General features: G+C 54.0%; 225 protein-coding genes, 1 other RNA gene, 1 pseudogene, 1 riboswitch and 1 other annotated feature (2 of these 229 cut by a window edge). Of the genes and pseudogenes, 178 read left to right on the top strand and 49 right to left on the bottom strand.

The window, feature by feature from the left end; all coding sequences use genetic code 11:
• From ACTID9_RS19195 to ACTID9_RS19145, 11 genes are all read left to right on the top strand, one after another.
• On the top strand, positions 1-1,300 hold the 3' portion of the coding sequence (locus tag ACTID9_RS19195; protein ID WP_441066516.1) for a VCBS repeat-containing protein. Its footprint begins 56 nt before the window's first position; only the last 1,300 of its 1,356 coding nucleotides appear in the window; the start codon falls outside the window, past its left edge; its stop codon occupies positions 1,298-1,300.
• Positions 1,301-1,333: 33 nt separating this feature from the next.
• The gene (locus ACTID9_RS19190; RefSeq protein ID WP_441072653.1) at positions 1,334-2,050 is read left to right on the top strand and encodes a response regulator transcription factor; all 717 of its coding nucleotides are present in this window, start codon (positions 1,334-1,336) and stop codon (positions 2,048-2,050) included.
• On the top strand, positions 2,034-3,449 hold the full coding sequence (locus ACTID9_RS19185; protein WP_441066515.1) for an ATP-binding protein: 1,416 nt from the start codon (positions 2,034-2,036) through the stop codon (positions 3,447-3,449). Before ACTID9_RS19190 ends, ACTID9_RS19185 begins: the two co-directional genes overlap by 17 nt.
• Positions 3,450-3,560: 111 nt before the next feature.
• Positions 3,561-5,210 (top strand): hypothetical protein, encoded by a 1,650-nt coding sequence (locus ACTID9_RS19180; RefSeq protein WP_441066514.1) that lies wholly within the window; start codon positions 3,561-3,563, stop codon positions 5,208-5,210.
• Between the two features lie 120 nt (positions 5,211-5,330).
• Positions 5,331-6,149: an EcsC family protein gene (locus tag ACTID9_RS19175; RefSeq protein ID WP_441066513.1), complete on the top strand. Its 819-nt coding sequence runs from the start codon at positions 5,331-5,333 to the stop codon at positions 6,147-6,149.
• Between the two features lie 19 nt (positions 6,150-6,168).
• Positions 6,169-7,923 (top strand): methyl-accepting chemotaxis protein, encoded by a 1,755-nt coding sequence (locus ACTID9_RS19170; RefSeq protein ID WP_441066512.1) that lies wholly within the window; start codon positions 6,169-6,171, stop codon positions 7,921-7,923.
• 50 nt (positions 7,924-7,973) lie between these two features.
• A riboswitch (Lysine riboswitch) is annotated at positions 7,974-8,159 on the top strand.
• A 94-nt stretch (positions 8,160-8,253) separates the two neighbouring features.
• On the top strand, positions 8,254-8,964 hold the full coding sequence (gene dapD / locus ACTID9_RS19165) for a 2,3,4,5-tetrahydropyridine-2,6-dicarboxylate N-acetyltransferase (RefSeq protein WP_441066511.1): 711 nt from the start codon (positions 8,254-8,256) through the stop codon (positions 8,962-8,964).
• A 36-nt stretch (positions 8,965-9,000) separates the two neighbouring features.
• Positions 9,001-10,212: an aspartate aminotransferase family protein gene (locus ACTID9_RS19160; protein ID WP_441066510.1), complete on the top strand. Its 1,212-nt coding sequence runs from the start codon at positions 9,001-9,003 to the stop codon at positions 10,210-10,212.
• A gap of 2 nt (positions 10,213-10,214) precedes the next feature.
• Positions 10,215-11,354, top strand: a complete 1,140-nt coding sequence (locus tag ACTID9_RS19155) for an N-acetyldiaminopimelate deacetylase (RefSeq protein WP_441066509.1) — start codon at positions 10,215-10,217, stop codon at positions 11,352-11,354.
• Between the two features lie 261 nt (positions 11,355-11,615).
• Positions 11,616-12,215, top strand: coding sequence for a hypothetical protein (locus ACTID9_RS19150; RefSeq protein WP_441066508.1), 600 nt, complete (start codon positions 11,616-11,618; stop codon positions 12,213-12,215).
• Positions 12,216-12,322: 107 nt separating this feature from the next.
• Positions 12,323-12,694 (top strand): DUF4912 domain-containing protein, encoded by a 372-nt coding sequence (locus ACTID9_RS19145; RefSeq protein ID WP_441066507.1) that lies wholly within the window; start codon positions 12,323-12,325, stop codon positions 12,692-12,694.
• Between the two features lie 100 nt (positions 12,695-12,794).
• Here ACTID9_RS19145 and ACTID9_RS19140 read toward each other — a convergent pair whose 3' ends face one another.
• A complete protein-coding gene (locus ACTID9_RS19140; RefSeq protein ID WP_441066506.1) occupies positions 12,795-13,223 on the bottom strand; it encodes a DUF1885 family protein in 429 nt (142 codons plus the stop codon).
• A gap of 178 nt (positions 13,224-13,401) precedes the next feature.
• Between ACTID9_RS19140 and ACTID9_RS19135 the strand changes: the two genes are divergently transcribed.
• The 4 genes from ACTID9_RS19135 (at position 13,402) to ACTID9_RS19120 (ending at position 17,175) form a co-directional block, all read left to right on the top strand.
• Positions 13,402-13,707: a DUF3055 domain-containing protein gene (locus ACTID9_RS19135; RefSeq protein WP_441066505.1), complete on the top strand. Its 306-nt coding sequence runs from the start codon at positions 13,402-13,404 to the stop codon at positions 13,705-13,707.
• A 165-nt stretch (positions 13,708-13,872) separates the two neighbouring features.
• Positions 13,873-14,673, top strand: a complete 801-nt coding sequence (locus ACTID9_RS19130; protein ID WP_441066504.1) for a lysophospholipase — start codon at positions 13,873-13,875, stop codon at positions 14,671-14,673.
• 93 nt (positions 14,674-14,766) lie between these two features.
• Positions 14,767-14,901: a GapA-binding peptide SR1P gene (locus tag ACTID9_RS19125; RefSeq protein ID WP_441066503.1), complete on the top strand. Its 135-nt coding sequence runs from the start codon at positions 14,767-14,769 to the stop codon at positions 14,899-14,901.
• 120 nt (positions 14,902-15,021) lie between these two features.
• Positions 15,022-17,175 (top strand): TolB family protein, encoded by a 2,154-nt coding sequence (locus tag ACTID9_RS19120; protein WP_441066502.1) that lies wholly within the window; start codon positions 15,022-15,024, stop codon positions 17,173-17,175.
• A 63-nt stretch (positions 17,176-17,238) separates the two neighbouring features.
• On the opposite strand, the gene ACTID9_RS19115 is transcribed toward ACTID9_RS19120, so the two are convergent.
• The gene (locus ACTID9_RS19115; protein ID WP_441066501.1) at positions 17,239-19,209 is read right to left on the bottom strand and encodes a dihydroorotate dehydrogenase; all 1,971 of its coding nucleotides are present in this window, start codon (positions 19,207-19,209) and stop codon (positions 17,239-17,241) included.
• A gap of 120 nt (positions 19,210-19,329) precedes the next feature.
• Positions 19,330-20,802, bottom strand: coding sequence for an aminotransferase class I/II-fold pyridoxal phosphate-dependent enzyme (locus ACTID9_RS19110; protein ID WP_441066500.1), 1,473 nt, complete (start codon positions 20,800-20,802; stop codon positions 19,330-19,332).
• Positions 20,803-20,950: 148 nt separating this feature from the next.
• On the opposite strand from ACTID9_RS19110, the gene ACTID9_RS19105 reads away from it, so the two are divergent.
• Complete coding sequence (locus ACTID9_RS19105) at positions 20,951-21,916, top strand: NAD(P)H-dependent flavin oxidoreductase (RefSeq protein WP_441066499.1); 966 nt, start codon at positions 20,951-20,953, stop codon at positions 21,914-21,916.
• Positions 21,917-22,034: 118 nt separating this feature from the next.
• On the opposite strand, the gene ACTID9_RS19100 is transcribed toward ACTID9_RS19105, so the two are convergent.
• A complete protein-coding gene (locus ACTID9_RS19100; RefSeq protein ID WP_441066498.1) occupies positions 22,035-22,676 on the bottom strand; it encodes a YktB family protein in 642 nt (213 codons plus the stop codon).
• 273 nt (positions 22,677-22,949) lie between these two features.
• Between ACTID9_RS19100 and ACTID9_RS19095 the strand changes: the two genes are divergently transcribed.
• From ACTID9_RS19095 to speD, 4 genes are all read left to right on the top strand, one after another.
• Positions 22,950-23,168: a hypothetical protein gene (locus ACTID9_RS19095; protein ID WP_246009279.1), complete on the top strand. Its 219-nt coding sequence runs from the start codon at positions 22,950-22,952 to the stop codon at positions 23,166-23,168.
• Between the two features lie 342 nt (positions 23,169-23,510).
• The gene (locus tag ACTID9_RS19090) at positions 23,511-24,023 is read left to right on the top strand and encodes a DUF4446 family protein (protein ID WP_441066497.1); all 513 of its coding nucleotides are present in this window, start codon (positions 23,511-23,513) and stop codon (positions 24,021-24,023) included.
• 261 nt (positions 24,024-24,284) lie between these two features.
• The gene (locus ACTID9_RS19085; RefSeq protein ID WP_441066496.1) at positions 24,285-24,881 is read left to right on the top strand and encodes a hypothetical protein; all 597 of its coding nucleotides are present in this window, start codon (positions 24,285-24,287) and stop codon (positions 24,879-24,881) included.
• Positions 24,882-25,119: 238 nt separating this feature from the next.
• Positions 25,120-25,521 carry an adenosylmethionine decarboxylase gene (gene speD / locus ACTID9_RS19080; RefSeq protein WP_441066495.1) on the top strand — a complete coding sequence of 134 codons (402 nt, stop codon included), beginning with the start codon at positions 25,120-25,122 and terminating at the stop codon, positions 25,519-25,521.
• A 53-nt stretch (positions 25,522-25,574) separates the two neighbouring features.
• On the opposite strand, the gene aroA is transcribed toward speD, so the two are convergent.
• Positions 25,575-26,924, bottom strand: a complete 1,350-nt coding sequence (gene aroA, locus ACTID9_RS19075; protein WP_441066494.1) for a 3-phosphoshikimate 1-carboxyvinyltransferase — start codon at positions 26,922-26,924, stop codon at positions 25,575-25,577.
• A gap of 111 nt (positions 26,925-27,035) precedes the next feature.
• Between aroA and ACTID9_RS19070 the strand changes: the two genes are divergently transcribed.
• Positions 27,036-27,950, top strand: a complete 915-nt coding sequence (locus ACTID9_RS19070; protein WP_441066493.1) for a LysR family transcriptional regulator — start codon at positions 27,036-27,038, stop codon at positions 27,948-27,950.
• Between the two features lie 33 nt (positions 27,951-27,983).
• Here the strand turns inward: ACTID9_RS19070 and ACTID9_RS19065 are convergent, their stop codons facing one another.
• From ACTID9_RS19065 to ACTID9_RS19055, 3 genes are read right to left on the bottom strand one after another with little or no spacing between them, the layout of a single operon-like run.
• Complete coding sequence (locus ACTID9_RS19065) at positions 27,984-28,763, bottom strand: YhcN/YlaJ family sporulation lipoprotein (RefSeq protein WP_441066492.1); 780 nt, start codon at positions 28,761-28,763, stop codon at positions 27,984-27,986.
• Between the two features lie 58 nt (positions 28,764-28,821).
• Positions 28,822-29,829 carry a hypothetical protein gene (locus tag ACTID9_RS19060; RefSeq protein WP_441066491.1) on the bottom strand — a complete coding sequence of 336 codons (1,008 nt, stop codon included), beginning with the start codon at positions 29,827-29,829 and terminating at the stop codon, positions 28,822-28,824.
• Positions 29,830-29,836: 7 nt separating this feature from the next.
• A complete protein-coding gene (locus ACTID9_RS19055; RefSeq protein ID WP_441066490.1) occupies positions 29,837-31,192 on the bottom strand; it encodes a hypothetical protein in 1,356 nt (451 codons plus the stop codon).
• 120 nt (positions 31,193-31,312) lie between these two features.
• Between ACTID9_RS19055 and typA the strand changes: the two genes are divergently transcribed.
• From typA to ACTID9_RS19025, 6 genes are all read left to right on the top strand, one after another.
• Entirely contained in the window at positions 31,313-33,154 is a 1,842-nt protein-coding gene (gene typA / locus ACTID9_RS19050) for a translational GTPase TypA (protein ID WP_441066489.1), read from the top strand.
• Between the two features lie 254 nt (positions 33,155-33,408).
• The gene (locus tag ACTID9_RS19045; RefSeq protein WP_441066488.1) at positions 33,409-33,744 is read left to right on the top strand and encodes a YlaH-like family protein; all 336 of its coding nucleotides are present in this window, start codon (positions 33,409-33,411) and stop codon (positions 33,742-33,744) included.
• A complete protein-coding gene (locus tag ACTID9_RS19040) occupies positions 33,741-34,013 on the top strand; it encodes a hypothetical protein (protein WP_441066487.1) in 273 nt (90 codons plus the stop codon). The genes ACTID9_RS19045 and ACTID9_RS19040 overlap by 4 nt, the downstream gene beginning before the upstream one ends.
• 111 nt (positions 34,014-34,124) lie before the next feature.
• Positions 34,125-35,402, top strand: coding sequence for an SLC13 family permease (locus ACTID9_RS19035; protein ID WP_441066486.1), 1,278 nt, complete (start codon positions 34,125-34,127; stop codon positions 35,400-35,402).
• 19 nt (positions 35,403-35,421) lie between these two features.
• Positions 35,422-35,703, top strand: a complete 282-nt coding sequence (locus tag ACTID9_RS19030) for a hypothetical protein (RefSeq protein ID WP_441066485.1) — start codon at positions 35,422-35,424, stop codon at positions 35,701-35,703.
• Between the two features lie 115 nt (positions 35,704-35,818).
• On the top strand, positions 35,819-37,003 hold the full coding sequence (locus ACTID9_RS19025; RefSeq protein ID WP_441066484.1) for a hypothetical protein: 1,185 nt from the start codon (positions 35,819-35,821) through the stop codon (positions 37,001-37,003).
• On the opposite strand, the gene ACTID9_RS19020 is transcribed toward ACTID9_RS19025, so the two are convergent.
• On the bottom strand, positions 37,004-37,330 hold the full coding sequence (locus ACTID9_RS19020; RefSeq protein WP_441072651.1) for a DUF5665 domain-containing protein: 327 nt from the start codon (positions 37,328-37,330) through the stop codon (positions 37,004-37,006).
• Between the two features lie 146 nt (positions 37,331-37,476).
• On the opposite strand from ACTID9_RS19020, the gene ACTID9_RS19015 reads away from it, so the two are divergent.
• A complete protein-coding gene (locus tag ACTID9_RS19015; RefSeq protein WP_441066483.1) occupies positions 37,477-37,929 on the top strand; it encodes a pyridoxamine 5'-phosphate oxidase family protein in 453 nt (150 codons plus the stop codon).
• Between the two features lie 265 nt (positions 37,930-38,194).
• On the opposite strand, the gene ACTID9_RS19010 is transcribed toward ACTID9_RS19015, so the two are convergent.
• Positions 38,195-39,238, bottom strand: a complete 1,044-nt coding sequence (locus tag ACTID9_RS19010) for an aldo/keto reductase (RefSeq protein WP_441066482.1) — start codon at positions 39,236-39,238, stop codon at positions 38,195-38,197.
• A gap of 147 nt (positions 39,239-39,385) precedes the next feature.
• The gene (locus ACTID9_RS19005; RefSeq protein ID WP_441066481.1) at positions 39,386-40,018 is read right to left on the bottom strand and encodes a YhcN/YlaJ family sporulation lipoprotein; all 633 of its coding nucleotides are present in this window, start codon (positions 40,016-40,018) and stop codon (positions 39,386-39,388) included.
• Positions 40,019-40,291: 273 nt separating this feature from the next.
• Between ACTID9_RS19005 and ACTID9_RS19000 the strand changes: the two genes are divergently transcribed.
• The 3 genes from ACTID9_RS19000 to ACTID9_RS18990 all read left to right on the top strand — a co-directional run bounded on the left by ACTID9_RS19000 (position 40,292) and on the right by ACTID9_RS18990 (position 43,034).
• Positions 40,292-41,626 carry a PhoH family protein gene (locus ACTID9_RS19000; RefSeq protein WP_441066480.1) on the top strand — a complete coding sequence of 445 codons (1,335 nt, stop codon included), beginning with the start codon at positions 40,292-40,294 and terminating at the stop codon, positions 41,624-41,626.
• A 315-nt stretch (positions 41,627-41,941) separates the two neighbouring features.
• A complete protein-coding gene (locus tag ACTID9_RS18995; RefSeq protein ID WP_441066479.1) occupies positions 41,942-42,391 on the top strand; it encodes a hypothetical protein in 450 nt (149 codons plus the stop codon).
• A gap of 79 nt (positions 42,392-42,470) precedes the next feature.
• Complete coding sequence (locus ACTID9_RS18990; RefSeq protein ID WP_441066478.1) at positions 42,471-43,034, top strand: hypothetical protein; 564 nt, start codon at positions 42,471-42,473, stop codon at positions 43,032-43,034.
• A 50-nt stretch (positions 43,035-43,084) separates the two neighbouring features.
• Here ACTID9_RS18990 and ACTID9_RS18985 read toward each other — a convergent pair whose 3' ends face one another.
• Positions 43,085-43,582 (bottom strand): hypothetical protein, encoded by a 498-nt coding sequence (locus ACTID9_RS18985; protein ID WP_441066477.1) that lies wholly within the window; start codon positions 43,580-43,582, stop codon positions 43,085-43,087.
• A gap of 46 nt (positions 43,583-43,628) precedes the next feature.
• Between ACTID9_RS18985 and ACTID9_RS18980 the strand changes: the two genes are divergently transcribed.
• Positions 43,629-44,270 (top strand): MBL fold metallo-hydrolase, encoded by a 642-nt coding sequence (locus ACTID9_RS18980; protein WP_441066476.1) that lies wholly within the window; start codon positions 43,629-43,631, stop codon positions 44,268-44,270.
• 14 nt (positions 44,271-44,284) lie between these two features.
• The gene (locus ACTID9_RS18975) at positions 44,285-45,556 is read left to right on the top strand and encodes a CapA family protein (protein WP_441066475.1); all 1,272 of its coding nucleotides are present in this window, start codon (positions 44,285-44,287) and stop codon (positions 45,554-45,556) included.
• 125 nt (positions 45,557-45,681) lie between these two features.
• Here the strand turns inward: ACTID9_RS18975 and ACTID9_RS18970 are convergent, their stop codons facing one another.
• Together ACTID9_RS18970 and ACTID9_RS18965 are read right to left on the bottom strand one after the other, a co-directional pair.
• Positions 45,682-46,773 (bottom strand): coiled-coil domain-containing protein, encoded by a 1,092-nt coding sequence (locus tag ACTID9_RS18970; protein WP_441066474.1) that lies wholly within the window; start codon positions 46,771-46,773, stop codon positions 45,682-45,684.
• A gap of 12 nt (positions 46,774-46,785) precedes the next feature.
• The gene (locus ACTID9_RS18965; protein ID WP_441066473.1) at positions 46,786-47,847 is read right to left on the bottom strand and encodes a hypothetical protein; all 1,062 of its coding nucleotides are present in this window, start codon (positions 47,845-47,847) and stop codon (positions 46,786-46,788) included.
• Positions 47,848-47,952: 105 nt separating this feature from the next.
• Between ACTID9_RS18965 and ACTID9_RS18960 the strand changes: the two genes are divergently transcribed.
• Positions 47,953-49,101 carry a class I SAM-dependent methyltransferase gene (locus ACTID9_RS18960; protein WP_441066472.1) on the top strand — a complete coding sequence of 383 codons (1,149 nt, stop codon included), beginning with the start codon at positions 47,953-47,955 and terminating at the stop codon, positions 49,099-49,101.
• An 82-nt stretch (positions 49,102-49,183) separates the two neighbouring features.
• Here the strand turns inward: ACTID9_RS18960 and ACTID9_RS18955 are convergent, their stop codons facing one another.
• On the bottom strand, positions 49,184-49,456 hold the full coding sequence (locus ACTID9_RS18955) for a DUF2626 domain-containing protein (RefSeq protein WP_441066471.1): 273 nt from the start codon (positions 49,454-49,456) through the stop codon (positions 49,184-49,186).
• Between the two features lie 122 nt (positions 49,457-49,578).
• Complete coding sequence (locus tag ACTID9_RS18950) at positions 49,579-50,289, bottom strand: helix-turn-helix transcriptional regulator (RefSeq protein WP_441066470.1); 711 nt, start codon at positions 50,287-50,289, stop codon at positions 49,579-49,581.
• A 339-nt stretch (positions 50,290-50,628) separates the two neighbouring features.
• Between ACTID9_RS18950 and ACTID9_RS18945 the strand changes: the two genes are divergently transcribed.
• From ACTID9_RS18945 to ACTID9_RS18935, 3 genes are all read left to right on the top strand, one after another.
• On the top strand, positions 50,629-51,027 hold the full coding sequence (locus ACTID9_RS18945; RefSeq protein WP_441066469.1) for a Spx/MgsR family RNA polymerase-binding regulatory protein: 399 nt from the start codon (positions 50,629-50,631) through the stop codon (positions 51,025-51,027).
• A gap of 121 nt (positions 51,028-51,148) precedes the next feature.
• Positions 51,149-51,916 (top strand): enoyl-CoA hydratase/isomerase family protein, encoded by a 768-nt coding sequence (locus ACTID9_RS18940; RefSeq protein ID WP_441066468.1) that lies wholly within the window; start codon positions 51,149-51,151, stop codon positions 51,914-51,916.
• A 182-nt stretch (positions 51,917-52,098) separates the two neighbouring features.
• A complete protein-coding gene (locus ACTID9_RS18935; RefSeq protein ID WP_441066467.1) occupies positions 52,099-52,767 on the top strand; it encodes an RsfA family transcriptional regulator in 669 nt (222 codons plus the stop codon).
• Between the two features lie 142 nt (positions 52,768-52,909).
• Here the strand turns inward: ACTID9_RS18935 and ACTID9_RS18930 are convergent, their stop codons facing one another.
• Positions 52,910-53,377, bottom strand: coding sequence for an N-acetyltransferase (locus tag ACTID9_RS18930; RefSeq protein ID WP_441066466.1), 468 nt, complete (start codon positions 53,375-53,377; stop codon positions 52,910-52,912).
• Between the two features lie 496 nt (positions 53,378-53,873).
• Between ACTID9_RS18930 and ACTID9_RS18925 the strand changes: the two genes are divergently transcribed.
• The 3 genes from ACTID9_RS18925 to bshC all read left to right on the top strand — a co-directional run bounded on the left by ACTID9_RS18925 (position 53,874) and on the right by bshC (position 56,623).
• Complete coding sequence (locus ACTID9_RS18925; protein ID WP_441066465.1) at positions 53,874-54,272, top strand: DUF3397 family protein; 399 nt, start codon at positions 53,874-53,876, stop codon at positions 54,270-54,272.
• A gap of 43 nt (positions 54,273-54,315) precedes the next feature.
• The gene (locus tag ACTID9_RS18920; RefSeq protein ID WP_441066464.1) at positions 54,316-54,873 is read left to right on the top strand and encodes a helix-turn-helix domain-containing protein; all 558 of its coding nucleotides are present in this window, start codon (positions 54,316-54,318) and stop codon (positions 54,871-54,873) included.
• A gap of 124 nt (positions 54,874-54,997) precedes the next feature.
• The gene (bshC, locus tag ACTID9_RS18915) at positions 54,998-56,623 is read left to right on the top strand and encodes a bacillithiol biosynthesis cysteine-adding enzyme BshC (RefSeq protein WP_441066463.1); all 1,626 of its coding nucleotides are present in this window, start codon (positions 54,998-55,000) and stop codon (positions 56,621-56,623) included.
• A gap of 41 nt (positions 56,624-56,664) precedes the next feature.
• Here bshC and ACTID9_RS18910 read toward each other — a convergent pair whose 3' ends face one another.
• Entirely contained in the window at positions 56,665-57,921 is a 1,257-nt protein-coding gene (locus tag ACTID9_RS18910) for an APC family permease (protein WP_441066462.1), read from the bottom strand.
• Between the two features lie 141 nt (positions 57,922-58,062).
• Here ACTID9_RS18910 and ACTID9_RS18905 point away from each other — a divergent pair, with 141 nt between their 5' ends.
• From ACTID9_RS18905 to ACTID9_RS18740, 34 genes are all read left to right on the top strand, one after another.
• Positions 58,063-58,977, top strand: a complete 915-nt coding sequence (locus tag ACTID9_RS18905) for a LysR family transcriptional regulator (RefSeq protein ID WP_441066461.1) — start codon at positions 58,063-58,065, stop codon at positions 58,975-58,977.
• A 35-nt stretch (positions 58,978-59,012) separates the two neighbouring features.
• Positions 59,013-60,272, top strand: coding sequence for an adenosylhomocysteinase (locus ACTID9_RS18900; protein WP_441066460.1), 1,260 nt, complete (start codon positions 59,013-59,015; stop codon positions 60,270-60,272).
• A 161-nt stretch (positions 60,273-60,433) separates the two neighbouring features.
• Positions 60,434-60,865, top strand: coding sequence for a division/cell wall cluster transcriptional repressor MraZ (gene mraZ, locus ACTID9_RS18895; RefSeq protein WP_441066459.1), 432 nt, complete (start codon positions 60,434-60,436; stop codon positions 60,863-60,865).
• 28 nt (positions 60,866-60,893) lie between these two features.
• Positions 60,894-61,826 (top strand): 16S rRNA (cytosine(1402)-N(4))-methyltransferase RsmH, encoded by a 933-nt coding sequence (rsmH, locus tag ACTID9_RS18890; RefSeq protein WP_441066458.1) that lies wholly within the window; start codon positions 60,894-60,896, stop codon positions 61,824-61,826.
• Positions 61,827-61,850: 24 nt separating this feature from the next.
• Positions 61,851-62,252, top strand: coding sequence for a cell division protein FtsL (locus ACTID9_RS18885; RefSeq protein WP_441066457.1), 402 nt, complete (start codon positions 61,851-61,853; stop codon positions 62,250-62,252).
• 109 nt (positions 62,253-62,361) lie between these two features.
• On the top strand, positions 62,362-64,650 hold the full coding sequence (locus ACTID9_RS18880; RefSeq protein WP_441066456.1) for a penicillin-binding transpeptidase domain-containing protein: 2,289 nt from the start codon (positions 62,362-62,364) through the stop codon (positions 64,648-64,650).
• 71 nt (positions 64,651-64,721) lie between these two features.
• On the top strand, positions 64,722-66,641 hold the full coding sequence (locus tag ACTID9_RS18875; protein WP_441066455.1) for a stage V sporulation protein D: 1,920 nt from the start codon (positions 64,722-64,724) through the stop codon (positions 66,639-66,641).
• A 101-nt stretch (positions 66,642-66,742) separates the two neighbouring features.
• Complete coding sequence (locus ACTID9_RS18870) at positions 66,743-68,221, top strand: UDP-N-acetylmuramoyl-L-alanyl-D-glutamate--2,6-diaminopimelate ligase (protein ID WP_441066454.1); 1,479 nt, start codon at positions 66,743-66,745, stop codon at positions 68,219-68,221.
• 32 nt (positions 68,222-68,253) lie between these two features.
• On the top strand, positions 68,254-69,219 hold the full coding sequence (gene mraY / locus ACTID9_RS18865) for a phospho-N-acetylmuramoyl-pentapeptide-transferase (RefSeq protein WP_122916989.1): 966 nt from the start codon (positions 68,254-68,256) through the stop codon (positions 69,217-69,219).
• Positions 69,220-69,229: 10 nt separating this feature from the next.
• Positions 69,230-70,594 (top strand): UDP-N-acetylmuramoyl-L-alanine--D-glutamate ligase, encoded by a 1,365-nt coding sequence (gene murD, locus ACTID9_RS18860; protein WP_441072649.1) that lies wholly within the window; start codon positions 69,230-69,232, stop codon positions 70,592-70,594.
• Positions 70,595-70,624: 30 nt separating this feature from the next.
• Positions 70,625-71,716, top strand: a complete 1,092-nt coding sequence (spoVE, locus tag ACTID9_RS18855; protein ID WP_441066453.1) for a stage V sporulation protein E — start codon at positions 70,625-70,627, stop codon at positions 71,714-71,716.
• 15 nt (positions 71,717-71,731) lie between these two features.
• Positions 71,732-72,829 carry an undecaprenyldiphospho-muramoylpentapeptide beta-N-acetylglucosaminyltransferase gene (gene murG / locus ACTID9_RS18850; protein ID WP_441066452.1) on the top strand — a complete coding sequence of 366 codons (1,098 nt, stop codon included), beginning with the start codon at positions 71,732-71,734 and terminating at the stop codon, positions 72,827-72,829.
• Between the two features lie 104 nt (positions 72,830-72,933).
• Positions 72,934-73,848, top strand: a complete 915-nt coding sequence (gene murB, locus ACTID9_RS18845; RefSeq protein ID WP_441066451.1) for a UDP-N-acetylmuramate dehydrogenase — start codon at positions 72,934-72,936, stop codon at positions 73,846-73,848.
• 15 nt (positions 73,849-73,863) lie between these two features.
• A complete protein-coding gene (gene murA, locus ACTID9_RS18840; protein WP_441066450.1) occupies positions 73,864-75,120 on the top strand; it encodes a UDP-N-acetylglucosamine 1-carboxyvinyltransferase in 1,257 nt (418 codons plus the stop codon).
• Positions 75,121-75,208: 88 nt separating this feature from the next.
• Positions 75,209-76,204, top strand: coding sequence for a cell division protein FtsQ/DivIB (locus ACTID9_RS18835; protein ID WP_441066449.1), 996 nt, complete (start codon positions 75,209-75,211; stop codon positions 76,202-76,204).
• 20 nt (positions 76,205-76,224) lie between these two features.
• Positions 76,225-76,938: a DUF881 domain-containing protein gene (locus ACTID9_RS18830; protein ID WP_441066448.1), complete on the top strand. Its 714-nt coding sequence runs from the start codon at positions 76,225-76,227 to the stop codon at positions 76,936-76,938.
• A gap of 98 nt (positions 76,939-77,036) precedes the next feature.
• Positions 77,037-77,780, top strand: coding sequence for a DUF881 domain-containing protein (locus tag ACTID9_RS18825; RefSeq protein WP_441066447.1), 744 nt, complete (start codon positions 77,037-77,039; stop codon positions 77,778-77,780).
• 3 nt (positions 77,781-77,783) lie between these two features.
• On the top strand, positions 77,784-78,131 hold the full coding sequence (locus ACTID9_RS18820; protein ID WP_122916997.1) for a small basic family protein: 348 nt from the start codon (positions 77,784-77,786) through the stop codon (positions 78,129-78,131).
• A 138-nt stretch (positions 78,132-78,269) separates the two neighbouring features.
• Positions 78,270-79,529 (top strand): cell division protein FtsA, encoded by a 1,260-nt coding sequence (gene ftsA, locus ACTID9_RS18815; protein ID WP_441066446.1) that lies wholly within the window; start codon positions 78,270-78,272, stop codon positions 79,527-79,529.
• Between the two features lie 208 nt (positions 79,530-79,737).
• The gene (ftsZ, locus tag ACTID9_RS18810) at positions 79,738-80,889 is read left to right on the top strand and encodes a cell division protein FtsZ (protein ID WP_441066445.1); all 1,152 of its coding nucleotides are present in this window, start codon (positions 79,738-79,740) and stop codon (positions 80,887-80,889) included.
• Positions 80,890-81,076: 187 nt separating this feature from the next.
• Positions 81,077-82,030 carry a sigma-E processing peptidase SpoIIGA gene (spoIIGA, locus tag ACTID9_RS18805; RefSeq protein ID WP_441066444.1) on the top strand — a complete coding sequence of 318 codons (954 nt, stop codon included), beginning with the start codon at positions 81,077-81,079 and terminating at the stop codon, positions 82,028-82,030.
• A 10-nt stretch (positions 82,031-82,040) separates the two neighbouring features.
• Complete coding sequence (gene sigE / locus ACTID9_RS18800) at positions 82,041-82,763, top strand: RNA polymerase sporulation sigma factor SigE (protein WP_122917001.1); 723 nt, start codon at positions 82,041-82,043, stop codon at positions 82,761-82,763.
• 125 nt (positions 82,764-82,888) lie between these two features.
• Entirely contained in the window at positions 82,889-83,668 is a 780-nt protein-coding gene (gene sigG, locus ACTID9_RS18795; RefSeq protein WP_122917002.1) for an RNA polymerase sporulation sigma factor SigG, read from the top strand.
• Positions 83,669-84,109: 441 nt separating this feature from the next.
• The gene (locus ACTID9_RS18790) at positions 84,110-84,388 is read left to right on the top strand and encodes a YlmC/YmxH family sporulation protein (protein ID WP_441066443.1); all 279 of its coding nucleotides are present in this window, start codon (positions 84,110-84,112) and stop codon (positions 84,386-84,388) included.
• A 120-nt stretch (positions 84,389-84,508) separates the two neighbouring features.
• Positions 84,509-85,324: a peptidoglycan editing factor PgeF gene (gene pgeF / locus ACTID9_RS18785; RefSeq protein WP_441066442.1), complete on the top strand. Its 816-nt coding sequence runs from the start codon at positions 84,509-84,511 to the stop codon at positions 85,322-85,324.
• A 22-nt stretch (positions 85,325-85,346) separates the two neighbouring features.
• Positions 85,347-86,054 carry a YggS family pyridoxal phosphate-dependent enzyme gene (locus ACTID9_RS18780; protein WP_441066441.1) on the top strand — a complete coding sequence of 236 codons (708 nt, stop codon included), beginning with the start codon at positions 85,347-85,349 and terminating at the stop codon, positions 86,052-86,054.
• A gap of 33 nt (positions 86,055-86,087) precedes the next feature.
• A complete protein-coding gene (locus tag ACTID9_RS18775; protein WP_441066440.1) occupies positions 86,088-86,519 on the top strand; it encodes a cell division protein SepF in 432 nt (143 codons plus the stop codon).
• Positions 86,520-86,546: 27 nt separating this feature from the next.
• The gene (locus tag ACTID9_RS18770) at positions 86,547-86,810 is read left to right on the top strand and encodes a YggT family protein (protein ID WP_441066439.1); all 264 of its coding nucleotides are present in this window, start codon (positions 86,547-86,549) and stop codon (positions 86,808-86,810) included.
• A 1-nt stretch (position 86,811) separates the two neighbouring features.
• Positions 86,812-87,582: an RNA-binding protein gene (locus tag ACTID9_RS18765; RefSeq protein WP_441066438.1), complete on the top strand. Its 771-nt coding sequence runs from the start codon at positions 86,812-86,814 to the stop codon at positions 87,580-87,582.
• 102 nt (positions 87,583-87,684) lie between these two features.
• Positions 87,685-88,170 (top strand): DivIVA domain-containing protein, encoded by a 486-nt coding sequence (locus tag ACTID9_RS18760; RefSeq protein WP_441066437.1) that lies wholly within the window; start codon positions 87,685-87,687, stop codon positions 88,168-88,170.
• Between the two features lie 62 nt (positions 88,171-88,232).
• Positions 88,233-88,470: a binding site (T-box leader), on the top strand.
• A 99-nt stretch (positions 88,471-88,569) separates the two neighbouring features.
• Positions 88,570-91,356: an isoleucine--tRNA ligase gene (gene ileS, locus ACTID9_RS18755; protein WP_441066436.1), complete on the top strand. Its 2,787-nt coding sequence runs from the start codon at positions 88,570-88,572 to the stop codon at positions 91,354-91,356.
• Positions 91,357-91,530: 174 nt separating this feature from the next.
• Positions 91,531-92,298 (top strand): TraR/DksA C4-type zinc finger protein, encoded by a 768-nt coding sequence (locus ACTID9_RS18750; RefSeq protein ID WP_441066435.1) that lies wholly within the window; start codon positions 91,531-91,533, stop codon positions 92,296-92,298.
• Positions 92,273-93,442 carry a mandelate racemase/muconate lactonizing enzyme family protein gene (locus ACTID9_RS18745; protein WP_441066434.1) on the top strand — a complete coding sequence of 390 codons (1,170 nt, stop codon included), beginning with the start codon at positions 92,273-92,275 and terminating at the stop codon, positions 93,440-93,442. Before ACTID9_RS18750 ends, ACTID9_RS18745 begins: the two co-directional genes overlap by 26 nt.
• A gap of 18 nt (positions 93,443-93,460) precedes the next feature.
• Positions 93,461-94,843: an MFS transporter gene (locus ACTID9_RS18740; protein ID WP_441066433.1), complete on the top strand. Its 1,383-nt coding sequence runs from the start codon at positions 93,461-93,463 to the stop codon at positions 94,841-94,843.
• A 49-nt stretch (positions 94,844-94,892) separates the two neighbouring features.
• On the opposite strand, the gene ACTID9_RS18735 is transcribed toward ACTID9_RS18740, so the two are convergent.
• Together ACTID9_RS18735 and ACTID9_RS18730 are read right to left on the bottom strand one after the other, a co-directional pair.
• Entirely contained in the window at positions 94,893-95,357 is a 465-nt protein-coding gene (locus ACTID9_RS18735) for an NUDIX domain-containing protein (RefSeq protein ID WP_441066432.1), read from the bottom strand.
• Positions 95,341-96,276 (bottom strand): NAD(P)/FAD-dependent oxidoreductase, encoded by a 936-nt coding sequence (locus ACTID9_RS18730; RefSeq protein WP_441066431.1) that lies wholly within the window; start codon positions 96,274-96,276, stop codon positions 95,341-95,343. Before ACTID9_RS18730 ends, ACTID9_RS18735 begins: the two co-directional genes overlap by 17 nt.
• Before the next feature lie 125 nt (positions 96,277-96,401).
• On the opposite strand from ACTID9_RS18730, the gene ACTID9_RS18725 reads away from it, so the two are divergent.
• From ACTID9_RS18725 to ACTID9_RS18715, 3 genes are all read left to right on the top strand, one after another.
• Positions 96,402-97,250: a MerR family transcriptional regulator gene (locus ACTID9_RS18725; protein WP_441066430.1), complete on the top strand. Its 849-nt coding sequence runs from the start codon at positions 96,402-96,404 to the stop codon at positions 97,248-97,250.
• 39 nt (positions 97,251-97,289) lie between these two features.
• Positions 97,290-98,720, top strand: a complete 1,431-nt coding sequence (locus ACTID9_RS18720; RefSeq protein ID WP_441066429.1) for an MATE family efflux transporter — start codon at positions 97,290-97,292, stop codon at positions 98,718-98,720.
• 88 nt (positions 98,721-98,808) lie between these two features.
• A complete protein-coding gene (locus ACTID9_RS18715; RefSeq protein ID WP_441066428.1) occupies positions 98,809-99,384 on the top strand; it encodes an Hsp20/alpha crystallin family protein in 576 nt (191 codons plus the stop codon).
• Between the two features lie 40 nt (positions 99,385-99,424).
• On the opposite strand, the gene ACTID9_RS18710 is transcribed toward ACTID9_RS18715, so the two are convergent.
• The 6 genes from ACTID9_RS18710 to ACTID9_RS18685 are packed head-to-tail and all read right to left on the bottom strand — an operon-like array spanning position 99,425 to position 101,390.
• Positions 99,425-99,640, bottom strand: a complete 216-nt coding sequence (locus ACTID9_RS18710) for a spore germination protein (protein ID WP_354091110.1) — start codon at positions 99,638-99,640, stop codon at positions 99,425-99,427.
• 37 nt (positions 99,641-99,677) lie between these two features.
• Positions 99,678-100,043 carry a spore germination protein GerPE gene (locus ACTID9_RS18705; protein WP_441066427.1) on the bottom strand — a complete coding sequence of 122 codons (366 nt, stop codon included), beginning with the start codon at positions 100,041-100,043 and terminating at the stop codon, positions 99,678-99,680.
• An 11-nt stretch (positions 100,044-100,054) separates the two neighbouring features.
• On the bottom strand, positions 100,055-100,273 hold the full coding sequence (locus tag ACTID9_RS18700) for a spore gernimation protein GerPD (protein ID WP_441066426.1): 219 nt from the start codon (positions 100,271-100,273) through the stop codon (positions 100,055-100,057).
• A complete protein-coding gene (gene gerPC, locus ACTID9_RS18695) occupies positions 100,274-100,894 on the bottom strand; it encodes a spore germination protein GerPC (protein ID WP_441066425.1) in 621 nt (206 codons plus the stop codon).
• A gap of 29 nt (positions 100,895-100,923) precedes the next feature.
• Positions 100,924-101,145, bottom strand: a complete 222-nt coding sequence (locus ACTID9_RS18690) for a spore germination protein GerPB (protein ID WP_441066424.1) — start codon at positions 101,143-101,145, stop codon at positions 100,924-100,926.
• A gap of 26 nt (positions 101,146-101,171) precedes the next feature.
• Positions 101,172-101,390, bottom strand: a complete 219-nt coding sequence (locus tag ACTID9_RS18685) for a spore germination protein (protein WP_354091114.1) — start codon at positions 101,388-101,390, stop codon at positions 101,172-101,174.
• Between the two features lie 141 nt (positions 101,391-101,531).
• Between ACTID9_RS18685 and ACTID9_RS18680 the strand changes: the two genes are divergently transcribed.
• The 5 genes from ACTID9_RS18680 to rpmG all read left to right on the top strand — a co-directional run bounded on the left by ACTID9_RS18680 (position 101,532) and on the right by rpmG (position 107,206).
• Positions 101,532-101,771: a hypothetical protein gene (locus ACTID9_RS18680; RefSeq protein WP_441066423.1), complete on the top strand. Its 240-nt coding sequence runs from the start codon at positions 101,532-101,534 to the stop codon at positions 101,769-101,771.
• A 50-nt stretch (positions 101,772-101,821) separates the two neighbouring features.
• Positions 101,822-103,987 (top strand): DNA topoisomerase III, encoded by a 2,166-nt coding sequence (locus tag ACTID9_RS18675; RefSeq protein WP_441066422.1) that lies wholly within the window; start codon positions 101,822-101,824, stop codon positions 103,985-103,987.
• A 25-nt stretch (positions 103,988-104,012) separates the two neighbouring features.
• On the top strand, positions 104,013-105,626 hold the full coding sequence (locus ACTID9_RS18670) for a hypothetical protein (RefSeq protein WP_441066421.1): 1,614 nt from the start codon (positions 104,013-104,015) through the stop codon (positions 105,624-105,626).
• Between the two features lie 167 nt (positions 105,627-105,793).
• The gene (locus ACTID9_RS18665) at positions 105,794-107,029 is read left to right on the top strand and encodes a GTP-binding protein (protein WP_441066420.1); all 1,236 of its coding nucleotides are present in this window, start codon (positions 105,794-105,796) and stop codon (positions 107,027-107,029) included.
• A gap of 27 nt (positions 107,030-107,056) precedes the next feature.
• Entirely contained in the window at positions 107,057-107,206 is a 150-nt protein-coding gene (gene rpmG, locus ACTID9_RS18660) for a 50S ribosomal protein L33 (RefSeq protein ID WP_441066419.1), read from the top strand.
• A gap of 143 nt (positions 107,207-107,349) precedes the next feature.
• On the opposite strand, the gene ACTID9_RS18655 is transcribed toward rpmG, so the two are convergent.
• Together ACTID9_RS18655 and ACTID9_RS18650 are read right to left on the bottom strand one after the other, a co-directional pair.
• On the bottom strand, positions 107,350-108,345 hold the full coding sequence (locus tag ACTID9_RS18655; RefSeq protein WP_441066418.1) for a TIGR03943 family putative permease subunit: 996 nt from the start codon (positions 108,343-108,345) through the stop codon (positions 107,350-107,352).
• A gap of 13 nt (positions 108,346-108,358) precedes the next feature.
• Positions 108,359-109,255 (bottom strand): permease, encoded by an 897-nt coding sequence (locus ACTID9_RS18650; protein ID WP_441066417.1) that lies wholly within the window; start codon positions 109,253-109,255, stop codon positions 108,359-108,361.
• Positions 109,256-109,630: 375 nt separating this feature from the next.
• On the opposite strand from ACTID9_RS18650, the gene ACTID9_RS18645 reads away from it, so the two are divergent.
• The 13 genes from ACTID9_RS18645 to pyrE all read left to right on the top strand — a co-directional run bounded on the left by ACTID9_RS18645 (position 109,631) and on the right by pyrE (position 124,207).
• Positions 109,631-110,017, top strand: a complete 387-nt coding sequence (locus ACTID9_RS18645) for a DUF4912 domain-containing protein (RefSeq protein ID WP_441066416.1) — start codon at positions 109,631-109,633, stop codon at positions 110,015-110,017.
• Positions 110,018-110,050: 33 nt separating this feature from the next.
• Positions 110,051-111,481 (top strand): phosphoglucomutase/phosphomannomutase family protein, encoded by a 1,431-nt coding sequence (locus ACTID9_RS18640; RefSeq protein ID WP_441066415.1) that lies wholly within the window; start codon positions 110,051-110,053, stop codon positions 111,479-111,481.
• A 182-nt stretch (positions 111,482-111,663) separates the two neighbouring features.
• Complete coding sequence (locus ACTID9_RS18635) at positions 111,664-112,317, top strand: serine/threonine protein kinase (protein ID WP_441066414.1); 654 nt, start codon at positions 111,664-111,666, stop codon at positions 112,315-112,317.
• 122 nt (positions 112,318-112,439) lie between these two features.
• Positions 112,440-112,889: a signal peptidase II gene (lspA, locus tag ACTID9_RS18630; protein WP_441072647.1), complete on the top strand. Its 450-nt coding sequence runs from the start codon at positions 112,440-112,442 to the stop codon at positions 112,887-112,889.
• 12 nt (positions 112,890-112,901) lie between these two features.
• Positions 112,902-113,831 carry an RluA family pseudouridine synthase gene (locus ACTID9_RS18625; protein WP_441066413.1) on the top strand — a complete coding sequence of 310 codons (930 nt, stop codon included), beginning with the start codon at positions 112,902-112,904 and terminating at the stop codon, positions 113,829-113,831.
• A gap of 262 nt (positions 113,832-114,093) precedes the next feature.
• Entirely contained in the window at positions 114,094-114,636 is a 543-nt protein-coding gene (pyrR, locus tag ACTID9_RS18620; protein ID WP_441066412.1) for a bifunctional pyr operon transcriptional regulator/uracil phosphoribosyltransferase PyrR, read from the top strand.
• A 126-nt stretch (positions 114,637-114,762) separates the two neighbouring features.
• Positions 114,763-116,112: a solute carrier family 23 protein gene (locus ACTID9_RS18615; RefSeq protein ID WP_441066411.1), complete on the top strand. Its 1,350-nt coding sequence runs from the start codon at positions 114,763-114,765 to the stop codon at positions 116,110-116,112.
• Positions 116,113-116,306: 194 nt separating this feature from the next.
• Complete coding sequence (locus ACTID9_RS18610) at positions 116,307-117,248, top strand: aspartate carbamoyltransferase catalytic subunit (protein WP_441066410.1); 942 nt, start codon at positions 116,307-116,309, stop codon at positions 117,246-117,248.
• Positions 117,215-118,492, top strand: a complete 1,278-nt coding sequence (locus ACTID9_RS18605) for a dihydroorotase (protein WP_441066409.1) — start codon at positions 117,215-117,217, stop codon at positions 118,490-118,492. The genes ACTID9_RS18610 and ACTID9_RS18605 overlap by 34 nt, the downstream gene beginning before the upstream one ends.
• 15 nt (positions 118,493-118,507) lie before the next feature.
• Positions 118,508-119,596, top strand: coding sequence for a carbamoyl phosphate synthase small subunit (locus ACTID9_RS18600; protein WP_441066408.1), 1,089 nt, complete (start codon positions 118,508-118,510; stop codon positions 119,594-119,596).
• Positions 119,589-122,801, top strand: coding sequence for a carbamoyl-phosphate synthase large subunit (gene carB / locus ACTID9_RS18595; RefSeq protein WP_441066407.1), 3,213 nt, complete (start codon positions 119,589-119,591; stop codon positions 122,799-122,801). Before ACTID9_RS18600 ends, carB begins: the two co-directional genes overlap by 8 nt.
• Before the next feature lie 19 nt (positions 122,802-122,820).
• Positions 122,821-123,546 carry an orotidine-5'-phosphate decarboxylase gene (gene pyrF / locus ACTID9_RS18590; protein ID WP_441066406.1) on the top strand — a complete coding sequence of 242 codons (726 nt, stop codon included), beginning with the start codon at positions 122,821-122,823 and terminating at the stop codon, positions 123,544-123,546.
• 19 nt (positions 123,547-123,565) lie between these two features.
• On the top strand, positions 123,566-124,207 hold the full coding sequence (gene pyrE, locus ACTID9_RS18585; RefSeq protein WP_441066405.1) for an orotate phosphoribosyltransferase: 642 nt from the start codon (positions 123,566-123,568) through the stop codon (positions 124,205-124,207).
• A gap of 113 nt (positions 124,208-124,320) precedes the next feature.
• Here the strand turns inward: pyrE and ACTID9_RS18580 are convergent, their stop codons facing one another.
• Positions 124,321-124,797, bottom strand: coding sequence for a CcdC family protein (locus ACTID9_RS18580; RefSeq protein ID WP_441066404.1), 477 nt, complete (start codon positions 124,795-124,797; stop codon positions 124,321-124,323).
• Between the two features lie 112 nt (positions 124,798-124,909).
• On the bottom strand, positions 124,910-126,130 hold the full coding sequence (locus ACTID9_RS18575) for an MFS transporter (protein ID WP_441066403.1): 1,221 nt from the start codon (positions 126,128-126,130) through the stop codon (positions 124,910-124,912).
• 116 nt (positions 126,131-126,246) lie between these two features.
• On the opposite strand from ACTID9_RS18575, the gene ACTID9_RS18570 reads away from it, so the two are divergent.
• A complete protein-coding gene (locus tag ACTID9_RS18570) occupies positions 126,247-126,933 on the top strand; it encodes a lysostaphin resistance A-like protein (RefSeq protein WP_441066402.1) in 687 nt (228 codons plus the stop codon).
• Here the strand turns inward: ACTID9_RS18570 and ACTID9_RS18565 are convergent.
• Positions 126,914-127,453: a DUF309 domain-containing protein gene (locus tag ACTID9_RS18565; protein WP_441066401.1), complete on the bottom strand. Its 540-nt coding sequence runs from the start codon at positions 127,451-127,453 to the stop codon at positions 126,914-126,916. The two genes, ACTID9_RS18570 and ACTID9_RS18565, sit on opposite strands and share 20 nt — an antisense overlap.
• A gap of 170 nt (positions 127,454-127,623) precedes the next feature.
• Between ACTID9_RS18565 and ACTID9_RS18560 the strand changes: the two genes are divergently transcribed.
• Together ACTID9_RS18560 and ACTID9_RS18555 are read left to right on the top strand one after the other, a co-directional pair.
• Positions 127,624-128,349, top strand: a complete 726-nt coding sequence (locus tag ACTID9_RS18560; RefSeq protein WP_441066400.1) for a stalk domain-containing protein — start codon at positions 127,624-127,626, stop codon at positions 128,347-128,349.
• A gap of 83 nt (positions 128,350-128,432) precedes the next feature.
• A complete protein-coding gene (locus tag ACTID9_RS18555) occupies positions 128,433-128,669 on the top strand; it encodes a hypothetical protein (RefSeq protein ID WP_441066399.1) in 237 nt (78 codons plus the stop codon).
• Between the two features lie 53 nt (positions 128,670-128,722).
• Here ACTID9_RS18555 and ACTID9_RS18550 read toward each other — a convergent pair whose 3' ends face one another.
• Positions 128,723-128,893 (bottom strand): YjzC family protein, encoded by a 171-nt coding sequence (locus ACTID9_RS18550; protein WP_441066398.1) that lies wholly within the window; start codon positions 128,891-128,893, stop codon positions 128,723-128,725.
• Positions 128,894-129,027: 134 nt separating this feature from the next.
• Here ACTID9_RS18550 and ACTID9_RS18545 point away from each other — a divergent pair, with 134 nt between their 5' ends.
• The 5 genes from ACTID9_RS18545 (at position 129,028) to ssrS (ending at position 134,575) form a co-directional block, all read left to right on the top strand.
• Positions 129,028-129,972, top strand: coding sequence for a GntR family transcriptional regulator (locus ACTID9_RS18545; RefSeq protein ID WP_441066397.1), 945 nt, complete (start codon positions 129,028-129,030; stop codon positions 129,970-129,972).
• Between the two features lie 11 nt (positions 129,973-129,983).
• Positions 129,984-130,874, top strand: a complete 891-nt coding sequence (locus ACTID9_RS18540; protein ID WP_441066396.1) for a DMT family transporter — start codon at positions 129,984-129,986, stop codon at positions 130,872-130,874.
• Between the two features lie 531 nt (positions 130,875-131,405).
• On the top strand, positions 131,406-132,563 hold the full coding sequence (locus ACTID9_RS18535) for a CaiB/BaiF CoA transferase family protein (protein WP_441066394.1): 1,158 nt from the start codon (positions 131,406-131,408) through the stop codon (positions 132,561-132,563).
• Positions 132,564-132,635: 72 nt separating this feature from the next.
• Entirely contained in the window at positions 132,636-134,198 is a 1,563-nt protein-coding gene (locus ACTID9_RS18530) for a long-chain-fatty-acid--CoA ligase (protein ID WP_441066392.1), read from the top strand.
• A 188-nt stretch (positions 134,199-134,386) separates the two neighbouring features.
• A non-coding RNA gene (gene ssrS / locus ACTID9_RS18525) (6S RNA) lies at positions 134,387-134,575 on the top strand.
• Positions 134,576-134,839: 264 nt separating this feature from the next.
• Here ssrS and ACTID9_RS18520 read toward each other — a convergent pair.
• Complete coding sequence (locus ACTID9_RS18520; RefSeq protein ID WP_441066390.1) at positions 134,840-135,349, bottom strand: hypothetical protein; 510 nt, start codon at positions 135,347-135,349, stop codon at positions 134,840-134,842.
• A gap of 177 nt (positions 135,350-135,526) precedes the next feature.
• A complete protein-coding gene (locus ACTID9_RS18515; protein WP_441066388.1) occupies positions 135,527-137,269 on the bottom strand; it encodes an Rqc2 family fibronectin-binding protein in 1,743 nt (580 codons plus the stop codon).
• A gap of 208 nt (positions 137,270-137,477) precedes the next feature.
• Between ACTID9_RS18515 and ACTID9_RS18510 the strand changes: the two genes are divergently transcribed.
• The 15 genes from ACTID9_RS18510 to ACTID9_RS18440 all read left to right on the top strand — a co-directional run bounded on the left by ACTID9_RS18510 (position 137,478) and on the right by ACTID9_RS18440 (position 152,719).
• On the top strand, positions 137,478-138,365 hold the full coding sequence (locus tag ACTID9_RS18510) for a YicC/YloC family endoribonuclease (RefSeq protein WP_441066386.1): 888 nt from the start codon (positions 137,478-137,480) through the stop codon (positions 138,363-138,365).
• 25 nt (positions 138,366-138,390) lie between these two features.
• Positions 138,391-138,660 (top strand): extracellular matrix/biofilm regulator RemA, encoded by a 270-nt coding sequence (gene remA / locus ACTID9_RS18505; protein WP_122917054.1) that lies wholly within the window; start codon positions 138,391-138,393, stop codon positions 138,658-138,660.
• A gap of 22 nt (positions 138,661-138,682) precedes the next feature.
• On the top strand, positions 138,683-139,300 hold the full coding sequence (gmk, locus tag ACTID9_RS18500; RefSeq protein WP_441066384.1) for a guanylate kinase: 618 nt from the start codon (positions 138,683-138,685) through the stop codon (positions 139,298-139,300).
• Between the two features lie 3 nt (positions 139,301-139,303).
• Positions 139,304-139,513 (top strand): DNA-directed RNA polymerase subunit omega, encoded by a 210-nt coding sequence (gene rpoZ, locus ACTID9_RS18495; protein ID WP_441066382.1) that lies wholly within the window; start codon positions 139,304-139,306, stop codon positions 139,511-139,513.
• 77 nt (positions 139,514-139,590) lie between these two features.
• Positions 139,591-140,829, top strand: coding sequence for a bifunctional phosphopantothenoylcysteine decarboxylase/phosphopantothenate--cysteine ligase CoaBC (gene coaBC, locus ACTID9_RS18490; RefSeq protein WP_441066380.1), 1,239 nt, complete (start codon positions 139,591-139,593; stop codon positions 140,827-140,829).
• 2 nt (positions 140,830-140,831) lie between these two features.
• Entirely contained in the window at positions 140,832-143,276 is a 2,445-nt protein-coding gene (priA, locus tag ACTID9_RS18485; protein WP_441072645.1) for a primosomal protein N', read from the top strand.
• Between the two features lie 50 nt (positions 143,277-143,326).
• A complete protein-coding gene (gene def / locus ACTID9_RS18480) occupies positions 143,327-143,803 on the top strand; it encodes a peptide deformylase (RefSeq protein ID WP_441066378.1) in 477 nt (158 codons plus the stop codon).
• A 5-nt stretch (positions 143,804-143,808) separates the two neighbouring features.
• Positions 143,809-144,771, top strand: a complete 963-nt coding sequence (fmt, locus tag ACTID9_RS18475; protein WP_441066376.1) for a methionyl-tRNA formyltransferase — start codon at positions 143,809-143,811, stop codon at positions 144,769-144,771.
• A 1-nt stretch (position 144,772) separates the two neighbouring features.
• Positions 144,773-146,131 (top strand): 16S rRNA (cytosine(967)-C(5))-methyltransferase RsmB, encoded by a 1,359-nt coding sequence (gene rsmB, locus ACTID9_RS18470; RefSeq protein WP_441066374.1) that lies wholly within the window; start codon positions 144,773-144,775, stop codon positions 146,129-146,131.
• A gap of 452 nt (positions 146,132-146,583) precedes the next feature.
• Positions 146,584-147,654 (top strand): 23S rRNA (adenine(2503)-C(2))-methyltransferase RlmN, encoded by a 1,071-nt coding sequence (gene rlmN / locus ACTID9_RS18465; protein WP_441066369.1) that lies wholly within the window; start codon positions 146,584-146,586, stop codon positions 147,652-147,654.
• Positions 147,655-147,659: 5 nt separating this feature from the next.
• Positions 147,660-148,424: a Stp1/IreP family PP2C-type Ser/Thr phosphatase gene (locus ACTID9_RS18460; protein WP_441066367.1), complete on the top strand. Its 765-nt coding sequence runs from the start codon at positions 147,660-147,662 to the stop codon at positions 148,422-148,424.
• Between the two features lie 5 nt (positions 148,425-148,429).
• Positions 148,430-150,409 (top strand): Stk1 family PASTA domain-containing Ser/Thr kinase, encoded by a 1,980-nt coding sequence (gene pknB, locus ACTID9_RS18455; RefSeq protein ID WP_441066365.1) that lies wholly within the window; start codon positions 148,430-148,432, stop codon positions 150,407-150,409.
• 24 nt (positions 150,410-150,433) lie between these two features.
• Positions 150,434-151,324 carry a ribosome small subunit-dependent GTPase A gene (gene rsgA / locus ACTID9_RS18450; protein ID WP_441066363.1) on the top strand — a complete coding sequence of 297 codons (891 nt, stop codon included), beginning with the start codon at positions 150,434-150,436 and terminating at the stop codon, positions 151,322-151,324.
• Positions 151,318-151,965: a ribulose-phosphate 3-epimerase gene (rpe, locus tag ACTID9_RS18445; protein ID WP_441066361.1), complete on the top strand. Its 648-nt coding sequence runs from the start codon at positions 151,318-151,320 to the stop codon at positions 151,963-151,965. The genes rsgA and rpe overlap by 7 nt, the downstream gene beginning before the upstream one ends.
• A gap of 67 nt (positions 151,966-152,032) precedes the next feature.
• Positions 152,033-152,719 (top strand): metallophosphoesterase family protein, encoded by a 687-nt coding sequence (locus ACTID9_RS18440; RefSeq protein WP_441066359.1) that lies wholly within the window; start codon positions 152,033-152,035, stop codon positions 152,717-152,719.
• An 87-nt stretch (positions 152,720-152,806) separates the two neighbouring features.
• On the opposite strand, the gene ACTID9_RS18435 is transcribed toward ACTID9_RS18440, so the two are convergent.
• Positions 152,807-153,937, bottom strand: coding sequence for a M20 family metallopeptidase (locus ACTID9_RS18435; protein ID WP_441066357.1), 1,131 nt, complete (start codon positions 153,935-153,937; stop codon positions 152,807-152,809).
• A gap of 421 nt (positions 153,938-154,358) precedes the next feature.
• Here ACTID9_RS18435 and ACTID9_RS18430 point away from each other — a divergent pair, with 421 nt between their 5' ends.
• From ACTID9_RS18430 to spoVM, 18 genes are all read left to right on the top strand, one after another.
• Positions 154,359-155,183 (top strand): transporter substrate-binding domain-containing protein, encoded by an 825-nt coding sequence (locus tag ACTID9_RS18430; RefSeq protein WP_441066355.1) that lies wholly within the window; start codon positions 154,359-154,361, stop codon positions 155,181-155,183.
• A gap of 32 nt (positions 155,184-155,215) precedes the next feature.
• Positions 155,216-155,875 (top strand): amino acid ABC transporter permease, encoded by a 660-nt coding sequence (locus ACTID9_RS18425; RefSeq protein WP_441066353.1) that lies wholly within the window; start codon positions 155,216-155,218, stop codon positions 155,873-155,875.
• Positions 155,868-156,590, top strand: coding sequence for an amino acid ABC transporter ATP-binding protein (locus ACTID9_RS18420; RefSeq protein ID WP_441066351.1), 723 nt, complete (start codon positions 155,868-155,870; stop codon positions 156,588-156,590). The genes ACTID9_RS18425 and ACTID9_RS18420 overlap by 8 nt, the downstream gene beginning before the upstream one ends.
• Before the next feature lie 317 nt (positions 156,591-156,907).
• Complete coding sequence (locus ACTID9_RS18415; protein ID WP_441066349.1) at positions 156,908-158,377, top strand: M81 family metallopeptidase; 1,470 nt, start codon at positions 156,908-156,910, stop codon at positions 158,375-158,377.
• 44 nt (positions 158,378-158,421) lie between these two features.
• Positions 158,422-159,291, top strand: coding sequence for a MurR/RpiR family transcriptional regulator (locus ACTID9_RS18410; protein ID WP_441066347.1), 870 nt, complete (start codon positions 158,422-158,424; stop codon positions 159,289-159,291).
• 71 nt (positions 159,292-159,362) lie between these two features.
• Entirely contained in the window at positions 159,363-160,991 is a 1,629-nt protein-coding gene (locus ACTID9_RS18405) for an ABC transporter substrate-binding protein (RefSeq protein ID WP_441066345.1), read from the top strand.
• A gap of 20 nt (positions 160,992-161,011) precedes the next feature.
• Entirely contained in the window at positions 161,012-161,932 is a 921-nt protein-coding gene (locus ACTID9_RS18400; protein ID WP_441066343.1) for an ABC transporter permease, read from the top strand.
• Between the two features lie 88 nt (positions 161,933-162,020).
• A complete protein-coding gene (locus tag ACTID9_RS18395; protein WP_441072643.1) occupies positions 162,021-162,860 on the top strand; it encodes an ABC transporter permease in 840 nt (279 codons plus the stop codon).
• Positions 162,861-162,887: 27 nt separating this feature from the next.
• Complete coding sequence (locus ACTID9_RS18390; RefSeq protein ID WP_441066341.1) at positions 162,888-163,775, top strand: serine hydrolase; 888 nt, start codon at positions 162,888-162,890, stop codon at positions 163,773-163,775.
• Positions 163,776-163,801: 26 nt separating this feature from the next.
• Positions 163,802-164,791 (top strand): ABC transporter ATP-binding protein, encoded by a 990-nt coding sequence (locus ACTID9_RS18385; RefSeq protein WP_441066339.1) that lies wholly within the window; start codon positions 163,802-163,804, stop codon positions 164,789-164,791.
• Positions 164,788-165,777: an ABC transporter ATP-binding protein gene (locus ACTID9_RS18380; protein ID WP_441066337.1), complete on the top strand. Its 990-nt coding sequence runs from the start codon at positions 164,788-164,790 to the stop codon at positions 165,775-165,777. The genes ACTID9_RS18385 and ACTID9_RS18380 overlap by 4 nt, the downstream gene beginning before the upstream one ends.
• A 2-nt stretch (positions 165,778-165,779) precedes the next feature.
• A complete protein-coding gene (gene menC, locus ACTID9_RS18375) occupies positions 165,780-166,907 on the top strand; it encodes an o-succinylbenzoate synthase (RefSeq protein WP_441072641.1) in 1,128 nt (375 codons plus the stop codon).
• An 18-nt stretch (positions 166,908-166,925) separates the two neighbouring features.
• A complete protein-coding gene (locus ACTID9_RS18370) occupies positions 166,926-167,756 on the top strand; it encodes a GNAT family N-acetyltransferase (RefSeq protein ID WP_441066335.1) in 831 nt (276 codons plus the stop codon).
• 1 nt (position 167,757) lies between these two features.
• Complete coding sequence (locus tag ACTID9_RS18365; RefSeq protein WP_441066333.1) at positions 167,758-169,167, top strand: serine hydrolase domain-containing protein; 1,410 nt, start codon at positions 167,758-167,760, stop codon at positions 169,165-169,167.
• A gap of 1 nt (position 169,168) precedes the next feature.
• On the top strand, positions 169,169-170,590 hold the full coding sequence (locus tag ACTID9_RS18360; RefSeq protein ID WP_441066331.1) for a serine hydrolase domain-containing protein: 1,422 nt from the start codon (positions 169,169-169,171) through the stop codon (positions 170,588-170,590).
• Positions 170,591-170,612: 22 nt separating this feature from the next.
• Positions 170,613-171,449 carry a M55 family metallopeptidase gene (locus tag ACTID9_RS18355; protein ID WP_441066329.1) on the top strand — a complete coding sequence of 279 codons (837 nt, stop codon included), beginning with the start codon at positions 170,613-170,615 and terminating at the stop codon, positions 171,447-171,449.
• 5 nt (positions 171,450-171,454) lie between these two features.
• Positions 171,455-172,612, top strand: coding sequence for a M20 peptidase aminoacylase family protein (locus ACTID9_RS18350; RefSeq protein ID WP_441066327.1), 1,158 nt, complete (start codon positions 171,455-171,457; stop codon positions 172,610-172,612).
• Between the two features lie 380 nt (positions 172,613-172,992).
• On the top strand, positions 172,993-173,076 hold the full coding sequence (gene spoVM / locus ACTID9_RS18345; protein WP_122917083.1) for a stage V sporulation protein SpoVM: 84 nt from the start codon (positions 172,993-172,995) through the stop codon (positions 173,074-173,076).
• 144 nt (positions 173,077-173,220) lie between these two features.
• On the opposite strand, the gene rpmB is transcribed toward spoVM, so the two are convergent.
• Positions 173,221-173,409, bottom strand: coding sequence for a 50S ribosomal protein L28 (rpmB, locus tag ACTID9_RS18340; protein ID WP_122917084.1), 189 nt, complete (start codon positions 173,407-173,409; stop codon positions 173,221-173,223).
• A 237-nt stretch (positions 173,410-173,646) separates the two neighbouring features.
• Between rpmB and ACTID9_RS18335 the strand changes: the two genes are divergently transcribed.
• The 4 genes from ACTID9_RS18335 to ACTID9_RS18320 all read left to right on the top strand — a co-directional run bounded on the left by ACTID9_RS18335 (position 173,647) and on the right by ACTID9_RS18320 (position 177,223).
• Positions 173,647-174,012 carry an Asp23/Gls24 family envelope stress response protein gene (locus tag ACTID9_RS18335; protein WP_122917085.1) on the top strand — a complete coding sequence of 122 codons (366 nt, stop codon included), beginning with the start codon at positions 173,647-173,649 and terminating at the stop codon, positions 174,010-174,012.
• 13 nt (positions 174,013-174,025) lie between these two features.
• Complete coding sequence (locus ACTID9_RS18330; RefSeq protein WP_441066324.1) at positions 174,026-175,750, top strand: DAK2 domain-containing protein; 1,725 nt, start codon at positions 174,026-174,028, stop codon at positions 175,748-175,750.
• A gap of 19 nt (positions 175,751-175,769) precedes the next feature.
• A complete protein-coding gene (locus tag ACTID9_RS18325; protein ID WP_441066322.1) occupies positions 175,770-176,627 on the top strand; it encodes a DegV family protein in 858 nt (285 codons plus the stop codon).
• A 209-nt stretch (positions 176,628-176,836) separates the two neighbouring features.
• The gene (locus ACTID9_RS18320; RefSeq protein WP_441066320.1) at positions 176,837-177,223 is read left to right on the top strand and encodes a DoxX family protein; all 387 of its coding nucleotides are present in this window, start codon (positions 176,837-176,839) and stop codon (positions 177,221-177,223) included.
• Between the two features lie 71 nt (positions 177,224-177,294).
• Here the strand turns inward: ACTID9_RS18320 and ACTID9_RS18315 are convergent, their stop codons facing one another.
• Positions 177,295-177,513 carry a hypothetical protein gene (locus ACTID9_RS18315; RefSeq protein WP_441066318.1) on the bottom strand — a complete coding sequence of 73 codons (219 nt, stop codon included), beginning with the start codon at positions 177,511-177,513 and terminating at the stop codon, positions 177,295-177,297.
• A 235-nt stretch (positions 177,514-177,748) separates the two neighbouring features.
• Between ACTID9_RS18315 and ACTID9_RS18310 the strand changes: the two genes are divergently transcribed.
• From ACTID9_RS18310 to recG, 5 genes are all read left to right on the top strand, one after another.
• Complete coding sequence (locus tag ACTID9_RS18310) at positions 177,749-178,366, top strand: TetR family transcriptional regulator (protein ID WP_441066316.1); 618 nt, start codon at positions 177,749-177,751, stop codon at positions 178,364-178,366.
• 41 nt (positions 178,367-178,407) lie between these two features.
• The gene (locus ACTID9_RS18305; RefSeq protein WP_441066314.1) at positions 178,408-179,655 is read left to right on the top strand and encodes an MFS transporter; all 1,248 of its coding nucleotides are present in this window, start codon (positions 178,408-178,410) and stop codon (positions 179,653-179,655) included.
• A 117-nt stretch (positions 179,656-179,772) separates the two neighbouring features.
• Positions 179,773-180,438: an L-serine ammonia-lyase, iron-sulfur-dependent subunit beta gene (gene sdaAB, locus ACTID9_RS18300; RefSeq protein WP_441066312.1), complete on the top strand. Its 666-nt coding sequence runs from the start codon at positions 179,773-179,775 to the stop codon at positions 180,436-180,438.
• A 40-nt stretch (positions 180,439-180,478) separates the two neighbouring features.
• Positions 180,479-181,363 (top strand): L-serine ammonia-lyase, iron-sulfur-dependent, subunit alpha, encoded by an 885-nt coding sequence (gene sdaAA, locus ACTID9_RS18295; protein WP_441066310.1) that lies wholly within the window; start codon positions 180,479-180,481, stop codon positions 181,361-181,363.
• Between the two features lie 2 nt (positions 181,364-181,365).
• A complete protein-coding gene (gene recG, locus ACTID9_RS18290) occupies positions 181,366-183,417 on the top strand; it encodes an ATP-dependent DNA helicase RecG (RefSeq protein ID WP_441066308.1) in 2,052 nt (683 codons plus the stop codon).
• A 68-nt stretch (positions 183,418-183,485) separates the two neighbouring features.
• Here recG and ACTID9_RS18285 read toward each other — a convergent pair whose 3' ends face one another.
• Positions 183,486-184,034, bottom strand: a complete 549-nt coding sequence (locus tag ACTID9_RS18285; RefSeq protein ID WP_441066306.1) for a hypothetical protein — start codon at positions 184,032-184,034, stop codon at positions 183,486-183,488.
• 220 nt (positions 184,035-184,254) lie between these two features.
• On the opposite strand from ACTID9_RS18285, the gene ACTID9_RS18280 reads away from it, so the two are divergent.
• Complete coding sequence (locus ACTID9_RS18280; protein ID WP_441066304.1) at positions 184,255-184,971, top strand: response regulator transcription factor; 717 nt, start codon at positions 184,255-184,257, stop codon at positions 184,969-184,971.
• Complete coding sequence (locus ACTID9_RS18275) at positions 184,961-186,532, top strand: sensor histidine kinase (protein WP_441066302.1); 1,572 nt, start codon at positions 184,961-184,963, stop codon at positions 186,530-186,532. The genes ACTID9_RS18280 and ACTID9_RS18275 overlap by 11 nt, the downstream gene beginning before the upstream one ends.
• 57 nt (positions 186,533-186,589) lie before the next feature.
• On the opposite strand, the gene nadD is transcribed toward ACTID9_RS18275, so the two are convergent.
• The 4 genes from nadD to ACTID9_RS18255 form a co-directional block, all read right to left on the bottom strand.
• Positions 186,590-187,234 (bottom strand): nicotinate-nucleotide adenylyltransferase, encoded by a 645-nt coding sequence (nadD, locus tag ACTID9_RS18270; protein WP_441066300.1) that lies wholly within the window; start codon positions 187,232-187,234, stop codon positions 186,590-186,592.
• Positions 187,235-187,251: 17 nt separating this feature from the next.
• The gene (locus ACTID9_RS18265) at positions 187,252-188,886 is read right to left on the bottom strand and encodes a nicotinate phosphoribosyltransferase (protein ID WP_441072639.1); all 1,635 of its coding nucleotides are present in this window, start codon (positions 188,884-188,886) and stop codon (positions 187,252-187,254) included.
• 26 nt (positions 188,887-188,912) lie between these two features.
• Positions 188,913-189,476, bottom strand: coding sequence for a cysteine hydrolase family protein (locus tag ACTID9_RS18260; RefSeq protein ID WP_441066298.1), 564 nt, complete (start codon positions 189,474-189,476; stop codon positions 188,913-188,915).
• A 67-nt stretch (positions 189,477-189,543) separates the two neighbouring features.
• A complete protein-coding gene (locus ACTID9_RS18255; protein ID WP_441066296.1) occupies positions 189,544-189,744 on the bottom strand; it encodes a hypothetical protein in 201 nt (66 codons plus the stop codon).
• Between the two features lie 386 nt (positions 189,745-190,130).
• Here ACTID9_RS18255 and ACTID9_RS18250 point away from each other — a divergent pair, with 386 nt between their 5' ends.
• From ACTID9_RS18250 to ACTID9_RS18225, 6 genes are read left to right on the top strand one after another with little or no spacing between them, the layout of a single operon-like run.
• Positions 190,131-191,231 (top strand): ATP-binding protein, encoded by a 1,101-nt coding sequence (locus tag ACTID9_RS18250; protein ID WP_441066294.1) that lies wholly within the window; start codon positions 190,131-190,133, stop codon positions 191,229-191,231.
• The gene (locus ACTID9_RS18245) at positions 191,192-193,573 is read left to right on the top strand and encodes a DUF5682 family protein (protein ID WP_441066292.1); all 2,382 of its coding nucleotides are present in this window, start codon (positions 191,192-191,194) and stop codon (positions 193,571-193,573) included. Before ACTID9_RS18250 ends, ACTID9_RS18245 begins: the two co-directional genes overlap by 40 nt.
• On the top strand, positions 193,558-194,697 hold the full coding sequence (locus ACTID9_RS18240) for a VWA domain-containing protein (protein ID WP_441066290.1): 1,140 nt from the start codon (positions 193,558-193,560) through the stop codon (positions 194,695-194,697). The genes ACTID9_RS18245 and ACTID9_RS18240 overlap by 16 nt, the downstream gene beginning before the upstream one ends.
• A 55-nt stretch (positions 194,698-194,752) precedes the next feature.
• The gene (locus ACTID9_RS18235; RefSeq protein ID WP_441066288.1) at positions 194,753-198,256 is read left to right on the top strand and encodes a DUF4132 domain-containing protein; all 3,504 of its coding nucleotides are present in this window, start codon (positions 194,753-194,755) and stop codon (positions 198,254-198,256) included.
• A 4-nt stretch (positions 198,257-198,260) separates the two neighbouring features.
• The gene (locus ACTID9_RS18230; protein WP_441066286.1) at positions 198,261-199,901 is read left to right on the top strand and encodes an SWIM zinc finger family protein; all 1,641 of its coding nucleotides are present in this window, start codon (positions 198,261-198,263) and stop codon (positions 199,899-199,901) included.
• Between the two features lie 20 nt (positions 199,902-199,921).
• The gene (locus tag ACTID9_RS18225) at positions 199,922-200,215 is read left to right on the top strand and encodes a hypothetical protein (protein ID WP_441066284.1); all 294 of its coding nucleotides are present in this window, start codon (positions 199,922-199,924) and stop codon (positions 200,213-200,215) included.
• A 314-nt stretch (positions 200,216-200,529) separates the two neighbouring features.
• Here ACTID9_RS18225 and ACTID9_RS18220 read toward each other — a convergent pair whose 3' ends face one another.
• Positions 200,530-201,147: a cupin domain-containing protein gene (locus ACTID9_RS18220; protein WP_441066282.1), complete on the bottom strand. Its 618-nt coding sequence runs from the start codon at positions 201,145-201,147 to the stop codon at positions 200,530-200,532.
• A 135-nt stretch (positions 201,148-201,282) separates the two neighbouring features.
• Between ACTID9_RS18220 and ACTID9_RS18215 the strand changes: the two genes are divergently transcribed.
• Positions 201,283-207,291 (top strand): AAA family ATPase, encoded by a 6,009-nt coding sequence (locus ACTID9_RS18215; protein ID WP_441066280.1) that lies wholly within the window; start codon positions 201,283-201,285, stop codon positions 207,289-207,291.
• Positions 207,292-207,338: 47 nt separating this feature from the next.
• On the opposite strand, the gene ACTID9_RS18210 is transcribed toward ACTID9_RS18215, so the two are convergent.
• Together ACTID9_RS18210 and ACTID9_RS18205 are read right to left on the bottom strand one after the other, a co-directional pair.
• Positions 207,339-207,695, bottom strand: a complete 357-nt coding sequence (locus tag ACTID9_RS18210; RefSeq protein ID WP_441066278.1) for a response regulator — start codon at positions 207,693-207,695, stop codon at positions 207,339-207,341.
• Positions 207,696-207,959: 264 nt separating this feature from the next.
• Positions 207,960-209,606, bottom strand: coding sequence for a family 10 glycosylhydrolase (locus ACTID9_RS18205; protein ID WP_441066276.1), 1,647 nt, complete (start codon positions 209,604-209,606; stop codon positions 207,960-207,962).
• 308 nt (positions 209,607-209,914) lie between these two features.
• On the opposite strand from ACTID9_RS18205, the gene ACTID9_RS18200 reads away from it, so the two are divergent.
• Together ACTID9_RS18200 and ACTID9_RS18195 are read left to right on the top strand one after the other, a co-directional pair.
• Complete coding sequence (locus tag ACTID9_RS18200) at positions 209,915-210,658, top strand: ABC transporter ATP-binding protein (RefSeq protein ID WP_441066274.1); 744 nt, start codon at positions 209,915-209,917, stop codon at positions 210,656-210,658.
• A complete protein-coding gene (locus tag ACTID9_RS18195; protein WP_441066272.1) occupies positions 210,655-211,416 on the top strand; it encodes an ABC transporter permease in 762 nt (253 codons plus the stop codon). Before ACTID9_RS18200 ends, ACTID9_RS18195 begins: the two co-directional genes overlap by 4 nt.
• Positions 211,417-211,512: 96 nt before the next feature.
• On the opposite strand, the gene ACTID9_RS18190 is transcribed toward ACTID9_RS18195, so the two are convergent.
• The gene (locus ACTID9_RS18190) at positions 211,513-212,694 is read right to left on the bottom strand and encodes a CapA family protein (RefSeq protein WP_441066270.1); all 1,182 of its coding nucleotides are present in this window, start codon (positions 212,692-212,694) and stop codon (positions 211,513-211,515) included.
• A 244-nt stretch (positions 212,695-212,938) separates the two neighbouring features.
• Between ACTID9_RS18190 and ACTID9_RS18185 the strand changes: the two genes are divergently transcribed.
• The 6 genes from ACTID9_RS18185 (at position 212,939) to ACTID9_RS18160 (ending at position 217,233) form a co-directional block, all read left to right on the top strand.
• On the top strand, positions 212,939-213,661 hold the full coding sequence (locus ACTID9_RS18185) for an amino acid ABC transporter ATP-binding protein (RefSeq protein WP_441066268.1): 723 nt from the start codon (positions 212,939-212,941) through the stop codon (positions 213,659-213,661).
• A 31-nt stretch (positions 213,662-213,692) separates the two neighbouring features.
• Complete coding sequence (locus tag ACTID9_RS18180; protein WP_441066266.1) at positions 213,693-214,514, top strand: transporter substrate-binding domain-containing protein; 822 nt, start codon at positions 213,693-213,695, stop codon at positions 214,512-214,514.
• 78 nt (positions 214,515-214,592) lie between these two features.
• A complete protein-coding gene (locus ACTID9_RS18175) occupies positions 214,593-215,279 on the top strand; it encodes an amino acid ABC transporter permease (protein WP_441066264.1) in 687 nt (228 codons plus the stop codon).
• 25 nt (positions 215,280-215,304) lie between these two features.
• Entirely contained in the window at positions 215,305-216,036 is a 732-nt protein-coding gene (locus ACTID9_RS18170) for an IclR family transcriptional regulator (protein WP_441066262.1), read from the top strand.
• A 264-nt stretch (positions 216,037-216,300) separates the two neighbouring features.
• Positions 216,301-216,753, top strand: a complete 453-nt coding sequence (locus ACTID9_RS18165) for a VOC family protein (RefSeq protein ID WP_441066261.1) — start codon at positions 216,301-216,303, stop codon at positions 216,751-216,753.
• Positions 216,754-217,023: 270 nt separating this feature from the next.
• Entirely contained in the window at positions 217,024-217,233 is a 210-nt protein-coding gene (locus ACTID9_RS18160) for a hypothetical protein (protein ID WP_441066259.1), read from the top strand.
• Positions 217,234-217,408: 175 nt separating this feature from the next.
• Here the strand turns inward: ACTID9_RS18160 and ACTID9_RS18155 are convergent, their stop codons facing one another.
• Positions 217,409-218,428, bottom strand: a complete 1,020-nt coding sequence (locus ACTID9_RS18155; protein WP_441072637.1) for a YeiH family protein — start codon at positions 218,426-218,428, stop codon at positions 217,409-217,411.
• Positions 218,429-218,602: 174 nt separating this feature from the next.
• On the opposite strand from ACTID9_RS18155, the gene ACTID9_RS18150 reads away from it, so the two are divergent.
• From ACTID9_RS18150 to ACTID9_RS18140, 3 genes are all read left to right on the top strand, one after another.
• Positions 218,603-219,520, top strand: coding sequence for a LysR family transcriptional regulator (locus ACTID9_RS18150; protein ID WP_441066257.1), 918 nt, complete (start codon positions 218,603-218,605; stop codon positions 219,518-219,520).
• A gap of 78 nt (positions 219,521-219,598) precedes the next feature.
• Positions 219,599-219,739 (top strand): hypothetical protein, encoded by a 141-nt coding sequence (locus ACTID9_RS18145; protein ID WP_441066255.1) that lies wholly within the window; start codon positions 219,599-219,601, stop codon positions 219,737-219,739.
• Positions 219,740-219,877: 138 nt separating this feature from the next.
• Positions 219,878-220,420 carry a GNAT family N-acetyltransferase gene (locus ACTID9_RS18140; protein ID WP_441066252.1) on the top strand — a complete coding sequence of 181 codons (543 nt, stop codon included), beginning with the start codon at positions 219,878-219,880 and terminating at the stop codon, positions 220,418-220,420.
• Between the two features lie 6 nt (positions 220,421-220,426).
• Here ACTID9_RS18140 and ACTID9_RS18135 read toward each other — a convergent pair whose 3' ends face one another.
• Complete coding sequence (locus ACTID9_RS18135; protein WP_441066249.1) at positions 220,427-221,992, bottom strand: hypothetical protein; 1,566 nt, start codon at positions 221,990-221,992, stop codon at positions 220,427-220,429.
• A 183-nt stretch (positions 221,993-222,175) separates the two neighbouring features.
• Between ACTID9_RS18135 and ACTID9_RS18130 the strand changes: the two genes are divergently transcribed.
• The 10 genes and pseudogenes from ACTID9_RS18130 to ACTID9_RS18085 all read left to right on the top strand — a co-directional run.
• On the top strand, positions 222,176-223,414 hold the full coding sequence (locus ACTID9_RS18130; protein WP_441066246.1) for a DNA polymerase IV: 1,239 nt from the start codon (positions 222,176-222,178) through the stop codon (positions 223,412-223,414).
• Entirely contained in the window at positions 223,411-223,806 is a 396-nt protein-coding gene (locus ACTID9_RS18125; protein WP_441066243.1) for a hypothetical protein, read from the top strand. Before ACTID9_RS18130 ends, ACTID9_RS18125 begins: the two co-directional genes overlap by 4 nt.
• A gap of 2 nt (positions 223,807-223,808) precedes the next feature.
• Positions 223,809-224,150, top strand: coding sequence for a YolD-like family protein (locus ACTID9_RS18120; protein ID WP_441066240.1), 342 nt, complete (start codon positions 223,809-223,811; stop codon positions 224,148-224,150).
• 162 nt (positions 224,151-224,312) lie between these two features.
• Positions 224,313-225,368, top strand: coding sequence for a TIR domain-containing protein (locus ACTID9_RS18115; protein WP_441072635.1), 1,056 nt, complete (start codon positions 224,313-224,315; stop codon positions 225,366-225,368).
• Positions 225,313-225,540 carry a hypothetical protein gene (locus ACTID9_RS18110; RefSeq protein WP_441066237.1) on the top strand — a complete coding sequence of 76 codons (228 nt, stop codon included), beginning with the start codon at positions 225,313-225,315 and terminating at the stop codon, positions 225,538-225,540. The genes ACTID9_RS18115 and ACTID9_RS18110 overlap by 56 nt, the downstream gene beginning before the upstream one ends.
• A gap of 188 nt (positions 225,541-225,728) precedes the next feature.
• Positions 225,729-226,163: an Lrp/AsnC family transcriptional regulator gene (locus ACTID9_RS18105; RefSeq protein ID WP_441066234.1), complete on the top strand. Its 435-nt coding sequence runs from the start codon at positions 225,729-225,731 to the stop codon at positions 226,161-226,163.
• A 2-nt stretch (positions 226,164-226,165) separates the two neighbouring features.
• Complete coding sequence (locus ACTID9_RS18100; RefSeq protein WP_441066232.1) at positions 226,166-226,771, top strand: LysE family translocator; 606 nt, start codon at positions 226,166-226,168, stop codon at positions 226,769-226,771.
• A 219-nt stretch (positions 226,772-226,990) separates the two neighbouring features.
• Positions 226,991-227,272, top strand: a complete 282-nt coding sequence (locus ACTID9_RS18095; RefSeq protein ID WP_441066230.1) for a hypothetical protein — start codon at positions 226,991-226,993, stop codon at positions 227,270-227,272.
• A gap of 148 nt (positions 227,273-227,420) precedes the next feature.
• The gene (locus tag ACTID9_RS18090) at positions 227,421-227,672 is read left to right on the top strand and encodes a spore coat protein CotJB (RefSeq protein ID WP_122917131.1); all 252 of its coding nucleotides are present in this window, start codon (positions 227,421-227,423) and stop codon (positions 227,670-227,672) included.
• An 11-nt stretch (positions 227,673-227,683) separates the two neighbouring features.
• Positions 227,684-227,776 (top strand): annotated as a pseudogene (locus tag ACTID9_RS18085) (manganese catalase family protein); the annotation flags it as partial.
• A gap of 23 nt (positions 227,777-227,799) precedes the next feature.
• Here ACTID9_RS18085 and ACTID9_RS18080 read toward each other — a convergent pair.
• The gene (locus tag ACTID9_RS18080) at positions 227,800-229,266 is read right to left on the bottom strand and encodes a recombinase family protein (RefSeq protein WP_441066228.1); all 1,467 of its coding nucleotides are present in this window, start codon (positions 229,264-229,266) and stop codon (positions 227,800-227,802) included.
• Positions 229,267-229,393: 127 nt separating this feature from the next.
• Between ACTID9_RS18080 and ACTID9_RS18075 the strand changes: the two genes are divergently transcribed.
• From ACTID9_RS18075 to ACTID9_RS18065, 3 genes are all read left to right on the top strand, one after another.
• A complete protein-coding gene (locus tag ACTID9_RS18075; protein ID WP_441066227.1) occupies positions 229,394-229,579 on the top strand; it encodes a hypothetical protein in 186 nt (61 codons plus the stop codon).
• 70 nt (positions 229,580-229,649) lie between these two features.
• Positions 229,650-230,543, top strand: coding sequence for an FAD-dependent oxidoreductase (locus ACTID9_RS18070; protein ID WP_441066224.1), 894 nt, complete (start codon positions 229,650-229,652; stop codon positions 230,541-230,543).
• An 82-nt stretch (positions 230,544-230,625) separates the two neighbouring features.
• Positions 230,626-230,686 carry the beginning of a hypothetical protein gene (locus ACTID9_RS18065; RefSeq protein ID WP_441066222.1) on the top strand. Its footprint extends 95 nt past the window's final position, so 61 of the gene's 156 nt are visible here — the first part of the coding sequence; it begins with the start codon at positions 230,626-230,628; its stop codon lies off the right edge, out of view.

Genomic DNA, 230,686 nt, shown 5'->3' with positions numbered 1-230,686 from the left:
CTGTGGGATGAATGCTTCGCCGGCAGATTTGGTGCGCTCGCCGAAAATGGATGCGGGGCAGCAAGAGGTGAGTCAGGCGCTCTCCATCTTTTTGCCGCCAGGGGCGAAAATGGTTGTGCCGCGTCTGCCTGACAACCAGTCAGCTGTTACCGAGATCGACTTCGACGGCGACGGGCAAAATGAGGTCGTCGTCAACTATAAAGAAGAACGCAATGACTATGAAATCAACACGCTCGTACTCGGCAAAACGGCAAAAGGCTGGGAGAAGCGGGCAGAACTGAAAGGGCTGGCGCAAGATCTGGATTATTTCAGCGCTGTCGATGTCACCGGGGACAAGCGTCCAGAAGTGGTCATCGGGTACAGCGGCGGTGATAATCTGGATCGTGAGCTTGACGTCTACGCGTATCGCAGCGGCGGCCTGCACCAAATGGGGAAGCAGCCGTACAAGGCGATGGACGTCGGGGACTTGACCGGTGACGGCACAGCGGAAATCGCGATTCTGGAGCATGATCACGACAAAATGACCGCTTCGGCGGCCTTGTACGACTTTGTGACCGGCAAACCTCATAAATTGGATGAACTGCCAACCGAGGGCGCCATCAATGGCTATAATCAGGCACGGATCGGTCCTGCCGCTCCGGGGCGGAACGGTTTGTTCGTCGATGCAGGAATCGGCGCCCATTCCGAGTATACCGCGCTGATCATGTGGCAAAATGGCAAGCTGCAAAACGTCTTGAAAAGAGATGACAACGATACAGCGCTTACCTTCAAAACGTATCCGTTGGCATCAGCGGATGCAAATGGCGACGGGATCATCGAAATCGGCTTGCAGACCGAGCCTGCGGGTTCCGAGCAACTGGCCATCGTCGAAATCCCTTTTATCGAAAGCTGGTACCAATGGGACGGGAAAAACGGTCTCAAGCTGGTTGGGGAAAGCTACTCCGATTACGGGGCGGGCTTTACGTTCACAATCCCGGATCGTTGGCGCGGAAAGTTCACGCTGCAGCGCGAGCAAGGGGTCGACAATGGCTCTGTGGTGTTTTTGTATCTGCCTGAATTCCCGCAGAAAAAAGTCCAGCTCATGCGTCTGCTGGAATGCAAGCGCAGCGAATGGGCGAATGTGGAGCAGGAGTTGAAGAAACAGGGCGCTGTCTACGGCATCCTCAGCCAAAATAAAACGAAGCTGGTCGTCGGAGTTCAGCCAGCCGATGAGCCTGCGCCGCGCAGCGCGCATCGAGAGGAGTATCAGCAGATGCGATTGACGCTTCCCCAAATCAAGCAATATTTCCGCACGTTCTAATGGAGGCCAAGGAGGATAAAGCGCCCGATGACAGTGAAAGTGTTATTGCTCGAAGATGAACAATCAATCCGCGATTTCGTGCGGATCAATATGAAGCGCCAAGGCTATGACGTAGTCGAAGCGGCAAGCGGTGAGGAAGCGCTCAGCGCGGCGGACCTGCATCCCGACCTCGACATCGCGATTCTCGACGTGATGCTGCCTGGAATCAGCGGGTTTGAAGTATGCCAACAGCTGCGCAACCGATACCCGCGGCTTGGGATCATCATGCTGACGGCGAAAGGCCAGGAAGCGGACAAAATCGCGGGCCTCGAGTACGGTGCAGACGATTATGTCGTCAAGCCGTTCAGTCCGGCTGAACTGGTGGCACGGGTCAAATCGCTCTATCGCCGGATGCATGCCGATGCGCCGAAGGCGGAGGCCAAAGACGATGCGGTGCTGCGCTCCCATCCATTCACGCTGCGGCTGGACGAACGCAAGCTGTACAAAAACGGCGTCGAGGTCGACCTGACGCCTAAAGAGCTGGAGATTCTCAAGCTCTTGATGGAAAATGGCGACAAGGCGGTAAGTCGCGATGACATTTTGAGCAGCGTCTGGGGGAAATTTTATGTCGGCGATTTGAAGATCGTCGATGTGAACATACGCCGGATTCGGCAAAAAATCGAGGAGGACGCGTCGCATCCGGTTTATTTGGAAACGGTTTGGGGCTATGGCTATCTGTGGAGAAAGGGACATCATGATGAAAGGACTTAAACGACGTGTAGCGGCAGGCTTTTGCCTGATCATCTTGCTGGTAGTCGCCGTGATGGAAGGGCTGTTTCTATTCACCGTCCGCCAGTATTATTTGGGCAGCGCCATTGAGGCGCTGCGGACGCGTGCCACGACTTCAGCAGATTTTTACAATAAATATTTGCCGGGCTACACGCTGCACGATCGTTCCAAATATGTGCTTGAGAACATTTCCAAAAACGAGTTTGCCAAAGTGGAGATCGTTGACCCGCAAAAACGGGTGGTGCTGGACTCCTACGGATTCGCAGCGGACGGGCTGATCGAAACATCCGATGTCGATCACGCGCTGCGCGGCGAAACGGGCGTCTGGGTTGGTACCAGCAGCAGGACGGGGGAGCGGATCATCGCGGTGTCCAACGCTTTGGAGAACGATCAGGGCAACATCGTCGGGGTACTGCGCTACACCGTTTCCGCGGAAGGCTTGTACAGCGTCATCAACCGGATTACCTGGATTGCGATCGGCGTCGGGCTGTTGGTGATCGCGGGTTCGATCGTGCTCAGCCTGTTGCTGGCCCAGCGCATCATCAACCCGATTTCCGAGCTGACGCAAGTCGTCAAGCAGATTGCCACAGGCAATTTTTCGTACCGTGCGAAAAAACGTTATGACGATGAAGTCGGCCTGCTCGCCGACTCGTTCAACTTCATGGCAGAGGAGCTGGGGAAAAACGAAAAGCTCAAAAACGATTTCATTTCCTCCATCTCCCATGAGCTGCGCACGCCGCTCACCTCCATTAAAGGCTGGGGGGAGACGGTTTTGTCGGGAAATCTCGAAGACAAGGAAGAGACGGTGCTCGGGCTTGAGGTCATTTCACGCGAAACGGATCGGCTGATCGGCCTGGTGGAAGAACTGCTCGATTTCTCCAAATACCAGTCAGGCGAGATGAAAATGAACCGCTGCCAGATCGACCTGCGGCATTTGATCGTTGACCTTGAACAGCAATTCGGCCATCACGCCAATCCGAAGGAAATCAGCTTTGCGTTTGCCTGCGAGCCTTCCCCATGCATGATTGTCGGCGACGCGAACCGTCTGAAACAGCTGTTCGTCAATCTGCTCGACAATGCGTACAAGTTCACGCCCCCGAACGGCAAAATCGAGCTTCGTGCCGCATGCACAGGCAAAGAGGCGATCGTCACGGTTCGCGACAACGGGGAAGGCATTGAACCGGACGACCTCAACCGTGTGATGGACAAATTTTACAAAGGGAAGAGCAAAAAATCCGGGAGCGGCCTCGGCCTTTCCATTTGTAAAGAAATTGTAAGGCTGCATGAAGGAACAATCTCCATCGAAAGCGTTCCGCAAGAAGGGACAATCGTAACAGTGGCGCTACCTTTGGCGATACAGCGCCACTCTGGCCAAACCTGAAAATCGTGCCAGCAGACGTAAAAACTAGCAAAAAGTTTCACTTTTCATTGCGAGATTGATAGGGTAAAGTATGGGAAGATCAAGGGTTCATAGGGGAAAGAGGGAACAGATGTGAAACGATCGTTACAATTCATGCTGGCGACCGGTTTGGCTGTGGTGGTGGCGGCGACAGGCATGGAAATCCCCCAGGCATTCGGGGCTACGACAAGCTCAACAGCCGCATCGACGACAAAAGGAGCGGCTTGCAGCATAAAGGTAGTGAGGAGCAAAACGGCGGAAGGACCAGAGGTCGCAAGCGGATCAACGCAGCTATTGCCCAATGAGAATGCGCGAATCTATTTTTACGCATCCCAGAGGGGCGACTGGGCGATGATGGATCAGTTTGGCAAACAAATCGACCAGGGCGTGCGCCAATCGTTCGTGTCGAATCCGTTGCCAAACGGCAAATATACGCTGACCTTTACGCCAAAAGACACAAAATGCGGCACATGGAGCACCACGATCAATGTGGAGCCTGTCACCATTTATCAGGGGGCGGAAGGGAGCGGGCAAAAAATCGCCGCCAAGCAAATCGTCAATGTGACGGAACTGCCGGCCCATTTGCAGTTCACCGCCTCTTATCCCGGGCAATGGACCGTGGGCGGCATCAATGAGACCGTATATGAAACGAAAACATTCCAGTTTACCGTTCCGGCTCAATTCGCAGGCTTGAGCATTCCTGTAACATACGTTCCCAATGGCGGGGACGACGACAGTTCGACCCAATTTTTCATCCAGGCGGGCGGGAAAAATTCGACCTCCAGCGGAACCCCCTCCGATTTTGACATGGATGTGGTAAGCCAGGTCAACGCGAATTCCACCCCAACCGAAGAGAAAGAAGGACTCGCGCAAAACGCTTCTGTGACCATTTACCAAAATTCGCTGTACAAGTTATGGGTGACTCCGAATGCCGAGGCGTTTATCAAAGACCGGGTGGACTACCATGAAGCGGACCCCGGCTTCTGGACCGTCAACAACGTACTGGCGACTAATGACCATCTGAACTGGAACGATACGGCTCTCAATCTGGCAAGCTACGGTGCGGGAACGTATAAAGTGATGTATTTGAGCAAAACGGATGCCACCAGACAGTGGACGGGAACCATCCAGATCGTCAATGATGCAAAGCCTGCAAGCTCCCGTGGAAGCTGCGATCCGGTTGAATCCGGCACGGCTCCGGCAGCACAGCCACTGACGCTTCTGACGGGCAAAGGGGCGATTTTGCCGAATGGCGGCACCGTGACGGTTTCCTCACCGGCAGAATTGTCCGACTACCGGGCGCTGAAATTAACCGGTACGCATGCGGTTAAAACCGGTATGCAAAAAATCAACAAAGATAACGTGAAAACCAATATCCACTATGTGCATGTGCCGAAGCTCGAATGGGTATCGGAACCGCTGACCTTCGGCGAGCAGCATGAATATTCCGGCGGAAGAATTTCGTCTGCGAATCGGGTGGAAGTGCGCTACAACAATGAGGTGCTGGCATCGTTCGCGCCAGCAGCAGGTAGTGACGAAGAGGAAGCCGATGGGGAAACGGCGCTGAATCTAGCAGCCATTATTGCCAAAAACGGGAACAAAGCCGGAAATTACACGATCAGCATCGAAAATACATTGTCCAATCTCACGTGCGGATATGAAGAGAATGCGGATTCCTATGACAAGGTGCTTGGCACCAACACGATGAAGCAAACGTATACGCTGACAATCACGCTGAAGTAGCAGCGGAGAAAACCAGAGGGTCATGGCGATCCCTCTGGTTTTTTTAGTAACTTTTTCTACTAAAATACGTATTACATAGTGTCATATGCGACTTATGTACTAAATGAGGTGAACTGTTTTTTGGAGAGCACGCAAGAATTGCAGCAGATACTGACTGACATCGCCAAATGGGAAAACGATCAGAAAGACTTATGGTTTTGGGAAAAGCTCGGGCGGCTGCCGTTTGTTTGGCTGGATAAGCTGACACCTGCGTTCGTTCAGGAAAAGCTTGGTGCCGCCATCGATGAACTCGCCAGCTTTTTGGAGACAGGCGGCAAATTTTTGACGGATGAGCAAGCGGTCCGCAAGCGTTTTGCTGAACTGCCGGGATTGACAGAGGCGGAGCGGCAATCCATTGCCGACGGCCACCTTGCCGATCTTTCCATCGCGCGCATGGATGCGGTCGCGGGCGACATCGGGGATTCGCGAGCCCGGTTTGCCACCATCCAGGGAGCGACGACCGGCTTTGGCGGATTGTTCACGTTGGCCGCAGACATCCCGCTTTTGATCGGCACGTCCCTCAAAACATTGCAGGAAATTGCGCTCTCCTACGGATATGATCCGCATGCGAAGGAAGAGCGTTTGTTTATTGTGAAATGCCTTCAGTTTAGCTCGTCGGACTATGTCGGCAAAAAGGCCATTCTGGCTTCGCTTGCAGCGTTCACGGAACCGGAAGGCAAGGTGCGGGACAATCTGATTGCCGAGCTGCAAGGATGGCGCGAGATGGTGATCGTATACACGGAGAACTTCGGATGGAAAAAGCTGTTCCAGCTCGTTCCGATCGCCGGCATGGTCTTTGGCGGGTATGTAAACCGCAAGACGGTCGAGGATACGGCAGAGGCTGGCCGAATGCTCTACAAAAAGCGGAGAGCGCTGGAGCGGCTGCGAGAAATCGGATAGAGAGAAAGATGGGGGTTTTATGAAAACGTTGCAAGGAAAAATGCTCGTATTTTTTAGTTTGCTGCTCTTGATTGGCGGCAGCATGATCGGCTTTTTGATCTACCGCTCCTCCACGAATCTGGTGATCGACTCGGTGGGAATGCAAGCGCGGCTTATTTCGGAAAACATGGCAAAACGGATACCTGTCGACGATTTCGTCAAAATCGTGGAGGCGGTTCGCGTGGCGCCGGATGATGAAGCCAATCAGGCGAAGGTTGCGGCCATGCCGGAATATGTTGCCATTCGCAAAAGCTTGAATGAATACAAGGAAGCAAACGGCTTGAAATATTTGTACACCATGGTCGAGCGTGAGCCATCCACCTTTCTGTATGTCGTGGATGGTCAGCCGTTGGGCCAGACGGATGATGTGTCATTGCCAGGTCAATTGGAAGCCAATACATACGAGGGCATGCAGAAGGTATTTCAAACCGGGCAGACCCAGATCGGGGAATTGAACATCGATGATACATACGGGGCGACGATCACAGCCTATGTGCCGCTCGTGGACAAGTCGGGGCATATGATCGGAATCGTCGGCGCGGATTTTGACGCGACCGCGATCTATCAGCTCATGGCGAAAAACAAGCGCGACCTGATCTTCATCACGGTTGGCATCCTCGCATTCACCCTGCTGCTCAGTTGGCTGTTCGCGCATTATTTGGTCAAGCCGCTTCGCCGCTTGACGGGTGCTGTCCAAGAGGTCCGAAAAGGCAATCTCGCCGTGCAGATCGAGCCTGGCAGCAAAGACGAGATCGGCATCCTCGCGCAGGCGTTCGGTGCGATGGTTTCCGATTTGAACCAGATGGTGCGGGGAATCAATGAAAGCTCGTATACGGTGTCACAGTCGTCCCATCATCTTGAACTGACCGTAGAGGCGGCGAATCGGCGCACCGAGCAGATGGCGCGCCAGGTGGAAGCGCTGCGCGATGGAGCAGAAGAACAGTCGCATCTCGTGCAGCAGACGAGCCAAACGATCGTGGCGATGTCGCGGGAGATCGACGACATTTCCGCGCGCTCCCAAAATGTGCAGGAGCGCTCGCAAGCGGCCACACAGCTGGCCGATCAAGGGAACATGCAGATCACGCAAACGGTCGAGCAGATGAAAGCGGTGCGCCATGCGCAGCAAGAAGCGGAGCAGGTGATCGGGGCATTGGATGACAAATCGCAGGAAATCAGCGAAATCGTCCATGTGATTACCGGCATTGCGGCGCAAACCAACCTGCTTGCGCTCAACGCTGCGATCGAAGCGGCGCGAGCGGGCGAGGCAGGCAAGGGATTCGCCGTCGTGGCCGAGGAGGTGCGCAAGCTGGCAGACCAATCCGGCGTTGCGGCGAGCCATATCGAATCGCTGATCGCAGATGTGCAGTCCTGCATCGGTCAGGCGGTCGAGACGATTCGCGCCGCCGCTGTCCAGATGGGGCACGGCGTAGAATCGATCCAGCGATCAGGAAGCACGTTCTTGTCGATTATGCAGGCGGTGCATGTGGTCAACGAGCAGATTGACAGCGTGGCAGCGGCGGCAAAGCAGCTGTCTGCAGGAAGCGAGCGATTGGTGGATGCCACCAAAGGGGTGGAGGGCTTCGCTGTTCAGACAAGCCAGGCTGCCGACCATTTCGGTGAGGACATGGCGGAGCAGCTTGCGGTCATTCAAGAAGTGAGCGCCTCGACGGAAGAGCTGTCGGCGATGGCTGCCCAGCTTCACGCCTTGATTCGCAACTTCAAGACTGACGAATAGGTTGTCTCTTCGGAACGAATCTGGTAGAGTAAAAGACAATTACATAGTACCGTCTAAATAGAGGTGCGCAACGAATGAGTACATTTGTCCGCAGTGGCGCGAGGGAGCGCCGGACAGGTGGAAAGGTCAATGCGCCGAAGCTTGCTGCCGTTCCCCGACGGCACCGGCTGGGGCAATCGCGTGAAGAACGCGTGTCTTGTCATGAAAGGCAACTTTCATGGAGCGCTATTTAACCTTGGGCTAATGGAAAGTGCAATGGGGAAAGAGCGATCTCACTCATTGCATTTCTTTGTATTGCAGCAAATCACAAACCTTGGAGGAGAGAAACACATGACAATGATGGACGCAAATGAGATCATCGCTTTTATTCAAAAGAGTGAGAAAAAGACACCTGTAAAGGTCCACGTGAAAGGCGACCTCGCCGGCATTGATTTTGGCGCATCCACCAAAACTTTCATCACCGGCAACGTCGGCGTGCTGTTCGGCGAGTGGAAAGAAATCGGGCCAGCATTGGAAGCGAATGCGGCAAAAATCGAAGACTACGTGGTGGAAAGCGATCGCCGCAACTCGGCCATCCCGCTGCTGGACACCAAAGGCATTCAAGCGCGCATTGAGCCAGGTGCGATCATCCGCGACCAGGTGACCATCGGCAACAATGCAGTCATCATGATGGGCGCATCCATCAACATCGGCGCCGTGATCGGCGAGGGCACCATGATCGATATGAACGCTGTCGTCGGCGGCCGCGGCACGATCGGCAAAAACTGCCACATCGGCGCTGGTGCGGTCATCGCAGGCGTTATCGAACCGCCATCCGCGCAGCCTGTTATCGTCGAGGATGATGTGTTGATCGGCGCAAATGCGGTCATTCTGGAAGGCATCCGCATCGGTAAAGGCTCTGTCGTCGCGGCAGGCGCGATCGTGATCGAGGATGTACCGCCAAACGTAGTTGTGGCAGGAACGCCTGCACGCATCATCAAGCAAATCGATGAGAAAACCAAATCCAAAACAGAGATCAAACAAGAGCTCCGCCAACTGTAAAAAAACGAGCGAAGCGAGCTGAGAGGAGAACCTGACATGGATTGGCGTCAATTGGATAACACCTACGTGATGTCCACTTACAAGCGGTTGCCGATTGTAGCTGCCAAGGGCGAAGGCAATTACCTATATGATACGGAGGGCAAGGAATACCTGGATTTGTTTACGGGGCTTGCCGTCAATGTGCTTGGTCATTCTCATCCTGCAATCATGCAAGCATTGCGTGAGCAGGGCGAAAAATTTCTGCACGTCTCCAATTATTTTTACAATCCTCCGGCCATCGAATTGGCGAAGGGCTTGGTGGAGCATTCGATCCCGGGCAAAGTCTTTTTCGGCAATTCCGGTGCGGAAGCGACGGAAGCGGCCATCAAGCTGCTCCACAAGTACGCCGCAGGGCAAGGCCATGAAAGAAGCGGCATTGTGGTTGTCAAAAACAGCTTCCACGGCAGAACGCTGGGGGCGCTCCGGTTGACTCGCCAAGCCCATGTGTACCAAGACTTCCCTCAGCCGGCTTTTCCGGTCTATGAAGTGGAGCCGGGCGATCTGGCGCAGTTTGCACAAGTGCTCGAGGAAAACAAGCCTGTCGCGGTTTTGCTCGAGCCGATCCTCGGATCAGGCGGCATCGTGACCTTGACTGTCGATTATCTCAAGGCGGTAGAGACGCTTTGCCGCAAAGAAGGTGTGCTGTTCTGCATCGATGAGATCCAGACGGGCATGGGGCGGACCGGCCGTCTGTTCGCCTACCAGCATGCGGATGTCATGCCGGACTTGATCCTGTTTGCCAAAGGCGTCGGCGGCGGTTTGCCGTTGGGCGGAGTGATCGCCGGTGAAAAGCTGCAGAACTTGTTCGCCCCAGGTGATCATGGAACGACCTTTGCGCCTTCGCCGCTTTCCGCAGCGCTCGGAAATGCCGTGCTGAAAACGGTTTTGGATGAAGCGTTCATGCGCAATGCCCGTGACACTTCATCGTATCTGTGGAGCGGGCTTGCGCGCATTGGCGCCGAGTTCCCCGGACTGATCAGCGAGGTGCGGGGCAAAGGCATGATGCTCGGGGTCGTGCTCGCCGCAGCGCCGGAGCAAGTCAGTCAGCTGCAGCGCGCGTTGATGGACAAAGGAATCCTGGTCGACGTCACGCAAAAGACGATCGTCCGCCTGCTGCCAGCGCTGATCCTCGAACCGGCACATGTAGATCGCTTCCTTGCCGCGTTCCATGAAGAATTGGACAAGCTGCACAAAGGGGGGAGCGCATAGCCATGGCATTTCCTTACACGCAGATTCGCCGTGATTTGCACCGCATACCCGAACCCGGTTTTCAGGAATTCAAAACACAAAGCTATCTGCTTGCCTATTTGGCCACCCTGCCATCGGAGCGGTTCGAGCTGAAAACGTGGCGAACCGGCATTTTGGTCAAAGTAAAGGGGCTTGCGCCGAAGCGCTTGATCGCCTGGCGTGCGGATATGGACGGATTGCCGATCCGGGAAGAGACATCGTATGACTTCCAGTCGGAGCATGAGGGCTTCATGCATGCCTGCGGGCACGATATGCACATGACGATGGGGCTTGGCATTTTGACCCATTTCGTGGAAAATCCGATTGCCGACGATCTTTTGTTCGTGTTCCAGCCTGCTGAAGAAGGGCCGGGCGGAGCGCTGCCAATGCTTTCGAGCGAGGAGTTCAACGAGTGGCGTCCGGATTGCATTTTTGCCTGCCACATCGCACCTGAATATCCTGTCGGCACGATTGCGTTGAAAGAAGGGATCTTGTTCGCGAACACGTCCGAGCTGTTCATTGACTTGAAAGGATTGGGCGGCCATGCCGCCTACCCGCACAGGGCCAATGACATGGTAGTCGCGGCAAGCCATCTCGTTACACAGCTTCAATCGGTCGTCGCGCGCAATATCGACCCGCTCGATTCCGTCGTGATCACCGTCGGCAAAATCGAGGGCGGCACCAAACAGAACATCATCGCCGAAAATGCGCGGTTAGAAGGCACGATCCGCACGATGTCGATGGAATCAATGGCAAAGGTGAAAGGCCGCATCGAAGCGCTGGCCAAAGGGATCGAAGCCGGATTTGAATGCCAGACTGCTATCGATTACGGCTCCAATTACTGCCAGGTCTACAATGATCCGGCGCTGACCCGCGATTTCATGGAGTGGGCGCGCACGGAGAGCGACGTGCAGGTGATCGAGTGCAAAGAAGCGATGACAGGAGAAGATTTCGGCTACTTTCTTGCTGAAATCCCCGGCTTCCTGTTCTGGCTCGGTGCCGACACGCCGTATGGGCTGCACCATTCCCGCATCGAGCCGAGCGAGCAGACGATGCAGGTCGGCATCAAGCTGGTGACACAGTACCTCACCTGGCTTTCCCAGAAAACGAACCAAAGCGCCTAGTCGATAGGCGCTTTTTTTCTTGCTGTGCGTTTTTTGGCGGCGACTGTCAGACGAAAGGCCCGAAAAACCGTGCTGATTCTCCTTATGCTGTGCATAACTATGCTTTTTTGCCATTCAAGCCCTGTGGATACTGTGGATTTTGTTGAAAAAAAGGTCAGGACCACCACAACTTTTTCCTATCCCATGCGTATAACCTTATGAGATGAAAAACGTGAGAAAAGTAACCATACTGTGATGGTAGGCAAATGGAGGATTGAAGGAATGAGAAAAGCAGCGATTGTGGCATTCGCAACCATGGCTATGGCAATTGCGGGTACAGCCAGTACAGCGATCGGTGACGGAAATGTAAAAGTAGTGGTGGACGGAAATTTGGTCGGCAGCACATTTGCCGCGTCAGATACGGATTCTTTGCAGCAACTTGTCGGTACTATGGGCGGACTATCAGCATATGATAAAAAAGCAGGAAAGTTGGCAGTGGAAAAGCCAAAAGTGAACGTATTGCTTTTGGAAGGAGTCCAGCAATACAAAAATAAAAGCATCGTCTTCACCAACCCAATCCAAGGGTACGGTGATAAAGATGTGCCGCGCAGCTTCAACGCGTTCGTCGAAATCGACAACGCGCCGGTGAGCAGTGAGCTGAAAGTGCGTCTGGTGCTGGTAGGCCCGGACGGGAAAACGGTGGATCGCGGGAAAGAGTGGACCTATTCGACGAAAAACGGCACAAGCTTTTACTTCTCGGAGCCGTTCATCTCCACAAAGCTGGAGCAATACGGGACGTACACGCTGCAGGTTTGCATGAAAACGGAGAAGTACGACAACTATGTGGTTGTAGGCGAAAACAGTTTTACAGTTGGCCGCTAAGAAATTGGCTTGTCTTTGATTTCAAAAAAATTGCGATTGTGGTATAATTGAATTTGCACAGCTCTTCCTCTTGCGCAAGTTATATGAGAAAGGAAAGATGGGAGCGAATGGATAATTACCCCCCCATGCAGTCATCTACTGATGGAGATGGCCCGAGTATAAGTATCGCCTGGAAAGATGAACAGTCCATTCTGGCAAAATGGCGTATGACCGAGGAGTTTCAAAAGGAGATTGAGCGTGAGTTCGTAATCCCGTTTGCAGAGCTTCCGTTTGTTCTCCGCCTCTACGATGTCACAGATCGAACGCATATACGGAATGACGGATCGGATATTTATTCCGATTTCGACATCAACCATCGTTCGAGTGAATGGATTCTTTATGGTGTCATGCCGGGACTTTCTTATTGTGTTGATCTGGGGATACGCATGATTGACGGACGGTTCTATTCCTTTACCCGATCCGAGATGATTACCAGTTAAACTCTCCTTTTTTTGGAGAGTTTTTTGTTTGGCTAAAAAGTCGATAAAAAAACAGCCGTCAGCAACAGCTTACGACCGTTTTGCACCAAAAGTGACTGTTTTAAGGCTTGCGTGGTTGAAAATATTGGATGCGTCCGTTGAACAAGTGCAATTCCGCTTTGAACTCACGCGCCAAAAAGCGGCAATACTCATTTGCCTTGCTCATGTCTCCGTTCGTTGCAGACTCCGGCAAAGCGATTTGAATGTAATGTTTTTCTTTCCCATCCGCTTCTTTCGACCCGACGCCAACAATCATGTATTTGTATTCCTTCGGGTCTTTCCCTTTGAGCAAAAACCACTGGTCTGCTCCTTCCGGACGGTCTTCCACGACATAAGGAAAAGCTGCATCCGCATATCCCCAGCCCAATTGCTCGCCGGTTTTTTTGGTCATGTCCGTATATCGTTTGAACTTGGCTTTGACATCCGGGATGGTAGCGGTTTGTGCGGTGGAACCGTCAACAAAGTAAATAAAGGCTGATTTCATCTTCATGTAAGCGCTCACCTCTACGCATGAAAAATCGGACTCGCATGAATCATTCCTCCGCCTAGTGTAGCATTCCTCCCTTTCTTTGACAACAGATTGAGATGTTGGAAAGAAGAATATTGGCAAGAGGACGTGCTCGGTTCGATATGATAAGGATAAGATCGCAAAAAGGAAAAAGGGGGGGATGCATGTGGAGCATTACGAAAGCTTGTATGATCTGTCTGAATCGGCGCAGGTGCGCTTTATCGGGGTCGTGTCTGACCATACCCGGTACGATTTTGGCATCGTTTACACGTCCCGTTTTTTTGGAAAGCCGCTGGTGGTCTGTATGCAGACCGGGCAATCCGCTTTGCTCGGTTCAGACGATGCGCATACCCCCGGTACGCTTCAACGCGTTTTTCGCCTAGCGAATGAGAATCAAGCGCTGGAGTTGTCCAAAATGCTGTTGGAACTCCTTCCGGCGCTGCCGATGGTGGAAAACCAATATTGATGCTGCAGGAAACAGCGGGCAGCACGCTCGAGCAGTGGGCACACCCCGCTGCTCATTTTTTTGCATCGGCCAGCCGCCGTGCGTGCCTTAAAAAAAGAAGTTGACGGTAGCATTGCAGAATAGGCAAGATAATAGCATCATGCGTTGGGGAAAGAGGAGATTGCTGTGGAATGTTTTCGCCATTGTTGGAGAGCAGAGGAGCCGATCGGAACCGTCGTGCTGGTGCATGGGACGGGTGAGCATCATGGGCGCTATGAGCATGTGGCCCGCTATTTGAACGAACGGGGCATAACGGTTGAGAGCGGAGATTTGCCAGGCTGGGGACGCTCCGCAGGCTTGAAGGGGCATGTCGGCCAGTTCGACGATTACGTGGCGGCCGTGGCTGATTGGGTCGAGGAGGCGAAGCAAAACGCGAGCGGTCCGGTATTTTTGCTCGGTCACAGCCTCGGCGGGTTGATTGTGACACGCTATATCGAGCAATATGCGTCACAACATGGATTGGACGGATTGATTCTCTCGTCGCCATGCTTGCAGCTCAAACTGGAGGTTTCGCAATGGAAGCGCAGCTTGGCGGAGATGCTGAACCGGGTGTGGCCGACGCTGCGGCTCGCCAATGACATTGCGCCGTACCATGTGTCGCGCGATCCGGTCGTGCAGGCCGCGTACATCAGCGATCCGTATAATTATCCCAAGGTGAGCGTGCGGTGGTTTACCGAGCTGCTAAAAGCGATGGAGCATGCCTGGCAGGACCAGAAGCGAATCGATTTGCCCGTGCTGACGGTGCAGGCAGGGGACGATTACATCATCGACGCGGATGGCGTGAAGCGGTTCGTGGACGGGATACCGGTTGCGGACAAGGAATATGAGCGGTTTGCCGGCTTGTATCATGAGGTCATGAATGAGCCTGAACGAGATGTTGTGCTGGACAGAATCGGTACCTGGCTGGACAAAAGGTTACACAAATAAATATTTTTTGCCAAATGTGCTATACTCTGTTGACGGAATTAGCGTGTCATATTATAGTGATGATATCAGATGAATTCCGTGGAGGGGTAGCAGATGGGAACGATTGTATGCCAAAGCTGTGGGACGATTATCGACCATTTTGAGTCCAATTCGGTGAAAACGCTCTACGGAGTGTGCGACTGCAAGTGTGAAAAGCAACAGGCAAAAATGACCACAACCAACGAATAAACGGTGCGCAGCGGATGCGCATCTTTTTTTTGTTTACAACTCCTCTCCCTTCCATAATAATGAAAGAGAGTTTACAAGCTGTTTTGTAAATGACTTTGGCAAGAGAGGAGAAAGAAAAGAATGAAGGGAAGACGAATGCAAGGAGCGTTGGCTGCTCTGGTTCTGGCTACTTCCTTGTGGAGTGCGACCACGCCAGCTCATGCGGAATCGATCGGGTCTGAAGAATCGATCACGTCCAGCGCACTGTCTGTTTCGAAAAAAGGAATGGACCTTTCTGAAAAGTATGCCGTTTGGGTGAGCACCAATGAGGATAGCGAACAATCGATTGTGCTATACAGCATCGACAATGAAAAAGCGGATCGGATCGCCGAATCCAGTTCCTCGAAAAGCAGTCCGGTGACAGCCGGCAATTATGTCGCCTGGATTGATTACGGGCGCAAAGATGGCGACATCTATCTGTATGACATTACCTCCCAAAAGACAACGAAGGTAACGGACAGCACGTTTAAGGCGACAGATCAGGAGATTCAGATTTCGGAAAACTATCTGGTTTGGACAAATGCAAAAGATAAAAACATTTACGCGTACGATTTGAAAAAAGGCTCGACCATTCAGCTGACGACAAAAGGCAAGGCGAGCCACCCGAGCGTGAGCAACGACTATGCGGTATGGCAGGATAACACGACAAGCGATGCCGACATTTTCTACTACGACTTCAAAAAGGGGAAAGCGGTGCTGGCCGTCGACAGCTCGGATAACCAAACATACCCCGACATTAACGACGATGTGATCGTCTATGAAGATGACCGCAACAGCATGGGCGAGATTTACTCGTATACTATCACAGACGGTGAGGAAACACGGGTAACCAAGAGCAAATCCTCCTCCAATGATACCAACAAGGAAGCCCCGCAAGTTTACGGAAACAAAGTCATTTATCTCAATGATGAAGAGCTGCGCATTCAGTCGGCTACAAGCAGCAGCAGTAGCTACGATACGATCGGCGACTCGGTATCGAGACGCTTGACGGCGAGAATCAGCAGCAAATACGTGCTGTATGCAGTAGAAGGCAGCAGCTCGACTTCCCTGTACCTGTACAACATCAAGGACGATGAGTCATCCGGCTTGGGCGGCCAGGCAGGCGATCCGGGTGCTCCTGCTGCATCCGACCGTTATGTCATTTACTTGAACCAGGGCAAAAAACAGGATCAGGTTGTCCTGTACGATGTGAAAAACAAAGTGTCCAGTACGTTGACAGCAAGCAGCGAACAACCGCGCAAGCCATTGGTGAGCAACCAGTATGCCGTTTGGTATGACTTGAAAAAAGACGTTCTGGTCAGCTACAATGTGAAAACCGGAAAAAAGACGAATATCACGACGTCTGATGATGTGCCGCATGAAGATTTTTATGCCTTGAACGGACAGTATCTGGTGTGGGCTGACGAAACGCGCAAAGGCTATTCCATCATGCTGACGGATTTGAAAACGAACAAAACGACCGATGTGGAAAGCGCTTCTTCCGATCTGAGAGGCTTGGACATGTATGACAACCGCATCATTTGGGCTGACGGAAAAGACGATCGAATCGAAGTCGATGTTTATGACATTGACGAGGAGCGCACGACTACGCTTAAGAACCGCATCGCGGATATCGACGGCGTCAGCGTTGGAGAAAACTATGCGGTATGGTCGGAATATGTGGGCAAGGATTGGGAGCTGTACTACTACGACTTTGCCCGGGAAACGGTGAACCAACTGAATCGCAACAAGGAACCAAATGATCAGCGTAAACCGAAAATGTCCGGCAATGTATTCGTGTATGAAGATAACCAATATTCACGAGATTCGGACGTGTATTACTATTACCTGTATGATTTGGATAGCAAATCAAAGTTGAAATATTATCCTGGAGAAGAAGGCACTCCAAGCGAAATGGCGATCGGCGGCAACCGCGTCGTTTGGATCGACAACCGCGATGACATCGCGGAAGTGTACATGATGGCATTTGACCAGCCGTCTGACGATCCGAACGATGGAGGCGGCGACGGGGAGTACAAGGACTACAACTTTAAAAAGGTGTTGGAAGAGGGAACGTTGGATCAAATCATTAAAGACAACGGAAACTCCTATGACGGCATTTACTTTGTGTTTATGGACGGTTCCACTGAGGAAGCATCCGTAAGTATGGACGATGCATCCGCAGACTTCGATACTTTCATTGAATTGATTGAAGGCTACGGCTTTGAAAACATTTACGTTCGCGTTTACCAATAAACGCATGAAAAAAAGCAGGCTGCGGTGATTCCCCGCAAGCCTGCTTTTTTTGCTGTTCACGTTTCAACGTTTCGCGCACAAATACGGACGGCAACAAATCAAGCCTGCCGCGAAAATAGCAACCGCAACATAGGCGGGAAGCAAATGCCACCAATCGACATAGCCGACCATGAAATGTATGCCGATGCCAGCAACGAAGCCTGGCACACCTGCCAGGAGCAGCGTCCACCAGATCCAGCGGGAGCCGCGCCGAAAGCCCCAAAGGCTGAGTAACAGGACAGCGATTCCGTCTGCCACGAGTGCGCCGCCAAAACCGGCCCGATCATGTGCAATCAGCGGAAGCAGACGGGGATGGGCGGCACGCAGCAGGTCAGCGGTTGTCTGCATAAAGGCCAGGTCTTGGGGGACGAAAACCGTCGTCATGCCGATCAGCGAAATCACGATGCCAGCGCCCAAAAGTCCGCAGCCGATCATAACGAAGCAAAGCTGGCCCCACAAGCCAAAACGCCAAACGGAATCGTTTTGCAGGTCGGGTATTGGAACGTGCGGGCGGTTGGATCGTTTTTTTGCAACTGCATGCAGGAAAAAAGGAAACAGTATCAGGCTCAGCAGCGCGTGGGCCGGATCGAAATAGCCAAAGCCCCAAAAGTAAAACAAACTGGCGAAGCCGATCGCTCCCGAAGCGAGCAATATCTGCCTCGCCCAGCGCTCTTGCCGCCGCAGTGCCCAGAACGATAGCTGGACGTACATGACCCCGATTGAAATCATCGTGCCAGCGAGGCTGATGCGGTCATGTGAGAGGAAATGGAGCAGCCGCTCGTTCAGATGATGGAGCGCTGTTGCCGGCATGCCGAGAAACGATTCATCATACGGGAGCAGCACGACAGTCAGCGCGACGATCCAAGCCAGAGCGCCGGCGACGATCATCCCGGAGCCGAGCACGATCCCGGACAGCCAGCGGGGAGCAAAGCTTTTTCCCAAGTCGGGTTCACGCTGCTCCGGTCTTGTCTGTCTATGCTCAACCTGGTCGAGGATCGCTTCGTTTACCCGTTTCGGCAATCCGGGCCCAGCGTATACAAGCCCGCTTTTCAACGTAAGCAGATCCGCACCGCCTGCCAACAGCTGGAGCGCTTGCACAGGTTCAATCACCCCTCCGCCTGCGATCAGCGGAATGTCATCGCCGAAGCTGGAGCGTACCCGCTGTACCATTTCCAGCGTGTGTGCAAATACCGGACCACCATGGAGGCGACCATTTTCGCCAAATGCGCAGCCTCCTCCCACCTCAATGCCAAAAAAGCCGTGTGACAGCGCAAGCGAGATCAGCCGCGATGCTTCTGCCCACGGCAAATCAGGCGCAAGGGAGAGGAACAGCGGGTGGGAAAGGCAAGATTGCTCGCGCATGGCAAGCAGCGATTCCACATATTCAAGCCACTCCTCATCACTCCAGGAGCACGTGGTCAGCGTATATCGTGTGTCCAGAATAAATGCCGTGCAATGAGGGGCCAGACTTTGCATTAAAAAGCATTGCTCCATCGCCGCCTCGCGGGGGAGAGCGCCAGGCTTGTGGCCAAGTGTGCCGAACAGCCGCGCCGCGTTAGGGTGATGCTTGTTGTATGCCCTTCGCTTGTCCAGCCGTTTGAGCGATGCGAGCAAGCCGGGATTGGCCAGCGGGTCAGGATCGACGATGGCTTCCAGTTCGGGTACACGCTGCACATGCTTTGCTGCTGCGAGTGGTTGCAAGGTGACGGGGCCGATTTCAAGAAAGCCGAATCCGAACCGGTCAAAAGCATCGGTCGCTTGCAGGTACGGGTCGAGACCTGCCCCCAAGCCAACCGGACTGGCAACATGCATCGAGCCGATCGTGCGAGCCAATTCCCGAGGCGGCATCATGTGGCCCATCAGGTCGATCAGCCTGGTTCCGGCGGGAAGGCGGGCGAGCGTCCCCATCGCGGTGAGGGCCAAAGCCCGCGATCGCTCGGCTGTAAGCAAGAAAAGCAAAGGGCGGAATATGGTTTGGTAGGACCAGTCCGGCATGACTGCAACCTCCTGTTGAATCAAAACGTTGTGATTTCTTCTATTATACGTAAAATTAGGAAGATGCCCAAAGAAAAAGACTTTCCTCGCTGCTTTGAGGAAAGTCTTTTGCACGGGGTGCTAATCCAAAATCGCGACTTGTCGTTTGACAACTTTCACGGTTTGAAGCGATTCGTCTTCAGGGCCTTGAACAGGCAGGCCCACACGCAAGTTTTCCATGATGTAGTCGATGTTTTCTTGCGTGACGACCTCGCCTGGCATCAGGATCGGAATGCCTGGCGGATACACCATGATGAATTCGGTAATGATTCGCCCAGCGGCTTCCGTCAGCGGCACGATCTCGGTCTCGGCGTAAAACGCATCGCGCGGCGAGAGGGAAAGGCTCGGAATGTTCGGCAAGGACACCTTGATCGGGTCCGCTACCTCGGCATGGGCGAATTCGATCGCCAAATGGCGGAGCGCATTGATCAGAACGGAGACGGTCTCTTCCGTATCCCCTGCGGTGATGAAGCAAAGAATGTTGTAGAGATCGCTCATCTCCACTTCGATATTGTATTTGTCGCGCAGCCAGTTTTCTACTTCCCACCCGGTGATACCAAGCTCGCGGACATGGATCAAGAGCTTGGTTGAATCCATGGCAAAAGTGGCCGGTTTGCCCAAGATTTCAGAGCCGACACAATGGATGCGCGGAATCTCGTTGATCTGTTCACGGGCGGAAGCGGCAAGCTGCATCGCTTGCTCTGCCATCGCATGGCCGTTCAATGCCAGATGCTGGCGCGCCATATCGAGCGAGGCAAGCAAAATATAGGATGTCGAGGTTGTTGTCAGCATGGAGAGAATCGTTTTCACCCGGTTGACGTCCACCAATCCTTCGCGGACGTTCAGGATCGAGCTTTGGGTAAGCGATCCGCCCAGCTTGTGCACGCTGGTTGCCGCCATATCGGCGCCTGCCTGCATGGCTGACAGCGGCATGTTTTCATGGAAGCCGATATGGACGCCGTGCGCTTCATCGACCAGTACCGGAATTTCATAATTGTGCGCGGTACGGACGATTTGCCGCAAATCGCCGGCAATTCCGAAATAGGTTGGGTTGATCACCAACAGGGCAGCCGCATCCGGATGTTTGTCCAACGCTTTTTGCACCGCTTTTACGGTGATGCCGTGGGCAATTCCAAGCTTTTCATCCATGACCGGATGAATGAACACCGGAATCGCACCGGCGAAAATGATTGCTGCCAAAACCGATTTATGAACATTACGGGGTACAATGATTTTGTCCCCGGGATTGCACGTAGCCATAATCATTGCCATAATCGCTCCGCTCGTTCCCTGGACGGAGAAAAACGTATGATCGGCGCCAAACGCTTCTGCTGCTAACTCTTGGGCCTCTTTGATCATCGCTTTTGGATGGTGCAAGTCATCCAGCGGGGCGATATTGATCAAATCGATTGAGAGCGCATTATCCCCTAGAAATTCGCGGAAGGTCGGGTTCATCCCCATCCCTTTTTTATGTCCCGGTATATGGAACTGCACCGGGTTACGTTTGACATGTTCAAGCAAACCGCTGAATAACGGAGTTTGTGCTTGTCTCAACGCTTATCGCCTCGCTTTGCATTCATGGTCTATAAAAAACAAACAAGATGAGTATAGCAAAAAGAGGGGGGAAAGCAAGTGAATTTTTCTTGCAGGAGAACGAATGTCTATGCAAGAAAAAAGTAGAAAGACCAAAGGAGGGAAACCGATGAAAACACGTGTGACCGAGCTGTTGGGAATCGACTTGCCCATCGTGCAAGGGGGGCTTGCTTATTTGGCATATGCTGATCTTGCCGCCGCAGTCTCCAATGCGGGCGGGCTGGGCCAAATAACGGCGATGTCGCTGCCTTCCCCGGAAGCGCTGCGCGAAGAAATCCGCAAAACGAGAGCGATGACGGCCAAGCCGTTCGGGGTAAACTTTGCCATTGGGCAGCATGGCCGCCCCTTTGAAGATATGCTGGATGCGGCTTTGGAGGAAGGGGTCAAAATTATTAGCATCACAGGCGGCAATCCTGAGCCATTGATTCGCCGCTCTGAACCTTATGGCGTGAAGAAACTGGTGCTGGTAGCAGCCGTACGCCAAGCGCAAAAAGCCGAGTCGATCGGCGCGGATGCGGTAATGGCGGTAGGGCAGGAGGGCGGCGGCCATCTCGGACGCGATGACATAGGGACGTTCGTATTGATTCCACGCGTTGCGTCAGCCTTGCAAATTCCGGTGCTGGCAAGCGGCGGGATCGGCGACGGGAGAGGCTTGGCCGCGGCGCTGGCGCTTGGCGCAGAAGGGATTGAAATGGGCACGCGTTTTATCGCGACGAAGGAATGCGTCCATGCCCATGCGGCCTACAAGGAAGCGTTGCTGAACGCGACCGAGCATGACACGCAGGTGATCAAGCGGACATTGGGCACCCCTGCGCGTGTAATCCGCACAAAAGGCTCCGATGAAATTCTCGCGCGCGAATCGGCAGGAGCAGGCTACGAAGGGCTGAAAGAACTGATCAGCGGGGCGCGAAACCGATCGTTCATCTACGAGGGCGATGACGAGCACGGCTTTGGCTGGGCAGGGCAGGTTGTCGGTCTGATCAACGACATCCCGACGGTTCAGCAGCTGTTCGACCGGATCGTGCAGGAAGCGAAAGGCGCCACGGAGCGGCTGGCACAAATCCAGGGAAACTAAAAGAAGACAAGCCGCTACCGACGATGGTCGTGCTGGCAAAAAAAAGACAGGTTGCTTGCGTAAATTCCCACGCAAGCGTACCTGTTCTTTTGCATATATCTAGAAGTAATCTTCACATTCACACGTGGATGCCGGTTTTACCCATATTGTACAAACGGGCCAAGATCGCCATTGTTTCGTCCAATTTTTTCAACAGGCGTTCACCGTCAGCCAGGATCGAATCGTCATGAGGGATTGTCAAACCGCAGAGCAGCTCCGCTTTTTTGACTTGCTTCAATCGTTTGATCAATGCGAGAACCCCGTCTTTGCCCAGCACAGCTTGCGGTGTGCTTGCAGGCTGCGTATGGTCGGGTGACCAATGAAAGTCGTTTGGGATCAATTGCATGATCTGGTCGATTTCCGCTTCCAGCCGTTCGGCGATCTGCTCCTTGAACGGGGATTCATAAATGACGGCATACCAGACAAACAGGTGTGTGCCCCACAGCCCGATCTGGAAATGCGGATGTTTTTTGTAGCCCCGTTTATCAGCGGCAAAGGCTACCCATGTATCTTTGGGCGGATTCACCGTGCGGCGGGCATGTTTGGCAATGTGGGTAAACATTTCTTCACCAGTCAGCGCGGATAAGCTTGGCGCAAAATGCTGACCCAATTGTTCAAAAGACGGGCGTATGACAGAAACGATTTTCTCCATCCGCGCATCCAGACCGTCAATGGTAAAGACGTCGAATGCTTCTTGAGAAAAGCCGGTAAAAGTTGACATGAAGCTTCCTTCCTTTCAAAAAACACGAATCCAGCAGCAAATGTTCCCTTATCATACCAAAAAAACAGGTGCCGAGAAAGGGAAGAAAACGATCTGGCAGGTATAGCAAGAGCGGTTGCAGAATAATATGATATACTACCCCATAACTTCTGGTCTGTTTTATAATCAGATAAATCAGATAATTCCGATTTATGCATATTCCTTGCAGACCGACGATGCCAGTATTTTTCGACGATGCCAAGACAAGCGCAAGATAAAAGGAGCTGAGCGAAAATGATCTTTGAAAAAGCGTGCAATGTGACAATGGATCAAGTAATCGCAGCTTTGAAGCGCAAGGACGCCGAGGAACGCATACCTGTACTTCGCTTAGAGCTGGATTACGAATTGGCAACGCTTTATGACGCACTGCAAGCAAACGATTACGCCCAAATCTGCAAGTCAAAAGAACTTCTGAAAAAATTGGGCAGAGAAATGCTGCTCTTGGAGGCATAGTTTGGCACCATTCTTTTCGGAAAGAGACAGGTAGGTTGAAGATGCAACGAAACAAATCAAAAGTCTGAAGAACGACATTCACTCAAGCGAGCGGGTGTCGTTTTTTCGTTACCTGCCATGCCCAGGAGGATTTTGCAAAATCTGCATGGACTGACGAGCCATTGCCGACAAACAATATAGATGAAGAAGCTGATCACCAGCGTGTCGTTTTGATCCGGCTGACGTTTGGTTAGGATTTCATGAGAATTTGCTTAGAAAAAGCTTAACCTTTTGTTCAAGCCGCTGTAAGATAGTACAGGGCGTATATGTTCCCGAGGACTCGGATAGGAAGGAAGAAAAAACATGCTGCAAATGCTCACTCCGCTCCAGTCGGAACTTTTGCTTGCAGGCATCGTCGGCGTCAATGTGCTGATTTTGCTCGCACTCATCAGCATGTGGGTCAAAATTTCCCGTACCCGCAAGCTGATGAACAAGCTTTTTTCCGGCACAAGCAAAGATAACTTGGAGGAGCAGCTCAGGTTGCTGCTTGCACAAATGGAGGAGTGGAAAAAACAACAAAACGATCAGCAATTTATGATCAACCGGCTTTCCCAGCGCGTGGCTGGCCAGTGCGGCAATCTTTCCATCACTCGCTACAATGCTTTTGGCGACATAGGGAGCGACCTCAGCTTTTCCATGGCGCTATTGGATGACGAACAAAATGGCGTGGTGCTGACCAGCATCTATGGACGGGAAGAGTCCCGTCTTTATGCGAAACCGGTTCAGGCGGGGAAATCTCTGTATCATTTATCCGAAGAAGAGCACGCTGTCGTAAAAAAAGCGTCTGTTTCCGCGAATCCCTCAAGACAATTGTGAAGAATATGTGTATAATAATACATGTAGGCACGTAAATGTTAAGAGGTTGTACTGTTTTGGTAAAATGATAAAGAGGTGATCTGCCTTCTATACCCAAATCGATGTTCGATTCGCGGGGCAAGGCCAGGTTCAGCAACGTTCCTTTGTAGATACCTAGCTTCTCTGTCTCATGTTCAGGCAACCGATGACCGCTAGCGGTCAGTCAAGGAAACGGCAAGGCCGTTTTTCTGACAGCCAAAAACAGGGAATAGAGGAGATAGTATGGCTCAGCGTTTATCGACTAACTACGCGAATGCCTTTTTTGCCATGAGTGAAGAAGAGCTTAACCAATTTGTAAGTTTATTTGCAAACGATCATTTCCTTGTATCGGTACAGGAACGTTTTACAGGTGATCGGGATATTTTCATTTCCGACGGCCAAGGGGAAATCAAATTGACCTTTAGCCGGGTTGGCCCGCGTTTTTCTTGTGAAAGCTCGTATGAGATCAGGGATTTGAATCTGGCCAATACGATGCGCAAAGCGATGAAGCGCTTTAAAGGGCACGGCATTGTCCACCGCGTGTATGACAGTTTTACGATGGTGTATCATTATGACGACGGCGATGTGATCCGCATTCAGGAATGCGCGGACAGCAAAGAAACCCTCGTCTTTGAATCGACCAACCACAATCAAGCGAAAGAGCTTGAAATGCTTTTTCAACAAAATGGTGTTGAATATGAGATTCAATGTATCCGTGCTGAGACCGACCGCTTGCTAGATTTGCGCATCAAGTCGCGCGAAAAAGCGCCCGATCGACTGTCCGGGATTGACCGCAAGCTGGCGGAATTGTCCCGTCGCTTGTATACATTGGAAGCCTAACGTATGATAATGGGTGCGAAATGCGCCCATTTTTATTTTTTGGCCGATTTCCCAAAAAAAACTGTTGTCATTTGTGCTCAACCGTGATAATTTTAAATTCGTTGGAAATCAAGATTAGGAACCAGGATTCACTTTAAAGGGTGGAATACCGTGAGAGAAGCCGCCCCCGTTAGTGAATGACGCAGGTCCTAGCGATGATGTTTCTCTATCACACTTGCTAGGAAGGGGGAACCGAAAGATGGAATACTCGACTTTCGGACGCCATGTTGCCATTGACACATGGGGAGTACAGTTTGACCTATTGAATGATGCAGAGTTTTTGAAGAAAGAAATGATTGAGGCTGCAGAATCTTGCGGCGCGACCGTTTTGAGCGTTCAAGCTAAGCAGTTCTCACCTCAAGGAGCTACCGTTCTGGTTCTTCTCTCGGAAAGTCATCTTTCTATCCACACTTATCCTGAGCGCGGTTTCGCTGCTTTGGATTGCTACACCTGCGGTGAAACGGTAGATCCGCAAGTGGCGATTGATTACATGGTTTCGATCTTGAAGCCAGAAAAGGTTTATGCGAAGAAATTGGTTCGTGGTCTTGGAGAACTGGAAGTGCTGGAACCGGAGATCAAAATGCCGGAGCTGGCGAAATAAGATACGGATTGAATACAACGAGAAGGTGCCGATGCGGCACCTTCTTTTTTTGCTTATTCCACGCCGATGCCCAGAGCGGACAGACGCTCGAAATAATCGGGGCAGGTTTTCGCAACACAGCCGGGGTCGGCAATGCGAATCCCCGGAATTTTCGCGCCGATCAAGGCAAGGGCCATCGCCATCCGGTGATCGTCATGCGGGTCCAAAAGGGCGGGCGTGACCGGTCCGGGATGCACAGTCAGGCCGTCCTCGTATTCTTCCACGTGGATGCCGAGCTTGCGAAGTTGCTCACAGACCACGCTGATCCGGTCGCACTCATGGTGGCGAATATGAGCCGCATCGGTCATCGTAATCGGCGCATCGGCAAATGTGGCGAGTGCCGCCATCGTCAACGTCTGGTCGGACCAGCGCCTCATGCTGACGGTGAAGCCGCCTTTCAATTGCGCAGTGCCGCGCACTTCAACGAAATCATTTCCCCGCACAACTGTGCAGCCCATTCGCTCAAGCGTGTCCAACAGCTCGATATCAGGCTGCCTTGTGGCGGTTGAAATCCCGTTGATCCGGATACGGCCGTTGGTTAATGCGGCCAGGCTCCAAAAATAACCGCAAGTCGACACGTCCGGTTCGAGCGTAAGCGCCGCAGCCGTATAGATCGCCGGTTCGAAATGAACGTCTTGCCCGTCGTTTTGGACGAGCGGTTCGACACCGAAGGCGCGCATCATCTCGAGCGTCATGTCCACATAATCGCGCTGGACGACTGTCCCGTCGATATGGACGGTCAAGGGGGCTTTGGCATACGGTGCCGCCAGCAGCAGCCCGCTGATGAACTGGCTGGACACGCGGCCGGAAATGGTCACATCACCGCCACTTAGCCCGTTTGCCCGCAGGGTGAGGGGGAGGCAGCCGGGTTGTCCGGCAAAGTCGATTTGTGCGCCCAGAGCGGACAAAGCGCCAAGCAAAGGCGCCAGGGGACGTTCCTGCATGCGTCGGCTGCCGTCAAGCCGCCACGTACCCTTCCCCGCAGCCAAAGCACCAGGTAAAAAGCGAGCTACCGTACCGGCGGCACCGACGTACAGCTCTCCCTGTTTGAGCGGCCATTTTCCGCCTATTCCTGTTACGGTCGCCGTCGTTTGGTCGATGGTGATGGAAACGCCCAGCTTTTTGAGACTGTCGATACACCAGTAGGAATCGTCGCTTTTCAAAATGCCGTCCAGCCGGGAGGTGCCGTTGGCCATCGCCGCGATGATCAGCGCGCGATTGGTCAAGCTTTTGCTGCCGGACACGGAGATGGTTCGATCGATCGGTCCCGCTGCTGGTGTAAGCTGTATGTGTGCTTGCTGATGGGTCGCAGACCAAGGGGAGCGGGCAGCCTGATCGGCGAGGTGGAGAGATGTTTCGTTCATGTGCATCAACCTCATTTCATCTTGAGCATCATTCTATCCTGGATTATAATGACGAAAATGAAATAGATGAAATCGCGAATTTTGTGCGTTGTCATAGAGAGGATCAATGTCATGCTTCAGATGGAATGGTATCGCATCTTTTATCACACAGCGAAAACCGGTAATTTGACGAGGGCTGCGGAGGCATTGTTCATCACGCAGCCGACGGTTAGCTACGCGATCAAGCAGATGGAGACGGCACTTGGTTTGCGTCTGTTTCAGCGCATGTCCAAAGGGGTTGAGCTGACCGCGGAAGGAAGAGAGCTGTTTGCTTTCGTCGAGCAAGCATTCCAGCTGCTCGAGGCAGGGGAGCGAAAGGTTCAGGAGCTGAAGGCGCTGGAAGCGGGCGAACTGCGGATCGGCGCAAGCGATTCGCTGATCAAACACCTGTTGCTACCGCAGCTGGAGCAGTTCCGCGAGCGTTACCCAAGGGTGCGGATTCGCTTGTCACACGGCAAAACGAACGAGATCGTGCAGCATGTGAAAGAAGGAATCATCGACTGCGGGCTTGTCCATTTGCCGCTTCCGGCTGAAGAGCCGCTGCTTGAAGTCGTAAGCCAGCTCGGTGTTCATGATTGCTTTGTGGTCGGGGAGGCGCACCGCCGTTTTGCTTTACAGCCGCGCACCGCCGAAGAATTGGCCGCGCTGCCGCTGTTAAGCCTTTCGGCGAAAAGCCGCACCAGGCAGTTCATGGAGCGCTGGTTTGCCGCAGAGGGGATTGCGATGGCGCCTGATGTCGAGGTCGGCAGCATCGATTTGCTAATCGAATTTGCCAAGCGGGGATTCGGAATTGCGCTGATTAACCGCGCCTTTGTGCAAAAGGAGCTGCGGTTGGGCACGCTTGTGGAAGTACCGACGGTTCATGAGGTGCCGGGGCGCAAAATCGGGTTGGTGATTCGGCGCGCGAGCCGATTATCACTCGCGGCGATGCAGTTTTTTCAGTCGCTGCCCATGCAGCAAACAGACAAAAAGGGAGACAGCGGCTAAACGCGTCTCCCTTTTTGCATGGCTCACCGCTCCTTACCGAAACGGTGCGGTTACAGTACGTCCCATATCTCGTACCAATGCGCCAAAGTCGGCTCCCATGTTCCGCACGTTTTGAGATACAGTGGTCGGCCCGGTAAAGATAGAATGCGAACCGGTGCCAGTACCACCTGTGTAGGTGCCAGCGCCTGTGCCGTAACCAGTGCCATAACCTGTTCCAGTGCCAGCCCCTGTGTGGGTGCCGCCATAGCCATGATGCTGGCGGATCCCGGTATCCAGGGCGCGGATACGGGCAACCAGCGCAGTATCAGAGGTGATGCGAACATGATGATTCGGCAATCCTGCTTTTACAGCGGAATAAACGCGCTGTTCGATGGCGTGACGCTGACGCGTGTGATTGGCATCGACACGAATGTTCACACCGACCAAGGCATCGTTTCCGGAAACAACCGCTACAGCGTTGCTAACCCCTGGGACGGAATCAGCCGCTTTGGCAGCTTTTGTCGCCAGATGTTGGTCAAATGTGCTGGAGTGTGTACCAGCCCCATAGTGATGAGGCGCGCCTGTTCCATACGTATGGGGAACGGTAGTCGTACCGTTCGCGTATGGAGCAGTCGTGTTGTACATGTGCGGCGCTGTCGCGCGATACGCGGTGGTTCCTACTGTGCCGGTTGTGCCAGCAGTGCTTGGATGCGTAACCCCTTGCGTACGTGTGCCAGTTCCCGGTTGCGGTGCGGCCGTGCGGTTGTACCCGCAAGCAGTGGTTAACGACGTCGCCAAAACAAGACAGGAGATTGCCAGAGACCATTTTCTCATTGTTGTAACACCTCCGCGCTTATTTTGCGTAGGTGTCACGGCAAATACGCAGGAAGTTTCAGGTCAAATTGGATTGCCACAGCGTACACAGAACACCGTTTCCGTTCCAGCCGATTTTGCGTATGGTGATCGGCGCAAGCGAGCACACCAGTTCATGTCCTGAAAGCGACAGCATGGCGGTGCCATATCGCCGCAGCCGCCCTTGCCCAAAAACGTAAGCACGGGCAGCAACCAGGTGTGGCTCGTTCGCTCCGGCAGCCGGTATCACCGTCAATTCAGGGATGAAAACGGCAGTTCGCTCGCGGCGCAGCCAATCGCGAAACATTTTTTCAGCGGATGCCTGCCGATGGATGGAGCTAAGGCAAAAGTCAGCTGGCAGCAACCTGGCATGCCAGCATGGACGCAGGATGCTGCGCAAGGCGTCCGGTGCCAACAAGACCGCCGATTGCGCGGGGACAAGCACGTCACCCTCCGTTGCAGCTGGCAGCTGCTCGAGATACCAAGCGTGTTCCGCCGAGAGGTACTTGATCTCCGTTGAAGTCGGCAAACGGCTGCTGGTCCAGCTGACAGGAACCGCAGGATTGCTGGCTTGCAAGATGGCAGCCGTTCGCTGTTCTTCGCGATACAACCAGAGCGAATCCACGACGGTTCGCGTTGTGTATGACAGACGCCAGGAAAAATCGGCTGCAAGCAACGGCCGCGGACCACAATCCACAATCGTTTTGATGGCAGGATCAACCAGCGGGACGGATGGGATGTCTGACGTTTGTTCGGTCTGCAACAAAGATCGGTGCAGTTCCGGCTGGAAATACCGCAGCTGTCGCCATGTATCCAACGGCAATCCGTCGGTGGTAAGCAAGGCTGGATCGGTAAAACGGATAGACGAGACGCTCTTGTCTTGCCAGATAAGCGTAAGAGTGCCGTTTGCCTTTTCCGCATAGCCCTGATCATGGTCGAGAGCATGCTCCACTTCATAGACAAGATGAAAAAAGGTAAGCCCCAGCTCCCGTTTTGGCTGGTGAATGCTTGCGTGTAATTCCGCGATGAGCATGTTTACGTCAGCCATGCAGCAATCACACTCCTTGTTCCAGAGAAAGTGGCAGGCGCGCCAGTGTGAAGCGGGGCAAATCCGCAACCTGCGCATTGTCTTCCGACAGCCAGACTTGACGCATCGGCCCGAATCCTCCGACAAGCGCAGGGAGAAGCGCAGGGAGTGAGCCTTTTACCGCTTGAAGCGGTAGTGCGGACAGGTGTCCCGACTCAAACAGGCCCAGTCGTTCGGGATAAAGGCGGAAGCTCCCGTCCGTCAGATTCAGATCGAGATGCCGCATTCCCTGAATGACGAGGCACCGATCTCCAACAAGCTGGCCATTGCACGCCCACGATCGGCACGCATCCAAAAGGCTGACGGCCTCTGCATGACCCGCTGTGTCAACAGGAACGTCAAGGGAGAGGTGAAAGTGACTTGCAGGATGGCAGGTCAAAGCGGCAAGAGCCGCTGTGTCGGTCCCAGCCGATGAATAAATCGCCGTTGTTCCCGTCAGATAGCCAAATGGATGAATCGGCGAATAAGCAGGGCTGCCTTCCGCCTGCAACAAAGACAGCGTCGCTTTCGATTCGGCAGGTTGAAGCTCACCGGGCAATCGCAAGCAATGGGTCAACAGCTGTCCCAGAAGCTGGTTGTCCAGCACAACATCGCGGACTCCATCGATGGAACGGGGGATCGGGCTGATGCTGCGCATATCGGCGTGCGCCAAATCCAGGATCGCGTCTTGCCGTTTTCGCTCCACATCCTGCAAAATTCCTTCATATAAGTCATCATCAAAGCCGACAGTGGAACTCACGCCTGACTGAATGTTCTGTCGATAGCCGGTTGAAACCAAGCCTTGGTGACCGCAAATCAGCCGATCGAGCGGCAGACAGAAAAGCCGTCCATCGCTGCGGGCAGCCGTCATGCGTTCGTGCAAAAAAGCTACACTTGCAACAGCCGCATCGGAATGCGCTGAAAAGCAGCGGTGCTGCGCTTCGATTTTATGTAAAAACGATTTGTTCACCGTTGCGCTTTGACATGGATGGTGCATCATAAGGGGGAGCTGACGCTTTTCCAGCGCAGCGAGCGTATCGAGTGAACGTGCGATTTGGGGTTGTTCGGATGCATGGCGAACGGCTTGGTGAAAAGCCTGTTCCAGCCTGTCAGACGCTAGGGCCGAGGTCACGGCTTGTCCGATCGCGCCTGAAGCGGTGCGGACGGTCATCGTAATGAAGGTGTCAAGATGATGGGAACGGTCGAGAAACCGGCCGCTTTGCCAGCGGTATCGCGTCTTTTCCCGCTCGGTGGCCACGAACGTTACAAAAAGCCCGAGCGCATCGGCGAGCGAAAGGATGCCGTCGGCTAAGGAGAGGATGGGAAGAGAGCGCTCTTGATTCATCAAAGTGCCTCCCTGTTTACTTTTATCAGACATATTTTAACATGATTCGAATGAACTTACCATTGTATGGCGGTGAGCGAACTGTTATGATGAAGTGTATGCATAGACGAGGAGGAAATTATGAAGCGCCCTGACATTCGCAACATCGCTATTATCGCCCACGTCGACCACGGAAAAACGACGTTGGTTGATAAATTGTTGATTCAAGCAGGTACATTCCGCAGCAACCAGCAGGTAGAGGAAAGAATGATGGACTCCAACGACCTGGAGCGCGAGCGCGGAATCACCATTCTGGCAAAAACTACATCCCTTAAATATAAGGACTTTACGATTAATATTTTGGATACACCGGGCCACGCGGACTTTGGCGGCGAAGTTGAGCGGATCATGAGCATGGTTGACGGTGTGCTTTTGATTGTCGATGCTTTCGAAGGCTGTATGCCACAAACCCGCTTTGTTTTGCGCAAAGCGCTGGAAGCGAAAGTAACGCCGATCGTTGTGGTGAACAAAGTCGACCGTGAAAATGCGCGTCCGCAAGAAGTGATCAATGAAGTATACGACTTGTTTATCGATCTGGATGCAACGGAAGACCAATTGGACTTCCCGATCGTATATGCATCCGGCCTGCAAGGAATTGCCGGTATGGAACCGGACAAACTGGAAAGCGACCTGCGTCCGCTGTTCGATGCTATCGTCGAGCATATGCCAGAACCGTATGCAGACGTGGAAGCGCCTTTGCAAATGCAAGTGACGATCCTCGACTATAACGACTTTTTGGGCCGTATCGGGATTGGTCGCATCTATCGCGGTGTGATCAACGTGAACGACCAGGTCGCTGTCATGAAGCGCGACGGCTCCGTGAAAAGAATGCGCGTGCAGAAGCTGTTCGGCTTCGTCGGCTTGAACCGCGTCGAAATGAAAACGGCCAAAGCCGGTGACATCGTGGCAATCGCAGGTCTGGAAGACATCAACGTCGGTGAAACCATCTGCGATCCAGACCATCAGGATGCGCTGCCATTGCTGAAAATCGACGAACCGACCCTGCAAATGACGTTCCTCGTGAACAACAGCCCATTTGCCGGCCGCGAAGGAAAACACGTTACATCCCGCAAGCTGCGCGACCGCTTGATGTCCGAGCTGGAGACAGACGTTTCGCTGCGCGTTGATGAAACCGATTCTCCAGATGCCTTTGTCGTATCGGGCCGCGGTGAATTGCATTTGTCCATCCTCGTGGAGAACATGCGCCGCGAAGGCTATGAGCTTGCTGTTTCCAAGCCGGAAGTTATCATCCGTGAAATCGACGGCCAAAAAATGGAGCCAGCCGAAATGCTGATCATCGACGTACCGGAAGAGTTTACCGGTCCGGTAATGGAAACATTGGGTCAGCGCAAAGCTGAGATGGTCAACATGATCAATAACGGTTTCGGCCAGGTTCGTCTGGAATTTTTGATTCCTTCCCGCGGCTTGATCGGTTACCGCAACGAGTTTTTGACCATTACCCGTGGTTACGGCATCCTGAACCATTCCTTCGACAGCTACCGTCCATTGTTCGTAGGCGATGTAGGCGGTCGCCACGCCGGCGTTCTGATCTCCAACGAGACAGGCACAGCGACGACGTACGGCTTGATGTCCGTTGAAGATCGCGGGATCATGTTCATTCACCCGGGTACCGAAGTATATGAAGGGATGATCGTTGGCGAGCATAACCGCGACAACGATTTGACTGTTAACGTATGTAAAGAAAAGCATGCGACAAACGTTCGTTCCGCGACGAAAGACGAGACCGTGAAAATGAAAACCCCGCGTACCTTGACGCTGGAAGAAGCGCTCGAATACTTGAACGACGACGAGCTGTGCGAGGTAACTCCACAATCCGTCCGTTTGCGCAAAAAGCATTTGAACAAATCCGACCGCGAGCGTTATGCGAAGCAAAAACGTTGGGAAGCCCAGCCGCAAGCGTAATCGATGCGCGTGCAAAGAGCCACCTCCTCATGCAAGAGAGGAGCGTGGTTCTTCTTCTTTTTTCGACCAAATTCGATTGCTGTATTTTGACAGAGCAGACTCTCACCTGCTAAAGTAATACTGATACAAGCTGTTCTCATTCATACATAACTTTGGTAAAAAAAGCTGGATTCTCCGGGGCAATGGTTGAGAACGGACAAGTGCATCAGCAGCAAAAGAGTACAGGTGATTGATTGCAAGGGGAGAGATTGTGAATGGAATGGTTTGAGTTGGTGTCTTCTTATGAGCCTTCCAATCCCAATGCGCTGACCACATATGACTCAATCCGCATTTTCTTTGACCACTATCGCGCGTATGTGATTTTTGTCTATTTGATTGCGGTGTATTATTTGGGGTTTGCGACACGGGTTCGGATGCCATTGTTAAAAAATGTGCTGCTCTACGTCCTGTTGTTTATCGGGGCGATTATTTTCAGCTTCCTGGACACGTCATTGCCGGTAAAAAGCGCGATGTTCGTTGCGGTTCTGCTTTTGGTGATCGTCAAGGTGCGGATCAAGCCTGACAACCAGAGAAAGCGGGGAGAGCGATGAGACTGGGGGACGCGTTGTTTAACTGGCTGCAAATTCAGGCGGTTGCCGATGCGCGGCCGCACGATCAGTCCGCAAAGGAGACCGCTGCGTTTTTCAGCGCGATTTTGACGGAGGATCACAAGGTGACGGCGCTCTCGTATACAAAAGACGAGACGATGTACACGCTGCGCTATACCGTGGAAGGAAAGCCGAAAATGGAAATGTACCAGATCGAAGCGGTGGAAGAGCTGCTCGATGCAATTAATAGCGAGCCGAAATACAATCAATAACCGTTCGTCTAAAGCCGCCCTGCTCGTTTGGTAAGCGGGGCGGCGTGCGTTCTGCGCATTGCGCTTTTCGCGCGAGAGGTTCCACTTTCATAACGGCAGGTGACCATTTACATGCAGGAACAAGCCATACTGGCAATCGGCATTTTTCTCGTGATTTATGCCATCATTATTTCGGAAAAGCTTCATCGTACCATCGTTTCAATGATCGGCGGGCTGCTCATGGTCGTGTTCGGCATCGTCGATCAAGAGTCTGCGGTGCACCATATTGATTTCAACACGTTAGGCTTGCTGACCGGCATGATGATCATCGTGTCCATTACAGCCGAGACCGGATTGTTCAAATATATCGCCATCTGGGCTGCCAAAAAGGCGAAGGGCGAGCCGCTGCGCATCTTGCTCGCGCTCGGCACACTGACTGCGCTCGCATCCGCTTTTCTTGACAATGTGACGACCGTCCTGCTAATGGTCCCGGTTACGTTCAGCATTACCAAACAGCTGCGCATCAATCCGCTGCCGCTTCTGTTGACCGAGATTTTTGCTTCCAACATCGGGGGTACGTCTACCTTGATCGGCGATCCGCCCAATATTATGATCGGGAGCGCGGTCAAAGAGCTGACCTTCATGGCGTTTATCAACAACCTGTTTCTGATCTCGTTTTTGATCTTGTTCGTGACGCTCGCGATTCTTGCGTTTTGGTATCGAAAGGAACTGAAGACAGCGCCGGAGCTGAAGCAGGGGATCATGCTGTTGGATGAAAAAAGTGAAATTACTGACAAAAAACTTTTGACCAAATGCCTGATCATTCTCGGGCTGACGATCGCCGGATTTTTTCTTCACCAGCTGCTCCATATCGAATCGGCAACGGTCGCGCTTGCAGGGGCATTTCTGCTGCTGCTGTGGACCGGCGAGCGGTATTTGGAGGAAGCGATGGCCAAAGTGGAGTGGACAACCCTCTTTTTCTTCATCGGTTTGTTCGTCCTGGTGGGCGGGTTGATTGAGACCGGCGTCATCAGCAAGCTGGCTACCTATGCGATGGGCTTGACGGGTGGGGAGGTTGGGCCTACCGCCATGTTGATTTTGTGGATGAGCGCGATCGCCTCGGCCTTCGTCGACAATATTCCGTTCGTCGCCACGATGATCCCGATGATTCAGGACATGGGGACGATGGGCATCACGAATCTCGATCCGCTGTGGTGGAGCCTTTCGCTGGGAGCCTGCCTGGGCGGCAACGGCACCTTGATCGGCGCGAGTGCCAATGTGATTGTGGCTGGGCTGGCAGCGAAAGAAGGGCATCACATCTCTTTTGCCAAATTTCTTTTCATCGGCTTTCCGCTGATGCTTGTCTCCATCCTGATTTCCACGTTGTACATCTACCTGCGCTATTTATAAAAAAAGGAGGGGCATGTGCATGTTGACCTATCTGTTCGATCCAGCAAAGCTTTCCATCCAGGAGAGCAAGGTCGAGGATGACTATGAGTTCCGTATTCACGTAAAGGAAGAAGAACAGCACGAGGCGATGCGCGACATCCGCCACTATTTTGCCGAAAATCGCGTGCACACCGATGTGCTGTTTTACACGCACGTGGACCATGGGTATCAAGTGATCGTGCGCCAAGATTATTATGTCGCTTTTGTGCTCCAGCTGTTCGCACACCGGCTTCTTACACAAGTAGGCTGGACAGACAAGTAACCGGAAAAAAACGAAAGCCCCTCCAATCGCGGAGGGGTTTTTTGCAACCTTTTGCTAAATTGTTCCGTCTGTGACATGAACATAACAAAAAGAAACAATGAAAGAGGGGACAAACATGAAAAAGTACATCAAGAAACCCGCAGTATGGCTCATGGCAGCTGTAGTCGTTGGCGGGGGCCTCACGCCGGTATGGGCAGAGCACGGCACGATGAGCAAATTGCTTGCTTCGGATATTTCTCCCGCGCCTCATGGTGCAGGGTTGAGCGGAGTTGAACAGGTAACCGATGCGAACGGCAATTACATAAAAGCGAATGTCCGGACGGATATCACCAAAGTAATCATTCTTTTTCCCGATAACAGCAAAAGCGAGGTCGTCAGCTTCCCGAATCAAGGGCTGAAAGTCGCAATTCCGGCATCCGCAAGCAAGGACGGACAGACGGCCACACTCCTGGCCTATGTGAACACAGAGCTGATCGACACGGCTAAAATCAAGCTGGCGGACGGCACCGTTTCCGACGACGAGCTTGTCCATGCCAACGCCCTGTATGACCAAACCGCTGGGCAATTGAAAGTCAGCGGCACCGTCAATCCAAAAGTGGACAAAGTGGTCGTACGATACGGCACGGAATCGAAAGAAGCCAAACTGGTGAACGGATCGGAAGGGGCCCAATCATTTGCATACAGCTTCGCCGTCTCCGATGCCAAAGATGCCAACGTTGTTGTTGAACTGTATGCAGGAGACGAAAAACTGAGCGAACAATCCGTCAAAGTCAACAAAGTAAACGTGCCCGCCGAAACGGTGAAGCCGACAGGCACGATCAAAGGAACGGCGACGCTCAGCGCCAAGCAAAAACAGTTCGAGCTAACAGGCACCATCACGTATCAAAATGGAGAGAAAAACGGCGAATGGAAGTTGGTCGTGACAGCGCCGGACGGCAAAAAGTACGAGATCAAAGCAGGGGAGGACGGCAAGTTTGAAGCCAAGCTCCCGTTCAAAAACCGCTCCTACAGCGCCAAAGCGATCCATGTGGAGCTGTTCTACGGCAAAACGCTTGTAGCGAAAACCGATATTCCGCACGGTACACCTGTCAACCAAACGCCAACGGAAAATCCGGTCAAGGTCGTGCATGTTGACAAAGAAGAGCTGGAAAAGAAAAAGGCTGAAATCGAAAAAAACAAAGAAAAGCTGAAAGAATACGTGGAGGCGGCCAGGAAAAACGCCGAGAAACATCGGGAAAAAGCCCATAAAGAGAAAGAACACAAAAACGATGATCATGACGACGATGAGGATGAAGATTAATCACTGATACGATTTGATGTAATTCATGATGTCCTTGATATAATCGCCGATGATCGGGATGGTGAGAGACTGAGACAACAACCACCCCAAAATCGCTAATATAATAGCTGTCCCGATCGTCAGCCCGAGACCGCGGGCGAGTCCGGCCAGGAAGTTGATATAGATCAATTTTCGCGGAGCCGTATAGTTTTGGACGATGTCTGCGAGGCGAATATCTTCCAAAAACATGGCGATTTTGTCCATGCGTTCGTTCAGTTTGCGCACTTGCTGCAGCTCATGCAGGAGGTGACCCACCTTCTGCAGCAGTTCATCCGTGGGTGAAGTCATTTTCGACAAGTGATCATTTCCCCTTTCTCTTACTCTAAGTGTAGGAAAAATCATCCAAACAAGCAAGCAACCGAATGGAATGAATTGCCTCCAGCCGGATCAGGCAGGTACAATAGACGTACCAATGTTGACTGGAGGGATCACACATGTCTGAAACGGTTGCCACCTCTTTATCGGAGAGCTTGTTTGGGCTCATGCAGCAGGAACGGTTTCTCACCTTGGCTACGATTGATCATGAGACAGGTGCTCCATCGCTTGGCTCTGTATCATGGGTGATAGCGACGACGCATCAAACCGTACGGATCGCCATCGACAACCGCTCCCGCATCCTGGCCAATCTGCAAAAGACGCCGAGGGTTAGCCTGCACTTGCTTGGCAACGGCTCATCCTACGAAATTGCGGGGCGCGTGGCTTCCATCGAGGAGCGCATGGAGGGGGTTCCGCTCAAGCTGGCAAAAGTGGAGATCGCGGTAGAAACCGTTCGCGACATCATGTTTTACGGCTCGAGAATCTCGGTTGATCCCGAATATGAGAAAACGTATGACAAAAGCGCGGCTGCGAAGCTGGATGCGCAAGTCATGACGGCGCTACGAAAATAAGGTTGTGAAAACGTTGGCTTCGCCGATCAAGCGGCGGAGCCTTTGTTGCATACAAGCACATAAGAAAAACTCCTTTCAGAAGTCCTTTCAAGAAGCAGGTTCTTCGGTCAAAGGAAGTTTTTCTTCCGCTCCAGAATTTATAAGCGCTAGCACTTATAAATTCTGGAGCGATGAAAAAAAGGAGCCTTCTGTAAAAGGCTCCTTCTATTTTACACCGCGATGCGTGCAGCCATACAACTGCAAGCATAATCGGGCAGGCAACGGATTACTGCGCGGTCAGAACAGGGGTTGGCTTTGTTTGCGAATTGGACATGTGCTGTTCCAAACGTTTGTTGTAGCCATTCACCCACAGCGAGTCGATGATGTTGAATTCAGCATCAGTCAGCGGCGCCACTTCAGAAGAGAGCGCAAACTCTTTCAAGTTTTGTTCGCTGGTGATGTTAGGCAGTACGGTAACTACCGATGGACGATACAGCGAGAATTGGATCGCCAACTGGCCGATCGTGCGCTCTTTGCCGTCAAACAGACCTTTTGCTTTCATTTCTTCGACAACCTCTACGCCAGCTTGCATCCAAGCGGTTGGACGGTGGCTGCGGTGGTCGCTCTTGTCAAAATGCTTTTGCGGATCATACGTGCCATCCAGAAGGCCGGATGCATGGGGAACACGAACGATCAAAGCGCGCTTCTCTTCATCTGCAATTGCGAAAAGGTTGCGGGCCGGGTCTTGTTCCACGATGTTGTTGATGATTTGAATGCCGGCATACCCCGGGCGTTTCAACGCAGCGACGGACTCATCTTCCCAACCGATGTCAGGGCCCATAGCGGCGCCGTATTCGCGGATTTTGCCTTCTTTTTTCAGCGCTTCGAGAACCTCGATGATCTCTTCATTCATGACAGCTTCCATCCGTGGATTGTGCAGCTGATAGAAATCGATATAATCGGTTCCCATACGCTTCAGGCTTTGCTCGCAGGCATAGCGGATATGTTCTTTGGACCAGTTTTGCGGCAATTCCGAGTGGCCTTTGCGCTCGCCTGGCAAATTGTAAATGTCATAACCGAATTTCGTAGCGAGTACAACTTTGTCGCGAACATCTTTAAGCGTATCAGCGAGAATGGTTTCTCCAAAGCCGTTGCCATAAACATCGGCGGTATCAAAGAAATTGATGCCATACTCTTCATATGCGGAACGAACCAAGCGTTTCGCCAGCGATTCATCGGAGACTCCCCACCATTTCGTGGCGACCGACCAGACGCCGAAACCTACTTCGGAGACTGACAACTCCGTTCCTGGAAGTGTTCTGTACTTCATCTTCCATCTCTCCTTCGAGAATTATTAATGGCTCGTCCTTATCTTACCATGTTCGGTCCACAGGATGAAACAACGTGGCCGACTAGATTATAACAGGTTTGTGAAATAAAACACCTTCCTGCACAAAACAGGAAGGCAAGAGAAAGATTATGGCTGATGCACAGGCTGTCCATGGCCGCCGGATGCCGGAGGGGTTCCATGCTGATTCGCTTGCGGATGGCTGCCTGGAGCCGGGTGCTGCAGGTGGTTCACACCAGGGCGCGGCTGTTCGTTTTTCTGCACATTTTTCGGCAGCTGCGGCATGATGCGGCCCACGATATCGGACAGCTCTTCCGCGATACCTTTGACCGGCTTGCCTTGCTTCATATCAACAGACATTTCGCGCAATCGCTGGACGATGGCGGGGTCAGCGGTCACGATCGCGTTTGCGCCTTGCGGGTCGGCTTTTAACGCTTCGGCGACACTATATTTAATGACGCCGACTTCGGGCCGATCCAGGGCAGGGTCTACGGTGATCCCGACGACCGCCCAGTTTCCGGCGACGACGGATGTGGCGCTGTGTACTTTTTTCACCCGGGAGGCAAGCTGTGACAAACGTTCTGCCTTTGCTTGCGGCGACTGGTTGTATACGGGCTGGGGAGCTGTTTGCGGGACAGCTTGTGTTTTGGCTTGATGCTGTTTGGGGGCAGCGTTGTTCAAGGCTTGCGGATTTTCCCGCGTGCAGCCGAACAAGGCCAAGCTTGCGCCTATCAGTAAAATCGCGTAGCGAATCACGATCATCCTCACTCCTTACCTTTTTTGTGCATGTCTTACGCGTATTGTTTGTTGATCCGTCGGTTTTCATTCCGTTTCGTCTAAGTGAAGGACTTGCGTCATAGACTGTAAGTAACTTCAAATCGCCTTTCGCAATGCAAACGGGGCAGCCGTTTTGCTTGCCCGACCGCTAGCGGTCACAAATCCCTCAAGGAAAAACAGCAAGAGGCTTCATCCAACAAAAAGCATCCTTGCCACATTTGCATAAACTATACAAGATGGGTTATAGGAGGCGAGATCTTGAAAAAAATCTACGTACTGGACACGAACGTACTCCTGCAAGATCCGCTGGCGATTTTTTCCTTCCAGGACAACGAAATCGTCATCCCTGCCGTTGTGCTGGAAGAGGTCGATTCCAAAAAGCGATACATGGACGAGATCGGCAGAAACGCCAGACACGTAGCACGGTTGCTGGACAGCTTTCGCCAGCTGGGACAGCTTCATCAAGGAGTTTCGCTGCAAACAGGTGGTTTCTTTCGGGTAGAACTGAACCACTCTTCCTTGAATCAATTGCAAAAGCAGTTCCATGAAATGACCAATGACAACCGTATTTTGGCGGTTGCATTGAACCTGCAGGAGGAGGAGAACCAGACACCTGATCCGCGACCGGTCATTCTTGTCAGCAAAGATGCGCTGATGCGCGTAAAAGCGGATGCGCTCGGTCTGACTGCCGAGGACTTCCTTTCCGATCGGGTCGTGCGCGAATACTCCAGCATTTATCCCGGTTATGTGAAACTGTTGGTACCGTCCAACGTGATTTCGGCCTTTTATGCCAATCGCAGATTGCCTCTATCCCTTCATTTTCCGAACCGCGCCTTTTATCCTCATCAATTTCTGATTCTCAAGGATGAGATCAACCCGTCCGCTTCCGCCATCGGCAAAGTGGATGCGGATTGCAAACAGCTGGAAATGTTGGTTGCCGACGACGATCCGATGTGGGGGGTAAAAGCACGGAACGCACAGCAACGCATGGGGACTGATCTGCTTTTGCGCGATGACATCCCGCTGGTTACCATGACAGGCAAAGCGGGCACGGGCAAAACATTGCTGGCACTGGCAGCAGGATTGTTCCAAATTGAAGACATGCAAAAATACAAAAAACTGCTCGTCGCGCGTCCCATCGTTCCCATGGGGAAAGATATCGGCTATTTGCCAGGGGAAAAAGAAGAAAAACTCCGGCCGTGGATGCAACCGATCTACGATAATTTGGAATATTTGTTCAATACGAAGAAGCCGGGTGATTTGGATAAAATCCTCGCCGGGATGGGAAGCATTCAGGTTGAGGCGCTGACATATATTCGCGGGCGTTCGATACCGGGGCAGTTTATCATTATCGATGAGGCGCAAAATTTGACGAAGCACGAGGTGAAAACCATCCTGACGCGCGTCGGGGAAGGGTCGAAAATCGTGCTGGTCGGCGACCCCGAACAAATCGATCATCCGTATTTGGATGAGAGCAACAATGGTCTCACGTATGTCGTCGAAATGTTCAAGGATCAGAAGCTGGCTGGTCACATCAAGCTGGAAAAAGGGGAGCGCAGCGTGCTGGCCCAATTGGCCGCAGATATTTTATAGCGGGATGTATGAAAGGGCCGAACCCCGACCATACTAGTATCATCAAGCCTGGTGATGAACAAATCAATCGGATACGATTGCTTTCTCGGAGGCGATGTGTCTTGGACGATTTTGCGATTCACCCCATGTGTGCAGGTAATATCGAAAAACGCTTTTGATTGCTCGTTCTATCCTCAGGAGGTAGATGTGCCTTCAACGTTTAACGATTTACCCTATCTACATCAGGCTTGATACCGAACCGTCTCCACTTGGAGGCGGTTTTTCGCATGTCCACTCCCTGCCAGCCATATATATGGGGTACAAGGAGGGATGCATATGGTAACGTTGGACTCATCCATTTCGTTTCTTATTTATATTACCGCTGTATCCAGTGCGGCGGCGGGGATTACAGAGGCGGTCAAATCGGTGGTTCCGTTCCTGTCGGTCGATTACGAGCCGCACGATGACGAGAAGCAGGAAGATCATCATTTGGCCGGTCGTTTGACCAATTACAAGAAGTTCACCAATCTGAGCGTGTCCGTTTGCTCCGCAAGCGTCATCTTCGCCTTGCTCGGCCTTGATCCAGCCAAAATTTTGACCCAGTCGGGTTCTGCGGCAGTCGACTCGCCCTGGAGCCTGGATATTATGGCATGGGGGATCGTCGCCGTGTTTGGCTCGCCCTTTTTCCATTCCATTTTAAAAATTCTGGAAGGGTTGCGGATGAATATGGATAACAACACGTTTACGCCCAAACCGGTACAGAAGGTAAGCAGCACAAAAAAATAATTTTACCGCGCTTGTCCTTCTTGTTTTCCTATATTAAGATAGGGGGGAATGTAGACACGAGACAAAGGAGCTAACGTACGTGCTGAGAAAAAGTCGCTCGATTTTCCTGATGCTTCTGGTAGTGCTCGCGATCATTACCGGATGCAACTCAAAAGCGGAGCCTGCGAAAGGTGAGCAAGGACAGCTTGCAGCGTCATTCGATCCGGAAAATGCCAAGGAGTACGGCATTCGCGGAATTTATGTAGGGCAAGGAATCAAGGAAGCGATGGATACGCTGAAGCCGACCAAATACGATTTCATGGATGTAGAAAGCCGCGCTTCGTTGACGGTCGATCAACTGGCAAACGGGGAAGGGACGCTCGTAACCGGCATGCTGGTGGTGGATAACTCCCAGCTCATGCTGAAAGTACGCAAGGGTGTCGTCGATTCGATCCTGGTCGGCGGGATCGTGGAGACACAACGGGACAAATTCAAGACAAACCGCGGCCTCGCGCTGTACGATACGGTTGAACAAGCCAAAAAACTGTACGGCGACGCACAAGGCGATTCGGAGCTGACTTACAAAGGAAAAAACCAGCAAATGCAGTTCAGCACGGTGAATGGCAAAATCGTCGGCTTCCGCTTTGAGTTAATTCAGCAATAAAACAGGCAAAAAGCAATGCGCTCCCCAATCGGTGGGACGCATTGCTTTTTTTACGTAAGCTCCCAGTTCAGCCGCACCGTATAGGCGCGGGCGATGCCTTCCATCAGCTCCACCTGATTTTTATCAATCAAGTGTAGCGTGCCGTTTGCAACATCTGGTAAGCTATGGATGATGTGTTCCTTCATTTGTTGCAGCGCTGCCCATCGGTCGGTTTCCGTGCCGGCGGTCGCGTCCAGCGAAAAGGCCGCGATGCGATCGGTGTACAAAAAGGCGTGTTCCGACATACTGATAAAGCCGTAATCGTGAATGTCATCAGGAATAGCACCGCTTGGGAGCAGCAGCAGCTCAAATTGTTCGCCTGCCATCCCGTGCGTTTCCAATATGCCGACGAGCGTGCGCAAATGGTCTTCCGACTCCACGATCAGCAATTGTCCGTCACGGTCAAAGAGCGGGACCTGATCCCCGATCTTATGAATCACCTGCGCATAAAAACCGGGTCGTTTACCGGAAGGAACCTCCATTTCGACGCCATACAAGTTTTGCAGCATTTGTCTCACCTCACCTACCAGTATAAACCAAAGGAGAGAATCATACATGGAACCCATCATCAAAACATTTGCCTTGGGCGCATTCCAAACGAATGCATACCTTGTAAAAAATCAGGCCACCAATGAGGCGATCGTGTTCGACCCCGGCATGGAGCCAGACGAGCTGCTGGCCGCTTTTGCGCATGAAAAAGTGGTGGCGATTTTGCTGACGCACGCCCATTTGGACCATATCGGCGGATTGAACGCTGTCCGCAAGCTGACGGGCGCGCCTGTTTACATCCACCCGCTGGAGCAATCCTGGCTGACCGATCCCGAATTGAACGGCTCCGCGCGCTGGAGCAACATGACCGCTCCGATTCGCTGCGAGCGGGCGGAGCATGAATTGGCGGATGGACAGACGCTGGAGCTGGCAGGCTTTACGATTCAAGTCATGCATACCCCTGGTCACTCCCCTGGCAGCTGCTCGTTTGTCATCGGACAGCACTGCTTTGGCGGTGATGTGCTGTTCGCCCAATCGATCGGGCGAACCGACTTGCCTGGCGGGAACTATGAGACGTTGATGGAGAGCATCCAGGATAAATTGCTGGAGCTTGACGATGCGACGATCGTGTACCCGGGGCACGGACCGAAAACCACCATTGAAATGGAGAAAATGTACAATCCGTTTGTAACCGGTTTGTTGAGATAGGAGATCGCAGCGAAATGAAAAAAAGAAGCATGGTCTCGTCTGTCATTGCCTGTTTGGCGGTCTTGCTGACGGTTGGCTGCACGATCCCGCAGCAGAGCGCGACGCCGAATGTACAGACAGACGAAAGCAAGACAGAGAATCAGGCGGGAACCGTTTTGGCGAGCCCGCCTGTACCTGGCAATGCAGCTCCTGCGCCTGTGCAACCAAGCGAACCCGTTGCGCCTGTCGAGCATGAATTGACACTGATGGCTGTCGGTGACATCATGGTGCATGACCAGCAGCTGGAGGCGGCGTGGGACCCGAAAGCAAAGACCTATCGGTTCGATCCGTTTTTCGCCAAAATCGAGCCAACATTGAAGCAAGCCGATCTTCTGCTCGGCAACCTGGAAACGACCATGTCCGGAAGCGACCAGCGTTTTACCGGCTATCCGATGTTTAATTCACCTGAATCGTTGGCAACTACATTAAAAAACGTCGGTTTTTCGGCGGTGACCACCGCCAACAACCATTCGCTTGATCGCCATGAGCTGGGGGTGCTGCGCACAATCGACAATCTCGATAAGGTGAAGCTGCCCCATACCGGGACATTCCGCACGGCAGAGGCACGCAATGAGCCGTTGATTCTGGAGAAAAACGGGATCAAGCTCGGTGTCCTGGCCTATACCTATGGCACCAATGGCATCAAAATCCCTGCGGGCAAGCCTTATTTGGTCAATTTGATCGATCCGCAGCTGATCAGGAAAGACGTTGCGCGTGCGCGCGAGCTTGGCGCCGATGTCGTGGCGGTTGCGCTGCACTTTGGCGTGGAATATCAGCGGCAGCCGAACGATGCGCAGCGCAAGGCTGCCGATCTGTGCTTTGCGGCTGGTGCCGATCTGATATTAGGTTCCCATCCGCATGTGGTGCAGCCTTATGAGTGGCGGGAGATCCATAATCCGGACGGAAGCACACGCAGGGGACTGGTCATGTATTCGCTCGGCAATTTCATCTCGGCCCAGCGGTGGGACTATAAAGATGTCGGCGCGATCCTCAAGGTTGTGTTGAAAAAAACAGATCCCGGCAGCACGGTATTGGCGCAGGCGGAAGTCATCCCGACATATGTCGTATACCAAAAAGTTGCTGGCAAGCGGAGCTATACGATTTATCCGCTGCAGGAGACCGTGCTTGCGTACAAGGCGAAAAAAGAAAAGGGGCTCCCGAAAGAAACGTACCAGACGATGGAAAAGCTGCTTCAAGAAATGACGATCCATGTGTCGTCGATGTCTTCACCGAAAAAAGCGATGTAGCACTCTTCTGTATCATTGAAATTGTCATCATAACGCCATCATCCTGAATGGTTTGGAAAACAAAAAAAAGACCGGCGACGCCGGTCTTTTTTCGTGGGTCCGCCATGTTGCCATGATGCAAACCGCTATTGCTTGCTGCCAAAGCCAAACGGCAGGTCAAGCTTGATTTTTAACGTCAATGCTTGATCGGCCAGTTTGATGTCCTCAACCTGGATGTTCGGCGAGATCATCGTCGGGTAGAAGCCGAGATCGAACTCTTTTGCCAGTTCATCGACGGTGGATTGAGGCAATTGGAAGCCGTCGTAAAACAATTGGATGATATGGAATTTCAGTTCGGTCGGTGATACCAGCTGATATTCGCCGATCATCTTCATGTTCATCTGGTTATAGGAGCCTTCCACCTGAAGCTGATTGTTTTCAAAGTGGAACTGCGATTGCTTGAACATCGCATTTTTTGACTCCAAAAATTGATTGAAATCCGTTTCCTTGATCGTGAGCGTATGGGTGAGCAACCCTTCGGCATGAATCCGGTCTGGCGTGGCCAGCTCGGGAATCTCAAACATGACCTTGGTCAAAATGGCGAAATAGTCGCGGAAGGCGGGAAGCCCATCCTTTCGCCAATCTTCTACCAAATGATCCATCAGCGATTGGACGGAAGTCGGATCGGTCAGCTTTTGCAAATTCTCCTCTTTCTCCTTCTGGATCGCAAGCATTTCAGCCAGCTGCGATTCGTAATGCGCGCGCAGCGTGCGCACCTGTGTCAGCCGCTGCTGTTTGTCTTGCTGCAGCTGTGCCGCTTTTTGCCGCTCCGTCTGATAATCCTGCATTTTTTCCATATCTCTTGTGAACAGAATCTGCAAAAAATCGTAGGCAAGCAGAAAATCGTTAAAATTGTCCGTTTCAAACAAGAGGGCGAGCAGGTCGGCGCGCTTGCCCATGTAATAGGCGCGGGCGACTTCACCAGCATGCCTGCGCTTCGCATCGATGATCAAGGCTTGCCGACTCAGCTCGGAATCCAGTTGGGCGATTTGCGTGAGCAGCGTCTTCTCCTCATTCCGCGTAATCTCCAGATTGCGTTCCAATTCCTTCTGCGTAAAATGCTGCTGCAAGATGACTTGCTCAAGCTCGGGGGCATTCATTGCTCTTCCGACCGGCATGGGCTGCGGGAAGAGCAGGATCAAGAGAAACAGAATCAACCAGGTACGGCTCTTTCGCATAGATTCACCTTATCAGTTCGCCATCATTTGCCCCATCAGTTCCATAAATTTGATGACTTCTTCAGCTTTTGGTGTACCAATCTCCCATTTCGGCGCCACGTTTTTGTTGGTTACTTTCTGATCCAGCGTGATCCCGAAATCGAGCGATCCAGGCTCGTTTGGCGGAGTCAGTGTGAGGTCGAGATCCATTTTTTGATAGGAGATGCCATCCTTTTCGACGCCAAACAGCCAATTCGCTTTTTTGATCTGAAGGGCTTTCTTCCAGTCTTTGTTCGCTTCCAATTCCTTGATTGCCGTTTGCAGCTGTTCTTTCGCTTGCGTCGCTTGCTCAGGCGTCATGTTCATCTCTTTTGCCATTTCGGATTGTGCGACCGTATCGATGATTTGCGGCAGCGTCGTGCCCAGAAGCGTTTTGACAAAAGGTTCAAGCGTTTCGTTCGTCAGGGCGAATTTGACGACTTGATCCGCCTGCACGTCGCCAGGAAGCGCTGCTTCTTCCTTGGTCACGTCAGTAAAATAGTCGGTTCCCAAGTCTTTGAAGAAAATATCGAGCACTTTCGCGGAAAGCTCGCGCTGCGCTTTCGGGTCTACCGAATAATTGACAGGCTGCCCGCTCAATTTGCTCAATTCTTTATAATCTATCTCTACGTACTTGCCGCTCAAATGATTCAATTCAGGTACCATGGAAAGCGCAGGAATTTTTACCCAGAGCTTATCTTGATTCATCACAATCGGCATGGTAAAATTCATCGAAACATCCTGGAGTGGGACGGTCGCATCGAGAATCAGCTCGGTTTGCAGCGGTTCGACGGACGTAGCGCCGTGGTAGGCGATCTTTGTATTTTTCAACGCCTCGAGAAACATTTTGGCTTCAGGATCGTTGTTCAGCTCGTCGCTTTTCGAATCGACGCGCAAGGTCAGATTACCGGAGAAGCTGTAGCTGTTCAGGGTGGTTTGCTGCTGGGCTGCCGCTTTCAGGGCATCCTTTGCCGGCACCTTTTGGCCGCAGCCTGCCACGATGATCGCGAACAGACCGAGCAACAGCACAGGCATGATAAGACGAAAACTACGCATTTGACAAAACCTCTTTCTATGGGAAATGGGAAAACTACGCACCTTGTTCATGACGTAAGCAAAAGCTGCTGCGTCGTAAAAACTTGTTGTCTGAGGAGTTCGCAGATGGAAACGCTAGAACAACTTATCCGTGAAGAATGTGAACAAAGTCCGTCGAGGATGATACCGTTTGCCCGTTTCATGGAGCAAGCGCTGTACCATCCTCGCTATGGCTATTATACCGCGAATCGGCCAAAAGTGGGGAAAAAAGGCGATTTTTATACAAGTGCCACCGTGCACCCTGTTTTTGCCGAAACGATTGCCGATGCAATTGTGTGCATGATGGAGGTGCTCAAGCCGGTACAGCCGACCATCGTGGAGATCGGCGGAGGCACGGGGTATCTCATGACGCATTTGCTCACCCGTATTCGAAACATTCAGCCGGCCTTGTTCGCTAAGCTTAACGTGATCGTCATTGAGGCCAGTCCGTATCACCGCGCGCTGCAGCAAGAAGCGTTTGGGCATATGACGAACCGGATTGAGTGGCATGCCTCACTTGCGGAAGCGGCCAAGGAGAGAACGGTGGAGGGCGTCATTTTTTCCAACGAATGGCTGGATGCGTTCCCGGTTCATATCGTGGAGCAAGGAAAAGACGGCTTGGTTGAGATCGGTGTCAGGTGGGATGAACAGGCGTCTGCTTTTGCGGAGTGCGTTTTGCCCGCGCTTACGCCGCAAGTAAGCCGGTTTCTGGCTCAGGAAAAGCTGGCATTGTCTACAGGTATGCGCGCAGAGATTTGCCTCGGCATGCATGACGCCGTCCGCGATGTTTCGTCGCTGCTTGCCAGAGGCGCTGTCATTACGATCGATTACGGCGATAGCCAGGAGCTTTTGCATCATCCGGCACGCAAGCGCGGCACCCTGATGTGCTATCATCAGCATCATGCCCACGAAGACCCGTTCCGCGCGGTCGGGGAGCAGGACATGACGGCACATGTGAATTTTTCGCTTTTGGAAAAATGGGGAGAGGAAGCGGGGCTGTCCGCCGCATGGTACGGCAGGCAGGACGATTTTTTGATCCGGAGCGGCATCTTGCAAAAGCTGGTCGAGCACCAGGATCGGGATCCGTTTACAAGTGTGGCGATGAAAGTCAATCGAGCCATCCAGCAGCTGATTTTGCCTGGGGGGATGGGCGGTATATTCAAAGTGCTCGTGCAAACGAAAGCTGCGCCGGAGGAGATCACGGCTCATTTGCACAAAAAAGATGCCCGTTTGTAGCGGAGCATCTTTTTTGTGCGATTCGCTGCTTGCAAACAAAAAAACGGCGTTTCGGCCGTTTTTTTGCGAAAGTCCCGTTTGACTACATCAGTAGCAGGCTTGCCAAGGAATGCTCCTCAGCAGGTCCTACCGGCATTACCAACATGGTGTAGTACGTAAAGCCGACAAAAGAGACAAACATAAATCCAAAGAAGATTTTTACGTACGTTCTTTCAGACAAATTCATGTAGCCCAAGGACAGGAAAAAGGCGGTCAAGCCGAGAAAGATGAGCGCCATTGGGTATAAGCTACCCCAGAACGCCATCAAAGAGAATACCAGTGTCCAGAAGCTAAGCACACGAAACATGCGATCCATCTGTATCACCCCTTTGGCAAATAACCTGCATGCATATGGAACTATTAGCAAGATTTCCTTTCCATTATATAGGACAGGAAGAAACGTGTAAACGGTTCTAATTTTGTCCGTTTTATGACGAGCTATTGAACAGGCTCAGCCAAACGAAACACCGTGTACGTGCAGGATTTGCAGCCGGATAACATCGACTCTTCTTCCTTTAACTCAATTTCCCCAAAATACGCTTCGAATATTCCGTGCAGCAGGGCGTTGTGCATTTTGCATACCATGCCGGAAAAGCGCTTGGTCGACTCCAGGAAGGTACAGTTGTAAACGCGGAAGCGCAATGTTTGCGTATCAAGAAGCTCGATCTCCGGCTTCAGCCCTTGGGCAATCACAAGGCGTTCCACATGCTGCAGCGTTTTTTCCAAGTCTTCCTTCGGATTGATCGGCTGTTCCATCATCGCGCGCTTTGCGGCCTCGACGCCCATGCGGTGGCCCATGGTGACAAGAGCAGCCTCCCCGGCAGGACCGAGCGAGAGCAGCGCCTCGATGGCGATATCAGCGAGGAACCGGTAATCGCGCGGAGGGAACTGCAGGTTGACGACCTGGTCGGAGAGCGAGTAAAGACGGCTCGGTCTGCCGCCTTTTCCGCTTTTGTCCGAAATGGACTTCAACAGATCGACGTCTTCGAGCTTCGTCAGATGAAGGCGGGCGACGTTCGGATGGATGGTGAACTGGTCGGCAATCTCTTGTACGGTAACAGCATTTTTTTGCGATGCGACGAACTGGTATATGGAAAACCGGGTGGGGTCGGCCAATGCGCTCGTTAGCTTTTGGGTATCGCTATCCATTTGAATCTCCCCTTTCAGATAGCCTGATCAATGAAAACATTCACCGAAACGTTCGGCGGTCAACTACAGCTATAACTCCATTGCAGCTCATGGTGGGCAGGCGATCGAAACAATCCGCCTTCCGCAAAAGAAATTGCGCAGTTGCGCGTTTTGTATTAGTGTAGCCGATTTTTTCAATCTTGTTAAGAATAGAGTGCGTCGATAACTGTTTAAGGTAATATTTTAAATTAAACACTATTGACACAGTGTTAATGGAAGTTCTATAATTTCATCAAAAGGGACGGTCTCTTTGCCCATAACTGATGCGTGAAAGAGAACCACATGAAGGAGGTATCGCTCATGACAGCAGTGGCAGTTGAACAGAAACTGACGTTTTTTACATATCCAAGTTGTACGTCCTGTCGGAAGGCAAAATCGTGGTTATTGGAAAACGGAATTTCATTTGAAGAGCGCCATCTGTTTAAAAATCCTCCGACGGCGCAAGAGCTGCTTGACATCATCAAGATGACGACCAACGGACTGGACGAAATTTTATCGACACGCAGCCAGAAGTTCAAAGGCTTGGATCGGGATATCAACGATATGACTGTAAGCGAGCTGTTGGAAATGTTAAGCGATGAGCCGCGATTGCTGAAGCGTCCGATTTTGACTGACGGGGAAAACTTGATCATCGGCTACAATGCACAAGCTATGAAAAAAATTCTTTCGCCGCGCGGCAGCAAGCGCACGTGCGCGTAACGGACAAATAGATGGGAGAAACGAAGAGGGGCACCGGTTGCTGCCTCTTTTTTCTTTTCGGGTTCAACACTACAATGAGAGATGATGAATGGGCGTCTTTACAGTCAAAGGAGGAAGCACTTTGCATACATATGAGACATTGATGGTAGCGGTGGTTGATGGGATCGCGACAATTACCCTCAACCGGCCGCATGTGCGCAATGCGATCAGCTTGCGCATGGTGGAGGAGCTGCACGAGCTGCTTGGCATTCTGGAGCAGGATACGGCAGTCAAGGTGCTGATTTTTACGGGAGCGGGCAGTACGTTTATTTCCGGAGGCGATTTGGAAGAGTTCCTGTCCGTCCGCGGGGAGGAGGCCTATCCGCTGTTGCGCAAGGTGGGCGATCTTCTCGACAGGCTCGATGCGTTCAGCAAGCCGACGATTGCGATGATCAACGGCACGGCGATCGGCGGCGGCTGCGAATTCGCCGCATCCTGCCATTTCCGCTTTGCAAGCGATGCTGCCAAGATCGGCTTTGTGCAAATCGGCATGCACATTACAAGCGGCTGGGGCGGAGGCAGCCGTCTCTTTTCCAAGCTGTCCGAGGGGCAGGCGCTGACGCTGCTGTTGACGGGGGAGCGGCTTCATGCAAAGCGGGCGAAAGAGCTTGGCTTTGTCGACGATTGTTTCCCACCGGAAGAATTGAACGCCAAGGTGCAAGCTTTTGCCCAATCGATCGCAGCCCAGCCACTTGAAGGCATTCAAGCGTATTTGCGCCTTTTGGCCTGGAAGCGCGCGGGCATTCATGAAACGGAACGCGTGGAGATGGAAATCAGGCAATGCACCGGGATGTGGGGCAGCGAGCCGCATCTGTCCGTCGTCCAACAGTTCCTTCACAAGTCCAAGTAGGGGAAAAAGAGCAAGTAGGTTTACTCTCGTTTAAATAAGGACATGCTTGGAGATACTTTTCTAGTAGATGGCGATTCTACCAGAGTATAAACGGGCATAGGATAAAGTACATCATTTTAGCAAAGACGTCCGGTATCCCAACGACCGGGCATGTACTTTATGAAGCGGGAGGGACTTCACATATGGTAGCTTCCAGACAAGATGCTTGGACAGACGATGATGATTTGGTACTGGCCGAGGTAACGCTTCGGCATATTCGTGATGGCGGAACCCAGCTTGCCGCTTTCGAGGAGGTCGGACAGCGATTGGGCCGGACAGCGGCCGCTTGCGGTTTCCGCTGGAACAGTGCCGTGCGGAAGCGATATGACGCTGCGATCGCCATTGCGAAAGGGCAGCGCCAGCAGCTGAAAAAGAACGGACGGGCGGTTACCGCAGCCGTTCGCACCGAATTTGCCACGGAAGCGCCGCCCGGCCTTCCGCAGTCACCGCCTGTGGTCACTCCTGCGGCTACCGCGACGATTGTGCCGGAAATGCCGGAACCAATCGCAGGAGACTTGGAAAGCGAGCTGGATGCAGCCATTCGCGTCCTCATGAATCAGAAGGAATTGTCGCGTCGTGTCAAGCAGTTGGAAATCGAGCTTGCCAACCATCAGATGCTGCTCAAAGAAGTGCGTGAAGAAAATCAACGGCTGAAAAAAGATATGGAAACCGTGCAAGATGTGAACGAGGATTACAAAGCACTCGTACAAATTATGGAGCGTGCGCGCAAGCTTGCTTTTTTAAAGGAAGAAGAATCGGCGAAGCCGGTTTTCAAAATGGACTCGAACGGCAACCTGGAACGAATTGAATAGGGTTATCCGGTATTAGAAAACCTGGCTACGCCATGCTTTTTGGCGTAGCCGCGGTTGCACTTATACTGGATAAGAATTTTATAAATTCTTATCTGTATAAAAAAGAAGCGGCGCCTATGCTCCGCTTCTTTTGCTTGTTTCGTTAGTCTTGCATTTGAACGTTTTCCGGAAGCCAAACGTATGGGTTTTCACCACGGTCCCGGATGAAGTTGTATTTCACCGGAGTCAGGCCCATTTTCAACCAGAATTGATCGGCACGACAACGCGAATTCGTTTTGATTGGCAGGCCAAAGCTTTTCGCATGTTCAACCAGAGCGGTTCCCATGTCTTTACCGCGATACTCCGGCAGCACTTCCAGCTTCCACAGCTCGAAATAATCTTGCGGCGGTTGGAAGTAGCGGTCGTATTTGCCGTCAATTTTGTAGAGACTCATGCGGGCAACGAGCCGATCGCCATCATAAATCCCGTAAAACGGGGAATCGGAATCGTTCTCTACGATGTTTGCTTCCAAGTCTTCCTTCATCGAAAGCTCTTCCAAACCAAATTCACGAAATTTTTGAAACTCCTCGAGCGTTTTGTAATTGATGCTCAGGCGTTTTACTTCGTACATGCAAACCAAACTCCTCTCGAAACGATGTCCTCAACCAATCTTTCTCTTCTATTATACACAATACAAGCCACAAATTCTCTACAGGATCGAAATTGCCTGGGGAGAAGTGCACCTGTCGTGTGCCCCATTGAATACGTTGTCCGCCATTGATAAAAAAGCCAACGAAAAATTTGCGATCCGTACACGAAAATTTCATCTGGAACGAATAAGATTCATTGAACGTTTTTTAAATCTTTGGTATTCTTTTGATAAGTATACATAATCAAAACCTTTCGACAGCCAGCGAATCAAGGCTGTATTCGGTTAGGGAGGTGCAGCTGGACGCTGGTGGTTCTTGGTTCAGAATTTTCAGCCCTTTTACTATGCTAAACCTGGAATCTGCAAAAAATAATCAACATACATGGAGGGATCTCTCCTCCGTTTGCAGAAATAGGATGTTTATGTTGACTCATCTGGAAAAAATCGACAAAGCTTGTGTGCAAAGGAGGGATGGAGCATGGCGATAGTGGCTTCAATATGGTCCTATTTTTGGGCAGTGCTCACCGCTTTGCCGATTGTCGGTTTTGTCCTTGTATATGCAATCGCGTTTTTCGTCAAAAAAAATCATCGTGACGCCCTAACATGGTCGATTACGATATCGAATTTTCTGCTTATTCGGGCAGTTGCTGCTGCGTACGGGGTAATATGGCCCGATGCGATGTCGGTTTGGCTGTGGATCGTCTTGTTGTTTCTGGGCATCGCCGTACTGATCGGGTGGATGCAAATCAAGGTGCGCGGCAAGATATCGCTCAGCAAAATCGGTTTTTCTACGTGGCGTATCACGTTTGTCCTCTTTGGCTTAGCCTACATTATGCTTTTAAGTACCGGCATTTGGAAAAGTATGCAATTTGTATAACGCGCCAAAAGATAGAAAAGAGAGGGAAAGAGGGTCGAATGCTATGCGCCTCCCGATTGAAATGATCGGCAATAAAATTCGCACGATTCGCAAAGAAAAAGGATTTACCCTGGAAAACATGGCCTCGAAAACAGGGCTGAGCAAAGGCTTGCTGAGCCAGGTGGAGCGCGGGATTTCACAGCCGTCGCTCGATTCCTTGTGGAAGATCACCAAAGCGCTTGAAGCCTCGATGGTCCATTTCTTTGAAGAGATCGACCAGAAGCACGTTCATGTGATTCGCAAGCAAAAACGCCGTCAGCTGATGTTCCCCGATTCGTCGGGCACGTTCTCGCTCCTGTCTGCAGGCGGTGGTGCCAAGCTGGCGATGCTGGAAGTGCGTCTGCAGCCCGGCGAAATCGTCAAGGAAACGCTCGTCCAAACCGAAGGGGAAGAATGTCTGGCGATCATCTCCGGTACCGTCACCGCGCGGCTTGGGGAAGAGGAGTACATTTTAACCGAAGGGGACAGCTTGTACCTTGCCAGCACCCAATCCCATCAGATTGAAAATACGGGTGAAGTCGAGGCGACCATCATTTGGTCCGTCACCCCATCGCAACTGTAGCGCTCGCTTGTATGGCGGAAGCAAGAAGGCAACCCTACACTTTGGGTTGCCTTGTTTTTTCCCTAAATCGTCGTCTCGTGCTATAATCTTAAGTGACGGAAAAAAAGTAAGTAAGGAGCGTACCATGGAGATCGATTGTCTTTCGCTGCCAACCGCCAACCGGCTCATCGCCGATTATATCCAAGCGCGCCCGGAGGCGATGCGGTTTTTTTCTTATGCACCCTTTGATGCTGAAGCTGCACGGCAGCGTCTAACCTGGTTGAAGGAGCGACGGTTTGCCCATCGTCAGCAGCTGGCAGATGGACTTTCTGCCTATAATCAGCGCATCGGCAACGATTCTGCGGCGCTTGCCAATATTGAATCACTTCGCGACGAGAATACGTACGTCGTCATTGCAGGACAACAAGCGGGCGTTTTGACAGGGCCGCTGTACACGATTCACAAAGCGTTGAGCATCATTCATACGGCAAAAAGGCTGGAAGCCGAACTCGGGGAAAAGGTTGTGCCTGTCTTCTGGATCGCCGGTGAAGATCATGACATCGAGGAGATCAATCACGTTTATGTTCCGCATGTGAGCGGGACTCCGAGCAAGCTGAAGCTGTCGCTCGGCGTAAAAGGGAAGCGCTCCGCCAGCATGGTTGCGCTGAAAGCGGAGGCGGCGGAGCGTTTTGTCAACGAGTTTTTCGCTGCCCATCCCGAGACAGAGCATACGCAGCATCTGCGCGAATTGGCGGAGAGCACCTTGTCGCAATCCGAGACAGTGGTGGAATGGTTTGCTCGGCTGATGACTCACTTTTTTGGAAAGTATGGACTGATTTTGGTGGAATCCTCTTCGCCGTTTGTGCGCGAGCTGGAAAAACCGGTATTCCGCGCATTGATTGAGCGAAACGATGAAGTTCAAAAGCTGCTGCTGGCGACGGAAAGCCAACTGCGCGAGGCAGGGTATGCGGCACAGCTGGAACTGGATGAGCAATCTGCCCATCTGTTCATTTATGAGCATGACGAGCGGCTATTGCTGACGCGCGATCGTGACGGGTTCCGCACAAAGGACGGACGGCATTTTTATACCGAGCAGCAATTGCTGGAGCTGCTGGAAACATCACCCGAACGGTTTAGCGCCAATGTGGTGTCGCGTCCGCTTGCGCAAGAACACATCTTCCCAACGCTTGCATTTTTGGGCGGGCCGGGCGAGATCGGCTACTGGGCCTATTACAAGTCGCTTTTCGCCGAGCTGGGCATGGACCTGCCGCTGATCGTGCCGCGTACGTCCATCACGCTCTTGGAAGGCTGCATCGAGCGCATTATGGGACAGCTGGAAATTTCGACGGAAACAGTCCTGCGCGATTTCGCCAAATGGAAGGCGGAGTGGTGGGCCGGCTATCAGGAGCCGGAGCTGGTCAACCAGTTCGAAGTGGCACGCCAGGCCATTTTGGCCGCTTACCAGCCGCTGACGGAGCAGGTCGTCGCGTTTGATCCAGGCTTGCGGGAGCTGGCGAAGAAAAACACGGAACGATTGCTCGAGCAGATTGCGTTTTTGGAGGATCGTGTCGGACGTTCCATTGAAAGCAGGCATGAGGTGGCGATCCATCGTGTGACCCGGATGGAAAATGCCTTGGTCCCATTGGGCAAGCCGCAAGAGCGGATCTGGTCGGTCTTTACCTACCTGAATGCACACGGACCGGATTTGGTTGATCGGCTGTTGCAAGCGGAGTTTCCGTTTGACGGCACGCACAAGGTTGCAGCGATCTGATGCATAGAAAAAGAGCGCCCCGTTACGAGGAGCGCTCTTTTTCATTTTCGCTTCCATACCATGTACAAGATGAGGATGACGACGGGATACAGGGCTGACCACCCGAGAAACGGATACAGCCCGAGCGTGACGACGAGCGAAATCCATGCGCTGATCCGGCCGAAACGATTGTGTTTCAGCAATCGGACGCCTGCCAGACAACCGCCGATATAGGTGGCAAAAAAGGTGGCATTCGGCAGCTGGATCAGTTGCGCAAGCGAGACGGTTCCGCTCCACAGAACCGTGAGCACGATCAGAAAGCAGAGAGTGAGAAAACCGAGCCCGCCGATCGGTGTCCGATAGTTGGCGTGCAGGATGCCGAACCAGCGCGGCGCACTGCCTTCATTGGCCAGCGCATACGCGATGCGTGAAGCTGCGCCGACATAGGCGTTTGCGGTGGCGATGCAGATGAACAGTGCGGTGAAGCCGACGATCCACCCGCCGACAGGACCGAGTGAAAGCTGGATCATGACGGAGAGCGACGCTTCCGAAAGCCCGTTTCCATAGCTGTGGGTGGCGACGGTAGCAAACGCGATGCCGAAATAAAGCAGCGCGACAAGCCCGGCGCTCCAGACAACGCCGCGAATCGCATTTTTTTCAGGCTCGACGAATTCTTCCGACAAATGGGTAACCGCTTCCCAGCCGATAAAGCACCAGAATAGCAGTCCGGCTGCCTGAAGCACGCTGAACCAGCCGTTTGGCGCAAATGGCGTGAAGTTGGCCGCCGATGCGTGCGGCAGAGCAGCGATGATCGCAAGGATCAAAATCGCCAATATCAAGGCGACGACAATGGTTTGGATTTTGCCCGCCACGTGCAAACCAACCCAGTTCATCACCAGCACCGCAAGCAAGATCAGGGCCGCGATGCCGTACACCTGCAGATCGCTCAACTGAAACAGCACGGCGATATAGCGGGCGCCGGTGACAGCGAGGATCGGTGCGCCGATTGGCACTGACAGCAGGAAAAACCAGCCGACCAAATTGCCGAAGCGGTCCCCGTACGCCAGCCTGACAAAATGAGAGACGCCGCCTGCACTCGGATGTGAAGCGGATAAGAGTCCCATCGTTACCGCCATCGGAATGACCAGGAGCGACATGACCACCCAGGCGACGATGGAAGCCGGTCCGGCCATTTCGGCGGCCAGACCGGGGATCAGCAAAATGCCCGATCCGATGACAGCGCCGATGTACAGGGAAACGATTTGTGGCAGCGATAACGTTTTCTGCAGGGAAACGGACTGTGCCTGTGCTTTTGACATAAGGAAAACCTTCTTTCATCATACTGAGATTGTCGATTTCGTAAAAACATTGTAGCATGGGAAGTGGCATCGGAATTATCTATAATAATTGATCGATCGCATCATATATTTTGATGAGTGGTAGAGGGAGGAGAGGGCCGGATGGATACCCGCTATCTGCAAACGTTTCGGGAAGTGGCGAAATGGCAAAGCTTTACACGCGCTGCGGAAGTGTTGGGCTATGCGCAATCAAGCGTCACGACCCAAATCCAGATTGTGGAGTCTGAATTCGGTGTCTCGTTGTTTGAACGGTGGGGCCGCAAAATACGTTTGACGCGCGAAGGCGAAATCCTGCTTGGCTACAGCGAGCAAATGCTCGCTTTGCTCGAAGAAGCGCACGATCGGCTGCATCAGGAAGAGCAGTTGACGGGCACGCTAACAATAGGGACGGTCGAATCGCTGGCGGCTTTTTTTCTCCCGCCTTATTTGCAACTGCTGCGGCAGGAGCATCCGCAGGTAAAACTTCTGGTCGTCCCCGGTATTTGCAGCGATTTGCGCGCGGGTGTGCGAGAGGGAGCCTATGATTTTGCGCTGATTTTGGATCGGCTTGTCGATGAGCAAGACTTGCATTGCATCAACCTTGGAGAAGTGGAGCTGGTTGTCGTTGCCGCCCGTACCCACCCTCTGGCGGCCGCAGAGCATGTGGAAGCAAGCCACTTTGCCTCGCACAACTGGATTTTTACCGAAATGGGCTGCAGCTATCGGGCGATGATGGAGTCGGTTCTGCTGGATGCAGGGATTCGCGTCGATACGCCGCTTGAATTCGGCAGTCTGGAAGCGATCAAGCAGTGCGTCGCCTATGGTTTGGGGCTGGCGATTTTGCCGCGGATCGCGGTCGAAGACGAGCTGGAAAAGGGAAAACTCGCGGCGCTGCCTTTCTCGCACCCGGACATCCGCGTTTACCGCCAGCTGGTATACCATCGGAAAAAAAGGCTTTCTGCCGGCATTCGTCGCTTTTTCGCACAACTTGCAAACAGTTCGGTCGACAAAGATGGTGAACAGGACGAAACGGTATGATAGAATAACAAGGAGAAAAAAGGAGGTATTTGCTAATGAACACGGTTTCGGAAAGCATTGTAAAAGACATGGCCCTTGCTCCCAACGGTCATTTGAAAATTGACTGGGTAAAAGAACATATGCCGGTGTTAAACCGCATTCGCGAACGTTTTGAAAAAGAAAAACCATTCGCTGGCCTGAAAGTGGCGATTTCCCTGCACTTGGAAGCGAAAACCGCTTACTTGGCAAAAGTGGTGCAAGCTGGTGGCGCAGAAGTGACGATCACGGGTTCGAATCCGCTTTCTACCCAAGATGACATTTGCGCTGCACTGGTAGAGGATGGCATCCGCGTTTTCGCGAAATACAACCCAAGCCCGGAAGAGTACAAGAGCCACCTGATCCACACGCTGGAAACTCGTCCTGACCTGATTATCGACGACGGCGGCGATCTGGTCACCATTTTACATAGCGAGCGCCCTGACCTTGCAACACAAGTGCGCGGCGGTGCAGAAGAAACGACAACCGGTATCCTGCGTCTGAAAGCTTTGGAAAAAGAAGGGAAGCTGTCCTTCCCGATGGTAGCGGTAAACGATGCATACTGCAAATACTTGTTCGACAACCGTTACGGCACAGGCCAATCCGTTTGGGATGGCATCAACCGTACGACAAACCTGGTTGTTGCGGGTAAAGTTGTTGTTGTCGCTGGCTACGGCTGGTGCGGTAAAGGTGTGGCAATGCGTGCGAAAGGTCTCGGCGCGAAAGTAATCGTAACGGAAATCGATCCGATCAAATCGATCGAAGCGTACATGGACGGCTTCGAGGTGATGTCGATGGATGAAGCGGCGAAAGTCGGCGAATTCTTCGTTACAGTAACAGGCAACCGCGACGTCATTCGCAAAGAGCATTATGAAGTGATGAAAGATGGCGCGATCTTGTCCAACGCTGGACACTTCGATGTCGAAGTAAACAAGGTGGATCTGGAAGCTCTCTCGACGTCCAAGCACGTCGTTCGCAAAGACATCGAAGAATATGTCCTCGCAGACGGTCGAAAAGTGTACCTTCTGGCAGAAGGCCGCCTGGTTAACCTGGCAGCGGGCGACGGCCACCCGGCAGAAATCATGGATATGACTTTCGCGCTGCAAGCGGCTTCCCTGGAATATGTGAACAAAAACTATGAAGCCATCGGCAAAAAAGTATTGAACGTTCCGCTCGAATTGGATCAAACCGTGGCGAGCTACAAACTGGAAGCATTGGGCATCAAAATCGACAAATTGTCAGATGAGCAAAAAGCATATCTGGACAGCTGGGTCGAATAGGTAAAAAGCTTGCAGGAATCTCTGCGAGAAAACCATCAAAACATGAGGAAAAAAACCTGCTTACAAACGCAGGTTTTTTTTTTATAATAGCAAATAGGTAGTCAAGTGGGGAAAAGTGGGGGAAAGTGGAGAGACCCTCGCGGAAAGTGGGGACCGTGGGCGTGTTCATGGGTGAATTTCAACACAGCATCGATGAAAAAGGACGCTTGACGATCCCGGCTAAATTCCGTGAAGGACTGGGCGCTTCCTTCGTGATCACCCGCGGGCTGGATCAATGCTTGTTCGTTTATCCCCTCGAAGAGTGGACGATCCTTTCGGAAAAACTGAAGACGCTCCCGTTCACCAAAGCGGATGCGCGCGCTTTTACGCGGTTTTTCTTTTCGGGTGCCACCGAATGCGAGTGGGACAAACAGGGCAGGGTAAACATACCAGCCAATCTACGCGAGCATGCAGCATTGGAAAAGGAATGCGTTGTAATCGGTGTCTCCAATCGGGTAGAAGTTTGGAGTGCACAAAAGTGGGGAACGTATTTTGAAGAATCGCAGGGTTCGTTCAGCGCCATTGCCGAAAGCCTCGTAGATTTTGATCTGTAGAAGTGTTTTTAAAGGAGGACAAACATCGTTGTTCCATCATATAACGGTTTTAAAAGAAGAAGCGGTCCAGGGACTGAACATCCGACCAGATGGAATCTATGTGGATTGCACGCTGGGAGGGGCGGGTCACAGCGCTTCCATCGCTTCCCAACTGGGAGAAGGCGGCCGGTTGATTGCCAACGATCAGGATGAGACGGCATTGGCGAATGCGCGCGAGAAGCTCGCGTCGTATGGTGACCGTGTCACTTTGGTCAAAAGCAACTTCCGTCATGTGAAGCAAGTGATCGAAGACCTGGGGCTGCCTGGAGTAGACGGTGTGTTGTTTGACCTCGGCGTTTCTTCTCCACAGCTCGATGTGGGGGAGCGGGGGTTTAGCTATAACGAGGATGCATTGCTTGACATGCGGATGGATTTGCAAGCGCCATTAACGGCGCACGACATCGTGAATGAGTGGGACGAGGCAGAGATCGCCCGGATCATCTGGGAGTACGGGGAAGAGAAATTTTCCCGCAAAATTGCCCGGAAAATCATTCAGGAGCGGGAAAAGGCGCCGATTGAGACAACGGGCCAACTCGTTGAAATCATCAAAGAAGCGATTCCGGCCCCGGCCAGACGGACAGGCCCTCATCCGGCCAAGCGCACGTTTCAGGCAATTCGCATCGCAGTCAACGATGAGCTTGCGGCATTTGAAGAAGCGGTAGCCGACGCGGTGGCGATTTTGAACCCGCGCGGACGCGTATCTGTCATCACCTTTCATTCATTGGAAGATCGCATCTGCAAGCAAGTGTTTCAGCGGCTGGCACAAGGCTGCATCTGTCCGCCTGATTTCCCGCAGTGCGGGTGCGGACGCATCCCTGTCATCAAGCTGATCACGCGCAAACCGATCGTGCCTAGCGAAAGTGAGCTGGAAATGAACCCGCGTTCCCGTTCAGCCAAGCTGCGCGTCGCAGAAAAAGTGTAAAAAAACGAGTAGGGGGGAGAATCTGTGAGCTATTATTATCGCGGCAATCTGGCCGTTGAATTGGAGCCGCAGCGCAATACATACAAGAAGCAGCAGCGTCGGATCAAAGTGAGATCCTCTTTACCTACAAAAGAAAAGTTGCTGTATCTGTTTTTCATCAGCGTCCTGGTCGTGGGTGTCGGGTATATCGGTCATCGGTACATCCTGATTTCCCAATACAATTATCAAATTCAAAACTTGAAAGAAGACATCGCCAAAGTGCAGGAGAGCAACGCGGCGACTCAGTTGAAAATCAATCAGATGAACAGTCGCGAGCGGATTTATGATGCCGCGCTGCAAATGGGCATGGTTTCAGCTCCCGATGCCGTTCATATAATCGGGGGAGCGAATGTTGGAACTCCGGCCCAATCCGTCAAATCAAATTAGGACGATTACCCCATTGGATGACTGGGGTAATTTTTTTGTACAGAACCCCACGGCTCCGCTTGCAAAAGTGTGAAGCAGCCACGAAAAGGGAAGGGTGAGGTGAGGAAGCTTGGATATCAAACGAAGGGCGAATGCGCGCATCTTGCTGATCGGGCTGTGCTTCCTGCTCGTATTCGGTGTCCTGACCGGCAGGCTGTGGTGGCTCCAGTCTGTCGATGCCGCCTGGATCATGCAGAAGGGCAGCAACCAGTGGGAGCGCGAAAAAGTGCTGCAGCCAAAGCGCGGGTCGATTCTGGACCGCAACGGGCAAGTGCTGGCGTATGAGGGAAAAGCGTATACGGTAACCGCCAACCTGCAGCCGCGCAATGAGAAGGAGAAATCGTGGGTCGGCGAAAACTATGTTCGCGATCCGTTCGGCACGGCGCAAAAGCTGGCTCCCATCCTCGGCGCTTCTGTCGATGCGTTGACGAAAGCGATGACACAGACGTATGACGCAGAAGGCAAGCCGCTAAAGTTTTACGTCAACCTCGGCCGCGAAGCCTCGAAGATTACCGAAGAGCAGAAGGCGCAGATTTTGGCGCTGCAGCATCCGAAAGACGCGTATGGCAAAGAAGTCAAGGAGAATCAGCTGCCAGGCATTTCGCTGACCGAAACAACGCGGCGCTACTATCCGAACAATTCCCTCGCCGCGCACGTGCTCGGCTATTTGAACTACGAGGGCAACAAAGCGGAGATGGGCATCGAGAAGCAGTTTGACAAGGAGCTGCGCGGCGAAACCGGTGAATTGCAGTTCATGAAGGATGGCGCGGGCTTCCCGCTGCCGGATGGACAGATTACATACAGCCCGGCGAAAGATGGTCAAAACGTCGTACTGACAATCGACCAGCAGATCCAGGAGTACGTCGAGCAAGCTTTGGACAAAGCCAATAGCGAGTACAAGCCCCAGCATATGACCGTTCTGGTAACCGACCCGAAAACGGGCGAGGTGCTGGCGATGGCGGACCGTCCCGACTTTAATCCGAATGAATATTGGGGAATCACCAACTATTTGAACCTGGCCATCAGCTTCCCGTTTGAGCCGGGGTCTACGTTTAAAATCATCACCTTGGCTGCGGCGATCCAGGAAGGCGTGTACCATGGTGAGGAGAAGTACGCGTCAGGTTCCTATCGCAAAATCAAGGGGAAGCCGATCAATGACCATAACAACGGTCTTGGTTGGGGAAACATCACCTTTGCCGAAGGGGTTCAGCGTTCGTCCAACGTGGCCTTCGTCATTTTGGGGTATGAACGGCTGAAACAGGAGCTGTTGACCAAATACTTCCATGATTTTGGCATCGGCCAGCTGACCAATATCGATTTGCCAAGCGAAACAAAAGGGATCATGCGCGACCTCAGCCACCCCAAATCGGAGCGCGACGTCGCGGTTACGACGTTCGGTCAAGGTGTGGCGGTTACCGCGATCCAGCAGGCAGCGGCCGTTGGTGCAGTGGCAAACGGCGGTGAATTGCTCCGCCCGCGCATTGTAAAAGAACTGCGCGATCCGCATACGGGAGAAGTCACCGAGAAGTTTGAGCGCGTGGTTGTCAGAAGAGTCGTGTCCGAGCAAACCGCCAAGCAAGCGCGCGACATTCTCGAGACGGTCATTACCGGTGAGCACGGTACAGGAAAAATATTTGATCTCAAAGGCTACCATGTCGCCGGTAAGACGGGGACTGCCCAAAAATACGACGAGAAAACAGGGAAAATCATGGAGGGGCACTACATCGTCTCCTTTATCGGTTTCGCCCCGAAAGATAACCCGCGCCTGCTCGTATACGTTGTCGTCGACGATCCGACGACCGATATGTACTACGGCGAGATGGGGAAAAAAATCTTGGCTCCGATCTTTAACTCGGTCATGGAGCAGAGCTTGCGCTATCTCCAGCAGCAGCCGGATTTGAAGGAGCTGGACCAGCAGGCCGCCATAACCGTGCAAAAGTCGGCGAAGACATCCGACGCTGCTGCTGCGCAGCCGGCCCCGGTTCAGGAAGTGAGCGTACCGCTCTTGAGCGGCTCGACCACCTCGGTTGCCAGCATGAAGGCCAAGCAGCTCGGTCTTGTGCCGAAGGTGCTGGGCACCGGGACCAAGATCGTCCGCCAGATTCCATCCGAGCAGGAAAAGGTGATGTCAGGAACAGAGGTCTATTTGGTAACCGACCGGTTGACCGATGTCAAGCTGCCTGATTTCACGGGCAAATCGCTGCGTGAGGTCATGGAATTCGCCTCCTTGCTCAAGCTCAATGTGATCCCGACCGGCTCCGGCTATGTCAGGTCGCAGAACATTGCGCCGGGAACGGCCGTGACAGGCAAGGAAACACTGTCAGTCACGCTTTCGCCAGACCCGTCGCCGCCGGAGTAGGATGTTCTAACAAGCCCCTCCCACGAATAAAGTGTTGTAGCAGACAACCTATTCGCTGGGAGGGGTTTTTCGTGCGGGTTTCCAACGCGACCGTGCGCCGACGCATCTTTATCGCAATGATTATCGGAATCGTTTTGTACACGGCACTGATTACGAGACTTGGCTACGTACAGCTGGTGCTTGGGCCGTCGCTTAAGGACAAGGCGGAAAATTTGCTGCAGCGCAACATCCCGTTTGAGCCGATGCGCGGCGAAATTCTCGACCGCAATGGGGAGGCGCTTGTCACGAACATCAGCGTGCCATCCGTGTGGGCGATTCCTGCCCAGATCAAGCAGCCGGAAGAGACGGCGCGTCAGCTCGCGACGATACTGGGTGTCAAGCAAGAGGATGTGTATGCGGCCATCACCAAAAGAGCGATCAACAACCGCGTTCCGGGCGGACGCAAAATATCGGCGGAAAAAGCAAAGCAAATCCAGGCGCTCGGCCTGCCGGGGATCCAGGTAGCGGAAGATTCGGAGAGGTTTTATCCGTACGGGTCGATGGCGGCGCATGTTTTGGGCTTTACCGGCATAGATAATCAAGGGCTTACCGGATTGGAAAAAATATATGATGCGTTTTTGAAAGGGACACCAGGGCATGTGTCGTTTCCGACGGATGCGAGCGGACGGGTCATGCCTGGCGAATCGGAAAAATATGTGCCTGCGCAAAACGGCATGAACATGTACCTGACGCTCGATAACCACATACAATCATTTATTGAGCGTGAGCTGGATCAGGCGATGGTGGCCTATCAGGCGACAGACGCGCTGGCGATCGCGATGAATCCGAAGACGGGCGAAATTTTGGGAATGTCCAGCCGGCCCACCTTCAATCCGGAAGATTATCGCGATTACCCATCGGAAGTGTACAACCGCAACCTGCCGATTTGGAAAACGTATGAGCCGGGTTCCACATTCAAGATCGTTACCTTGGCTGCGGCGCTGAATGAAGGCGTCGTCAACCTGAATGAAGGCTTTTACGATCCAGGCTACATCAATGTGGCAGGCGCACGGTTGCGCTGCTGGAAACGTCAGGGGCATGGGCAGGAAACGATGCTGGAGGTTGTGGAAAACTCTTGCAACCCGGGCTTTGTCACGATGGGGCAGCGGTTGCAGAAAGAACGTCTTTTCGATTACATCAAAAAATTTGGCTTTGGACAAAAAACCGGAATCGACCTGTTGGGCGAAGAGAACGGTTTGTTGTTCAATTTGAATAAAGTAGGGCCGGTTGAGCTGGGGACGACCTCATTCGGGCAAGGGGTTTCGGTCACGCCGATCCAGCAGATGGCTGCCGTCGCCGCTGCGATCAATGGCGGTCATCTGATGAAGCCGTATGTGGCGATGGAATGGCGCGACAGCGTGACGAACGACATCATCGGCCGGACGCAGCCGCAGGAGGTGCGGCAAGTCATCACGGAGGAAACGTCGGCCAAGGTCCGCTATGCGCTTGAAAGCGTCGTCGCGCAAGGATCGGGACGAAATGCCTATATCGATGGCTATCGGGTAGGGGGAAAAACCGGTACCGCGCAAAAAGTGAAAAACGGCCGCTACATGGACGGGGAGTACATCGTGTCCTTTATCGGGTTCGCGCCTGCCAATGATCCGCAGGTCATCGTCTACGTGGCCATCGACAATCCGAAGGCGCTCGCCTTCGGGGGATTGATCGCAGCGCCGACGGTTCGCGGCATCCTGGAATCGACGCTTGCCTATCTCAAGGTGCCGAAGCAAAAGGGCGGCATTCCGCGCGAATCGCAATATGGCGATAAAAAGTATATGGAAGTGCCGAATTTGACGGGTCTGAGCTTGCAGGAAATCGGTCAATCGTACTATGCGATGCCGATCGAGGTCGACGGAAAAGGCAAATACGTCGTGAAGCAGGCGCCAGCGGCAGGAGCCAAGATCGAAGAGGGGCAAAAGGTGCGAATCTATCTGGGTGACAAATCGGGCAATTAGCAGTACAATCTAGCTTTGGATAGAAAGTACATGCGATGGGCAAAACCACGTTGAAAAGCGAGCGCTTTTGTCTATAATAGGGAAAGAATGGGGTGCCTGATATGAAACTTACGGATCTGCTATCTTCTTTACTGCCAGTACGCGTGAAAGGAGATTCCAACATAGACATCACTGGTTTGACAGCAGATTCCCGAAAAGTGAAACCAGGAGACATGTTTATTTGTCTTACCGGCTTTACGGTTGATGGACATGAGTTTGCGGCGAAAGCGCTGGAGTTGGGCGCAGCCTGCATCCTGGCGGAAAAAGACTTGCCGCTTGAAGGAACCGTTGTGGTGGTGCCGGATACGCGCCGCGCGATGGCCCAGCTAGCCAATCGCTTTTACATGTCGCCGACATCTGAACTGAAGCTGATTGGTGTTACGGGAACGAACGGAAAGACAACAACAACGCATTTGATAGACAAGATTTTGCAGGATCAGCAGAAAAAAACCGGCCTGATCGGCACGATTCACATGCGCATCGGCGACACCTATGAAGAAATCAAAAATACGACGCCTGATGTGCTCGATCTCCAGCGCAGCTTCCGGCGCATGCGGGATCTGGATACGGAATATGCGATCATTGAAGTGTCTTCCCACGCGCTCGACATCGGCCGAGTGCGTGGTTGTGACGTACATACGGCGGTATTCACGAACCTGACGCGCGACCATCTCGATTATCATGTGACGATGGAAAACTACAAGCATGCGAAATCGCTGCTGTTCGCCCAACTCGGCAACCGCTATGACACCGACCGTGTGAAAACAGCGGTGCTGAATGCAGACGACCCTGCATCCGAAATGTTTGCGCGGGTCACGCCGGCACGGGTCATCCGCTACGGGATCGATCAGGAAGCGGATGTGCGCGCGACAGGGATTCGGATTACCGCAAAAGGAACCAGCTTCATGATGGAGACATTTGCGGGCAATCTGGAGTTCAATCTGAAGCTGATGGGCAAGTTCAATGTGTACAACGCATTGGCAGCCACTGCCGTTGCGCTCGCGGAAGGCGTTCCGCTCGAGGCGATCAAGGCCAGCCTGGAAGAAGTGACCGGTGTGGACGGCCGTTTTGAGGCGGTGGACGCGGGACAATCGTTCACTGTTGTCGTCGACTATTCGCATACGCCTGACAGCCTGGAAAACGCGCTTGTCACGATCAAGGAATTTGCCCAAGGCCGGATCTTCTGCATCGTCGGCTGCGGCGGCGATCGAGACAGGACAAAACGCCCAATTATGGCGCAGATTGCAACAAAATACGCCGACATGAGCGTCTTAACTTCTGACAATCCACGTTCCGAAGAACCGGAAGCGATTCTCGCCGACATGGTCGCGGGACTTGCCGACACGCCGAATGACCGCTATACATGCATCGCGGACCGGCGCGAAGCAATCGCGCATGCCGTCTCCTTGGCCGACGGACAGGATGTCATTCTCATCGCCGGAAAAGGGCATGAGACATACCAAATCATCAAAGATCAAGTATTGTCGTTTGATGATCGCCTGGTTGCAAAAGAGGCCATTGAAAAGAAGCTTGCCACGTAACGTGTGATGCATCGAAGAAAGGAGGGTAGGGCATGCCCTTTGACAATGTCCTCATCATAACCATTATTGCAGCATTTTTAATCTCCGTCCTGATCGGACCTCTCTTTATTCCGGTGCTTCGCCGGATGAAGTTTGGCCAGAGCATCAGGGAAGAGGGACCGAAATCCCACCAGAAAAAAGCGGGTACCCCGACGATGGGCGGGACGATCATTTTGCTCGCGCTCGCTTTCACCGTATTGAAATTCGCAAACCTGACCAAGGAAGTCGTGTTCCTCTTGCTGGTTACGTTTGGATACGGACTTATCGGCTTTTTGGATGACTACATCAAGATCAGCAAAAAACGCAATCTCGGTTTGACAGCCAAGCAAAAGTTTGCGGGACAGATCCTGCTTGCCATCATTGCGTACGCATTGCTCTTGTACATGGGCTTCGACACGTCACTGCATCTCCCGGGTACAGGATGGAAGATTGAACTGGGCTTCCTCTACTTCCCGTTTCTTTTGTTCCTGTTGGTCGGTACGACCAATGCGGTGAACATCACGGACGGACTCGACGGACTGCTCGCGGGAACCGGGGCGATTGCCTTCGGAGCGTATGCGATCATCGCTTCCGTGCTGACGAAGCCGGACACGGCGACGTTCAGTGCGGCTGTAGTCGGTGCGGTCCTCGGCTTCCTGGTTTTCAATGCGCATCCCGCGCGCGTGTTCATGGGCGATACAGGCTCTCTCGGATTGGGCGGGGCCTTGGCCGGAGTGGCGATCATTACGAAGACAGAGCTGCTTTTGGCAGTGGTCGGCGGCGTGTTCGTGGTCGAAACCATCTCTGTCATTATGCAGGTGATCTCCTTTAAAACAAGAGGAAAACGGATTTTCCGTATGAGCCCGCTGCATCACCATTTTGAGTTGACCGGCTGGTCCGAGTGGCGCGTTGTCGTTACGTTCTGGCTGGTCGGCATGGTGTTTGCCGGACTGGGTGTTTACTTGGGAGTGGTGAGCTAACATGAAACCGATGGAAACCTTTCTAAATCGACAAGTTGTTGTGCTTGGCCTCGCAAAAAGCGGTGTAGCGGTTGCAAAACTGCTGCACCGCTTTGGTGCGCATGTCACAGTAAATGATAAAAAACCGCGCGAGCAAGCGACAGGTGTAGAAGAACTGGAAGCGCTCGGCATTCGCGTGATCACCGGCGGCCATCCGGACGATCTGATTCATGACGGGATCGCGCTCGTCGTCAAAAATCCGGGCATCCCGTATGAAACTCCGCCGATTCAGCAGGCGCAGAGGCTTGGCATCCCGGTCGTGACCGAGGTGGAGGTGGCTTCTTGGCTGCTTCGGGCCCCGGTCATCGGCATCACAGGGTCAAACGGCAAAACGACGACGACGACACTGGTTGGCTTGATCATGCAGGAAGCCGGCCTGGCGCCGATTGTGGCCGGAAATATCGGCACGCCTTTGTGCGAAATCGCCGAGAGCGCAGAAGAAAACCAATGGATTGTCGCAGAGCTGAGCAGCTTTCAACTGATGGGCACGAAAACGTTCCGTCCGCGAATCGGCGCGCTTTTGAACATATACCCGGCCCATCTCGATTACCACCATACGATGGATGAGTACGTGTCGGCCAAAGCCAGGCTGTTCGCCAATCAGACACAGGATGATTATGCGATCCTACCGTTTGATCAGCCGACGACACGAGAAAAAGTGGAACCGGTAAACGGACGCGCGTATTATTTCAGCCGCACAAGCGATGTGCCAAGAGGGGTGTGCGTGCGTGAAGGAAAGATCGTCTTCGTTGATGGAGAAAGGGAAGAGATCGTGATGGAACGATCGGAACTGTCGCTGCCCGGCGAGCATAATCTTGAGAATGCGCTCGCCGCAATCTTGATCAGCAAGCTGGCAGGTGCCGATGCCGCTTCCATGCGCAAGGTGCTGACCACGTTTCACGGGGTAGAGCACCGGCTGGAAAGAGTAGTGGACATCGGCGGCGTTCGTTATTACAATGACTCCAAAGCAACGAACCCGCAAGCTGCGACGAAATCGATCGAAACCTTTTCCGAGCCGATTGTGCTGATTGCCGGAGGGCTTGATCGCGGGATTGATTTTAAAGAGCTGGTCCCTGTTCTTGGGCGGAATGTGAAAGCATTGGTCGCATACGGCCAGACGGCCTCGATCTTGCTGGAACGGGCGGAGGAAGCGGGGATTAGCTTGAAGGCGCATGCCGATACTGTGGAAAAGGCGGTTGAGATCGCTGCACAGTATGCGTCGCCGGGAGACGTGGTACTGCTTAGCCCCGCTTGCGCAAGCTGGGATATGTTTCCTTCTTTTGAGGTGCGCGGAAGCATCTTTAAGGACGCTGTGCATAGACTAAAACAAGCCTAGCATAAACGTCTTTGAAAGGATGACTTTGCGATGAGCAAGGTAAGAACGTCTCCTGATTTTGTCATCATCGCGACTACGCTCTGCTTGCTTGGCATCGGCATCGTAATGGTTTACAGCGCAAGCGCCGTGTTCGCACAGAACACGTTTCAAGATGCGTACTACTTCACGAAGCGGCAGCTTATTTTTGCGGTACTCGGCCTCACTTCCATGTACCTGATGATGAACGTCGATTATTGGGTGTGGAAAAAGTGGGCGAAGCCCGGGTTTTTGATCAGCATTTTTTTGCTCGTGCTGGTATTGATCATCGGGCGGGAAGTAAACGGCTCCAAAAGCTGGCTTGGCCTAGGCTCATTCGGGATTCAGCCGGGCGAGTTCGCCAAGTTTGGCGTTGCCGCGTTTCTCGCAGCGTGGCTGTCTGACCATCAGAAAAAGATCGTGCTGTTCAATCGCGGGCTGGTGCCTGCGCTGGCGATTCCCGTCGCCTGCTTTGGGCTGATTATGCTGCAGCCTGACCTTGGGACCGGCACCGTGCTGATTGGGACCGCCGTGCTGATGATTTTTACGGCTGGCGCGAGGGTAAGCCATTTTGTGGCGCTCGGGCTGATCGGACTGGCTGGCTTTGTCGGCCTGGTGCTGTCAGCGCCTTATCGGATGGCGCGGATCACGGCGTTTCTTGATCCGTGGTCAGACCCGCTGGGAGCGGGTTACCAAATCATTCAGTCGCTGTATGCGATCGGCCCCGGCGGCGTCTTGGGACTGGGGCTTGGGGGAAGCCGGCAAAAATTCTCCTATCTGCCCGAGCCGTACAATGACTTCATTTTCTCCATTGTGGCAGAAGAACTGGGCTTTATCGGCGGAACGCTGATTCTCCTGCTGTTCCTGCTGCTATTGTGGCGGGGCATGAGGGTAGCGATTACGGCGCCTGATCTGTTCGGCAACCTGCTCGCTTTAGGGATCATCAGCATGCTGGGGATTCAGGTTGTTATCAATGTAGGCGTGGTCACCGGGATGTTTCCGGTTACGGGCATTACTTTGCCGTTCCTCAGCTATGGCGGCTCATCGCTGACCCTGATGCTGACGGGAATTGGTGTCTTACTAAATATCTCGCGCTTTTCGCGTTAAAAAAAGGTGATTTTCATGCGCATTGTCTTAACCGGTGGAGGAACCGGCGGACACATTTATCCAGCGCTTGCGGTTGCAAAAGAAATTTTGCGAAAAGAGCCGCAAGCGACCTTTTTGTATATAGGCAGTGGAAAAGGGCTTGAAGCCGACATCGTGCCGCGCGCCGGAATTCCGTTCGAAGCGATTGAAATCGCGGGCTTCAAGCGGAAGCTGTCGTTTGAAAATGTGCGCACGGTCTGGAAGTTTATCCGGGCTGTTTCGCGCTCGAAGGAGCTTTTGCGCAAGTTCAAGCCGGATGTGGTGATCGGGACGGGCGGCTACGTGTGCGGGCCGGTCGTCTATGCGGCGGCGCAGCTCGGCATCCGCACGATGATCCATGAGCAAAACGTCGTGCCGGGCTTGGCCAACAACTTCCTGTCGCGCTATGTCACGAACGTGGCGGTTTCGTTCCAGGATTCATTCGCTCACTTTCCGAAAGCCAAGACAGTGTTCACCGGCAATCCTTGTGCAACGCAAGTGTTGCAGGGGAATGCGGAGGCAGGGAAAAAATCGCTCGGCATTGCGCCGGACAAGCGGCTTGTTCTGATTTTTGCCGGAAGTAGGGGGGCGCGGGCCATCAACGAAACGACGCTCGCCATTTTGCCGGACATTCACCAATATCCCGGCCATCATTTCGTCTATGTAACGGGTGAGGTCCATTACGAAAACGTCATCAAGCAAGTGGAGCGCATCGGGAAGCCGACAAACTTGACGGTGATGCCGTATGCGCATAACATGCCGGACCTTTTGGCAGCGTCCGATGTGGTGATCGCGCGTGCAGGGGCTTCCACGCTGGCGGAGCTGACAGCACTTGGCATCCCGTCGATTTTGATCCCGTCTCCTTATGTCACGAATAATCATCAGGAAAAAAATGCGCGGGGGTTGGAGAGCGCAGGGGCAGCGATTGTGATTACCGAACGCGAGTTAAGCAAAGAGAAGCTTCAGGAAGCTTTGCATGAAATCATCGTCGACCGCGATCGCAATCAGGAAATGCGCAAGAACGCCCTTGCATTGGGCATGCCGGACGCTGCGGAGCGGATTTACCGGCTCCTGTCAACAGGCCAGGCGCTCTAAACTCCTTATAGGCCGCTGTCACGTCACTCTAGGCGACAGCATAGTATGTGAGCAAAGACGTGAACAGACTGGTCCGAACTAGCATTTGTGTTAGGAGGTTCATTATGCAGCAATATGCAAGCATCGCAGAGGAATTAAAGGAAGCAGGGGTCGGAAAAGTATGGCTTGATGAACCTCTCGCCAATCATACAACCTGGCGAATCGGAGGACCGGCAGATTTGCTGATCCAGCCAAAGGATAAAGAATCGCTCATTTTTGCTGTGCAAACAATCCATCGTCACAATATTCCTTGGAGTGTGATTGGGCGCGGTTCCAACCTTCTAGTGAGGGATGGAGGGATTCGCGGGGCCGTGCTGAAAGTGGCTGAGGGCTTAAGTCACTGTGAGTTCAGGGGCGAAGAGGTGCGTGTGGGTGCTGGGTATTCCATGGTCCGCCTGACGGTGGAAGCAGGCAAAATGGGTTTCACTGGTTTGGAGTTTGCAGGAGGCATTCCCGGTTCCGTTGGGGGCGCCGTTTACATGAATGCAGGGGCACACGGGTCTGAACTGTCACGAATTCTTAAAGAAGCCGAAATCCTCTTTGAAGATGGCGAAACAGCGGTATTGACGAACGAGCAGCTGCAGTTTTCCTATCGCACCTCCCTTTTGCAGAAACGGAAAGGAGTTGTGCTGGAAGCGGTCTTTTCGTTAAAACCCGGAGACCGCAAGCAAATTGCTGCGACATTGGCTGCGTTCAAAGACCGCAGGCGGCAGACGCAACCGTTAAACATGCCATGCGCCGGAAGCGTATTCCGTAATCCTCCAGGCGATCATGCAGGACGCCTGGTGCAAGCGGCGGGATTAAAAGGGTACCAGTACGGCGGGGCACAAGTTTCTCAGTTACATGCCAACTTTATCGTCAATCGAGGAGGCGCTACGGCAACCGACGTCCTCACCTTGATGGAGCATGTACGACAAACGGTTTTGGAAAAATTCGGTGTCGATTTGCATCCTGAAGTATTGGTGGTGGGCGAGGGGTAACTCGGAGGTGAAAGTTTGGAGACTTTTACTATCGAAGGCGGTAAACCTCTGTCAGGTTCACTACGCATTCAAGGCGCAAAAAACGCTGCCCTTCCTATTTTGGCGGCTGCCGTTCTGGCAGAAGGGCAATTTCATATTTATGATGTTCCCCACCTGAAGGATATTGACGTGATGCAAAAAATCCTGACTGATTTGGGAGCAAAGGTGAATCATAGCGATGGCTGCGTCTCACTTGATACAACTTCCATTTCCCATTCCCATGTACCTGATGATTTGATGGGACAGATGCGCTCTTCGATTTTTTTAATGGGTCCTTTACTGGCACGCTTTGGCGAAGTTACAGTATCTCGCCCTGGTGGGTGCGCAATCGGGGAACGCCGAATTGATTTGCATCTTGCCGGATTAACTGCGCTAGGAGCCAAAATAGTTGAAGCGGAAGGTTATATCACATTCCGCGCCAAGCAATTGCGCGGGGCGAATATCTTTCTGTCGTTCCCTTCCGTTGGGGCGACGGAAAATATCATGATGGCTGCGGCTACCGCAAAGGGCACGACGCGCATCTGTAATGCCGCAAGGGAACCGGAAATCGTAGACTTGCAAAACTTCCTGAATGCAATGGGGGCACGGGTGCGTGGCGCCGGAACGGATACGATTGAAATCGATGGGATTCCGCGCCTGCGGCCGGTCAGCTACCGGGTGATTCCCGACCGGATCGTCACCGGCACGCATTTATTGGCGGTAGGCGTGACGCAAGGGCACATCGAGCTGACAAATACCATTCCCGAGCATTTAACTGCCTTAATTCAAATCGCCAGAAGTTGTGGTGTTGAAATCAAAAGTCGCCATGATATAATGGAAATCAAATGTACGAGTAGGCCGCGCGCGATTGACCGAATCATCACGGCGCCATTTCCAGGATTTCCAACGGATTTGCAAGCACAGCTGATGGTTTTCCTGTCGCTGGCGCGAGGGACCAGCGTGCTGAAGGAAACCGTTTTTGAGGGAAGATTCAAACATGTAAATGAATTGGCACGGATGGGAGCATCGATCCATGTTGATCTCGGCTCCGCGTTTATCCGGGGCGTTGGTCGTTTGACCGGGGCTTCGGTGGAAGCGACGGATCTGCGTGCTGGTGCGGCTCTTGTCATTGCAGGCTTGGCGGCAGAGGGAAAAACCATCGTCGAACAAATCCACCACATCGACAGAGGATATGAGCGATTGGATGCGCAGTTTCAACAATTAGGCGCTGAAATCTCACGCTTAACCATATAATGCATCGTTTGATCTGGGGAAAAGCGGCAGAAACAGTGCCGCTTTTCCCGATTTTACTACCTTTACATAATGGGTCGGAGGGGTGGATGTGCAGCAGTACGAGGAGGAACGCATTCCACAGATTAAGAAACAGCAGCCTAAACGAAAGGCAAACCGTAGGCTTTTGACGTTGCTGACCGTGTTTTTTCTTGCGATTTTGATTGTGCTTTTCGTCCGTTCGCCGTACAGCAAGGTGACGTTGATTCAGGTAAAAGGCAATGAGATTTACAGCTCACAGCAAGTGATTACCGCCTCCGGCTTGACGATCGGCATGCAGTTTTTAAACGTGTGGCAATCCAGCGTGCAAGAAGGGATGGCACAGCTTCCAGGCGTGAAGGAAGTGACGGTCGAACGCCAATTTCCCGGCGTAATCGTCCTGAATGTAGTGGAGCATCGCCGCGTCGCGTTTTATTTCTCGCCCGATGGCAAGCAATCGCTGCTTTTGGAAAACGGGCAGGTTCTGCCCGAGCCACGACCTGGTGAACGGGTGGTGGACAGGCCGCTCGTCCGGTCCTGGAACTCGCAGCCGCTCCTGGTTTCACTGGCCAAGTCACTTTCACAGCTCCCGGTCGCCCTGCTCGCGGAAATATCCGACATCTCGCTGACGCCGACTGCTTTTGACAAGGAACGGATCACCATGTACATGCGCGACGGCAATGAAGTGAGGACGATCATTCACCTGATCGAATCCCGTCTCCCCTGGTATCCATCGATTGCCAAAGAGCTGCCGAAAGATGAGAAAGGCGTCGTTTTCATGCTGGAAAGCACGTGGTTCAGCAAATATGGCAGCGTGCCGCCAGCAACCGACCCGACGCAGCAGGGTCAACCGGCAGGCACCGATCAAAGCGGCCAGACCCAAACGGGACAAGCCCAACCTGACGGACACAGCAGCCAGTCAAATGCTCAGTTGAACCAACCAAACGGTCAGACGAACCAGTCAGGCGATCAATCGAACCGGTCAAACGGGCAAAGCGGAGCGGCCAATTCCAGTGGACAAGCCGACACGCAGCAGCAGTCCTCGCAAACGAAGATCAATTTTGAGTGAAGCAAAGGAGCAGCGTCGCAATGAAAGTGCGAAAGTTTCACGTGTATTTAACATTCGTAACCATCTGCACCGGGTTTTTGATCGCGTATTCCATCGAGCTGACTCAGCTGCGTACGCAGGCGCGGCAAAATGATCAGCAGGTACAGCAAGAAACCCAGCTGACAGAGCGGATCATTGCGGAAAAGGAACAAAACCGCAAGCTTGAGCAGCAGATGATCGACCTTCAACGCCAGGTGGCAAAGCGCGAGGAAGCGATGGCGAAGCGGCAATCGGCGGCGGCTGACATCTTGAGCCAGCTTGAAGCAGCGCGGATGATGGCGGGTGTTGTTCCCGTTCAGGGGCCGGGGCTGGTCGTCACCATGAAAGACAACCAAAATGCAGCGAGTTCGCGCGACATCAGCAACTTTATCGTCCATGAGCAAGACGTGCGCCTGGTGGTCAATGAGCTGCGCGCGGCGGGAGCGGAGGCGATCAGCATCAATGGCCAGCGCCTTGTCGCCAATTCTGCGATTCGCTGTGTCGGACCGACAATCATCGTCAACGGGATCAAGTCGGCGGCGCCATTTGTCATCACGGCGATCGGGGACCCGAGCACGCTCGACAATGCCCTGAATTTGCCTGGAGGAGTTCTGCAGACGCTTGATGAATTTGTACACATTGAGGTGGCGAAAAAGGATATGGTGCAGTTGCCTGCATTTGTCGGCGACAGCAAGCTGAAGAATACCGCCTCATAACCGGCAGGGAAACTACACCAATCCAAGGAGCAACAGATGACGATTGGATGTAAAAGAAAAGGTGGTACGTATTTTCTAGGAGAAAAGGTGCAAAGAGCATGTTGGGGAAAAACCGCAAAATTACGTTTATTCTGACAATTATCAGTGCTATTATTGGAATTATGCTGGCGACACAGTTGCAAAGCAGCATGAATCCGATAAAAAAAGAGTCCAGGAGCATAAACGATCTCCGTATTACGCTGCAAAAGGAACTGGAAAAACGGAAAAACCTCTTGGCTGACACGTCCAAATACGATCAGCTGCTCTATCAGTACGAAACATCCTTGACGGAGGGCCAGAGCATCAGCGTCATGAAAGAAGAGCTGGCCCGTGCTCGTAATTTGGCTGGGATGGTTAGTGTGGAAGGGGAAGGCATCGTCGTCAAGATCACGGATCGCGCGGTCGACACGATGACACCTCCGCCGACGGATGCAATCGATCCCCATGGTCCGCCGCTTGTCATCGATGAGGATTTGCGCTGGTTGGTCAATGTGCTGTTTTCCAACGGAGCGAAAGCCGTATCCATCAATGGCAATCGCCTGATTTCGACGAGTTCCATCCGCAATGTCGGCGAAGATATCCAGGTCGATACGCGGACGATCAAGCCGCCCTACGAAATCAAGGCGCTCGGCGACCCGGATGGTCTGATCTCCGGTTTGAAGCTGGAGGGTGTCGATTCCAATTTCCAGTTAGCCAACAAAACGGTTGTGTTGGAAAAAGAAGAGAAATTGCTGATTCCCGCTTTTACGGGAACGCGGACAATCCAACATATGAAACCAGTCAATGTAAAAGGAGAATCGTAAATCATGTGGCTTCCGGTGCTTGGCCTTATCGTAGGGGTGACAGTAGGCTTCTTGCTGGATTTGCGTGTGCCGCAAGAATACAGCAGCTATTTGTCGATTGCGCTCCTCGCAGGATTGGACACCATCTTTGGCGGGGTTCGGTCCTATCTTGAACGAATGTTTAACGTTCGTATCTTCATGTCCGGATTTTTTTTCAACACGCTGTTCGCCGCGGGCCTGGCTTTTCTCGGTGCATTTTTGGGCATTGACCTGTACATGGCGGCCATCGTCGCGTTCGGCGTTCGCTTGTTTAACAATTTGGCGGTCATCCGGCGAATCATCCTTTCCAAGTGGTTAAATCAACAAGAGTAAAAACGCTTAGGAAAAAGGTCATTTTTTTAAAAAAGTTGGAAAAAAAAAAGGGAATTGATTTCCCGTGTTGAATAGTGTAACGGAGTGTTCTCACTTTGAAGAAGATATTAGATGTAGTGCAAGGGAGGTGTCACAGGTTTGGTGAGTGGTCACAGTGAACTCGTTGTCAGCTTAGATATAGGGACGTCCAAAGTTCGCATCATCATCGGGGAGATCAACAACGGGGCGATCAACATCATTGGTGTGGGACAAGCCCACTCTGAAGGAATCAAAAAAGGAGCTATCGTCGATATTGACCAAACCGTGCATGCCATCCGGGAAGCTGTCGATCATGCAGAACGAATGGTAGGCGTATCCATACATGAGGTATTTGTCGGGATCACCGGCAACCATATCGAATTGCATGAAACGCATGGTGTCGTTGCCGTTTCCAGCGACGATCGAGAAATCAGAGAAGATGATATTCTACGGGTAATCCAGGCAGCGAAAGTCGTTGCTATTCCGCCTGATCGCGAAATTATTGAAGTAGTGCCGAAGGAGTACATCGTCGATGGACAGGGTAGTATCAAAGACCCTAGAGGAATGATCGGCGTTCGTTTGGAAATGGAAGGAACAATTGTTTCCGGCTCGAAAACAGTCGTTCACAATATCGTACGTTGCGTAGAGAAAGCAAGCTTACGTGTAGCAGGAATCTTTTTGCAGCCGCTCGCAGCAAGCAGTGTGGCACTGAGCAAAGATGACAAAAACATGGGGGTTGCGCTTGTCGACATCGGCGCGGGTTCTACGACGATTGGTGTATTCGAACAGGGGCAACTGGTCGAAACGGCCGTGATTGGTATTGGGGGAGACCACATTACCAACGATATCGCGCTTGGACTGCGCACGAATACGGAAGCGGCGGAAAGAACCAAAACGAAACATGGCTGCGCTTTGATCGATGATGCCTCTGATGATGTCAAATTCAAGGTAACCCGCATCGGCAGTGAAGTGGAGAAGCAGTTTACCCAGGTTGATTTGGCAACGATTATCGAACCGCGCGCAGCCGAGATTTTCCAACTCATCGAGGATACGATCTACAAGCTCGGATTCGGCGATGAACTTGCAGGCGGTTTGGTTCTTACAGGCGGTTCTGTCTCGATGCCAGGCATGCTCGAGCTAGCGAAGGAAGAGCTGGATATGCCTGTACGGGTAGCGATTCCTGACTACATCGGGGTTCGCGATCCTGCCTATACGACAGGCGTCGGCTTGATCCAATACGCGCTCCAGCGCATGGAACGCAAACCTGTCAAGGTGGGGGCCACAGCGAAAAGCGCTCCGAAACCGAGTCCAGCCAAACAGGCGAAAGAAGGCCCTGGCTTGATTGACAAGGTGAAAAACTGGTTCAGCGAATTTATTTAATCACCGACAATCCATTTGACCGGATGCGGTCAGCGAGTTTGTCACCGATAAGAGGGATTAAAAACGGGAATGACCGTTTTTGAAGACGGTTGAGATCGCGTAAGCCTAAAAGCCCCCCGCTGGCTGTGCAACCACGGGTCAAGGATGCTTTTGATCATAAGACTCAATCAAATCTCTTCTGACGATCTAATGAGGAGGAACTTGCAAGATGCTGGAATTTGACTTCGATATGGAATCGTTTGCACAGATTAAGGTAATTGGCTGCGGCGGTGGCGGAAGCAATGCGGTTAACCGCATGATTGACGGCGGGGTGAAGGGCGTTGAATTCATCACCGTTAACACAGATGCCCAAGCGCTTCATTTGTCGGGTGCAGACTTGAAATTGCAAATTGGCGAAAAGCTGACACGGGGATTGGGCGCAGGTGCCAACCCTGAGATCGGTAAAAAAGCGGCGGAAGAAAGCCGTGACATGATTGAAAATGCTCTGCGCGGTGCTGACATGGTGTTCGTTACCGCGGGTATGGGCGGAGGAACAGGGACAGGCGCAGCTCCCGTGATCGCGGAAATTGCCAAAGAGCTGGGAGCGTTAACCGTTGGTGTTGTAACCCGACCGTTCTCGTTCGAGGGTCGCAAACGCTCTTTGCATGCTGAGGCGGGTATCGCCGCGTTGAAAGAAAAAGTGGATACGCTGATCGTCATCCCAAATGACCGACTGCTGGAAATCGTGGATAAAAACACGCCGATGCTGGAAGCATTCCGCGAAGTAGACAACATTTTGCGTCAAGGGGTTCAAGGGATTTCCGATTTGATCGCCGTACCTGGCTTGATCAACCTTGACTTTGCTGACGTGAAAACCATTATGACCGAACGCGGTTCCGCTTTGATGGGGATCGGTGCAGCCAGCGGCGAAAATCGTGCGGCGGAAGCAGCGCGCAGAGCGATTTCGAGCCCGCTTTTGGAAACTTCCATCGAAGGAGCGCGCGGTGTGCTGCTCAACATCACAGGTGGAAGCAACCTGAGCTTGTATGAAGTAAACGAAGCGGCAGATATCGTTTCGTCTGCTGCCGATTTGGACGTAAACATGATTTTCGGTGCGGTAATCAACGAGGATTTGAAAAATGAGATCCTCGTGACGGTAATCGCAACCGGTTTTGAAGAGAACCAACAGTCCGAGATGCGCAGAGCACAGCAGCAATCCGCTGCATCGCAGCAGTCGCGCACCTCGCAGCAGCAGCCATCCGCTGCAACCAATGCGCGCCCGCGCGAGGAAGAACCGGAAAAAACGATCTTGTCCATGTCCAATCTGGACAACCTCGACATCCCGGCATTCCTGCGCAACCGTCGCCGCAACCGCAAATAAGCGAAACATTTTCATGATGGAAACCCCCTTGCTCTTTTCGTAAGAAGAGCAGGGGGGTTCTTTCTTTTTCAGCATTAATTTTGAAATAGACCTGTCAAATTTTGACAGACTTCACATAGACATTAAGATATACTATGTTTGCCCGGGAGAAAATCGAACTCTTTTCTTGCGGTGGAGGCCCGATCACATGGTAATTTATTTAGATGTCATTCTGCTGCTCAATTTGGCCATCGACGCAATGCTGCTCTATTTTACGGCATATTTTCGCAAAGAGCGCGTCGTATGGTGGAGACTCCTTCTGGCAGCTGCGTTTGGCTCCACGTACGTTGCCTTTTTCTTTTTTCCTGCCTTCGCCGGTATGTATCAATGGATGGTCAAGCTGCTGTTTTCCATCCTGATGCTCTGGATCGCGTTTGGGTTCCGCCGCATTCTCTCATTTTTTCAGACGCTCTGCATTTTTTATTTTGTTGCTTTTGTTTTTGGAGGAGGTGTGTTCGCTCTTGAATATTTGGGGGCAGGCCAGAATGAGATTGTTAACGGGATTCTGGTCACACATAACGACAGCTTCGGTGTGGGAACCAAGCCTACGCTGCTCGTGCTTGCCGCAGGCTTCGCCATCGTCATTTTCTTAAGCCGTCGCAGCTATCAGGCGATCGCCGAACCGAAGCGGATGGGACAGTTTCTCACGGAAGTGGTCGTGAAGCTTGGGGATGAACATATTTTGTGCACCGGTTTGATCGATACCGGCAACCAGCTGTACGAACCGTTTTCCCGTACGCCCGTGATGCTGATGGAAAGCAGGCTATTTGCCCATCTTCTCCCGAGCGCCTTGGCGGCCTATTTGGCGAAAGCACAGGACAAAATGGGGCAGGTCGACGAGGTTTTCGCAGAGCTTGCGCCCGAATGGCAGACGCGCTTGCGGTTGATTCCGTATCGGAGCGTATCGCGCGGGATGGATTTTCTCATCGCGATCAAGCCGGATGGGCTCAGCATCGTTGTGGACGGCCAAACATTTCAAGCGACAAAGGTCTTAATCGGATTGAATCCGATCGCATTATCGGCAGATGGCCGTTACCAGGCGATCGTTCATCCTGCACTTATACAAAGTGATCCGCAAGCGCAAGCGATCTCTAATTCTTAGGAGGGCTAACATGAAGCTAAATATTCGCCTGAATCTTCAATTGTTCTGGTATCGTGTGCTGATTCGTCTTGGAATGAAAGCAGAAGAAATCTACTACATCGGCGGAAGCGAAGCCCTGCCGCCGCCGCTGACGCGGGAGGAAGAAGAGTATTTGCTGCATCGGCTGCCATCAGGCGATGTGGCTGTGCGAAGCATGCTGATCGAACGGAATTTGCGTCTGGTCGTCTACATTGCCCGCAAATTTGAAAACACGGGCATTAACATCGAAGACTTGGTCAGCATCGGCACCATCGGCTTGATTAAAGCGGTGAACACGTTTGATCCGGAAAAAAATATCAAGCTTGCCACCTATGCCTCTCGCTGCATTGAAAATGAAATTTTGATGTATTTGCGCCGCAACAACAAAATCCGTTCGGAAGTATCGTTTGACGAACCGCTGAATATTGACTGGGATGGCAATGAGCTTTTGCTTTCGGATGTGCTGGGTACAGAAAACGATACGATTTACAAAAACATCGAGGACCAGGTGGACCGCAAGCTGCTGAAAAAAGCGCTGGACAAATTGTCCGACCGCGAACGGACGATCATGGAACTGCGTTTCGGCCTTGCCGGCGAGGAGGAGAAGACGCAGAAAGACGTAGCGGATTTGTTGGGAATTTCCCAGTCCTACATTTCCCGTCTGGAAAAACGAATTATTAAACGATTACGGAAAGAATTCAACAAGATGGTCTAAGCCAAAAATACGCATATTTTCCCAATCCAAGGAGATACTGTTCCTAAACCGCGTTCACCCGTGGCCGTATGAGCTGACAACCGGTATAGGGACTTTTTCTTTTTGCTCCAGAGGAGGGGGATCATATGACGCGCAACAAGGTGGAAATCTGTGGAGTAGACACATCGAAGCTACCCGTCTTGACCAACAAGGAAATGCGAGAGCTGTTTGAACGGCTGCAGGGTGGGGAGCATGCTGCACGCGAGAAGCTGGTGAATGGTAACCTCAGATTGGTGTTGAGCGTGATCCAGCGCTTTAACAATCGCGGCGAGTATGTGGACGACCTGTTTCAGGTAGGGTGCATCGGTCTCATGAAAGCGATTGATAACTTTGATCTTGGACAAAACGTCAAGTTTTCTACCTACGCCGTGCCGATGATCATCGGGGAAATCCGGCGTTATCTGCGCGACAACAACCCGATTCGCGTCTCTCGCTCCTTGCGTGACATCGCCTACAAGGCGCTGCAGGTGCGCGATCAACTGACCAATCGCCACTCGCGCGAACCCACCATCACCGAGATTTCCTCCCAGCTGAACGTAGCCAAGGAAGACGTGGTGTTTGCACTCGATGCGATCCAGGACCCGGTCTCTTTGTTCGAGCCGATCTATCAGGACGGCGGCGATCCGATCTACGTGATGGATCAGATCAGCGATGAAAAGAACAAAGACACGACATGGGTGGAAGAAATCGCGCTGCGCGAAGGGATGCAGCGGCTCGGCGACCGGGAGAAAATGATCATCTCCATGCGCTTTTACGAAGGCAAAACCCAAATGGAGGTCGCGGAAGAAATCGGCATCTCCCAGGCCCAAGTCTCCCGCCTCGAAAAAGCGGCGATCGCCCACATGCAAAAGCACGTCCAAACTTAAAAAACGTGATCATTCGAAGCTTTCTTGATGAGAGGAAGCTTCTTTTTTATGGGAGCACGCTTTTTTGGGGGAGGGGGAGAGGAGTGTCGCGGTGCTTTATACGAGCAGCCAGGGATTTGCAGAAAAAAGCGGAGCGAAAGCTTTGGCCATGCCCACCAGGCGCAGGCGGAAAAATGGAAACGTCTTTCGCGCCACATATCATCTGTGAGATACACCCGCCGCGCAGCGTGTGGCATTGGGGCGCGGTTTCCATTTTTTTGCTTGCGCCGTTCACCCCGACCCCCAGCAGGCATGGTCACCGCTTTCGTGGAGCTTTTTTCTGCAAATCCCCTCGCCTCCACCAAAGCCCAAATAGCCAGTTTTTCTCACAATCCCGGACATATTTCCAACCCCCGCCATTATATTAATAAAAGCAAGGGCAGAAAGTGCAGGTGACATGGAATGGTGAAAATCTCTGACTTTCAAACCAAAGAGGTCGTCAATATTTTGGACGGAAAACGCCTTGGACAAATCGCCGATCTGGAAATCGACTTGCGGCAGGGGCGAATCGAAGCGATTATCGTACCGGGGCCAGGTAAGTTTCTCGGCTTTTTCTCGTCTGGAAACGATTATGTCATCCCGTGGCGAAATATTGTCAAGATTGGGAAGGATGTTGTGTTAGTCAGGGTCGAAGAGCCGATACGGTTGGATTCACGTCAGTCTTCAGCGGGGGACGAATGAAGAACGCTCAGCACAGGGGAGGCCGAATGGGTCTCCCCTGAAGATTGTCCTATTGCGAAAAGCAAACAATACCCGTTAAGATGGTAGGAGTATCCTTTGACGAGGTAGGAGGAGAGTAGTGTGGATTCTTTCCGATTGGCGCCAGAGTCGCACAGCCTGCAGCTTGCGCCGTGGGAAGCACGATTTCCCTCGCTGCAAGCCGGTTTTACCATACGGACAGGCGGCAGCAGCAAAGAGCCGTTTGGATCGTTTAACATGGGCCTTCACGTTGGGGACGATCCCCAGGCTGTCATTTCGAATCGGCAAACACTCTGCGACGAACTAGGCTTTTCATTCGCAAGGTTTAGCTGTGCCGAACAAATTCATGGCAACAAAGTCATGCGCATAACGGCAGCCGAAGCGGGAGCAGGGCGTGAAGCATTTGAAGAGTCGATAGCCAAAACAGACGGAATATATACCGATGAAAACGGGATTTTGCTCACATCCTTCTATGCGGATTGCGTGCCTCTTTATTTCATCGATCCGGCGAGTCGCGCCATCGGACTGGCACATGCTGGTTGGCGGGGAACGGTAGGGCGTATTTCCGAGGAAATGATTCGTGCGTTTGCGCGCGATTTCGGGAGCAAGCCAGAAGAGATTTTGACCGCGATCGGTCCGTCGATTGGCGGCTGCTGCTACGAGTTGGACGATTTTGTCATCGATCAGGTCAAGCAGTCGAGCGATCGTTGGCAAACTTGCGTAACGAATGCGGGACCAGGAAAGTATATGCTTGATCTGAAAGTGCTCAATCAATTGATTATGGAAGAAGCTGGCATACGGCCGGAACATATTTTGCGGACGGATTGGTGCACGAGCTGCCGACCGGATTTGTTTTTCTCCTATCGGAAAGAGGCGGGGAAAACCGGACGAATGGCTTCCTACATCGGCTGGGCATAAGCGTAAAGGGGGATTTTGGAAAGTGTCGGAACGATTTGTATCGCGTGAAGTAGTTCAAAAGCGGTTGGCTGAATTGGAACCGCGCATCGCAGCAGCCTGCGAGCGTGCAGGGCGCAAGCGGGAAGAGGTAAACATCATTGCGGTAACGAAATATATCGATGTCCCGGCCATCGGCGAAGTGCTGGCAGCCGGGCTTACGCACATCGGTGAAAATCGCGTGCAGGACGCGCTGCCGAAATACGAGGCATACGGGGAAACGGGTACATGGCATTTCATCGGCCATCTGCAGACGAACAAAGTCAAAGATGTGATCGGCAAATTTGACCGGTTTCATTCCCTCGACCGTTTGTCGCTTGCGGAGGAACTGAATCGACGGGCAGAAGCGCTCGGCATCACGGCGCAATGTTTCCTGCAGATCAACGTATCTGGCGAAGAGACAAAATTTGGGCTGGATCCCAAGGATGTCTTGGCTTTTGTACAGGAAACCAGTAATATGAAACATATAAGAGTGATAGGTTTAATGACAATGGCGCCATTTGTCGAAAATGCCGAGGACGTGCGTCCGGTTTTCCGCGGACTTCGGGAATGGCGTGATCGATTGTTGTCGCTGGGCATTGACAATTTGACGCCGAACGAGCTGTCGATGGGGATGTCCAACGATTTTGAGGTGGCGATCGAGGAAGGCGCTACCTATATTCGGGTGGGTTCTGTACTGGTGAGTCCCGAGTAAACCTTGGAAGCAGAAGACGAAAGGAGGGTACATATGGGGGTCATGAACAGGATCATGAATTTTTTGGGGCTCGAAAACGAGGAAGTTGTCGAGGAAATCGTCGAAGAGCAGCAGCAGGAGGAAGAGATTGCCCCAAAGCGCAACACCATGAATAACACGGCGAGGACGAATAATGTCGTCAGCATCCATTCGGCTCGCGAAAAGGAAGCGATTCGTTTGATGCTGTTTGAACCGCGCAGTTATGGTGATGCGCAAGATATCGCCGACAACCTGCGTTACCGCCGCCCGGTCGTCATGAATTTGCAACGAGTTGAAAAGGATCAAGCGAAACGAATTGTTGATTTCATCAGCGGCACGGTGTATGCACTGAACGGAGACATTCAAAAGGTGGGCGACCATATCTTCGTCTGCACGCCAGACCATGTCGATATTCAAGGAAACATTTCGAGCATCATTGAAGAGTAGGTATCATTACGCAATCGAGGTGAATCCATGGCTTATTTGTGGACGGTCATTGATTTTTTATTCAGTGTTTATCAGTTTATGGTAATCGCTTATGTACTCATGTCGTGGGTTCCTCAAATGAGAGATACGGCAATCGGACAACTGTTGGAACGGCTGGTCGAACCATATTTGGCGCCATTTCGGCGTTTTATTCCGACGCTCGGTTTCATTGACATTTCGCCAATCGTGGCGTTGATTGCGTTATCGCTTGCAAAAGACGGCCTGAGAGCGCTCATTTTGATGGTGATCTAGGATGAGCATGTACGATCATTATCGAAAAGAGGAATTGCCTTTTGTCGAACGGGCGCTGGAGATGCTGAAGCAAGCAGAGCGGAAGCAGACCCTGCGCCTGACTGATTTTATGGACCCGCGTCAGCTTGCGATCATGCAGAGCCTGACGTCACAAGCCGACGTGAAGGTAACGGCCAGCGGCGGCTATGAAGGCGCGGAGCGGGTCCGGGCCGTCATCCATCCGCCTTATATGGCGGCGGAAGAGGAAGACTACCAGCTGACATTGGCAGAGATCAGCGGGGACCAGCGCTTCCTCAAGCTAACGCACAAAGATGTGCTGGGCGCTCTTTTGCATATCGGGCTGAAACGGGAAAAGTTCGGGGACATTTTGCTAGATGAGCGCGGCTGTCAAGTGATCGTGGCAAGAGAGGTATTTTCTTTTATCCAGCTGCAGCTTACACAGGTACATCGGCTGCCTGTCGAATGCACCGAGATTCCGTGGACTTCGCTGCGAATACCGGAAAAACGCCGTGTCGAAAAACACGTGACATTGCCATCTCTGCGGCTTGATGCGGTGATCGGCGAGGTGCACCATTTATCGAGGACGAAGGCGCTCGTGCCCATTCGTGCCGGCAAAGTGAAGGTCAATTGGAAGGTAACGGAAGATCCGTCGCATCATGTGGGAACGGGTGATGTCATCTCTGTCGGGGGATTTGGCCGGTTTGAGATCATCGAAACGGGCGGCCCGACAAAAAGCGGACGTACCCGCATGATTGTCGGGATCTACGCATAACCTAACGCACAGGGATTGCATAATTTTGCATATTCAGCAGGAAATAAGTGAAGCGTGTCGAAATGACTAAACAACGATTTCTGGGGAAAATGGGGTGTTTGCGTGCCGTTAACGCCATTAGACATACACAATAAGGAATTCAGCACAGGTTTTCGCGGTTACAATGTAGACGAGGTAAATGAATTTCTTGACCAGGTCATCAAAGATATGGAACTGTTGATCAAGGAGAAAAAGGAGCTTGAAGACCGCGCTGCCATGCTGAATGAGCGCATCGAACACTATAAAAGTCTGGAGGAGAACTTGAGCAAATCGATTTTGATTGCCCAGGAAACTGCCGAGGACGTAAAGGCCAATGCGCGCAAAGAAGCACAGCTGATTTTGAAGGAAGCCGAAAAGAACGCCGATCGCATTGTGAACGAAGCGCTGGCTAAATCGCGCAAGGTGGCAATCGAGATCGAAGAGTTGAAAAAACGCGCATCTGTCTACCGGATGCGGTTCCGTACGCTGCTTGAAGCACAGCTGGAAATGCTGGAAAACGGTGATTGGGAAGACCTCGAACGCGAGAAATCAGAGATTTTGGTTGAATAGAGCATTGACGAAATGGCTAGACTGGAGCTATAATTTCTTTTAACTTTTCGTACTTTTAATAGATCATGACGATGAACGGGATAAGTAGAGAAGCGAGCAGCTGTCAAGAGAGTCGGGGCCTGGTGTGAACCCGATCAGCGCACTTGTCGAATATCACCCGGGAGTTCTAGGCTGAAGGCTCTGCTTGGGCTGGTAGGCGAGCGGTTCATTCCCGTTACGAATGATGGAGTGTTCCTGTTGCGGTTTTGGCTGCAACGGGTTCAGTAGGGTGGTACCACGGGAGTCTGTCTCGTCCCTAGAGGGATGAGCAGGCTTTTTTTGTATTCAAAAAAGAGTGGTTCCTCCAAAAGACGCTTGGCTTGGCGTACATATGAATCAAACAAGTAGGAGTGAAGGGTAATGGATTACAGCAAAACACTGAATTTGCCAAAAACCGATTTTCCCATGCGCGGAAATTTGCCAGCGCGTGAACCACAAATGCAAGCGGTGTGGAATGAACAGGACATTTATGCGAAAGTGCAGGAGCGGACGAAAGGGCGTCCGACTTTCATCCTGCATGATGGCCCTCCTTATGCCAACGGCGACATCCATATTGGACATGCGCTGAACAAAATCTTGAAAGATATCATTGTTCGCTACAAATCGATGGCCGGTTTCGATGCGCCGTATGTACCTGGTTGGGATACGCACGGTTTGCCGATCGAGCAAGCGATCATCAATGCGCAAAAGCTGGACCGCCGCAACATCGAGGTCAATGACTTCCGTGCGCGCTGCGAAGCGTATGCGTGGAGCTACATCGAAAAGCAACGGGAGCAATTCAAACGTCTGGGCGTGCGCGGAGACTGGGAAAATCCGTATGTGACGCTTTTGCCTGAGTATGAAGCGCGCCAAATCAAGGTGTTCGGTGAAATGGCGAAAAAAGGCTACATTTACAAAGGGCTGCGCTGTGTGTACTGGTCACCTTCCTCGGAAACGGCGCTCGCAGATGCCGAGATTGAATACAAGGACAAGCGTTCCGCCTCGATCTATGTCGGCTTCCAAGTGAAAGATGGGAAAGGCAAGCTGTCGAACGATACCGGAGTCATTATCTGGACGACCACGCCTTGGACGCTTCCAGCCAACCTGGCCATTTCGCTCCATCCGGAAATCGAGTATGTGACGGTCAAAGCGGGAGATCGCAAATTTTTGGTGGCGCAAGGCTTGCTTGAAGCAGTGACCAAAGAAATCGGCTGGGAAACAGTCGAGGTGCTGGAAAGCTTCAAGGGCAGCGAGCTGGAAGGCATCGTGACGCAGCATCCGTTCTACGATCGCGAATCGCCGCTTATTTTGGGCGAGCACGTTACGCTTGATGCAGGTACAGGCTGCGTTCACACCGCTCCAGGACACGGGGAAGACGACTTTGCCGTCGGCATGAAGTACGGCATCGGCGTGCTGTGCCCGGTGGACCATGAAGGGAAGCTGACCGCAGAAGCACCTGGTTTTGAAGGGATTTTCTATGAAGATGCCAACAAGCTGATTACGGAAAAGCTGCAAGAAAACGGGGCTTTGTTGAAGCTCGGCTTCATCACCCACTCCTATCCGCATGACTGGCGGACGAAACAACCGGTGATTTACCGGGCAACCGAGCAATGGTTCGCATCGATCGATGGTTTCCGCGACCAACTGCTGGCTGCGATCAAAGACGTCAAATGGATTCCGCACTGGGGCGAAACGCGTCTCGCAAACATGGTTGCGGATCGCGGCGACTGGTGCATCTCGCGTCAACGCGTATGGGGCGTGCCGATTCCAATTTTCTACTGCAAATCATGCAATGAGCCGGTCATCAACGATACGACGATTAACCATATCGCCGATTTGTTCCGCAAAGAAGGTTCCAAAGTCTGGTTTGCCAAAGATGCGAATGAGCTGGTACCTCCTGGCCTCGCGTGCGAGAAATGCGGCTGCACGGATTTCCGCAAAGAGACCGACATCATGGACGTATGGTTTGACTCTGGTTCCAGCCATGAAGCAGTGCTGGCCGAGCGCGACGATCTCGTAACGCCTGCTGATCTGTATCTGGAAGGTTCGGACCAATATCGCGGCTGGTTCAACTCCTCGCTGACGACCTCTGTGGCGATCCATGGCCGCGCACCGTACAAAGGCGTATTGAGCCACGGCTTTACGCTGGATGGCGAAGGACGCAAAATGTCCAAGTCGCTCGGAAACACCATCATTCCGCAAGATGTCGTCGACAAGCTCGGCGCAGACATTTTGCGCCTGTGGGTAGCGTCTGTGGATTATCAGGCGGACCAGCGTATTTCCGATGCGATCCTGAACCAGATTGCGGAAGTATACCGCAAGCTGCGCAACACGTTCCGCTTCCTGCTCGGCAATCTGGATGGCTACGATCATCAGCGTGATCAAGTGCCATATGATCAGTTGAGCGAGCTTGACCGCTACGTGCTTGCTCGCGGCGCCGAAGTGGTAAAACGCGTGCGCAAAGCGTATGACGATTATCAGTTCCATACAGTGTTCCACACGGTTCACAACTTCTGCACGATCGATCTGTCGGCCTTTTATCTGGATATTTGCAAAGACAGACTCTACGTGGAAGCGCCAAACAGTGCGAAGCGCCGTGCGTCCCAAACCGTCGCGTATGAATGCTTGATGAATCTGGTACGTCTTGTAGCGCCGATCATTCCGCATACTGCTGACGAGGTATGGAGCTTCATTCCTGGCACAGAATCGTCCAGCGTGCAGCTGACCGATATGCCGGAAGCGAATGAACAGCATCTTTCCTTCAGCAAAGAGCTTGCTGCCAAATGGGATGCGTTCCTGTCTGTCCGTGACGAAGTGCTGAAGGCGATGGAAGAAGCGCGCCGCAACAAAGTATTCGGTAACTCGGTTGACGCCAAGCTGGTGCTTTATCCTGCAACCGAAGAAGTGGCGAATGTGCTCGCTTCCATGGAGGATCTGGCCGATCTGTTCATCGTTGCGCATGTTGAGGTTGAGGCTGCAGGCGCTGCTCCGGCTGCAGAAGCGACAAAGCTGGAAGGGATTTCCGTGCTTGTGTCGGCTGCTGAAGGTGTGAAGTGCGAACGCTGCCGTGTCGTGAAAACGGATGTAGGCGTGAAAGAAAGCCATCCGCAGCTGTGCGTACGCTGCGCAGACATCGTGGATGAGCATTATGCACATGTAGCTGAATAAGAAAATACGACGCAAAAGCCCCGGGTTCCGATTGCAACGAACCCCGGGGCTTTTTGTATGGTGGAGGTTGCTGCCATTCCTGACGGGCTTTCCCGTTTTTTTGCCGGCCGAATGAGACATACTACACGAAACAACTGCACATCGAAAACGAGCAAAACGAAGGATGGTGCAACCGTGGATCAAACTTTCCTGAATCAATGCAAAGAACAATTGCTGGCACAGCGGAAAGACCTGGAAGCTAGGCTGAAAGAGAACTCCCATTATGATCTGGAGGAATCGATGAAAGGCTCGATTGAAGAGCTGTCGATGTACGATAACCATCCGGCAGATATCGGAAGCGAGATGTTCGAGCGCGAGAAAGATATTGCGCTGTACAGTTTGGATCGGGAGACGCTAAAGGAGATCGACACCGCTTTGGAACGCATGGAACAAGGCACATACGGGATCTGCACGGTGTGCAACCAGCCGATCCCGCAAGAACGCCTTGAGGCGTTGCCACAGGCAATGACGTGCAAAGAGCATGCACCATCTCCCTTCGTGGACACATCGCGCCCGATTGAAGAGGAATTTTTAAAGCCGCCGTTTGGCCGTACCTCTTTGGATGAAAAAGAAGGACAAAACGGATTTGATGGCGAGGATGCCTGGCAAATCGTTGAATCCTGGGGCACATCAAGCACCGCTTTCTCGTTCAATGACAACGATCGAACCGATTACGGGCAAATGTACATCGAATCGGACGAAGAAGAGGGCTTTGTCGAGCCGGTAGAAGAAATCGGTTATACGGATATGTATGGCAATGTCGGTCCGGATTCCGTCCATTTTATGCGCAGCGGGATGTATGACGAATATATGCGCAACAAGGAAGGAAAAGGGAACTTCCTGGATTACGACGATTACGAGGATGAGAGGGCCGAGAATGAAGGACGAACAGACTTGCTGTAGCGCTGCAAGCGAGCCTGCGTTAACGATCGAGCGAGTCGAAACGTATCCGCTGCTGTATCGGCTGCAGGAGCCATACGGAGATGCCAATGGCTACAAACAATACCGTTCGTGCTATTTGATTCGCGTCATCACGATCGATGGTGTGGACGGATGGGGGGAGTGCATCGATTGGCTCCCCACGGTTGATGTCGGCTTTCACAAGCGGATTATCCCGTTTCTTATCGGGAAAAACGCTGCCAATCGACTCGCATTAACGGGAGCGATAAAAAAATGGCACCAGCGGGCAGCGACAGCCGTGAGCATGGCGTTGACCGAAATTGTGGCCAAATGGGCGGGGATTTCTGTTTGTGAGCTATGGGGCGGCAGGCTTCATGAGCAAATACCGGTATATGCCTCCATGCAATCATATGTGGAGCGAAGCGATTGGCAAAAGCAGTCGCTGCGAAAAGTCGAGCAGGCGCTTGTCAGCGGATTTTCGCTGATGAAGCTGAAAATCGGGGGGAAGCCGCTTGCTGTTGACCAGGCGCATATCGATCAGGTCGTCTCTTTTGTCGATGGCCGTGCACAGATCGCGCTTGATGCGAACCAAAGCTACGACCTTGCTTCAGCACGCAATTGGGAGCGATGCTTCCAACGCTGGTCACAGCCAATCGCGTGGCTGGAGGAACCGCTCCCCCTGGTGCAGACGCAAGCTCCCCATTATCACATGCTGCGGCAAAGCTTGTCCGTTCCCATCGCAGGAGGGGAGAATCTGGGCGGACTGGAAGCGTTTTTGCCTTTTCTGCGGTCGGAGAGCTTTGATCTGGTGCAAGCAGACCCGCAGCATCATGACGATTTGGAAGCGTACCGGTGCACACTGGCTGGCAGCCGCCAGTTTGGCGCTCGCTGCTCCCCCCATACGTTTGATGGGGCTTTGTCACGCCTGTATGCGTTAATGGCCCAGGCACTTTTGCCTCCATACAGCAAAATGCCGGATCAGGCAATCGAGCCGATCGAATGGGATGTTATGGAAAATCCGTTGACCCAGCTGTTTTTCATTCGTCTTGCGAACGGTTATGCGACGGTGCCAAGCGGCTCCGGCATCGGGTGTGAGCCGGATATGGCAATCATTCGCGCGTACGGCTGGGATGGCGGCACGTATTAACATAAGCGAGGAGAGCGTATGGCGCAAAATACGAAAAACCTCATTGGCATAACGGGCGTGCCATTTGTGATGGTACTCGGCAACTCCATGCTGATTCCTGTGCTGCCGGCGATGAAGGGAGCGCTTGGGCTAACCAGCCTTCAGTCCAGCTTCCTCATCACGGCGTTTTCGATTGCGGCCGGTTTGGTGATCCCGATCGCAGGTTATTTGTCCGACCGATTTCCCCGCAAAAAAGTGATCATGATTGCATTGATCATTTATGGAATAGGCGGCTTGCTCGCAGGACTTGCCGCCATGTGGTGGAAAAACCCGTATCCGATCATATTGGCAGGACGATTTTTGCAAGGGATCGGCGCGGCGGGAACAGCACCGATTGCCATGGCGCTCGTCGGCGATCTGTTCAATGGCTCATCGGAAAGCAAAGCGCTCGGCCTCTTGGAAACGTCAAATGGCATGGGCAAGGTGTTGAGCCCGATCATTGGTTCCTTGCTTGGGCTGATTGCCTGGTATATGGTGTTTTTGGCGTTCCCCGTCATTTGCTGCGTATTGCTCGTGCTGTTTTTATGGTTGGTTACCGAAAAAAAGAAATCAGTCGAGCCGCTCCCGTTTGGCGCATACAAAAAAGCGGTTGGCGCGGTATTGTCCAAGCATAAGCAATGGCTGTGGGCGGTTTTTTTGATCGGCAGCGTCTGCCTGTTTACGTTATTCGGCGTCCTTTATTATTTGTCGGAGCGTTTGGAGGAAGAATTCAAGATTGAAGGCGTGCTGAAAGGCGGGATTTTGGCGATTCCGCTTCTGGCCATGTCGATCATGGCGTATTTGACCGGCATCATGATCAAGCAAAAGCTGAACCGGATGCGCTGGTTCATCATCACAGGGATGCTGTTATTGTCTGCTTCCTATGTAGCGGCGGGTTTCATCAAGAATGTGTCGATATTGATCGGCATCTTGACCGTGGGAAGCATCGGTTCCGGGATGATTTTGCCATGTTTGAACAGCATGATCACGGGGGCGGTCAAAAAATCGGAACGCGGCATGCTCACGTCCCTGTATAACGGTGTTCGGTTTATCGGTGTGGCAATCGGGCCGCCCGTGTTTAGCTGGCTGATCAAAATTTCGTCGAATGTGATGTTCATGAGCGTTGCGGCTCTCGCATTCGTCTCGGCAGCAGTGGCGTTTTTCTTCATTAAGCCGGAAAACATGGAGCTTGACGCGGCTTCCAAAGAGCAGCAGGAGATGAAGAAAAAAGAGCAGGAGGCGATCCGGCAGTCACTTGCCATTTTGGGCATCGAGCAGGACGGGGCGGAGATGGAGGCGCAGCGCAGATCGCGCGAGCAGTTCGGCTTCAACATCAATGAGATGGTCGACCAGCTGCTGAAGCAAAAGGAGAAGGAAAAATAAAACAGCCTCGGCTCCGGTCCGTGATTCGCCGTGCCAGGCTGTTTTTTTCTTACGCCATGCCATGCTCACGCAAGTAGGCGAGAGTGAGCGGGTACACATCATCGCGCAGCGTAGGGCTGAATTTTTCATCCGTTTTCAATGTTTCCGGAACGTCCAAAAGGAGGCATCCGCCGACATTGTCGTGAACCATCTCCTGGAGTTGACGCTCTGCCAGGGCGACGTAAATGTCTTTGACGATGGTGTCGCCTACGGTGTACTGCCCGATTTTGCGGATCGCGGACAGGCAGTAGCCCGTTTCTTCATAGGTTTCGCGGATCGCGGCGGCGATGCTGGTCTCGCCGGGCTCCACTTTGCCGCCCGGAAGCTCGATGCCCCGTTCGGTATGGATCGTAAACAGCAATTTGTTTTGATAAAAGGGAAAAACCAGCACATGCTTGGCTGTGCGCTCACCGTAGATCGCGGGATCAAAGGTCAGCGTCACAGGCAGGCCGTAATGGTCAAGAAAGCGGTGCATCGTGTGAATTCTCCTTTCTGGTCAGGATTATATGTTTGATCGCTTTCATCGCCTGGCCCGACGCCAAAGCGAGACTGGCGTAAGCAGGCCCGTTGATGACATCGCCAATCGCATAGATCCAGTCGATCTGCGTCTGCAGCACATCGTTGACGACATAAAAGCCTTCCCCGTACGTGGGGAGTTCGGGCAACAGCTCACTGTTGCCCCGGACACCGATTCGCGGCAATATCCAGTCGGCAGCGAGTGTCAGATCGGGTTTGCCCACGGTGGAGTGCAAGGTCGCAACGGGAGCAGGATCGGCAGTTACCGCGGCAATCTCCGTTTCCCAGAGGATCGTCACGTTCTTGCGCAGGCAGAGCTGTTTTTGCCATTCATCGCGTGCGCGCAGACGATTGGAGCGCACGCTGACCCATACGTTTTGCGCATAGGAAGACAGGTTTATCGCGGATTCAACCGCGCGGTCCCCGCCGCCAATGACGAGAATATTTTGGTTGGCAAGCGATTTGGCGTTCGATGTTGTTGAAAACCAGGGGCCGAGAACATTCGGGGCCTTGGCAAGAGCCGGAAGCTCATTGGGGCGTATTCCGGTCGCCATGATCAGATAGTCGGGACGGTATACGCGCGCTGTCGTATGTACGAGCCGTTTGGCTGTATCGATGGAGAGCGCTTGCTCATTTGTGCGGACGAGACCGCTTGCGCGCAGGCTCTCGTTTTTTTGGAGTTCGGTCAAGAGAGCTTCTCCATCCTGATACACGCCGGGCGGGAAGTCCCATATGCGGTTGCGGATCTGGCCGATTTGCCCGCCGATGGCATCCGTGCCTTCCAGAACGACGGCGGATAATCCGAGGCGCTGGCACCAGATCGCAGCGGAAAGGCCGGCCATTCCACCGCCGATAATTAACACCTGTACATGTTCCACCGCTCTCCCTCCTCTCTCTATTCTTAATAATAGCGCAGGTTGACGAAAAAGAAAAAGCCTGACGCAAGGTGCTGTGGATTGAAACGCGCCCGCATCTCCATGATATAGTGAAGAAGAGGTGAAAAATGGTGAAGCACTACTTCTCGATTGGCGAGGTGGCCAAATTATTCAATCTGTCTGTGCAGGCGCTGCGCCTGTATGATCAGTTGGGCATTGTGAAGCCTTCCTATGTCAATGAAGACAACGGATACCGGTACTACACCCTGGATCAGTTCACGCTGCTCGACTTTTTGAAGGTGTGCAAAGCGTCACAGGTGCCGTTGAAAGAAATAAAAGAGATTCTCGATCAGCCGCTGACGGTCGAGCACACGAAACAGCTTTTGCAAACGCAGGAAAACATCCTGGCGGAGCAGATCGCTTCGTTAACCGAGGTGAAAAACGGCATCGCGCGGAAACGGGGGGACATCGAACGCTGGCAGGAGCGGCTTCCGCAATGCATCACCGTGTTGCAACTGCCTGAGCGCCGGATCGCGCAAAAGCGGGTGCAAATCTCGTCGGAAGTGGCCTTTGAGCTGATGTATCGCGAATTGCTTCTGACATTTGACAAAACACCTTCCTTTCTCTCGTTCCAAACCGGCGTCATTACATCGCGCCAGGCGTGGCTGGACCGGAATGAGTGCACGACGACCCACATGTTCGTCACGTATCATGAAGAGGTGCCGGAAGGATTTGAAAAAGCGACGATTCCGGAGGGCACATTTTTGTCCCTGATCATTGAGGATTCTTACCTCAACTATATGACCTATTACGAACAGCTGCGCAGTTATGTGGAGAAAAACGGGATCGAACCGTTAGGCGAATTATATGAGCTTTACGTCATGTCATTGCCGGGAACGGAAAAGAATGGCGGAAAAGACAAAACATTGTGGGAGCTGCAAGTGCAAATAAATCCCTTGACTCTATCGTTACAATAGACCTTACACTCTCCTTACGTAAGGGGAGGAAGGGTCGAAATGAAACAAACATTTACATTCTCACAAAAGCTTGGTCAGCTGCTCGCAATCTTGCTGCCGGTATTGGTCAGCCAAATTGCGATCTTCGCGATGAGTTTTTTCGATACGATCATGTCCGGGCATGCCAGCTCGGTCGATTTGGCCGGCGTGGCCATCGGCTCGAGCATCTGGGCGCCGATCAGTGCCGGTTTGACCGGGATCGTCGCAGCGGTCACACCGATTTTGGCGCAGCATTTGGGGGCGAACCGCCGCGAACAAATCCCGTTCACACTTGCCCAAGGAATGTACATGAGTATCGCGCTTGCGCTGGGAACCGTTGTCGTCGGCGTGTTTGCCTTACAGCCGATTTTGGCGCACATGGATTTGGAAGAAGGCGTACGGTCGATCGCCTTTCGCTTTTTGGCAGCCTTATCTTTTGGTATCGTACCGTTATTTTTGTACACGGCGTTTCGCAGCTTCATCGACGCGCACGGCAAGACACGGGTCACCATGCTGATTTCGCTTGTCGCCTTGCCGGTAAATATCGCGCTTAACTATGTGCTGATCTTTGGCAAACTGGGCTTTCCGCGCATGGGTGGAGTGGGAGCGGGCGTTGCGTCGGCGATCACGTATTGGGTGATCGCTGCCATCTCCCTGCTCGTCATCGTCCGTCATGAATCGTTTTCGCAGTACCGGATTTTTCACCGGCTGCCGCGCATTTCGTTTGCAGCCTGGAAGGAGCTTCTGCGAATCGGAGTGCCGATCGGATTGTCGGTTTCGCTTGAAGTCGGGGTTTTTGCCGTCGTAACGCTCTTGATGAGCGGCTACAGCACGACGACGATCGCTGCCCATCAAGCGGCCATCAACTTTGCTTCCTTCCTGTACATGATCCCGTACAGCATTTCAACCGCATTGACGATCATGGTCGGATTCGAGGTTGGGGCAAAAAGACCGGCAGATTCCAAGCAGTACAGCTTTATCGGTCTGTTCCTGGCAGCAGGACTCGCGATCGTTTGCGCGGCGTTCCTGTTCCTGTTCAACAAAGAGGTAGCGGCCTTGTACACGACCGATATGGATGTGCTGACGCTGACCCAGCATTTCCTGTTGTATGCGATCTTCTTCCAGATGTCGGATGCGATCGCCGCACCGATCCAGGGTGCATTGCGCGGCTATAAAGATGTCAATGTCACCTTCATCGTCGCGATCATCAGCTATTGGGTGATCGGATTGCCTGTCGGGTATGCGCTTGCTGCTTACACGTCGATGGGGGCTTTCGGCTATTGGATCGGTCTCATTACCGGGCTTGCCGTCGGGGCCGTCGGTTTGTTGGCCCGCTTGCTTTTCATTGCGCGCCGTTTCCAGAAAGGCGCGCTGCAAGGAAAAATGACGACCAAGGCAGACGCGGCCGGGTTGGCGGTGAAACAAAACGTGCAGAACAACTGCCAGATGTGAATTTGGGCGGCGAATCGCAGGCACATCGGCTAGGCTGCTGTACGTATACTGCAGGTGTGAAGGTTATCATGGAAAGGGGCCGCTTTTCGTGAAGCACCTGCGGGAAACAATGAAGCATTTTCAAAAAACAGCGGAACGGCTTTCCAAGCTCGGCTTCAACAGCGAGCAGCCGTGGAAAACGCTGTCGCAAATGAATGAGCTGCTGGATGGCGAGTTTTGGGAAAACATGGCGACGTTGGGCAAATATGCAGACCAAACATGGAGGGAGCCGGAGGAGAAGGAAGAGACGGAGCAGGCGGTGGCGAAAACGTCAGCCAAAGCGCCGGTGAAGAAATTCGTGCCGAATGTGGATCTGTTCAAGACGGATTCGCGCGTGATCGTCTCTTGCGAAATCTCCGGATTCGACCGGGACAGCCTCGAAGTCAAATTCGTCGATCCGCGAACGATCATCATCATGGGACGCGTCCGCGAGCATACATTTGCGCATGCCAGGTTGTCCAGGGAACGCAGCTACGGGAAGTTCCGCCGGCAAATTACGTTGCCGGTCGCAATCGTTCCCAAAAAAATGAAAGTCGACTATGCCGATGGCGTGCTCGAATTGCAGTTTATCCGCAGCGGAAAAACGCGGAGGAAACAACCGGGTCCGACCAAAACAGAATCGTAAACAGGCGAAAAAAAGGGAGGAACACCGCGTTCCTCCCTTTTTATACGTTCCCCACCTGCGGCTGATCAATGATGCTTGGATCGAGCGTGTTGGTCAAGCTGACTCCATTCACCGTATTGACGATATTGCCGGTATTGCCGCCCCCAGAACCGGAAAACGTCTTGGAGGTTGCTTTGGGAGAGATATTTAATGCATCACCAAAATTGACTGTTCCCGAATTGCTGTTGATGTTGACAGCACCCACGACGGATGGCAAAGAATTCCCTCCCTTTCGTAACGAATTGTGGCAATGTCTAGTGTGCGAGGTGGCGAATGGTTTTGACTCGCGATTCGGCACAGGTGAAATCGGTTGAGCCGATCTGCACGACCGAAGAGGCTGCCACGCTTTGAATCGTGACAAGTTGGACGCGAATGAAAGGAGATTCATTCACTTTTATGATGTCGAGCTGTTCATCTACCACCGGTTGAGGGATAGCCGCGCCAAAAAGGGCGTATCGATCCAACGGGTAGTCGCTCTCAAAAAACGTCACTTCTTCGCGCTGGACCGCCAATACGTTGGCATCCAGGATGTCCTCTTCCGCATCCCCGATTTGTACGACGGTAGAATCGCTTGTTTGCAAAATATCTATACGCTTCACGTGTGATGTCCGGAACGGCATGTGAACCCCCTTTACGCCTGACGAGTGCGCGGAATTCTTTGGACGTGCGGTTCAACCGCAGGCACGAGCGGCGTCGTGACGCCAACGATCAGTGACTCGGGAGGCGTTTCAAACAGATTGCCAAGCTGGATGCACCGGCTATCGCCGATCCTGAGAATGGAGGCGGTCGCAATCTCGTTGCATTTGACGGTTCCGATCGAAAGGCAGCCATTGATCACCGTATAGCGCATCTACGCTCCACCTGCTTCCCGGGGGAGATGCTGCAGAAACGATTCGCACGTCTTCTCGATATCCCGTTTGACTTTTTCGATGACTTTTTGCTCGATTGCCGGATATTGCGCCGGATCGAGCTGGTCAGGCTGCACCTGGTTCAAATAGTAGCGGATGCGCTGATCGATCTGGTTTTTGATGTCATGCATGATGAATTTGCGATAAGGGTCATGCAGCGGATAGGCGTACTTCTGCTCCAGCGCTTCAAGCGAGTAGACCGCATCGGTATCCAGGTAGTGATGAATCTGCTCTTGAATCCGGCAGAAAAGCTCATCGGACGGTTTGGCGGGAGCAGGCACATCCATCGATTGATTGACAGCATACTCGCTGATGGAGGAGTCCTCGCTTTTCGGGGGATTCAGACCGATATTCAAGGTGCCTTCCAGCCGCTCGATTTTCAACAGATCAAACTTGTACTCGTTGGTGATCGTTTGCGTCCCCGCTTTATCCTTCAATTGATTGACATCTTTCTGCAGATCTTCCACCAGCTTGGTAAGCTGCTCCATCTGTTGGGTCTGCGCCTGCAAAAAGCAGGTGAGCTGCTCCAGGCATGCGACCACTTCAGGACTCATCATCGTCATCTGTCATCACCTTCTTCTAAAGTGCATCCTCACATGCGCGAGGGCTGTGTGAGGGGAACGAATGGCGTGCCGGGAAGTTCAACGGGGCCTGGCCCGGCCTGTGGAGCTGCCTCTGTGAACCCCCCTGTGTTATACAGTTTGGCTAGCGGCTTGACGATGCCGGCGCTGCCGATTTGACAGACCGATGCGTTGGAAATGCCATCGATTTTTAGCGTATGGATGGTGATGGTTTGTTGCACAAAAAAATTCATTTTCGGTCTCCCGCCTTCCGCAAAAATCAGGTGCGCTGGATGAAAACGGCTTGATCTTCCGCCTCGGAATCATATATTTGAATGATGCTCTTGGGATTGTTAATGAGCAGATTGGTGCCTGAATTGAACGAACCGCCGCCTGCAAACGTTTTGGTTACGCTTTGCGGGGCAATGGTGCGGACATCCCCGATGTTCATCACACCGGTCATACTGTTTATATTTACGGAACCAACGATTGCCGGCATAGAAACGACACCCTTTTTATCCATCCTTGCTTGCATTCTATGTTGATCCGCTATGGGTGTTCATAACTGTTTGCAAAACGAAAATCGGTTGAAACGCATAGGCTGTATGATACGTCTAACAGAAGAGAAGGGAAGCAGCAAATGGAATTGACGGTAAAAAATGAAAGCATCACGATTAAAGAAGTGGAGGTAGAGAGTGTAACGCGCTCATCGCTCGTCCTGATTGGGGACGCGGATGTCATTACGTGCTCGTCGATTTTCGATACGCCGGTTCACTCCCTCATCCGGGAACAGAAGGGGGCAGGCGAGAAGCAGACGACCAACAGCGCTACCATGCGGTTGGGGTCCGATTTTTTTAGGGAAGCAGGCGAATTGGAATGATGGTAAACTACAAAGAGAAAAACTGACAAGCTGACATAGGAGCTTTTGCCATGAAACTGATTATTGCCGAAAAACCGGACCAGGGGGCGAAATTGGCGTCCCCCTTCGTACATAAAAAACAACAGGGATATATTGAAATTCAGCCGAACGCAATCTTTCCGCAAGGAGCTTGCGTGACGTGGGCGGTCGGGCACATTTGCGAACTGGTCGCCCCGGAGGAGTACAACCCGGCATGGAAGCGCTGGACGATCGCGACGCTGCCGATCATTCCCGAGCAATTCCGCTACCAGGTGACCAAGTCGAAAGCGAAGCAGTTTGGCATCATCAAACAGCTGCTGAAACGCCCGGATGTGACCGAAATCATCCATGCAGGCGATGCCGGGCGCGAAGGGGAACTGATCATCCGCACAGCGGTGCAAATGACCGGCGTCCGCAAACCGATGAAACGGCTGTGGATCTCATCGTTGACCGAAAAGGCGATCCTCGACGGGTTCAGCAATTTACTGAACGAAACGGACACCCGCAGCTTGTATCATGAAGCATACAGCCGGGCATGTGCCGATTGGCTGATCGGAATGAACGCATCGCGGATTTACACGATTTTGCTGAAGGAAAAAGGCATTGCCGATGTATTCTCCGCAGGGCGGGTGCAAACGCCGACGCTGGCATTGGTGGTCAAACGGGAACGGGAGATCGCCAATTTCAAATCGGAGCCGTTCTGGGAAGTTCTCGCCCGGTTTGACATTGCGGGCAAGGTGTATGACGGCGTTTGGCAAAAGGACGGCGAATCGCGCATTGACAACCAGGAGCTGGCGGAAAAAATTGCCGCGTTTTGCCAAAAGAAGCCGGCATTGGCCAAAGAGGTAATCAAAGAGCGCAAAGAGTTTCAGCCGCCTTATTTGTTCAATCTTTCCGCACTGCAGGCAACGATGAACAAACTGTACAAGTTTCCGCCGAAAAAGACGCTGGATACGGCACAACAGCTGTATGTCAAAGGCTATCTGTCTTATCCGCGCTCCGATTCGGCATTCGTGACTGCGGGCGAGGCCAAAACGTTTCCCGAGATTTTGCAAAAGCTCGCGCGCAAGCCGGAGTATCAATCGTATTTTCCGACGCCGATCACCTCTTTGCTGCAAAACAGACGGTATGTGAATGAGAAGAAAGTAACGGACCACTATGCCATCATCCCGACCGAGCAAGTTCCCGATTTGGGGCGCCTGAGCGAGGAGGAACGAAAGCTGTACGATCTCGTCGCCCGGAGGCTGATTGCCGCGCACCATGATGTAGCGATTTTTGACTATACGACGATCACCACATTGGTCGATGAGCGGGCCGAATTCATCTCGAAAGGCAGCGTGCTCGTTCAGGCAGGCTGGCGACAGGTTCTTTTTCAGGAAGATGCGGATGAAAAGGATGAGGAGAAGCAGTTGCCGCCTGTCGAGCAAGGGGAGCGCGGACGAGTGGAAAAAGCGAGGGTGAAGGAGAGCAAGACGCAGCCGCCCAAGCGCTATACGGAAGGTCAGCTGATCACGCTGATGAAGACGGCGGGCAAGCATATCGACAACCAGGAGCTGGAAAAGGTGCTGATGAAAACGGAAGGGCTGGGGACGGAAGCGACCCGCGCCGGCATCATCACGATGCTTAAAGACCGCAAATACATTGAAGTCAAAAAAAATCAGGTGTTTGCAACGGCAAAAGGAATGCTTTTGATCGATGTGATCGGCGATAAAATTTTGGCGTCTCCGGAAATGACCGCCCGTTGGGAACAGCGGCTGGGCGAGATCGGGCAAGGGGAGGCATCGCCGGAAGCGTTTATGGAGCAGGTGAAAAAGCTGTCGGCCAAAATCGTCGAGGATGCCATCGGGCAAGCGCCTGAATGGAAGCTGGACGGAATCGAGATCGAGTCGATGCCGAAAAGCGCCTCCAAGTTCAGCTTGGGTAAAACCGTCGCGACGTGCCGCGTTTGCGGCGGCAATCTGGTCGACAAAGGCTCGTTTTACGGGTGTTCAAACTATACAAAAAACCGATGCAAGGTGACGGTTCCGAAAAAATTGCTCGGCAAGTCCATCTCGGCGACGAATGTAAAAAAATTGATGGAAACCGGTCAGAGCAATGTGATAAAGGGATTCAAAAAGGGAGAGAAGACTTTCGATGCCTCGCTGGTGTGGAATGAGGCGGAGAAAGGGTTCCGTTTTGGCTTTGGCGACAAAGCGTAATGAACCGAGCAGGTAGGGGGAAACGATGAAAAGAGGATCAATCCTGATCGTATGGATGGTCGTCATGGCCGTGTTCTCGCTGCCAGTGACAAGTTTTGCAGAGAGTATGGCCCCTGTGCAGCCCGCAGGAAACGGGGCTGGAGAGCAGCCGGGAGACATTGAGCCCGCACTGCAGCAGCAAAATGCGCAAATGGTTCAGCCGGCAAGCGCGCCAGCCCAGCAAATTGCCCCGGCTGCGCAGCTGCCGAAAGAGACCGTTACAGCGGGCAAGGTTGCGCAAGGGCAGCGGAAAGTGCGTACGGTGACCTTTCCGAATCAAGATCGCTACTGGATGGAGCGCATGGAATTCGCCGTAACGTCGAAAACGCCCTACATACAGAAAATTGCCGTACCGGGCCGCAACGCGACGATCCGGTACGTCGCGCAAAAACAAGACGCGAACAAAAAGCTGACGCGCGAATGGAAAACGGGACCGCTCGGCGCCGTGCTGCCGGCCACGACCGTCTTCATCGATACGGATCAGACGCATATGCTGATCAGCTATCCCGAGCGCGCCATCAGCAGGGCGAACCATACGCTGGAGTATAGGACGAATCCGTATCCGATCGCAGTCAAGCAAACGGCTGCCGGCTATGAACTAGCGGTCACGTTTCCACAGGAGAAAGGGTCGATCGGCGAAGTTTGGACGTTGACCTCGGCAAAGCCGCTGGTCGATTGGTCGAAGCCCAATTTGCCTGCGATCTGGCTGCTGCTCGATCTGCATGATCAGCAAAAATGGTCGTGGGACGGCTTCTACGTAAAAACGCCAGCCACTTATGAGCCACATGGCCCCAATTTGTACTGGCGGATTCCGATCAACTATGTGGCGAAATCGTTTGTCATGACAGGCGGCAGTCAAGCGGCAGACGACTTGGGCTGGGTGATGCTCTCGGTCATTTTGCCGAATCAAAATCAGCTGGGGTATTGGGAAACACAGCCCGGGTCATCCTGGTTGAGAGCGCTATATGGCGTACAGCCAGGCTTTTACGATACGCGCTTCAACACCGACATGGCGATCGTGCTGTTAAGAGGCTACCACAAATATAAAGATGTCCGCTTCTGGAACGCGGCCAACCGCTATGCGCAGTTTTTCCTCAAGCATGTGGAGAAGAACCACTTTGTGCTGCAGGGGCCGAAAGAAGGATGGCTGGTCAGCGATTATGCTCATTTGGCGAAACCTTCCAAACCGACGCACAGTTCGCTCAATCATCAATTGCAGGAAACCAAATTTTTGCTGGAAATGTTTACGGAAACGAAACAGCCGGTCTATGAAGAACAGGCGCAAAAGCTGCTGCAAGGAGTGAAAAACTCGACGGCAAGCTGGATCAAGGAAAATCTCGACCTGCATTATGCCTATTTGCCGAGCGGACAAATGGGGATGGCGGACTATCCGTTTCTCACCTATGACGATCTGTGGCAAACCCAGCAGATGCTGATCCTCCTCTATGGCCAGATGGACAGCGATTTGGCGACGCTGATGGAAAGCAAAAGGGCGTTCATGGATCTCGCCAATATCACCGGCTACATTCAGCGGCCGCTGCCTGAGCCAAAACCGGTGGCGGCAAAAGTGGAAGCGCCAGAAGCAGTCGGCAATCAATGAAGCGAAAAGAAGAGCGGGCTCCCATGCGGAGTTCGTTTTTTATTTCGGCAATAAATCATAATCATTACGATTTATCTTGACTAACGCTATCGGCACGTGTATTCTTTTTTATAAATCGTAATCATTACGTTTTGCAAGAAGAACAAACGATAAGGGGTGAACCTTGCATGGGTCAAGTGAACCAACATGGTGTAACAAAACGCATCCCGGTAACCGTATTGAGCGGCTACTTGGGGGCTGGAAAAACAACGATCCTCAACCATGTGCTGAATAATCGACAGGGGTTGCGCGTTGCCGTCATCGTGAACGACTTGAGCGAGCTGAATATCGATGCCGAGCTGGTGAAAAAGGGGGGAGGCGTATCGCGCACGGATGAAAAAGTCGTGGAGATGTCGAACGGCTGCATCTGCTGCACCTTGCGAGAGGATTTGCTCGTTGAGGTTCAGAGGCTGGTAGAGGCGAATCGGTACGATTACATATTGATCGAATCGACTGGGATCGGCGAGCCGGTTCCGGTTGCGCAGACGTTCACCTATATCGATGAAGAAAACGGAATTGATTTGTCGGCGGTCTGCCGCCTGGACACGATGGTCACCGTTGTGGATGCCTATCGATTCTGGCACGATTTTTCATCAGGCGAAACCCTGCTTTCACGCAACCAGGCAGCCGATGAACAGGATACCCGCGAGGTCGTGGATCTTTTGATCGATCAGATTGAGTTTTGCGATGTGCTGATCCTGAACAAATGCGACCTGGTAAATCCGGACGATTTGGCAGAGCTTGAGTGCGTTTTGCGCAAGCTGCAGCCGGCAGCCCGTTTCATCCGCGCCGAAAAGGGCGTCGTGGACCCGGAACACATTTTACATACAGGCTTGTTCGATTTTGAAAAGGCTGGTATGTCCGCAGGTTGGATCAAGGAGCTGGAGCAAGAAAGCCATACGCCTGAGACGGAGGAGTACGGGATTTCCTCTTTCGTGTACCGCCGCCATGAGCCATTTCACCCTGCGCGTTTTGCAGCATGGCTCGAAGAGTGGCCGGAAGCGGTCGTGCGAGCGAAAGGCTTCTTCTGGCTGGCGACCCGTGCTGATTGGGCCATGACCTTGAGCCAAGCAGGTCCGTCCATCCAGGTGGGTACTGCCGGACAATGGGTGGCTGCACGAACCGGTCAGGAGCGGTTGCTTGCGCTGGTCGAAGACCCGGACCAGCAAGAAGCGTGGCATCCGGAGTTCGGCGATCGCATCAATGAACTGGTGCTGATCGGCATCGACATGGACAAGGAAGAATTGATCCGCACGCTGGACGCCTGCCTGTTGACAGAAGAAGAGCTGGCAGGCGACTGGAGCATGCTGCCTGATCCGCTTCCGACCGAGAGCACGGTCGTTGAGGTAGCGCTTCACCCGTAAATTCATGAACAGACAAGGAGAATGACCATGCGCGTAACCGTCATTTTGCAATGCACCGAAACAGGAGACCGGAATTACATCACATCCAAAAACAAGCGGAACAATCCAGAACGGTTGGAACTGAAAAAATATTCGCCGCGTCTCAAGCGTTATACCATTCACCGTGAAACAAAATAAAACAAAAAGAAAGCTGCCATGTGTGCAATCATGGCAGCTTTTTCTCGATCATGGGTCATGTCAGCTTCGTCCGCCTGCGTCTCACACCCATGGCGTCGGTTATCGTTGTCCCAAGGCGGGTGAGGATTTTGCTGCAAGTGGTTTCACGGCCCGTTAGCTGTTCCGGCACCGGTTCCGGAGAGGTAGACGTAAGGTGTTTTCGGAGCTTTGACCGGCGTAATCCGTTCCGCTTTCAGCATGAGGAACTGGCTTCCGTTCAAGCTGGTCATCGTAAGCGTGCCTTTTATCTTCACCCACGAATCGGTGGCGAAAGCTTTGGCATTTTGGGCCTCAACCAGAACCCCTGCCACAGTCGCGTCGGCCGTGCAGCATGAAACCGTGAAGCGCGCCGCGACAAATTCAGAGTCGGAAAAATCGGGCTGTCGATACACGAAGCCAGTCGTCTCTAGCTCGTGGCCCTCGAACTCTTTCGGATACAAGTCGAGAATCGTTAGTCCGTCAAGAAACAGCTTGTCGTCCATGGTAATGATCGGCTGCTTGTACATGAACATGGCTTTTTCGGTGTAATAGTCGCCAAAGTTATTGGATTGAAACAGTTTGCGAATCTCCGCATCCCCCAGCTTTTTGCTCTGTTGCTTCGGTGCTTCCTTGGTCTGTTGCGGCGTCGGCGATCGGGCAGGTTCCATCGTGCCATCCGGCTGAGCGGGCGCTGAACTGCCCGCTTTATTCGGTGATCGCGACGATTGCGTGGCGATCAGTTCCTTTGCGTTCCCGGCGAGCAAATTGACGCCTTTTTTCTGCGCAAGCTCGCTGCCCAAAATCTTGTGCGGGAGCAAAAAGCCCATCGCCAATGGCACAATGAACAACCCATAGAACAGCGTCGAACGAATCAAGCCGCGTGGCAATCCGTGATCGCCGCCGCAGTCGCAATCGTTTGCCTTCGCGCCAGTGAGCGCTTGCGTCAGGCTCGCGATGGTAAGCAAGAGCATGATCCCAAGCGTAACATGGCAGAGCATGTGCAAACGCGGGGCCAGGTAATACTGAATGTCGCCCGTGATCAGCAGCCTGGTCAAAAGCACGGTAAACCCGAGCAATATGTAGGAGCGCAAAAAATAGTGACGACGGAACGTTGCACGCAAGATGGTCTCCCTCCTAGCGGTATAGGGTGTGTGGATCGAGCCAGATTCCGCAAACCAAGGACAACACCAGCACGATAACGGTGGTGACCGCGATCAGCGCAGCAACAAAGGCAAAGCGGAACGAACTAAGCAGCATGAGCGTGTTTTTCAAATCGATCATCGGACCGAACACGAGGAATGCCAGGAGCGAACTTGTCCTGAACGTGCTGCCAAAGGAAGCGGCGATGAACGCATCGGCCTCGGAGCAGAGTGAAAAAATATATCCCAGTCCCATCATGACCAGGTGTGAGGCGAGGGGCGTTTGTCCCAATGCGCTGAGCGTGTCGCGCGAAAGAAAAACTTGCAAAATCGAGCTGACCAAAGCGCCAAAGAGCAAATACTTGCCCATGTCAAAAAATTCGTCCACGGCATGGCTGAACACGGCGAATATGCCGGAGGAACCGCGCGAGGAGTGTGCGGCTGTTTCTTCCGCACCGTAACGCAGCACCCGATTCCGGAAAAAAAACAGGACGAACGAGCCGACCAAAAGTGCGGTGATAAGCGCGAGGGCGCTGCGATAGACGACCATTTCCGGCTGTTTGAAAAAGGCGGTGTAAGTAGCTGCCATCACGACCGGATTGACAATTGGCCCCGCCAATAGAAATGTGATTCCAACATAGGGGGGCATGCCTTTGCAGATCAAACGGCGCACGATGGGGATGATCGCGCATTCGCATACCGGGAAAAGGAAGCCGAGCAAAGAGGCGAACGGCAATGCCACAAGCGGGTGCTTCGGTGTCCAGCGCCTGATTTGTTCGTCGGTTACGAACGTTTGGATGAGTGCGGAGAAAAACACGCCCATGAGCACAAAGGGGACAGCTTCCAGGAGGATGCTGAGAAGCAGTGTTTTCACATCGAGCAAACGTTCCAAAGGGGAGCCCCTCCTTACGAAAAACAATACCGTAACTATAAACCGTAATCATTCTTGTTTGCAATGCATAACTTTTCGACAAGCCGTATTCCTGTCCGCAATGGTTTCATTGCTTTTTGAGCGAGAGGACAATCCATGCATGATTGTAACGCTGCATTCATCTTTTTTCGTTACCATCGAATAAGGGGAAGCAGCATAAGATGAGTAGGGGCGGACGTTTGCAACAGTCAAATCCAATCGATTTGGAAGGATTACTCGACAAAAGAAGTAACAAAATGCACCGAGCATTCGACAGTCATCGCTGATTTGGTTCAGTATACTTGGTTACAGACATGATTCGCGAAATGGGTACAGGAGAAAGGGGCGCAAAACCAGATGATGACTGATCGCAACCCAAAATGGGATACCGTTCCGCTCGATGAGCAGCCACATATACAAGCCATGCTCGTTTACCAGCGTGCCGCCGCCACACTCTATGTGCGTTGGAAAATGTCGCAAACACGGATGAGAATGGTCGCCTCGTATCTTGAAGCCGACGAGCGCTGCATCAAGCAGGGGCTGCGGCTGTACGATGCAACCGATTCGCTCGACCGCCAAACGATACGCGATTTTATGATCAGCGAGCCGGCGGCAGGTGCGAATGCGAAAGAGATTTCCGAAATTGTCGAGAACCGGATTTATATTGTAGATTATGGTTTTTTCCATCAGGATAAGTTTTACCCCATCTTACGGTCGGAGCCGGTCGCGGTCAACGCGATGTGATGCCGATGAGGGGATGTGAAGGAGGGACGCCGGATGAGCGACATACGGTTTGGGACGGACGGGTGGAGAGCGGTGATCGCCGATCAATTCACAATGGAAAACGTACGAATCGTCGCACAGGCGATTGCTCATTACACGGTCGAAAATCAGCAGCAGCAGCAAGGGATCATCATCGGCCATGACACGCGATTCATGGGGCGGGCATTCGCGCAAGAGGTGGCAAGTGTGCTGGCTGCAAACGGAATCGCCGCCTATTTGGTGAACGAGCCGACGCCGACCCCGGTCGTCGCTTTCGGCGTGAAGCATTTTGCCGCAAGCGGTGCGGTCATGATCACGGCAAGCCACAATCCTCCACACTACAACGGAATCAAGTACATACCCGATTATGCCGGACCTGCCACGAACCCGATCACGACCCGGTTGGAACAGTTGATCCATCAGGTGCAGCAAAAGCGCGAGGTAAACCGGATCAGTCTGGAAGAGGCGGCGAGCAAACGGAAGCTGCAGTACATTTATTTGCGCCCGCACTACGAGGCGCATCTTCGTCGGATGATCCGCTTTGATGTGCTGCGCGGAGCCGGGCTGCATATCGTGGTCGACGCGATGCACGGTGCCGGGATCGGCTATGTCAGCACCATTTTGAAAGAAAACGGGCTGAAAGTGACGACCATCCGCGATTATGAGGACCCGATGTTTGGCGGTGAGCTGCCGGAGCCCAATGACAAGCATCTGGCAGAACTGAAAGAGGAAATACGCCATGCACGCGCCGACCTGGGGCTGGCGAACGATGGCGATGCGGATCGATTCGGCGTCGTCGATGCAACCGGACGGTATATCCCGCCCAATCAGGTGCTAGTGTTGCTCGCGCGCCACCTCATCAAAAACCGCAAGCAGACCGGGCGGATCGTCCGTACCGTCGCGACGACGCATCTGCTTGATCGAATCGCCCGCCAGCATGAGCTGGTCAGCGTCGAGACGCCGGTCGGCTTCAAGTATGTAGGTGCCGAGATGATGAAAGGCGACGTGCTCATCGGCGGAGAGGAAAGCGGCGGATGCAGCATCATGGGGCATATACCGGAAAAGGACGGGATTTTGACGAACTTGCTGATTGCCGAAATGTGCGCGTGGGAAAAGAAAGGGATTGCGGACATTTTGGCTGAGCTACACGGCGAGTATGGCGAATTTTTCAGCACCCGCCTCGACCTAAAAACGCGTGGGAACAGCGAATGGCTTGATCGACTGCGAGAAAAGCCGCCCGTCCAGATCGGCAGCTATGAAGTTCGGGGCGTCGATCAAACAGACGGGATCAAGCTGCGGCTCGACAACGAACAATGGCTGCTGATTCGCCCGTCGGGGACAGAGCCGCTGGTGCGGATTTATTGTGAAGCTGGCTCGCAGGAGGAGCTGGGCGGTCTGCAAGAGACGGTTTCCGACTGGTTCCGGGATTTGCACGATGACGAATAAACCGGAAAAGGCGTCCTGACTGCGTACGTGCGCGGAAGGGGCGCTTTTTTTTATGCCTGGATAGCCAACTTTTCCGGCTTTAGCTGGATTGTAAACAATGGTAGAATAGAATACGTATTTTTGCACGAATAAAAGCTGCTGCTTGACACTATTGGCAAGACGTGGGAGAGAAACAGTAAACGATGAAAATCGATGAGTCTGTGTTAACCGAATTTTTGCATCAGGTACGATTGAAAAGCCCGTCACCGGATGACCCGATCGTCGTTTTGCATACGCCCCATCCGTGGGAACTGGTCGGGACCGGCAACTATGCGGGCGTATTTGGTCACCCTGATTATCCTGATCTGGTCGTGAAAGTGTATGCGCCGGGACGGCCCGGGATTGAAAAAGAGATCGAGGTGTACAGCAAGCTGGGGGAAACGCGTTACTTCCCCGTCTGCTATCAGCATGGGGACAATTTTTTGGTCATGCGCCGCATGAAAGGCATCTCCCTGTTTGACTGCATTCGCCACGGGATTCCCATCCCGCCGCAAGTGATCGAGGATGTGGAGGAAGCGCTGGAGCTTGCGCGCAAAAGAGGCTTGTACCCGCATGACGTGCACGGAAAAAACGTGTTGATGCATCTGGGGCGCGGCTATTTGATCGATGTGTCCGACTATTACATCAAGGCGGAGGATACGAAATGGCGCGATTTGCGCAAAGCCTACCATGCGATTTATTTGCCGTTCCTCAAGGATCGCGGGTGGAAGGTGCCGCTGTGGGTATTGGATGGCGTTCGCAAAGGATACCGGTATGTAAAGAAGGTGCACCGGCTGCTTGAGGCGATGCGGCTGTAGAGAGGGTCGATTGGGCAACGGGCACTTCATTGCCGCTTGCGAGACGATATGATAAAATTTGATTTTGACCGCATATGGAGCATTTTCAGATGCATGTGCAGGGGATAGAGGAGGACAAGATGTTGATTTATTACTTATACGCACTGGCAGTCATTTTATTGGATCAATTGACAAAGTACGCCGTCGTAAAAAACATGGTTCAAGGCGAATCGATCCCGTTGATCGATCATGTCTTCCAATTAACCTCGCATCGCAATATGGGAGCGGCATTTGGAATTCTGCAAAATCAGCGGATTTTGTTCATTATTATCACCCTGGCGGTCGTCACCGGCATCGTCGTGACGCTGTTCCGTATCGGACACACGCAGCCGCGCATTTCCCTCGGCCTTTCGCTGGTGCTGGGAGGGGCGATCGGTAACTTTATCGACCGCGCTGTTAATGGACAAGTCGTCGATTTTCTTGATTTTGTGCTGATCCATTTCCCGATCTTCAACGTAGCGGATGCCGCGATCACCATCGGGGTGGTCATCCTGCTGCTTGACATTTTCTTTGATTCGAAACGAACACGATAGGAGAACACCATTATGGAAAACACCCCGCTTTTTGAACGCTTCGACTGGACGGTCGAGGCTGCCGACAAGGGCGAGCGGATCGACAAATTCATCACATCGGCCAATGAAGACTGGTCGCGTTCCCAAGTACAGGCATGGGTAAAAGAGGGGCGCGTCACGGTAAACGGCGAGCCGATCAAAAACAATTACAAAGTGTCGGCAGATGACGAGGTCACGCTACGCGTACCGCCTCCACGGGAGCTGGCGATCAAGGCGGAGGAAATGCCGTTGGACATCGTGTTCGAGGATGCTGATGTCGTGGTCGTCAATAAGCCGCGCGGTCTTGTCGTGCATCCGGCGCCGGGACATTACAGCGGCACGCTGGTCAACGGCCTGATGCACCATTGCAAGGATCTTTCCGGGATCAACGGCGTATTGCGTCCGGGCATCGTGCACCGGATCGACAAGGATACATCCGGTCTTTTGATGATCGCCAAAAACGACAAGGCTCATATCGGGCTTGCCGAGCAATTGAAAAACCATACCGTCAACCGCAAGTATGTAGCATTGGTCCACGGCGTGATTCCGCATGAAATGGGCACGATCGATGCGCCGATCGGCCGCGACCCGAAAAATCGCCAGCAAATGGCGGTCGTCTTCGAAAACAGCAAGCCAGCGGTCACGCATTTTGTCGTGCTGGAGCGCTTCGCCGATGCGACATTGGTCGAATTGAAGCTGGAAACGGGCCGGACGCACCAAATCCGCGTCCATATGAAGTATATCGGCTATCCGCTCGTCGGCGATCCGAAATACGGAGCGAAGAGCAACATCGATTTTGACGGGCAGGCGCTGCATGCCAAAACGCTCGGCTTCGAGCATCCTCGGACAGGGGCGTACATGGAGTTTGAGGCGGAGTTGCCTGCGGAGATGAAAGAGCTGCTTGCGTTTTTGCGGCAGCAGTAGGAAGCGCGGCAAGTTCAACCTACCTTCCATCGATCGATTTATTTTTCTTGACACCCATCCGCAACGATGGCATAATGATTGCAGATGCAAAGTGAACCTTTAAATCCAGTCCTGTGAGGCTGGCAAGGGCTTCGGATATGGAAAAGCAGGCTGCAGCCACCGGCTGTCTGCCGATTTTCCGCAAGCGAGCTTCTTGTCAGGTGGACAAGAAGCTTTTTCTTGTTCCGCAGACAAACAAACTTCCCTAGAGGAGAGGCGTACGATGGGTGAAAAAAGCGTATTGATGGACGAAGCAGCCATTCGCAGGGCGTTGACACGCATTGCCCACGAGATCATCGAGAAAAACAAAGGCGTCGAGGATTGCATCATCGTCGGCATCAAGACGCGCGGTGTATATCTGGCGGAGCGCCTCGCCGATCGGATCGAACAGATCGAAAGCGTCAAGCTGGCCGTCGGCGAACTGGACATCACGTTTTACCGCGATGACCTTTCGCACAAAGCGGAGGATGCGGTGCTGCGCGGCGCGCAAATTCCGGAAGATGTGACAGGCAAGACGATTATCCTGGTCGATGACGTTCTCTTTACGGGACGGACCGTCCGTGCGGCATTGGATGCCTTGATGGACCATGGCCGCCCCAAAATGATCCAGTTGGCTGTGCTGGTAGACCGCGGTCACCGCGAGCTGCCGATCCGCCCTGATTATGTAGGCAAAAACGTGCCGACTTCACGAAGCGAGATCATTTCCGTACTGCTCGCAGATGTCGACGGCGCTGAAGAAGTTACGATTTCCCAAGTATCGGAATAGTCCTCTTTAAATCCAATCCCGTGAGATTGGCAAGGGGAGACTTTGTACCGTCTCTCTTTGTGTGCGCACAAAGAGATTTTTTTTGCCCAAAAGCAAACAATACAAAGAGAAACGAGGGGGAGCCCAATGAATCAAAAGAATTTTATCGATGTCCATGAAACACCTGCACCGTCACGGCTCTTGCCGCTCAGCATCCAGCACTTATTCGCCATGTTTGGCTCCACGGTACTGGTTCCGATCCTGGTCGGACTTGATCCGTCGGTAGCACTGCTCACAAGCGGGATCGGCACGCTCTTGTACCTGCTGATCACCAAAGGAAAAATTCCGAACTACGTCGGTTCATCCTTTGCCTTCATCGGTCCGATCATCACCGTGTCCCACGCATACGGCATGGGAGTGGCACTGCTCGGCGGCCTCCTCTCCGGCCTGGTCTACATGCTGGTGTCGGGAATCGTCTACAAAGCGGGCGTTCGCTGGCTCGACCGCGTTCTGCCTCCGGTCGTCATCGCCTCGATCATCGCGGTCATCGGCCTGAGCTTGTCCGGTGTAGCCGTCGACATGGCGACGAAAGTAACGGTAAACAATCAATCGGTCTTCTCGCTCACCTCGGCGGAAATCTCGCTGGTGACTGTCATCGTAACGGTAATCGCAGCGGTTGTGCTGCGCGGATTTTTCGCACTCATCCCGATTTTGATCGGTATCATCGCTGGTTATCTGTACACGCTGGTTCGCCACCCAGACCTGATTATGAGCAAATGGAACCTGGTGACGGACGCAAGCTGGGTCGTTGGCTTCTCGGAAATGTTCCACAGCCACCTGAAGGTCGGTCTGGTCGTCGAAGCGATGCAAACCCCGTCTTCCTGGCTCGCAGCGTTGATCATCGCGCCAATCGCGTTCGTCACGCTGGCTGAGCATCTGGGCCACCTGCTGGTAACCGGAAAAGTCATGGACCGCGATCTGATGAAAGACCCGGGCCTGCACCGTTCGCTCTTGGGTGACGGTGTGGCGACAACGCTCGCCGCGTTTCTCGGCGGACCGCCGAACACGACGTATGGCGAAAACATCGGTGTCCTGGCGATCACCCGCGTCTACAGCCGCGTGGTCATCGCACTCGCAGCGGTATTCGCCATCCTGTTCGCCTTCATCGGCAAAATCAGCGCGCTCTTGATGACCATCCCGACTCCGGTGCTCGGCGGCGTTTCGATCATCCTGTTCGGAATCATCGCCGCACAAGGCTTGCGGATGTTCGTCGAAAACAAAGTAGACTTTGCCAACAAGCGCAACATGATCATCGCCGCCGCGATTTTGGTCACCGGGATCGGCGGATACAAAATCAGCTTTGAAAGCATCCCGTTCTTAAGCAACCTGACAATCGACAACATCGCGTTCTCCACCTTCTTTGGGATCATCCTGAATGCGGTTTTGCCAGGCAAAGGCCAGGCGCAGGCGGATGAGATGAAAAAACAAATCGCATAACGAATACAGTTCGCAATCCTTTTAAATCGGTCCCGAGAGGCTGGCAAGGGTGAGCAGGGCTTCCTTTGCCCTGCGCTGTAGAAGCAGATTAAGAAGCTTCTTGCCCGACCAGCCCATCCAAAACGGCTATGTAAGGCAAGAAGCTTTTTCCTTAGAGAAGCAAGACAAGCGAAAGAAAATGGAGGCGTGTAGGCATGAAAAATCATTTACTCGGCATGAAAGATCGATCCAGACAAGAGATTGAAATGCTACTGGCACGAGCAGCATATTGGGCAAACGAGCGCGGCGTCCAATCCGACGCCCTGCAAGGAAAATTCGTTGCCAACGTGTTCCTCGAACCCAGCACCCGCACCCGCTTTTCTTTTGAAGTCGCACAAAAACGATTGGGCGCGCACGTGCTGAACTTTGCGGCCGAATCATCATCCACGACAAAAGGCGAAACCGTCTACGATACGCTTAAAACGCTTGAATCGATGGGTGTCGAGGCAGCGGTGATCCGCACATCGGAAAACGGGCTCTTGCAGACGCTCGCCGACAAGGTGAACATGACGCTGGTCAACGCGGGGGATGGCACGAATGAACATCCGACACAGTGTTTGCTTGACCTGCTTACGATCAAACAGCAATTCGGACGCATCCAAGGCTTGAAGATCGCCATCATCGGCGACTTGCGCTACAGCCGCGTGCTCGGGTCCCACCTGCATGCCCTCCCGACTTTGGGCGCAGAATTGATGCTGGCAGGACCGGCATCGCTCATGCGCGACAAAGCGGAGCTGCCGGCGGGAACACGCGTGGTCGAGGTGGACGAAGCGGTCCGCACGGCAGATGTGGTGATGATGCTGCGCATCCAGCTTGAGCGTCACGCAGGCACGCTCGACATGAGCAAGGAAGCGTATCATCAGGCGTACGGCCTGACGGTCGGCCGCGCGGCACAGATGAAGCCGCATGCGATCATCATGCATCCGGCGCCATTCAACCGCGATGTGGAAATCGCCTCCGAACTGGTGGAAAGCGAGAAATCGAAAATCTTCACACAGGTGGCAAACGGCGTGGCCGTACGCATGGCCGTACTGGAAAATCTTTTGAACGGGGGAGAGAAACAATGGGCATCATCCTTCAAAACGGCAAACTTCTAAATCAAGCAGGCGAACTGATCAAGCAGGACATTTTGATGGAAGACGGCGTGATTCAACAAATCGCCGATCAAATAGATGCGGCAGGGCATGAGGTAATCGATGCAGGCGGCAAGTTCGTCTCGCCAGGATTCATCGACGTCCACGTGCATTTTCGCGAGCCAGGCTTCGAAGCGAAAGAAACGATTGCGACAGGTGCTGCATCCGCCGTGCGCGGCGGGTTCACGACAGTCGCCTGCATGCCGAATACGCGCCCGGTGATCGATTCGGTCGAGACGGTGGAAATGATTTTGAACAAAGCGCAGGAAGCGGGCAAGGCGCGCGTCATTCCATACGGCTCCATCACGGTTCGCGAGCTGGGCAAAGAGCTGACCGATTTCGCGGCACTGAAAGAAGCGGGCATTTTCGCGCTGACGGATGATGGCGTCGGCGTCCAGTCGAGCGCGATGATGCGCGAGGCGATGAAGCAGGCGACCGCGCTCGGCATCTCGATCGTGGCACACTGCGAAGACGAGGAACTCGTGCCAGCTGGCAGCGCCCTGCATGACGGCGAGGTCAGCAAAAAGCACGGACTGCCAGGTATCCCGTCGCTCTCCGAATCGATCCATGTGGGACGCGACATTTTGCTCGCCGACGAAGCAGGCGCGCATTACCACGTCTGCCATATCAGCGCGAAGGAATCGGTTCGCCTGGTACGCGATGGCAAGCGCGCAGGGGTGAACGTGACGACGGAAGTATCGCCGCACCACCTGCTGCTCTGCGACGAAGACATTCCGGATAATCTGGACACGCGCTGGAAGATGAATCCGCCGCTGCGTTCCCGCGAGGACCGCGCAGCGTTGATCGCGGGCCTGAAGGATGGCACGATCGATGTGATCGCCACTGACCATGCACCGCATACGGAGGAAGAAAAAGCGAAAGGGATGGAGCGTGCGCCGTTCGGGATCGTCGGACTAGAGACCGCCTTCCCGCTTTTGTATACACACTTTGTCCTGACCGGCGAGCTGACGTTACAAGAGCTGGTGGACAAAATGACGAAACGACCGGCGGAAATTTTCAACCTGCCCTATGGCGAGCTAAAAGTTGGCAAGCCGGCAGATTTGACCGTGATCGACCTCGAGAAAGAACAAGCAATCAACCCTGAAGAATTCGCGAGCAAAGGACGCAACACCCCGTTTTTTGGCTGGGTGTGCAAAGGGTGGCCCGTGCTGACGATCGTGAATGGCCAGGTAGTATACAACGGATAAAGAGGAGGCGGCAACATGCGCGCAAGGCTCATTTTGGAAGATGGAACGGTATGTGTAGGGAAAGCAATCGGAGCTACATCGGAATCGATTGGCGAGGTTGTATTTAATACAGGTTTGACAGGCTATCAGGAGGTGATCTCCGACCCGTCCTACTGCGGACAAATCGTCGTCATGACCTATCCGCTGGTGGGCAACTACGGAATCAACCGCGACGATTTCGAGTCGGTGCGCCCGTTCATCCACGGGTTCGTCGTACGCGAGCACTGCGATGTGCCGAGCAACTGGCGCAACTCCAAGACGCTCGATGAACTGTTGAAACTGTACGATATCCCTGGCATCGCAGGTGTCGACACACGCATGCTGACGCGGAAAATCCGCCATTTCGGGACATTGCGCGGAATCATTACCACGAGCGAGGCGCCGGCGGAAGAGTTGATCGCGACCTTGCAGGCAAGCAAGCTGATGACGGATCAAGTTTCGCGCGTCTCCACCAAGAGCGTGTTCTCCAGCCCTGGCAACGGGCATCGCATCGTGCTGGTCGATTTCGGTTCCAAGCACGGCATTCTGCGCGAGCTGACCAAGCGCGGCTGCGATGTGGTGGTTGTCCCTTACAACACGACAGCGGAAGAAATCCGCCGCATCGAACCGGACGGCATCATGCTCTCGAATGGCCCTGGCGACCCGAAAGATGTGCCGGAAGCGATCCAAATGATCCGCGACATCCTGGGCGAGTATCCGCTGTTCGGCATCTGCCTCGGACATCAGCTGCTGTCGCTCGCGAAAGGCGCAGACACGCAAAAAATGAAATTCGGCCACCGCGGAGGAAACCAACCGGTGAAAGAACTGACCACAGGCCGCACCTACATCACTTCACAAAACCACGGCTATGCCGTAACGGCAGAGTCGATTGAAGGAACAGGGCTTGAAGTCACGCACATTTCCTTGAACGACGATACGATCGAAGGCGTGCGCGACGTCGCGAACCGCGCGTTCTCGGTGCAGTACCATCCAGAAGCGGCGCCGGGTCCTTACGATTCCGGTTACTTGTTCGATCAATTCCTCGACATGATTGCGAAAGCGAAGGAGGCCAAAACACATGCCTAAAAATACAGACCTGAAAAAAATTCTCGTGATTGGCTCCGGCCCAATCGTAATCGGCCAAGCGGCAGAGTTTGACTATGCCGGGACACAAGCGTGCCAGGCACTGAAGGAAGAGGGCATGGAGGTTGTTTTGATCAACTCCAACCCGGCTACCATCATGACCGACACCAACATGGCGGACAAAGTGTATATCGAACCGATCACGCTTGAATTCGTCGAGCGCGTCATCCGTCAGGAAAAGCCGGACGGCCTGCTGCCGACCTTGGGCGGACAGACCGGTCTGAACATGGCGGTCGCACTTGCCGAAGCGGGCGTGCTGGAGCGCGAAAACGTGAAGCTGCTCGGAACCAACCTCGGCTCCATCAAGCAGGCGGAAGACCGTGAACTGTTCCGCGCCTTGATGAAAGAACTGAACGAGCCGGTGCCAGACTCCGTGATTGTCAGCACGATTGAAGAAGCGGTTGCTTTCGCCAATGAGATCGGCTATCCGATCATCGTGCGCCCGGCCTACACGTTGGGCGGAACTGGCGGCGGTATTTGCGATGATGAAGAATCGCTGCGCGACATCGTGGCGAGCGGCCTGAAATACTCGCCGATCACCCAATGCCTGATCGAAAAAAGCATCGCCGGCATGAAGGAAGTCGAGTACGAGGTCATGCGCGATGCCAACGACAACTGCATCGTCGTCTGCAACATGGAAAACATCGACCCTGTCGGCGTTCATACCGGAGACAGTATCGTTGTAGCGCCGAGCCAAACGCTGTCTGACCGTGAATACCAAATGCTGCGCTCTTCTGCACTGAACATCATCCGCGCACTCGGCATCGAGGGCGGCTGCAACGTGCAATATGCGCTTGATCCATACAGCTTCCAATACTATGTCATCGAGGTAAACCCGCGCGTGAGCCGTTCCTCGGCGCTCGCATCCAAAGCGACCGGCTACCCGATCGCCAAAATGGCAGCGAAAATCGCCATCGGCTACACGCTCGACGAGCTGAAAAACCCGGTGACAGGCCAAACATACGCATGCTTTGAACCAACGCTGGACTATATCGTCAGCAAAATCCCGCGCTGGCCGTTTGACAAGTTCCAATCCGCGAACCGCAAGCTCGGCACGCAAATGAAAGCGACAGGCGAGGTCATGGCAATCGGCCGCACCTTGGAAGAGTCGATCATGAAAGCCGTCCGCTCCCTGGAAGTGGGCGCATACCATCTGGAAATGAAAGAGGCTGCATCGCTTTCCGAAGAAGAGCTGAGAAAACGTCTGGTCACACCTGACGATGAGCGCTTGTTCCTGGTCTGCGAGGCGCTGCGCCGCGGTTACTCGATCGATGCGATCCACAGCTTGACCAAGATCGACCTGTTCTTCCTGCATAAATTCGCCAACATCGTCGAGATGGAAAAAACGATCGCGGAGCGCGGAATCGACGTGGAAACGCTGTACGATGCGAAGCGGATGGGCTTCACCGACCGCAAAATCGCCGAGCTTTCCGGCAAGGCGGAAGCGGACGTGCGCAGCCTGCGTGAGCAGCATGGCTTTATCCCGGTTTACAAAATGGTCGACACCTGCGCAGCCGAGTTCGAAGCGGCGACACCCTACTACTACTCGACCTATGAGCAAGAGGATGAGCGTGTGGAAACCGGCAAGAAGCGCGTGATCGTGCTGGGCTCCGGTCCGATCCGGATCGGTCAGGGGATCGAGTTCGACTATGCGACCGTCCATGCGGTATGGGCGATCAAAGAGGCGGGCTACGAGGCCGTCATCGTCAACAACAACCCTGAAACCGTATCGACCGACTTCAATACATCCGACCGCCTGTATTTCGAGCCGCTCTACATCGAGGACGTCATGAACATCATCGACAAGGAAAAACCGGAAGGCGTCATCGTCCAGTTCGGCGGACAAACCGCGATCAATCTGGCTGACAAGCTGGAAGCGCGCGGCGTGAAAATTTTGGGTACTAGCCTGGAAAACATCGATGCAGCGGAAAACCGCGAAAAATTCGAAGCGCTCTTGCGCGAGCTGAACATGGCACAGCCGCTTGGCAAAACGGTCTTCTCCGTCGCAGAAGCGGTGAACGTGGCGGAAGAACTCGGCTTCCCGGTTCTGGTGCGCCCGTCCTACGTACTTGGCGGACGTGCGATGGAAATCGTCTACAACCAGCAAGAACTGTCTTCCTACATGGAGCAAGCGGTAAAAATCAATCCAGAACAGCCTGTCCTGATCGACCGCTACATGCAAGGAACAGAAGCGGAAGTGGATGCGATTTGCGACGGCGAGAACGTGTTGATCCCTGGCATCATGGAACATATCGAACGCGCAGGCGTGCACTCTGGTGACTCCATCGCCGTCTATCCGCCGCAATCGCTCTCTGAAGAGATCAAGCAAGAGCTGATCGAAATGACAACGAAGCTGGCGCGCGCCCTGCATATCAAAGGCTTGCTCAACATCCAGTTCGTCATCTATAAAAATCGCCCATACGTGATCGAGGTGAACCCGCGTTCGTCTCGTACGGTGCCGTTCCTGTCCAAAGTGACAGGCATCCCGATGGCAAACATCGCGACGAAAGCGATCATGGGTCAATCGATCCCAGAGCAAGGCTTTGCGACCGGCTATCATCCGGAAGAAAAAATCGTCTCCGTCAAAGTACCGGTCTTCTCGTTCGCCAAGCTGCGCCGCGTCGACATTACGCTCGGACCGGAAATGAAGTCGACAGGCGAGGTCATGGGCCGCGAAACGACGCTGGCCAAAGCGCTGTACAAAGGGCTGATCGCCGCAGGCATGAACATCCCGACAAAAGGCTCGCTGCTGGTAACGGTGGCGGACAAAGACAAGGAAGAATCGCTTGAGATCATCAAAGGCTTCCAGCGCATCGGCTTCCGCATCATCGCGACGACGGGAACTGCGGATTATCTCGAACAAACAGGGCTTAGCGTAACACGCGTACAAAAACTGGCGGAAGGCGTGCCGAACATCCTCGACATGATCCGCACCGGCCAGGCCAACATCGTCATCAACACGCTGACAAAAGGCAAAACGCCGCAGCGCGACGGCTTCCGCATCCGCCGCGAAGCAGTAGAGAACGGCATTCCGTGCCTGACATCCCTCGATACCGCGAAAGCGCTCCTGCACGTCCTGGAAACGATCACGTTCCAGACAGAAGCGATGCCGCAAATGAACCTCGGCAAAACAGCCGTAACGGTATAAGAGGGAGGACACGAAAAGCATGACAGATTTTCGCGAACGGATCATTCTGGCGCTCGATTTCGGCTCGCCTGAAGAAGCGTATGCCTGCCTGGACCGGCTTACGGGCGATGTGAAGTATGTCAAGGTCGGCATGGAGCTGTTTTACGCAGCAGGCCCTGCGATCGTCTCCACATTGAAAGAACGCGGCTTCAAGGTGTTCGTCGACCTGAAAATCCACGACATCCCCAATACGGCCCAAGGCGCGATGCGCAGTCTGGCGCGCCTCGGTGCCGATATGATGAACGTGCATGCGGCAGGCGGCGTGAAAATGATGGCAGCCGCCCGCGAAGGAGTGGAACAGGGGACGCCGGCAGGCTCCCCGCGCCCGCTCCTGATCGGTGTCACCATGCTGACCTCCACCAGCGAGGATGTAATGAACAGCCAGCTCCTCATTCCAGGCAAGCTGGAAGACACCGTCGCAGGCTACGCAGCGTTTACGAAAGAGGCAGGTCTCGATGGGGTTGTGGCTTCCCCGCTGGAAGTCCCGCTGATCAAAAAGACGTGCGGCACAAGCTTCGTCACCGTGACACCGGGCATCCGTCCGGCTGGCGCGGCGAAAGGCGACCAGACCCGGGTGACAACGCCGGAAGAAGCGCTCCTGACTTTAAAGAGCGACTACATCGTGATCGGCCGGGCGATTACCGGCGCAGCCGATCCGCATGCAGCCTGGAACGACATGATCGATTCGCTGAAAGCATCGAGATAGAAAAAGGGAGGATACAATCATGAGTCAAATTGCGTCGATTGCGAAAGAGGTGGCGTCCCACCTGCTAACCATCGGAGCGGTGCATCTGCGCCCGGAGGAGCCGTTCACCTGGACGTCCGGGATCAAATCGCCGATCTATTGCGATAACCGCATCACGATGTCTCATCCCGCGATTCGCACCAAAATCGCCGATGCTTTCGTGCAAACGATCCGCGAGCGTTTTCCCGATGCGGAAGTGATCGCGGGAACGGCAACGGCAGGTATTCCGCATGCGGCGTGGATCGCGGACAAGATGGGGCTGCCGATGATTTACGTGCGCGACAAGGCGAAAGGCCACGGCCGTCAAAACCAGATCGAAGGCAGTCTTGCCAAAGGACAAAAAGTGGTTGTCATCGAGGATTTGATTTCGACCGGCGGCAGCTCGCTGAAAGCGGCGCAAGCAGTGCAGGCGGAAGGGGCGGACGTGCTCGGCGTGGTTGCGATCTTCTCCTATCAGTTCCCGGATGCCGAAGCGCTTTTCAACGAAGCAGGCGTGCCGTTTACAACGCTGTCCAACTACACCGAGCTGCTCGCTGTCGCAAAAGAGCAAGGCATCATCACGCCCGAGCAGGAGAATGTGCTGGCAGAATGGCGCAAATCGCCACGGACGTTTTTTGCCTAATTCGGCTAGACAACACAACGAACGATCAAGAGTCACCCCCAGGGTGGCTCTTTTTTGATGACACAAAAAAACACCGCCGGAATGGTTCCGGGCGGTGCTTCACGTAAGCAGGCTCAAAAGCTCGCCTGTTTTTTTATCAAATTTCGGTACATCACGGCCATCGCTACGCGCCATGGCACGATCATGCCGAATGCGAGAATAAAGAACAAACCTGCAGTCTGCATGGCGGAAAAGATCGGCTCGATTTCCTCGCGCAAGGTGATACGAACGATCAAGAGACCGACCAAAATGAAGAAAAACGCCTTGGATCGCTTCAAGTACACATCGTTGCCGACCATTTCAAAGCGGGATGTGAGAATCAGCGGGATGGAGAAGAGTACGCCGACGCAAAAGGCGATCAGATCATAGCTGAGCGACGTGGTCGTATCCGGCAGCACAAACATCAAAAATCCGGTCGACATGAAAAACGGTGGAGCTATGATTTTTCGAAAGGAAATCGGCTTTCTCGCCGCGCGCATGCGAATGAAAATCATCGAGGTCGCCATCAAAAGCGCCACGATCATCGATATGGTTTGTAACGTAGGATGCATCCGATCTGCTCCTTTCAATCCTGATTGCGAATTTCGGTAGAAAAGCTCACGTTTCTAGTGTACTCTTTTTCAAAAAAAGCGCAACAGGATTCATTTGTGAAGCATGGAGGATTTAGGCGGATCGCTCATGCTCGGATAACTGATGCTGACGGACGTCCACCGGATGCCGCTTGCCATAGACGAGCGAGAAAACCCCCATGAAGAAGGTGGCGCCGCACATCACCCACATGAAGCCGTTCAGTCCGATCAAATCGAGGCAAGCGCCTGTAAAAACGACGGAAACCTGAATCAGCACGCGTTCGATCATCCCTTTTACGGCGAAAAACCGACCGTGTGTATCGCCAGGCAGACGCTTCTGGAAAATCGTCGTCACAGAAGGGAAAAAGAATGCCACCGTGAGCCCGAACAAGGCGAATCCGGCAAGCACGAACCAGCGGCTTGCAGCGAAAGAGAGCAAAAACTGGGAAAGCGCAAACACAAACAACAGCATCGAGGAAAAGGTGACCAGGTTGCGGTTGCCGATCAGCTGCTTGCTGACGAGTCCGGCGATCAGGATGCTGGTTCCTTCCACGGTGTAAATCCATCCCATCAGCTCGGGCGCATGCTGAATCTCGCTGTATTTGAGCACGAGCAGATTGAAGCCGCCGAGCAGCAAGGTAATAATGTACGTGTTGCCAAGCCCGATTATGACAGCAGGCTCGCGCTTGATTAAGGAAAACACCTCGGAAAAGCGCATCGCTTGGTACGAGCGTGCTTTTGCTTCCGTTTGCCTAGGAATCGTCATCCACAGCGTGGCGACCGCAAGAAAGACATTGGAGGCGAACGTGAACCAATACAGCTGGTCGAGGGCGAGCGAAGCGACCAGCACGCCGCCGAGCGCCGTTCCGCCAATGCGCGAGAGCGTCGTCACGTTCAGGTATACACTGTTGCCGCGCAATAGCTCAGCCGGGCCGAGAATGGCTGGCAGCGATGATTGGACAGCTGGCAAGTAAAACGCATTGGATGCTTGCTGAATCACGAGCGCGCAGATCATGATGAAGATCGACTGGTGCTCGATCGCGGGGATCATCAAGAGCGGGCTGGCGCAGCGGACAACACTGGAGGCGAACAAGATTTTTTTCTTGTCGCTGCGGTCGATCAAGGTACCGGCCTTCGGCGAGAGCAGCACGCCTGCCATCAGCCCCGCCATCAAGATGAGCCCCTTCACCGTGTCGGAAGGGACGATATGCTGCATGAACTGAAGATTGCCAATAATGAAAATCCATAGTCCTGCTCCTGCAATGCTTTCGCCGATCATCAGCAAGAGAAAGGTGCGATTGCGTAACAAGTTCATCTTGGTCGATTCTCCCAAATAATCAAAAATTTTTTATTGGCACAGTATAACATAAGCACCAGCTGCAAACAATAAACCGATCATGTCACTACGCTCTGTGTGAGGTGGGCTGAGAGTTGCACCGTACGCACTTGCTTCGTCTTGCCATACTTTACGGGATACTCGGCACAAGCGCCGTTTGGATCGGGCTTGTCTGGCTGCAAAGTCTGCTGGCCACGTTTATTCTCTTTCATTTCTTGGTCTGCTGCATGATTCCGATCGTGCACGGGATTGGGGAAGGCAGATTGCGCGCGCGGTGGAGCGAGGCATTTGCGATCTGGTTTACCAGGACGGAAGGGGTTTTTATCGGGATTGCGACAGGGACGGCACTGTGTCTCGCTGCCTTGTCGGGGCTTTATCTGCTCCTGCAAGTGGTGCCGGACAAGGAGCACATTCGCCCCATCTTGACGCGCTGGGGGCTGTCCGCTGATTGGCTGGGCCTTTTTTTTGCCTATATCGTGTTCGTGAATTCCTTGCTGGAGGAATTGATGTGGCGCGGTTTTTTGTTGGAGCGTCTGGAACGGGTGGTAGCGCCGATGACCGCCATGCTGGTGAGCAGTTTTTTTTATGCGCTCTATCATGTGGTCATCGGCACGGTGCTGTTTGGCTGGAAATGGGGGGCAGTAATCACCGGGGCGGTCTTTTGCGTAGGGATGATGTGGGCGTATATGAAGCGGCGCCATCCCCCGATCTACGCCGTCTGGATCAGCCATCTGCTGGCCGATTTCGGCATTATGCTGGCGCTCAGCTGGTGGATTTTTTGAGCCGCTCGGCCGTTTTTCTCGCCAATTCTTCATTCCGTTTCTCTATGACATCCCGGCGATCGCGAACGGTATGTTTGTTGCAAATGTACGCGTTGCCCAGATCGCTTGGACTGCCAAACACCATGCCGCGCTCTGCGCATAGCTTTTGACAGTGCGCCAAAAGCGCCGGATCGGCAATCGGCAGGTCGATGCTGGAATAGGCCTGCTGGCTGTCCAGTGCAGCGATCCGCTCTTCCAATCGCTTGAACAGCTCATCAGGCGCAAGCCCCAATCGCTGCAGCGCGTCTGGATTCGCCTGCAAAATCTCGCAAGCGGAAGCGAGCATTTTCCGTGCGCCGCTGAAATTGTTGCGCCGCTGGTGATACAGCGAGACGGCGATCTGAATCAATCCTACCCATGTGCTATGTTTGCCGCGGTCCGGCAAGCTCTTCCAATACTCTTCCAAAATCTCATGGCATTCAAAATAATCTCGGTCGGTGTGAAAATGAATCAAATAGTCGACATAAGCGGTGGGATACATCGCATGATCTCCTTTTCTGGCGCCTGATCGGAATCTTCCTGGCATACTTGCGCTGGCGGCGCTTGGCAAGCCGGAACCCGGAACAATTGTTGTGGCAGGCACAGGTTTTGATCAAGACGAACGCCAGTCCCGCATAGACTTTAGCAAAGCGGGGAATGGAGGGATTCGTCATGATGAAGAAATGGTTGCTCACAGGCTTGCTGGCATGCTCGCTCTCATCGGTCGCTTACGCCGACGCTTCAGGCAAGCCGAATGGAGCAGCAGCTGCCGCTGGCACAGAGGTGTATGTCCCTGCCCAAACGGTCATGCAGCAGTATGGCGTGGACCTCTTTTATCATTATAACTCACAAATGTTCCTCATGATGAGCGGAAACAACTCGGTTTATTTCCAGGTAAACCAACCGGTTCTCTATATAAACGGGAAGCAAGTGCGGTCAGGCGTCTTTGCAAAATATGAAAATGGCGCACTGATGATTCCGGCCAGCTATTTAACGGATGGCTTGAAAATCGGTGTAACCCCCCAAGGCCAGGATGCGCAGCAAAAGGCGGATGCGGCGACAACGGATGGACTTTTTCACAAGTGGCAGCTGTTCCTGCCTGGCATCGCCTGGGAAACGCATCCGAACTCCGGCCAAAGCACCGTTTACCAAGGCGCGGATACGCTGCAGGGCTCGTTGGACATTCATGCCGACGGCACCTATGAATGGATCAGCGCGCGTGACAACACAACGATCACAGGCGCGTGGACGCGGACCGACAGCATGGAGGAACCGCTCTTGCTGCTGCAAGGCGAAGGGGGAGACGACTATCGGATCGGGATCTACAAAGGGGCGCTTTTCATCAAGGCGAAAAGCAGCGGCTGGCTGTATTACCTTTCCGGCAAGCTGCTCCCGTAATGGTTGAGGTGCGGCAAACCTTGCAATTGAGTGCAGTCTGTAGTGAAATAAGAGAGAGAACCTAACAGAGAGTTGAGGATTGTATGACAAGAGACGAAATCATGAACGCATTACAAGCAAAACGGATGACAGAAGTGATTGAACTGGTGGAGGATGCGGAGACCGGCGAACTGGAAGAATTGGAATTGGTCGAGCATCTCGGGCTGATTGCGGATGAAGCGCTCAACCATGCCGTGCTGGCTTATCTGATGAGCAAAGGCGTGAAAATCACGTATTTGAGCCCAGAAGATTTTGATGATGAGGAAGAGGACGAAGACTGATCGGCTTTATGGCAAACGTCAGGGATCAAGCAACCCCTGACGTTTTTTGCTGCTTATTTTTGCGTCCAGACACGGTTTTTGTTGCGTGTCGCCGGGAATTTCTGGCCTTTTTCCAATTCAATGATCATCGGGTCCTGCACACCGGAGCCGGATTCTCCGATCTCCATGTAGACGCCATTTTTGGGGGACTTGTCTCCTTCTTTGAAACGGCTTTGTTCGCCCATGCTCTCCACCTCGCTTTCTACGCTGGCTACGAGGTTAGTATTTCCGATCCGGAAGTGTTCATCCCACCTATACAAAGGGTGTTATCCATTGATATACTAATTGATATATCAATGAAATCATGCGGAGGAAAAAAATGCTGCGCATACAATTGCAAAAAGATTCAAATCTTTCGTACCACGAGCAATTATACCAACAGATTGCCTCATTGATTCGCAGCGGCGATCTTGAGCCATTGGCGCACCTTCCCACCGTGCGTGAGCTGGCTGCGCAGCTTCATGTCAACTACAACACGGTCCGCAGCGTGTACCTGCGCCTTCAGCAGGAAGGACTGGTCGATTCCAGGCAGGGACGGGGCACGATTGTTAGCAATATTGTGAATGATCCATCAATGATGCGCAACCCGGCCCAGTTGGCGCTGCTGGCAAAAGAGACCGTGCATAAGGTGAAGGCGATGGGCTACACGATGGATGAATTTTCCCGGGTGATGTCCATCGTGATCGACGAGCTGAAGCATTTGCCTGTCCTGTTTCTCCGCTTCACGGAGCTGGAGTTGGCGGAATACTGCCGGTTGGTCCAGTACCATTTGCCGAGCGCCATGGTCGAGGGCTGGACGTTGCAGGATTTTTGGGAACGCCTGGAAAAGGACACGCGCTTTTTGCAGCAATACAAGGCGATCGTGACGCATCCGTCGGTGAATTTGCGCGTCAAGCAGGCATTGCCGCGAGAGGCGCCTCCGGTTGTAAGCCTCGACTTCATCCCCGATCCGACCGTGGTCATTCCGCAGCTGGACGCCTATCCGCGCTCGACGAAAGTGGGGCTGATTTGTGCGACGACCCGCGGCGTCGAGGGCATGATGAACGATTTGGTCAATGCGGGCATCACGCATCTTGATTTGAATGCGATTGAAGTGAATCATTCGGATGTGTTCGAGCGGATCGCTTCCTGCGATGTCGTCTACATCTCAAAGCCAGGCTACATGACGCGGCCGCAGCTATTGACGCTGCCGAAAGTGAAGGAGTTTCGGGAAGTGCCTGATCACCACGGAATCAATGAGCTTCGCAAAATCGTGACCCATTAGGAAGGGATAGCGTGAGTCGAACAAATGCGATGCTGCTTTTGGCAGTCATACTCTGGGGAGCGACCATCCCGCCGACCAAATGGGCGTTGGAGACGGTCGAGCCGCTGACGCTGACGTTTATGCGTCTGGCGCTCTCCAGCATTCTGTTTGTGCCGTACGCCTGGAAAAAGGCCAAGAAAGAGCAAGGTGACATGACCATCCCGTGGCTGCGCCTTTGCTCGCTGTCCTTTACCGGAGTGGCAGGCTACTTTTTATTCGGTTATACCGGCATCGCATTCACAAGCGGGGTCAACGTCAGCATCATCGACTCGACATTGCCGCTCTTTACGATGGTGTTTGCTTATTTTTACCTCAAAGAACGGATCGTCTGGCAGCAGTGGACCGGCCTGTTCATCGGTTTGACCGGGGTATTGCTGATCGCCCTGCAATCGGACAAATCGAATGACAGCTCGCTGTTTGGCGACATGATGGTGCTGGCAGGCTGCATCATCTGGGCGGTCTATATTGTCCAGATGAAAAAGCCGAAGGGGGAGGAGCGGCTGCCCAGCGAATTGTTTACCGCACTCCTGTTGCTGATCGGCGCCGCGATGATCTTTCCTTTTGCCGTGGTGGAGATCGGGGTGCTCGGCTGGCCGACATTTCCGGCCAAAACGATCCTGTCGCTGCTGTACCTCACCATTGGCTCCTCGATTCTGGCCTATTGGCTGTGGAACAAGGCGGTGGAATCGGTGTCGGCCAGCAAGGCCAGCGTGTATTTGAACTTTATGCCGGTCATCAGTGTCATCGCCTCGGTTCTTTTCCTGAAAGAAACGCTTACGTGGCAGACGGTGATCGGCGGCTGTCTCGTGCTGACAGGTGTCGTATTCGCCGAGCGCCTTCAGACACGGCGGGCGCTTGACTAAGGGACATATGCTGATTTTCAAGGCATTTGGTCATTTGTACCAGTCGCATCGCCCCCTTGTGTAATACATTGTAAATGTACCAAGACAAAAGGGGTGATCTTACAATGGGTTGCGGATGCAGACGTTCACGTTCACATTGCAAGACGAGTTGCCATTGCAAGAAATGCTGCAAGGTAAAGCACTATAAGAAAGTATTGGTGCCTTACTACAAAACGCACTGCACAGATTTCCACAAATGCCATCATGGCGGCCATCACCACGGGCATCACCATGGCGGATGTGGCTGCAGCAAGTCCTATGATTCCTCTTCCATGATGTTTATGCATCACCATCATCACATGATGGATGGCTATGGCAAATAGAACGGCAAAAAAGAATCGGAGATGCGCTCCGGTTCTTTTTTTTGATCATATAAGATGAAGGTAATATTGTCAGAAAGTTGGAAGGATTAGAAAAGTTTTTCGCCGAATACATAGCAAAAAAGATTGCTTGGATGCTTTTCGCATAACGCTGCGAAAGGAGGCGAATCGGATGCTTTCCGGAATTACCATCCTCGATTTCACCATGAACGTGCCAGGCCCGTATTGCTCGATGCGGCTCGCCGATCTGGGGGCGACCGTAATCAAGGTGGAAACGCTTCCGCTAGGCGATCCGCAGAGGGCGCAGCCTCCTTTGATCAATGGGACCGGTGCAGGGTTTCTTGCGCTGAACCGCAACAAGAAGAGCGTCGCTCTCAATCTGCGCGCCAAAGAGGGCAAGGAGCTTGCGTTTGCCCTTGCGCGTCAGGCAGATGTCGTCCTGGAAAGCTATCGGCCCGGTGTCATGAAACTGCTCGGCCTGGATTATCATTCCATCCGGCACGTGAATCCGGCGATCGTCTACGGCGCGATCACCGGCTACGGGCAGCGGGGGCCGCTCAGCCAAGCGGGCGTCCATGACCTGAACGTGCAAGCCCAATCCGGCATGCTGGCCAATGGCTCCGAGCGCGACCGCCCCATGCTGCCGCGCGTCCCCGTTTCCGATTATGCCACGGGGATTTATGCTGCAGAGCAAGTTTGCGCCGCCCTCGTGCAAAAGGAGCGGCAGGGGATCGGGGCGTTTTTGGACATCGCTGCGATTGATGTCGTGGCTTCCTGGATGGGCCAGCACGCCATGCTGATTGCGGAAGGGCGCGGGCGGGAAGCCGAAAAGCTCGGGCAAAAACAGCTGATGTACGGGATGTATGAGACGGCGGACGCACGCTTTGTCGCTTTCGCAGCGGTGGAAGAAAAGTTCTGGGTTAATTTTTGCCATGCCGTCGGCCGGGAGGATTGGGAAGCGCTGTCCCATCTGGATGCGCGGTCGGTCGCAGAGCTGCAGGAGGAAGTGCGCGCCCTGTTTCTCACGCGGACGCAGAGCGAGTGGCATGAGCTTGGGCTGGAAGTGGATTGCTGCCTGACGGCGGTGGAAGAGATGGACACGCTGCTGGACAATCCGTTTTGGCACGGGCGAGAACTCTTGTCCGCGCAGGAGAAAGGCGATTGGGCGGACATCCTGCAGGTGCGGACGACAATGCACGGGACGAATGAGCGTTTCAGCCCACCGCCCGCTTTGGGGGCAGACACCTTTGACGTGTTACGCGAGCGGCTTCACATGACCAACAGGCAGCTGCGCGCCTATGAGGCAGTCGGGCTGATCGGCGGGTGCTAGTTTGTGAGGATGGAAAGTAACAACTGTTGCATGGCGATGGAACGATTATGGCGATTGCAAGGGGGAGAATGTATGATCATCACTCAGTCTCTGATTACGCAAGCGAAAAACAGGCCGGACAAGATCGCGATCATCGATGGGGAAAAACGTTTTACGTATAAACAGTTCGCACAGCGTGTTGCGCTGCTCGCGGGCGCGCTGGAAGAGGCAGGCGTCAAAAAAGGCGACCGTGTCGCCCTGCTCTTGCTAAACGAATCGCGCTACCTGGAGTTGCTTTACGGAATCACCTTGCTCGGGGCGATCGCGGTGCCGCTCAATGTGCGGCTGTCCCCGGTTGAATTCGACTTCATTTTGAAAGACAGCGGAGCGAAGCTGCTTTTCGTGCATAAGGAGTTTTTGCCGATCGTACCCAAGCTGCGGCAGGAAATCGCCTCGATCGAGCGGTTTGTGCTGTGCGAGGACGAGGGTGCAGGGGATGGGATGAGCGGTTATGAGGACATGCTGTCCTCCGCGCAGCCGGTAGAGCTGGCCGGGCGCGTGACGGAAGAGGAGATCGCCGGCATTTTTTATACGGGTGGTACGACTGGCATGCCCAAAGGGGTTATGCTCACGCACCGCAATCTTTTGGCGAATGCCTACAATGTCGGTTTGGCGCTGGGCTACTCAGCAGACGATATTTACTTGCATGCCGCTCCGATGTTCCATCTGGCAGACGGTGCTTCAACCTTTGCCATCACGGTCGTGGGTGGAACGCATGCACATGTGCGGATGTTCGAACCGAACAAGGTGCTGCAAACGATCCAGGATGCGCGGGTCACCTCCTGCCTGCTGGTTCCGACGATGATCAACCTGTTGATCAATTCGCCCGGCTTGAAGGACTATGACATCACCAGCTGGCGCAAAGTTCTGTACGGCGCATCGCCATGCCCGCCTGAAGTGCTGAAGAAGGCGAAAGAGCTGCTGCCGATCCAGTTTTACCAAGGGTATGGGCAAAGCGAAGCGGCGCCGGTGCTTACGTTTATGATGCCGCAGGATCACGTTACGGAAGGGGAGCCGCATCTGGTCGCTCGCCTGGCATCGTGCGGCCAGCCGCTCGCTGGCGTGGAAGTGCGCTGCTTCGATGCGGAGGACCGGGATGTAAAGCCTGGCGAGGTCGGGGAAATCGTCGCGCGGGGACCGAATGTGATGAAAGGCTACTGGAACCGTCCGGAGGAGACGGAAGCCTCTTTGCGCGGAGGATGGCTGCGGACAGGCGACATGGCGACGGTGGATGAGGAAAATTTCTTTTACATCGTCGACCGGAAAAAAGACATGATCGTCACCGGAGGCGAAAATGTGTATTCCGTCGAGGTGGAAAATGTCGTCTACACGCACCCTGCCGTCCTGGAAGCGGCGGTTGTCGGGGTTCCTGACGAGCGCTGGGGCGAGGCGGTCAAAGCGGTCGTAGTCGTTCGACACGGAGCAAGCCTGACGGAGGAGGAATTGATCCAGCATTGCCGCAGCTATCTGGCAAATTACAAGGTGCCGAAATCGGTTGATTTTGTGAGCGAGTTGCCGAAAAGCGGGGCGGGCAAAATTTTAAAGCGGAATCTGCGGGACAACTATTGGCTCGGCCAATCCCGCAAAGTGAACTGATCGGAACGCTCGTTTCGTGTCAAATTGCGCTTTGCTGCATATCTTACAAAAAACGAATGGCGCACAAAAGGACTGGTGCATCAAGGGAATCGTAGTGTCGCTTTCCTGGCATGGCAGGAATTATATTTGTGCAAAGGTCTATCGTATGCTACTATAATGACAAGAAGAACAACACAAGTGAAAGCAACAGACTCCTGCGATGTGCGTTTTGGCTTTTATGTTTTTAACCTTAAGTGTTTCCAGGGAGACAGAACTTTTCGCGTATGTCAGGCCCACCTCCGGTATGGACGCATGGGAAGGCAGAAGCGTAGACGGGTCACCCACCTGTTAGTAACAGGTTATAGAAACATGATGCCAGACGGCAGAGCGGGGCTTTTGTTTTTGTATATGCAATGAAAAGAGTTGCCAACATAGCTGGTCGCCACCTTGGATCGATGGCGAGGGGCTATTTTTTTTGCCCAAAAATGGGGGAGATCGAGGAACTGACACGGGAGCATGCGGCGCAGTCAAGCGGCTTGGCGGATGTTGGCGAGCGGGAATGGCTGATTGCGGTCAACAGAAAAAACGCACGACCCAAGCGGCGTGCGTTTTTTCTGTTCACGCGGTTTTGCCATAAAAGCCGGGGAAGCCTCTTCTGAACGTTAATGCGTGCTGCCGGAGCCTTGCTGGTTGCTTTGATAGCGCTGCGTCATTTGTCCAGGCTGGCCTTGCGTGCTGCGCGGGTTTTTTTGCTGTCCCTGCTGCCCTTGCTCGTTTCCATTGCTGACAATGGTCAAGTTTTGCTCCAGATCTTGGGTTTGCTTGGCGTCCTGGATGACTTGATACATTTGCAGGAAGGTGGCTTTTTGTCCCTCGGGAATCCCTTTGATGCGGACGGTCATTTCTTGTAAACCACCCTGGCCGGAGCCTTGGTCCTGGCCGTTTCCGCCACCACCGCTGCGCTGGCTGCCCTGGTTTTGGTCCTCTGAACTATCCAGGGTGAGGAAGCTGAACAAGTTGTCGTCTTCATTGCTGCTATCGCCATGGGAGCTTTGGTTTTGCTGGCTTTGCCCTTGACCGCCTTCCTGGCCTTGTCCGCCACCTTGTCCCCCCGTTTCAAACAAGATATTGAATTCGTTTAAGTCCGTTTGCACAATTCCTACTACGTTCATTGTAAAACCCCTCTTTGTATCGCAAGATGAGTAACAATAGATGTATCTCCGATTGATCCATGATCTTAGTATGAACGTTGGAGGACTGAGTATGCGTGGACCGTGATCTTTATGGGACGGTTGTTTTATACAGGTAGGTATCGCGAGCCGTGCCGAACCACATCGACCCAGCGCCCGTTACGGCTTTGCAGCAGCGGGCTTTGTCCCGCCTTGTTTTTTCAGACGGTCGATCGTTTTGCTGTCCGGGGTGACATAGAGCGTGCGCTGCTGCTCATAAATGACGAAACCGGGCTTGGCTCCGTTCGGTTTTTTGACGTTGCGGATCAAGGTGTAATCGACAGGGACCTGGCTTCCCTCGCGCGCCTTGCTGAAATAGGCGGCGAGCATGGCGGCTTCCTGCAGCGTCTGCTCGGAAAACTCCCGCGCACGGATCACCACATGGGAGCCGGGAATGTCTTTCGTGTGCAGCCATGTTTCATTGGCGGCTGCCAGCTTGTTGGTCAAGTATTCGTTCTGCTTGTTGTTTTTCCCCACCAAAATCGGGGTGCCGTCGCTCGAGACGTATTCCTCCAGCTCGGGACGCGCATCTTTTTTCTTGCGCGCATTCCGCTGCTTTTGTTTGCGTACATAGCCTTGCTCGGCCAGCTCTTCGCGAATCTCTTCCGCTTCGCTCATCCGGGCATGCTCCAGCTGTACAAGGAGGCCATCGAGGTACAGAATCTCTTCCTCGGCAAGCCGGATTTGCTCCTCGACGATCTGCAAGCTGTTTTTGGCCTTGTTGTATTTTTTGAAATACGCTTGCAAATTTTCCGACGGGGTCAAGAGCGGATCGAGCGGGATGTCGATCGTTCCGCCAGCCTCATCGTACCAGTTCACAGCCGTCAGCACCGTATCGCCGCGTTTTAGCTGATGAAGGTGAGCGGTGATCAATTCGCCGTACAGCCGAAAGCGTTCGGCGTCCTGGGCGTCGATCAGCGTTTGCTTCAGCTTCTCGATCTTTTTTTCGTTCTTTTGCTTTTCCAGGGTAACGATTCGCAGCAGGTCATGAACTTTTTGCTTGATCACGTCGCGCTGGGCTTTGTCCTGAAAAAAATGCTGCAGGCAGTCGCTGACATCCGCAAAAGTCGTGCGCTCCCCGTCAGCCAAATGGGTGAGAGGGGTTACCGAAAAGAATGCTTTTTCTTTCGTGATGACCGTGTTTGGGGTGTACCGGTTTTGCTTCACTTCCGCAAACAGCTCGGAAAAAGCGGTCCACAGCGATTCACGAGTAGGCAAGCCGGCGCGGAACACGATCTCTTTGGCAAGAAGCGGGCTTACGCCGCTGTATCGATCGACGATCTGTTTGTCCAGCTTTCCCTCGTTCCAGTTGATCCGCGCGATGAAGTCGGCTTGCGTTTCTTGCAGCGGATCGGCTTTTCCCTGTGCAGGAGGGGAAATGTACGCACGTCCGGGCAGCACTTGCCGATGCTGGCTCATGCCGTGGGAAACGTGGTGCGCGCTGTCCAAAATCATCTGCTTGTCGACGTCGATCAAAATGATATTGCTGTGCTTGCCCATGATCTCGACGATGATGCGCTTGTGCGTGACATCGCCCAGCTCGTCGCGAGAACGCACATCTATATGGATAATCCGCTCCATGCCAACCTGCTCGACCGATTCGATCGTGCCGCCTTCGCAATGCTTGCGCAGCAGCATGCAGAACATCGGCGCTTCGGTCGGGTTGACGAATTCTTCCGTTGTCAAATGAATCCGGGGATAGGTCGGATTGGCGGAAAGCAGCAGTTTTTGGTTGCCGCCTTGCGCGCGGATGGCGAAAACAAGGTCACTCTCATGCGGTTGATGGATGCGTGAGATGCGGCCTCCTTTCAGTTTGGCCAGCTCGTGCGCCACGGCACGGGTGACGACTCCGTCAAAAGCCACGATTCTTCACCTCTATGTATAGAATGGACTAAGTGTACCACAGCGCGGGAGCAACCCCAAGCGACAAGTTTCCCCGCAGCTTTTGTTGACACTGCCAATGATTGTCTCCTATAATAGGATAACGATTTTGTGTCTATTTATCGTAAGAAAAGTGTGAGCGCCTTAGCGCGAAAACGAAAAAGTTTTACTGATGGCGGGATGTGTGTGCATGCTCCGATCAATGACAGGGTTTGGCCGTAAGGAATCGGTTTACCAAGATTTGCGCGTGACGGTAGAGATGCGGGCAGTCAACCACCGTTTTTGCGAGGTGGTCGTTCGCCTGCCGAAATCGTACGCGGTGTTAGAGGATCAAGTCAAAAAGATCGTCGGTGCGAAAGTGCAGCGCGGCCGCGTTGATATTACCATTTCACTCGAACGGCAGGCAGCCGCCCAAAAAACGGTCGCCGTCGATTGGGAGCTGGCAGATCAGTATGTGCAGCTATCCAGGGAAGCGACGATCCGCTTGGCGGTGGAAGGGCGTTTATCCGTTCATGACTTGTTCGCAATGCCAGGCGTACTCACGACAGCGGAACCTGAACAGCTTGCCCCCGAGGACATTGCGGAATGGGTGTCTGCTACAGTAAACGAGGCGACGGACGACCTTCTCTTGATGAAAGAACGGGAAGGAGAACGGCTGCTCGCTGACTTCAAGCAGCGCTTGCAAAAAATCGAACGTTGTGCGGAAGAGATCCATACCCTCTCCCCGACAGTCGTGGAGGAGCACCGCAGCCGATTGCTGGCGCGCATTGCGGAATGGCAGTCCGAGCTAAAGCAAGAGTTCGAGGAGCAGCGAATCATGCAGGAGATCCTGCTGTTGGCAGAGCGTGCGGATATTACAGAAGAATTGACGCGTCTATCCAGCCACTGTGTGGAATTCCGCAACCAACTGAATGGCGCGGAAGCAGTGGGGCGCAGGCTCGATTTTTTGCTTCAGGAAATGAACCGCGAGGCCAATACGATTTGTTCAAAAGCCAATCATGTAGGAATTTCGCATCTGGCTGTTGAAATCAAAGCGGAATTGGAAAAAATGAGAGAACAGGTTCAGAACATCGAGTGACGATGAAAGGATGGACTTGGCAATTATGGCAATCAAACTGATTAATATCGGATTCGGTAACATTGTGAATGCCAACCGGATCATTTCAATCGTAAGCCCGGAATCGGCTCCAATAAAACGGATCATTCAAGAGGCGCGCGATCGCAGCATGCTGGTGGATGCCACATATGGCAGACGGACCCGCGCGGTGATCATTACAGACAGCGACCATGTGATTTTGTCGGCGGTCCAGCCGGAGACTGTCGCGCAGCGTCTGTATACCAAAGATGACAAAGATGACGAGTCTGATGAATAAAGCAGGAGTTGAAACTGGTACGATGGAAAAGGACAAAGGACTGCTTCTCGTGCTCTCCGGACCATCCGGGGTAGGCAAAGGGACTGTCTGCAAAGCGTTGCGAGAGAAGATGCCGGAGCTGATTTATTCCGTCTCCGCCACGACGCGCAGCGCCCGTGTTGGGGAAGAGGAAGGCGTGAACTATTTCTTCAAAAGCAAGGACGAATTCCAGCGGATGATCGAGCAAGACGAACTGCTGGAATGGGCAGAATATGTAGGCAACTATTATGGCACGCCGCGCCGCTTCGTCGCGGATACGCTTGCTGGCGGCAAGGATGTCATTTTGGAGATTGAAGTGCAAGGGGCCTTGCAAGTGAAGGAAAAGTTTCCGGAAGGGATCTTCCTGTTTCTGGCGCCGCCTGATTTGTCCGAATTGGAAAGCCGCATCGTCGGCCGCGGCACCGAGTCGGAGGAAACGATCAAGAGCCGCATGGAAATGGCTCGCACCGAGATCGAGCTGATGGACAAATACGACTATGTCGTGGTCAACGACTACATCGAAACCGCCTGCGACAAGATCAAGGCGATCATCACAGCAGAGCATCTGAAAAAAGACAGGCAAATCCACAAGTACCGCAAGTGGATCCTGAAGGAGGTTTAATCCATGTTGTTTCCATCGATTGACAAATTGGTTGAACAGGTAGAAAGCAAGTACACGCTGGTAACGGTGGCGTCCAAGCGTGCCCGCCAGCTGCGTGAGCAAAACAACCTGCAGCTGGACAAGCCGAAAGCGCGCAAATTCGTCGGACAATCGCTCGAAGAGCTGATTACCGGCAAAATCGTTTACGACAATCCAGAAGTACGCAAAGCGTAGACCGAAAAAACAACCTCTTTGCAGGTTGTTTTTTTCACATGAAGATGCGGAAGTTGTGTTGAGAGGAGAGGCAAAGGATGCAGGTATTGCAGGGGAAAAGAATCGTTCTTGGCGTTGCCGGAGGGATCGCCGCGTTCAAAGGGGCGGCGTTGGCAAGCAAGCTCGCACAGGCGGGAGCGCTTGTGGATGTGATCCTCACCGAAAATGCGACCCAATTTGTCCAGCCACTGACGTTTCAGGCGCTGACCCATCGTCACGTGTATACCGATACATTTATCGAGCCGGACCCCGGCGTCATCGCGCACATCGAATTGGCGGACAAAGCGGATGTGGTCGTGCTGGCTCCCGCGACCGCGAATCTGATCGGCAAGCTGGCGAACGGCATCGCCGACAATATGCTCACCTCGACGTTGTTGGCGACGAAAGCGCCCGTGCTGATTGCGCCAGCGATGAATGTCAATATGTATGAGCATCCGGCCGTACAGGCGAACATGCAGCGGCTGGCATCGTACGGCTACCGTTTTTTGGAGCCGAACGAAGGGCTTTTGGCTTGCGGTTGGATCGGCAAGGGAAGGCTGGCGGAACCGGAAGAAATCCTCGCGGCGGTGTCGCGGTTTTTGACAGAGGAATCATCACCTGCAAAACACGATTGGGCGGGCAAAAAAGTGCTGGTCACCGCAGGGCCGACACGGGAAAAGATCGACCCTGTGCGCTACATCTCCAACCATTCCACCGGCAAGATGGGCTACGCGATTGCGGAGGCGGCGCGCGATCGCGGCGCTGAAGTCGTGCTGGTCAGCGGACCGGTCGCTTTGCCGAAGCCGGATGGCGTGACGGTCATCGCCGTCGAGTCCGTGCAGCAAATGTACGATGCGGTCATGCAGCATCTACCTGATGTTGATGTTGTCATCAAATCTGCGGCTGTATCGGATTATCGGCCGAAAACCGTCTCTGCGCAAAAAATGAAAAAAACGGGGAACGATTTGTCGCTTGAGCTGGAAAAGGCGCCAGACATTTTGGCGGAAGTAGGCAAGCGAAAAACGCATCAGTTCGTCGTCGGCTTTGCGGCAGAGACGCATGATGTGCTCAATTATGCTGCCGACAAGCTGGCACGCAAAAACCTGGACATGATCGTCGCCAACGACGTTTTGCAGGAGGGTGCCGGCATGGGGACCGACACCAACATCGTCACGATTTTGGCCCGGGGGAGCGAGCCTGTGCAATTGGGGAAAATGAGCAAACGCGAGGTGGCGGACAAGCTGCTTGATGTCATCTTGACGAATCAACGCAAAGCAGCTGCCGCTTCCAAACGATGAGCATGATTGCACAAGTGATCGTGGAAGTGCCGGTGAACCGGACCAATCGGCCGTTTGATTATGCGGTGCCAAAGTGGCTTGCGCCGATGATCGCCATCGGCAGCCGCGTCGTGGTGCCGTTTGGCCCGCGCAAGCTGCAAGGCTATGTGATCAATCTGTATGATGCCGAGGAATCCGGAACACAGGATGGGGCGCCCGCGCTGCTCAAGCTGAAAGAAATCGAGCAGGTGCAGGACGATGTGCCGCCGCTCACCCTGGAGCTGATCCAGCTGGCCGAATGGATGAGCCGCCACTATCTTTGCACATGGGTAAGCGCCCTGCAGGTCATGCTGCCCGCCGTGCTGAAAGGCAAGACGAAAAAATGGCTGTCGGCCACTGAGCAGCTGCTTGCCAACCAGCCGCAGCAGCCCGGCCTGCTGCAGGAGCTGTATTGGCGGCGAATCGAGTTCGAGGAAGCGGAAAAGCAATTTCCCCAAGAAATCAAGCAGGTGCCGGGGTGGGTGAAGGCAGGTCTCATCAGCTTCGACTACCAGGTCACGGACAAAATCACACGCAAGCAAATTTCGCAGGTGACACTGCTACTATCCGACGAGGAGCTGGTAGCGGTGCTGCCGACGATTCCCGAGCGTTCGCGCAGAGCGCGGCAGCTTTTGCTTTTGCTGCAGGAGACGCGCGAGCCGATGCCGCTGTCCGATGTTCTGGCGGAGACCGGCATGGCTCGCTCGACGCTCAAAGGTCTGGAGCAAAAAGGCTGGATTCGGATCGAGCAGGTTGAAGTTTTTCGCGATCCGTATGCAAACCGGACGTTCGCCAAAGGGGTGAAGCACCCATTCACCACCTGGCAGCAACTCGCTTACACTGCTATTGAAGCGGCCATAAATGCAGGCGAGCATGCTGCATTTTTACTGCACGGGGTGACGGGCAGCGGCAAGACGGAAGTTTATATGGAAGCGATCGAACGGACGCTTGACCTCGGGAGGGAAGCGATTTTTCTCGTGCCGGAAATTTCGTTGACGCCGCAGATGGTCAAACGCTTCAAGGAACGATTCGGCGATCGCGTCGCGGTGCTGCACAGCGCGCTGTCGCAAGGGGAGCGCTACGACGAGTGGCGCAAGATCGTTCACGGGCATGTGCAGGTGGCCGTCGGAGCCCGCTCCGCGATTTTTGCCCCGTTCAAAAATCTTGGGCTTGTCATAATCGATGAGGAGCACGAAAGCTCCTACAAGCAAGAAGAGACGCCTCGCTACCATGCCCGCGATGTGGCGATGCAGCGGACGAAAAACAACAATGGCGTGCTGATCTTGGGCAGCGCGACGCCCGCTTTGGAAACGTATGCGCTGGCCACGCGCGGGCGCTACCGGCTGCTGACGATGAGCGAGCGCGTCGGCAATCGGCCGCTGCCCACCGTTCACGTGGTCGACATGCGCGATGAGCTGCGTCAGGAGAACCGCTCGATGTTCAGCCGCAGCCTGTTTTCGCTGATCGAGGACCGGTTGGCAAAGCGGGAGCAGATCGTGCTGTTTTTGAACCGTCGCGGCTTTTCAACCTTTGTCATGTGCCGCAGCTGCGGCTATACGCTGACATGCCCTCATTGCGACATTTCGCTCACCTATCATAAAACGAATCATACGAGCCGCTGCCATTATTGCGGCTACACGGTGGCACAGCCGCAGCATTGTCCGGAGTGCCAAAGCCCGCACATCCGTTTTTTCGGGACGGGCACGCAAAAGGTGGAGGCCGAGCTTGCGCAACTGTTTCCTGGCATCCGGGTCATTCGGATGGACGTGGACACGACATCGCGCAAAGGCGCGCATGAAGAGCTGCTGGACCGTTTCCGCACCGGACAGGGCGACGTTTTGCTCGGGACGCAGATGATCGCCAAAGGCCTGGATTTTCCCAAAGTCACGCTGGTCGGCGTAATCGCCGCAGATACGTCGCTGCATCTGCCCGATTTCCGGGCGGCGGAAAAAACGTTCCAGCTGCTGACACAGGTTGGCGGCCGGGCCGGGCGCCACGAGCTGAAAGGCGATGTGGTGATCCAGACGTATACGCCGGAGCATTTCAGCATCCAGCATGCCACGCACCACGACTATCTTTCCTTTTATGAAGAGGAGATGCGGCATCGCAGGCAGGCGGGGTATCCGCCTTATTTTCGCCTGGTGCTGATCACGTTCAGCCATGAGGATGTGCCGACGGTCATCCGGGCTGCGGATTTGATGGCGCAATATTTAAAGCCGCGGCTGGCCGAAACGACCCGGCTGTTGGGGCCGGTCGCCTCGCCGATCGCCCGGATAAAAGATAGATTTCGTTTCCAACTCATGCTAAAATATCGTGATGAGCCGAGAGTGACGGACTTGTTGGCCCAGGCGGCCGCGCAGACGCAAGAGTGGCAGAAGCAGCACGGCGTTCTGATGACGATCGACGTCGATCCGCAAGTTTTGTTATAAACCAAATGGAGACTTCCAGGTTCCATTTTCAATATCAGGAGGTATTTTTTATGGCAATTCGCACCATCGTGAAGCATCCCGATCCTGTCCTTCGTGAAAAAAGCATTCCGGTAACAAAGTTCAACAGCAATCTGCACAAGCTGCTCGATGACATGGCAGACACCATGTACGATGCGGATGGCGTAGGCTTGGCTGCTCCGCAAGTCGGCATTTTGAAGCGCGTGATCGTGATGGATTGCGGCGACGGCCTGATCGAAATGGTCAATCCGGAAATCATCGCGCATGAAGGGGAAATGATCGAAGATTATCCGGAGGGCTGCCTCAGCATTCCAGGCATGCGCGGGGATGTGCGCCGCCACAAATGGGTGAAGCTGCGCGCGCAAGACCGCAATGGCGAATGGTTTGAGATGGAAGCGGACGATCTGTTGTCCCGTTGCTCCCAGCATGAAATCGATCACTTGAACGGCGTGTTGTTCATCGATATCGCGGAACGCGTATATACGGTAAAGCCTGGAGAGGAAGAGTAAACGAAATGAATGAGAAGAAGGATGTGCGCATTTTGTTCATGGGCACGCCTGATTTCGCCGTAGCCAGCCTGGAAGCATTGCTCAGCGCTGGCTATCGCGTCATTGGGGTCGTTACCCAGCCGGACAGGCCTGTCGGACGCAAGCAGGTGATGACGCCGCCGCCGGTGAAAGAAGCCGCGCTGCGCCACGGTTTAAGTGTGTACCAACCGGAGAAAATAAAAGAAGAGGGTGCGCTTGCCGAAGTGCTGGCAACCGAGCCTGATTTGATCGTGACGGCTGCCTACGGGCAAATTTTGCCCAAACGTCTGCTGGACGCGCCGCGCCATGGCTGCATCAATGTCCATGCTTCGCTCTTGCCGAAATATCGCGGGGGCGCGCCGATCCACAAATGCATTGTGGAAGGGGAAAAAGAGAGCGGTGTGACGATCATGTACATGGTTGAGGCGCTTGATGCGGGCGACATGCTCTCGCGCGTCGTCGTGCCGATCGAAGAGGATGACAATGTAGGGACGCTGCATGACAAGCTGGCGGAAGCGGGTTCCAAGCTGTTGGTGGAAACATTGCCGCAGCTGTTGAACGGCGAGCTTGTGGCCGAGCCGCAAGACCATGCGCAGGCGACTTTCGCTCCGAACATCAAGCGTACGGACGAACGGATCGATTGGAGCAAAACGGCGGAACAAATCTACAACCAGATTCGCGGCCTGAACCCGTGGCCGGTGGCTTTTACAACATGCGAGGGCAAGACGTGGAAAATTTGGCAAGCGGAAAAAACGGCGGTAACCGGCGTGACGGGTGAGCCGGGAACGGTGATCGACAAGACGCAGGACGGCCTGATCGTCGCATGCGGTGCAGGTAGCGTCAAGCTGACCGTAATCCAGCCGGAGGGCAAAAAGAAAATGAGCGTGCTCGACTTTTTGCGCGGAGCGGGAGCGTCGCTTGCCATTGGAACCAAGTTAGGAGACTGGTAACGTGACGAGAACAAAAACTGCGCGCGAAGTAGCGCTTGAGGTGCTGGTGCGGGTAGACGAATTCAAATCGTACAGCAATCTCGAACTCAAAGCGGTGCTGGATCGCGAGCCATTGTCGGCGGTTGACGCAGGGCTGGTCACAGAGCTGGTCTACGGGACCATTCAGCGACGCAATACGCTCGACGATGTGCTGTCCCGCTTCATCAAAGGAAAGGGCGGCCTGGCCAAGCTGCAGCCGTGGGTGCTGCACTTGCTGCGCCTGAGTCTGTATCAAATCCGGTATTTGGATCGCATCCCGGACCGGGCTGCCGTCCATGAAGCCGTCGAGATCGCCAAACGGCGTGGCCACCAAGGGATCGCCTCCCTGGTAAACGGCGTGCTGCGCAATGTTTTGCGCCAGCCGGAATGTTTTGAGGTGTTGCCGACGGGCAGTTTGGCCAAGCGGCTGGCGGTGGAGCTTTCGCATCCCGAGTGGCTGGTCGCGCGCTGGCTCAAGCTGTATGGCGAGGAGGCGACCCGGGCGATGTGCGAAAGCAACAACCTGCCGCCGCATACCTCCGTACGCGTCAATCAGCTGAAAACGGGGCGCGAGGAATTAATTTCCGCGATGCTGCAACATTTTCCACATGCCCGACCGTCTATGGTAAGTGCGGCTGGAATTGTCGTGGATGGCGGGCATGTTGCGGGCACAAGCTGGTTCCGCGAAGGACAGTGCACGATCCAGGACGAAAGCTCCATGCTGGTCGCCCCGGCGCTCAAGCCGCTGCCAGGCCAGCGCGTGCTCGACGCCTGCGCGGCACCGGGCGGGAAGACGACGCATATCGCGGAGTTGATGAACAACGTTGGCGAGATCGTGGCCTGTGACGTGCACGCCCACAAGCAGGAGTTGATTCGCCAAAACGCAAAGCGTCTCTCCATCGAGATCATCACGCCGGTAGTCGCCGACGCGGCTGCGCTTACAACAGCCGAGCACGGCACGTTTGACCGGATTTTGCTGGATGCGCCCTGCACCGGCTTAGGGGTAATCCGCCGCAAGCCAGACTTGAAATGGCAAAAAAACAGCAACGACATCAAGCAAATCGCCAAGCTGCAGGCAGAGCTGCTGGAGTGCGTCTCCAAGCTGCTGGCACCAGGCGGACTGCTCGTATACAGCACATGCACGATCGACCCGGAGGAAAACCAGCAGGTCGTCGAACGATTCGTCGCAGCCCATCCGGAGTTCGAGCTGGACACCACGCTCGCAGCCGATCTGCCGGAAGCGGTGCGCGCCCAAGCGCAGGAAAAGGGCTATGTGCAAATCCTGCCTCATCAATTTCAAAGCGACGGCTTTTTCATCTCACGACTCAAACGAAAAGCGTAGCGAACAGGGATGGGGTATCGCAGCAGCGGTTCACCATCCCTGATCTTATTGAAGATTTTTATTCAAGTAGTAAACTGCTGCAACGAGTAACGGTTCACAGCAGCAAAGGGATTTTCGGAAAAAAGTGGAACGGATGCCTTGGCGATGCCTGCCAGGCGGAGCGGAAAAAAAGGAAACGCTTTTGCGTCACATCTACTTCTTTGAGATACACCCGCCGCGCAGCGTGTGGCTTTGGGACGCAGTTTCCTTTTTTTCCGCGGAGCCGTTCTCCCCGACCCCCAGTGGGCATTGTCAGAGCATCCGTGGAACTTTTTTCCGAAAATCCCCGAACGAGCACCAAAGTTGCTTTTTTACCCAGTCTCATCCAGTAAAAATCTGTTTCATTGCCGCCGCACGCGGCAAAGAGTACAATGGACAATGAAAGAATTTAAGAAAAAGGTGAATGATGCAGCATGCCGATGACTTCAGCGACGGGCAACCGTCCTTTGATTTATGGAATAACAGTAGATGAAATGAAAGAATGGCTCGTACAAAGCGGAGACAAAGCGTTTCGCGCCCAGCAAATTTTTGACTGGCTGTATGTCAAGCGCGTAAGCTCCTTCGACGAGATGAGCAACGTATCGAAAGAACTGCGGCAAAAGCTCGCAGGCGAATTCCGCATCGATCCGTTGAAAGAGATCACGCGCCAGGAATCGTCCGATGGAACGGTGAAATTTTTGTTCCAGCTGGTCGATGGCCATGCGATCGAAACCGTCATCATGCGCCACAATTACGGCAACAGCATCTGCGTCACGACACAGGTAGGCTGCCGGATCGGCTGCACGTTTTGCGCCTCGACGCTCGGCGGTCTGAAACGCAATCTGGACGCAGGCGAAATCGTGGCGCAAGTGCTCGCGGCACAGCGTTTCCTCGACGCTGACAACCAGCGCGCCAGCCATGTTGTCGTCATGGGCATCGGGGAGCCGTTTGAGAACTTCGACAACCTGATGGCTTTTTTGTCCATCATTAATGACAACCGCGGCCTGAACATCGGGCAGCGCCATATTACCGTGTCCACGAGCGGCATTATCCCGAAAATTTACGAGTTCGCCGAAAAAGGCGGGCAAGTAAATCTCGCCATCTCGCTACATGCGCCGACGACTGAGCTGCGCACCAAGCTGATGCCGATCAACCGCGGATTCCCGCTGGAAAAACTGATGGAGGCATGCCGTCACTATGTTGCGAAAACCGGGCGCCGCATCAGCTTTGAGTACGGTCTGTTCGGCGGACAAAATGACCAGCCCGAGCATGCCGAAAAGCTGGCTGACCTGATTGGCGATATGCTCTGCCACGTCAACCTGATCCCGGTCAACTACGTGCCGGAAAGGGATTATGTGCGCACGGCTCGAAACGATATCTTTGCGTTTAAAAACATTCTGGAAAGTCGCGGCATCAATGTAACGATTCGCCGTGAGCACGGCAGCGACATCGCTGCGGCCTGCGGCCAATTACGTGCGCAGCACGCCAAAGAAACGGCGGGGTGATCAGTGTGGAAATAGCAATGAAATCACATGTCGGTTGTATCAGACAGCTCAATGAAGACTTTTATGCGTGCACGGTCGACGAGCACGGCCGGGTCTTTTCCATTGTGGCTGACGGAATGGGGGGTCATCAGGCTGGCGATGTTGCCAGCCGGATGGCGGTTGAGGGCATTTTGCGCGAGCTGTCCGATCTGGAGCCGAATCTTGAACGCGAGGATGCGCGCGAACGGTTGATGCATGCGATGGTCGTAACGAACGAGGCGGTTTATCGGCATGCGCTCGAACATCCGGAGTGCAACGGGATGGGGACGACCGTGGTCTGCGCCCTGATCGACGAAGCGGGCGGGGTTTTGGCCCATGTCGGCGACAGCCGCATCTATCTTTATACGGCAGATGGCCTGAAGCAGCAGACAGAGGATCACACGCTCGTGCATGAATTGATGAAAAGCGGCCAAATTACTGTCGAGCAGGCTGCGGTCCATCCGCAGCGCAATGTCATCATGCGCGCACTGGGAACCGAAAAAGACGTGCGCGTTGATTTGGGCGAATTCCGCTGGGAGCAGGACGACGTGCTCTTGCTATGCTCGGACGGGTTGACCAACAAAGTATCGAAATCGCAGATTGAATCATTGCTTGGCAGCCAATTGCCTTTGAAAGAGCAGGTCGATGCGCTTGTTCAGCATGCTCTTGATGCCGGAGGAGAAGACAATGTAACGGTCGTCGCCGTGCGCAATCGCGATGGAGCCGTTAATACCGGCAGGAAAGAGGGGTGAGCAGGATGGAAGGACAACTCTTAGGGGGACGTTATCAGCTGGAGCGCCAGGTAGGCGGTGGCGGGATGGCGATCGTGTACAAAGCGCGCGATGTGGTCCTGCATCGGCAAGTAGCCGTCAAGCTGTTGCGCCCGCAATTTGGCTATGACGAGGATTTTGTCCATCGTTTCCGGCGGGAAGCGCAGTCGGTAGCGAGCCTGTCTCATCCAAATGTAGTCAGCGTATATGATGTAGGCCAAGATGGTGACACCCATTACATGGTGATGGAATACATAGAAGGCCCGACATTAAAAGATGTGATCAATTCGCGCGGCGCGCTGCCTGTCGAAGAGGCTGTGCGGATCGCGGTCCAGGTGTGCGACGCGTTGGAGCATGCCCATCAGAACAAAATCATTCACCGCGACATCAAGCCGCACAACATTTTGATCGGACGCAACAACCGGGTAAAAGTGACCGACTTCGGGATCGCGCGGGCGGTGACGCAGGCGACCATCACGCATACCGGCTCCGTGCTCGGCTCGGTTCATTACTTTTCACCGGAGCAAGCTCGCGGTGGGATCACCGGCGAGAAATCGGACATTTATTCGCTTGGGATCGTCTTGTATGAGATGGTGACAGGGCGCGTGCCGTTTTCAGGCGAGTCGCCGATTTCAGTCGCTTTGATGCATTTGCAGGAGAGGCTTCCCGAACCGAGACAGATTAATCCGGATATTCCGCAAAGCGTGGAGAATATCATTTTGCAAGCATTGGCCAAAAATCCGGCATTCCGCTACAAAAACGCGGCGGAAATGCTTGAGGATTTGGAGACGTGCCTGTTTCCCGAGCGTCTGAACGAGCCGAAACTGACGATTCCGACAGATGACGAGGAGACGCGGGTGCTGCCCGCGATCACGCCGGAAATGCTCGAGCAGTCCAAACAGGAGCGACAGGAGCGCATGAGCGGTGCAAGCCGCTCGGCCGAAAAAGGACCGCAGAAAAAGCCAAAGTGGTGGGTGAAGCTTTCCATTTGGGTCGGCGTGCTCTGCCTGTTCGTCGTTCTGGCATTCGCAGGCTTCAATGTGTTGTTGAACCTGATCGTCGTGCCGGAAGTGCCGGTGCCGCTGGTGGAAGGGACGATGGTGGAGCTGGCGAAAGCGAAAGTGGAAGAACAGAAGCTCGTGCCGGTTACAAAAGAAGAGTACAATGACAAGGTCGAAAAGGGTGTTGTCTTCCGGCAAGACCCGTCACCACCGATGAAGCTGAAGGAAAAATCGACCGTCATGCTTTATGTCAGTTTGGGTAAGCAGCCGGGCAAGATGCCGCCGCTGACCGGATTGAACCGCGCGTCCGCCGAGCAGGCATTGAAAGCAGCCGGCTTTACCGTGACGGACAGCACGTTTGTCGAAGTGGAGAACGATAATGTGCGTGCGGGTGATGTGATCGAACAGATTCCTGAAGCGGGCGCAGAGGTCATTCCGTCGGATACGACCGTTACCGTCAAGATCAGCAAAGGCAAACAATATGTGCGCATGAAAGATTTGCGTACGTTGACGCTGGAGCAGGCGCGGGTGGAATTGCAAAAAATGGGCCTGAATATGGGCAAATCCAACCCGAAAGATACGTTCACTACCAAAGAGCAAGGCATTGTCCTTGCCACATACCCGTACGAAGCGGGCATGAACGTTCCGGTGGGAGAAACCGTCGATCTCGACGTTTCATCCGGCAAATATCCTGACGGTGCGATCGAAGGGAAGGCTCCTGTATTCGTCGAGGTTCTTCCGGGCGAAACCGCGAAAGTCTCCATCACGGTATCGGATGCGCGCGCCAATGATCAGGCGGTGACGACCGAAACCATCACGGAAAGCAAAAGCTACGACGTGCCGGTCATCGTTTCGCCGTCGAAGCAGGCAACCATTAAAGTGATGAAAAACGACCAGGAGTACCAAACCTTTACGGTCCAGTATCAGGCAGTTGCACAAACTCAGTCACAAACGCAAGGTCAATAACAACTACTACGTGGAGGGAAACGAATGCCAGAAGGGCGAATTGTGAAAGCGTTAAGCGGGTTTTATTATGTAGCGGATGGAGACAAGATCGTCTCGTGCCGGGCGCGGGGCTTGTTCAAGAAAAAGGATGCCAAGATCAATCCGCTGGTCGGAGATTGGGTCGTCTACGAAGAGACCGACCCGTCCGAAGGATACGTGATGGAGATTGTCAACCGTCAAAATGAATTGCTGCGCCCATCCGTAGCTAACGTGGATCAGGCCGTACTGGTGTTTTCCCTGCACGAACCGTCATTCAGCAGCTTGCTTTTGGACAAATTTTTGGTGCATGTCGAGCATGTCGGCATCGATGCCCTGATCGTTTTGTCCAAAGCCGATCTGGTCGACGATGAGCTGATCGAGCGCATCGTCGCCACCTACAGCGCGATCGGGTATACCGTCATTCCGTTTTCCAAGCGTGACTTGCGCGGACTGGAAGAAATCCGCCGCGAGCTGGCTGGCCACATCAACGTATTTGCGGGCCAGTCGGGCGTGGGCAAGTCATCGCTGATCAACTGCCTGTTTCCCAACGTTTCGATGCAGACAGGCGACATCAGCCAAAAGCTGGGACGCGGACGACATACGACGCGCCACGTCGAGCTTGTGCCGATCGAGGGCGGCGGGTATGTCGCCGATACGCCTGGGTTCAGCTCGCTGGAGTTCGTCGGCATCGATGAGCAGGATCTGGCCAATTCGTTCCGTGACTTCACGGAGGTAAGCGACGGCTGCAAGTTTCGCGGCTGCCTTCATTTAAGCGAGCCAGGCTGCGCGGTACGAGCCGGGGTGGAAGCGGGAGAGTTGAGCCAGGAACGATATGATCATTACCGTCAGTTTATGGAGGAAGTAAAAGAATACCAACGGAGGAACAAACCATGGTAAAAGTAGCACCATCCATTCTATCAGCGAATTTCGCCCGGTTGGGAGAAGAGATTCAAGATGTCGAGCGCGGCGGGGCGGACTGGATTCACGTCGATGTCATGGACGGTCATTTCGTGCCAAACATCACGATCGGCCCGTTGATCGTAGACGCGATCCGTCCGGTCACCAAGCTGACGCTGGACGTTCATCTGATGATCGAAGAGCCGGATCGGTACATCCCGCAATTTGCAAAAAGCGGTGCGGACATGATTACCGTGCATCAAGAAGCGTGCCGTCACCTGCACCGCTCGCTCTATTTGATCAAGGAGCAGGGCGTCAAGGCCGGTGTCGTACTCAACCCGGCAACGCCGCTGGTCACGATTGAATCGGTGCTTGGCGATGTCGATCTGGTGCTGCTCATGACCGTAAACCCAGGCTTTGGCGGACAAAAGTTCATTCACAACGTATTGCCGAAAGTAGCAGCATTGCGCGCGATGCTGAATGAGCGCGGCCTGTCCCACGTCGATATCGAGATCGACGGCGGGGTGAACCCGGAAACGGCGCGCTTGTGCGAGCAGGCGGGTGCGACGGTGCTCGTAGCGGGCAATGCCGTGTTTAACCAGCCAGATCGCGCCAAGGCGATCGCAGCGATCAGAGGATAACAGACAAAAAAGGAGCCAATTCATCGGGATCGGCTCCTTTTTGTGCTAGTAACGGGAGGGAAGCACGATGAAGCGCATGTTGGCCATCAGCGACATCCATGGTGAGTTGGCGAAGCTTACGGCCTTGCTGCAAGAGGCGAACTATGATCCGGAAGCGGACCAGCTGATTTTGGTCGGCGACTATATCGACCGTGGCCCGAACGCGCGTGAGGTACTCGACAAGGTGATGGAGCTGCAGCAGGGCGGAGCGATCGTCTTGCGGGGCAACCATGAGGAGATGCTGGTTCGGGCATGGGAAAAACGGGAAGCGGAGTTTTGGCAAAAGTGGACCAAAATCAACGGCGGTGACCAGACGCTGCGCAGCTATCAGGTCGACCCGAACGCGATGTTTGCAGACGTGACAGAGGAGCAGGCGGCGATCATTCAGAAGCATGTGGATTATATCAAAAGCATGCCGGTCTACTATGAAACCGATCAGTATATTTTCGTTCATGGCGGCGTCCACCCGACGACCCCGCCGGCCGAGACAGATCCGTATGTCCTGGTCTGGATTCGCGACGAGTTCCACCATGGCTACAACGGAGAGAAGCCGGTCATTTTCGGCCATACGCCGACGGAACGCTTTCATGGCGAGGGCGTGTTCGAGGTGTATTTCGGGGCGAACAACATCATCGGGATCGATGGCGGCGCGGTATATGGCGGCCGGCTGAACTGCCTGGAGCTGCCTAGCAGATCGATATACTTTGTCGAATAGAACGAAGCAGCTGGAAAAAAGGACGAATCCGGGAGGTGAGCCGGATTCGTCCTTTTTGTCAGTGTGTCGCGTTGAAAAGTCTTGCCGCTACAGCGTGGTCATCATCCGCAAAAGCAGTGCGATCCGCTCTGGAATCGCCGAAATCAGCACATGCTCATGGGACGCGTGCGCGCCGTCTCCGACCGGCCCTAAACCGTCGAGCGTCGGGGTGCCTTCATCTGCGCAAAAGTTTCCGTCGCTCGTGCCGCCGACGCCGATTTCCTCAAGCGAGAAGCCTTCTTCTGCCGCGAGCCGCTGGGCGTGTTTGAACAGCTGCACCGTCTTTTCGCTGCGTTCCATCGGCGGTTTCGGGATGCCGCCTTCCACCTGCAACTCGGCATGTGGCAATACAGGTGCAAGCTCGTGCATCAGCCTGGTGATGCGTTCAGCCTCCTCGCGCTTGCTCACGCGCACATCGATGATCGCATGCGCCGCTTCCGGCACCACATTGGAGACGGTACCGCCGCTGATTTTGCCGACGGACAGCGTCGTTCCGCTATCGTAGTTCGTCCAGGATTGAATGCGGACGATTTGATGGGCAATTTCCTCGATCGCATTGACCCCTTTCGCATGGTCGTTGCCGGCATGGGCTGCCCTGCCTTTGACATGTAGCGTGAATTCGCCGCCGCCTTTTCGACTCGTCTTGATCAGCCCGTTGCCAAACGATGGCTCGATCACCAGCGCAGCGGCGCTTTTCCGCGCCTCGGCGCGAATCAGCTGCTCCGAGGAAGGGCTTCCGACCTCTTCATCGGTGTTCCAGAAAAAGACCAGCTTTTTGCGCAAGGGAAGACCGCGGTCGATGATCGCTTTTAAGGCAAAGTAGCAAAAGATGATGCCTGCTTTCATATCGTAGGTGCCGGGGCCATAGACGCGCCCATCCTCGATGCGCCAAGGCTCGCTAGCCAAGGTGCCAATCTCCTTGACCGTATCGAAATGCCCGAGGATCAAAAGCTGCTCCGCGCCTTCCCCGTATTCGACGCGCAGCTGGTCGCCGAACTGCTGCTGCTCGATCCGCTCCACCTTGCAGCCAAGCTTGCGGAATCTCTCAGCGATCACGGCGCCGAGCGAATCGACCGCCTGCTTGTCATGGGTAGGGGTCTCGATTTCCACATACTCGTGCAGTTCCTTGAGAATGTCGTCTAGCTGTGCTTGAAAGTAAGGAATCCATGTTGTCGACAATGATGTACCTCCGTTCTTGGTAAATGTTCTCTCCGATTGTACTATAATTTGCGTCGCAGGTGGTACCGTTGCTTTCGCGCTCGATGCGCTTCAAAAGCGCATCGGGACGGATCTTTTGACAGATAAATCATTCCAAAAATCAGCAAATGCTCGTACAATGAGAAGGTATCGCTTCGCTCGTAGAACCACAAAACCGAACCGGGTGAATAATTATGCAAATCATTCATTTTGCCAAAAGCAGGCGGTTCTTTGAGCGAAAATGCACATGGATCAAGGGGGGAGCGCACCTTGTAGAAAAAGGAATAAAAATATTTTTGTTATATGGTATTAAATAAGTTGAATTTTTATTGAAATGTATCTACAATAGTCAGTGGACTTACACGATTTTTTGTCCAACATTTTTTACAGGGGGTTTGTAGAGATGAAAAAAATGAACTCGTTTCTCACATTGGCGCTTGCTTCTGCGCTTTCGATAACGGTTTTGGCTGGATGTGGTACCGGAGCACAGCAAGGCGGCGATAACAAGCAAGCAGCGTCCGGCACAGATTCCGCAGCAGGAGGCGCCAAGCCGAAAATGGTGATGGCGACATCCGCCGACTATCCGCCGTACGAATTCCATGATACGTCCAGCGGGAAAGATGAAATCGTCGGTTTCGACATCGACATCGCGAACTATCTCGCCAAAGAAATTGGCTTTGAGCTTGAAGTGAAAGATATGGATTTCAACGGCCTGCTGCCTGCGCTGCAGTCGAAGCGCGTTGATTTCGTCATGGCCGGCATGACGCCGAAGCCGGAGCGTCTGGAAAACGCGGATTTCTCCGATATGTACTATGACGCGAAAAACACGATTGTCTCCAAAAAAGGCAGCAACCTGAAGAAGACCGAAGATCTGGCCGGCAAAAAAGTAGGCGTGCAGCTTGGCTCGATCCAGGAGGGCGAAGCGCAAGAGCTGGCGAAAAACATCCAGGGACTGGAAGTCAAATCGCTCAACAAAATTCCGGAAATCATCCAAGAGCTGAAATCGAATCGTATCGATGCCGCGATCATCGAGGACACCGTAGCGAAAGGCTACACAGAGTCGAACCAGGATCTTGAGTTCAACGTGATTGCCCAAAGCACACCGGCAGGTTCTGCTGTCGCTTTCCCGAAAGGCTCCGAAAATGTCGCGAAGTTCAATGCCGCGATCAAAAAGCTGAAAGACTCCGGCGAGCTGGACAAACTGATCAAAAAATGGTTTGAAAAATAAACCGATACTTCTTCAGGAGGTGTGGATAGCGCGTGTTTCTCGATTTTTCCAAAATCGCCGATAAGTCAACCTACATTCTCGGCGGCATTATCGACACCTTGCAGTTTACGTTACTGTCAGCTGTAGTCGGGATTATTCTCGGTACGATTCTGGCCTTGATCAAAATTTCCAACAATCGTCCGCTGAAGTGGCTGGCAATCTTCTATACCTCCATTTTTCGCGGCACGCCGTTGATCTTGCAATTGACGTTGATCTACTTTTCCGTGCCACAGCTGTTTAACTATGACATCAGCCCGCTGATGGCAGGGGTGATTGCATTCGGGCTCAATTCGGCAGCGTATACGTCCGAAACGATTCGCGCCGGAATTATGGCAGTCGACCGTGGGCAGCGTGAAGCAGCGCTGTCCCTCGGGATTCCGTACCGCAAAATGATGCTCGACATCATCTTCCCGCAAGCATTGAAAAATATCATGCCGGCGATGGTGAACGAAGGGATCAACCTGCTGAAAGACTCCGCGCTTGTCTCGACGATCGGGGTTACCGACGTGCTCCGGCGCGCCAACATCGTTGCGGCAGAAAAGTTCCTTTATTTTGAACCGCTGCTGCTCGCAGGCATCATCTACTACGTCATGGTCATGACCCTTACCTGGGCCGCTCGTGGCTTTGAGAGGAGGTTGAGACGCAGTGATTAAAGTGGAGAATTTGTCCAAATCATTCGGCAAGCTCGACGTGCTGCACAACATCTCGACGACGATTGAAAAAGGCGATGTGGTCGCGATCATCGGGCCGTCCGGCTCCGGGAAGTCTACCTTTTTGCGCTGCATGAACCTGTTGGAGACGCCGACGCAAGGGCGGATTTGGATCGGTGGCGAAGAGATCACGTCCAAGAAGACCGACATCATGAAAGTGCGGCAAAAGATCGGGATGGTATTCCAGCACTTTCATCTGTTCCCGCATAAAACGGTGCTGCAAAACTTGACCTATGCGCCGGTTCAAGTGAAAAACGTGTCAAAGGAGCAGGCGGAGCAAAAAGCCCGCGAGCTGTTGACCCGCGTAGGGCTGTTGGACAAGGCCGACGTGTATCCGTCCCGCTTGTCCGGTGGACAGAAGCAGCGCGTGGCGATCGCCCGCTCCCTGGCGATGGAGCCGGAAATCATGCTGTTTGACGAGCCGACATCCGCGCTTGACCCGGAGATGGTCAAAGAGGTGCTGGAAGTCATGAAGTCGCTCGCCGAAACGGGCATGACGATGGCGATCGTGACGCACGAAATGAATTTCGCCCGCGAAGTGGCGGACCGCATCTGTTTCCTGGATGGCGGTCGGCTGGTGGAAGACGAGGCGCCTGAGACGTTTTTTACGGCACCGAAAAGCGAACGGGCGAAGCAGTTTTTGGAAAAGATGCTGTAAATCGAAACGAAGATGGTCCGAAGAAGAATGTTCCCTCCGAAAAAGGAGGAGAACATTCTTTTTTTATTCACATCGCGAAACGTACCGGTTGAGGAAAAACGCGCCATATCCGTGTTTTTTACGAAAAAAAGAAGAATTTCATCCTTCTAAATTTATTTTATTGAGGATATTTTTTTATTTTCTGAATTTTCGTATTGAAATAGGCAGTGGACTGGGATTATAATGCAACTAGAGTTTGAACTTCATTTACGTTCATGATTTAAAGTGTAAACTTCAATATGCAAAATGGGTGAGGAAAAAGGGAGGATGATCTGGCAATGCGAATCGTGATTGCGGAAGTGATGCACGAAACGAACACGTTTTCGAATGTTCCGACGACGCGTGAGCTTTTTGAGCTGTGGGAATGGGCGAGAGGGGATGCAACCATCGCGAATCACAGAGGGGTGCGGGATTTTCTCGGCGGGATGATCGACGCGGCGGACCAGCGCGGAATCGAGGTGGTGGGTGCGTTTTCGGCCAGCGCGTATCCAGCTGGAACCATTACCAGCAAGACGTATGAGGCGCTGCAGGATGAGCTTCTCTCGGGAATCGCTGCTGCAGGCAAAGTCGATGCGATCTGCCTGGCGCTGCACGGCGCGGGAGTCGCGGAAGGCATCGACGATCTGGAAGGAGCGCTCTTGAAGGCGGTGCGCGAGCAGGTGGGGTATGAGCTGCCGCTGATCGTCACACTGGATTTGCACGGTAACATTACGGATGAGATGGTGCGGGAAGCGGATATTTTGCTCGGCGTTCACCTGTATCCGCACACGGACTGCTACGAACGGGGATTGGAAGCGGTCGAGCTGGCGGAGCGGATGGTGAAAGGGACATTGGTGCCGCGCATGTATCGGGCGACACTTCCGCTGATCGTTCCTACATCTACAACGAACCTGTCTCCGGCCAAAGACATCAATGAGGCATGCTACCGATGGGAACGAGAGCCGGGCATGGTAGATTGCGCATTTTTCCACGGGTTTCCGTACACCGATATTCCCGAACTGGGCGTTACGGTAATCGCGATTGCCAACGATGATGCGGAACTGGCGAAGCGTGCGGCTGAAAGCGTGGCCGACCTGATCTGGGCGAAGCGCGACGAGTTTGCACCTGACGTATTGTCGCCAAAAGAAGGGCTGGCTTTGGCAAAAGAGGCAACGGCGTTCCCGGTCGTCATAAACGAAACATCCGACAATCCGGGGGGCGGCACGCCTGGAGACGGCACGTATCTGTTGCGTGCCATGCTGGAAGCCGACTTGCAAGACGCGTGCTTTGGGTTCATCTACGATCCGGAAGTTGCCGCGCTCGCTCATGAAAAAGGGGTCGGTGCCACCATCGAGGTGCAGCTGGGCGGAAAGACGGATCAGCTGCATGGCGAACCGATCGCGCTGACCGCTTATGTGAAAGCGCTGACAGACGGCGCGTTTATCACCTCGTCGCCGATGGGCAAAGGCTCGCCTGTCAATTTGGGCAAATCGGTTCGCTTGCAGGCAAATGGCGTCGATATTCTCGTCTGCTCGGTCAAGACGCAGGTTCTCGATGAGCAAGTCTTCCTGCTGCACGGCATCGATGTGACCGCCTACAAAATCGTCGCGCTCAAATCGAGCCAGCATTTCCGCGCCAGCTTCGAGCCGATCAGCGCCCAGATCATTACGGTCGATTCGCCGGGACTCACGACACTGCAATTCTCGTCGTTTGCCTACAAGCGGTTGAATCGCCCCAAATACCCGCTTGATCCGGTAACGGAACGCTAGCAAACAGTCGACCATTTCATTTATCCAGGACAGGTGAACACAGCATGGAGAGTGTACATGAACGCATTCGCAAATCGTTTGAACAATTGACAACGCAGCAAAAATCGGTAGCGAAATATATACTCGACGAGCCGAATCAAGTCGCTCTCCTTCCCGCAAAAGTGATCGGGGCCAACACGGGGACGAGCGAAACGACCGTGATCCGCCTCTGCTATTCGCTCGGCTATTCCGGCTTCAGCGAATTGCAAAACGAGATCCGTCAATCGCTCCTGTTTCCGGTCATTCAAGAGAACGTGGTGCAAACGTTTCATGACGCGACCTACGATTACCGCGACAGCGATGACGTCATCACGTTTACCATGGAGCAAGATATGGCGTTTATCCAAAAAACGATGAACGGGCTCGATCGGCGGCGGTTCGATCAGGCCGTACAAGCAATCGTCAAAGCGAAAAAGATCGTGGTGGCGGGCGGCCGCACCAGCTATGCGTCCGCGTACTGGCTCTCCTTTGCGCTGAACATCGTCAAAGGCGACACGCATTTGTACCGCGGGCAGGTGGATGATGCCAACTATCTGATTTCAGAAGCGAATGAAGACTGGTTGATGATCGCGCTCGTTTTCCCGCGCTACTTGCAGGATACGGTGCAGTTCGCCAAAGCGGCGAAGGAAAAAGGGGTGACGATCGTGGCGATCACCGACCACGAGCTGTCGCCGCTCGGGCCTTTTGCAGACGTCCTGCTGAAAGTCACCACGCCGTCGCCTGCCACCTTAAAGGGCATGTCCGCGATTTTCACCATGCTGAACGCATTGGTCAGCGGCGTGACCCAGGTCGATCGGGAACGGGCGCAAAAGCGGATCAAGCTGTATGACAAGACGAGCGAGCAGTTTTATCCGTTCGTCCAGCGAAACGAGTAAACGCACAGAAAAAAATGGTTATCCAGTATTCACATAGCCAAGGTTTCCATACACAAAGGGGGGTATTCTTCATGGCAAAGCATACGCGGCGCATCGGCAGTCTGGCAACGATCGGGCTTAGCGTCACACTGCTTCTCGCAGCATGTTCGGGCACTACTGGCACCAAACCAGCGGGGACGGAACCGTCCGCCTCGCCGGGCAAGGCGGAAGCGACAACCGGCGGCACGCTGGTCATCGCCGCTCCCGTCGAGCCGGACACATTGGACCCGCAAAAAACCACATGGCTGGACAATACCAACAGCCAGCCGTATGATTCGCTTTTGAGCCGCGATATGCAGGGCAAGCTGATTCCGCATTTGGCTGAATCTTGGCAAGTGTCTGACGACGGCAAGGTGTGGACGCTGATTTTGCGCAAAGATGTCAAATTCCAGTCGGGTGCGCCGATGACAGCCGAATCGGTCAAAACGTCCATCGAGCGATTCGCCAGCATTTCGCCGAACAAAGATTTGGCAGGGCCGATCGACAAGATTGAGGCGCCCGACGCAAACACGGTCAAAATTACCTTCAAGGAACCGTTTGCTCCATTCGCCAACATGCTGGTCGGAACGTTCCTGTCGCCGTTCGATCCGGAGCGCCTGAAAGAAAAAGGCGACAAGTTCGGGGAGGCGCCGCTCGCAACAGGGCCGTTCATGAATCCGGAAGTGAAACGCGGCGCATCGGTCACTTATGTGAAAAACCCGGATTACAACTGGGGACCGCTTTATGCCGACAACAAGGGCGCACCGTACGTCGACAAGGTCGTCTTCCGTTTCTTAAAAGATGACGACACGCGCATTCTCGAATTCAAAAAAGGCACGATCAACATCCTGCAAGAAGTGCCAAGCACGTACGTGAAAGAATTGGAAGCCATTCCAGGAACCAAAATCGAGAAGAGCCTGGAGCAAGGCATGAAGTACCTTGGCTTCAACAACCAAAAGGAAATTTTCAAAGACGTGCGCATCAAGCAGGCGATCGCCATGGCTGTCGACCGCGACCCGATCATACAGGTTGCCCTGGCGGGATTCGCGAAGCCGAACTTCGGCCCGCTGCCGCCGACCATTCCCGGTTACAGCGAGAAAATCGAGAACATGGCGAAAGAGATGTATGCACATAACGTAGACAAAGCGAAGCAGCTGCTTGCAGAAGCAGGCTACACCGACAGCAACGGCGATGGCATCGTCGAGAAGGACGGCAAGCCGCTCTCGCTCGAACTGCTTCTGCCGGAGGACCCTGCCTTGCAGCGTGTCGCGCAAATTTTGCAAGCGCAGCTCAAAGAAATCGGCGTCGACATTAAAATTGCCGTTCACGACGTGGCAACAGTGAAGGATCGCACGACAAAAGGCAACCATGAGCTGTTCCTGCTTTATTTCGGGCTGAACGATCCGGACATCCTCTACCTGCTGATGCAGACCGACAACTCGAAGCGCGTGCACTATTCCAATCCGAAAGTCGATGAGCTGCTTGCCAAAGGGCGTACGGTGCTGAAAGAAGAGGAACGGATGAAAGTGTATGAGGAAGCCGAGGAGCTGCTGGTCAAAGATCCGCCATGGGTACCGCTGTACGTGAGCGAATCGGTGACGGCTACGCGCAATATCGAGGGCTACAAGCTCAATCCGTTCACAAGCGACATTCCGCTCGCAGATATCAAGATCACGAAATAACAAAAGGGGGATGGGGCGTTTTGCAACGATACCTTTTCCGAAGATTGCTGTCGCTCTTGGGGACGCTACTCGGCGTCACCATCCTCATCTTTCTGCTGGTCCATCTGATTCCGGGGGACCCCGTGCAATATTTGCTCGGGGATTATCCCACCGACGAAGCGATTGCCGCATTAAACGCGCAGCTTGGCCTGGATAAACCGTGGTATGTGCAATATTTCAGCTTTTTGGGCCGACTTGTGCAAGGGGATCTCGGGACATCGTACATCACCGGGTACACGGTTTGGCAAGAGATCGTGGACCGCTTTCCCGTCACGTTTCAGCTGGCGTTGTACAGCATGATTTTGGCGACGGTAATCGGGGTCATCGTCGGCGTGATTGCCGCCGTGAAGCAAAATACGTGGATGGACCGGGTTGTCGTGTTTTTCTCCCTGCTCGGGATTTCGGCGCCAGGCTTTTGGATCGCGCTGTTTCTCATCTGGATTTTCGCTTACATGCTGCCGATCTTTCCGATTTCCGGCTACGATGGATTTTTTTCGCTGATCCTGCCATCTGTCACGCTCGCATTGGGCGAAGCGGGGATGATCGCCCGCATGACGCGCTCCAGCATGCTTGATGTCATCAAACAGGATTACATGCGTACCGCACATGCGAAAGGCGCGCCACAGCGTTCGGTCGTCCTGCTGCACGGGCTGCAAAATGCGATGATTCCGGTCATCACATTGATCGGGCTGGAGTTCGGGGCGCTGCTTGCCGGTGCGGTCGTGACGGAGACGATTTTTTCCTTGCAAGGGTTGGGCAGCCTCGCCATTGAGGCGATCGGCAAGCGCGATCTGCCGACCATCCAAGGGCTGGTCTTTTTCATCGCGTTCCTGTTTGCCATCACCAACCTGATTGTCGACTTGCTGTACAGCTTGTTCGATCCACGGATCAAATACGAGTAGGAAGGAGCGAGAGAACGTGAGTGGAAACGTAAGCCGACTGGAAGCGGGACATGAAACGCATCCTCCCATCCGCGCCGTGGAATCGCCGGTGACCCCGTCGCCTCCCTACTGGCTGCAAGTCGCAAAGCGATTGGTTCGCAACAAGACGGCGATGGGCGGCGCCATCATCCTGCTGCTTTTCACGATCGGATGTGTCTGTGCGCCGCTTTTGGCCCCGTATCCGATCGATCAGATGAATTTTTCGGATCGCATGGTCGGACCGGGGGCAAAGCATCTGCTCGGGACCGACGATTTTGGTCGCGATATTTTTTCGCGGCTGCTGTATGGCGGCCGCATTTCGCTTTTGACCGGACTGATCACCGTGACCATCGCTTCGGCGATCGGCGTTACGCTGGGAGTCATCGCAGGCTATTATCGCCGCTTGGACATGTACATCATGCAGGTAATGGACATCTTGCTGGCGCTTCCCGCCTTGCTGTTGGCGATTGCCATCATTGCCGTGCTGGGGCCAGGCTTGACCAATGCGATGATCGCCATCGTGATCGCCGTGATTCCGTCCTATGTCAGGGTGACGCGCGCGTCCGTCTTGTCGATCCGCGAAAAAGAATATGTAGAGGCGGTGCGGGCGCTCGGCATCCGCGATGCAGTCATATTGGGGAAACATATTTTACCGAACATTTTGTCGCCGATCATCGTGCTGATGACCGTGCAGTTTGGCAGCAGCATCTTGGCGGCTGCGGCGCTCAGCTTTCTCGGACTCGGAGCACAGCCGCCCGCGCCGGAATGGGGGGCCATGGTGTATGTCGGCAAGGCGTTCCTTGGGCAGGCGTGGTGGATGTCGATTTTCCCTGGCATGGCGATCATGCTGGTTGTGCTGGGCTTTAACCTCTTGGGCGACGGCCTGCGGGACGCTTTGGACCCAAAATAACGACAGTCGGAAGGAAGTGGGTTGCAGATGACTTTGCAGGAAAAGCTGGAGGCTGTGTTGGCCGAATCTTCGGCGGTTTTCGGCGTTACGGTCAAGCATATCGGCACACAGGAAGAGGCGCGTATGAACGCGGACCGCTATTTTCAGATGGCGAGCACGTTCAAGGTGCCGATTTTGGCAACGCTGTTTCGCGATGTCGAGGCGGGCAGGCTCCGGTTGGAGGAGCGGATTCGCCTGACCGAGGATGATCTGGTCGCCGGCTCAGGGGTACTCAAGGAGTTCCTGCCGGGTGTGGAAGTGGCGATCCGCGATTTGGCGATGCTGATGATCATCGTCAGCGACAATGTGGGGACGGACAAAGTGATGGAGCTGGTCGGCAAGGAGCGAGTGGAGGCATTCATGCGGGAGCTGGGCTTACACGGCATTTCCGTCAAATTCGACTGCTGGGAGCTTTTGAGCATCGGCGCGGGCTTGGCCGGTGAGAAAAAGGGCAAGGCCGGCGTCGACAAGCTGAACAAGCAGTTCGCGGAAACCGGTTTCGATCCGGACAATTTCATTTTTCAGCCGAGTCCAAAAAACAACGTGGCGACGCCGTCTGACATGGGCAGGCTGCTTGAGCTGATCGCGACGGGACAGCTCGTTTCGCAGGAGGCGTGCGACGGTATCCTCGACATCATGAAAAGACAGCAGCTGCGCAATCGCATTCCGTATTTGCTTCCGGACAAAACCGTGATCGCTTGCAAGTCCGGGACGATCGGCAGCGTGGTGAACGATGTGGGCATCGTCTATCTGCCCGAGGACAAGGGCGCGTTCACCATCGCGGCACTGTCGCAAGGCAACGGTTCGGTGAAAGAAGGGGAGCAGCTGATTGCCCGCTTGGCCCTGACGGCCTACGAGCATTTTATCAGCCAGTAACGCAAGCGCATGGATGGAGGGTCGACATGATGAAGGAGAAAGAGACGGTATTGGACATCGATCGGCTGTCCATGATTCTCAAAACGGAGCGTGGCGCGTTTACGGCCGTGAATCAGGTCAGCTTTCAGATCAAAGCAGGGGAAACCGTCGCACTCGTCGGTGAATCGGGCAGCGGCAAAAGCGTCACGTCCCTGTCGATCATGGGGCTTATCTCCAAAAAAATCGGTACGCTTGAAGGCAGCATCCGCTTCAAAGGGAGTGTGCTCAACCAGCTGGCGGAGCGTGAGATGCGGGCGATTCGCGGGCGGGACATCTCGATGATTTTTCAGGAGCCGATGACATCGCTGAATCCGGTGCACAGCATCGGGCGGCAGATCGATGAGGTGTTCCGGCTGCATACCGGCTACTCCAAGCAGGAGCGGCGTGCGAAGACGATCGAGATGCTGCGAAAAGTGGGCATTCCGCGCCCCGAGGCCATTGTCAACGAATATCCGCACCAGCTGTCAGGGGGAATGAAGCAGCGGGTGATGATCGCGATGGCGATGGCGTGCGAGCCGGATCTGCTGATCGCCGATGAGCCGACCACCGCGTTGGACGTGACGATTCAGGCGCAAATTCTCGATCTGATGAACGGGCTGAAACAGACTGCGCACACCGCCATCCTGCTGATTACCCACGATTTGGGCGTGGTTGCGGAGATGGCCGATCGCGTGATGGTCATGTATTACGGCGAGATTGTGGAGGAGGCGGATGTGCAAACGATTTTTGCCAATCCGAAGCATCCGTACACCGTCGGATTGCTCCAATCGATCCCGAGCCTGGAGACGGAGCACAGCAGGCTGACGCCGATCGAGGGGAATGTGCCGGTATTGGGCGAAATCTCGGGCGGCTGTCCGTTCCGCTCCCGCTGCAAACATGTCACGGACCGATGCGTGCAGGAAAAGCCGCCGGTGATCCGGACGGGCAAACAGGCGGTTCGCTGCTGGATGTATGTCGACAAGGAGGTGGCGATATGAGCGAAAATCTGCTTGTCGTCGAAAACCTCAAAACATATTTTCCGCTGAAAAAAGGATTTTTCGGGCAGCCGTCCGGCCATGTCAAGGCGGTGGACGGCGTGTCGTTTCGGTTGAAGCAGAAAGAGACGCTCGGCATCGTCGGCGAAAGCGGCTGCGGCAAGTCGACAACAGGGCGGAGCATTTTGCGGCTTGTTCAGCCGAGCGATGGCTCCGTGCGATTTGGCGGGGAAGAGCTGATCGACATGCCGCAGGCGAGGCTGCGCGAGATGCGCAGCCAGATGCAGATCATTTTTCAAGATCCGTATGCCTCGCTGAACCCGCGGCTGACGGTTTCCTCGATTTTGGCGGAAGCGCTGCACGTTGGCGAACCGCAAAGCGATCCGCGCCGCTTGCGGCAGATGGTCATGGAGCTGCTTGCGATGGTCGGGTTGAATCCGTCCCATGCCGACCGCTATCCGCACGAGTTCAGCGGCGGGCAGCGGCAGCGCATCGGAATCGCCCGCGCGATCGCGGTGAAGCCCAAGCTGATCGTGGCCGATGAGCCGGTGTCAGCGCTGGACGTCTCGATCCAGGCGCAGATTTTAAACCTGCTGCAAGACTTGCAGGAAGAACTTGGACTCACTTACTTGTTCATCTCGCACGATCTCGGGGTGATCCGTCATATCAGCGATCGCATTGCCGTCATGTACCTGGGCCGGATCGTGGAGATCGCCGACAAGAAGCGGCTGTTCGCGGAACCGCTGCACCCGTACACGCAGGCGCTGATGTCAGCGGTGCCGGTACCGAATCCCAATCAGAAAAAAGAGCGGATCGTGCTGGGAGGCGATGTGCCAAGTCCAGCCAATCCGCCGACAGGCTGCGCCTTCCACCCCCGCTGCCGGCACGCGATGGAGATTTGCAAACGCGTTCGGCCGGTTGAATTGGCTGTGGCGCATGACCATATGGTGGCTTGCCATCTGTATGGGGCCGACGAAAGGAGCGAATGATGATGAAGATCGAACGAATCGAATGGAAACGACTGCACGTGCCGCTCAAGGACCCGTTTGAAGCGAGCTTCGGACGTTTGGCCAAACGCGATTTTTTGTTGATCAGCGCGCACAGCGAGGGGGAGACAGGGTATGGCGAAAGCGTAGCGATGCCGTTCCCTTACTACAATGAAGAGACGACGGATACGATTCTGTATATGCTGGACGCGATCATGATCCCGATGCTCCTGAAGAGTCCGATCGAACGCCCGGAAGATGTGGATCGCCTGTTTGCCTCGATCCGGCGCAACAATATGGCGAAGGCGGCATTGGAAGGGGCGGTTTGGGATTTGTACGCCAAGCAGCAAGGCTTGTCGCTTGCACATGCGCTGGGCGGAAAGCGCAAGGAAATCGATGTCGGCGTAAGCGTCGGGATCGAGCCATCCGTCGAGGACGTGATCCGGAAGGTGGAAGGATTCGTCGCGGATGGGTACAAGAAGATCAAAGTCAAAATCAAGCCTGGCTTTGACATCACGCTGATCGAAGCGCTGCGCAAACGGTTTGGCGATTCCTTGCCGCTGATGGCGGACGCCAATTCCGCCTATACGCTCGATCAACTCGATCGGATCAAGGAGCTTGACCACTACAACCTGATCATGATCGAGCAGCCGCTTGCCCATGATGACATCGTGGACCATGCGCGTCTGCAGCACCAGCTGAACACGCCGATCTGCCTCGATGAGAGCATCCATACGGCAGAGGATGCGCGACGTGCGATTGAGCTTGGCAGCTGCAAAATCATCAATATCAAGGTAGGCCGCGTCGGCGGGCTGACGGAAGCGAAAAAAATCCACGACTTTTGCCAGGCGCACGATGTTCCCGTCTGGTGCGGCGGCATGCTGGAGAGCGGTGTGGGCCGGGCGCACAACATCGCGATCACCTCATTGCCCAATTTCACGATCCCTGGCGACACCTCCGCCTCGAGCCGTTATTGGACGCAGGATATCGTCGTACCGGAAGTGGATTTCCTGCGGCCCGGGATTTTGGCGGTGCCGGACGGACCGGGGATCGGCTATGCGATCAACTGGTCAGCGGTGGAAGCGTTGAAAGTACAAGAAAAAAGCTATTCGCACACGAATGTGACGATCTAAGCCCGAGGTGAACCACACATGCAGTCAGAATTGGAATACCGCGTGATCACGGACGCCGTGCAGATGGAGGAAGTCGAGATGCTGCAGCTTGCGGTATGGGGGGAGAAAAACATCACGCCCGTGCCGCAGCTGATGGCCGCCATTCATAACGGAGGCGTGGTCATCGCTGCCTACCATGAAGGGAAGCCGGTCGGCTTTTGCTACGGCTTTGCCGGCTTCAAAGCGGGGAAGTCGCACCTTTGCTCCCATATGCTCGGGATCTTGCCTGCGTACCGCGACTGGGGCATCGGCAAACAGCTCAAACTGCGCCAGCGCGAATGGGCGATCGCCTATGGCTATGAGAAGATGACCTGGACCTATGATCCGCTGGAGGCGCGCAACGCGTATCTCAACCTGTGCAAGCTGGGCGGCATCGTCAGGACGTACATGGAATCGTATTACGGGGAAATGAAAGACGGGATCAACAAAGGGCTGCCGACGGACCGGTTTTTGCTGGAGTGGCATTTGCTGGGGGAGCGGGCAACTCGCGGGGTGGAAGGCGTCCCGCTCGTCGAAAGCAAATGGAAAGACAATCCGTGGGTGTTGGATTGGCAAGAGGCGAATGGGTACCCGCATCCGCTTGCTCGCGGCCGAGTGGGCGAGCATGACGGGATGCTGCTCGCGGTCCCTGCTGCCATCCATTCGCTGAAAAAGGAACAGCTGGAAATAGCGGCCGAGTGGCGTATGGCGCTTCGCCGGATGTGCCAGGACGCTTTTGCCCAAGGCTACATCGCTGTCGGTCTGCTCAAAACGGAAGGGCCTGTGCATGCCTATGTGCTGGAACGAATACAGGAAGAGGGGGACGTGTAGGATGGAGCATTTGGAAGCCTATGCTGCGAAATTGATGGAGCAAGCCAAGCTGCCGGGAGCGTTTATCGGATTTGCGAAAGACGGCGAGACCGTGTTTGCCAAAGGGCTTGGGTTTGGCGATGCAGAGTCGCAGACCGAGATTACGCTCGATACGGTGTTTGGCATCGGGTCGATCACCAAATCGTTCACGTGCGTTGCGATCATGCAGTTGCAGGAAGCGGGGAAGCTTTCGGTTGCCGATCCGGTTACCGGTTATTTGCCTGAGTTTCGGACCGCGGATGAAGCGTTGACCAGAAGGATCACCATCGGCCACCTGATGTCGCATACGTCCGGCCTTCCGTCGCTGCCGTCCCTCTATTATGCGATGCGGCGCAGCTTGGAGATCGACCCTGCGGTGAAAGAAATGCCGACTGGCATTGACCTGACCGCCCATGAGCCGATCGACACCTATGGCGAGCTGATGGATTACATCGCCAGCCTTGATGTCCAATTGCTGGGAGAGCCGGGGACCGAGTTCAGCTACAGCAACGACGGGTATGCGCTTCTTGGCGCGATCATCGAGCGTGTGAGCGGGCAATCGTATGAAAGCTATGTGAAAGAGCATCTGCTCGATCCGGCGGGAATGACCAACACGGTGTTTTTGATCGAGGATCTGGAAAACCACCCGAACATCGCCACGCTCTACACGAGCAAAAAAGGCGAGAATGGCAAAGAAGTGTTCGCAGCGCCGATCTGGTGGGATGCGCCCGCCATGCGTGCGGCCGGCTTTTTGAAATCGACGGGACGGGATATGCTCGCCTACGCCGAAATTTTTCGAACCGGCGGATTGGTCGGAGAAACCCGAATTCTGACCAAAGAAAGCGTCGAGCAGATGATCGGCAACTATGCCGGGCTGGAGCCGGGGCGCCACTACGGCTACGGGTTCATGGTCACGCCTGATTTTCGCGGCGGAACGCTGGTCGAGCACGGCGGCGCGATCAAGGGAGTCGCTGCGCAGATGTGCATCGTGCCTGAGCAGGGGATCACCTGCGTCGTCCTGTGCAATCTTGATGGAGCGCCGTCGACAGAGCTTTTGGCCGCGACCCTGAACACGGCGCAAGGACTGCCGGTCGAGGAGCCGATCGTGCGTTATGCCGATTCGCCTGTTTCCGCTGATTCTTTGCAGGAATATGTCGGCCAGTTCGGTTCGGGAGAAGGGGAGAAGCTGGAGATTACGGCAGACGAGGCGGGGCTGTCGCTGACCGTGCTCGGCGCGACGTTCCCGCTGAGGCCGGTGGGCACGGACAGTTTTGTGTTCCAGACGCCGACCGGTTTGGAAAAATGGATTCGCTTCAACCGCGACGGGGAAGGCATCGTCAACCGGGTCGCCTTCCATTTCCGCCAGCTGCTCAAATTGACCGGGGAGGCGTGACATGGGAACGCATGTATGGGAAAAATCGTTTGAAGCGTATGCCCAAAAGCTGATCGACGAGGTGCAGGTACCGGGAGCGATCGTTGCTGTCGCCAAAGACGGTGAGCTGATTTACGAAAAATCGTTTGGCTATCGGGATCGCGAAGAACAGGCGCCGATCGACCTGGATACGGTGTTCGGGATCGGCTCGATTACGAAATCGTACACATGTGCAGCGATCATGCAGCTTCAGGAGGCAGGGAAGCTCTCCATCCATGATCCGGTCGTGACGTATTTGCCCGAATTCCGCACGCCGGACGAGTCGCATACAAAAGCAATCACGATCCAACACTTCATGACGCACACGCTCGGGCTGCCGCCGCTTTCGTCGCTGTTCCCCGGCATGCTCGCAAGCATGAAGGATGATCCGGCGGCAGAGGAGCTGCTGGCGCTGCCCGAGCTGCAAGGGGTGGAACCGATTCATACGTATGAGCAGCTGATGGACTATATCGCCAGGCAGCCTATCGAACTGCTCGGTGCGCCGGGAACCGAGTTCAGCTACTCCAATGACGCCTATGCCCTGTTGGGGGCGATCATCGAGCGCGTTAGCGGCCAACCGTATGAAGACTATGTGAAGGAACACATTTTGGAGCCGCTCGGACTGACGCGCACCGTCTTTCACATCGAGGAGCTGGGGGACGATCAAAACTACTCCGTGCTTTACTCCGCGCGTACGAAAGACGGCGTCAAGGAAGTGCTGCGCACACCGATCTGGTGGGATGCGCCGGCGATGCGTGCCGCAGGATTTCTCAAAGCTTCCGCGCGGGATATGCTGCGCTATGCGGACATGTATCGGACGGGCGGCAGCGCAAACGGCGTGCGGATTTTGTCGGAAGCGAGCGTTGCCGAAATGGTCACGCCTTTTGCCAAAGTGGATGCGCTGAAAAGCTATGGCTACGGACTCGGCATTCAGCCGTTCGGGGAGAATGCGACGCTGATCCAGCATACGGGCGGAATCAAGGGCGTTACCGCGCACATGCTGATCGTGCCGGAAGCTGGCATCACGGGCATTCTTTTGACCAACATATCGGATGCGCCCATCCAGGCATTGACGCTTGGCTTGCTGAACAGCCTGCTGGGGCGTCCGCTGGAGACACCGTACGCGACCTTTGCCTCCTATGAAGCGCCGCTTGACGTGCTGCGGCAATCGGTCGGCACGTTCCAATCAGGGGAAGGCGACCAAGCGACGGTCACATTTGATGAGGAAAACGAACGGCTTGTGCTCGCGATGGGCGGCCAAGAGCTGCCGCTTACGCCCATCGGCGAGGACGCGTTTCTGTTTACGGTGCGCAATGTGGATACGATCGTACGCTTTGTACGAAGCGCAGACGGAACGATCATCCGCTGTGCGCTGGGCTCGCGGCAGCTGCCGGCAGCCGGATAAAAGGGACGGGGGGACGTTACGCATGAAAGTATTCATTTCGCTCGATATGGAAGGGATTTCTGGCCTTGCGGAATGGGAGGATGTCATTCCGGGCCGCCGTCATTATGAAGCGGGCCGCCGCCTGTTGACGCAAGATGTGAACGCGGCGATCGAAGGGGCTCTGGAAGCCGGGGCGACCGAGATCATCGTCAACGAATCGCACGGCCCGATGAACAATCTGATTTTGGAAGAGCTGCACCCGCAGGCGGATGTGATCCGCGGCTTCTTCAAGCCGCTTTGCATGATGCAAGGAATCGACTCGACTTGCGACGCCGCCTTTTTCATCGGCTATCACGGGCGTGCCGGCACAGGCGAGGCCGTAATGAACCATACGCTTTCGGGCCTTGCGATCCATCGTCTGGTCCTCAACGGCAAAGAAGTGGGCGAGGCCGGCCTGAATGCGGCGGTTGCCGGTGCCTTCGGCGTTCCGGTCGTGCTGGTCACCGGCGATACGCAGACAGCGGAGGAGGTGCAGGCAGATATTCCCGGTGTCTTTACCGTCGCGGTGAAAGCCGGAATCACCGGACTATCATCACACGCCATGCATCCGGTGCGCGCGCGGGCCTTGATCCGTCAGCAGGCCAAAGAAGCGCTGCTCAATCGGCATCTGGTGCAGCCGCTTGCGCAACAGGCGGACAATACGATCGAGGTGGAGTTTACCAAGACGCAGTTCGCCACTGCCGTCAGCTGGATGCCGGGCGTCGAGCTGGTGGACGGACGGACCGTGCGTTTCCGCTCCGCCGATATGACAGCCATGATGCCTGTCCTGCAAGCCATGCTGATGATTACCGGACAAGTGAACAAAATGATAACAGGGTGAGGGCCATGATCGACCAGTTGAAGCAATGGATAGAAGCGAATCGGGAAAAAATGGAAGCAACGTATCATGACCTGCACGCTCTGGCCGAGGTCAGCTGGCAAGAGCACCGCTCGACGGCATACCTGTGCCGCGAACTGGAAGCGATGGGCGTCGCGTATGAGACATTCTCCGATAGTACCGGCGTCATCGCGTATGCAGGGGAAGCGGAGGCAACGCCGGTCGTCGGACTGCGCGCCGATATGGACGCGCTTTGGCAACTGGTCGACGGGAAGTGGCAGGCGAACCACTCGTGCGGCCACGATGCGCATATGACCATGGCCTTGCATGCGCTGCGCTGTGTGAAAGAGCTTGGCGTCGAGCTGCAAGGACGGCTCAAGGTCATCTTTCAGCCGGCCGAGGAAACGGGGGAAGGGGCGCGCGCGCTCGTGCAGCGCGGCGTGATCGACGACCTCGATCATTTGATCGGCATCCACGTGCGCCCTTACTTTGAGGTGCCGTCAGGCTCGGCTGCTCCGGCGATTCGCCACGGTGCCATCGCGCAGGTGCGCGGCAAGCTGAAAGGGGAGCAGGCGCATGCTGCGCGCCCGAATCTCGGCACGAACGTGGTGGATGCGCTCTCGCTTTTGATCACGGCCGTCAATGCGGTAAAAGTCGATCCGACAACCCCGATGTCGGCCAAAGTGACGATGGTGAAGGCAGGCGGCGACAATCTCAACATTATCCCGGATGAAGCGCAGTTCGGCCTCGATTTGCGCGCGCAAACCAATGAGGCGATGGAATGGCTGCTCGCACGCGTCTTGCAGGCGATCGAGGCCGCTGCGACCGCCAACGGTGCTGTCGTCGAGCTGGAGCCTGTCATGCAGCTCCATGCGGCTGTCCCCAATCGAGAGATGGAGCAGCTTGTGGCAAGCGCGATCGTAGAGACGCTCGGCGAGGAAAAGCTTGCCCCTGCTCCGGTCACGCCGGGCGGCGAGGATTTCCACTGCTATGCGGTCGAAAAACCGGGGCTTGCCACCACGATGATCGGGCTTGGCACCGGGCTTTCGCCAGGCTTGCACCATCCGCAGATGCGCTTTGACCTCGGCACCCTCGCAAACGGCGTCGCCGTAATGGCCGCCTCCGCGATCAAGCTGCTGGGACATGCGCCAAAAAATAATTCATGAGAAGAAACGAGCTGTAGGCAACAACTACCGCTCTTTCGCATAAAGTAGTCAGGTAAGAGCTTTTCTTCCCGCTTTTTTTTTGGACGCGTCGACAGTCCCGACACATGTTTACCCCTCTACGGAATATGATGTATTATCCAAGGCACGTAACTACCCATTCAGGGAGGTGTGGCATGGAATGGGCTTTCGCACGTTTCGTTATCGCCAGGGGTTCGCCGCAAGACGCGTGCTTGGGGTTGCTCTAGCAGTCGGGGGAATGACCATTCTGCTCATCGCAACTCCCGCTTGGGTTATGTATGCCGGTCTCGGAGCATCACTCATGGGGGTTGGTTGGTTTTTGTTTGCCAAGTAATCAAGTAATCCGTCAAGGAGGGGTGAACATGCGGTTTTATACGATAAAGCTGCCCAAATTCATCGGCGGTATGGTGCGTGCGGTCATCGGGGCTTTCAACAAAAACAAATGACAGCATGCGCAAGCGACCACTCCCCCGAATCGGGGGTGATGGTGCCAGCCGTCTCGCCCGAGCAAGAAGCAGGATCGAATACGGGGAAAAAGAAAAAAAGCACCAGAGCAGGTGCTTTTTTGCGTTGCGTTTGGGAACAAACGACTATACGCGGGTTACAAGACCGGATTTCAGTGCACGTGTGCTGACATAAACGCGTTTTGGTTTACCGTCAACCAGGATGCGCACTTTTTGAACGTTAACACCCCAAGTGCGGCGAGTTGCGCGCATGGAGTGGGAGCGTGCGTTTCCAGCTTTCGCAGATTTACCTGTTACGAAACATTTGCGTGACATCTATTTCCACCTCCCTCAAGCAAGTGAAGCGAGAACGCCTAAGCCTACTCTTCATTATTACAAACACTCAGTTATAGTAGCATAGCGGAGTGTCAATTGCAATACTTGACAGTGATTTCGACAGAACATGACAGCTTGGCCGAAAAAGCTTCATTTTCATCAGGGCGTATAGTAGAATTAGTGGATACGAATGTGATAATGACGGTTTTTGCCGTTTTCTAAAGGAGGATTCCCGACATGACAGTGGAATTGAGTACGCCTCTAGGAAAAATTGACGTAACAGAAGATGTGATCGCCCGGATTGCCGGCGGTGCAGCGATGGAAGTGTTCGGCCTGGTCGGAATGGCTTCGCGCAAAGCGCTGAAGGATGGCATTGCGGAATTGCTCGGCTTGGAAACGTTGAGCAAGGGTGTCGTTGTGTTCAATCAAAATGGTGAAGTCAGCCTCGATATGCATATCATCGTCAGCTATGGTACGAAAATATCAGAAGTGGCGGGAAACGTCCAGCGTCGCGTTCGTTACACGTTGGAGCAGATGGTCGGGATCGATGTCGCAGCCATCAATATTTACGTGCAGGGAGTACGTACCGATCGGGATACGTAAGGGAGGAACATAAGTGGTACATACGCAACTTGACGGAGATTTGTTTAGCCAGATGGTGTTCCTGGGCGCCGCCAAGCTACGCACAAATGTAAAAATGGTAGATGCCTTAAATGTGTTTCCGGTGCCGGATGGCGATACCGGAACCAATATGAATATGACGTTCACGACGGGCGTGGAGGAGCTGGCCAAACGGCAGTCCCCTCACCTGAGTGAGTCGGCGCAGACGCTGGCGAAGGGTCTGTTGATGGGCGCGCGCGGCAATTCCGGCGTGATTTTGTCCCAGCTGTTCCGCGGCTTCAGCAAGTCGGTGAGCGGCAAGGCCGGGATCACGGCGCGCCAGTTCGCCGATGCGCTGAAAGCAGGTGTCGATACCGCGTACCAGGCTGTCATGCGCCCGGTGGAGGGCACGATTTTGACCGTTGCCCGCGAAGCGGCGGAGACGGCGGTACGGGCTGCCCGCGTTTCGGACAACCTCACGGCGGTCATGGAGAAAACGCTGGAGCAAGCAAAACTTACATTATCGCGTACGCCAGAGTACCTGCCGGTTTTAAAAGAAGTCGGCGTGGTCGACTCCGGCGGGCAAGGTCTGGTTTTGATCTACGAAGGATTCGTGCAAGCGCTGCACGGCGAGGTTGTGGATGAGGCGGACCATGGCCAGCAGGTGGCATCTGTCGCGGAACTGGAGCAGCTCGTCGCAGAGCAGCACAACGCACAGCTTCATATGAAAACCGAGGATATAACGTTTGGCTACTGCACCGAGTTCATGATTCGGCTTGCGGACAGCACGGAGCCAAACAAGAAAGCGTTTGCAGAGCCGCTGTTCCGCGCCCAGCTGGATCGCATGGGCGATTCGCTCCTGGTAGTCTCCGACGACGAGGTGGTCAAAGTCCACATCCATGCGGAGCATCCCGGCGAGGTGCTGAATTACGCGCAGCAATACGGCAGCCTGCACAGGTTAAAGATCGAAAACATGCGCGAGCAGCATTCCAATATCGTGAAGGAAGAAGCGACGAAGCACGATTCTGCCGTCGCTGTTCCGGTGGCAGCAGAGGCTGCCGCTCCGCAAGCGGAGTCAAAGCGCTTGCCATACGGCATCATCGCGGTGGCGGCTGGCCCAGGCATCGCGGAAATTTTCAAAAGCCTCGGCGCTCATCGGATCGTCGAAGGCGGACAGACCATGAATCCGAGCACAGAGGATTTCGTCAACGCCATGAACGGGCTTTCTGCAGAGCAATTCATCATTTTGCCGAACAACAGCAATATTATCATGGCTGCCCAGCAATCGGCCGCGCTGGTGGACGTACCGGTAGCCGTCATCCCGACCAAGAGCGTCCCGCAGGGGATGACCGCGCTCGTCTCATTCGATGGCGGCGAATCACTCGATACGAACCAAGCGACGATGACGGCCGCGCTTGCACAGGTGAAAACCGGATTGGTGACGCATTCCGTCCGCGACACGAAGCTGGGCGATGTGGAAATCAAGGAAGGCGACTTCATCGGGATTGCCGATGGCACGATCGTCACCGCGCAGGCGGATCTGATGGAAACAGCCAAAGAGCTGTTGCGCAGCATGGTGGACGAGGACACGGGGATCGTCTCCATTTTGCTCGGGGAAGGAACGCAAGACGAGCAGGGCGAAGCGCTGCTCGCGCAATTGACGGACGATCATCCGGACGTAGAGGCGGAGGTCGCCTACGGCGGGCAGCCGCTCTATCCGTTCATTTTTGCGGTGGAATAAGGAAAGAGGAAGGTGCACGATGCCACCGATTGTCATTGTAACAGACAGCGCAGCGGACATCGACGATGCGAAGCGCGCGGAGTGGGGAATTATCAACGTACCGCTGAAGGTGAATCTCGGCCAGGAAACGTATGTGGACTGGGTGACGATCAAGCCGGCAGCGTTTTATCAAAAGCTGCGTGAGACGGGTGAGCTTGCGACAACCTCGCAGCCATCGCCGCTCGAGTTCGCGGAATGCTTTAAAAAAATTGTGGACGAGCATGGGCCTGATGTGCAAATCATTGCGCTGATGCTCTCTGCCGCCTTGTCCGGCACGTATCAGTCCGCCTTGATCGGCAAATCGATGCTGGAGGAAGCGGTGGACATCACCATCATCGACTCCCGGAAAGCATCGTATTTGTATGGCTATGCCGCTGTTCAGGCTGCCCGCGCGGCCAAAGCGGGCAAGACCAAGCAGCAGGTGCTCGATCTCATCGGACACATGTTGGATACCGTCCAGGTGTTCTTTTTGGTCGACACGCTGACGTACTTGCAAAAAGGCGGGCGGATCGGCAAAGCGTCCGCCTTGATCGGTTCGCTTTTGAATATCAAGCCGATCCTGTCTCTCGATTCGGCCGGCACGGTCTTTCCGGTGGACAAGGTTCGCGGCACGAAAAAAGCGATCGCGCGGATTGTCGAAGAGCTGCAGGCGTATGCCAAAGGCGAGCCGGTCGTGCTCGGGATCGTTCACGCCGATGCCGAAGCGGAAGCTGCAGAATTGCTAGAGAAGCTGAAGCAGGAATTCACGGTGACAGACTCCTTTTTGGTGGAGCTTGGCGCTGTGATCGGCGCGCATGCAGGCCCCGGAACGTTGGGATTCGTCATTGCAAAAGCATAGAACGGTGCGAGGCAAAACCTCTTTTCTACCATTGTGGGTAGAGAAGAGGTTTTTTATGTTCACTCAGACCAGTCGCGTTTTTCGCAAAAAGTAAGATTTTCCCAGCTGTAAACATATAAATATAGTTACTTGACAAAAGTAAGTAGTTTCCGTATGATACTTACATAAAGTTAGTTCATTACAAAAAAACATCATGGAGGTCAAACAAAATGGCAAACCTTGGACTTTTACTCATTCGTTTGGTGGTCGGTCTCATTTTCGCAGCACACGGCACACAAAAACTGTTCGGCTGGTTCGGCGGACACGGCTTGAAAGGAACAGGCGGCTGGCTGGAATCCATCGGTATCCGTCCGGGCGTACTGATGGCATTCCTCGCCGGTGCTGGCGAGCTTGTCGGCGGATTGCTGTTCGCGGCTGGCACATTCACATGGCTGGGGGCAGCGCTCATCGTCATTACCATGCTGGTGGCGATTTTCTCCGTCCATGGCAAAAACGGTTTCTGGGTCACATCCGGCGGGATTGAGTATAACGTCATTCTGATCGCGATCGCGGTCGGCGTCGCATTGGTCGGCCCTGGCGCATACGTGCTGGTTTAATCGACAATCGCGAAAAAGAGAAAAAACACAGATGCTGGCTTGCGCATCTGTGTTTTTTCATGTGGAGAGGCTTAGGTGCGTTCCGGGCCATCGGCTTCGCTTGCCTGGCGCTCGCGTTCGATTTTTGCCGCCACGGATGCTTTCGGGCTCCAGCAGTTGAATTGATAGGACGGCTGTGTTTGATAGCCGAGACGTTGGCAACGGTACGTCGTCTTTATCCCGGCTTCCTTGATCACCTCGAAATGCTGGCAGGTTGCGCAGCAGTGATAGCGCTGTGCGGCTTGCTCCATCGAAAGGCCTCCTCTCTTGCCTGATCGATTGGCTGTACTTCGCAGTATAGAGCCTTTTCGAGTACGTGTCTGCAGGGGAGCGTCGGTTGGGCCAACATTTTCTAAACTATCTTGCAAAATGAACCGCGTGTCATTATTATAAATGACATGAGGCTCATTTATTTTTTGCCTGTCGCTTGTTGGGCGATGGCTTTCATGCGTATGGCAAAACATGACCGTGAGAGGAGTTTTTCCGATGTCCCCCAAAATCTCTGATGAACAAAAGGAACAGCGCAAGCAGCAAATTTTTGCTGCTGCAGAACGTGTATTCATCCGAAAAGGCTATGAGCAGGCAACGCTTAAAGATATCGTGGAGGAAGCCGAAATGAGCCGTGGCTGGATTTATCTTTACTTTCAATCGAAAGAGGAGATTTTCCAAGGCTATATGGAGCGGATGGACGCGGAAAACGGGCGTGCGCTTCATGAACTGCTGGAAACGTCACCAACGGTCTGGGCAGCTGTGGAGGCGCTGTTCACCAAGCAAATCATGGATATTACGGAGCTGCCAAACAGTGTGGCGCCCGCTTATTACGAATATTTCATTGCGGGCTGGCGTGAGAGCGAGCGTCGTGCGATTTTGACTCGCCGCTACGATCAATCGATTGCGGACCTCGAAGAGATGTTTGAACAGGGGGTTACTCGCGGGGAATTCGCCCCGAACATGCCGTTATCGCTGCTCGCGCGGATGGCTGCCTCGCAGCTGGAGGGCATCATGGCACACGCGCTGGCAATCGGCGCGGAGCACATCGAGGTGCCGCAGCAGATTGACGCGCTGCTTGCCTTTCTCAAGCATTCGCTCGGCGTACGCGCATAGCGCAGCAGCCCCACCCAAGCAAAAGAACGGGAGTGTTTTCGATGGAATTGTTTACAAACGCCAACTTTACGAAAATGTTTTTGGCCAGCTTCGCCTCGCAGCTTGGAACCGTCGTCGGCAATATGGCTTTTGCGTTTTATTTGCTCGACCGGTTTGGCTCCCAGCCCTACTATGCGACGGTCGCCGAGCTGATGTACGCGCTGCCGACGATGTTCGTTTTTTGGTTTGTCGGGGTGCTGGCGGACCGGCTCGACCGCAAGCGCATTGCGGCAAACAGCGACTGGATTCGCGCCGGCCTCACCCTGCTTTTGCTTATTGCGGTGCATGAAAATTGGCTCGTGCTCTCGTTTGCGATCCTGTTTTTGCGCAGCGCGGTTGCCAAATTTTTCGCGCCGGCCGAAATGGGCTTGCTGCAAGGCATCATGACGGAAGAACAGTATGTGCAAGCGGCGGGCTTGAATCAAACGGTGATGGGGCTGTTCATGGTATTTGGCATGGGGCTCGGGGCGGCGACGTATCATTACCTCGGAATCGAGGGGGCGGTCATCATCGACGGGATCAGTTTTTTGGTCTCCGGGATCTTGGTGTCGCGATGCGCGTTCACGCAGGAGGTTCGCCTCCCGAATGGGAAAATCAAACCGGGCGAGCTGGGCATGCGCCGAATTTTCGCCGATTTTTTTGCGGGCTGGACGTACATGAAGGGCAACAAACTGCTGCTTGCGATTATCTCCGGATTTTTCGTATTCGGGGCGGTCAACGGGATGTTTGCCGTGCTGCCGCTGTTTACCATGAAATACAAGCTGAGTCCCGCGCATTATCAGGCGTATTCGGCCTTGATCACGCTTTTCCTCGGCATCGATTTTTTGTGCGGAAGTGCAGCCGGAGCTACGCTGATCAAAACGTTTTCGAAGGTGAAGGTGCTTGTTGCCGGACTCTTGCTTGCGGGCGGCTTAACGCTTCTGCTCGGCGCAACTTCTAACATATGGGTATTTTTGTCGCTTGTACTGGTCATCGGGGCCATTTTGGCGCCGGTGAATGTCGTGCTGGGCGGATGGATTCCCGAGTTGGTCGAAGCGAGCAAAATGGGGCGGGTCAGCGCTTGGATCGAACCGCTGATGATGCTGGCCCAATCGCTCGCCTTAGGCTTCGTTGCGCTTGTTTTTCCTTTGTGGGTGTCGGTCGATGTCTTGTATGTGCTGCTCGGGATTTGCGTTTTGCTGGTCGGCCTCTACTACGCGCTGGTGCTTCCTGCCTTGACGCGCGATGAAAAGCGAAAGACAGCCGCGTAGTGTGATACGAAATCCGCTTCCAGCCGATGCCTGATGCGCACAGCACATGTAGCGCTTTCATCCCGACATGATATACTGTACTATGGGTTTGAAGTGTGTCGGGGGAGGAAAGCTCGCGTGAAATATAAAAGTGTATTTGATATTATCGGCCCGGTGATGGTCGGGCCGTCCAGTTCGCATACCGCCGGAGCAGCGAGAATCGGGCGGATTGCCCGCGGCCTGTTTGGCCGCCAGCCGAAAAAGGCGGACATCACCTTTTACGGCTCGTTTGCCAAAACGTACCAGGGACACGGCTCTGACGTGGCGACGGTAGCGGGGATTCTCGATTTCGACACGTATGATACGCGTTTGAAAGAATCGCTGCGCATCGCCAAGGAACAAGGCATCGACATTTCCCTGCACGTTTCCGAGACGGTGACGGAGCATCCCAACACATCGCGCATCCGGCTTGAAGACGAGCAGGGCGTAACAGAGGTGGTAGGGGTCTCCATCGGTGGCGGCAAAATCGAGATCACCGAAATTGACGGGTTCGCGGTTCAGCTTGGCTTCAATACGCAGACGCTGATGGTTTTGCATGAGGATCGCTTCGGGATGATCGCGTCGGTTGCCAAAATACTGAGCGAGCGCCAGATCAACATCGGTTCGATGGAAATGTCGCGCCATGCGCGCGGGTCCAAGGCGCTGATGGCGATCGAGGTCGATTCGATGATTGCACCGGACATTTTGGAGCAAATGGAGCGCATCCCGTCGATCTATCGCGTCTCCTTGCTTTCACCTAGCTAATCGAGCACGTATTTCTTTTCGCACAAGGAGTTGGGGTTTGATGTTTCGCAATATAGCAGAATTGGTTGAAATGGCGCAGTCGCAAAACAAGCGGATTTCACAGGTGATGATCGAGGCGGAGATGCAAGTCTCCCAGCGCACGCGCGAGGCAATCATGGAAGAGATGATCAAAAATCTGGATGTCATGGAGAGCGCCGTGCAGCGCGGGCTGCATGAGGACATTCGTTCGCACAGCGGCTTGACGGGCGGCGACGCCAAGAAGCTGCAGAACTATATGAAAGAAAAGCCGTTTCTCTCCGGTCCGACACTGTTGAATGCGGTAAGCATGGCGATCGCGGTCAATGAAGTGAATGCGGCGATGGGGACGATCGTGGCGACGCCGACGGCAGGGGCATGCGGGATCGTGCCGGGGACGCTTTTCGCGATTGCAGAAAAGCTGTCGCCGACGCGCGAGCAAATGGTCGACTATTTGTTCACAGCAGGTGCGATCGGCTTTTGCATCGCCAACAATGCGTTCATTTCCGGCGCGGCGGGCGGCTGCCAGGCCGAGGTCGGTTCGGCGACGGCGATGGCTGCAGCGGCAATCGTGGAGATGGCTGGCGGCACGCCGGAACAATCCGGGCAAGCGGTGGCCATCGCGTTGAAAAACATGCTGGGCTTGGTGTGCGACCCTGTCGCGGGCTTGGTCGAGGTGCCTTGTGTCAAGCGCAATGCGATGGGCGCTGCGATCGCAACGGTGGCCGCAGATATGGCGCTGGCTGGCATCACGAGCGTGATCCCGCCTGATGAAGTGGTCGAGGCAATGTATCGGATCGGCTGCACCATGCCGAATACGCTGAAAGAAACCGCGCAAGGAGGGCTGGCTGCTACCCAAACCGGCCGCCTGATCGAAGCGAAAGTTTTCGGCGTGCAAATTCCGAAATAAAGATGGCCGGACTCGATTCTGCGGTAATCGAGCTTCATGGGGTAGGTGAAGAGCGGGCGGCCGAGCTTGGGAGCATCGGAATCGTGACGATTCGCGACCTGCTGGAGCATTTCCCGTCCCGCTATGAAGATTATCGCGTCAAAGATTTAACCGAAATCAAGGATCAGGAGAGGGTCACGCTGCAGGGGACGATCTACAGCGAGCCCTCTGTCCGTTTCTACGGCAAGAAAAAATCCCGCATCTCCGTCCGGCTCGTGATCGATCGGGTGGTCGTGACGGCGATCTGGTTTAACCAAAACTTTGTGAAAAAGCATTTGTCACCAGGCAAGGAAATTCTCGTGACCGGCAAATGGGATCGCAACAAGCTGCAAATTACGGTGAACGAAATGACCGAGGTGAACTCGGCCCGCGTGCAGACGCGCGGCGAGTTGGCCCCGATCTACCCGCTTGGCGGCGAGCTGACGCACACGCTATTGCGCAAGCTGATCGAGCAGGCGTTAAAAACGTACGGCAGCCAGATCAGCGAGGTGCTGCCGGCGGAATACATCGAGCGCTATCGCCTGATGCCGCGCCAAAAGGCGATCGCCACCGTCCATTTTCCGGCGAATGTCGAGGAAGGGCGGATGGCCCGGCGCACGCTGATGTTCGAGGAATTGTTCCTGTTTCAGCTGAAAATGCAGGCGATGCGCCGGATTACGCGCAAGCAGACGGCCGGGATGGCGCAAAGCATCCCGATGGAAGAAGTGCGCCAGTTCGTCCGCTTTCTCGCGTTTCCGCTGACCGGTGCGCAAAAGCGCGTGGTCAAGGAAATTTTGGATGACATGCAGGCCGATTACGCGATGAACCGGCTGCTGCAAGGGGATGTCGGCTCGGGGAAAACGGTCGTGGCCGCGATCGCCCTTTACGCATCTGTGCGGGCAGGCTACCAGGGCGCATTGATGGTGCCGACGGAAATACTGGCCGAACAGCATGTGCAATCGCTCACCGCGCTATTGGAGCCGCACGGGATCAAAGTCGCGCTGCTGGCCGGTTCGCTTACGGCGAAGCGGCGGCGGGAAACGATCGCTGCGCTGCAGGAAGGGCAGATCGACGTGGTTGTCGGCACGCACGCTTTGATTCAGGAGGATGTCTTTTTCGAGCGCCTCGGCCTGGTCATCACGGACGAGCAGCACCGGTTCGGGGTCGAGCAGCGGCGCGTGCTGCGCAACAAAGGCTTGTCTCCGGACGTGTTGTTCATGACCGCGACGCCGATCCCGCGAACGCTCGCGATTACGGCTTTTGGCGATATGGACGTGTCGACGATCGATGAGATGCCGGCGGGCCGCAAGCCGATTGAGACGGAATGGGTGAAGCACGATCAGTTTCCGCTGATTTTGGAACGGGTGCGCGGCGAACTGGCACGGGGCAGACAAGCCTATGTCATCTGCCCGTTGATCGAAGAGTCGGAAAAGCTGGACGTGCAAAACGCGATCGATTTGCATGCGCAATTGACCCACTGCTATCCGGAATTCCAGGTCGGCTTGATGCACGGCCGGCTGCACGCGAAGGAAAAAGATGCGGTGATGCAGGCATTTGCCGCAAATGAGGTGCAGCTGCTGGTTTCGACCACGGTCGTCGAGGTCGGGGTGAACGTGCCGAATGCGACCTGCATGATCATTTATGACGCCGAGCGCTTTGGCTTGGCCCAATTGCATCAGCTGCGCGGACGGGTCGGACGGGGAGCGGAGCAGTCGTACTGCTTTTTGATCGCCGACCCCAAGTCACAGGTCGGCAAAGAGCGGATGCAGGTCATGTGCGAGACGAACGACGGTTTTGAGCTGTCGCAGCGCGATTTGGAGCTGCGCGGGCCGGGCGACTTTTTCGGCACCAAGCAAAGCGGCCTGCCCGAGTTCAAAATCGCCGACCTGCTGTCCGATTACAAGGCGCTGGAGGTGGCCCGCCAGGATACGGCGGCGCTTGTGGCGACCGATGAATTTTGGCGCGAGCCGCGCTATGCCCACCTGCGTGCGTATTTGGAGCGGGAAGGCGTGCTGGAAGGCATTGTGTTTGACTGATTGCGTACAACGGAAAAAAGCAACTGCCTGCGAACGAAAGACGGGCGGTTGCTTTTTGTTGTTGATGCTTATAAAAAGGCATGAAGCAAAAAGAGGATGGCAAACGCTACGCCTGTTCGCAAATGCCATTTCCGGTCCAGTCTCCGGTAGCGGAACAGGCCCGAGACCGGAACCGGAAGCAGGACGAGCAAGGCAAGCAGCCCGCTCACATTGCTAAAATCAAATTTCAACCCATACAGGAAGACCGCGACCGTATGCAGGATAATAAAAGCGATCGCGATGATGGCGACCGGCGTATGCCATCTTCGGACGAAACGCAGCAGAGATGCCAGAACTTTTTTGATCGTTTGCGCACCGGCCAGAACGCGAAGTCTCATGACAAGCAGCAGAACATAATTCGCCAGCACAAAAAACAAGGCGATTCGTGCATTGGAGCCCAAGTTTTTAAACGTATGTTCGAACCTTTTGCTCGCGATCGTTTCTGCCGGAAGCTGCAAGAGCGCATACAGCTGCCAAATCACCAGCACAACCGCTATCATCATCGAAACGATGACCCATAGACGTTCTTTTTGGGGGATCCATTGTTGTTTGGTGTCCCCAATTTCCCGTGTATTCATTTTCGTTTTCCTCCTGATATACTCGCTGTCCCTCTTTGCAAAAGAGAGGAGCGATCTCGTCTGCTATCATGGTACAAAAAAGTTCTTAAGGAATCATGAGAGTCTCTCTGAAAAATTTCTGAAAGGTCGCGCTGAAACTTCAGAAACCCTTCAGAATTTCTAGCGGGATTCTTAAGAGGCATCGGGTAAACTGAAAACCAGAGAAAGGGGAGAGCGTCCCGTGGCCCAGGAAACCATTCTCATCATTGATGATGAAAAAGAAATCCGCGATTTATTGGGGATTTATCTCACAAATGATGGCTATCGCGTATTGAAGGCAGCAGATGGATTGGAGGGGCTTTCGTACCTGGAAAACGAAACCGTCCATTTGGTGATCTTAGACATCATGATGCCTCGCTTGGATGGGATTCAAGCGTGCATGAAAATCCGTGAAAGCAGAAATGTGCCGATTATCATGTTATCGGCGAAATCACAGGATATGGACAAAATTATGGGATTGACCACCGGAGCCGATGATTATGTGACGAAGCCGTTTCAACCGCTGGAATTGATGGCCCGAGTGAAGTCGCAGCTGCGACGCTATCTCCGGTTAAATCAACCGGACGGTAACCCGCACACCCATGCACCCGAACAGATGGACGTGATTGCCATTGATGACTTGTTGATCAACGTCACGACACACGCGGTTACCGTAGAGGGCAAGGAAGTCAAGCTGACTCCACGGGAATTTGCCATTTTGGCCCTTTTGGCACGAAATCCTGGCGTGGTGTTCAATACGGAAAAAATATACGAACGCGTCTGGAATGAACCGTTTTATGAGTCGGATAACACCGTCATGGTCCACATCCGTAATTTGCGTGAAAAGCTTGAGGATCATCCAAGATCGCCTCGATATATCAAAACGGTGTGGGGGGTCGGCTACAAAATTGAGCCATAAAAAACGGCTTTTCCCCGGCACGCTTGTGCAGCAAGTCAAGTCAAGCATCCGGATTCAGCTGATTTTTGCGTTTGCATGCTGCGTGCTTGTTTCCGTGCTTGTCGGATTCGTGACAAGGCCGCTTTTCGTTACGAATGAGCGCAGACTCGATTTTATGGAAGGGATCGTCACGATTAATGAGCGCGCACGAGAGCTGGTCAAGCAATTCAATGAGTTGAACCAAGATCGGAACGCCCTCATCATCGAATTGGGAGACAAAGACCCTGTTTTCAAGAGCAGGTTCCTGAATCGATCGCTCCCGTCAAACACAGGGGATGAAGAATGGCTGACCGTCCCTGGAGACGGCAAATCACAATACCGCTTGACGAAAAGCGAATTGATTCGTTATTTGCTCAATGCGCTGAAACAAACCCCCCCGCTCCATGCCTTCATTACCGATGCAGAGGGGAACATTCAATATAAATCCGCCGGGGTAAACGAAACGCATGTCGACCTTCCCCATAGGATGGAAGATGCCCAAAAGCCTCCGGATGGACACGATAAGCATCCGATCGTGACCAGGCTGTATCCACTGACCTTGGATGGAGCCAAATCCTACTTGCTTGTAGAGGGTGTCCCACAAGCAACGGTGATCTATGTAAAGGAACCCGGCTGGGCTCCCTTTCTGCTGGGGTTGATTGCCTTTTTTCTCTGTTTTTATTTGATTACCAAGCGAAAAATGAAAGAAATGGAAGAGATTGCGTATGGCGTGAAGGAAATCGAGAAGGGGAATTTACAATATCGCATCCAGGAAAAAAGCAACGACGAGCTGGGGGCTTTAGCCATCAGCATCAATCGCATGGCTTCGGAGTTGGACCAAATGATTGAAAGGGAGAGGCAGGCGGAGAAAGTCAAGGATGAGCTTATAACAAACGTTTCCCATGACTTGCGCACGCCGCTTACGTCGATCATGGGCTATATGCGGTTGGTGAAAGACCATCAATACAAAAGCCAGGCCCAATTAGAAGAGTATGTGGATATCGCCTATGGGAAATCAGAGCAATTAAAAAAGTTGATCGAAGATTTATTTGATTTTACACGCCTGCATCATGAAGGAGTTTCGTTGAAAAAAGAAACAGTCAGTCTGAATCAAATGCTGCGGCAACTGCTCGAAGAACTGGACCCGATTGCGAGAGATCACGAGGTTACCTTTCAAAAAGACTTTCCTTCTGAACCAATCAAGGTAACGGTTGATCCCAATCTGATGGTGCGGGCATTCGAAAATGTGCTGACCAATGCGATCAAATACAGTACGCATCCGGGGAACATTCTTGTCGCATTGGTCCGGCACAACGATTCCGTACAACTGACCGTATCGAATCCATGCGAGGCTCTCTCCCAAGAGGAGGTCCATCGATTGTTTGACCGATTTTATCGGGTGGACACCTCTCGCACCTCCGGCAAGTCAGGTGCAGGGTTAGGGCTGGCCATTACCAAAAGCATCGTTGACTTGCATCAGGGATCCATTGACGTGGAGTATGAAGATCATGTCATTCGGCTGTCGATCATCTTGCCCCTATAAAAACTGGTTCGGTAATGATCCGGACCAGTTTTTTGCGCTGCTTCCGCTCTTCATTTGTTACGACACAACCTCCTGTGTATACAACCCATTTTGATAAATGTAAGCGAGCACGGCGTCCGGCAAAAGAAAGCTGGGGTCGCCGCCATTGCGGATTTCGCCGCGAATGTAGCTTGAGCTGATGCCCATGCTGATTCCTTTGGACATGGTCAAAAACTGCTCGTCATTGTTGCGCAGAAGCGGGTGCGCCGCGATCAGGTCGTCGATGTGGTAGCCTTCCCGCGACATGACGATGAAGCGGTGGTTTTTCACCAGCTTTTCGGCGTTGCCCCAGTTCGGCAGCCCTTCGAGCAGGTCAGCCCCCATGATGAAGAACAGCTCGTCATCGGGAAACTGTTTGCGGAAATGCTCCATCGTATCGTAGGTGTAGGTTTCGCCAGGCAGCGCGTTCAGCTCCACGGTTGAAATTTCAAACAGCGGCTCGCCGAAGCGGTTTGTTTTCGTTTTGCACGCACAAAGCGCCAGCTCCAGCATGTTCAGCCGGTGCTGGTCTTCCGTCTGCAGCATCTTGTCGCGGCGCTTCGAGGAGCATGGGGTGAAAATGACTTTGTCCAGACGCTTGCGGCTTGCCACCGCCGAGGCGGTGAACAGGTGCGAATACGTGATCGGATCGAAGCTGCTGCCATAAATCCCGATTCTGCGCATGAGGGTTCCTCCCGTTCTTATTCCGTTTGGATGTGTTGCCGTTTGGCCTGAATCAGACGGTCCTTCAATTCCTTCAGCTGATCCGACAGCGCGACAGGGTACACTTCCGGATGATCGAGGCGCAAATACTCTTCCCAAAACGTGTTTTTTTGCGCCAGGTGAAAGGCGCGTGTCTGCTCGAGCGTCGGCACGTTGTACACCAGCTGTCCGTTTTGGAAAATCGGCACCAGCAGTTCAACTGCGGTAAAATGTGCGACGCGCTTGCTTTTCAGCGGGTTGCTCGGATGCTTCAGCGTAATCTCGCTTAGCCCCTCCAGGCTCTCCGATGCGAGGCACAAATAATCGCCTTTGGCCATTCCGTTCGGGTCGTACAGCCGGTACGTTTTTTTCAGCCCCGGATTGATGATCTTGTCGAGGTTTTCCGAGATTTTGATCAAGGCGAGCCAATCGTTCTCCTGCTTTCGCGCGACGATCTTGTGCACGCCGCCAAGCGCCGGGGTGTCGTAAGCGGTGATGTATTTGGTGCCGATGCCCCAGATGTCGATCTTGGCACCCTGATGCTTGAGCGAGGTGATCGTGTACTCATCCAGATCGCTCGAGGCGGCGATTTTGACATATGCCAATCCGGCGTTGTCGAGCATGGTGCGGGCGCGCTTGGACAGGAAGGCGAGGTCGCCGCTGTCGAGCCGGATGCCGGTAAGCTTCTGCCCGCGCGCTTCCATCGCTTTCGCCACGCGGATGGCGTTCGGAATGCCGGAGCCGAGCACGTCGTACGTATCGACAAGCAAGATGCTTTTTGCCGGAAACACATCGGCGAAAGCGAGGAAGGCATCCAGCTCATTCGCAAAAAACTGGACGAACAGATGGGCATGGGTGCCGGTTGTCGGCACGCCGTATTTTTTGCCTGCCTTCATGTTGGACGAATAATCAAAGCCGGCGATGTAAGCTGCGCGGGCGCCCTGCACGGAAGCGTCGCGCCCTTGGGCACGGCGTTTGCCCATCTCGATCACGCTCTGCCCGTTGGCGGCGGTGACGATCCGCGACGCCTTGGTCATGAGGAGCGACTCGCTGTTTACCGTATTCAGCAGCTGGGCCTCGATCCAGATGCACTCCATGATCGTCGAAACGATGCGAATGTAAGGAGTATTCGGGAAGATAAGCTGGCCTTCCTCCGCGGCGAACAGCTCGCCGGTGAACCGCAGGCTGCGCAATTCGTCCAAAAACGCTTCGTCATACCGCTTTTTTTCCCGCAAGTAGGCAATATCCGCCTCATTGAAGTACAAATGCCGGACAATATCGATGAGCTGATGCAATCCGCCAAAGGCGACATAGCCGCCAAGCTCGCCGGAAAAATCGGCAGACGCTTTGACAAACGGGGCTTTGCGGTAAAAATCGTCGAACACGACCTGTGTCCGGTGCAACCCTTTTTTGTAGAAGGCGTACATCATGTTGATCGCATACTCATCCACATCGAGCCCGTAATCGCGGGAAGGATCGTAAAACGGGAAGATTTCAAACGCGTGCGTCTCGCCGCACACCGCGCACGGATTGACCTCGGTGGAGATACGGAAGCTCGGCTGCTGGCAAGCGCGGCACAGGTGGACATAGCGGTATACTCTCGGGTCGATGGCGTCGAAAATGGTTTTGGGCATGTTCATCATGGTTTCATCCTTTCTTCTTATTGATCTGCGCGGGCGGATACGACAGATACGCCCAGTTGGTTCGCAAAGTGACGCAGTGCCCATTCGTGTCCTGCCGGATTGAAGCTGGCGACCGCGTCCGCATGAATGACCGGTACGAATCCTTGGTACCAGGCCGAGATCGCGGTGTGCAGCACGCAAATGTCCGTGCAGACGCCTGCCAGATGGAGTTCGCGAATGCCCCGCGCGTGCAGCTTCAGCGCCAGATCGGTTCCGGCAAAAGCGTCGTAGCGGGTTTTATCCATCCATTCAACCGCATCTCGGTTTTGTCGGTAGAAGCCGTCCAATTCGCCATAAAGCTGGCGGCCTGCGGTTCCGACGATGTTGTGCGGGGGATAGAGCGCGCTTTCCGGATGGAGCGGATCATGGGTCTGGTGGCAATCAACCGCCATCACGACGTAATCGCCTTGCGCAAGATGGGTGCGTGCAAGCGACACGATCCGCTGTTCGATGCGCTGCGCAGGCTCGCCGCAAGTCAAGGCGCCGTCCGCAGCCACAAAATCATTCGTATAGTCGATGACGATCAATGCTTTTTTATTCATGGATAAGCCCTCCAATGAGTTTGTATTTATGACATTGTTAAAATCACCATGTCAAAGTTTAAAAAAATTAGTAGATGGTCAACGGTGGAACATAGTCGGTAAAGCGGTACAGCTTTGCTTTTGACTGTGAGGTGCTGTTGGAATATTTCACACGTCCCTGCGCATCTGTGGCGATCTCGATAATCCCTTTGCGCGCTTGTGTCGACACGAGCTTTTTGCCGAAATTGGAGCGGTCCGCCTGAAAGCTCGGGACGACGGTCTCGATCACCAGGTAAAACTAACCATGTCAACACGATATAGTAAAAATAACCACGTCTATTTTTCACAAACTCGCCATCGATTGGTTCCAAAAAGCCGAAACGAAGCGTGAAGCCGGAACGTATGACTTACAAGCGCGATTTGGCGACTGGAAAAATCATACTTTTCGTTCATTGCAGGGAAAGTTCTGCTTGTTATGATGGACAGGTATGGACCAATACCGACATTCCCGAAAAAACGGACGATAACCGCGCGCAAGCAAACCTTATACGCTGGCTATTGAGAATGATTTTCATGAAAGCCACACCGTACCGTATCATTTTTCGTATAGCCGCCAAATAGAAGTAAAAGGAGCAGCGGAGTAACGCAATAGAGGAGAGGAAGGACGACGCGAGCATGGAAACGATGAAACCGCCAATGGAAGTGTTGTATGAAAAAGAGCTGGAGGCGCTGCGGGCAAACGACACGGGTGCGAAGCCGCCGAATTGGCTCCTGTCGCCGAAAGCCGTCCGCGACTTCATTCTGGGAACCGCGAAGCCGCTTGTGCTCAACGGAGAGAGCGTGACGATCAGCAAAAAATTTTACGGCGACGATGTGATGATCGAGCGCGCCGTGGTCGCTCTGGCAGGCAACCGCGGGCTGATGCTGGTCGGGGAACCGGGTACGGCCAAAACGATGCTGTCGGAGCTGTTGTCCGCCGCGATTTCCGGCACCAGCACCAATACGATCCAGGGGACTGCGGGTACGACGGAAGACATGATCAAATATTCCTGGAATTACGCGATGCTGCTCGACAAAGGGCCAACGTATGAGGCATTGGTCCCGTCACCTTTGTATACCGGGATGAAGAAAGGGATCATCACCCGCTTCGAGGAAATCACGCGCTGCCCGTTTGAGGTGCAGGACGTGTTGATCAGCATCCTGAGCGACAAGGTGATGAACATTCCGGAGCTTGCGGACGGCATTTTGTTCGCCAAACCTGGCTTCAACATCATCGCGACCGCCAACATCCGCGACAAAGGCGTCAACGAAATGAGCAGCGCCTTGAAGCGCCGCTTCAACTTCGAAACGATCTTCCCGATCAACCATGTGAAAATGGAGGCGCAGATCATCGAAGCCCAGTCGCGCAACATTTTGCAGCAAAGCGGCATCGACATCGAGCTGAATCAGGAGATTATCGAAATTTTGGCGACGACGTTTTTGGAACTGCGCACCGGACAGACGCGGGAAGGCTACAAAATCGATACGCCGCAAACCGTAATGAGCACGGCAGAGGCGGTGTCCGTCTATGTGCAAAGCGCCATGACCGCACACTATTATGACGACAAGGCGATTTCGCTCGAGCGGCTGGTGCAGAACATGCTTGGCGCCGTCGCCAAGGAAAACCACAAAGACATCAATGTGCTGAAGACCTATTTCTCGAAGGTAGTGAAAGAACGAGCGAAGGATGCGGGCCTATGGGAAGCGTATTACAACGAGAAGAAATGGATTCGATAGCGGAGCTGTTTGCAGCGCGTGTCTTTGATTTTGCCCAGCAGGTCGTCTACTTCCCGATCCGCCATCATAGTCCCGCCTGCTCCTATCATTTGCTCCAGACGATCGCGGCCTACCAGCCGCAGATCATCCTGATCGAGGGGCCGGACAACAGCAATCCTATCATCGATGTGCTCTCACATGAAGACACCAAGCCGCCGGTCAGCATTTACTACGCTTACTCGGTCGAACAGCACAACTATTCGTGCTATTTCCCGCTGCTTGCTTACTCCCCCGAGTACGTGGCGATGAAGGAAGCGCGCCGTCTCGGCATTCCCGCCCGTTTCATCGATCTCGGGTATGGGAGCCGGCTGGAGAGTCTGGAGCATGGACACGACATCAAACGGGAGAATGAAAAGGTTTCGTATCAGGACGAAAAGCTGTTGACCAGCTCGGCGTTCATCAAGCGGCTGTGCGAGGCGATGCGCTGCCGCAATTTCGATGAATTGTGGGAGCGCGTGTTTGAGATCGGCGGCATCCGCAAACCGACCGATGCGTTCGTCCGCGAGGTGTTCACCTACTGCTACCTGTCACGTCAATGCTATGCAGAGGAGACGCTTGCGGCAGAAGGGCATCTGATTCGCGAGGCGCACATGAAGATGCGCATCGCAGAGGCACGCGAAAAGTACGGCAAAATCCTCGTCGTGACGGGCGGCTTTCATACATATGGCCTGATCGAGGAGCGAAGCCATCCGTATCAGGTCAAGCAGGTCAAAGATGAAAAGGTGTATCCGATGGTCTACACGTTCCGCGAGGCCGACCAGCTGAGCGGCTACGCGAGCGGCATGCCGTATGTCAACTACTACGATACCGTCTGGAAGGCAATCCGGAAAAAAGAACAGGAGCCGTTTCACAGAAGCGCCGTAAGCTTCCTCGCCCAGCTGCTCAAAAGCTTGCGGGCCAAAGGCGAGACGGTCTCGGTGGCAGACGCGATCGAAGGCTTCAACCTAATCAAAGGGCTCGCCGTGCTGCGCGATAAGGCGGAGGGTGGCGCGTATGAGCTGCTGGACGGGGTGACCACCGCATTTACCAAAGGGGAGCGGTCCATCGCCACCGAGCGGCCGATCGAGACGCTCGCCGAGCTGATGATGGGCGATGTGATCGGTGAAATTGCCAAAAACGATCTGGATGTGCCGATCGTCCGCGATTTCAAAGAGATTTGCAAAAAACAGAAGCTGCAGTTGAAGACGACCGGCAAAAGCCAAAAGGTGCTGGAGCTGTACGCCAAAGAGTCGCATCGTCAAACCAGCCAGTTTTTCCATTGCCTGCAGTTCATGGAGGTGGAGTTTTGCCAAAAGGAGTCGGGGCCGGACTGGAAAAACTACCGCAACGTCAATCTGGTGCGCGAAAGCTGGAACTACAGCTACTCCTCCTACGTCGAGGCGCGGCTGATCGAAAACTCGCTGTACGGCGGCACGATCAAGGAGGCGGCGATCAATCGGCTGGAAGAAGTGGTCAAACAGCTGCCGCTGCACAAGAGCCAGGAAGCGGCTCGCTGGCTGTTGCAGGCGATTTTGATGGGACTGGAGGAGACGGGGGCCAAGCTGTTTGCGTTGGTAGAAGATTCGGTCAAGCATGACGGCAGCTTTACCTCGCTTTGCCAGACGCTCAAAACGCTGTCGATTTTAAACGACCAGAAGCGTCTGTTCGTGCTGCGTGAGACCGAGCGTCTGGCACAGCTGATCGATGAAGCGTACTACAACGCCGTGACCAAAATTTACGAGCTGACCCGGCCCAATCCCGAGGAATTGACCGAAATCGCCGAGCATCTGAAGTATTTGCACACGCTCGCGGGCAAAGGGGAAGAATCGCGTGCGGATGAGATTTTTGCCGATCAGCTGCGGGATTTACTTGCCCATGATCAGCTGCCTGCCCAGCTCGAAGGTGTCGTTACCGCTATCTTGTGCGATCGGGGCGAGCTTGCGCAGGAGGAGATTGCGCGCAGGGCGAGAGGCTACATTTTCGGTACGCCGGATCGCATGCTGGCCACCGCGCAGTATTTGCAGGGCGTGTTTACCGTTGCGCGAGACATTTTCCTCTACGACGAGCGGCTCATCGCCGACTTGAATCAGCTGGTGGAAAGCTTGTCGCATGAGGCGTTTTTGCAGGTCGTTCCCGAGCTGCGGCTGGCGTTCACGTATTTCACCCCGATGGAAATCAGCCTGATCGCAGAAAAAGTCGCGGCGCTGTTTCAGACGAGCGTGGAGGAAATCGTCCGCCCCGCCATTGACGGACAGACGCTGCGGCAGGCGCGCGAGCTGGACCAAGCCATACAAAAGGAGTTTGCCAAATGGAGCCTCATGTAAATCGAGAAACGTTGAACCGCTGGCGGCTGCTTCTCGGCGAAGGGGCGGGGGACTCGCTTGCGGAGGCGGAGGGTTACGAGGAAGCCGAATTCGCCTACGGCGAGATCGATGACATCTTAAGCTATCTCTACAACCGCGAATATGGCGAGGACCAGGGTTACCGCAAAGGCGGAGGGCAGGGCGCCTCCCAGCTGACCGTGCCCACCTGGCTGCACAAGATCCGCACGATCTTCCCGAAAAAAACCGTGGAAATTTTGGAGAAGCAGGCCATCGAAAAATACAAAATGACCGAGCTGTTGACCGACAAGAAAGTGCTGGAGAAGCTTGAGCCCAACATGGCGCTGTTGAAAAACATTTTGCAGTTCAAAGGCTACATGAAAGGCGAGGTCATCAAAAGCGCCAAGGACATCGTGCGCAGGGTGGTCGACGATTTGAAGCGGCAGCTGGAGTCCGAGATTCATGCCAGCATCACGGGCAAGCGCAACCGGCACAAGCGCGGCTATGTCAAATCGCTGAAAAACCTCGATTACAAAAAGACGATTCGCAAAAATCTGAAAAACTATGACCGCGCCAACAAGCGGCTGATCATCGATGAGCTGTATTTTACCAGCAACGTCCAGCAGCATAACAAATGGAACATCATCATCACCGTCGACGAGAGCGGCAGCATGATGGATTCGGTCATTTACAGCGCCGTGATGGCCAGCATTTTTCACCATTTGGCCGCGCTGAAAACGAATCTGGTCATTTTTGACACGAAGGTCGTCGACTTGAGCAACCAGCTGGAAGACCCGGTCGATCTCTTGATGTCCGTGCAGCTGGGCGGGGGCACGCACATCGCAAAAGCGTTGAAGTACAGCCAAACGTTGCTGGATAATCCGGCCAAAACGATTTTTATCCTGGTCAGCGATCTTGAGGAAGGCTACCCGATCCATGAGATGTACCGCATCAGCAAGGAGATCATCGATTCGGGCTGCACGTTTCTCGTGCTGACAGCGCTGGATTTTGCGGGCAACACCGTCTACAACAAAAATGCCGCCCGCATTTTGGCTGATATGGGCGCCCATGTGGCGGCGATCACCCCGGATGAACTGTCCCGGTGGATCGGCAAAATCATTCGCTGACAAAGCGCCGCCGACCAAAAGCAAACCTGGAGTTGGGGAAAGAGGAGGAAGTCAAATGGTACTGAAAAAGAGCACTATCGAACCGCTCATCTCGCAGTTTGCCGATAAATTTGCCCGCGAATACAGGCTGGATGCCGATCACTACGAGCAGCTGGCGGATTATGTGTCCGGCGAAACCGACAAGTTCCCGAGCATTCTTGTCACGCCCAAGATGTACGCGTACGATACGATGTCGACATTGGAAAAAATCGGAAGACGCGGCATGGATGCCACGTTTTACCGCGCGGCCGACGTGCTGTTCCGCACGGCCGACAACAAGCGGCAAAAAAGCAATGTGCTGCGCATCATCCTCGATGATTTTTTTGAGGCAGTCGGGCTCGGCCGCGATCGCCGCGACCCGGAGGAAAAAGGAGAGCAGCTTGTCGCCCAGTTTCGCTCGGTAAAAGAGCAGATGGGGGGATCGGTCCTCGATTTTTATTTCGACGAGCTGCTTGGCGATTACCAATCCAGCCTGAAAAATTCGTATGCCGTGACAAAAGGTGCCGTCCATATGATGGTCATGCTGCACACGCTATTGCGCGTCGAACCCGGCTATCTCGAACCGGCCAAGTCGCGCCTGCATCCGCTGCTCATCGCGGTGCTGACCGAAAACGACGATGAAGTAAGACGCGAGCTGTCGGCGGTCAATGAGAAGCTTGCGACCCATCCGCTCCCGCGCAAGGAATGCACGTCGCTGATCAATCTGGATCGCCAGCTTTTGCAAGAAAAAGTGGCGCTCGTCTGCGCAAAAGCAGGGTTTGCGACCGATAAAAACCAGGAAAAACCGCTCAGCCACGCGGAATTCAAGCTTTATTCCACTTTGCTCAGCACCGCGCTGTTGTATCGGGTAAATCTGTACGGCGGCAAAACGCATTTTAACCAAAAGCTCGATGTCATCGACCGCTTGCTTCTGGACGCGGCGAAGATCCAGTACGAAATCATCCCGCTCGATCTCATCTATGATTTGACGCAGTTCGACTACGGTGAAACAAAGCGTACGGATGAACTGCTTGACGGGCTTGTGCCGACATCGGAGCCGTATGGCCTGATCATCTACCTGACACAAGAGCTGCGGTCCTATCAGATTGACTGGGATATGCTGAAAACCCGTGCGCTTGCCGAACCTGCCAAATCGGAGCGTGCCATACAGTTGGCGTCCGATCCGCTGCTCAAAGGGTTTTTGCACAAAACGCTGCATGACCACGGCATCGAGCTTGGCGAAAGTCTCGAGGAGATCGTGCTGTCTTCCTTAAAAGCCGACAGCCGCCTGCACAAGCTCTATCAATTCCTGACCGAACGCATCACAGTGGAAGAGCTGTTCCAGGCTGCTGAACAGGGAAAGGGGAATCAGGGAGGCCTTCACTCGCATGATGTGAAAGGGCCCTTGCTGTTGCTCACGTTCCTCGGGATGGAACATCCGCTGTTTCGCCGCTTCTTCATTTACTTGAGCAAGGCCGAAGCGAATGGAGCAAGCATGCGGCTGATTTATTCCCTGTTCACCTCGGACGCATTCGACCCGGTGCAGCTGCTTGCGCTTTACGCAGATGAGCCGGAAGCGAACGCGGACCAATTTTTGTTCCAGCTGCTCAACATGAAAGGCTCGTCGTATTATTTCAGCCCGCCCGAACAAATCTACAAGGCCGTCATCGCGGGCAATCTGGGCAAATCGCTCGCCCATTACGCACAGCTTGGGGCCGAGGCGCGCCTTTCCATCATGGAAACCGTCGTGGAGCAAAAGAAGCTCGGCCACGCCGAGCATTTCGAGCAAGCGATCGTGCTGGGGCTGCAGGACAGCTCGAAAAAAGTGAGCGGGCTTGCGCTTGCCGCGTTCACCGGCGCACAGGACAAGGAGCTGATTGTCCGGGTGTACCAGTCGGAAAAGAAGGCAAAGGTGAAGGAGTTCGCCCTCGATGCGCTGCGCACCTTGCCTGACCATCGGGAGGTGCTTCAGGAGCTTTTGGCTAAAGAGACGAACACCAAGTTCAAGACGATGCTCCAAACCATGCTCGACCTGGAGGGGCAAACAGCGGCGAATGCGCAGGCTGCATGGGGCGCGATGGTGGACAAACGCAAGCTCACGCGCCTGAAATGGCTTGCCCTCGACCGCCTGCCACAAGTCAAGGATCACGCTGGCAATGAGCTTGGCAGCGAGATCATCGAGTACGCGCTGACCCACTCCATCGAGTTCACGACAGGTCCCAACCCGAACGTGCTCGCACTGAAAGAAACCGCTGATCCGCGCTCGCTCGCCGATCTGACGCTGGATGTGCTCAACGTCTGGATCGACAACAATGCGGTCGCGAAGGAAAAATGGGTCATGTTCCTCGCGGCGGGGCTTGGCGATCGTCGCGTTGCCGACGTGCTCGCCTCCCGGATCAAGGAGTGGGCGGACATCGGCCGAGGCGCGCTCGCCTCCGATGCAGTCCGGGCGCTCTCCTTCATGGAGGAGCTGACCGCCCTGCGCACGATCGACCACATCAAGCGGACCGTCAAAAACAGACAGGTAAAAAATGCCGCGTTTGAAGCGTTGGCAATGGCCGCCGACCATTTGCAGATCACCCCGGAGGAGCTGGAGGATCGCCTGGTCACGACACTTGGCTTCGATGCGGCCGGCAAGCGGGTGTTCAGCTATGGCCAACGCAGCTTCACGGTCAAGGTCAACAATGAGTTGTCTCTGGTGATCACGAATGACGAGACGGGCAAAGCGGTGAAAAGCTTGCCGGCACCCGGGCAAAAAGACGATGTTGCATTGGCGGAAGCGGCCAAGGCGGATTTTGCCCAATTGAAAAAAGACTTGAAAAACCTCGTCACCATTCAAGGGCTTCGTCTGGAAGAATCGCTGTCCAAAAACCGGCTGTGGAACACGGCGGCATGGAGAAGCCTGTTTGTGGACAATGTGCTGATGCAAAAATTCGCGATCGGGCTGATCTGGGGCGTGTATGACGACAGCGGGCTGAAAGAGACGTTCCGCTATATGGATGACGGGACATTCAATACCGTGGACGAAGACGAATACGAGCTGCAGGACGATGCGATGATCGGCCTCGTCCATCCGATCGAGCTTTCAGCTGACGAGCGGGACGCATGGCAGACGCAGCTCGACGATTATGAAATTACCCAGCCGTTCGCACAGCTCGGCCGCGAGCTGTTTTTCCCGACGGATGAGGAGACGAACAGCAACAAGGTGGCCCGGTTCACCGAAGGCGAGTATTCGCCGACGGCCTTCCCGAAAAGCCTGGAAAAATACGGGTGGTACAAAGGGATGGCACAGGATGGCGGCTGGTATCACGAGTTTTACAAAGAGTACGGAGACATGATCGTCGAGCTTACATTCAGCGGCACGAGCATCACCTATTACGACGGGCTTGATGACATCAGCCTGGAAGAGCTGGGCTTCTACCGCAACAAGCGGGATCGCTACCATTATTATCAGCGCGACCAGCGCCTGGCGATTGCGGACATTTCACCGCGCGTGTTCAGCGAAACCATTTACGATATCAAGCGGGCGACGGGAACATAGGCGTATGGGGGACTTTTCGACACAGTTTCATCGCTTTGTCGCTCTTTGTACGGAAGAATACTTGATCAAATACGCAAACAAAGGCTTGTACAACCGGGCGCAAAAAGAGCTGGAAAAGGGTGCGCAGGTGACGTACGAATTCCAGGCGGACCAAGTGACGTGCACGCTTGATGACGGTACGGTCTGCCAGCTGACCGATCAGATCGAGCGCTTTTCCTGCACATGCCCGTCCGATAAAATTTGCAAGCATGTGCTGCTCGCGATCCTCTCCTACCACCGGCAGGAGGGGATCGAGGCGCAAGCACCGACGGCCGATTTCAGCTGGATTCTGACGCAGCCGATCGATACGCTTTGCCGTCACTTTACAGAGTCGCAGATCGATGAGGTGCTGTTCCGGGTTCACTATGAAGAAGAGCTGGCGATTGCGGAGGGGGCGTTTCTCACCGTTGCGTTGACCTTTCAAGGCGTGGAAGTTTCGTTTCTGGAAGAGGCGGACATTGCCAAAAGCATGTGCAGCTGCAAGGAAAAGGCGGGCTGTATCCATCGGCTGGAAGCGCTCATCCGCTACCGCATGCGGCATGGAATAACCGATTTTGAACAGCTGCATCAACGCACGATCGATGTGACCTATTCGGCGGATGTCGTCTCCGATACCCGCGCGCTCATCGCGCAGATTGCCGCCACCGGTCTGGCAAAGCTGCCGCAGACGGTATGCGACCGTCTGGAGGTGCTGGCGATCGCGGCGCATAACGGTAATCTGCCGAATCTGGAGCGGGAGATACGCGGGATCAATGGCGAGCTGGGGCTGTTTTTCAAGCGGCATGTCCGCTTCTCCAAAGACTTGTTTCGCAAGCGGCTGACGCGCGTAATCATGAATCTCGAAGCGCTGGAGCAAACAACGGCTACCGTGGAGCAAAAAGCGCAGCTGCTCGGACGCTTCAAAAGCAGATACTACCCGATTCCGCGCTTGCAGCTGTACGCGTTGGGCGCCAATCCGTGGGAAACCCGCTCCGCGTACAAAGGGATCACCTATTATTTCTACTCGCCGGATGACGGCGGCATCTACACGTATACCGAGGCAAGACCTGTCTATTATGAGGATGTTTCCTTCGCATTCGCCGACCAGTATGCCAAGCGTTCGCCGTGGAATCACGACCTGACGATGAAGCAGATCGCCGGCGCGCAGCTTGTGGCGACCACTTGCAAAGTCAACCGGGAGCGCCGTCTTTCATCAAGCGAGGAGACCTCCATCGCGATCAAGCCGCGCATGCGGATTGAGGATGTGGAGCTGGGCGAACTGGTGGTAACCGATTGGGCACAGGTGCGCGGCAATGAAGGGCGGCAGCTTTTCGCCGATCGCCGCGAACAGCTGATGATGCTGAAAGCGAGTCATGTGGCACAGACGCATTTTGACCAAAAAACGCAAACCTTCCTCATCACGGTCGAAGATGCGAAAGGAAATCAGCTTCCGCTGACGATTCCTTACAACAAGGAGTGGGCGGGCAGCGTCCGCTTTCTGGAAAAAAGCCGCGAGCTGTTGGGGCTGCGGGATTTTTATATCCTTGCCCGACAGGTGGACGATGCGATTGAGCCGATCAGCATGCTAAAGGATGCATCGCTCAGCAATCTGAAGCTGGACTTTTAAGCGTGGGGGTGAAGGGCGGCATGGATGCAGTTGCACAGCTTGCCGACAGGTTGACGGAATGGAGCGAACGGCTTTTGGTGAAAGGCCTGGCGAAAACGGATGCAAAAGACGTGGAAGAACTGCACGCCCTTTGTGATGAGGCAAGAGAGCTGGACATGGGCTTTCTTTGCTCGCTGCTCGAACAGCTGGCGGAAGCGGGCGCCTGTTATGTCCGGGACAGCCGGGCGGATGTAGGGGAACTGGTTCGCCGCTATTTTTACTTGTGCCAGTATGTGAGCATGGCGGAGACGGGCGCTGAAGACAACCAGCCGTAACAGGCAAAACGGAAAAATGAACACGATGGAATGGCAACCAAGCTCCTGTGCAGACAGGGGCTCTTTTCTGTGGTACAGGGCAACCCGCTCGTGTTGCGAAGGAACCCGGAACGCAGACTCCTCCGCCGATTACAGCGATTGGGCGGAGGGGGCTTCCTGCAATTCCCGGGCAGCGCCTATGGCGATGATTGGATACGCGGAAAAGAAAATGAGATGAAGCTCGTTCCATATAGTATGATGGAAGTAAAAAATATTTTCCTGGATGCGCGAAGCGAGGAAGCCGGATCGGCCTGCTTTCCAAAAGCGGCGCAATCTTACGAAGAAAATTGCTCCGGTTCGTCCAGCTTGGACGCTGGTGCCGTTTGCGGAGTCTCTTTGTAGTATTTTTCCATCGTCTTGGCGGCTCCGGTCCAGCGGGAGAGCGCGGCCAGAGCGCCGAAGATGCCTTTTTGCAGGAAGCGCGGCAAGTACGGGACATAAAACTCGCCCAGTTCAAACAGCGTTCCGAGGAGCAGCGGGTTTTTCGGCAAATAAATTTTTAGCAGCGGGTTGTAGTAGCTGCGTCCATCCGTATCCAAGCCATACCCGCAGCGGACGAAAGCTTCGAATGTGTCGGCGGGGCGGATTTCGGCGGTGAAGCTGACGAATTGGTCGGTATTGTTCCAGAAGCCGTGCGTGTGACCTTTCGGGATGACGGCCATGTCGCCTTTTTTCAGCGGGATTTTTTTTCCGTCCAACGTCACGTCCAGAACGCCTGTCAGCCCTTCAAAAGTTTCGACAAATGCGGTATGGTAGTGGAGAAAGATACCGTTATTCGGGGGCAAATCCGTGCGGAACAGCAAGTATTCGCCATTGGTCTCATCAGTGGTCTTGATGAACGTGACGGATTCCCCCGTGGTCGGGTTGCCGACGGTACGACTCAAGCTGGACATGGTTCATTCCTCCAATTTGGGGTGGATGGCATGGTGTCTTGAATTTTTTGTCATAATAGTTTTACTATAAAATATTCGACAATAATAGACAATAAATACATCATGTATGATGGCAAAACATGTGGAGTTGATAGCATGAATGATAGGATTGTCGTTCCCGGTTATAAGATTACGGACAGAATCTCCAAGAATAGCAACCAGCTTGTTTATCGGGGCATCAGGATAGAAGATCAGCTGCCTGTCATTTTAAAACTGCCAAAAGAAGGCTATCCCGCAAAAAAGCTCAAGCATGAATTTCATATTTTGCAATCTCTGCATACAACAGCCGTCACGAATGTTGTTGAATATATCAATATCGGAAGAGACAGCGTCCTGGTGCTGGAAGATCACGGTGGGGTACCGCTCGATCTGTTTTTGAAGATGAAGCGGCCATCGATCAAAGAGATCATCTCCATTTGCATCCGGATCGCCCGCTGTATCGGGGAAACCCATCAGCAGCATATCATCCACAAGGACATCAATCCTGCCAATATACTCATTCGCCCGGATTCGCTCGGAATCAAGCTCGGCGGATTCGGCAGCGCGACCCGGCTTGCCGAAGAATATCAGAGCGTAGTGAATCAAAGGGAGCTGGCGGCAAGCTCTCCTTATGTATCTCCTGAGCTGACGGGCCGCATGAACCGTTCGCTTGACTACCGAACCGACATTTACTCCTTTGGCATCGTCGCCTATGAGATGCTGACAGGATTTCCGCCGTTTTTGTCCACCGATTTGCTGGAGATGGTGCATGCCCATATCGCGCTTGCGCCGATTCCGCCGCATGAACTGAATCAGGCCGTGCCAGGCGTCCTTTCGGAAATTGTGCTCAAATGTCTGGCGAAAAACGCGGAAGACCGTTACCTCAGCATTTCCGGCTTGATCGCCGATTTGCAGCAATGTCTGCACCTGCTGGTCGAGACCGGCACAATCGAGCCGTTCCCCATTGCCATGCAGGATCAGACGGATCGTTTGATCATTCCGCAAAAGCTGTATGGGCGCGAGCAAGAGGTGCAAAAGCTGGCCGACGCGTTTTCGCAGGTGGCAAACGGCGCCATGCGCTTCATTCTGGTCAGCGGCAGCGCAGGTGTCGGCAAGTCGGCACTGGTCAATGAGGTGCAAAAATCGCTTTACACAGGCAAGGGCCGTTTTGTTCGCGGCAAATATGATCAGCTAAAGCGGGACATTCCGTACTCGGCGCTTTTGCAAGCGTTTCAGGAATTGATCCAGCAGCTTTTGATGGAGGAGGAGGCTGCGCTTGCGGTTTGGCGGGAAGCGATTCTCGATGCGATGCAAGGGCTCGGACAAGTCATCGTCGAGGTAATTCCCCAACTGGAAAAAATCATCGGCAAGCAGCCGCCCGTGCCGGAGCTGCTCCCGGCTGAAGCCAAAAACCGGTTTCAATTGATGATGCAGCGCTTTATCCGCGTTCTGGCTCGCCCCGATCATCCCCTTGTGCTGTTTCTTGACGATTTGCAATGGGCGGACACCGCATCGCTTCTGCTGATTCAGGAGCTGTACAAAGATTTGCACATGAACCATCTGCTGCTGATCGGCGCCTATCGTTCCCAGGAGGGCACGACGAATCCAGCCTTCCTTGCGATCCTAAACGAACTCGACTGGCAGGATGCGATCATCGACCGCATTCCGTTACGACCGCTTGGCGTGACACAGCTCAATCAGCTTTTGGCGGATACGCTCCGGCTCGAACCGTTCCACACGATGCCGCTGGCCAAAATCATGGTGCAAAAAACAGAGGGGAACCCGTTTTTTGCCAGACAGTTCCTCAAATCGCTCTATGACAGCCAGCTGTTGACTTTCCAGCATGAAGAGCGGCGCTGGCTGTGGGATCTCGAGCAGATCGAGCGTCTCAGCACGGCGGACAATGTCGCCCAGTTTCTCGTCGACAAGGTGCTGCAGCTTCCCCACAGCACGCAAAGGCTGCTTGCCTATGCCGCCTGTTTGGGCAACACCTTTTTCCTCGATATGCTGGCCGCAGCAAGCGCGCAGGGGGAGCCGGACACTGCGCAGCAGCTATGGCCGGCCATTTTGGAAGGGCTGCTCTATCCGCTCGAAGGGGAGCAGCATATCGCCTATATGGCAGATACGCTTGACGACTATGAGGAAACGCCGAAAGTGCAGTTCGTGTTCGTGCATGACCGGATTCAGCAAGCCGCCTATTCGCTGCTTGGGGCAGACGAGCGGAAAAGCGCCCATCTCGTTCTCGGCAAAATGATGGAGCATTTGTATTTCACGGTGAAATCAGACGATTACCTGTTCGAGATGTGCGACCATTTCAGCAAAGCCGACGACTTGCTCGAGGAGCGGGATGCCCGACTGCGCGTGGCGCGCTATCACCTGATGGCAGGGCAAAAGGCGAAAAACTCGACAGCGTACGATGCCGCCCTGCAATATTTGAAGCGCGGCGCCAAATTGCTGCCCGACGATGCCTGGCGAGCAGATTACCCGCTTGCAATCGAGCTTTACACGCTTTTGGCGGAAGCCGAGTATTTGTGCAAAAACTTTGCGGAAGCGGAGCGGTTGTTCCGGATCGTTTTGGATCACGCCAAAACCGCGCTGGAGCGCGTCCGCGTTTTGGAAATTCAAATCCATATGCATACGGCACTGGCGAATTTTCCGCTCGTGGTGGAAATCGCCAATGAAGCGCTGCGCCTGTTGAACGTGCGCATTCCAGCGGCCCCGGGAAAGCTTGATTTGTTCAAGGAAATGCTGCGGATCAAGCGGAGATTGGGCACGCGCAACGTCGAGCGGCTGCTCGATCTGCCGTATGTCCCGGAAGAAAACTATAAAGTAGCGATGAACATCATCAGCTATGCCGGTCCGTCTTCGTACTTTGTCAACCAGAACTGGTTTGCGCTGACGATCTTGCGCGTGCTTACCCTCTCGCTTGTGCACGGCAATTGCGTTGCGTCCGCCAACGGGTATACCGGATACGGCATCGTGCTCTGCAACAAATTTTCCCAATACAAGGCGGGACATGATCTCGGGAGACTGGGGTGCCAGATCGCAGAAAAATTCCAGGACCCGCTTGCCATGACGAAAGCGTACGGCGCATTCGCAATCATGATCAACCATTGGCGCAATCATGCCAAAACAAATATTCCGCTGTTGAAAACGGCGATCCAGCATGGGCTTGAGAGCGGGGGCAACATTTATGTCGCCTACAATTCCTTAGGCTTGCTTGACACCATGTTTTTTTGCGGCACCTCGCTTGACGAGCTGGGCAAACAGCTGCGCCTTTATGCCGATTTGATCCGGCAGGTGAAGGTTGTCGACCACGACGACCGCGTGCTGTTGCTGCATCAATTCCTCGACTGCATGACGCTCTGGAAGCAGGAGCGCGCGGCCTTCGCAGGGCACGGGTTCGATGAATCGGCCTATGCGCTGGATCTGCATGCGGACAGCAACGGCTACAAGCGGTACATTTACCACTTTTATAAAATGCACGCCTGTTACTTGTTCGAGCAGTATGCGCAAGCTGCCGCCTTATCGATTGAGGCCGAACAGTGGATCGAGACGGTCAATGGCCAGCTGCTGTCGGCGCAGCATTACTTCCTGCAAAGTCTGGCGCTCACCGCCCTGTACGAGGCCGCCCATCCGGAAGAGCGCGCACACTACCGGAAAAAAATCAAAGCCAATTTGCGCAAGATGAAGCGCTGGGCCGGGAACAGTCCGGAAAACTTCTTGCACAAACAGCTGCTGATGGCCGCGGAATGGGCCCGTGTGCGCGGGAAAAACCAGGAGGCATCGAACTTGTATGAGCGTTCGATCCAGGCGGCCAGACAAGCGGGCTTTCTGCAAAATGAAGCGATCGCATGCGAGTGTGCAGCCAAATTTTCGCTGTCAATCGGGCTTGCGACGCTGGCCAAAGTGTACATGACCGAAGCGTATGATGCCTATCTCATGTGGGGAGCGGTGGCGAAAGCGGCCGATCTGGAAGAAAAGTATGCCGATTTGTTGTACCGCAGCCAATCAAAAGCGTCGGACCGCCCGGCTGAATCGATCATCGAGATTGCCGCTGCGATGGCTTCCTCGCCCGTAAGCACGGAGCGTCCCGCCGCCAACATCCTCGACTTGATGACGGTCATCAAAGCTTCGCAGGCCATGGCGAGCGAAATCAAGCTGGAGAAGCTGCTGGAAACGATGCTCGGCACGGTCATCAGCAGTGCGGGCGCGCAAAAAGGGCTGCTGATTTTGAAAAACGAGGCGGAATGGCTGATCGAAGCTGCGGGCTACGTAGGCAAGGACATGGAGATCATGCAGTCGATTCCGTATGACCAGAGCGGTTCGCTGTGCGTGTCGGTCGTCAATTATGCGATCCGGACGGAGGAGATGGTGGTGCTGCATGATGCTTCCCGCGACGAGCGCTACCAGAAGGACGCCTACGTTGCACAGAACAAGCCCAAGTCGGTTCTCTGCGCGCCATTGTGGAAGCAAGGCAAAATGATCGGGATTCTTTATCTGGAAAATAACGTGGCGTCCCATGTGTTCAACGAAGGGCGGACAGAGCTTTTGCGCCTGATTTTTTCCCAGATGGCGATTTTTATCGAAAATGCCCGCTTGTACCATCGCCTGGAAGTGTGGAATCATTCGCTCGAAAAAATGGTCGCGGAGCGGACCGGCGAAATTCAGAAGCTTTTGCAGGACAACAAAAATTTGCTGAACCATGCAGGCCAGGGCTTTTTGCTATTCAGCGACAATCTGGTCGTCCATTCGGAATACAGCCGCGAATGTTTGCGGATTTTCGGCAAGGAGATCGCCGGCATGGCGGTACCCGAGCTGTTGTACCCGGATCAGCGGGAAGAGCGGATGTTCATCGAGTCGCTTCTGCACAAATACTTTGAAACGAAGAACAGCATGCAAAAGGAATTGTATCTGACCTTGATGCCGCAGGAGATTACGGTAAACCAGCTGCCGGTGAAGCTGGAGTGCAGACCGATCCATGATGCCGGGGAGACGCAGATCGGCCTGATGCTCATCCTCACTGATCTAAGCGAGAAGCGCGCGCTGGAAAATAAAATGGAGCAAGATTTGCAGATTTTGAAAATGGTCGTGTCGGTCGTGACCAACATTGAGCTGTTTCAGGCCGCGACACGCCAGTTTGAGGTGTTTTTCAAGCATGAATGGGAGCGCTTCTTCGCCGATGTCAATGGGGGCAAAGAGCGGCTGTTCGAGCTGATCGGCCGGCTGCATCAGTTCAAGGGGGATTTCAGCCAATTCCATCTGCTGCATACGCCGCAGAAGCTGCACGATCTGGAGACCGAGCTGTTCGAGTGCATGCGGCAAAACGACCCGGACGCGCTGGCGAGGCTCGGGGCTTCAGGCGAACCGAATGCCGTCTTGCAGGTGATGGAGCAGGACGTGCAATTGCTCAGGCAAAAGCTTGGGTACGGGTTTTGGGAAAGCAAAGCGCAGGCTGTGTCGTTTAGCCAAGACCGCTGGAAGCTGTTTTGCGACAAGCTGGCGGCTCGCATGCTAGAGGAAGGCGATGAGGAGCTGTATCGTGCGTTTCAAGAGCTGCATCACCGTCCTGTCGGCGAGCTGTTCACCCGTTATACCGATACGGTGACCCAGTGGGCGGTCCGCTTAGGGAAGCATGTGTCCCCACTCAAAATCGAGTGCGATGAGCTGTGGGTCAATCCGGACCGGTTCGCCGGCTTTGTCAGCTCGCTCGTCCACGTATTCCGCAATGCGGTCGACCACGGGATCGAGGATGAGGAGGAGCGGCTTGCGCAGGGGAAGGAGCTGTGGGGCAGCATCCGCTGCACGATCAGGCAGGAAGGTGACCGATTGGTGATCGCGATCGCGGATGACGGCCGGGGCATCGATCTGGAGCAGGTCAAGAGCAGCTGGCTGAAACGAAACGGCATCGGTTTTGCCGATGAGCCGGTCTGGAGCGAGCAGGAATGGCTGGCCAAACTGTTCGCAGACGATTTCTCCTTGAAAAACGAGGTCAGCGAAATGTCAGGGCGCGGTATGGGGCTTGCCGTCGTCAAGCGGGAGCTGGAGCAGTTGGGCGGCCAGGTGGAAGTCAAAACGCGCAAAGGTGAAGGGACAAGCTTTAATTTTTACTTGCCGCTGGAGTAGAAAAAAACCAGCCCCCCGTATAACAGTGCGGGAAGGCTGGTTTGGTGTTACAGGACGTTTGCCACTGCGCCAAGCAGCTTGTCTTCATCGATCGGCTTGGTAATATAGTCGCTGGCGCCTGCTTTGATCGCTTCAAACACAAGCGGCTTCAAACCGTATGTGCTGACGACGATGATTTTGGCACCATGGTTTTCTTTCACAATCAGTTTAACGGTTTCGATGCCGTTCAGCTCCGGCATGTTGATGTCCATCGTGATCAAATCCGGCCGGTGCGTCAAGTATTGATGGTACGCTTCATAGCCTGTCGTTGCTTCTGCAACGACTTGATGTCCAGCGCGTTCGAGCGTCTGTTTTATGTATTCTCTGACTACTACAGAGTCATCGGCGATCAGGATGCGAGCCATAGGACCTCCTCAGGTTTTTCCTTGAAAATAGGATAGATAACGGTATAGTTACCATATCATTTGCGAGAAAAAAGTAGCAAGGAAAAAATGGGTACCTCCTTCAGTCTAATGGATGCCCCGTCCTCTTGAAATGAGTATCTGGCAGGAGAAGTGGGATTGTGTCTTTTTGCCTAAATTTCGGTTAGGCCACCTCGATGGGGCGCATGTCCCATCGCCAGCAAAAAAGCAGCTCGCCTAAATTGGCAAGCTGCTTTTTTGCAAGTCTCACATCCCGTAATAGGAGCGGAGTGCCTGCACGATGCCGAGCGGGTTTTTGCGCAAATCTTTGGCGCTGAAGAAAATGTCGCCTTGCACCTGCGGGTATTGCGCATTGCAGATCAGCTGATTGATGATTTCCTGGGCGTTTGACCAGCCGGCTTCCGCAGTTCCCAGCTTGTACGGGGAGTGGCCGATGTAGAGCTTGACGCCGGTGCCATTTACCTCGTTCGCCCACCATGCGACCAGCTTGTCATACTGCGCGGGCGTAAAGGAGAGGCTCCAGTACAACTGGGGCGCGACATAATCGATCCAGCCTTGTTTGATCCACGTCCGCACATCGGCATACATGTTGTCATAGGCGGTTACGCCCGCTTTCGTATCCGAGCCGGTCGGATCTTTGGCGATATTGCGCCAGACGCCGAACGGGCTGATGCCGAATTCGACCTGCGGCTTAGCGCTGTGGATGGATGCGCCCAGCTGGGACACGAACTGGTTGATATTGTCGCGGCGCCAGTCGGCCTTGGCCGCGATTTTTTTGCTGTTGTACGCCTTGAACGTCGCATCGTCATTGAAAGCGCCGTCTGACGGGTAAAAGTAGTCGTCCAGATGAACGCCATCGATGTCATAGTTTTTCACGACTTCCATGATGTCCTTGATGATTTCCTGGCGCGCCTGGGGTATTCCCGGGTTGATGTACAGCTTGTTGCTGGCATTGACGATCCAGTCCGGATGCGCTTTGGCCACATGGTTTGCGGCCAGCTTGTCCGTTTTGGCATCCGTATTGGCCCGGAACGGATTGAACCAGGCGTGGAATTCCATGCCGCGCTTATGCGTCTCCTCGATCATGAAGGCGAGCGGATCATACCCTGGATTTTTTCCTTGCGTGCCGGTCAAAAACTTGGACCACGGGACAAGCGATGAAGGATAAAGCGCATCCGCGGCAGGGCGTACCTGGACAAATGCGGCATTCATGCCCATGCTTTGCAGTTCATCGAGAAGCTGGATGTACTCTTGCTTCTGTTTTTGCTGGTTGCCGACGGACGCGTTGGACGGCCAGTCGAGATTGAAGACGGTGGAAATCCACACGCCGCGCAACGAACCTTCCGTATGTACAGAATCGCTGTTATTGCCGGTATTGCCCGACGATTCGCTGCCGGAATTGATGATGTCCGGAGGCGGACCTGCAACCGAACCGTTTGCTGATGTCAACAGAATGGTACGGCTGGCCTGATCCCAATCTACTGCAAGTCCGAGCTGCTCGCTGACGAATCGGACAGGCACCATGATTCTGCCTCCTTTGTTTTCAGCGGATGCGTCCAGTGAAACGCTGTTGTTGTTCACCACGGCAAACGGCATGTTGACGGTCATCAAAATGGTTGTCCTTTGGCGGCTGATGGTGGCTGTCTGGCTGCCCGAGTCCCAATCGACGGAGGCGCCAAGCCCTTCGCTGATGACGCGCAGCGGGACCATCGTGATGTTTACCCCCGGCAGGATGTAAGGCGAGACATCGCTTGCGAGCGGTTGCCCATCCAGCAGGAGGGTGATGGCGGAAGGGGCTGCGGCCTGCACAGGCGGCGGCTGAAGCGCCGGGACGCTTGCCGCAAACAGCAGGAGCGCAAGAAAGCAAATGTGAATCCAGTTGCGAAACCTCATGTTGAAAAGCCTCCAAAACGATAGATTTGCAGATTTGCGAGAAAATCTCTATGGACAATAGACGCCCGGGCGGCGTTTTTGTTTCGCCAGGACCGGAAAAATAGAGCCTTTTGACTAGATGGCAGACGATGCGGACCGTCTTTGTCGCGCTAGTCGGATATGATACAATAAACGAAAGGGTTATCGGACTTTCGCTGGTGACAGAAGAACGCAGGCGGCGGCAACGGGATGCTGCGCGCTTGGCTTCGGTTCGGGCACCGTGCGATCCCCCATTGGAGGCAGCGATGCTGGGGGAAAGGGGTGGTGTGATGCTTACGATTGAAAACGTGATGAAATACAAAGGGAATGCGGAAGGAGCGGCAGCGGAACTGCTGTTTTCCGGGATTACAGCCAGTGTCCGGCAGGGGGAGCGGATCGCCTTGATCGGCGCGTCCGGCCAGGGGAAGAGCACGCTTTTGCGCGTGCTGTCGCGGCTGGATTTGCATGATGGCGGGCGGATTGCCCTGCATCAGCGATCGTCAGAAGAGTCGGACGAACGGGAATGGCGAAAACGGGTGTGCTATGTGGCCCAGCAGGCCGTGATGCTGCCTGGCAGCATCGAGGATAATTTGCGGACGGCAAGCCGCTTGCACGCCCAGCCCTTTGACGCGGAGATGGCCGGACGGCTGATGGTCTGCCTTGGTTTGGAGCATTTGGACAAAAACAAGCGAGCGGCGGATTTGTCCGGCGGCGAAAAGCAGCGGGTGGCGTTGATCCGGTCCATGCTGCTGGGCGCGGAGCTTTTGCTGCTGGATGAAATCACGGCCTCGCTCGATCCAAACAGCGCGAGAAAGGTCGAGGAAACAGTGGATGAGTGGCAGCAAACGAGAGGAACGGCGTCGATCTGGGTCACGCATGATCTGGAGCAGGCGCAGCGGGTGAGCGGCCGTACGTGGTTCATGGCGAACGGGACGCTTGCGGAAGACGCGCCGACGGACGCTTTTTTCCAGCAGCCCGCGACGGAAGCGGCACGCAGCTTTTTGCAGCTGCCGAAAAGTACGGTGAGCCTATGAGCTTGTTCGCATTAAGCTGCACGCTTGTGTTTGTGCTGGCCTCGATGGTCATCTCCGTCTGGCAAAAGCTCGGCCTCGAAAAAGACATCGCGGTCGGGACGATTCGCTCCGCGGTGCAACTGCTCGCGGTCGGCTACGTGCTGCAATTTATTTTTCAAGCGGACCAGCCTGTCTACTTAATCGTCATCATCTCGTTCATGATCGCCGTCGCTTCGTGGAATGCAAGCAAGCGGGGCAAGGGGATGAAGGGGATTTTTTGGCGGATCGCCGTTGCGATCAGCGCCATGGAGCTGCTGATGATGGGGATTTTGCTTTCGCTCGGCATGATCGCGCCGACGCCTCAATACATCATTCCGATCAGCGGCATGACCATCGGGAGCGCGATGATCGTCTCCGGCCTATTCATGAACCAGATCAAGCGCGAGTTCCAGGCGTCGCGCGGAGAAATCGAGACGTTGCTGTCGCTCGGGGCAACCGCCAAGCAGGCGATTTGGGACGTTCGCCGGCGGACGGTCAAATTCAGCATGATTCCGACGATCGACGGGATGAAGACCGTAGGCATCGTCCAGCTTCCCGGGATGATGACGGGCATGATCGTAGCCGGAGCAGACCCGGTCGAAGCGGTGCGCTACCAGATTTTGATCGTCTTTTCTTTTACAGGAGCGGCTGCAATGACCAGCATGCTGCTCAGCGTGCTGTGCTACAAGCTCCTGTTCACAAACGATCTGCGGATGAAGCAGCTGGACGGCGACAGGTAGCCACCGCAGCATCGCATATGCCGACCATACAAAAAGCAAGCGGCCATCGGGAAACTCTCCGTGTGGCGGCTTGCTTTTTTGTGCTGTTCCGGTCGGTTATTCGGTACTGGGGTGGACGCTGCCGTCCGCGTCGATGCGCACATCCTTTGAGATCGACTGGATTCGCTGGCGCAGCTTTTGGGCGTTTTCCGCGTTCATCGGGACAGCCTGCCCCAGCTCGGCGTGATGGGGCAGCATCGTGAGCGAACAGGCGCCAGCTTTTGTGCAAGTCGCTTGCAGCACCATCGTTTCCCATGTCCGCGGCTCGCTCGCCCGTGTAAAAATAAAGTTGCCGGTGCTGTAGGCGATCCATTTGTCGCGATACGATTCGAATCCTTGCAAGACGTGGGGATGGCCGCCGACAATCAAATCGGCGCCGGCATCGATGAAGGCGCGAGCCAGTGTCGTTTGGTGCTCGACAGGCCAATCTTCCCGTTCCTTGCCCCAGTGAGGGATGACGATGACGAGATCGGCCTGCTTTTTGGCCGCGCGGATCGCCGCGACAGCTCGCGCGGGATCGTAGACCGAGGCGACGCCCGGCTTGTTTTTCCCGGCGTACCAGCCCACCTCCGGGATCACCCGGCTGAAACCGAAAAAGGCCATCTTGATGCCGTTTCGCTCCCCGATGACCGGGGCGTACGCGCGGTCGTCATCGGGACCTGCGCCCATGTACGCGATGTTATGTTGCGCGAGGACGTCAAACGTATCCAGCAAGCCGTCCACCCCTTGGTCCATCGAATGGTTGTTGGCCAGATTGACCAGGTCGACTCCGGCCGCCTTCAGCGCGGGAATTGCTTCCGGCGGCGATTTGTAGACGAATTCCTTGTTGGCTGCAGGCATGCCGCGCTTTGTCACCGGCGTTTCCAGATTGCCGATCGTATAGTCGTCGTCTACAAACAGATCCTTCACATAGGCGTAGGGAAAATCGTAGCCTTGCTCCTTGAGCCGCGTTTCCACATGTCCGGTAAAAATGAGATCGCCGATGAAGGTCAGCTTGACGGTGGCGGGCTTTTCCTCAGGCAAGGCGGCATCCACCGGTTGCTCCACCGGCGGTGACGTGCCCGACAGCCCTTCCAGATACGCTTTGCCGACGAAGAGAATGCCAGCCACAGCGAGGCAGGCGAGCAGGACGCCACCTGCAAGCAGGCTGATTTGTTGCGGACGGAAGGCATTCTGTCGCCGCTTTCGCTTTTGTTCCCGGCGCATGGCCGCGATCCGCTCGCTTCTCGTTTGATCCATGATTTTTGTCCCTCATTTTGCATTCGATTCTTTTCAATGATTCAGCGGAATGATGCGTTCCCCCTCCATTAGACGGCTAAAAAGACAAAATGTTACATTTTTCGAGTTTTGTTGCTGTTGTGAATCAAATTCTTCTTGAATATCAGAAAATATCAATTTATAATTAAAATCAGAAATCGTTTCCGGTATTCGGAAAAGTTTTTCAGTCAATTCATCCGGTATGTCGAATTAGGGGGATGACAGGGTGATCGAGGTTAAGCAACTTGTGAAGTCGTTTGGCTCATTGACCGTGCTGAAGGGCGTAAACCTCACGGTGAATGAAAAAGAAGTGGTCGTTCTGCTGGGAGCCAGTGGTTCAGGGAAAAGTACGCTGCTTCGTTGTTTGAACTTTCTGGAAATGTATGACCAAGGCGAGATTTGGGTCGGCGGCACGCGGATCGATCCGAAAGTGACCAACTTGAACAAATTCCGCTCCGAGGTCGGGATGGTGTTCCAGCACTTCAACCTGTTTCCGCACAAGACCGTTTTGGAAAATGTCATCGAGGCGCCTGTCCACGTCAAAAAAATGAATGTGGCAGAAGCCAGGGCGCTCGGCTCCGAACTGTTGAAAAAAGTCAACATGCAGGACAAGGCCGATGTGTATCCGGACATGCTCTCAGGCGGCCAGAAGCAGCGGGTTGCGATTGCCAGGGCACTCGCCATGCAGCCGAAAATCATGTTGTTCGATGAGCCGACGTCAGCGCTTGACCCCGAGCTGGTGGGAGAGGTGCTGCAAGTCATGAAGCAGTTGGCCCGCGAAGGCATGACGATGATCGTCGTGACGCATGAAATGGGCTTTGCCCGCGAAGTGGCGGACCGGGCCGTATTCATGGATAACGGCCAAATCCTCGAGCAAGGACCGCCAAGCACATTCTTTGAAAATCCGCAGCATGATCGTACCAAGCAATTCCTCGGCAGCATTCGTTAACAAATCATCCAAATTCCAGGGGGGCATTACCATGAAAAAGAGAACAAAATGGACAGGCGCATTCGTTACAACCGCACTTCTCAGCTCGCTTTTATTGGCAGCATGTGGAGCGGGAGGCGGCGGCAACGCAAGCGCGCCAGCTGCTTCCGGAGGCGATCAGGCAGCGGGAGGCAAAAAAGATTTCACCTACGCGATGAGCGGCGTGTACAAGCCGTTCAGCTTTAAAGACAACGGGAATTTGACCGGCTTTGACGTGGAGATCGGACAAGCGCTGGCGGAAAAAATGGGCATGAATCCGGTGCCGATCACCAATCCGTTTGAAACGATCATCCAGGGGCTGGTTTCCAATAAATACGATTCGATCATCGGCAGCTTGACAGTGACGGACGAACGGAAAAAAGCAATCGCTTTCACCAACACCTACTACCGTTCCGGCTCGCAAATGTTCGTGGCGGAAGACAACAACACGATCAAGACGAAAGAAGATTTGAAAGGCAAGCGGATCGGTGCGCAAAAAGGCTCGAACTACCTGGAGTGGGCGAAAAAGCTGACCGATGCGGACAAAATCACCACCTATGACAGCGACATCACCGCCCTGCTCGATCTGACGACCGGCCGACTCGATGCGGTGATTACCGACCAGGTTGTCGGCTTGCGCTTCATCAAAGAAGGCGGCGGCAAAATCAAAGATGTCGGCGAACTGCTGAGCAAGGACGACCAGGCGATCGGCGTGCGCAAAGATGACAAGGAAATGCTGGACAAAATCAACAAGGCGCTGGATGAGATCATCAAAGACGGCACGTATGAAAAAATCAGCCAAAAATGGTTCGGACGCAATATTCTGGGTCAATAACGAAACCGATGCGCAAGGAGGGTGTCCCGCTCCGAGGACACCCTCACGTTTTTCAGCCAGAGCGAGGAGTGATCATTTGTGATTGATATTTTATTCTCCAGTTATCCGCTTTTCCTGAGTGCGATGCTGCTTACGCTTAAATTGACGGTGGTCGCGCTGGTAATGGGCTGTTTTGTCGGTCTTGTCGTTGCATTTTTCCGCATTTCCGATTCCAAAGTGTTGAATACCATCGCGCACCTATACATTACCGTCATTCGGGGCACGCCGCTGATCGTGCAGATCGCGATCCTGTATTTCGGGATTTCCAGTTTGGTAACGCTTTCAGCGTTCTGGGCGGGAGCGATTGCACTCGCGATCCATAACGGCGCGTACATCGGCGAAATTTTCCGCGGCGCGATCCAATCCATCGACCGCGGGCAGATGGAAGCGTCCCGTTCGCTCGGCATGCCGTATTCGATGGCGATGCGGCGGATCATTTTGCCGCAAGCGTTCCGGCGGGCGATTCCGGCCTTGGGCAACCAGTTCATCATCGGGTTGAAAGACTCGTCACTGGTCGCGTATGTCGGGATGTCCGATCTGTGGGGCGCAGCGCTCAGCGAGGCGGCTTCCAACTACCGCCAGCTGGATACGTATATGGTAGTCGGCCTGTATTATCTGGCCCTGATCATGCTGTTCACGTACTTTGTGAACAAGTTGGAAGGAAGGCTGTCCAATGACCGCCGCTCTGCAAAGTCGCGGAGCAAGGATACCGGCGTGGCAGCGTAATGTGAACAATAGAGGACGGGAGAATATGGTTCAATCAATCGATCGGACGATGACGATTATCCGGGTGCTGATTTCGGACGAGAAACCAGCGTGGCCCATCTCTGAGTTAGCTGATGCGACCGGCTTGCCGCTCAGTACCTTGCACCGATTTCTGGAATCGATGATCAAGTATGGACTGGTCGAGCAGGAGCCGGTGACCAAGCATTATAAAGCAGGCTATACGTGGATGGAGATCGGTTTTGCGCTGCATGACAAGATCAACTTCCGGCATGTCGCCAGACCGATCATGGAGGAGCTGGCGCAGGAGGTGGAGGAAAGCATTTTCCTCAACATGCCAGCTGGCTTTGATTCCATCCCGATTGAAAAGGTGGAAAGCCCGCTGAAGCTGCGAATCGACGAAAATCTGGGCGAGCGGATTCCGCTTACGATCGGTGCGCCCAACCGGGTGATTCTGGCGCACTGGAAGCAGGCGGACATGCTGAAGGTCGTAGCCAAGCAGCTGCCCGCCGCCCAGCATCAGGCTTTTCTGGAGCAGCTGGCCGTCGCCAAGGAGGCGGGCTATGCGATCAGCTATGGAGAAAAAACGGAAGGCACCGTCGCGGTAGCGGCCCCGATCATCGGATTCGGCCACCAGCCCGTCGCCGCCCTCTCCATCAACGCCCCCAGCTTCCGCGTGCCGGAAGAACGCCTGTCAACCCTCGTCGAAAAAGTCAAACAAGCCGCCGCGCTCATCACAGCAAGAATCGGTGGTTTATAAGGAAAACCATCAGGGAATCCTGATGGTTTTCTGTTTGTCGAGAAAGTCCCCTTTGGATAAAAGGGGACTTTCTCGAAAGGACTTCTGAAAGAAGTTTTTCTTATTCTCCGAAAAGGGCAAACGGAATATTGCCGGTCGTAAGCCACGTAAACGCGGCGGAAAAGCCAAATATCGTGGAAATCGTTTGGAGGGAATTGGTAATTACTGTAGAATAAATATGAAGTTGATCAGGTTGTCAATTTATACACATAAGGAGATAAAACGATGGAAAAAAACAAATTACTGAGAATGGACAATGTTGGTATCGTTGTAGAATCCCTTGATAACGCAATCTCTTTCTTCGAGGAGATTGGTTTGAAGCTCGAAGGACGAGCTACTGTCGAAGGTGAATGGGCTGGTCGCGTAACCGGGCTGGGTTCACAGTGTGTAGAGATTGCTATGATGGTTACCCCAGATGGCCACAGCCGACTTGAACTTTCGCGATTTCTCACCCCACCGCCTATAGCGGATCACCGAACTGCTCCTGTAAATGCCCTCGGTTATCTACGCGTCATGTTCACCGTTGAAGACATTGACGAAATGGTATCCAGACTCACGAAGCATGGTGCTCAGCTCGTTGGCGAAGTGGTTCAGTACCAGGACTCGTATCGGCTCTGCTACATTCGCGGAACGGAAGGACTTCTAATCGGTTTGGCGGAACAACTCGGTAATAAATAAGTGACGTTTAAAAGAAAACGTAACTGAAATATACATGACAATGCCGACCAGGCTTACGCCAAAAAACGGAAGCGCCTTTGCGCCACATCTACTACATCCTTGAGATACATTCGCCGCGCAGCGTGTGGCTTTGGGGCGCAGTTTTCGTTTTTTGGCGTGAGCTGTTCTCCTCGCCTCCACAAAAACCCATCCTTCCCGCCCTCAAGCTGCAACCTTCCCTCCGCTTCACCCGTACTACAAAAGAGAACACAAACCGGGGAGGGAAAACCGATGCTCGACCTTGGAGCCGTCAGCATCGAATGGGGCACGCTCCTGTTCCAGTTGATAACATTTCTGATCCTGCTCGGATTGCCTGTCGGACTGATCCTCTATCTCATCGCACGATCCAACCGAAAGCAGAAGACCATTGCCGAACTGGAGCGGCGGATCGAGCGATTGGAACAGGAAGTGAAGCAGAACAGGAAAAAAGAGAGCCAGTGAGCGGCTCTCTGCGTGTCGAGACGCCCACTTTCGAAAAAAGGGGGCGTTTCGCGTACCGTTTTACATTTTTTTGCCCTATCCGCAAAATGCAAAGCGGGGGTCTATCGCCAGCCTGACCATCAAGCAATCCTGATGGTTTTTTTATTTTTTTCCTTATTCTCTCCACCCCTGCCCATCAAACCAAAACGTAAGCCAAAACCGACAGCAGCACAGACGTGATGCTCATCGCAATCAGCGGGCGCAACGCCTTTGTGCGCAGGTCGCGCAGATTGACGTTCAGCCCGAGCCCGACCATCGCCATCGTCAAGACGAACGTAGTCAATGTCGCGATGCCATCCTTCAGGCTATCCGATACCGGGATGACGCTGCCCATGACATAGCTGCCGAAAAAGCTCATGACGATGAAGCCGATGAGGAACCAAGGGAACTCGATCTTGGTTTCCGCTTTGGCGCGGCCGGTTTTTTTCATCCACGCCATCAAAATGAAAGAGAGTGGAACAAGCAGCAGGACGCGACCCAGTTTGGCCAATAGCCCGATCGCGAGCGCATCCTGACCGCCGGGCGCGGCTGCCAGCGCCACATGGGCGATCTCGTGCAAGCTGATTCCCGACCAGATGCCATAGCTGGTGGGCGCAAGTGGCAAAAACGGACGGAGGATCGTGTAGCCGACGGCAAAAATCGTTCCGACCAGCGCGATGATGCCGACGCCGATCGCCGTATCTTCATCCCGCGTCTTCAGAATCGGCGAAACAGCCGCGATCGCCGCCGCTCCGCACACGCCGGTGCCGACGCCAAGCAAAAGCGAGAGCGACGCGTCCGCTTTCAGCCATTTGGCCAGCAAGACAGTGAGCCCGATGGAAAAGACGATCACGCCGGCATCATACGCCAAGAGCCCGAGTCCTTGGTGAAACACAACATCCATATTCAGCTTCAATCCATATAAAATGATGGCAAGACGGAGCAGGCGCTTTGCAGAAAATTGAATCCCTGTGCGCAACTGCTCGGGGTATCCCCAGATTTGGCGATACGCTACGGCGAGGATGATCGCACAGGCGAGCGGGCCAACATGGTCAAAGCCGGGCACTTTTGCCAGCGCGTAGCCTAGAAGGGCGACTGTCATTGTAAATGCAATGCCTCCCAGCCAGCGGCCTGTCGAGGTCGTTGTTTCCGGTTCGTTCGTGTTTTTCTTCGTCATTTCATTGAAAAGGGAGGCGGTTCCTTGCTTCGTTTGTACTGCCATTTCGATCACCTCAGCGTTGTAACTTACATTGACAGCATAGTCGAAAGCGTGACATAAGGAAAATAAATCGTTATGATGATGATAATAAGTAAATATGTATAATAAAAGGCATGCGAGGTGATGAATAGGATGGATCAGCAGTTGCTTGTCTTTTTGACGGTTGTGGAGCAGCAAAACTTTTCGCGGGCAGCGGAAGAATTGCACATGACCCAACCGGCGGTCAGCCAATATATCCAGTCGCTGGAGCGGGCAACCGGGGCCAAGCTGCTGGAGCGCAGCAACAAGTATGTACGTTTGACCAAGGCGGGGGAGATCGTCTACCACCATGCCAAGGAAATCGTCGGTCTTTACACGCGGATGCAAAATCTGGTTGATGATCTGCAGCATACGGCGAGCGGCCCGCTGTCGATCGGGGCCAGCTTCACGTACGGCGAATATGTGCTGCCGCATATGATTGCCCATCTGCGGACGAACTATCCGATGATCACGCCGACGATCACGATTCATAACACGAAAGAAATCGCCGCGATGGTCGTCAACCATCAGCTGGATGTCGGGATCATCGAAGGCCTCTACAACCCGGGGAATGAACGCGTGGTCGTGGAGGCGTTCGCGGAGGATGTGATGTATGTGGTGGTGCCAGCCGGGCATCGTTTTGCCGGACGGCAGGAGGTCGATGCGCGCGAGCTGTGCGACGAAATCTGGATCGTGCGCGAAATGGGCTCGGGCACGCGGGAGGTAAGCGAACGGTTTTTTCGCATGCTCCCGCAGATGCCGAACAACTTGATGGAATTCGGCAGCACCCAAATTATCAAAGAGTCGGTAGAAGCGGGGCTCGGCATTTCGCTGCTGTCCGAATGGGCGATACGCAAGGAGCTTTTGCTCGGCACGCTGCATATGGTGAGCGTTGCGGGCGTGCCGCCAGTCAAACGCCACTTTTCGCTCGTGAGGCAGTCGACGCCGTTTCAAACGAAGGCGCTGGAGGTCTTTTTGCAGCTGTTGCGGGAGGATGAGCTTTATCCCGCCTTTCGCCCCAAAGCAGATTAGCCGACGTGTGGGCGATTGACAGGGGACAATTGCAATGCTATTGTTAATAAGTGAAAATTTGGAAAGGAGAGTGCCCACATGAAAAAACGTTCGTTATCCTCTTTGGCAAAAGGCATCGGGTACTCGACTGCCGTTTTCTTCAACAATGCGCGCAACGGGAGAAGTCTGTCCAAAAATGGATATACGAGCGACTGTTGGCTCCTTTGCGCCGGAGGTTGAAACGAAACAAGTGGGCAAGTAATGCCACAGGTCGCTTTCCTGTGGTTTTTGCGATAAAAAGAGTAAACGCCACAGGGCAGGCTGCCTGTGGCGTTTTTTCTTGCTGGTCAACGCAAACACATGAGGAGGAGTTTTAAAATGAAACTGCACGGAAACAAAATTACGCTCAAGCTGCTCGAATTAAGCGATGCCGAGGCGATGCTGCGCCTCCACCTGCGCAATCGGTCGTTTTTTCAATCATACATCCCGAAGCGCGAGGAAGCGTTTTACACGCTCGAAGGGCAAGAAGCCCGCATTCAGGCCGATCTTGCGCGAAAAGAACAGGATCAGGGCTATTCGTTTGGCATTTATTTGGCTGATACCGGCGAGCTGATCGGTAACGTCACGCTCTCCGAGGTGTTGCGAGGTCCCTTGCAAAGCTGCTTCATCGGCTACTCCATGGATCAGGCGCACAATGGCAACGGCTATATGACGGAAGCGGTTCGCATGGTCGTGGATTACGCCTTCCATAAGCTCGCACTTCACCGGATCGAGGCCGGTGTCATGCCGCATAATGTACGGTCGATGCGAGTTTTGGAAAAAGCGGGCTTCCATAAAGAAGGGATCGCCCGGAAAAACGTCAAGATCAACGGCAAATGGGAGGACCATCAGGTGCTGGCGATCGTGAATGAAAACGACTGAGCCTGCTTAGTGCAAAACGGCTGGAAGCTTCTGTGCCGTGCGCACATAGATCCATGTCCCGTCCCGGCTTGTGCCGACGATGAAGGCGTCGGGCCACAGGGAGCCTGCGATCTGCTGCGCGCGGTTCGCAACGGCATCATACAGATGGAGGCTCTGCGTCTGTGGAGCGTCGTCGCTGCTGCGCTCATCGAGTTCCAGAAAAGCGAACCGGTGCGTACCGTTCAGCCAGACGCCGTCGCGGATTTCGTCGCTGATTTTGACCGTGCCTTTATACAAGCCGGCATTCGGGTACAGCTGGTACAGATTGTCGTCGGAAGCGGTATAGCCGGACCAGGAGTCTTCCGCTACCGGCGGGTTCCATGCCTGAACCGTCCTTGTTTTCCAGTCGTATTGGTAGCGCAGCTCTTTGAACGCTTTTTTATCCTGCATCACAAAAGTGACACGCTGGCCATCATCGGCAAAGGTCACCGGCAGCTTGCTCGTGCTGACCTCGCTTTCGATGATGTTGCCCTTTAACGCTTGGGGAAACCGCTGCTGTTCGCCTGTGGCGAGGTTGCGAACGATCAGGTCGAGGTCGGCGTTCTGGCCTTCTTTGCCTGCGGCGAGAAACAGATAGGCTTTGTCTTTGCTGAATCCGCTGCCATACACATAGTCAGGGAGCTGAAAGGAAATGGCGGTGTCGCTTGTGGGCAACTGGCTGGCGGCATCTTCCGGTTTGGCGTAGAAAAATCCGCGCGTATCGGCGATAAACGCCCCGCTCCCTTGGTAGCTTTCCATCAGTTCCACCGGGTAGCGGGTCATCTGTTTGGTTTCGGTATCATAGAGGGCATAGATACGTTCATAATCCGCGTCGCACTCGCAATACTGCTGGAAGCGGCTGAGCAGCAAGTAGCGCTCTGTGTCGCCCTTCCAGTCCATGGTCACATAGGGCGCATCAAACGTTGTGAGCTGTTCGCGCGCGCTGCCGTCCGCCCGGATGCGCCACAGCTGTCCGGGATTTTCCGCGATCGCCCGAAAGCGGGGGGCATCGGTCAAGCTGGCGCCTGTCTGCGTCACCGCGCCCGATACGTCCAGCACATACCCTGACTCGCCAAAAGGAGGAAGGGCGGAGGCGTCCGGAATCTCGACGCGCACATGCAGTTGCCGATCGCTCGCCCATGCAAACGAGTAGGTCGGCCTGGCTGCGTTCTCCCGCTCCTCCTGATATTTCGCTTGTGCGTCCCGCAGCGCTTTTTCGACCGAGGCGCGGTTCATCGCTTCCTTGAAAAAGAGCGTGTACGTTTGCGGCGCTGTGCCGACCAGTGTTTGGATCGGGGATTGCAGGCGCGGTTCTTCATCGAGCCGGATGAGAACAGGGTCTGTGAGCGAAGCGTAGTCAAAGGGTGTTTCCGCAGGCGCATCGGTTTTTGGCGGTTGTGCAGCAGAGGGGGTTGCGGGAGTGGGCGTCTGGGCGGTCGGAGAGGCTATGAAGAAGCCGGGTACATCTGCTTTGGCAGCCTCATCGGGAGCACGGCAGGCGGAGAGGGGCAGAGCCAAGAGGAGCAGGGCGAGCAGCGCGCGCGTTTGTGTCATTTTGGCTAACAATCCTTTCATTCGGTCGGAAGTGATACTGATTGGACGTCGAACGAAGACGATTCGTTACGAATAAAAGAAAATTTTACCAGAAAAATGTACTTCCCTTCGGGTATAAATGAGAACAGATGTTTGTTATACTGTAATAAGAACATTTGTTCCTGTTATCTTGGAGGGATTGCAATGGACAGCAGCAAGCGCATTGTGTTTTTGATCGATATGCAGAGCTTTTATGCCAGCGTGGAAAAGGCGGCCAATCCGGACATCCGCGACAAGCCGATCGTCGTGGCCGGCGATCCGAAACGGCGCAGCGGCGTGGTGCTGGCAGCCTGCCCGCTGGCTAAAGCGTACGGCGTGACCACGGCCGAGGCGCTGTGGCAGGCGGAACAAAAGTGTCGCCACCTGGTGGTGGTCAGACCGCGCATGGAGATGTATATGCACGTGTCGCTTCAGATTACGCGTATTTTCGAATCCTTTACCGATCTGGTCGAGCCGTATTCCATCGACGAACAGTTTCTCGATGTGACCGGCAGCCTCTCCTTGTTCGGGGAGCCGCGGGAGATCGCCCGAAAAATCCGGGAACGGGTGAAGCAGGAGACCGGGATTGTTTGCCGCGTCGGCATCGGCGAGAACAAGATACTGGCCAAGATGGCCTGCGACAATTTCGCCAAGAAGCGGGAGGACGGGACTTTTTGGCTGAAAAAAGCAGAGCTGGGCGAGACGCTGTGGACGCTGCCCATCGAGAAGCTGTTTGGCGTCGGTTCGCGGATGAAGCGGCATTTTCACCGGATGGGCATCTATCGCATCCAGCAGCTGGCCGATCTGTCGCCAGGGGTGCTGATGCGGCGGTGGGGCGTCAATGGCGAGGTGCTCTGGAACACGGCGCACGGCATCGACGAGTCGCCGGTATCGCCGCGCGCGCACGATGTGCAAAAAGGGATCGGGCACCATATGACGCTGCCGCGGGACTACCATACCGCAGAGGAAATCAAGGTGGTGCTGCTCGAGCTGTGCGAAGAGGTATGCCGCCGCGCGCGCAGCAAAGGGTTGATGGGGCAGGTCGTCTCCGTCGGCTGCCGCGGGGCTGATCTCGCGGCGGGAAACGGCTTTTACCGGCAGATGAAGCTGGCGGAGCCGACCCATGACGCGACGGCGCTCTACATGGGCGTCTGCCATTTGTTCGAACGGCATTGGCAGCATCTCCCGGTGCGCAGCGTGAGGGTGAATCTGGGCCAGCTCGCGCCTGACAATGTGGTGCAGCTGAGCCTGTTCGACGATACGCCCAGACGCCGCTCGCTCGGGCTGGTGATGGATGACATCCGCAGACGTTATGGAAACGATGCGATCGTCCGTGCCGTCTCGGTGCTGAAGGCAGGCCAGGCGAAAGAGCGCGCCAAAAAAATCGGGGGCCACTATAAATGAGCGGCCAGCCGGAGGGCGCTTCCGCTCCGCAGCAGTCAGCCCGCGATCTGCTGCTCGAATGCGTGCTGTACGGCATTTTTTTCAAGGCGGTGGCAGTGGATCTGGCGACGTTGCGCCCGCTTAGCCTCAAGCTGTCGTATTTGCCGGTGCTCGAAGAGCTGTCCGTCTGGGCGGAGCGGCAGCATCATCAGCTCAAGCGCCAGCTGCTCAGGCAAGGGGTCGAAATCCTTACCGCCCGCAAGCAAGGAAAATTTTATACCGTGCAGATTCGCATCAAAGGCTATCGGCAGGAGGCGGTTTACTCGATTGAATTGCTGCATGCAGAGTGCCAGGAACGGCTGCGGGGCTGGCTTGTGCGCCATCGGGAGCAGCTGGCAAAGGGAGGAGACTGACGATGAGGGAAAAAACAATATCGAAAAAGGCGAATTTGTTTGCGGCCAGCCGTTTTGTGCTGCCGGAGCATCGGGAGCTGTACCGGCAGATTCAGGAGGAGCAGAGGCGCTATGTGCCGCCGGCCCTTGATGACGAAGAGCGGGCGGAGCTGAGCGAGCGCATCTGGGCCGCGTACCAGCGAAAGCAGCCGATCCGGATCACACATGTCGAAAGCGGCGTAGGGGAGCGACACGACGACGGGTGTGTTGCCCATATCGACCCGACGGCGCGCATCCTCAAGCTGTCGGGAGCGGGTGGCAGCATCCGCATTTCCTTTGACGCGGTGCTCAAGGTCGAGCAGTGAGGAAGGCAGGCCAAAAAAACGCGGTTTTCCTGTAAGGCTGGGGAACCCGCGTTTTTTGGTCGTATTTTTGTTCGGAAAACTCAAACTTCACCTGCAACGGAAAAAATTGTATACTGGATGGACAATTGAACGTCCGAGAAAAAAGGAGAATCCGCTGTGTCGATGCCAGAAGTATTCATAGGCTCCTCCAGGGAAGCGATCGAGTATGCGCGAGCTGTCCATGAGAGCTTGAGCCGCGTGGCACAGGTGACGCCATGGTATGCAGCCTTTGGAGCGAATTCCTATACGATGGAAGCATTGGAGCAGCAGCTGGACCTGAGCGATTTTGGCATCTTTGTATTTGCTGCCGACGATGTGGCGCTTCATCGCGGCAATTACGTATTCATCACAAGGGACAACACCTTGTTCGAGATGGGGCTGTTTTGGGGCAAGCTGCGGCGCAGCCGGGTGTTCGCGATCATCCCGCAGAACGTGAGAGAGCGGGATGACTTGATCAAAGAAGAGACGATCAAAGACTTCCACATCCTGTCCGATCTGCAAGGAATGACGCTTTTGACCTATCGGCAGGCTGTGCGGGACAATTATCTCGCTGCCGTGGATGTCGCCTGCGGCCATATCGCCAAAGCGATCCGGGCAGAGCGGCACTTCCCCGATCCCTACCGCCTGCTCGAAGAAAAAAACCGCGAGCTGCAAAAGAAACAGAGCATTCTGCACTTTTTCTGGGAGTACAACCGGAATGTCAGGGTGGCGACCGCCGGGGAGAAGTATCAATCCTTCAGCGAGGCGGTGCGTAATTCGCTGCTCCCGCCGGACGGCTATCGCGTAACCGGCGCCGCGATCTGGAAGGTGGCAGGCGACGGTGTCCGCCAAGTGGGCGGGAATGTAGGGAAAGGCCGATTTTACAGCTTCCAGGAGTACGCCGAAAAAAAAGGTGCCAAAAAAATTTATGTCCTCGAAGCGTTTCTCAACGGCACATGGGAATTTCTGCACCGCAAAGAAGTTGCGGAGGTCTATGTCCTATGCTATCCTTTAGATACCGATCATGTGCTTTCTGTGCATATGGCGGGAATGGAAACGCTATCCCATGAAGACCTCGCGGAGGTCGTCAGCCATAACGGGGAGCTATTGTCGACCATCAGTCATTTAGTTGGAGGGGATTCAGATGAAGCGGAGCAGGGAGCAGAAGCGAGCGTCGATCTACGGATCATCCACGACTGAGCGCTGGGCGGTCGGAGGCTCTGACGGCATGGGCGCGACACAGGGAGGCGCGTTGATCCGGCGCGAGGCGAAGGCGGACGTTTTTGTCGGCCCGTCGGTCGAGGGCGGCGACAAGGAATACGTCCACGTTCTCAGCGGAAAAGTGAACCATGTAAAACCATCGTTTTGTTAACGATTTGAAAGGGACTGCACTCGAACAAAGAGTGCGGTCCTTTTTTTGCGAATGATCGCATTCGTTACGAAAAAAATGAAAGAAAAAGGAGGGAAAAAACATTAAAAATAACGAGTTTGCCAAAGTGTATGTAAAAAGTTTTCTAAATCCCGTACAATAGCTTCACAATGAAAAGTGGAGTGAGTCGCATGGATGAAGTGGATCAACGCATCGTGGAGCTGCTGCGGGCCAACAGCCGGATGAGCAGCTCGGAAATCAGCAAACGGGTGCATTTGTCCGTCCCGGCGGTAGCCGAACGGATTCGGAAGCTCGAGGAGCGGCAAATCATCCAGTCGTTCACCGTCAAGCTGAACCGCGAAAAGCTGGGGCAGACGCTCATTGCCTATATTTTCGTCTCGATCGAGCGGCCTGAGCATATCAACGGCTTCAAGGAGCATGTGCTGCAAAACAGCGCTGTGCTGGAATGCCACCATCTGGCCGGGGAGTACGACTATTTGCTGAAGGTCGCGACCGCTGGCACGAGCGGCCTGGAAACGCTGATCTCCCGCGAGCTGAAAAGTATTCCGGGCATCGTGAAAACCAATACGATCATCACGCTTTCCAGCGTAAAGGAGGAAGGATAACGATGGATTTTTTGCACGGACTGGCATTGGGGCTGGTGCTGCAGCTGTCTGTCGGGCCTGTCTTCTTTGCGCTGGTGCACCGCTCGCTGTCCCAAGGATGGCGCGAAGGGGTGAAAATGGCTGCAGGCGTAACGGCCACAGACCTTTGCTACATGGCGGCATCTGCACTGGGGGCGTCCGCGATTCTGGCAATCCCCCAAGTCCGGCTCGCGGTGCTTTGGGGCGGCGCGCTACTTTTGGGCTGGTTTGGGTGGCAACTGCTGCGCGCCAAAGGGGCACAAACGGCTGCAGGTAGACAGGACGCGGTCCGGGGCAGCTTTGCCTACGGTTTTTTGCTGACGTTGGCCAATCCGCTGACCATTTTGTTTTGGTCGGGCATGTACGGCTCCTTGCTCGCGGCAGGGGCGGTTGCCCCGGGGCTTGGCTTGCTGTTCTATTCGCTCGGCTGCGCGACGGCCACATTTCTGTTTTTGGCCCTTGCGGCGATAGGAGCCAGCCGCTTGAACCGCTGCCTCGGGGACAAAGCGCTCCAAGCCTTGAATCGCCTGGTCGGGTGCGCACTGCTGGTTTTCGCCCTGATGCTCGTCATGCAGGCAACACAGCAGTGAATAAAGTCATTATTTTCTGTGAAAGGTGAAAAGCACAGCAGAAAGATAAAAAGATGTGTACGGAGAAGAGAAGCGAATCTGTTGTGCAAAGCAGAAACAAAATGAACGCTTTTTCGCGAATTTGCACCGCCAGTGATTTTGCCAAAGCACCTCTCGACCCTGTAATCTAAGGGTAAGAAAGAGAGAATAATGAACGAGAGGCAGAGGGGATTTAGGCACATGATTGCAAAGGAAATGGGCATGATTTTTTCCAAGCACGCGGATATGATGACAACCAAGCACTGGACCGAATTGTTGCAGCAATTGGAGGCAAAAGGCTTGTTTGTGGTCATCGAGACTGATACGAATGGACGGGTGCTAAGCCCTTTTGGTGGATTGATGCCGATGCCCTGTAAAAACGAAACATTGAACGTATTCACAGCGGAAGAACTGGAAGCGAAAGGATTAACGGCAGGCCATCACGTCGTCAGCAAATGCCGTCCGGTCGCTGAAGCGAAATAATAACCGAATCGATTGATACGAGCGCCCGACCTGAAACGAGGTTGGGCGCTTTTTTTGCCGATAAAATGGGCGCAAGCCAGCAGGGGACAATTGCCCAGATGGAGCGTGCCTGCATAAGGTAAGGAGAAGAAAGCGAAGGAGGAGTACGATGGAAGAGAGCAGCACGCTTCGCAAACTACAGGAAGTGCAATTTGCCTTGGTTGAGCTGCAGTTTTACTTGGATATGAATCCGGAGGACATGCGCGCCCTTCATCAATATAACGATCTCTCCGAAGAATTGATCGATCTGCGGCAAGAGTATGAGGAGCAGCACGGTCCATTAATGCAGTACGGACTGTCCAAGGCGCGCGGCAAATGGGACTGGAGCAGCACCCCGTGGCCGTGGGAAATCGAGTATTGAGGTGAACGACGATGTGGGTGTATGAAAAAAAGTTGGAAATCCCCGTGCGGGTAGGAAAGCCCGATTTGCAGATGGCGCGTTTTTTGTCTGCGCAGTACGGCGGACCTCACAGGCCCAAAGTGAAAAATTAAACCGAAAAAGTAAGCTCGATCCGATTCCCGTCAAACACGGTAATCTGGTGAACCAAGCCGCGAATGATCGTTTTCAATCGTTCCCGATCGCCTGTTTCAAGCACCGCTTTGCTATGAAAAAGGCGGCTGGCGATTTTCTCCCGCACCGCCGCTTCGGAAAAGCCTGCGCTCACGGCATTTTCCAACGCTTGTATGTTGGCAAGCAGCTCGTTTTTTTCCTGGGTTAGCCGCTTTTTGGCCGCAAGCAAATCGTTCTCGTCCAAAATGCCGATTTCGAACGCGCGGATTTGCCGTTGAAAACGATCCTCTACAGTTGCCAACTGTTTTTTCGTTTGCACAAGCTCTTCATGCTGTCGGTTCTCGAATGGGGGCAGAGTCTCAAGCGCTGCAGCGATGTCCGTTTCGCTGAGTGCAAGAATTTCCTGAATGACATGCTCCTCCAACGCGGTCGTGTGGATGAAGTGGTAGAAGCATTGCGCTTTTTTTTGATAGGCAGCGCACACGTATTTCATCGATACGTATGGTTGTTCCTTGTTCCGGGTGACGGCCTTCATCCCGTTCATGCTGCTGCCGCAATGACCGCAGCGAACCAGTCCGGAAAGCAGGTAGCCGCTCCGCCTGGCGCGAGGGGCCAGGTGCCGGGTTTGTTCGAGCCGGGCTTGCAGGTTCTGATACGTTTCCTGATCCAAAATGGGCTCATGGGTATGTTTAACCACGAGCCATTCGCGAGCGGGCCGTTCCATCAGCTTGCGGTTTTTGCGGTAATGTTGATTCCAGACGGTATGGCCGCGCAGCCGCTCATTTTTCCACAGGTAGACGCGCACAGCCTTCAGTGTCCATTCGCGTCCGCGCTTTGTCCGGATGCCATGATCATTCAGCATTTTCGCGATCGTCCAGGTTCCTTGTCCGGCAATGATCCGTTCAGCCATGATCCGGACCCACCGGGCTTCCTCCTCATTGATCAGGTACCGGCCATCCTGCACATCGTAGCCGAAGCACGGGGCGGTCACGACTTTTCCATGTTGAGCCGCATGGTACATCGTTTCGCGGACGCGTTCCGCGATGCGCTCCCGTTCAAATTCCGCAAAGACGCCGAGCAGCTGGAGCACCATCCGGCCGACAGCGGTACCCGTGTCAAATGTTTCCGATGCCGATTTGTACGAGCATTGATGCGCATCCAGCTCGTCGATGAATGTGAGCAGATCGATCAGGCGTCGGGTGAGCCGGTCGATCTTGGTTGTCATGACCGTTTGGATGCGTCCCTCCCGGATGGCGGTCATCATCTGCTGAAATGCCGGTCGGTCGGTGTCTTTGGCGGAATACCCGTCATCGATAAAGCATTCGTAGTCGGACCAGCCATGAGCGGTGCAAAACGCGACGAGACGTTCGCGCTGCTCCGGAATCGAAAAGCCTTCCCGCGCCTGTTCGTCCGTTGATACGCGAATGTAGAGCGCGACCTTCACAGCCCATCACCTCCCCTACATACGTATGCGCCGGATAGAGAAAAATCAATCGCCCTGCGTACCGGCGAAATAGCAGGACCGTCCATGTGTCCACTCCGCATACAAAAAACTAGGAGGGGGTGGCTGTGTGGGGCGCAAGCCAAGGCCAAGGCCAAAACCAATTGAAAAATTGCCGCACAAAGTGATCATGCCAGCGTCAGGCGAGATCGTGGAGATGACCCCCAAGCTGCAGAAGCAGGTTGGCTGGCGGTGCGCGGTGGCAATGGTGCATTGGGCAAAAGGGGAGGTGGAAAAAGAGTTTGGCATCCGCTGACGCCCGATGCGGAAAGGAAAGCCACACAGCACCTCGATGTGGCGGGAATGAAAAAAAGGGGGGTAGACAAGTGGAGGAGGCGCAGCTTACCGGACGCATCGTCACGCCACATGATCCGGAATATGAACAGGCGCGGATCAATCATAACTTGAGCGTTCCGCGATTCCCCAAAATCATAGTCTTTTGCCAACATACCCAAGATGTCGTGAATGCGCTCAACTGGGTCAGAGAAAAGCGAATGCCGTTTCGCGTGAGAAGCGGGCGGCACAGCTATGAAAATTTTTCGTTGGTGAATGGCGGACTCATCATCGACGTCAGCGAGATGAACCGAATCAAGGTCGACCGCCATGCGATGACGGCAAAAATCGAGGCAGGAGCGGCTTTGGGCAACGTCTACCGCCAACTGTGGAAACATGGCGCGACGATCCCGGCAGGAACCGAGAGCAGCGTCGGCCTCGTCGGCTTGACGCTCGGCGGGGAAGCCGTCCGCTTTTTTGATGAACCGGGCGGCAATGAACCGGCCAATCGCAAACGCTCAGGCTCGTTCATCACGGCTCCGCTCCCTTTGGAGGCGATCTTGACGATGAAACAATGGCTGGCCCAACCTCCGAATGAACATGCGTCGCTTTGGCACCAATCGCTCGGCGGAGCTGCTGCGCAAATACGCCCGGAGGAGACGGCTTACTATTACCGGGACGCGATCATCGCCCAGGAATACTTGACAAGATGGAACGAACGTGGGGAAGAACGGCGAAACGTCCGCTGGATCAAAAACGTGCGCCAGGCTTTATCGCCGTATACAACGGGTGACTATGTGAATTGGCCGGACCGGTCAATCCGAAACTGGCCGAAGGCGTATTATGGCGAAAATTTTCCGCGGCTGCGGGAAGTGAAGACGGCTTACGATCCAATGAATTTGTTTCGATTCCCGCAAAGCATTCCGCCGTATCGGAGACGTGGGTAAAAACACAAAACGCCTTCATGAGTACAAATGGATATGCGGACATACACTAAGCGAGACAACTTGATGGCAGGAGGCGTAATCAGTGACCGACGTGAATAACCGGGATGAAAACAAAGAGCTGAAGGTGCTGGGCACCCATGCCG

It is taken from the genome of Brevibacillus fluminis, from assembly GCF_052072235.1.
Classification (GTDB): domain Bacteria; phylum Bacillota; class Bacilli; order Brevibacillales; family Brevibacillaceae; genus Brevibacillus_D; species Brevibacillus_D fluminis_A.
The sequence above is the reverse complement of the archived record's forward strand: the minus strand, read 5'-3'. Positions and strand labels throughout refer to the sequence as shown.

What these genes read in the sequence shown, in the direction of transcription:
- ACTID9_RS19185 (WP_441066515.1), top strand. Translation starts at nt 2,034, where the DNA reads ATGATGAAAGGACTTAAACGACGTGTAGCGGCAGGCTTTTGCCTGATC.
- ACTID9_RS19170 (WP_441066512.1), top strand. Translation starts at nt 6,169, where the DNA reads ATGAAAACGTTGCAAGGAAAAATGCTCGTATTTTTTAGTTTGCTGCTC.
- dapD (WP_441066511.1), top strand. Translation starts at nt 8,254, where the DNA reads ATGACAATGATGGACGCAAATGAGATCATCGCTTTTATTCAAAAGAGT.
- ACTID9_RS19160 (WP_441066510.1), top strand. Translation starts at nt 9,001, where the DNA reads ATGGATTGGCGTCAATTGGATAACACCTACGTGATGTCCACTTACAAG.
- ACTID9_RS19155 (WP_441066509.1), top strand. Translation starts at nt 10,215, where the DNA reads ATGGCATTTCCTTACACGCAGATTCGCCGTGATTTGCACCGCATACCC.
- ACTID9_RS19150 (WP_441066508.1), top strand. Translation starts at nt 11,616, where the DNA reads ATGAGAAAAGCAGCGATTGTGGCATTCGCAACCATGGCTATGGCAATT.
- ACTID9_RS19145 (WP_441066507.1), top strand. Translation starts at nt 12,323, where the DNA reads ATGGATAATTACCCCCCCATGCAGTCATCTACTGATGGAGATGGCCCG.
- ACTID9_RS19140 (WP_441066506.1), bottom strand. Translation starts at nt 13,223, where the DNA reads ATGAAGATGAAATCAGCCTTTATTTACTTTGTTGACGGTTCCACCGCA.
- ACTID9_RS19135 (WP_441066505.1), top strand. Translation starts at nt 13,402, where the DNA reads ATGCATGTGGAGCATTACGAAAGCTTGTATGATCTGTCTGAATCGGCG.
- ACTID9_RS19125 (WP_441066503.1), top strand. Translation starts at nt 14,767, where the DNA reads ATGGGAACGATTGTATGCCAAAGCTGTGGGACGATTATCGACCATTTT.
- ACTID9_RS19120 (WP_441066502.1), top strand. Translation starts at nt 15,022, where the DNA reads ATGAAGGGAAGACGAATGCAAGGAGCGTTGGCTGCTCTGGTTCTGGCT.
- ACTID9_RS19115 (WP_441066501.1), bottom strand. Translation starts at nt 19,209, where the DNA reads ATGCCGGACTGGTCCTACCAAACCATATTCCGCCCTTTGCTTTTCTTG.
- ACTID9_RS19105 (WP_441066499.1), top strand. Translation starts at nt 20,951, where the DNA reads ATGAAAACACGTGTGACCGAGCTGTTGGGAATCGACTTGCCCATCGTG.
- ACTID9_RS19100 (WP_441066498.1), bottom strand. Translation starts at nt 22,676, where the DNA reads ATGTCAACTTTTACCGGCTTTTCTCAAGAAGCATTCGACGTCTTTACC.
- ACTID9_RS19095 (WP_246009279.1), top strand. Translation starts at nt 22,950, where the DNA reads ATGATCTTTGAAAAAGCGTGCAATGTGACAATGGATCAAGTAATCGCA.
- ACTID9_RS19090 (WP_441066497.1), top strand. Translation starts at nt 23,511, where the DNA reads ATGCTGCAAATGCTCACTCCGCTCCAGTCGGAACTTTTGCTTGCAGGC.
- ACTID9_RS19085 (WP_441066496.1), top strand. Translation starts at nt 24,285, where the DNA reads ATGGCTCAGCGTTTATCGACTAACTACGCGAATGCCTTTTTTGCCATG.
- speD (WP_441066495.1), top strand. Translation starts at nt 25,120, where the DNA reads ATGGAATACTCGACTTTCGGACGCCATGTTGCCATTGACACATGGGGA.
- aroA (WP_441066494.1), bottom strand. Translation starts at nt 26,924, where the DNA reads ATGAACGAAACATCTCTCCACCTCGCCGATCAGGCTGCCCGCTCCCCT.
- ACTID9_RS19070 (WP_441066493.1), top strand. Translation starts at nt 27,036, where the DNA reads ATGCTTCAGATGGAATGGTATCGCATCTTTTATCACACAGCGAAAACC.
- ACTID9_RS19065 (WP_441066492.1), bottom strand. Translation starts at nt 28,763, where the DNA reads ATGAGAAAATGGTCTCTGGCAATCTCCTGTCTTGTTTTGGCGACGTCG.
- ACTID9_RS19060 (WP_441066491.1), bottom strand. Translation starts at nt 29,829, where the DNA reads ATGGCTGACGTAAACATGCTCATCGCGGAATTACACGCAAGCATTCAC.
- ACTID9_RS19055 (WP_441066490.1), bottom strand. Translation starts at nt 31,192, where the DNA reads ATGAATCAAGAGCGCTCTCTTCCCATCCTCTCCTTAGCCGACGGCATC.
- typA (WP_441066489.1), top strand. Translation starts at nt 31,313, where the DNA reads ATGAAGCGCCCTGACATTCGCAACATCGCTATTATCGCCCACGTCGAC.
- ACTID9_RS19045 (WP_441066488.1), top strand. Translation starts at nt 33,409, where the DNA reads ATGGAATGGTTTGAGTTGGTGTCTTCTTATGAGCCTTCCAATCCCAAT.
- ACTID9_RS19040 (WP_441066487.1), top strand. Translation starts at nt 33,741, where the DNA reads ATGAGACTGGGGGACGCGTTGTTTAACTGGCTGCAAATTCAGGCGGTT.
- ACTID9_RS19035 (WP_441066486.1), top strand. Translation starts at nt 34,125, where the DNA reads ATGCAGGAACAAGCCATACTGGCAATCGGCATTTTTCTCGTGATTTAT.
- ACTID9_RS19030 (WP_441066485.1), top strand. Translation starts at nt 35,422, where the DNA reads ATGTTGACCTATCTGTTCGATCCAGCAAAGCTTTCCATCCAGGAGAGC.
- ACTID9_RS19025 (WP_441066484.1), top strand. Translation starts at nt 35,819, where the DNA reads ATGAAAAAGTACATCAAGAAACCCGCAGTATGGCTCATGGCAGCTGTA.
- ACTID9_RS19020 (WP_441072651.1), bottom strand. Translation starts at nt 37,330, where the DNA reads ATGACTTCACCCACGGATGAACTGCTGCAGAAGGTGGGTCACCTCCTG.
- ACTID9_RS19015 (WP_441066483.1), top strand. Translation starts at nt 37,477, where the DNA reads ATGTCTGAAACGGTTGCCACCTCTTTATCGGAGAGCTTGTTTGGGCTC.
- ACTID9_RS19010 (WP_441066482.1), bottom strand. Translation starts at nt 39,238, where the DNA reads ATGAAGTACAGAACACTTCCAGGAACGGAGTTGTCAGTCTCCGAAGTA.
- ACTID9_RS19005 (WP_441066481.1), bottom strand. Translation starts at nt 40,018, where the DNA reads ATGATCGTGATTCGCTACGCGATTTTACTGATAGGCGCAAGCTTGGCC.
- ACTID9_RS18995 (WP_441066479.1), top strand. Translation starts at nt 41,942, where the DNA reads ATGGTAACGTTGGACTCATCCATTTCGTTTCTTATTTATATTACCGCT.
- ACTID9_RS18985 (WP_441066477.1), bottom strand. Translation starts at nt 43,582, where the DNA reads ATGCTGCAAAACTTGTATGGCGTCGAAATGGAGGTTCCTTCCGGTAAA.
- ACTID9_RS18980 (WP_441066476.1), top strand. Translation starts at nt 43,629, where the DNA reads ATGGAACCCATCATCAAAACATTTGCCTTGGGCGCATTCCAAACGAAT.
- ACTID9_RS18975 (WP_441066475.1), top strand. Translation starts at nt 44,285, where the DNA reads ATGAAAAAAAGAAGCATGGTCTCGTCTGTCATTGCCTGTTTGGCGGTC.
- ACTID9_RS18970 (WP_441066474.1), bottom strand. Translation starts at nt 46,773, where the DNA reads ATGCGAAAGAGCCGTACCTGGTTGATTCTGTTTCTCTTGATCCTGCTC.
- ACTID9_RS18965 (WP_441066473.1), bottom strand. Translation starts at nt 47,847, where the DNA reads ATGCGTAGTTTTCGTCTTATCATGCCTGTGCTGTTGCTCGGTCTGTTC.
- ACTID9_RS18960 (WP_441066472.1), top strand. Translation starts at nt 47,953, where the DNA reads ATGGAAACGCTAGAACAACTTATCCGTGAAGAATGTGAACAAAGTCCG.
- ACTID9_RS18955 (WP_441066471.1), bottom strand. Translation starts at nt 49,456, where the DNA reads ATGGATCGCATGTTTCGTGTGCTTAGCTTCTGGACACTGGTATTCTCT.
- ACTID9_RS18950 (WP_441066470.1), bottom strand. Translation starts at nt 50,289, where the DNA reads ATGGATAGCGATACCCAAAAGCTAACGAGCGCATTGGCCGACCCCACC.
- ACTID9_RS18945 (WP_441066469.1), top strand. Translation starts at nt 50,629, where the DNA reads ATGACAGCAGTGGCAGTTGAACAGAAACTGACGTTTTTTACATATCCA.
- ACTID9_RS18935 (WP_441066467.1), top strand. Translation starts at nt 52,099, where the DNA reads ATGGTAGCTTCCAGACAAGATGCTTGGACAGACGATGATGATTTGGTA.
- ACTID9_RS18930 (WP_441066466.1), bottom strand. Translation starts at nt 53,377, where the DNA reads ATGTACGAAGTAAAACGCCTGAGCATCAATTACAAAACGCTCGAGGAG.
- ACTID9_RS18925 (WP_441066465.1), top strand. Translation starts at nt 53,874, where the DNA reads ATGGCGATAGTGGCTTCAATATGGTCCTATTTTTGGGCAGTGCTCACC.
- ACTID9_RS18920 (WP_441066464.1), top strand. Translation starts at nt 54,316, where the DNA reads ATGCGCCTCCCGATTGAAATGATCGGCAATAAAATTCGCACGATTCGC.
- bshC (WP_441066463.1), top strand. Translation starts at nt 54,998, where the DNA reads ATGGAGATCGATTGTCTTTCGCTGCCAACCGCCAACCGGCTCATCGCC.
- ACTID9_RS18910 (WP_441066462.1), bottom strand. Translation starts at nt 57,921, where the DNA reads ATGTCAAAAGCACAGGCACAGTCCGTTTCCCTGCAGAAAACGTTATCG.
- ACTID9_RS18905 (WP_441066461.1), top strand. Translation starts at nt 58,063, where the DNA reads ATGGATACCCGCTATCTGCAAACGTTTCGGGAAGTGGCGAAATGGCAA.
- ACTID9_RS18900 (WP_441066460.1), top strand. Translation starts at nt 59,013, where the DNA reads ATGAACACGGTTTCGGAAAGCATTGTAAAAGACATGGCCCTTGCTCCC.
- ACTID9_RS18870 (WP_441066454.1), top strand. Translation starts at nt 66,743, where the DNA reads ATGAAACTTACGGATCTGCTATCTTCTTTACTGCCAGTACGCGTGAAA.
- mraY (WP_122916989.1), top strand. Translation starts at nt 68,254, where the DNA reads ATGCCCTTTGACAATGTCCTCATCATAACCATTATTGCAGCATTTTTA.
- murD (WP_441072649.1), top strand. Translation starts at nt 69,230, where the DNA reads ATGGAAACCTTTCTAAATCGACAAGTTGTTGTGCTTGGCCTCGCAAAA.
- spoVE (WP_441066453.1), top strand. Translation starts at nt 70,625, where the DNA reads ATGAGCAAGGTAAGAACGTCTCCTGATTTTGTCATCATCGCGACTACG.
- murG (WP_441066452.1), top strand. Translation starts at nt 71,732, where the DNA reads ATGCGCATTGTCTTAACCGGTGGAGGAACCGGCGGACACATTTATCCA.
- murB (WP_441066451.1), top strand. Translation starts at nt 72,934, where the DNA reads ATGCAGCAATATGCAAGCATCGCAGAGGAATTAAAGGAAGCAGGGGTC.
- ACTID9_RS18830 (WP_441066448.1), top strand. Translation starts at nt 76,225, where the DNA reads ATGAAAGTGCGAAAGTTTCACGTGTATTTAACATTCGTAACCATCTGC.
- ACTID9_RS18825 (WP_441066447.1), top strand. Translation starts at nt 77,037, where the DNA reads ATGTTGGGGAAAAACCGCAAAATTACGTTTATTCTGACAATTATCAGT.
- ACTID9_RS18820 (WP_122916997.1), top strand. Translation starts at nt 77,784, where the DNA reads ATGTGGCTTCCGGTGCTTGGCCTTATCGTAGGGGTGACAGTAGGCTTC.
- ftsZ (WP_441066445.1), top strand. Translation starts at nt 79,738, where the DNA reads ATGCTGGAATTTGACTTCGATATGGAATCGTTTGCACAGATTAAGGTA.
- spoIIGA (WP_441066444.1), top strand. Translation starts at nt 81,077, where the DNA reads ATGGTAATTTATTTAGATGTCATTCTGCTGCTCAATTTGGCCATCGAC.
- sigE (WP_122917001.1), top strand. Translation starts at nt 82,041, where the DNA reads ATGAAGCTAAATATTCGCCTGAATCTTCAATTGTTCTGGTATCGTGTG.
- sigG (WP_122917002.1), top strand. Translation starts at nt 82,889, where the DNA reads ATGACGCGCAACAAGGTGGAAATCTGTGGAGTAGACACATCGAAGCTA.
- ACTID9_RS18790 (WP_441066443.1), top strand. Translation starts at nt 84,110, where the DNA reads ATGGTGAAAATCTCTGACTTTCAAACCAAAGAGGTCGTCAATATTTTG.
- ACTID9_RS18775 (WP_441066440.1), top strand. Translation starts at nt 86,088, where the DNA reads ATGGGGGTCATGAACAGGATCATGAATTTTTTGGGGCTCGAAAACGAG.
- ACTID9_RS18770 (WP_441066439.1), top strand. Translation starts at nt 86,547, where the DNA reads ATGGCTTATTTGTGGACGGTCATTGATTTTTTATTCAGTGTTTATCAG.
- ACTID9_RS18765 (WP_441066438.1), top strand. Translation starts at nt 86,812, where the DNA reads ATGAGCATGTACGATCATTATCGAAAAGAGGAATTGCCTTTTGTCGAA.
- ileS (WP_441066436.1), top strand. Translation starts at nt 88,570, where the DNA reads ATGGATTACAGCAAAACACTGAATTTGCCAAAAACCGATTTTCCCATG.
- ACTID9_RS18745 (WP_441066434.1), top strand. Translation starts at nt 92,273, where the DNA reads ATGAAGGACGAACAGACTTGCTGTAGCGCTGCAAGCGAGCCTGCGTTA.
- ACTID9_RS18740 (WP_441066433.1), top strand. Translation starts at nt 93,461, where the DNA reads ATGGCGCAAAATACGAAAAACCTCATTGGCATAACGGGCGTGCCATTT.
- ACTID9_RS18735 (WP_441066432.1), bottom strand. Translation starts at nt 95,357, where the DNA reads ATGCACCGCTTTCTTGACCATTACGGCCTGCCTGTGACGCTGACCTTT.
- ACTID9_RS18725 (WP_441066430.1), top strand. Translation starts at nt 96,402, where the DNA reads ATGGTGAAGCACTACTTCTCGATTGGCGAGGTGGCCAAATTATTCAAT.
- ACTID9_RS18720 (WP_441066429.1), top strand. Translation starts at nt 97,290, where the DNA reads ATGAAACAAACATTTACATTCTCACAAAAGCTTGGTCAGCTGCTCGCA.
- ACTID9_RS18705 (WP_441066427.1), bottom strand. Translation starts at nt 100,043, where the DNA reads ATGCCGTTCCGGACATCACACGTGAAGCGTATAGATATTTTGCAAACA.
- ACTID9_RS18700 (WP_441066426.1), bottom strand. Translation starts at nt 100,273, where the DNA reads ATGCGCTATACGGTGATCAATGGCTGCCTTTCGATCGGAACCGTCAAA.
- gerPC (WP_441066425.1), bottom strand. Translation starts at nt 100,894, where the DNA reads ATGACGATGATGAGTCCTGAAGTGGTCGCATGCCTGGAGCAGCTCACC.
- ACTID9_RS18690 (WP_441066424.1), bottom strand. Translation starts at nt 101,145, where the DNA reads ATGAATTTTTTTGTGCAACAAACCATCACCATCCATACGCTAAAAATC.
- ACTID9_RS18685 (WP_354091114.1), bottom strand. Translation starts at nt 101,390, where the DNA reads ATGCCGGCAATCGTTGGTTCCGTAAATATAAACAGTATGACCGGTGTG.
- ACTID9_RS18680 (WP_441066423.1), top strand. Translation starts at nt 101,532, where the DNA reads ATGGAATTGACGGTAAAAAATGAAAGCATCACGATTAAAGAAGTGGAG.
- ACTID9_RS18675 (WP_441066422.1), top strand. Translation starts at nt 101,822, where the DNA reads ATGAAACTGATTATTGCCGAAAAACCGGACCAGGGGGCGAAATTGGCG.
- ACTID9_RS18670 (WP_441066421.1), top strand. Translation starts at nt 104,013, where the DNA reads ATGAAAAGAGGATCAATCCTGATCGTATGGATGGTCGTCATGGCCGTG.
- ACTID9_RS18665 (WP_441066420.1), top strand. Translation starts at nt 105,794, where the DNA reads ATGGGTCAAGTGAACCAACATGGTGTAACAAAACGCATCCCGGTAACC.
- rpmG (WP_441066419.1), top strand. Translation starts at nt 107,057, where the DNA reads ATGCGCGTAACCGTCATTTTGCAATGCACCGAAACAGGAGACCGGAAT.
- ACTID9_RS18645 (WP_441066416.1), top strand. Translation starts at nt 109,631, where the DNA reads ATGATGACTGATCGCAACCCAAAATGGGATACCGTTCCGCTCGATGAG.
- ACTID9_RS18640 (WP_441066415.1), top strand. Translation starts at nt 110,051, where the DNA reads ATGAGCGACATACGGTTTGGGACGGACGGGTGGAGAGCGGTGATCGCC.
- ACTID9_RS18635 (WP_441066414.1), top strand. Translation starts at nt 111,664, where the DNA reads ATGAAAATCGATGAGTCTGTGTTAACCGAATTTTTGCATCAGGTACGA.
- ACTID9_RS18625 (WP_441066413.1), top strand. Translation starts at nt 112,902, where the DNA reads ATGGAAAACACCCCGCTTTTTGAACGCTTCGACTGGACGGTCGAGGCT.
- pyrR (WP_441066412.1), top strand. Translation starts at nt 114,094, where the DNA reads ATGGGTGAAAAAAGCGTATTGATGGACGAAGCAGCCATTCGCAGGGCG.
- ACTID9_RS18615 (WP_441066411.1), top strand. Translation starts at nt 114,763, where the DNA reads ATGAATCAAAAGAATTTTATCGATGTCCATGAAACACCTGCACCGTCA.
- ACTID9_RS18610 (WP_441066410.1), top strand. Translation starts at nt 116,307, where the DNA reads ATGAAAAATCATTTACTCGGCATGAAAGATCGATCCAGACAAGAGATT.
- ACTID9_RS18605 (WP_441066409.1), top strand. Translation starts at nt 117,215, where the DNA reads ATGGGCATCATCCTTCAAAACGGCAAACTTCTAAATCAAGCAGGCGAA.
- ACTID9_RS18600 (WP_441066408.1), top strand. Translation starts at nt 118,508, where the DNA reads ATGCGCGCAAGGCTCATTTTGGAAGATGGAACGGTATGTGTAGGGAAA.
- carB (WP_441066407.1), top strand. Translation starts at nt 119,589, where the DNA reads ATGCCTAAAAATACAGACCTGAAAAAAATTCTCGTGATTGGCTCCGGC.
- pyrF (WP_441066406.1), top strand. Translation starts at nt 122,821, where the DNA reads ATGACAGATTTTCGCGAACGGATCATTCTGGCGCTCGATTTCGGCTCG.
- pyrE (WP_441066405.1), top strand. Translation starts at nt 123,566, where the DNA reads ATGAGTCAAATTGCGTCGATTGCGAAAGAGGTGGCGTCCCACCTGCTA.
- ACTID9_RS18580 (WP_441066404.1), bottom strand. Translation starts at nt 124,797, where the DNA reads ATGCATCCTACGTTACAAACCATATCGATGATCGTGGCGCTTTTGATG.
- ACTID9_RS18575 (WP_441066403.1), bottom strand. Translation starts at nt 126,130, where the DNA reads ATGAACTTGTTACGCAATCGCACCTTTCTCTTGCTGATGATCGGCGAA.
- ACTID9_RS18565 (WP_441066401.1), bottom strand. Translation starts at nt 127,453, where the DNA reads ATGTATCCCACCGCTTATGTCGACTATTTGATTCATTTTCACACCGAC.
- ACTID9_RS18560 (WP_441066400.1), top strand. Translation starts at nt 127,624, where the DNA reads ATGATGAAGAAATGGTTGCTCACAGGCTTGCTGGCATGCTCGCTCTCA.
- ACTID9_RS18555 (WP_441066399.1), top strand. Translation starts at nt 128,433, where the DNA reads ATGACAAGAGACGAAATCATGAACGCATTACAAGCAAAACGGATGACA.
- ACTID9_RS18550 (WP_441066398.1), bottom strand. Translation starts at nt 128,893, where the DNA reads ATGGGCGAACAAAGCCGTTTCAAAGAAGGAGACAAGTCCCCCAAAAAT.
- ACTID9_RS18545 (WP_441066397.1), top strand. Translation starts at nt 129,028, where the DNA reads ATGCTGCGCATACAATTGCAAAAAGATTCAAATCTTTCGTACCACGAG.
- ACTID9_RS18535 (WP_441066394.1), top strand. Translation starts at nt 131,406, where the DNA reads ATGCTTTCCGGAATTACCATCCTCGATTTCACCATGAACGTGCCAGGC.
- ACTID9_RS18530 (WP_441066392.1), top strand. Translation starts at nt 132,636, where the DNA reads ATGATCATCACTCAGTCTCTGATTACGCAAGCGAAAAACAGGCCGGAC.
- ACTID9_RS18520 (WP_441066390.1), bottom strand. Translation starts at nt 135,349, where the DNA reads ATGAACGTAGTAGGAATTGTGCAAACGGACTTAAACGAATTCAATATC.
- ACTID9_RS18510 (WP_441066386.1), top strand. Translation starts at nt 137,478, where the DNA reads ATGCTCCGATCAATGACAGGGTTTGGCCGTAAGGAATCGGTTTACCAA.
- remA (WP_122917054.1), top strand. Translation starts at nt 138,391, where the DNA reads ATGGCAATCAAACTGATTAATATCGGATTCGGTAACATTGTGAATGCC.
- gmk (WP_441066384.1), top strand. Translation starts at nt 138,683, where the DNA reads ATGGAAAAGGACAAAGGACTGCTTCTCGTGCTCTCCGGACCATCCGGG.
- rpoZ (WP_441066382.1), top strand. Translation starts at nt 139,304, where the DNA reads ATGTTGTTTCCATCGATTGACAAATTGGTTGAACAGGTAGAAAGCAAG.
- coaBC (WP_441066380.1), top strand. Translation starts at nt 139,591, where the DNA reads ATGCAGGTATTGCAGGGGAAAAGAATCGTTCTTGGCGTTGCCGGAGGG.
- priA (WP_441072645.1), top strand. Translation starts at nt 140,832, where the DNA reads ATGATTGCACAAGTGATCGTGGAAGTGCCGGTGAACCGGACCAATCGG.
- def (WP_441066378.1), top strand. Translation starts at nt 143,327, where the DNA reads ATGGCAATTCGCACCATCGTGAAGCATCCCGATCCTGTCCTTCGTGAA.
- fmt (WP_441066376.1), top strand. Translation starts at nt 143,809, where the DNA reads ATGAATGAGAAGAAGGATGTGCGCATTTTGTTCATGGGCACGCCTGAT.
- rlmN (WP_441066369.1), top strand. Translation starts at nt 146,584, where the DNA reads ATGCCGATGACTTCAGCGACGGGCAACCGTCCTTTGATTTATGGAATA.
- pknB (WP_441066365.1), top strand. Translation starts at nt 148,430, where the DNA reads ATGGAAGGACAACTCTTAGGGGGACGTTATCAGCTGGAGCGCCAGGTA.
- rsgA (WP_441066363.1), top strand. Translation starts at nt 150,434, where the DNA reads ATGCCAGAAGGGCGAATTGTGAAAGCGTTAAGCGGGTTTTATTATGTA.
- rpe (WP_441066361.1), top strand. Translation starts at nt 151,318, where the DNA reads ATGGTAAAAGTAGCACCATCCATTCTATCAGCGAATTTCGCCCGGTTG.
- ACTID9_RS18440 (WP_441066359.1), top strand. Translation starts at nt 152,033, where the DNA reads ATGAAGCGCATGTTGGCCATCAGCGACATCCATGGTGAGTTGGCGAAG.
- ACTID9_RS18430 (WP_441066355.1), top strand. Translation starts at nt 154,359, where the DNA reads ATGAAAAAAATGAACTCGTTTCTCACATTGGCGCTTGCTTCTGCGCTT.
- ACTID9_RS18415 (WP_441066349.1), top strand. Translation starts at nt 156,908, where the DNA reads ATGCGAATCGTGATTGCGGAAGTGATGCACGAAACGAACACGTTTTCG.
- ACTID9_RS18410 (WP_441066347.1), top strand. Translation starts at nt 158,422, where the DNA reads ATGGAGAGTGTACATGAACGCATTCGCAAATCGTTTGAACAATTGACA.
- ACTID9_RS18405 (WP_441066345.1), top strand. Translation starts at nt 159,363, where the DNA reads ATGGCAAAGCATACGCGGCGCATCGGCAGTCTGGCAACGATCGGGCTT.
- ACTID9_RS18390 (WP_441066341.1), top strand. Translation starts at nt 162,888, where the DNA reads ATGACTTTGCAGGAAAAGCTGGAGGCTGTGTTGGCCGAATCTTCGGCG.
- ACTID9_RS18385 (WP_441066339.1), top strand. Translation starts at nt 163,802, where the DNA reads ATGATGAAGGAGAAAGAGACGGTATTGGACATCGATCGGCTGTCCATG.
- ACTID9_RS18380 (WP_441066337.1), top strand. Translation starts at nt 164,788, where the DNA reads ATGAGCGAAAATCTGCTTGTCGTCGAAAACCTCAAAACATATTTTCCG.
- menC (WP_441072641.1), top strand. Translation starts at nt 165,780, where the DNA reads ATGAAGATCGAACGAATCGAATGGAAACGACTGCACGTGCCGCTCAAG.
- ACTID9_RS18370 (WP_441066335.1), top strand. Translation starts at nt 166,926, where the DNA reads ATGCAGTCAGAATTGGAATACCGCGTGATCACGGACGCCGTGCAGATG.
- ACTID9_RS18365 (WP_441066333.1), top strand. Translation starts at nt 167,758, where the DNA reads ATGGAGCATTTGGAAGCCTATGCTGCGAAATTGATGGAGCAAGCCAAG.
- ACTID9_RS18360 (WP_441066331.1), top strand. Translation starts at nt 169,169, where the DNA reads ATGGGAACGCATGTATGGGAAAAATCGTTTGAAGCGTATGCCCAAAAG.
- ACTID9_RS18355 (WP_441066329.1), top strand. Translation starts at nt 170,613, where the DNA reads ATGAAAGTATTCATTTCGCTCGATATGGAAGGGATTTCTGGCCTTGCG.
- ACTID9_RS18350 (WP_441066327.1), top strand. Translation starts at nt 171,455, where the DNA reads ATGATCGACCAGTTGAAGCAATGGATAGAAGCGAATCGGGAAAAAATG.
- spoVM (WP_122917083.1), top strand. Translation starts at nt 172,993, where the DNA reads ATGCGGTTTTATACGATAAAGCTGCCCAAATTCATCGGCGGTATGGTG.
- rpmB (WP_122917084.1), bottom strand. Translation starts at nt 173,409, where the DNA reads ATGTCACGCAAATGTTTCGTAACAGGTAAATCTGCGAAAGCTGGAAAC.
- ACTID9_RS18335 (WP_122917085.1), top strand. Translation starts at nt 173,647, where the DNA reads ATGACAGTGGAATTGAGTACGCCTCTAGGAAAAATTGACGTAACAGAA.
- ACTID9_RS18325 (WP_441066322.1), top strand. Translation starts at nt 175,770, where the DNA reads ATGCCACCGATTGTCATTGTAACAGACAGCGCAGCGGACATCGACGAT.
- ACTID9_RS18320 (WP_441066320.1), top strand. Translation starts at nt 176,837, where the DNA reads ATGGCAAACCTTGGACTTTTACTCATTCGTTTGGTGGTCGGTCTCATT.
- ACTID9_RS18315 (WP_441066318.1), bottom strand. Translation starts at nt 177,513, where the DNA reads ATGGAGCAAGCCGCACAGCGCTATCACTGCTGCGCAACCTGCCAGCAT.
- ACTID9_RS18310 (WP_441066316.1), top strand. Translation starts at nt 177,749, where the DNA reads ATGTCCCCCAAAATCTCTGATGAACAAAAGGAACAGCGCAAGCAGCAA.
- ACTID9_RS18305 (WP_441066314.1), top strand. Translation starts at nt 178,408, where the DNA reads ATGGAATTGTTTACAAACGCCAACTTTACGAAAATGTTTTTGGCCAGC.
- sdaAA (WP_441066310.1), top strand. Translation starts at nt 180,479, where the DNA reads ATGTTTCGCAATATAGCAGAATTGGTTGAAATGGCGCAGTCGCAAAAC.
- recG (WP_441066308.1), top strand. Translation starts at nt 181,366, where the DNA reads ATGGCCGGACTCGATTCTGCGGTAATCGAGCTTCATGGGGTAGGTGAA.
- ACTID9_RS18285 (WP_441066306.1), bottom strand. Translation starts at nt 184,034, where the DNA reads ATGAATACACGGGAAATTGGGGACACCAAACAACAATGGATCCCCCAA.
- nadD (WP_441066300.1), bottom strand. Translation starts at nt 187,234, where the DNA reads ATGCGCAGAATCGGGATTTATGGCAGCAGCTTCGATCCGATCACGTAT.
- ACTID9_RS18265 (WP_441072639.1), bottom strand. Translation starts at nt 188,886, where the DNA reads ATGCCCAAAACCATTTTCGACGCCATCGACCCGAGAGTATACCGCTAT.
- ACTID9_RS18260 (WP_441066298.1), bottom strand. Translation starts at nt 189,476, where the DNA reads ATGAATAAAAAAGCATTGATCGTCATCGACTATACGAATGATTTTGTG.
- ACTID9_RS18250 (WP_441066294.1), top strand. Translation starts at nt 190,131, where the DNA reads ATGGAAACGATGAAACCGCCAATGGAAGTGTTGTATGAAAAAGAGCTG.
- ACTID9_RS18245 (WP_441066292.1), top strand. Translation starts at nt 191,192, where the DNA reads ATGGGAAGCGTATTACAACGAGAAGAAATGGATTCGATAGCGGAGCTG.
- ACTID9_RS18240 (WP_441066290.1), top strand. Translation starts at nt 193,558, where the DNA reads ATGGAGCCTCATGTAAATCGAGAAACGTTGAACCGCTGGCGGCTGCTT.
- ACTID9_RS18235 (WP_441066288.1), top strand. Translation starts at nt 194,753, where the DNA reads ATGGTACTGAAAAAGAGCACTATCGAACCGCTCATCTCGCAGTTTGCC.
- ACTID9_RS18230 (WP_441066286.1), top strand. Translation starts at nt 198,261, where the DNA reads ATGGGGGACTTTTCGACACAGTTTCATCGCTTTGTCGCTCTTTGTACG.
- ACTID9_RS18225 (WP_441066284.1), top strand. Translation starts at nt 199,922, where the DNA reads ATGGATGCAGTTGCACAGCTTGCCGACAGGTTGACGGAATGGAGCGAA.
- ACTID9_RS18220 (WP_441066282.1), bottom strand. Translation starts at nt 201,147, where the DNA reads ATGTCCAGCTTGAGTCGTACCGTCGGCAACCCGACCACGGGGGAATCC.
- ACTID9_RS18215 (WP_441066280.1), top strand. Translation starts at nt 201,283, where the DNA reads ATGAATGATAGGATTGTCGTTCCCGGTTATAAGATTACGGACAGAATC.
- ACTID9_RS18210 (WP_441066278.1), bottom strand. Translation starts at nt 207,695, where the DNA reads ATGGCTCGCATCCTGATCGCCGATGACTCTGTAGTAGTCAGAGAATAC.
- ACTID9_RS18205 (WP_441066276.1), bottom strand. Translation starts at nt 209,606, where the DNA reads ATGAGGTTTCGCAACTGGATTCACATTTGCTTTCTTGCGCTCCTGCTG.
- ACTID9_RS18200 (WP_441066274.1), top strand. Translation starts at nt 209,915, where the DNA reads ATGCTTACGATTGAAAACGTGATGAAATACAAAGGGAATGCGGAAGGA.
- ACTID9_RS18195 (WP_441066272.1), top strand. Translation starts at nt 210,655, where the DNA reads ATGAGCTTGTTCGCATTAAGCTGCACGCTTGTGTTTGTGCTGGCCTCG.
- ACTID9_RS18190 (WP_441066270.1), bottom strand. Translation starts at nt 212,694, where the DNA reads ATGGATCAAACGAGAAGCGAGCGGATCGCGGCCATGCGCCGGGAACAA.
- ACTID9_RS18180 (WP_441066266.1), top strand. Translation starts at nt 213,693, where the DNA reads ATGAAAAAGAGAACAAAATGGACAGGCGCATTCGTTACAACCGCACTT.
- ACTID9_RS18170 (WP_441066262.1), top strand. Translation starts at nt 215,305, where the DNA reads ATGGTTCAATCAATCGATCGGACGATGACGATTATCCGGGTGCTGATT.
- ACTID9_RS18165 (WP_441066261.1), top strand. Translation starts at nt 216,301, where the DNA reads ATGGAAAAAAACAAATTACTGAGAATGGACAATGTTGGTATCGTTGTA.
- ACTID9_RS18160 (WP_441066259.1), top strand. Translation starts at nt 217,024, where the DNA reads ATGCTCGACCTTGGAGCCGTCAGCATCGAATGGGGCACGCTCCTGTTC.
- ACTID9_RS18155 (WP_441072637.1), bottom strand. Translation starts at nt 218,428, where the DNA reads ATGACGAAGAAAAACACGAACGAACCGGAAACAACGACCTCGACAGGC.
- ACTID9_RS18150 (WP_441066257.1), top strand. Translation starts at nt 218,603, where the DNA reads ATGGATCAGCAGTTGCTTGTCTTTTTGACGGTTGTGGAGCAGCAAAAC.
- ACTID9_RS18145 (WP_441066255.1), top strand. Translation starts at nt 219,599, where the DNA reads ATGAAAAAACGTTCGTTATCCTCTTTGGCAAAAGGCATCGGGTACTCG.
- ACTID9_RS18140 (WP_441066252.1), top strand. Translation starts at nt 219,878, where the DNA reads ATGAAACTGCACGGAAACAAAATTACGCTCAAGCTGCTCGAATTAAGC.
- ACTID9_RS18135 (WP_441066249.1), bottom strand. Translation starts at nt 221,992, where the DNA reads ATGACACAAACGCGCGCGCTGCTCGCCCTGCTCCTCTTGGCTCTGCCC.
- ACTID9_RS18130 (WP_441066246.1), top strand. Translation starts at nt 222,176, where the DNA reads ATGGACAGCAGCAAGCGCATTGTGTTTTTGATCGATATGCAGAGCTTT.
- ACTID9_RS18125 (WP_441066243.1), top strand. Translation starts at nt 223,411, where the DNA reads ATGAGCGGCCAGCCGGAGGGCGCTTCCGCTCCGCAGCAGTCAGCCCGC.
- ACTID9_RS18120 (WP_441066240.1), top strand. Translation starts at nt 223,809, where the DNA reads ATGAGGGAAAAAACAATATCGAAAAAGGCGAATTTGTTTGCGGCCAGC.
- ACTID9_RS18115 (WP_441072635.1), top strand. Translation starts at nt 224,313, where the DNA reads ATGCCAGAAGTATTCATAGGCTCCTCCAGGGAAGCGATCGAGTATGCG.
- ACTID9_RS18110 (WP_441066237.1), top strand. Translation starts at nt 225,313, where the DNA reads ATGAAGCGGAGCAGGGAGCAGAAGCGAGCGTCGATCTACGGATCATCC.
- ACTID9_RS18105 (WP_441066234.1), top strand. Translation starts at nt 225,729, where the DNA reads ATGGATGAAGTGGATCAACGCATCGTGGAGCTGCTGCGGGCCAACAGC.
- ACTID9_RS18100 (WP_441066232.1), top strand. Translation starts at nt 226,166, where the DNA reads ATGGATTTTTTGCACGGACTGGCATTGGGGCTGGTGCTGCAGCTGTCT.
- ACTID9_RS18095 (WP_441066230.1), top strand. Translation starts at nt 226,991, where the DNA reads ATGATTGCAAAGGAAATGGGCATGATTTTTTCCAAGCACGCGGATATG.
- ACTID9_RS18090 (WP_122917131.1), top strand. Translation starts at nt 227,421, where the DNA reads ATGGAAGAGAGCAGCACGCTTCGCAAACTACAGGAAGTGCAATTTGCC.